Here is a 228262-nt window from a genome sequence, read left to right on the forward strand (position 1 = left end):
CAGGAAGGCCGGCTCGGGTTGCATTTAATCCAGGTCGTAGCCCAGGCTCTTGAGCGCCCGCTCATCGTCGGACCAGCCGCGCTTGACCTTGACCCACAGGTTGAGCATCACCTTGGCTCCCAGCACCCGCTCCATATCAAGGCGCGCCTCGCGGCCGATATTCTTGATGCGCTCGCCGTTCTCGCCGATCAGGATCTTCTTCTGGCCGGCCCGCTCGACGAGAATCAGCGCGCTGATGTGCACGATACGCCCCTCATCGCGGAACTCCTCGATCTCCACGGTCATCTGGTAGGGCAGTTCGTCGCCGAGCTGGCGCGTCACCTTCTCGCGCACCAGCTCGGCGGCCAGGAACCGCTGGCTCTTGTCGGTGATCTGGTCCTCGGGAAAGAAGTGCACGCTTTCGGGCAGGTGCTTGGCGACCTCAGCCTCGAGCTCGGGCACGTTGGTGCCGTGCTTGGCAGAGATCGGCACGATGGCGGCAAAATCGCGACGCGCGCCGACCTGTTCCAGCCAGGGGAGCAGACTGGCCTTTTCCTGTAGACGGTCGACCTTGTTGACGGCCAGAATCACCGGCGCCTCCACGTGCTCCAGGCGCTGCAGTACGGCCTGGTCCTCGTCGCTCCACCGGGTCCGGTCGATGATGAAGACCACGCAGTCCACGTCGCGCAGCGCCTGAACGGCAGCCTGGTTCATGAAGCGGTTGATCGCCTTGTTGCGATCCTTGGCCATGATATGCATGCCGGGCGTGTCGACATAGATGAACTGGGCCTCGCCCTCGGTCTTGATGCCCATTACCTGATGGCGAGTGGTCTGAGGGCGCCGCGAGGTGATCGAGACTTTCTGGCCTAGAATCCGGTTCATCAACGTCGACTTGCCGACATTGGGACGACCGACGATGGCCACGAAACCGCAGGTGGTGGTCATGAGCGACCCCCCGTGCTTTTGGACTTGGGTGGCTCGAGGCGTGACAGAGCCTGAGCGGCGGCCTGCTGCTCGGCATGGCGACGGCTCGAGCCAATGCCCAGAGTGTGAGCCTCGAGCACCTCGACATGACACTCGACGGTGAAGGTCTGGGCATGGGCCTCGCCCTCCACCGTGGTCACCTCGTAACGCGGCAGAGCTACCTGACGCGACTGCAGGAACTCCTGGAGGCGGGTCTTGGGGTCCTTCTGGGTATCGTCGAGGCTGATGGCTTCCAGGCGCTCGGCGTACCAGGAGAGCACCCGGACCCGGGCGACTTCCATGCCGGCATCCAGATAGATCGCACCGAGCACCGCCTCGACGGCATCGGCGAGGATCGAGTCACGACGATGTCCCCCGCTCTTCATCTCACCGGAGCCCAGCCGCAGGCAGTCGCCGAAGGCCATTTCCCTGGCCAGCTCGGCGAGTGTCGGACCCTTGACCAGACGCGCACGCAGCCGCGACAGCTGACCTTCCCGGGCCTGGGGAAAGCGCTGGAAGAGCGCCTCGGCAATGATGAAATTGACGATGGAATCACCGAGAAATTCGAGGCGTTCATTGTTCTGGCCACCGTAGCTGCGATGGGTCATGGCCAGCTCGAGCAGACCGGGGTCGGCGAACGTATGGCCAATGCGGCGGCTGAAGACGTTGAGGGAGTTGCTCACGGAGCTCCTGAATCATCGATGGCAAACATGAGTATTGTGTCGGCAGGCGGTGCGCGCTACTGGATACGGCGCATGCTGGTGAAGCTCGGCAATCCGCCGTCCCAGTGCATCCACACAGCAAAGGCGCGCCCGACGATATTCTTTTCCGGCACGAAGCCCCAGTAGCGGCTGTCGTTGGAGTGGTCGCGGTTGTCACCCAGGGTGAAGTAGTGCCCCTGTGGCACCATCAGCTCGCGCACCTGCGGACCGGGGTCACGAGGGTTATTGTAGATCCGGTGCTCGAGCTCACCCAGCTGTTCGGCCAGCAAGAGTTCGGTGGGCGCCTTGAGGGGACCGGCCTCGAGCAACCGCTTGGGCACCGCCTCGCCGTTGACGTAGAGCTGCTTGTCCTCGTAGCGGATCCGGTCGCCCGGCAGGCCCACTACCCGTTTGATGAAGTTCACGGAAGGCTCGTCGGGAAAGCGGAACACCATGACATCGCCACGTTCGGGCTCGTCGAGATCGACGATCTCGGTATTCACCACCGGCAGGCGCAGGCCATAGGCGAACTTGTTGACCAGGATAAAGTCGCCGACCTCCAGAGTCGGCCGCATCGATCCGGACGGGATCTGGAAGGGTTCGACCACGAAACTGCGTAGCACCAGCACCACCAGCAGCACCGGGAAGAAGGAGCGCGCGTAGTCCACCGGCCAGGGCTCCTTGAGCGCCTTCTCGCGGGCTCGCTCATTGAGCCCCTCGGTGGTACCGACCTCGGCCGTAGCCAGGCGTTGCCGGCGGGCAGGACGCCACCAGAGCAGATCGAGCAGCCAGATCACTCCGGAGACGGCCACTGCCACCACCAGCATAAGAGAGAAGTCCATGCGGTTATCCGTTCCTAGTCATTGACCCTGAGCACAGCAAGGAAGGCGTCCTGGGGGATCTCCACCCGACCGACCTGCTTCATGCGTTTCTTGCCCGCCTTCTGCTTCTCGAGCAGCTTCTTCTTGCGGCTGGCATCGCCGCCATAGCACTTGGCGGTGACGTTCTTGCGTAGCGCCTTGACGGTAGAGCGCGCCACCACCTGGCCGCCGATAGCGGCCTGAATGGCCACGTCGAACATCTGCCGCGGGATCAATTCCTTCATCTTTTCGACCAGCAAGCGGCCACGACTGTGGGCATGATCACGATGAATGATTACCGCCAGGGCATCGACCCGGTCACTGTTGATGAGCACGTCCAGGCGCACCAGCTTGGCCGCCTGGAAGCGCTCGAAATTGTACTCGAGTGACGCGTAGCCCTTGGAGATAGACTTCAGGCGATCGAAGAAATCCATCACCACCTCGCTCATCGGCAGCTCGTAGGTAAGCTGGATCTGGCTGCCGAGAAACTGCATGTCGAGCTGAGTGCCGCGGCGCTGCTCGCACTCGGTGATGACGTTGCCGACGAAATCCTGGGGCACCAGGATGCTGGCACGCACGATAGGCTCGCGCATCTCCTCCACATCGGCCATGTCAGGCAGTTTGGAGGGGTTGGCAACGTAGCTGATCTCATTGTTCTTGAGCAACAACTCATAGACCACGGTGGGCGCCGTGGTGAGCAGGTCCAGATCATACTCGCGCTCGAGACGCTCCTGGACGATCTCCATATGCAGGGTGCCAAGGAAGCCAACCCGGAAACCGAAGCCCAGGGCATCGGAGTTCTCCGGCTCGTAATCCAGCGAGGCATCGTTGAGCGCCAGCTTTTCCAGGGCGTCGCGAAAATCCTCGTAATCGTCGGCACTGACCGGAAACATCCCAGCGTAGACCTGTGGCTTGACCTTCTGGAAACCGGGCAGGCGTGGGACGTCAGGCGTCTTGGTATGGGTAATGGTATCCCCTACCGGGGCGCCATGGATTTCCTTGATGCCGGCCACGATGAAGCCTACCTCCCCGGCACGCAGAATACCGGTCTCGTGGCGTAGCGGGGTGAAGATTCCCACTTCGTTGGCCTGCCAGTCACCCCCGGTGGACTTGATGCGGATCTTCTCGCCTTTTTTCAGGGTACCGTCGAAGAGCCGCACCAGCGAGACGACACCAAGATAGTTGTCGAACCAGGAGTCGATAATCAGCGCCTGGAGAGGCGCCTGGGGATCCCCCTTGGGAGGCGGAATATCGCGCACCAGGCGTTCGAGCAGTGCGTCAATGCCCAGTCCGCTCTTGGCCGAGACCTGGCAGGCATCGGTGGCGTCCAGGCCGATGATCTCCTCGATCTCGTGGGAGACCTTGTCTGGATCGGCCTGAGGCAAGTCCATCTTGTTGAGAACCGGCAGCACCTCGAGGCCCTGCTCGATGGCCGTATAGCAGTTGGCCACCGACTGGGCCTCGACGCCCTGGCCGGCATCGACCACCAGCAGCGCACCTTCACAGGCATACAGCGAACGCGATACTTCATAGGAGAAGTCCACGTGGCCGGGCGTGTCGATGAAGTTCAACTGATAGATATTGCCGTCCTGGGCGTGATAATCCAGGGTCACCGACTGCGCCTTGATGGTGATGCCACGCTCGCGCTCGAGGTCCATGGAGTCGAGCACCTGCTCCTTGAGCTCGCGCTCGGTCAGCCCACCGCAGGTCTGGATCAGGCGATCGGCCAGGGTCGACTTGCCGTGGTCGATATGGGCGATGATCGAGAAGTTGCGTATGTGCTTGAGGGGGTCGGAGGTTGCGTCTTGGGACATCGAGTCGATTCTGCCTTGTGAGTGTCGGGCCACGACCGACAGAATGGATCGCGGTGCGGTCGGCTGGCGGGCTCTGGTCGAATTTGGCGCCATTGTAGCGGTATGCGCCTGCCAGATACAGCGACCCGACGGCGGGGTGCCGTCGGGTCGTGAAATCACTGCAGCTTTCCGAGGCGGAGAGATCAGTCGCCAGAAAGCCGCAGGGCGACGAAGAGCGAACGACCATCGCGGTAGAGGCGCACCGGGATCGCACGATCTTCAGGCAGCTCGGCCACCAGCTCGGCAAGCTGGTCGGGGCCCTCCACCATCTTCTGGTCGATGCTGACCAGAATGTCGCCGGCACGGATGCCTGCCTTGACGGCGGCGCCACGCGGGTCCGCCTCACGAACCCGAACACCACCCTCGATGCCGAGCTCGCGCCGTTCGGCATCCTGCAGCGGCTCCACGGCGACGCCCAGCCGCGCCGAGGCCGGCTCTTCGCCCTGGCGACTCGCCACACTTCCCTGACTTTCGGGCCAGTCACCCAGGGTGACGGTCTCCTCGCGACGCTCGCCGTCGCGCAGCAGTGTCAGTTCCACCTCACTGCCCGGGCTGACCCGTCCGATCAGGCGCGGCAGGGTGCTGGAACTCTCCACCATCTCGCCGTTCACCGAGAGGATGACATCGCCAGCCTTTAGCCCGCCTCGAGCTGCCGGCCCTTCTGGATCGAGGTCGGCAATCAGCGCCCCCTCGGTATTGTCCATACCGAAGGACTCGGCCAGATCACGGGACACCGGCTGGATCATCACCCCCAGCCAACCGCGGCTGACACGGCCGCCGTCGCGCAGCTGGTCGGCCACGTTCAGAGCCACGTTGATGGGGATCGCGAAGGAGAGCCCCATGAAGCCGCCGCTGCGGGTAAAGATCTGCGAATTGATGCCGACTACCTCGCCATCCAGGTTGAACAGCGGGCCACCGGAGTTGCCCGGATTGATTGCCACGTCGGTCTGGATGAAGGGGACGTAGGCATCGCGGGGCAGAGTACGATCGATGGCGCTGACGATGCCGGCCGTTACCGAGTGGTCGAAACCGAACGGAGAACCGATCGCCGCGACCCACTCGCCAACCTGGAGGCCATCTGAATCACCCAGGGTCAGGGTTGGCAGGCTGTCGGCGTCAACCTTGAGCAGGGCGACATCCGTCTTGGCATCGGCCCCAACCAGCTCGGCCTCGAGCTCGCGCCGGTCATTGAGCCGCACCAGGATCTCGTCGGCCCCCTCCACAACATGGGCATTGGTCATGATGTAGCCAGCTTCATCGATGATGAAGCCCGATCCCAGCGACTGGCGCTCCTCCTTGCGCCCCGGCCCATCGCCGGGCGGTGTCGGGAAACGGTCGCCGAAGAAGTGCCGAAAGATCTCGGGAACCTCCTGGCCGCCGAAGTTATGGAACGGGGATGCCTGGCGCTCCACCATTCGTGAGGTGGAGATGTTCACTACCCCCGGCGCGGCCTGCTCGACCAGCTCGGTAAAATCGGGCAGGTTGCGGGCCATGGCCGTTTGCCACGCCAGCAGGGCCGTGGCCAGCAGCAACCAGAGGGAAAGGTGTCGAGTCGTGCGCTTCATGAAAGGCTCCTGCGTCGACAAGGAATGAGAAGGACGAGTTAATAAATACCGCTTGTGTGTCAAAAGGTTCAGGGCGTGTCGCTCTGGCTGCTATCCAGCCACTCCACCGAATCGGCCACGCGCAGCAGGACACCGGGCGGCAGCTCCCCCATCACGACCACCTGGCGAATCCGACCGCCGAGCTCGCGATGGCGGACGGCCGCATGGGAGACGCCGAGACGGTGCATGCCCGGAATCAGCTGGCCAGCTCCTTCGACAGGTTCCACGAACAGGCTGAGGGTGGCGAGGCCGTCGCTATAGACTCGATGGCCGATATCATCGGCGTGGCGAGAACTGCGGGTCTCCACCGGTTGTGGGATGAAGCCCTCCGGCAGCCAGGCGGTGTGCCAGGGATCCTCCGGAGGGGCACGGCGCCGATCGAGGCCGATCTCTCCCTGGTGCAACTGAGGCTGACGCAGCTCGGTGATCTGGAAGGTCTCTACAACACGCCCCCGCTCGTCGAGCAGGATGTGCTTGAGCGGAAGCGCGGTGGCAGTATCCAGCCAGAAGCGATGACCGTAGCGAAGATCATCCAGGGGCTCGATATCGAGGCGAATGGCGGTGCGGTTGGCAAGACGCTCCTCACCGTTCAATCGGAGGCGATAGAGGCCGTCGAGGTGTTCGGAGATACCCGCTGGCGAGGCCGGGACCGGCGCATCACCTTCGGCCCAGCTCAGGCGGCCAATACGCCCGCGCCGTTCGAAGACTACCGGAGGACCATCCAGGAAGCGGGCCACCTCACGCTCGGCACCCTCCACGACATCATGGGAAAGGGCCAGGGAACGAACGCCATCGGCACCGATGCGTACCGCCCGTGCCTGGAACTCGTAACAATGGTTGGCCCAAAGGCTGTGCTCGAGCCATTCCAGGGCCGTCTCGGGAGCGTCACGTTCCGCCAGAGTCCGGCAGTCGAACCGCTCGGCCTGGCCTGGTTCAGCGTCGGATTGAGCCGCGGCACCGAACGAGAAGGTCAGCAGGGCCATGACCAGCAGCCCGGTGAGCCCGCGGGTCGGAGGACCCTGATGCATCAGCGCTGCCCCAGTGACTCGCTACCGGAGGCGCGCAACAGCGGCATCCAGGTGTCACCGCTGCGATACGCCGAGCCCTCGGCATGGCGGTCCAGATACGACTGGAGCAGCTGCGCCTGCTGCTGATCATCCCGTACCGACTGCCGCGGAGAAAGGAACAGCGGTGAATCGAACCCCGCCCCTACCGTCATCGCGCCCCGGGAGTCAGGGGAAGGTGTCTGGAAAAGCGGCAGACTCGGCAGTGAAGAACCGCTACCGGAGCCCGAGGCAGCCATCTCGGCGCCGCCCAGGGCGACGGGGCTTGCCTGAATCTGGCCCGCGGGCTGAGCCTGAGAGGCGACCTCGGCGGGTACCTGATTCGAATCGAAGCTACCGTTATAGAACTGCACGCCACTGATGACCATCAGAGATACCGCGGCCGCGATGCCGGCGCCACGCGCCAGCGAAACGGGACGCCCGGTCGATTCCGCGGCAACCCTCTGGGGCAACGGCTCGTCCTGCAGGCGGGCCATGATCCCGGCCGAGAGGTCGGTGGCAACATCGACACCGGGTTCGCGTCGCATCAGGCTGCGCATCAGGTGGTAGCGACGCCAGGTCTCGGCTGAATCCGGAGATTCCTCAAGTGACTTAAGCACTCGACGCAACTCCAGCTCATCCCCTTCGTTGTCCATCAGGGCAGAAAGCGATTCCCGTGCGTTCTGACTCATTCTTCACACCCTCACACTCGACAAGGCGACCCGCTCCGGGTCCTTTGACTGCCTGTTTGTTCCGACATCGGCGCGTGTCGCCCTGGCCATGTCGGCATGTTGGTGCCCGCTTGTTCGCGGGCCGGTCACCGCTTATGACGTCACAGATGCCGGACAGTTCAGCAAATCGTCAAAAAGGTTGCAGATCCTGGTTGCGAGACGTGGTGACGAGCGGGCGGATGTGCTGGTCCACCGCTTCCCGGGCCCGAAAGATCCGCGAGCGGACGGTCCCTACCGGACACTGCATGATGGCAGCGATATCCTCATAGGAGAGGCCGTCGAGCTCACGCAGGGTGATCGCGGTTCTCAGGTCGTCGGGCAGGCCCTCGATCGCCTCGAAGATGGCCGCCTGGAGCTGGTCGCGGGCCATGGCGGCCTCCGGTGTCTCGGTATCGGCCAGTCGTCCGCTGTGGTCGAGGATCTCGGCATCGACGATATCCAGATCACTACCCGGGGGACGACGCCCCTTCGAGACCAGATAGTTCTTCGCGGTATTGATGGCGATGCGGTACATCCAGGTATAAAAAGCGCTCTCGGCGCGAAACTTGCCCAGTGCCCGATAGGCCTTGATGAAGGCCTCCTGCGCCACGTCCTGCACCTCGGCGTGGTCGTGCACATAGCGGCCGATCAGGCCGATGATCTTGTGCTGGTACTTCTTCACCAGCAAGTCGAAGGCACGCGTATCCCCGTTCTGGGCGCGCTCGACGAGCTGCTGGTCGGTTTCCCGGGTGTCCATTCAGGCCCTCCTCGGACAGAGAGGCGCGGGCGGCGACCAGACGGCGGGTCGCGAAAGGTCTGGCGTTGCTAGCATAGTGTCAACCTGGGGCCTTTGAGCCGCTGAATGGTCAGGGTCGTGGATCACGAAGGGTACAAGTGTTCCTGTTTATCGGGCGTCCATCAAGCCGGTTGGCTTGCCCTCGTGCCGGCGATGAGACCGGCCGCAGCCCGGCAGGTTCCCGCGGCGATTGAATTTGCCGCTGCCGCGCGCGATAGTAGACGTCACTGGACATCGCCATCAGCGCAGACACCACACAGGAAGCACAATGTCAGAACAGCAGGTCAATAACCTCAACGTTCTCGCCCAGGACGTCCTGATCACGCCCGAGGCCCTGAAGCAGGAAATTCCCCTCACCGACGACGCAGAGCGCACGGTGATCGAAGGGCGCGAGACGATCCAGGCCATTCTCGACGGCCACGACCCTCGCTTGTTGATGGTAGTAGGGCCCTGCTCCATCCATGACGTGGATGCCGCCCTGGACTACGCCCGCCGCCTGCGCCGACTGGCCGACGAGGTCAAGGACAGCCTCTATATCGTGATGCGTGTCTACTTCGAGAAGCCCCGCACCACGGTGGGCTGGAAAGGGCTGATCAACGACCCTCACCTCAATGGCTCCTTCGAGATCGAGGAAGGCCTGCACATCGCTCGTCAGCTGCTGGTCGACCTCTCCGAGCTGGGCCTGCCACTGGCCACCGAAGCGTTGGACCCCATCTCGCCCCAGTACCTGCAGGACTGCATCAGCTGGTCAGCCATCGGTGCGCGCACCACCGAGTCCCAGACCCACCGCGAGATGTCCTCGGGACTCTCCTGCCCGGTGGGCTTCAAGAACGGCACCGATGGCAGCCTGGATGTCGCGGTCAATGCCCTGCAGTCGGTCTCGCACCCCCACAACTTCCTGGGCATCGACCAGGCCGGCCAGGTGGCGATCATCCGCACGCGCGGCAACGACTACGGCCATGTGGTGCTGCGCGGCGGCAACGGCAAGCCCAACTATGACAGCGTCAGCGTGGCCTTGGCCGAGCAGGAGCTGAAGAAGGCCGGTATCAAGCCCAACATCATGATCGATTGCTCCCACGCCAATTCCAACAAGGATGCGGCCCTGCAGCCGCTGGTGCTGGAGAACGTCACCAACCAGATCCTCGAAGGCAACCGTTCGATCATCGGCCTGATGGTCGAATCCAACATCGGCTGGGGCAACCAGAAGATGACCGATGATCCCGGTGAGCTCACCTATGGCGTGTCGATCACCGACGCCTGCATCGACTGGGATACCACCGTCGAATCCTTCAAGCGCATGAACGAGAAGCTCGCGCCGGTGCTGGCCGGACGACTTCAAGCCGCCTGATCTTTGGCTGCAACCGCAACGAACGGGCCCGCCGGATGGCGGGTCCGTTCATTGCGGGAAACACCGCCTGCCGGCTCGGAACCTTGTCCTTTCGCCTTCATGCCTTGCCTGCACGCCTCAGACGTCGCGAACCCCGTCGATCTCGCGCACGAAAGGCGGCAGGGCATCGAGCAGGGCCCGGCCATAGCGGCGAGTCAGTACCCGGCGATCCAGCAGAGTGATGCGACCGTGGTCGGCTTCCTTGCGGATCAGCCGGCCACAGGCCTGCACCAGCTTTATCGAGGCGTCCGGCACACTGATGCGCATGAAGGGGTTACCACCCTGGCTCTCGATCCATTCGGCCAATGTCGCCCCTACCGGATCGTCCGGAACCGAAAAGGGCAACCGGGTGATCACCACATGGGTGAGGTAGTCACCGGGCAGGTCGATGCCCTCGGCGAAGCTGGCCAGACCGAAGATGATGCTGCCTTCCCCCGCGTCGACTCGTTCCCGATGGCGGCTGATCAATTCGCGCTTGGGCAGGCGATCCTGGGCCAGCACTCGCTCGCGCCGAGCCCTGGAGAGCGACTTCTCGACGCCGCGCAGCTGGGCCCGCGACGAGAAGAGCATCAGCACCGCCTCCTGGTCACCCAGCGCTTCCACGAAGTCGACGATGGCCCGCTCGTGCCCCTCGCGGTCGGCGGGGTCGACCGCCTCACGGGGTACGCTGAGCACCGCCTGGGAGTAATCGAAGGGGCTCGGGAGACGCTGATAGCGATAGCGGTTGGCCAGCCCCGCACGCTCCTGCAGCCGCTCGAAGCGCCCCAGAGCCGTCAGCGTCGCTGAGGTCACCACCGCCCCGAAGGTGGTCCCCCAGAGACTCTTCGCCAGAGTATGAGCCGCCGAGACAGGGCTCGCCGAGAAGGTCAGCTCGGGCTCGCCATTGAAACGCTCCAGGGTCAGCCAGCGTGCGCGGGGCGGCTCGCCTTCGGGATCCGTCTCGGCAAAGGCCAGCCACAGCGCATGGGCTTCCAGAGCACGCCCGTGAAGCAGCGCCACCAGCGGCAGCCAGGCCTCGGCCTGCTCCCGCGGCAGGCCGGTGTGCTTGTCCGGGTCGAGGCTCTCGCGCAGGATGTCGGCCATGCTCTCCAGGGTGCGAGAAAGTTCCGCGAAGACCACCACCAGGCCTCCGGCATGCTCACGCAGCGCCTCGGGTGCCCGCCCCATCTCGAGGCGGTGGTGCCGGCTCTCCTCACCCTCGGACAAGCCCTGAGGACGACCCGCCAGCTGGTGGCCCAGGGCGAAGGCCTCACCGAGTCGGGGCTCCAGGGCGTTGATCGCCTCCGGAAGCCCCGCCAGCAGCCGCGCCAGGGTCGGCTGGACGGCAAGCGCCTGGTTGAGCTCGCTGAGCGAGCTCTTCAGGGTCTTCAGCCAGCGCAGTGCTCCGCCCACGGCGAAGCGGTATGTAAAGTGCTGAAGGGCCTTGTCGGGCAGGTGATGACCCTCGTCGAAGACGTGGATACAGTCGCCTGGCGCCGGCAGCACCACACCACCCCCGAGGGCCAGGTCGGCCAGCACCAGGTCATGATTGGCAACGATGACATCGGCGCTGTCGAGATGGCGGCGAGCACGAAAGAAGGCACAGGCCCCGAAGTGGCCGCAGCGGCGGTTAGTGCACTGGCGGTGGTCCACGGTGAGGCGGCGCCAGTGACTATCCTCGATGGCCTGGGGCCAGCTGTCGCGGTCGCCTTCCCACCGGCCATTGCCATAGGCCTCGCCCAGTTCCTTGACCAGAGCCTGGAAGTCATCGCCGCCGCTGGCCAGTGACTGCTCGAAGAGCGACAGGGTGGCGTTCTCCTCCCCGCCGTCCAGCGCCTGGTCGAGACGCGCCACGCAGACATAGCGCCCACGCCCCTTGGCCAGGGCATAGTCGAAATCGAGCCCGCTGTGGGCCTTGAGCGAGGGTAGATCCTGATGAAGCACCTGCTCCTGCAGGGCTACAGTGGCAGTGGCGATGACCAGCCGCTTGCCGCGGGCCTTGGCCACCGGTAGCGCGGCAAGCAGATAGGCCAGGGTCTTGCCGGTGCCCGTGCCAGCCTCGAGTACACAGACGTGCTCGTCACTGGTGCGTCGACCGTCGTCATCCGTCTCGATGCCCGCCAGGGTGCGGGCGATCTCGGCGATCATCAGCCGCTGGCCATAGCGCGGCGTGAGTTCGAGGCTCTCGAGTACCCGACGATAGGCGTCCTGGATCTCGGCCTTCAGCGCCTCGTCAAGCATGGGCCGTCAGAGCAGGCCTTCCGGCGGATGTTCGCAGGGCAGCTTGTCGTTGATGTAGTTCTCGATCTCGGGCAGCGAGAAGGCATCCTCCTCTCCCACGAAGCTGATCGACACGCCCTTGGCGCCGGCGCGACCGGTGCGACCGATGCGGTGCACGTAGTCCTCCGGGTCTTCCGGCAGGGTGTAGTTGATCACGTGGCTGACATCCTCGATGTGAATGCCGCGCCCCGCCACATCGGTGGCCACCAGCACCTGGATCTGGCCCTCGCGGAACTTCTCGAGGGTCTCGATGCGCTGATTTTGAGGCACATCGCCTGAAAGCATGGCGGCATTGATACCGGCCTTACCAAGCAGATCATAAAGCTTGCGCACCAGGTCGCGGCGGTTGCCGAACACCATCACCCGGTCGAAGCTCTCCTGCTTGAGAAGATTGATCAACAGGCGCTGCTTGTCCTCATCGCCGACCAGGTAGACGCGCTGGTCGATGTCGGCGGCGTTATCGACGGTGACCTCGATGTCGACGTGGGCCGGCTCGTGGGTCCACTGACTGGCCAGGTTGAGAATGTCCTGGCTGAAGGTGGCCGAGAACAGGAAAGTCTGCCGCTGCTCCTTGTTCGGCGTATGGCGGATGATGCGCTTGACGTCGGGGATGAAGCCCATGGAGAGCATGCGGTCCGCCTCGTCCAGCACCAGGACTTCCACCTGGGTGAGGTCGGCATCGCGCTTCTCGTGAAAGTCCAGCAGTCGCCCCGGGGTGGCAACCAGGATGTCGAGCCTGTCGCCCAGTGCGTCGCGCTGCTTCTGGTAGTCCATGCCACCCACGACGCTGGCGACCTTGAGATCCGTGAAGCGGGCCAGGGCCTTGGCGTCCTTCTCGATCTGCAGTGCCAGCTCGCGGGTCGGAGCCACGATCAGCGCCCGCGGTGCTCCGGGCTTCTGGGCGTTGGGTGCCTCTTCCTCGAGAAAGTAGGCCATGATCGAGATCAGGAAGGCAGCGGTCTTGCCGGTGCCGGTCTGGGCCTTACCCACCACGTCACCGCCCAGCAGGGTCTGGGTCAGAGCCTCGGCCTGGATGGGTGTGCAGTATTCGAAACCCAGGGCATGGATGGCCCGCATCAGCGGCAGCGGCAAGTCGAAGTCATGGAAGCGCCACTTGCCCGCCACGACGGGAACCTGAAACTGGCGCAGATCCCAGTTCGACTGACGACGCCGCGGCTTGCGCCGACGGCGCTTGGGCTTGCGGTTCTGGGCCGGTGCTGTGGTCTGTTCCGACTCGCTCATAGGCTGTGCTGTCTTGTCCGTATCGGTGGATGAGATGCATGACGCAAACCAGCATTGTACCAGTCTCCGGCGACGAGGGCGCGCCCCTGACGCCTGCCAAACGGCTAGTCGCTGTCGGCGGACCCGCCGCGACTGGTAGAATGGCATTCATTCATGCAAGGAGTTGCATCATGACACGCCAAAAGAAGACCCGTTCGCTGGCCGACAAGGTGCAGATCCGCACCGGCAAGCGCAAGGATTTCAAGAAGTGGCGTCACGAGAATCCCGACCAGGTGACCTCGACGTCCCGCTTCTCCCAGAAGAAGCGCCAGCAGCGCAAACTGCAGGCGGCCCGCAAACAGGCCCGCCAGGAGTCGGGGCAGCCGATCGCCATTCATCCCGAGACGGCGGATAACGATTCCCCGCAACGGCAGGACGACTGACGATGCGCCTGGTCTCCTTCAACATCAACGGTATCCGTGCTCGCCTTCACCAGCTCGCCGCCCTGGTCGAGATGCATCACCCGGCGGTGATCGGCCTACAGGAAACCAAGGTCCAGGACAGTGAATTCCCCGTCGCGGCGGTAGAGGCCTTGGGGTATCGCGTCTTCTACCATGGCCAGAAGGGCCACTACGGCGTGGCGCTTATGATCGACACAGCACAGTGCGGCGACCCGGAGGCGACCTATCACGGTTTTCCCGATGATGGCGAGGAGACCCAGCGGCGCATGATCGGCGTACGCCTTCGCCCGAACGGTGGCAACCCCTTCACGGTATGGAACGGCTACTTCCCCCAGGGCGAGAACGTCGAGCATCCGGTGAAGTTTCCTCACAAGCGCGCCTTCTATGCACAGCTACAGCACCTGCTGGAGACGCAGCACCGTCCTGACGAGCGCCTGGCAGTGATGGGCGACTTCAACATCTCTCCCGAAGACAGCGACATCGGCATCGGCGAGGCCAACCGCAAGCGATGGCTGCGCGAAGGCAAGACCAGCTTCCAGCCGGTGGAGCGCGAGTGGCTCGCCGGCATCAAGGGCTGGGGCCTCACCGACAGCTACCGGGTGCGCTACCCGAGTACGGACGACCGTTTCAGCTGGTTCGATTATCGCTCCCGTGGCTTCGAGCGCGACCCGCGACGCGGCCTGCGCATCGACCACATCCTGGTCACCGCACCACTGGCCGAGAAGGTAGCGGACGCCGGCATCGACTACGACCTGCGTGGCATGGAAAAGCCTTCCGACCACGCGCCAGTTTGGACCGAACTCGACCTCTGAACCGAAACCGCTCAAGGCGTCGATAGGGTGACGATTGGCCCGGCCCGGAAGAGCCCCTTATAGTAGGTCTCCTGCTCGCCAACCGAGGGATCACCATAATGAAGGAAACGCCCTACCTCGAACGGCTCGGCGCCTTCCGCCTGTCGCCCCTTCCCGAGATCCAATTCGGACGCCAAGGCATCGAACGCCTGCCGGCGCTGATCGCCCGATACGGCCGTCGTATCTTGCTGGTCACCGGCCGGCGCTCCTTCGTCGACTCACCTCACTGGCCGGCCCTGCAGTCGGCGCTGGCCGAGCAGGAAGTGAGCTGGGCGCATGTCAGCGTGGCCGGCGAACCCTCGCCTCGCCTCGTCGATGAGATCGTGGCAGCGCAGCGCGAGGCAGGGATCGAGGCCGTGGTGGCCATCGGCGGCGGCAGCGCCCTGGATACCGGCAAGGCCGTGGCCGGCCTGCTGCGCAGCGGCACTTCGGTCATGGACCATCTCGAGGGGGTTGGCCAGGGGCTGCCCTACCCTGGCCCCAGCGTGCCACTGATTGCCGTACCCACCACCGCAGGCACCGGAAGTGAAGCCACCCGAAACGCGGTCCTCAGCGAACAGGGACCAGACGGCTTCAAGAAGTCGTTCCGTGATGACCAACTGGTGGCTCGGGTCGCCCTGGTCGACCCGGACCTGCTGGCTGGCTGCTCGTCGGACCAGTTGGCTGCCAACGGCATGGATGCCTTCACCCAGTTGCTTGAATCCTATGTCTCCATCAACGCCAGCCCGCCCACCGATGCATTGGCCTGGTCCGGCATGGAGGCCTTCTATCGGAGCTTCTGGACTGCACTGGAAGGCGGACACCGCGCCCCCGTAGATGGCTATCCGGGGCTCGCCTATGCCTCGCTGATGTCCGGCATTACTCTGGCGCAGGCAGGCCTGGGGTCGGTACACGGACTGGCATCGCCGCTGGGGGCCCTATTCCCGATCCCCCACGGCGTTGTGTGCGGCACCCTGCTGGCCGAGGCCACCGCCGTGAACATCGCGGCGCTGCGCGAATGCGAGGAAGCCTCGGAAGCCCTGCCCAAATATGCCCGCGTCGGCCGCCTGCTCGGCGAGGCACCGGACCTGAACGAGCGCGATGCCTGCGACGCCCTGGTGGTGACGCTACGGGAATGGACCCGCCGACTGGCGATGCCGCGACTGGGCGAATTCGGCATGACCGGCGACGACCTGGCTCGAGTGGTGGCCGACTCGCGGGGTGGCAGCATGAAGACCAACCCGCTGGTGCTCGGCGACCAGGCGCTGACCGCCCTGCTCGCCAGCCGCCTCTAAGAGCGAGAAGCCGCAACGGGGCTTCGAGCGCAGCACAGACCCTCCGCCTGTTCAGGTGGGCGCAATCGCCCGGCAAGCGGAGCGGCATCATGCCTATCTGCCTGTTTTCTGGGGCCCCAAGCCTGCCTGGAGGTCAGCGCCCCAGTCACTGTCCACGTCCCCTAGCTTGCCCCCTGCGGCGCCGAGGGCAAGCGTGGCGAGCTCGATGTCACCCCATGCATGGGCCAACTGGCCCAAGCGTAACCAATCGTCGCTGCTGCCGCTGCGCCTGGCCAGCGTTGTCCAGGCCTTGAGGGCGCGGTCGCGGTCGCGCGCCGCCTCCCAGGCCCGGGCCAGCAGGCGCCGGTGCGCCTCGCTGTCCTCCAGTTGCCCGGCGTCAAGGGCTTCCTCGAGGTACTCGGCGGCCCGTGCCGGGGTGCCGCCGGCCAGGTGCAGGCCGATCAGGCGGCGCAGGTCCTCGCTGCCCACGAGCACCCCGCGCCGCCAACCGGCCTCCCAGATCGCCGCGGCCTGGCCGGCATCGCCCAGCCGCTGCGCCAGGGCCGCGGCCTGCCGCCAGCGTTCGGGATCACCACTCGCCGCAAGCCCCTCGGTCAGCAACGACAACGCCTCGGCGTCGCGACCGGCACGACGCAGCACCGTCGTGGCCAGGGCCCGCTGGGCCACGCTTGGCTCCGGGGTAACGGCCAGGGCACGCTCCGTCCAGTCGGCGGCAGCTTCCCAGCGCTCCATTTCCGCCAGGGCGCGGGCCAGGCGCCAACGATCCCGCGGCTCACCCTCGTGGCGCCCCAGCCAGTCGGCCAGCAGTTCGATGCCGCGCTTGGTCTCGCCCGCAGCCAGGCGCAGTCGCGCCTCCTCGGCCTGCCAGCGATCGCGCTGGGCGGCCTCCACCCCAGGCGTCTCGCGGGCCGCGCGAAGATGCGCCGCGGCCGCCGCCGGGTCGTTGGAGCGCACCGCGGCGCCTGCGGCCAATTGCAGGTAGAGGGCCCGCGCCCAGCGGTCGGCGGCATTGCCCCCCGCAAGGCGTTCGGCCTGGTAAACCGTCCGCTGGCTTACCGCCTCGGTCTCGCCGGCCGCGAGCCGCTTCTGCAGGCGCTCCAGGTCGGCGATGAAGGCGCCCGGCAACGCCGGCGCCGCCGAGGCCGTGGGAGCCACGAGAAGCCAACCGGCGGCGGCCAGGGCGAAATGACGAAAATGCGACATGGACACTCTCCTTGGCCCGCTATCTCAGCTGAAATTCCAGGCGCTGCTGGGCCCGACGCAACCCGCTCGAGGGCTCGAAGCGCCAGCGCGCCACCGCCTGACGGGCGGCATCGTCGAAGACGTTGCGCGGCCGGGCGGAGGTCACGCGGATGCTCGAGGGGTCGACTCGACCGTCGGCTCCGATCACGAATTCCAGCTCCACATGGCCCTCCAGGCCACGACGCTGGGCCCGCGCCGGGTACTCAGGCGGCACCCGCTCGGTCGGCGCGACCCGGCCCACGTCCACCGGCTGGTTGCTGACGGGCTTGGCGCTGGCGTCCTGGAGGGAGGCCTCGGCAGGCTCCGTCGACGACTCGGCCGCCGGAGGGGCAGGCGACTCCGGCCGAGGTTCGGGGGATGGCACGGGTTCGGATTGTGGTGCTGGCTCCGGTTCCGGTTCAGGCGTCGGTTTCGGCTCCGGCTCGGGCTCGGGCTGAACCTCGCTGAGCTCCGGCAGAGTGATGTCAAGCTCCAGCGGCTCGGACTCTTCCGGCGGCAGCTCCGGCTCGGGCAACGCGATGGGACTCTGCGACGCCAGTACGAGCTCCGGCATCGGAGGCGGCGTCACCGGTTCCGGCGGGGCGACCTCGGCTACCGGCTCGGCCGCCTCGGGTTCAGGCTCGGGCTCTTGTTCAGATCGGGGCGCCTCGACGCTGGTCAGCGGTATGCTCATCTCCAGCACTTCGATCTCCGGCTCGGGCGGCGACACCAACAGCGCCAGCAGCCAGAACAGCAGCAGTGCCAGGGTCACGCCAGCCAGGACGGAAACGGGCACCCGGCTCATGGCGCGCCCCGGGTCGCGGCCACCGCGACCTGCTCCACGCCGGCCTCGCGAATGCGGTCCATGACCTCGATCAGCAGGCCGGTGGTTGCCTCACGATCGGCCTGGATCACCACCCCGCCATCGCCGCTGACCAGTGCGGCGACCGCGTCGCCGACGCGGTGGGCATCCACCGGCTGGCCGTCCACCCAGACGGCGCCCTCCGGGGTAATCGCCACCATTAGCTGGGCATCGGGCTGGGGACTGGCGGCACTGGACTCGGGCCGCTCGATCTCCACGCCGCTCTCCTTGATGAAGCTGGTGGTGACGATGAAGAAGATCAGCATGATGAAGACCACGTCCAGCATCGGGGTCAGGTTGATCTCCCCGGTATCGTCTCCCTCGGCGGCCAGGCTGCGGCGTCTACGCATGGGAATCCTCCACGGCGCGGGCCAGGCGATCATGCAACCGCTGGTCCTCGCGCCGGATGATCTGTTCCAGTCGGCTGGTGAACAGCAGGCCCACCACCGCCACGGCCATGCCGGCCAGGGTGGGCAGGGTGGCGCGCGCCACGCCGTCGGCCATGGCGCGGGCCTGACCGGTGTCGCTCAGCGCCAGGCTGTCGAAGACGGCGATCATGCCGGTGACGGTGCCCAGCAGGCCGAGCAGCGGGCAGAGCCCCACCAGCAGCTTCAGCCAGGGCAGCGGGCGCCGCAGGCGGGCGATCAGCTCCCGGGCCCACACCTCGCGCAGGGTCAGGGCGCTCCAGCTGAGGTGGTCATGGCGGGCCGTCCAGCGCGCGATGAGGGCGCGTCGGGCGCGGCGATAGGTGAGTCGGAAGAACAGTAAGCGCTCCAGCGCCAGGCTGAACAGCAGCGCCGCCACCAGGGCGATGCCCACCAGGATGGCCCCGCCGGCATCGACCAGCCGCGCCAGGGGCTCAAGCCAGAGCGGTAGCACGGCGCTCGCTCCCGGCTAGTGTCGGGGTGGCCTGGCGCTGCTCGAGGCTCTCGGCGAGGGCCGCGCTGGCCTGGCCCTCCATCACCCCGGCCAGGTGGCGGCTGCGCCCCGCCAGGGCGGTGTGGGCGAACAGCAGCGGCACCGCGGTGATCAGGCCCAGCACGGTGGTGACCAGCGCCTGGCTGATGCCGCCGGCCATCAGTTGGGGGTCGCCGGTGCCGAACACCGTGATGGCCTGGAAGGTGACGATCATGCCGGTGACCGTGCCCAGCAGGCCCAGCAAGGGCGCCACGGCGGCGAGCAGCTTGACCAGTGGCTGGCCGCGCTCGAGCCTGGGCAGCTCGGCCAGTACCGCCTCGTCGAGGCGCGCCTCCAGCGCCTCGGGCACCGGGTCCTCGGCGAGCGCCCGGAAGCGCATCAGCACGCGGCCCAGGGGGTTGTCCTCGCGCAGCCGGCTGAGGTCTCGCAACTGGCGACGCATCGCCACACTCACCTTCAGCAAGTAGGCGTACTGCAGCAGCGCCACCAGCAGGCCGATGGCGCCCAGTCCCACCACCACATAGCCCACGGCGCCCCCCTGGTAAAAGCGCTCCACCAGGCTGGGGCGCTGGGCCAGGGCATCGATGACCTCGCCCCAGGTGGGATCCAGAGCCAGGCGTTCGCCCTCCCCGGCCTGGAAGGCCGCGAGCAGCTCCGCCACCTCCGCCGGGGTGCGCGCCGCCGTGGAGAGCACGCCCTCCTCGGCACCGTGCTCTAGCAGCTGGCCTTCGCTGAAGGTGACCAGGTCGCCCAGGCGCACCACCTCACGGGCGCTGACCTCACCGTCGCCGCCGGCCACGGGCGCGTCGAAGGCGACCACCCGGCCGGTCTCCGCGGTCAGCGCCATCAGGGCATCGCCGAGCCCTTCCAGATACTCGGGCCGCAGCACCTCGGCATCGTCGAGGCGCGGCGGCAACTCGGCGCCGCCCAGCGTGATCCAGGTCTCCGCCAGGGCGTCACGCAGCTCGCCGCTGTGGCGTGCGATGGTCTCCAGCACCGCCGAAAGCTCATCTCCCTGCTCGGCTTGCCGGGCATCGAGGGTCTCGCGCAGGGCCTGCTGTTGCGCTTGTTGTTCCTCCAGCTCCGCGAGGCGCGCCTCGGCCTCGGCATTGGCCTCGCGGGCCTCCTCCAGGGTCGCCCGCAGGGCCTCTCGATCCTCGACGAGCTCGGCCAGGCGCGCCGCATCGCGGGCCTCGGCCGCCTCGCGTTCGGCGCGCAGGGTGGTCAAGGGGTCAGACTGGGCATGGGCGGGCAAGACGGTGACCGTCAGCACACCCATCACAAGCCCTGCCATGGCGCGACGCGCAACACGCGTCCAGGGATGAGTCATGAACTCGCCTCCGCGTCGGTGGTGGTATCTGTCCGCTCGAGCGGCCGGGAGACCGGCAGAGTCAACAGTTCCGGGGCCCGCTGGTCACGGGCGATGCGCAGGCCTAGGCGCAGCTCGGCACGCCCGGCCTCGTCGAGCACCTGCCAGCGCTGCTCGTCGGCAAGCCAGACGCCACCCTCGCGCCCGTCGGGGGTCAGATAATAGAGGCCCACCCGGCCCAGGCGCAGGAAGTCCACCTCGCGGCGGGCGCCCTCGTCATTCCCTTCATTCAGGATGCCGCGCCAGGCGTCGAGTTCCCGGCCATAGTCGAGCTCGGTGCGCCAGGCGGAAAGGATACGGTCCAGACGATCGGCGGCCGAGGCGTCGGGGTCGTCGAAGCCGGCCTCGAGACCCTCGGCGCGGGCCAGACGCTCCTCCTTCAGGAACGGCAGGTCACGTTCGACCCAGGCCTGCAGTCGCGAAACCAGCGCCTGCTCCAACGCGGGGAGCACCCTACGGGTCTCGACCAGGGTATCCAGGGCCGACTCGCGGCTGGCCAACTGCTCAGCCTGGCGATCGAGACGCGGTGCCAATGCGTCGCTGCGCGTCGCCAGGCGATGAGTCTCGTTCTCCAGGCGACGCAGTTCGGCCAACATCTCGCGGCTCTCAGCGTCGGCCGCATCGATGCGCGCCTGGAGTTCGGCCTGGCTGCGCTGGGCCTGGCTGGCCTCCTCGACCAGTGGCTCCTGCGCCTGGAGCAGGCCGAGGGACAGCAGTCCGAGGGCAATGCCGGCGGGCAGTTGTAAGCGAAAGGTCCTCACCATGGCTCTCCGTCGTGGTCCCGGGCAGGGCGCCCACCATGCCACTAATACGAACGATTATCAATGCATCATATTGCCCCGCAAACAGGTAGCCTACAAGCAGGTACTCTACACAGAAAAACCGCACCCTCTAGGGTGCGGTTTTTCTGGCGGGAAAAGGTCTAGCGTCAGGCTGTCGCGTTACGATAGCGGCTCTCGACGTCTTCCCAGTTGATCACATTAAAGAAGGCCTTCAAGTAGTCCGGACGCTTGTTCTGATACTTGAGATAATAGGCATGTTCCCACACGTCGACACCCAAAATCGGGGTGTGACCGTGACTGATCGGGCTGTCTTGGTTGAGGGTGTTCTCAACGACTAGTTTGCCATCGGGCTTGACGCTGAGCCATGCCCAACCACTGCCGAAACGGCCCAGGCCAGCCTTGGTCAGGGCTTCCTGGAAAGCTTCGTAACCGCCGAGTTCGCTGTCGATAGCGGAAGCCACCTTACCTTGGGGCTTGCCGCCGCCATTGGGAGACATCATCTGCCAGAACATGCTGTGATTGGAATGCCCACCAGCGTTGTTGATCACGGCCTGACGCTTGTCATCGGGCACACGATCCAGATTCGCGAGCAACTCATCTACCGGAACATCCTCCAGACCAGTACCTTCCAAGGCACCGTTGAGGTTATTGACGTAGGTCTGATGGTGCTTGGAATGGTGGATTTCCATGGTCAACGCATCGATATGCGGTTCCAGAGCATCGTAGGCATAGGGGAGGTCGGGAAGCGTATGTGCCATTGTGCGTTCTCCTTTTTTCGTGAACGATCATCCTCACCATAGCATGTCGGGACGCCATCGAGGGTTTTCAACCCCGGCGCGACGCGATGCCATGGCAGACGATGCCTGACGCGCTTAACCCATGTGGGTAACTCACCTGGCAGGTCTTCTACCAGGCCGCCGGTCATGGGCAGCGCGACCTGGAAGATCCCGAGCTTCTCTACAGCTTCTGCTCGAGTTCCGGCAGCACGTCGAACAGGTCTCCGACCAGGCCACTGACTGTCGAGAGCGCGACCTGGAAGATCCCGATCTTCATCACAGCTTCTGCTCGAGCTCCGGCAGCACGTCGAACAGGTCGCCGACCAACCCATAATCAGCGACTTGGAAGATCGGCGCCTCCTCGTCCTTGTTGATGGCGACGATCACCTTGGAGTCCTTCATGCCGGCCAGGTGCTGGATGGCCCCGGAGATGCCCACGGCAATGTAAAGATCTGGCGCAACGATCTTGCCGGTCTGGCCGACCTGCATGTCGTTGGGTACGAAGCCGGCGTCCACCGCGGCACGCGAGGCGCCGATGGCCGCTCCGAGCTTGTCGGCGATGCCGTCGAGCAACTTGAAGTTGTCGCCGTTGCCCATGCCGCGCCCGCCGGAGACCACCACCTTGGCCGCGGCCAGCTCGGGACGGTCGGACTGGGCCAGCTCCTCCTTGAGGAAGGTGGACTGGCTGTTGTCGGCGACGAAGTCGACCGCCTCGATGGTGGCGCTGCCGCCCTCACCGACCGCGTCGAAGCCGGTGGTGCGCACGGTGATCACCTTGAGCGCGTCCTCGCTCTGTACGGTGGCGATGGCGTTGCCGGCGTAGATGGGGCGCGCAAAGGTGTCGGCGGACTCCACGGCGATGATCTCGGAGAGCTGCGCCACGTCCTTGAGGGCGGCGACCCGGGGCATGACGTTCTTGCCGTTGGTGGAGGCCGCGGCCAGCACGTGGCTGTAGTCGCCGGCCAGTTCACTGATCAACGCGGCGGTGGGCTCGGCGAGCAGGTGGGCGTAGGCGGCATTGTCGGCCACCCGCACCTTGTTGACACCGTCGAGCTTGGCGGCGGCCTCGGCGATGTCGCCAACGCCTTCGCCGGCGACCAGCACGTCGATATCGCCGCCGATGTCTGCTTGGCCGCGGCCGACGACCACGTGAGCGGTGGCGCCGGCGAGGTCGCCGTCGTCGATGTTCGGCAAGTACAATGCCATGAGATCAGCTCCATTCAAAGCACCTTTGGCTTCGTTCTTGAGTTTGTCGATCAGCTCGTCCACCGAGCCCACCTTGACGCCGCCCTTGCGCTCGGCCGGCGGTTCGACCTTGAGCAGCTTGACCTTGGAGGCCACCTCGATGCCGAGATCCGCCGGGCTCTTGACGTCCATCGGCTTCTTCTTGGCCTTCATGATGTCGGGCAGCTTGGCGTAGCGCGGCTCGTTGAGGCGCAGGTCGGTGGTGACGATGGCGGGGAGCGAGAGCTCGAGGGTCTGCAGGCCGCCGTCGATCTCGCGGGTCACCTGGAGCTTGTCGTTCTCGATGACGACCTCCGAGGCGAAGGTGCCCTGCGGCAGGCCGGTCAGGGCGGCGAGCATCTGGCCGGTCTGGTTGTTGTCGGTATCGATGGCCTGCTTGCCCAGTATCACCAGGCCGGGCTGCTCTTCCTCGACCAGCTTGGCCAGCGCCTTGGCAGCACCCAGTGACTCGACGCGCTCGTCGGTCTGCACGTGAATGCCGCGGTCGGCACCCAGCGCCAGCGCGGTGCGCAGCTGCTCCTGGGCGGCCTTGGGGCCCACGGTGACGGCGACGATCTCGGTGGCCACGCCTTTCTCCTTCAAGCGCACCGCCTCTTCCACGGCGATCTCGCAGAAGGGGTTCATGGCCATCTTGACGTTGGTGAGGTCGACATCAGAGTTATCCGGCTTGACCCGGATCTTGACGTTATAGTCGACGACGCGTTTGACCGCGACGAGTACCTTCATAGTGTCCTCGCTTGGTTCACTGGATCGATCTTGGGAACGGTCACCGAGTGTCAAACGCCTGCTGGAACCGACTGCGTCCGCGTCTCATGCAAGCTTGATCGCGCAGCAGCGCTGCTCAATGTGCGCAAGCCGCGCATGATCGACAATCCCGGCAGCTGGGCGCATGCCAGCACATGCGCACTGCACATGCAGGGGGTGACCCATTGACGTATTATGCCTATCATGAAGCCATGGCTAGAAGCAAGCGACCGTTTGTGAGCAATCTTTCCGGTACGTCGGTACGACATCGCACGCGACCGACGTCGGGCATCAGCGAGGAGAGACCGAGGTGGAAGAGCAGGTGGAACGCGAATCCATGGAGTTTCGATGTGGTCATCGTCGGCGCCGGGCCTGCGGGGCTCTCGGCGGCCTGCCGCCTGATGCAGCAGGCGAACGAGGCCGACCAGGAGCTTACCGTGTGCGTGGTGGAGAAGGGCTCCGAGGTGGGTGCGCATATCCTCTCCGGGGCGATCTTCGAACCCCGGGCCCTGGACGAGCTGTTTCCCGACTGGGAGGCGCGCGGCGCCCCGCTGACCACGCCGGCAACCCGCGATGAGGTCTACCTCCTCAAGGATGCCGAGAAGGGCCAAAAGCTGCCCAATGCCCTGGTGCCGCCGTCCATGCATAACACCGGTGGTGACATGCCTCGCTATGTGATCAGCGCCGGCAACCTCTGCCGCTGGCTGGCCGAGCAGGCCGAGGCGCTGGGCGTGGAGATCTTCCCCGGCTTCGCCGCTCAGGAGACGATCATTGAAGACGGGGTGGTCAAGGGCATCCTGATCGGCGATATGGGGGTGGGCGCCGACGGCCAGCCCAAGGACAGCTACATGCCGGGCATGGAGCTGCGGGCCAAGTACACCCTGTTCGCCGAGGGCGCCCGCGGCCATCTGGGCAAGCGCCTGATCCAGGAGTACCGCCTCGACGCGGACACGGACCCGCAGCACTATGGCATCGGCCTCAAGGAGCTGTGGGACATTCCCGCCGAGCAGCATGAGCCCGGCCTGGTGCTGCACGGCTCCGGCTGGCCGCTGGACAAGCAGACCCACGGCGGCTGGTTCCTCTATCACGCCGAGGACCAGCAGGTGGTGGTCGGCCTGATCATGGACCTCTCCTACCAGAACCCCTGGCTGTCGCCCTTCGACGAGTTCCAGCGCATGAAGCACCACCCGGTGCTCAAGCAGCATCTGGACAATGGCAAGCGCGTTGCCTACGGCGCCCGTGCCATCACCAAGGGAGGCTTGAACTGCCTGCCGAAGATGACCTTCCCCGGTGGCCTGCTGATCGGCTGCGATGCCGGCACGCTCAACTTCGCCAAGATCAAGGGCCTGCACACCGCCATGAAGTCCGGCCTGGTGGCTGCGGAGAGCGTCTTCGAGGCGCTGAACGGTGGTGAAGAAGCGGCGGAGGGCGGCAAGGAGCTGACCGCCTTCACTGAGAAGTGGGAGGCCAGCTGGGCCTACGCCGAGCTCAAGGCGAGCGCCAGCTTCGGCCCGGCGCTCCACAAGTACGGCACCGTGGGCGGCGGCGCCTACAACTTCGCCAACCAGCTGCTCGGCGGCAAGCTGCCCAACCTCCACGACACCACCCCGGACCATGCCACGCTCAAGCCGGCCAAGGAGTGCGAGAAGATCGACTACCCGAAGCCGGACGGCAAGCTCTCCTTCGACAAGCTCTCCTCGGTGTTCCTGTCGAACACCAACCATGAGGAGGATCAGCCGTGCCACCTGAAACTGACTGACCCGGGGGTGCCGATCCGCGACAACCTGCCCGAGTTCGACGAGCCGGCACAGCGTTACTGTCCGGCCGCGGTCTACGAGGTCATCGAGGGTGACGATGGCAAGCCGCAGTTCCAGATCAACTTCCAGAACTGTGTGCACTGCAAGACCTGCGACATCAAGGATCCGGCCCAGAACATCACCTGGGTGGCGCCGGAAGGCGGCGGCGGGCCGAACTATCCCAATATGTGAGGAGCAAGGAGCAAGACAGGATGCCCCCTCGCTGCGAGCTACAAGGAGTTTCCTTGTAGCTCGTTTTTCATGGCTTGCAGCTCCGGGCGTAACCCGGGGTCAGTCACCGGTCGCCACCGGCCGAGAGGGATCGCGGATCCACTCGCTCCAGGAGCCGGGGTAGAGCCTCGGCAGGGGTCGTCCGGCTACCGCATAGGCAAGGATGGTGTGGCAAGCGGTGACCCCGGAGCCGCAGTAGGCGATCAGCGATTCGGCCTCGGGCAACTCGGACGCCAGTTCCTCGGCAGACTTGAAGTGACCGTCACCGGCGAGGTTGTCGGCACTGGGGCGGCACACGGCATCGGGGATATGGCCCGCAACCGGATCGATGGGCTCTGACTCGCCTCGGAAGCGCTCTCTGGATCGGGCATCGACCTTGAGCGCGGAGTCCGCCAGCACCTCGTCAATCGAAATATGGCTCTGGTCACGGTAGACCGGTTGCCAGTCGGAGCCTGCTGGCAAGGCCTCGGGGTCACCGTCCTCCTGCAGCTCGCCACCCGCCGCCAGCCAGGCCTTGAGGCCACCATCCAAGACACGCACGTCGGGATGACCCGCCCAGCAGGCGAGCATCCACCAGGCCCGCGCTGCTGCGAGTTGGCCACCCATGTCGTCATAGACCACCACCGGCTGTTCCGGCGTGATACCCAGGCCCTGGACCACCGCCGTGAAGGCCGCTGGCGTCGGCAGCGGATGCCGTCCGCCCTGCCCTGGGGACCCGGCCAGATCCCAATCCAGGTCGAGGTGGTAACTGCCCGGCAGGTGGGCCTCCCACCACAGCCGGCGGCCCGCATCGGGCTCACCCAACCGGGCGCGACAATCCAGGACCCGGGGCGGATAGGCACCTTCCAGGGCATCGGCCAACGCGGTGGCCGTGATCAGCGGGTGTGTCATGCGTCGACTCCCTCAAGCAGTTCGATGGGGGCTAGACAGGCGATCAGGCGTCGCCGCCCGGCGTGATGGAAGCTGACCTCGATCACCGGGTTGGCGGGGTCGCCCTCCACCACGCTGATCTGGCCTTCGCCAAATACTGCATGTCGCACGGCCTGGCCGACCCGGAAATCCTCTGCCCGAGACTCGGAGGGTGCGTCCTGGGCGGTCGGAACCCCCACCACCGGTAACGCGTGGCCCAGCGCGGCCAGATATCGCCGCACAAGCTCGGGATCAGCGACTGCCAGAGGGCTTTCAGCCTCGCACACCTCGCCCGCTTGCGTCCCGTCAAGCCGGTGGGCCACCCGTTGGCCATCCTCCCAGGCGGTTTCGGCGATGAAGCGGCTGGGCCGATGGTCACCGCCGTCATGAAGCAGCACCAGTCGCTCTCGCGCTCGGGTGATGGCCACGTAGAAGAGCCTCCGCTCCTCTTCCAGACGTGCCGGAGTCAGGGGGTTGTCGCGGGTGTAATGAGGAAAGTCCTCCTCGTTGGTCCCCGCGAGCAGGACCAGCGGCCACTCCAGACCCTTGGCACCATGCACCGTGCTGATCAACACCCCGTCTTCACGGTTCTCCACCGGCCGCGACAGCAGTTCGATGAAGGCCACGGTATCGTTGCCCAATTCGCCGGCCTGCTCGATCAGCACGTCGAGCAGGCGCACATCTTCCTCGCCTTTGTCACGACGGGCGGCGGCACGCTTGAGCACCTTTTCGGCCTCCACGGCCTCTACCACGTGTTCGAGCAGTCGCGCGGGCGGCCAGGACGACCGCCGAGGCAGTTCACAAAGCAGTGCCCAACGCTTCTTGAGAGTCCGCTGTTGATGGGGCTTCAAGCCATCGAGCAGCGGGTCGTGACGCTCCGGCCAGCGTTGAGTCTCGGCCAGCCGGTTGGCCAGTGCACGAATCCGCTCCCGGGCCACGAAGGGAGTGGGCTGGGACAGCAGCATCGCCAGGTGCCCTGGATCTTTGAGCCGGTGAGGCTCGACGGCGACGCGCAGATATCCGGCAAGGGCTTCGACAAGCGGCAGGCGGAAGACGAAGCGATCCTCCCGGGCCAGGCGGAAGGGGATACCCTCACGGAGCAGTGCCAACTGCAACGGCACCGACAGCGCCCAGCTGCGTACCAGCAGACAGGCCTCATCCAGCCCGCGAGACCGGCGACGCCAGCCGTCGAGTTCGACCAGCAGCCCCTGGCTGCCCTGCCCCACGGCCAGGCGGGTTGCGGGATTGCCCGGCGCCGCCAGGCAGAGCTGGTCGGGACGCCGACGATTGGCGGCAATGGCATGGTTGGCGGAGAGTGCCAGTGCGTGGCCATGCCGGAAGGTGGTCGAGAGCGGATAGTCGCGGGCCGCTCCGAAGGTGGCGGTGAAATTCTCCAGCATGGTGTCGGGGTGCGCCCCCCGCCACTCGTAGATGCACTGGTTGGCATCGCCCACCGCCATGACCTCGGCATCGCGTCCGGCGAGCAGCGCCAGCAGCCGCTGCTGCGCGGTGTTGATGTCCTGGTACTCGTCGATGACCACGTGATCGAGGAAACCCTGAACCCGGCCACGCAGCCCGGCATCCGCCTCCAGGGCCAGCAGCGGACGATAGAGCAGATCGGCGAAGGTCATCAGACCCTGGTCGGCAAGCAGCCGTTCGGCATGCTCGAAGGCTGGCACGAAGTGGCCGGTCTCCTCGCCGAAGTCGAGCTGGCGGTGGAGCTCGGCAGGCGAGGCCATCTCGGCCTTTACCAGCCCGCAGAAGTGGGCCAGCGCCTCGAGGCGCTCTGCCTCGAGTGCCGACTCGCGCGCCTCGGGTACCTCGCCCAGGGCAGCCAGCGTAGCCTGACGCAGCAGTCGCTCGAGCTGCCAATCGGCCGTCAGCAGCTGGCGCGGCGCGAGCACTCCCCAGCGGGTCAGGCTACCGGTCAGCCGGTGGCCTAGGGAGTGGAAGGTACGCACGTCGGGCAGCGCCTGACCGGCTGGCGCCATCTCGGCGAGGCGGGCCTGGAAGTCTTCCCGAGCCGAACGGTTGAACATCAGTACCAGAATCCGTGCCGGAGGGACGCCCCGTGCAAGCAGATGCAGCACCCGGGCGACCATGGTCGTGGTCTTGCCGGCGCCGGCTACCGCCGCGACTCGCGCGTGCCCCCGTTCGTGAGCGACCACGGCGCGCTGCTCGGAAGTCAACTGACGGATCAGCGACATGGCGTCTCGCCATCTCGCCGCGAGTCCGCATCAAGCCGCCCCAAAGGCTGCCAGATGCCCTCGCTGGTCAGGCCCAGCTCGAGGACGCCTTCTTCAAGCTCGCGCGTCTCGGCCTGCTCCACCAGGCGGTAGTAGACGTTGCGCCCCAGCCGCGCAGAGAGCCCGAAGCGCACGGGGACCTCCGGCACCGTCTCGCCGGCCGGGGTCTCGCTGAGCATCAACCGATGGGCCTCGCCAAGCGCCAGGCGGTCGCCGACATTGGTGGTCAGCCACCACTGGCCGTCTTCCTCACGATCGGCATCCACCACCAGGAAGGGCCGATCCTCGACCCGAATACGCTGGCTCTCGACCGGCGTCACCAGCACGTAGTCGCCATCCGGTTCGCGGCGCAGGATGGTCGAGAGCAGCCGCACCAACCGCGGCCGGGTAATGGGCGCACCCTCATGTATCCAGCGCCCGTCAGCGGCGATGGTGAGATCCATCTCCCCCTGTTGTTCGGGATGCCAGCGATCCACGGGCGGGACTTCGCCGTCGGGATCGATCTGGGCCAGCAGTGGATCGAGTTGCATGATACGGCCCTCCGAGGGATGCATCCTTCGAGTCTAGACCAGCCCGGCGGAGCGCAGAGCCTCGCGCACGTCCGCCGGCGCTTCGGGCGCAGCGGCGCGGAACAGCCGGTAGAAGTTGGCCGTGGTCTGGGCCGCGACTTCCTCGACACTGATGCCACGCTCGACGGCGATGCACTCGGCCACCTCGACTACCCAGGCCGGCTCGTTGGGCTTGCCCCGATGCGGTACCGGCGCCAGGTAGGGGCTGTCGGTCTCGATCAGCAGCCGGTCCAGCGGCAGACGTCGTGCCAGATTGCGAAGCGATTCTGCGTTGCGAAAGGTGACGATGCCGGACAGCGAGATATAAAAGCCATGGCGTACCGCTTCGCGGGCCATGTCCAGATCCTCGGTGAAGCAGTGCAGTACGCCGCCCACCGCCGGATCAATATGCTCGCGAATCAGCGCCAGAGTGTCATCCCGCGCCTCACGGGTATGGACGATCACCGGCAACTCGAGTTCGCTTGCGGCAACCAGCTGGCGCCGGAACCGCTCTCGCTGCACCTCCCGGGAAGGCACGCTGTCAGGTGCCTTGTCGAGATAGTGGTAGTCCAGACCACATTCACCGATGGCCACGGCGCCGAAGCTGCCGGCTGCCTCCTTGATCTCCCCGACGCCCGGCTCCTCGGCCACGTGGTGCAACGGATGAACACCGGCGGAGATCACCACGTCATCATGGGCCCGAGAGATTTCGGCAAGGACCGGCATGTCCTCCAGGGTCACGGCGATGGCCAGGAACTGGCGTACGTCCCTGGCGCGAGCGGCATCGAGGGCGGCACTGAGGTCACCGCCGTGAGATTCGGGGGCGAGACGATCGAGATGGCAGTGGGAGTCGACAAACATTCAGAACACAACCGATGTAAAAGAGTGGGCATTGGAGGCTTGGCGCTTGGCGCTTGGCGCTCTCAGAGCGTATAGGTAGGGGCTCCCTTGTCGAGTTGGCCGGCCAGCAGGGTCTCGATGCGATCCCGCACGGCCTGGTCCTCGGCGCTGAAGTGGATGCCGATGCCTGGAACGCGTCGCCCGGCCACGCCCTCGGGCGAGACCCAGACCACCTGGCCGGTGACCGGAACCCGCTCGGTATCGCCCGGCAACATGAGCAGCAGGAAGACCTCCTGGCCCAGCTCGTAGCGCTCGCGGGTGGGCACGAAGATACCGCCACGCTCCAGCACGGGCATATAGGCCGATAACAGAGTCGAGACATCCTGAATCGTCAGGGAGAGCGCTTTCTGTGCGGCCATGAAGCCTCCTCAGTCAAGGGCACAACGGTTCAAGAGCGCAGCAGCGTGGACCAGCGCACCAGCCAGGCTTCGAGAGCTAACTGGGGATTGGGGTTGCCGCCCTCGGCCAGAAGGCGACGCTGCTCGCGGGCATAGTCCAGCAGGCGGAACCAGTCACGTACCCGGGCATTCTTGACCGCCTGGCGATAGAGTACCAGCAGGTCGGGGTTGCGCAGCTCACGGGGGTCGCCCGAGAGCCCCAGGCGAATCAGGTCCTCGAGCCAGGCAATACCGTACCACAGGATGGCGTCGATGGACTGACGCTCCAGGCGGGCCGCCTCGGCCACCGGTTCGGCACCCCTGACCAGCGCCTCGAAGGTATCGAGGAGCTGATGGCGCAACGCCCGTGATTCCGGTTCGGCGAGCTCCAGCGCCCGTAACGGCAGCCCACCCGCGGCCCGGTACCAGAAGTGAACCTCTTCCTCGCCGCCCAGGCGCTCCGCCAACCAGCCACGGCAATCGATCTCGGCCGGTATCGCCAGACTCCAGTGCTGGCAGCGTGAGCGGATGGTGGGCAGCAGACGCGATGGAATGTCGGCGAGCAGGATGAACAGCGTCCGGGAACCGGGCTCCTCCAGGCCCTTGAGCAGCGCATTGGAGGCCGCCACGTTCATGGCCTCGGCGGGCGAGATCACGATCACGCGATACCCCCCCTGCTGGGCCGTCTGGGAGACAAAGGCATTGACCTCACGGACAGGCCCGATGCGGATCTGTCGCTTGCCCTCCTCAGGGGCCACGCGCAGCAGGTCCGGATGGTAGCCCGAGGCCAGCATATGGCAGGCATGGCAGTGACCACAGGCGACCTCACCCGGCGAGGCGCAGAGGGTCCTTGCCACCAGGGCCTCGGCCAACGACTGCTTGCCGATACCATGAGCCCCCGAGATCAGCAGCGCATGGGGCAGTCGCCCGCTATCGGCCAGGCGCACCAGTTCCTGCCAACGCGATTGCAGCCAAGGCAATGGGCGGGGGACCTCGACCTCACTCATGTGTCCAGGCCATCCATCGTTCGTCCAGCCGTGCCAGCAGTTCGGCCTGGACCTCCGCCAGGCCGGCGCCGGCAGCGATCACCACCATGCGACCGGGATCCGCCTCGGCACGGGCGAGGTAAGCCCGGCGTACGGCTTCGAAGAAGGCGCCGCGTTCTCGCTCGAAGCGGTCACGCTCGCCGCCCTGCCCCTGGAGGCGCCCGTCGAGCCGCCGCTGGGCCTCGGCCATGGGCATGTCCAGCAGCAGCGTCAGGTCGGGCTCGAGGCCCTGCTGGACGAAGGCTTCGAGCTGGGCGATGCGGGCCGCCTCGATGCCACGCCCGCCGCCCTGATAGGCATAGGTGGCATCGGTGAAGCGGTCACAGACTACCCAGGCGCCACGCGCCAGCGCCGGGCGGATAACTCTAGCCAGATGCTGGGCCCGGGCGGCGAATACCAGCAGCAGCTCGGCATCCGGATCGAGAGGCTCCTCGCCGGCAGGGTCGAGCAGCAGGCGGCGCATTGCCTCGGCACGTGGCGTTCCGCCGGGCTCGCGGGTCGCCACTACCTCTTGGCCGCGAGCCCGAAGGTGGTCAACCACCATCGCCAGGTTGGTGGATTTGCCCACTCCCTCCCCACCTTCCAGGGTGATAAAGCGTCCTCTGGATATTGTCCGCTCGTCAGACATGCGCTCTCCGGCTCGATGTTCAGCGATTACGAATGTACCGGTTCACCGCATTGTTGTGCTCGCGCAGGGTACGCGAGAAGTGATGTGTCCCGTCGCCCTTGGCAACGAAATACAGCGTTTCGCCTTCCTCCGGCTGCACTGCCGCCTCCAGGGCGGCCCGACCGGGCAGGGCGATCGGCGTGGGCGGCATGCCCGCAATCACGTAGGTATTGTAGGGCGTGGCCTCGCGCAGATCAGCGCGGGTGATGTTGCCATCGTAGCGCTCGCCCATGCCGTAGATCACGGTGGGGTCGGTCTGCAGCCGCATGCCCCGCTCCAGGCGGCGCTTGAATACGCCGGCGATCTCGGGGCGCTCCTCGGGCGCGCCGGTCTCGCGCTCGATCAGCGAAGCCATGATCAGCGCCTGGTAGGGTGTCTCCAGGGGCAGGTCGTCGTCACGTCCGGCCCAGACCTCGTCGAGGGTAGCCTCCATGCGTTCCAGGGCCTGGCGCAGGATCTCCAGGTCGCTGAGCCCCTTGTGATAGCGGTAGGTATCGGGAAAGAACCAGCCCTCTGGGTGCTGCCCCTCGCGGCCGAGCCGGGCCATGACCTCCTCGTCGGAGAGGCCCTTGGTATAATGCGCCAGCTTCGGCGCGGCATCGATCAGTTCCCGCATCTGGCGGAAGGTCCAGCCCTCGGGAACGGTCAGCGGGTAGCTGACCACGTCGTTGCTGCCCAGCAGAGCGAGAAGCTCGCGCCCGCTCATGCCCGGCACCAGGCGGTACTCCCCGGGACGCAAGCGTGGCAGAGCCTCGGGCTCCAGGCGCGTGAGCAGACGAAAGGCCCACGCATCGACAATGATCCCCTGCTCGGCCAGTTCGCTCACCACCCGATGGTAGCCGGCACCAGCGGGGACTTCGTACAGGGCCGCTTCATCGAGGACGATGGGCGCCTCGAGTCGCGACTGCCAATAGTGATGCCCGGCAAACGCCGCCAGGGCCGCCAGGGCCGCCAGGATAGCCAGGACCAGCAAAAACTTAAGTACACGCCCCATCGGTCGTCCTCGTCATTCAATCGTCAAACCGTGTCGGATAGCCCAGCGGCTCATGAGCCACCGCCTGCAGGCGACGATGATCCGCCCCGATGGACCAGCGTTGCAGCACCTCACCGCCGGCTGCGTCCAGCCGGGCCACCGGCCACAGCCCCTGCACCGAGTTGCCGAGCCAGACCGCCTCGGCGCTGACCAGCACATCGGGGACAACATCGACCTCCTCGATGGGAAGGCGCTCGAGCAGCTCTGCACGCAACGTACCGGCCACGCCGCAGCGCGCCAGGCGCGGCGTCTCGAGCCGCCCGCCGCGCTGCCAGAAGAGGTTCATGCAGGTGGCCTCCACCAGCCGGCCCTCGTGGTCGCAGAGCAGCCCCTCTGCGGTATCAGCATCCGACCACTCGCCCCGCGCCAGCACATTCTCCAGACGGTTGAGATGCTTGAGGCCCGCGAGAACCGGCTGAATTCCAAGACGCATGCGACAGTGACGAACTCCCACGCCAACCGTCCAGCGAGCGTGGTCAGGAAGGAAAGGCGATAACTGCCAGCGCAGCCGGGGAAGGGCTGTCTCGGGAGGAGCATAGCCGCGCCCTCCACTACCCCGAGTCAGCATCAGCTTGAGCACCGAAAAACCCGATGGCGCATCAACCAGGGGGGCAGCAAGACGACGCTCGGCCGGCATGGGGATGCCCAGCACTTCACAGCCACGGGCCAGACGCGCCAGGTGAGCTTCCCACAGCCGCGGCGCTCCATCACGCAACAGCACGGTCTCGAACAGGCCATCGCCATAAGCGACACCGCGGTCGTCGAGTGGCCAGCCGTCTGTCGAGCCCCCTGCTTCCACCTGGTGCTCCTCAGGCCTCACACCCTGGCGAAGACCAGAGTGCCGTTGGTGCCGCCGAAACCGAAGGAATTCGACAGGCTGACGTCGATCTTCATCTCGCGAGCGGTATGGGGTACGTAGTCGAGCCTGCAGCCTTCCTGGGGGTTGTCCAGGTTGATGGTCGGCGGCGCCACCTGGTCGCGGATCGCCAACACGCTGAACACCGCTTCAACGGCACCGGCAGCCCCCAGCAGATGGCCGATCATCGACTTGGTGGAGCTGACGGCCACCGACGTCGCGCTCTCGCCCATCACCTTCTCGACGGCACGACTCTCGGCCAGGTCGCCGTGGGCGGTCGAGGTGCCGTGGGCATTGATGTAGTCGATGGCCGAGGGATCGATGCCAGCATCGCGGATGGCGTTGCGCATGGATCGAGCGGCGCCATGGCCATCTTCCGGGGGCGCCGTCATGTGGTAGGCATCGTCGCTCATGCCGAAGCCGGTGAGCTCGGCGTAGATGGTCGCGCCACGCGCCTTGGCCTGTTCGTACTCCTCGAGCACGATCACGCCGGCGCCATCGGAGAGCACGAAGCCGTCGCGGTCTCGATCCCAGGGCCGACTCGCCGCGGCCGGATCCTCGTTGCGGGTGGAGAGCGCCCGAGCTGCCGAGAAGCCGCCCAGACCCAGCGGCGTCGTCGCCATCTCAGCGCCACCGCAGACCATCACATCGGCATCGCCGTAAGCGATGGTGCGGGCACTGTAGCCGATGTTGTGGGTCCCGGTGGTACAGGCCGTGGTGATGGCAATATTGGGGCCACGGAAGCCGTGCTGGATCGCCAGGTTGCCGGAGATCATGTTGATGATCGACCCCGGAACGAAGAAAGGCGAGATGCGTCGCGCGCCGCCATTGAGCAGGGCAGTGTGGTTATGCTCGATCATCGGCAGGCCACCGATCCCCGAGCCGATGGCAACGCCGATACGATCGGCGTTGCCATCGTGACACTCGATCCCGGCATCCTGTATCGCCTGTGCACCCGCAGCCATCCCGTACTGGATAAAGAGATCCATCTTGCGGGCTTCCTTGGGATTCAGATACGGACTGATGTCGAAATCCTTCACCGACCCGCCGAAGCGCGTGTTGAAGGCGCTGACATCGAAGTGTTCGATGGGCGCGATACCGCTCTTGCCGGCCAGGATGCTGGCCCAGCTCTCTTCAACGGCATTCCCCACCGGCGTGACCAGACCCAGCCCGGTCACCACAACCCTTCTACGAGCCATCAGCTTCCCTCCAGACAACCTTGGTGACACGACCCCACAAGGGAGTCGTCATTGCACGCATTATACCCGAGTCTCCCCGACCTGTTCGGGCTCGGCAAGTTCGCGTCGCGCATAGCACGAGAGCCGTCCTGCCATGGCAGGACGGCTCTCCACGGGGCCAGGACCCCGGACGCCTCAGCAAGCGGTATCGATCGCCACCTTACTGATGGGCGTTGACGTAGTCGATAGCTTCCTGAACGGTGGTGATCTTCTCGGCTTCCTCATCGGGAATCTCGGTGTCGAACTCCTCTTCGAGCGCCATCACCAGCTCGACGGTATCCAGGGAATCGGCGCCAAGATCTTCAGTGAAGGAAGAGGAGTTCTGAATGTCTTCTTCCTTGACGTTGAGACGCTCGGCAACAACCTTCTTAACGCGCTCTTCGATGGTGCTCATTATGACGTACTCCAGTCGTTCACATTGGCCGTTCGGAAATCAGCCGTTAAAGATCCAGATCCGCTAGCCGGAAGCTGCGGAGTAGTTTATAGACGCCCCCTGGTCGGCGCAACCGCCTAACCCCGGAGGCTTCAACGCATGTTCATGCCACCGTTGACGTGCAAGGTCTCACCCGTAATGTAGCCTGCCATGTCGCCGGTGAGAAAGCCCACAACCGCGGCGATTTCTTCAGGGTCACCGAGCCGGGCGAGCGGAATCTGGCCGAGCAGGGCCTTGTGCTGCTCCTCCGGCAGGGACTGGGTCATGTCGGTGGCAATGAAGCCAGGCGCCACCGCATTGACGGTAATGGCCCGCGAGGCAACCTCACGCGCCAAGGCCCGGGTAAAGCCCTCCATGCCCGCCTTGGCGGCAGCATAGTTGGTCTGTCCCATGTTGCCCATGGTAGCCACCACCGAACTGATCGAGACGATGCGGCCGAAACGGGCCCGGGTCATGCCGCGCAAGCAAGCCTTGCCGAGGCGATAAACCGACTTGAGGTTGGTGTCGATCACCGAGTCCCACTCGTCTTCCTTCATTCGCATCAGAAGATTGTCGCGTGTGATGCCGGCATTGTTGACCAGAATGGTCGGTGCACCGAACTCCTCGGTGACCGCCTTGACCAGACCATCGACGCTGGCCTGGTCGGTGACGTCCAGCTGGCGCCCGACCCCTTCGATTCCCGCCTCCGCGAGATCGGCACCGATGCGCTCGGCACCGGCATCGGTGGTGGCCGTACCAATCACAATACGCCCCTGTCGGCCCAGTTCGTGAGCGATGGCGCGGCCGATGCCGCGACTGGCCCCGGTAATCAGGGCGACTCTACGTTCGGTTGTCATGGTCTCTTCCGCCTAGGTCCGGGAGATGGATCAGCCATTGGCCGACGGTGACTGACCGACGGCTTGCCTGGCCAGCTCGAGAGCAGCGGAGAGGCTATCCGGGTCGTTGACCGCCAGCCCCTTGCTGCCTCGGGCAATTCGCTTGTTTAGCCCGGTGAGCACCTTGCCCGGACCACACTCGATGAACACCTCGGTGCCCTGCCCGGTCATCGCCTCGATGCAGGAGGTCCAGCGAACCGGCTGGTAGAGTTGCTCGATCAGCCGGGTACGTAGGGTCGCCACATCCGCATGGGCCTGGGCATCGACATTCTGGAACACCGTGTAGCGCGGCGAGCGCAGCTCCATTTCATCCATCGCCACGGCCAGGCGCTCAGCAGCCGGGCGCATCAGATCGCAATGAGACGGCACCGAGACCGGCAGCGGCATCGCGCGCTTGGCGCCGGCTTCCTGACAGGCGACAATTGCCCGCTCCACAGCAGCCTTGCTGCCCGCAATAACCACCTGTCCCGGGGCATTGTAGTTGACGGCAGCGACCACGTCGCCGTCGGCGGCCCGGGCACAGGCCTGCTCCACCACCTCGTCATCGAGGCCGAGAATTGCCGCCATGGCACCCTCGCCGGCAGGGACGGCCTCTTGCATGGCCTCGCCACGCAGCTTAACCAGCCGCACCCCTTGGGCGAAGGGAAGCGCTCCCGCGCACACCAGGGCGCTGTATTCGCCCAGGCTATGACCGGCCATGGCCCCGGGACGCGGCCCTTCGAGCTCTTGCCAGACACGCCAGACTGCCACGCTGGCGGTAAGCAGCGCCGGCTGCGTGCAGGCAGTGGCATTGAGTGCCTCGGCCGGCCCCTCCTGCACAACCTGCCAGAGGTCGTAGCCAAGGGCATCGGCCGCTTCCTCGAAGGTCGTGCGCACCACGCTGTAGCGCTCTGCCAGCTCACGCAGCATGCCGATCTGCTGGGAGCCCTGCCCGGGAAAGATGAGGGCAAGGGATTGCGTCATGTCGATCACCTTTGCGCTTGTTGGCTGTCGTCGATACCGGTCACGTCCGGCATGATCGGCCCGTCGGGCCTGGATCCACTCTCGGTTCGACCGCCGGCGGTCGAATCGACAGGGGACCGGCGATGGTACAGTTCCGCGGCCAACCGGCTTGGCAGGTCACGCTTCACCTCATTCACCGCCCGTTGAATCGCATAACGAAACCCCGTGGCATCGGCGCTGCCGTGGCTCTTGATCACGATCCCGTCCAGCCCCAGCAAGCTGGCGCCATTGTAGCGCACCGGATCGAGTTCACCCTTGAGCCGACGCAATGCCGGACGGGCGAGCAGGCCCACCACCTGACTGCTCCAGTGAGCCTCGAAGGTCGCCTGAACCCGCTCGACGAGCAGCCGCGCCAGACCCTCGCTTGCCTTGAGCACGGCATTGCCGACGAAACCGTCACAGACCACCACGTCGGCTTCACCGCTGAAGATACCATCGCCCTCTACATAGCCCAGGTAGGCGATGTCGGGATGTCGGCGAAGCCAGGCATCGGCATCGCGCACGCTGCGTGTGCCCTTGGTGCCCTCGACACCGACATTGAGCAATGCCACCCGCGGCGCGACGAGGCCGTCCACATGGCGCGCCATCACTTCTCCCATAAGGGCGAAGTCGACAAGCCGCTCAGCACTGGCCTCCACGTTGGCGCCCAGGTCAAGCAAGTAGCAGCGACCCAGATCTCGGGTGGGAATGGCAGTGCTGATAGCCGGCCGAGGAATCCCCGCTACCGTGCCCAAGGTACGCCGCGCCAGAGCCATCAGAGCGCCGGTGTTGCCAGCACAAACCCCGGCCACGGCTTCCCCGCCGGCGACGCAGTCGAGCATTCGGGCCATGCTGGTATCGCTACCGTGACGCAACACCTCACTGGGGCGCTGGGACTGCAGGACGACCGAGGGCGCATCACCGACCTGCAGACGTGACGCCGCCGCGGCAAGCTGCCGCGGCAGGCGGGCAATCTCGTCCTCCAGTCGTCCAGCGGGGCCAAACAGGAGCAGCTCGAGATCAGGATCGGCGCAGGCGGCCTCGGCTGACCCCATGACGGCCGGACGGGGACCAAGGTCCCCGCCCATCGCATCGATGGCAATCCGCACGTCAGCGGCCAGCCACTAGCAACCGAGATGGCGTCGCGTCAGACTTCGACGACCTTGCGACCACGATAGAAACCGTCCGGAGACACATGGTGGCGCAGGTGGGTAGTGCCGGTTTCCTTGTCCTGAGACAAAGTCGGTGCGGTGAGGGCGTCGTGACTGCGACGCATGCCACGTGTGGAACGGGTCTTGCGGTTCTTTTGAACTGCCATGGGTTGTCACTCCAGAGTGAAACGAGGATATATCAGAGTTTGCCCTTGATCTGCCGCAGCACATCGAAAGGGCTCGCCGGGGTGCTGGCCGACTCGTCGGTCGCTTCCCCGCTGTTCAGCTGGTCGCGCGACACCTTGCACTCGGCCTCGCTATGATAAACCACCTGGGGCAGGCTAAGGATGAGCTCATCCTCGACCACCGCCAGCAGGTTCAGCTGTTCGTTCTCCACCAGCACCGGTTCGTGGGTGCTCGGCAGCTCGGCGGCCAGGGCATCACTGGTGACCATGCCCAGCCGGAAGTAGCTCTCGACCTCTTGCGCCATGGGCTCGAGACAGCGCCGACACGGCAACTGCAACTCGGCCTTGAGATGCCCACGTATCTCCCTCCGTCCCTGAGGGTCGATGGCGAAATCCATCCATACCTGAGCATCACCTGACTGGGCACCGACTTCCTCGGCAAGCCTCGCCATCTCAGTGAGCGCCACCAGGCCTTCCAGGTGTTCGGCACGGGCCACAAGCTTGTAAGGCTCGACCCTGCCAGGGAGTCTTGAGGTCAACATAGGCGCGCAATGATAGGCACTCGCCCTGCCCCTGTCAAAGCTGTCGTCGTCTCGGGTTACTATGGCGGCGAGGCGCCATTATTGCGCTACCGACTCACTGTTTCCCCTCATACGGCACGGAGAATACCCATGCCCCGCCTGATACTTGCTTCGGGCTCACGCTGGCGCCGCCAGTTGCTCGACCGCCTGGAAATCCCCTATGCCTGGGAGAGCCCCGATATCGACGAAACGCCACGCCCGGGCGAGGCACCCGAGGCCCTGGTTCACCGCCTGGCGCTGGCCAAGGCAGAGCGACTGGCCGAACGTTTTCCCGCACACCTGATCATCGGCTCCGACCAGGTGGCGCTGTTCGACGGCGAGATCCTCGGCAAGCCGGGAGACGAGGCCACCGCCCGCGCCAACCTGAGCCGCTTCTCCGGCCACCGGGTGCGCTTCCTCACCGGCCTGGCGCTGCTCGACACCGAACAAGGCCACCATCGGGTCTGTCACGAGACCTATGACGTGGTGTTCCGCCACCTGAGCGAGGGCGAGATCGCCCGCTACGTGGAGAGGGAAAGGCCTCTGGACAGCGCCGGCAGCTTCCGCATGGAGGGACTGGGCATCACGCTGTTCGAAAAGCTCGAGGGCGACGACCCCAACACCCTGGTCGGCCTGCCGCTGATCCGGCTCTGCGAGATGCTGCGCGAAGCCGGGCTGGACCCTCTCGGCGAGCCGTAAGCCGTAAGCCGTAAGCCGGGGTGTCGCCACCAAGGCTCACGGCAAGGGGTTTTCTTACAGCTTATAGCTTACAGCTTCCCTTAAGGGGCGAGCTGGTAGCGCATAGGCGACTCACCCCGCGGCAGGCCAAGCCACTCCATGGCCACCCGCCCGAACTGGCGAGAGATCCGCTCGAAGGGGTCGAGACGTGGCGTGTAATCGCGCGTTCTCGCCTCGCCAAGCCGCGCGCGGGCCACGCCATCGAGACTGTCGAGCTCGTCCACCAGACCCAGCTCGAGAGCCTGCTCGCCACTCCAGATCAACCCGCTGAACAGACGCTCGTCGTCGGCCAGCCGGTCGCCGCGTCCCTCGCGCACTGCTGCGATAAACTGCTCGTGGGTGCTCTCGAGCACCGACTGCCAGAACTTGCGCTGTGCCGGGGCAATGTCGGAAAAAGGATCAAGGAACGCCTTGTTATCGCCGGCCGTGAAGACACGGCGCTCTACACCCAGGCGCCCGATGGCCTCCTCGAAGCCGAAACCGGCATGGATGACCCCGATCGAGCCCACCAGACTGGCGGGTGCGGCGATGATCTCGTCAGCCGCCGCGGCCACATAATAGGCACCACTGGCGCCGATATCCTCGATCACCGCCAGGACCGGCTTGTCACCGGTCTCGCGCAGCCGCATCACCGCCTCGAAGATACGTTGTGACTGAACGGGGCTGCCGCCGGGGCTATTGATATGCAGCACGACCGCCTCGGCCTTTTCCGCGCCCCACGCACGCTCCAGACCCTCGATGATGCGCTCGGCACTGGCCGGAGAGTCACTATCGATCACCCCCTTGAGTTCGATGACGCCAAGATGCGGCCGGTCAGCCGCACCGCTGCCCGGGGCGCCGAAGAGCCCGTAAAGCGTCGTTGAGAGCGAGGCCAGGATCAGCAGCGCAAAGAAGAAGCGGAAGAACAGCTTCCAGCGCCGTGAACGCCGCTGCTCGGCCAGCACCCCGCCGACCCAGCGGTCCATCATGTCCAGCTGGGCAAGACGTTGGCGCTCACGCAGGGTCTCGGCATCCTCGCCAGGCGGTGGCGCTTGGTCGGTCGGCTGCCCCTCTCGCTGCCGGCGGGCCTGTTCCGGGGTCAGCTCCGGTCCGCTCGTCCAGCGATCGTCACGCTTGTCGTCGTCACTCATGGTCTTACGGTTCCTTGGTCTGCTAGCCGTACAGCCAGTCGAAGAGTTCGCTCGCCGCCTCGGCCGTGAACACCGGCCTGCTGGCGGAGAGACGCGCCGGGTCATGCACGCCCCAGGTCACCGCAACCCGGTCCATGCCCAGCGCTCGCGCCATCTCGAGGTCATATTCGGTATCGCCGATCATCACCGCCTCGCCGACCTCGACATCGAGTTCGGCGAGGAGCTCCTCGAGCATTCGGGGGTGTGGCTTGGAGAGCGTCTCGTCGGCGGTGCGGCTGGCATGGAACCAGCCACCGCTGCCACTCTCATGGAATATGCGATCAAGGCCGCGGCGACTCTTGCCGGTGGCCACGGCCAGGCGCTGGTTTGCCCTGCCCCGCAGGCGGGCCAGACCGGCCTCGACACCGGGATAGAAACGCATGGGGCCAGTGTCGCCCTCGACGAAATGGAAGGCATAGCGCGCCTTCAGCAGCTCGGCACGCTCCGCGTCGATGCCGGGGCAGAGGGTGGCGATGGCTTCAGGTAGCCCGAGGCCGATGATGTCGCGAACGGCCTCCGCCTCCAGCTCGCCCCAGCCGGCTTCGCGAGACGCTGCCTGCATGCTGGAGACGATCCTTGCGATGGAGTCCATCAGGGTGCCATCCCAGTCGAAGATGGCCAGTCGATAGCGCATGAAGCCTCCGTGTCAGCGGGAATGGCGGGCGCGAGCCAGCACCGCCTCGAGTTCATCGGGCAATGGTGCCTTGATCTTCACCGGCCGGCCGCTGCTGGGCTCGGGAAAGGTCAGGGCTGCGGCATGCAGGAAGAGTCGCGACAGACCCAGGGTGGCGGAAAGCCTCTGGCTCTCGCGGCTGCCATACTTGTCGTCGCCGAGCAACGGATGGCCGGCATGGGCCGCATGCACGCGTATCTGGTGGGTCCGCCCGGTAACCGGCTCGGCCTCGATCAGCGTGACCTTCTCGAAGGCCTCACGCACCGCGAAACGCGTCCGGGCCACCTTGCCGGCGGCCTCGACCCGCACCCGTCGCTCGCCGTTGGCGAGCTCGAAGCGGTCGAGGCGGGCGCTGACGAAATCGCGTCGTGCCGGCCAGCGCCCCGCTACCAGCGCCAGATACTGCTTGTCCATCTGGCGTTCCTTGAGCGAGGCGTTGAGGGCCAGCAACGCGGGACGCGACTTGGCCAATAGAAGGCAGCCCGAGGTGTCGCGATCCAGGCGATGAACAAGCTCCAGAAAGTCGAGATCCTCGCGCACCTGTCTCAGCGCCTCGATCAGGCCGATCTTCACTCCGCTGCCGCCATGCACGGCGAGACCCGATGGCTTGTTGATCACCAACCAGTCGCGCCCCTCCACAAGCACGCTGCCGGCGAGCAGGTTGCGCAGATTGTCGCTGACCTCGCGGACCGCCTCGCGGGGTGTGAGGCGCAGTGGCGGGATCCGCACCAGGTCGCCCAGTGCCAGGCGAGTGTCGGCCTTGACTCGCTTCTTGTTCACCCGCACCTCGCCCTTGCGCACGATACGGTAGACGAGCGCCCTGGGTGCTCCCTTCATGCGCGTCAACAAGAAATTATCCACCCGCTGTCCGACCTGGCCTTCGGTCACTTCCACCCACTGTACATCGCGCCCTTCGGCCATGCCGCCACTCCACTGGAAACCTGCTTGAAAAGCGCATTCTACCGCAGTGCAGGCCATCCTGCGCCGATTGCTGACCACCCCCTTTGCTGTTATATTATCGGTTCGCTTCAAAGGGTTGTTACATCCCGCCAGAGCGCCTGCACGACAGACACGCAGGCCGGAGCGAAAAGATCAGGCCGCGACGCTCCTCGCCAATCCGAGGTCCCGCCGCCGAGAAGTAAGCGACACAACGCCACGCCCGGCTTCGGTTTCGCTCTCTGTAGCGCGATCGGAGACCAGGGGATACGTACAACAACGTGCCGGAGGCCGGCGTAGGCGAATCGATGAATGCCAGGTGTTGGCGGTGACTGCAGGGCCGGATGGGCAGCGTCCCTCCGAGACATGTCCTGCCTCCGCCCCGTACTCAACATGATCATGCCGTGTCGGTTCCATCGTGCAAGGATGAACCGGAACGGCCGGGCGCACTACCGCTTCCGCGACATGCGCTGAGCACAAGCACGCAGCAACCAGCGGTTCGCCTCCGTCGTTGACCGCCGTCCGGCGCGTCCCTACTTGCGAGACGACATGAAACGGATGCTCATCAATGCGACCCAGCCCGAAGAGCTGCGGGTCGCGCTGGTCGATGGACAACGCCTCTATGACCTGGACATCGAGTCCGGTGCCCGGGAACAGAAGAAAGCCAACATCTACCGCGGCAAGATCACCCGGGTGGAACCCTCCCTCGAAGCCGCCTTCGTCGACTTCGGCGCCGATCGTCACGGCTTCTTGCCTCTCAAGGAGATATCCCGCGACTACTTCCTGAAAGAATCCTCGGGCCGCCCCAGTATCAAGGAAGTGCTCAAGGAGGGCCAGGAAGTCATCGTCCAGGTGGACAAGGAGGAGCGCGGCAACAAGGGCGCGGCCCTGACCACTTTCATCAGCCTCGCCGGCCGCTTCCTGGTGCTGATGCCCAACAACCCCCGTGCCGGCGGCATCTCGCGGCGCATCGAGGGTGAGGAGCGCAGTCAGCTGAAGGAGGCCATGAGCCAGCTGACCGTTCCCGACAAGATGGGCCTGATCGTGCGCACGGCCGGCATCGGCCGCTCCCCGGAAGAGCTGCAGTGGGACCTGGATTATCTCGTCCAGGTCTGGGAGTCGATCACCGAAGAGGCCGGCAAGCGCCCGGCGCCCTTCCTGATCTACCGTGAATCCAACGTCATCATCCGCGCCATGCGCGACTACCTGCGCCAGGACATCGGTGAGGTGCTGATCGACAGCGAGCAGGTCCATCAGGAAGCCCTGGCCTTCATCCGCCAGGTGATGCCCTCCTACCAGCAGAAGATCAAGCTCTACGTCGACGAGGTGCCACTCTTCTCGCGCTTCCAGATCGAGTCGCAGATCGAGACGGCATACGAGCGTGAGGTCAAGCTGCCCTCCGGCGGCTCCATCGTCATCGACCATACCGAAGCACTGGTCTCCATCGACATCAACTCGGCGCGTGCCACCCGCGGCAGTGATATCGAGGAGACCGCGCTACAGACCAACCAGGAGGCAGCCGACGAGATCGCCCGTCAGCTGCGTCTGCGCGATATCGGCGGCCTGGTGGTGATCGATTTCATCGACATGAGCCCGGCCCGCAACCAGCGCGAGGTCGAGAACCGCATGCGCGACGCTCTCAAGCTCGATCGCGCCCGGGTACAGATCGGCCGCATCTCCCGCTTCGGCCTGATGGAGATGTCTCGCCAACGTCTGCGCCCCTCGCTGGGTGAGACCAGCGGTGTGGTATGCCCCCGCTGCGACGGCCAGGGCACCATCCGCGACGTGCGCTCGATCTCGCTCTCCATCATGCGCCTTATCGAAGAAGAGGCCATGAAGGAGCGCAGTGCCCAGATCCGCGCCATTCTGCCGGTCCCGGTCGCTACCTACCTGCTCAACGAAAAGCGGTCCGTTCTTGCCGAGATCGAGCGGCGCCAGGGCGTGCGCGTCTTGATGCTGCCCAACCCGGACATGGACACGCCCCACTATGACGTCCAGCGCCTGCGCGACGATCACGTGGATGAGGAAGGTACCACGACCCTTTCCAGCTACGAGCTCTCCACCGACACCGAGGTAGGCCAGGAGCCGGAAGCTGCCTTCGGCAAGCCGGTCCAGCGCGCCGAGGCCGCAGTGAAGACGGTGATCCACCACGAGCCGGCACCCGCATCCCTGCAGCAGCAGGAGCCTGAAGCCCCGCCGACGCCCAAGGCGGCAACTAAGGCACCGGCCGCCCCACCGGTCCCCGAACCCCAGGCCGGCGTGCTGGGGCGCCTGGTCAAGGGCCTGTCCAAGCTGCTCGGCAGCGACGAGGCACCTGCCAATACCGAGAAGAAACCGTCCGCCCGCACAGGCGAGTCGCGCGCTGACCAGGGCGCACGCAAGCCTGCCCAGCGTAATGATGAGCGCGGCGATCGCGGGGATAGCCGCCAGCGTCGCCCTCGCAGCGATGAGCAACGCAGTTCGTCACGCCAGGAAAGCGAACGTAGTGAGAGCAAAGCGGAAAGCACCGAAAACCGTGGCAATCGCGGCAACCGTGGCGGCCGTGGACGCGGCGGTCGTTCTGACGACGGGCGCCAGCCGGAAGCGCCAAAATCTCGTGATGAGAAGGTTCGTGACGACAAGCCTCGCGATGACAGGGCCCGTGAACAAAAGCCCGACGATGAGAAGTCCCGTGGTGAGAAGTCCCGTAACGAGAAGCCCCGTGACGAGAAGCCCCGTGACGACGCACGCCGCCAGAAAGTCAGCGACAAGTCAGCCGAGAAACCGAGCGAAAAGCGTGATGAAAAACCGGCAGCCGCCGAAGCCCCGGTGGATGACGGCAAGCCCAAGCGCACTCGCAACAATCCGCGCCAACGCACGCGCAAGCATGCCATCAACCCGAAGGCACTAGAGGAGCAGCAGCGCCTTCAAGCAGAAGCCGCAGAGGGCGAGCCCGAAACAGCCGAACAGCCGGGTGACCAGGCGGCCAAGTCTAAGGAAGCAAAAGCCGAGCCAGAAGCCGCCAAGCAACCAAGTGGTCAAGCCGATAAGGCAGAAGCGACCGCTGCCGATACAGAGGCGAAGGAAGAACCCAAGGTCGAGGCGCCCAAGGCTGAGACTAATCCGGCAGAGAAGGCAGCCGAGCCCAAGGCCGCAGCGGAGACAGTCGAGCAGCCAAGCAGCCAAGTGGCCGAGGCTAAACCTGCCGACGTGAAAGCCGAAACCGAGTCACCCAAGTCCGAGCAGAAGCCAGTCGAAGCCAAGACCGAGCAGAAGCCCAAAGAAAAGCCAGCCGACGCGAAGGCCGAGCCCAAGTCGGATGCACCCAAGGCAGAACAGAAAGGGACCGATGAGCCTGCCGAAACCAAGGCGGAGTCAAAAGTCGCCACGCCCGAAGCGACGTTAGCCAAGGCAGAGCCTAAGACCGAAGCTGAGGTCGAACAGAAGCCGTCTGCGAAGCTTGCCGAACCCAAGGCCGAGTCATCGAAGGCCAAACAGAAGCCGGCAGAAAAACCTGCCAAGGCCGAGTCGCCAAAGGCCGAGCAGAAGCCAGAAGAGAAGCCTGTAGAGGCCGAGTCGCCAAAGGCCGAGCAGAAGCCAGAAGAGAAGCCTGTCGAGACTGAGTCGCCAAAGGCTGAGCAGAAGCCTGACGACAAGCCTGCCGAGCCAAAGGCTGACGCCATGCCGGAGGAGAAGGCAGCCGAGGCCTCGCCGACGACAGCCAAGGCCGAAGAGACCCCGGCGGAGGCTCGCGCCAGTCGCCGTCGTCGCCGCGCTCACAACGATCCGCGTGAGATTCGCCGTCGTGAGCAGGAGGCCAAGGCCCAGGAGGGCAAGCAGGGCTGAGCGCCCGCTTTCGCCCTGCACCAATGACAGCGCCCGCAGCCATGGCTGCGGGCGCTATCGTGTCGGGGCCGGAAAGGCCCCGGCAGGATCAATCCGGCTCGGCGAGTCGCGGCTCACGCTCCAGCATCACACCGAAACGTTCACCCACGGTGTCGGCCACCCGACCGGCGAAGTCGAGCAGCTCGTCTGCCGTTCCTCCACCGAAATGCACCAGCACCAGCGCCTGGCGCTCATGCACGCCAAAATGCCCCCGTCGCCAACCCTTGAGGCCACACTGATCGATCAGCCAGCCGGCCGCCAACTTGACCCGACCCTCGGGCTGGGGGAAGTGCGGCATCGTCGGATGATCGTCCACTATCCGACGGGCCAAGTCGGCCTCCACTACGGGATTCTTGAAGAAGCTGCCGGCATTGCCCAGCACGGCCGGGTCTGGCAATTTCTCGCGGCGGATCGCACAGACGGCCTCGGCCACGTCCAGGGCCGAGGGCTGGGGCCCGACTCGGCCTGACAAGTCGCCGTAGCCAAGACGAGGATTCGGCGTGCGCGACAGGCGCAACACCAGACGGGTGATCACTACTCGTCCGTTCAGCACACCCTTGAAGACACTGTCGCGATAGCCGAAGGCACACTCCTCAGGCGAGAGTACCGCCTCGCGACCATCGTCGAGATGGACCAGATGCAACGCCTCGATGACATCACTGAGTTCCACGCCATAGGCGCCGATATTCTGGATCGGTGCGGCGCCACAGTGCCCGGGAATCAGTGCCAGATTCTCGGTGCCCCATAGGCCCTTGGCGGCCAGCGCCATGACCAGTTCGTGCCATACCACCGCGGCCTCGGCATGCACGAGGACCGAGTCACCCTGCCCCTCCTCCAGCCACCAGTGGCGCATGGCCGGGCGAACAACCAGGCCCGGGAGCCATGCCGGCAGGATCAGATTGCTGCCACCCCCCAGCAGGGTCAGCGGCCAACCCTCGTGGTGGGCCAGGTCCAGCGCCTCGCGCAGATCGCCGACGCTTTTCGGCGCGATGAAGCGCTGCGCCTGACAGGGCAGCCCCAGGGTGTTGGCCAGGGAGAGGTCGTGAGGGGCTCGAAGCGCCAGGCTCAAGGCCCGGGCTCCAGGCGCGTTTCGATCTCCTCCAGCAGGCCCAGGGAGGCCGCCTCGATCAGGTCCAGCACCTCATCGAAGCCCCGATCACCGCCGTAGTAGGGGTCGGGCACGGCGCGGTCAGGATAGCCGGCATACTCCAGAAACAGCCGTGCCGGGACCTGACTCTGGGGCGGACGCCGTGCCTCGATGGCCGCAAGGTTGTCATGGTCCATGGCCAGCAGCACGTCGAAGCGTTGGAAGTCGTCGTCGTCGAGTTGCCGGGCGCGAAGTGCCGAGAGGTCGATGCCACGGCGAGCGGCTGCCTCGCGTGCTCGTGGGTCCGGCGCCTTGCCCACGTGCCATGGGCCGATGCCGCAGGAATCCACCCCTACCCGATGGGCCATCCCGCGTTCGTCGAGCAGGCGGCGGAACACGCCCTCGGCGGTGGGGGAGCGGCAGATATTGCCCAGACAGACGAATAGCACACGCATCACAGATCTCCCGGTTGCAGCATCAGCTCGCGGACTCGTGCCAGGTCCTCTTCGGTGTCCACCCCAGCCGGATGCGGCACCCGCGACAGGGCCACCTGAATGGCATGACCATGGTGCAGGGCACGCAACTGCTCGAGCTGCTCCAGGCGCTCCAGCGGTGAAGGGGGCCAGTCGCGATACTCGGCAAGGAAGCTCGCCCGATAGGCATAGAGGCCAATGTGCCGCAACCAGGCATCGGTCTCGAGCAAGTCAGGGCGATGGGCAAAGGCGTCCCTGTCCCAGGCCTCTCTATCCCAAGGAACAGGCGCCCGCGAAAAATACAGGGCCCGACCGGAGAGCGCACGTACCACCTTGACCGCGTTGGGATTGAAGAGCGTCTCGACATCGCTGATCGGTTCGGCAAGGGTGGCAATGGAGGCACCGGGGTCATCGAAGAGCCGCGCCGCCACCTGATCGATCAGCAGCGGCGGGATCAGCGGCTCGTCACCCTGGACATTGACCAGCACCGCATCATCGGCCAGACCCAGTCGCTCGGCCACCTCGGCCAGGCGATCGGTTCCCGAGGGATGATCATCGGCGGTCAACAGCACCTCCGCGCCAAAGGGAGTCAGTGCCTCGGCGATGCGACGATCATCGGTTGCCACCACCACCCTAGCGGCAGCGCTTTCTCGGGCCCGCCGCCAGACGTGAACCACCATGGGCTCGCCGGCGATCTCGGCCAGCGGCTTGCCGGGCAGCCGTGAGGAGGCGAAGCGTGCCGGGATGACGGCAATGAACTCCTGCATGGGACCCCCTCAAGTCTCGCCGCTGCGTCCGGGAGAGTCGTGCAGCTTCTCGTCGACGTCCATCGCTCGAGCTTCCTCGGGCAGCATCACCGGGATGCCGTCGCGAATCGGGTAGGCGAGACCATCATAGCGGCACGCCAGTTCACCGGCCTCGCGGTTGTACTTCAATTTGCCCTTGCATAGCGGGCAGACCAGCATCGCCAGCAGTTCCTTGTCCATGACTCCCCCTCGGATGGGTTTCATTGGGTTGAGAGTGATACCAGCCGCGTCTGCAGCCAGTCGATGAAGGTAGCGTCGGGCCAGGCTTCCACTTCGAGGACCCAGGTGTCGACGGGCGCCAGCCCGCGACACTTGACCGCGTCCTTGGCCGTCATCACCACCGGCCGCTGATCAGCGAAGTCCAGGTCGGCCGCCGTGAAGCGGTGGTGGTCGGCGAAGGCGTGGGTGATCGATTCCACGCCCAGCTCTTCCAGGGTTGCGAAGAAGCGCGCCGGGTGACCGATCCCGGCCACGGCATGTACCGGGCCGGAAAAAGGAAGTGGCGTGGGCGGCACTCGCCGCCCGTCGCCCAGGCGACGCCAGGCTGACGGCGCCAGGGTCATGCCATGTGCGCCGGCCGGCGGGACGAAGGCCGGCTCGCCGTTGATCACCACGGCATCCACACTCTCGAGACGCGTCAGTGGCTCACGCAGCGGCCCCGCCGGCAGGCAACGGCCATTGCCGAAACCACGCCGGCCATCCACGACAGCGAGTTCCAGGTCACGCCCCAGCGCCAGGTGCTGCAAGCCATCATCGCCTATCAGGATATCGCACCCCGCCGCCAACAGTCGCCTCGCGCCTCGGACGCGGTTCGGGTCGACCACTACCGGCGTTCCCGTCTGGTCTGCCAGCATGCGAGGTTCATCGCCACAGGCGGCCACTGGCGTATCGGCATCCAGCAAGAGTGGATAGCGGTCGCTGCGACCCCCGTAGCCCCGCGAAAGGATGCCAGGCGACCAGCCCCGCTCGGCGAGAAAGCGTACCAGCCAGGCCACCAGCGGTGACTTGCCGGTGCCACCCAGGGTGATGTTGCCGACCACGATCACCGGCACCGGCGCCTGCCAGACGGACCGTCTGCCCGCTGCATAGGCCTCGGCACGGCGCCTCACGATCAGGCGATAGAGGGCCTCGAGCGGTCGCAGGGCGACAAGCCAGACATCGCCGCGATAGGCTGCTGCCAGACAGCGCTCGCCGAGACGGCCCGCCATGGATCAGACAGGCTCCTGGAATTGCAGACGATGCAGCGCCGCATAGGTCCCGTCCCGGGCGAGGAGTTCGGCATGACTGCCCTGCTCGACGACCTCGCCCTGTTCGAGCACCAGAATACGGTCGGCCCGCTCGATGGTCGAGAGACGGTGAGCGATAACGAAGGTAGTACGCCCCCGGCAGACCTCTTCCAGGGCCGCCTGGATATGGCGCTCCGACTCGGTGTCCAGTGCCGACGTCGCTTCGTCGAGCACCAGCAGCGGCGCATCCTTGAAGATCGCCCGCGCGATGGCAAGGCGCTGGCGCTGGCCGCCGGAGAGCATCACGCCATTCTCGCCGACCAGGGCGTCGTAACCCCCGGGCATGCGCTCGATGAACTCGTGGGCATGGGCAGCCCGCGCCGCAGCCTCGATCTCCGCTGGATCGGGATCGTCGATACCATAGGCGATGTTGTCGGCGATACTGGCATTGAACAGGGTGACCTGCTGGGAGACGAGCGCAATCTGGCGGCGCAGCGGTTGCAGGCGGAACGCCTCCAGCGGCACCTCATCGATCAGGATTCGCCCCGCGGTCGGCTGATAGAAGCGAGGTAGAAGACCCACCAGGGTCGACTTGCCGCTGCCGGAACGGCCGACGATGGCGATCATCTCGCCGCTCGCCACCTCGAGGTCGATGCCCTTGAGTACCTCGGGCTGGTTTTCGCCATAGGCAAAGCGCACCCCTTCGAAGCGCACCCGGCCGGCGAGACGACCAGGGTCACGCGTGCCCTCGTCGTCCTCCGGGGGCTCCTCGAGCAGGCCGAAGAGCTCCCCGGCGGCAGCGATACCCTTCTGGATCTCGCTGTTGATCTCGGTGAGCTGCCTGACCGGCTTGGCCATCAATGCGGCGGCGGTAACGAAGGCCACGAACTCGCCGGGCGTCATCGCATCCAGCAGGGTCGGCGACATGGCCAGCCACACCAGCAAGGCCAGCGATAGCGCCACCAGCAGCTGGATCACCGGTGTGCTGGTGGCCTTGGTCAACGCCTCCTTCATGCTCTGGCGGCGGTTCACCTCGCTGGCCTCGGCAAAGCGCGCCTTCTCGTATGCTTCCGCCCCGTGGGTCCGCACTACCCGATAGCCGGAAAGCGCCTCGGAGGCCACATGGGTGACATCACCCATTGAGCGCTGGATACGCCGTGAAATGCGGCGGAAGCGCTTGCTGGCATAGCTGACCACACCGCCGATCAGCGGTGTCACGGCCAGGAACAGCAGGGTCAGCATCCAGTTGGTCCACAGCAGGTAGGCCACCAGACCGATCACGAAGAACCCCTCGCGCAGCAGGATAGTGACTGCCTTGGTGGCTGCCCCGGTGACCTGCTCGACATGGTAGGTGACACGCGAAATCAGATGCCCCGTGGAGTGGTCGTCGAAGAAACGACCCGGCAGATGCAGCATGTGATTGAAGACATCACAGCGCAGAACGTGAACCAGGTTGCGCGCCACGCTGCTCATGAAGTAAGTACCGAGGAAGGTACCAAGCCCGCGAGCAGCGAACATGCCCACCACGAACAGCGGCAGGAAGAGCCGGAAGGCGGCATCGGGATTCTGGATACCATCGATGAGCCGCTTCATCATTTCTGCCAGGGCGGTACTCGAGGCGGCATAGATGGCATAGCCGAATATCGCCAGGGCAAAGGCCCGCCAATAGGGCTTCACGTAGCCCAGCAGACGCTTGTAGAGGATCCAGCCGGAATGTTCGATCACGGTATCTCCGCTTGAGGGGTTGATACCGCCGTGGTGGCGATGCGCACGTGACGGATCTCCAGGCCAGCGGCACGGTCCAGGACCCGCACCACGTCGGCGTGAGCGGCACGACCATCGGCTTCCACCACCAGGCCATGCTCGCGAGCCTGCTCGGCCTCGGCGGCCAGCGCCTCGCCCAGCATGCCGGCGTCATGGATCTGCTCCCCCAGTCGGTATTCACCCTCGGCTGTGACCACCAGGGTCACCGGCGATGCCTCCATGTCCTGGCCACTCTGACTCTCGGGGAGCTCGAGTTCCAGCGCCTGACGAGTCTCGAAGGTGGTTGAGACCATGAAGAAGATCAGCAGCAGGAAGACCACGTCGATCAGCGGAGTCAGGTTGACCTCCACCGGTTCGCGTCGCCGCCGGGGAAACCTCACGGCTGCTTAACCCTCGGCGCGATGCGCCCATCGGCCTCAAGCTGCTCCTCGCTACGCTGACCGGGCTGCGACTCGCCGCCGTGTCGCTCGGCCAATACCAGCTCGCCAGGATAGTGGGCGAGGTACTCGACCACCTGGCCGGCCTGCTCCTCCATACGCACCGTGATGTCCTCGACCCGGCGCTGGAAATAGCGATGGAACATCAGCGACGGGATAGCCACGGTGAGGCCTGCCGCGGTGGTGACCAGGGCGCGGGAAATACCACCGGCCAGATCGGCGGTGCGGCTGGCCCCGTCGCCTGTGACGATCACCGCGAAGACCTCGATCATGCCCACCACGGTGCCCAGCAGGCCGATCAGGGGCGTGATGGCGGCAATGGTTCCCAGGGGGCTCAGGAATCGCTCCATGTCGTGGATAACGGCGGTGGCCGCCTCATGAAGACGCGCGCGCACCTGCTCGTGGCCGAGGCGAGCATTGCGCAGCCCGGCCGCCAGCACACCACCTAGGGGGGAGTGTCCCTCCAGCCAGTAGAGATTCACCTGCCCCCGTGCCACCAGCTGACAGACCTCCTGTCCCAGTCCATAGGGAGCAATGCGGCGAGCTCTCAGTGTCCACAGGCGTTCGATGATGATCACCGTGGCCACTAGCGAACAGCCCAGCAGCGGTACCATCAACCAGCCGCCGGCGATCAGGGCATCCATCATGTCCATGCCGTTCCCCCTCGAGATGGACGGCCCGGAGGCCGGAAGTCAGTGAGGAGATTCTAACGCAAGGCAGCCAGCTTCGACACCGCCATGCCGCCAAGCGACCGGCCGCTCGGCAACAACACCTCGATCGCCAACCTCGCCGAGCCACAGGGTCACGGCTCCATCTCGGGCGGTACTCCACAAACAACTCCCGACGTCGCGGAATCGGCGCACGACACGGCCTGCCGGGTGGCCGAAGGGATTTTCACGCGCCGCACTGAAGACTACATGCCGCGGTGCCAGGCGCCGCACCAGCGGCAGGCCGGAACTGGTGGCACTACCATGGTGCCCGGCCACCAGCAGCGTCATCCTCGGAGGAAGCATGCCCAGCAAGCGTCGCTCGACATCACGCCCCACATCCCCGGTGATCAACAGGTGATGCTCTCCAACACTCGCCAGCAGCACACAGGAGCGATCATTGGACGAGAGCTCACTGGTCTCGTCCGGTGGCCAGAGAATGCGGAAGCTAACGCCGTCGCGTCGCCACGACCGTCCTGCCGTGCAGGCCTCGGCCAGCACGTCGAGAGCCTCGCCGGGTGGTGCCAGGAAGCGCGTCACCCGGTGCTGCTCGAGCAGGGCCGGCAGTCCGCCAGCATGATCCTGGTCACCATGGCTGACGATAACGTCGTCGAAGCGCTGTCCCGGTGGCCACAGTGACCCGAGTGGCATGAAGCCGGAAGCGAAGCGTGGTCCGGTGTCATAGAGCGCGCGATAGCGGGCTGTGCGCAGCTCGACCAACTGCCCCTGCCCCACATCGTGGACCCGGACCCGCAGCAGCCCCTCGGCAGGCACCGGAGACGACGAGAAGGAGACACTCAGCGGCACCATCAACAACAGCACCGTGCCGGCTAATCGCAGGCTCGTGACCAGGCCGGGCAACGCCCATAGCAGGGCAGCCAGGCCCAGCGCCAGCCCCAGCGGCACCACCTGCGACGGGTCCGGCAGCCAGAGGGGCAGCCATATAGCAGCCAGGCCCAGCAGCCATGCCAACCCGTCGACAAGCAGACCGAACAGGGCCCAGCACAATGCCGAAAGCGGCGGCAGCCAGGCGGTTAACCAGCCGAGCAGCCCCAGCGGCACCAGCAGACTGCTGACCAGGGGGACGGCGACCAGATTGACCAGCGGGGCCGCCGGGGCCAGGCGGTCGAAGGCCAACAGCACCGCCGCGGCCATCAGTGGTGCCAACAGCAGTTGGGAGCGGACCAGGGCCCAGAGCCAGCCGCTTACCCCTTGGGGACGCGCCCTGCCCTGCCAGATCAGGATCAGCAGCGCCACGGCGGCGAACGACAGCCAGAGGCCGGGCCGCCAGGCCGACAAGGGGTCGGCCAACAGCACCAGCGCCAGAGCCAGCCACCACGCCTGCCATGGCCCGGGGGCATGACGCCCGCTGGCCACCCACAGACCCACCAGGGTCATGATCATGGCGCGCAGTGCAGGGGGCTCCAGACCGGCCAGGCCGGCATATCCCACCGCCGACACCCCCGCCAACCACCAGGGCCAGACCGCCAGGCGCCAGACCCTCGGGGTGATCAGACGCGCCAGCCCTCGAGCCAGCCATAGCGAGAAGGCGGCCACCAGCCCCACATGCAGCCCGGAGATCACCATCAGGTGGGTAGTGCCAGTGGCATTGAGCAGGTCCCAGTCGCGTCGCTCCAGTCGCTCGCTGGCCCCCAGGGTCAGAGCCGCCAGCCAGCGCCGATGGTGTTCTGCCAGTTCCTGCTCATCGAGATGCGTCAGTGCCAGACGGCGCAGGGAAAGAGGGGCAGGGGCAAGACGGTGAGGGGGCGGGTCGCGGCGAACATAGCCGTTGGCCTGAATACCCTCCCGCCACAACCAGCCACGATAGTCGAAGGTACCAGGGTTGGCGAAGCCCGATGGCGGACGCAGACGAACCGTCAGCCGCCAGCGCTCACCGGGCATCAAGGCCGGGGCCGCGAAGAAGGAAAGCCGAACCCGCTTGAGGTCGTGGCAGTCGGGCAGTGTGTCTGACAAGGGGCGACACCCGGTGACCTCCAGTATCAACCGCGACAGCCTCTCGTCGCTTGCCACAGAGACAAGACGCCCCTCCAGCCGCAGGTCCTGTCGGGTCAGCCCGGGCGCAAGCTCCCCGGCCCGCACCATCAGCAGCTGGAAGGCCACCAGGGCCGCCACCGCAAGACCCATCGCGAGACGCGGACGACGCCCGGCCAGCACGGCCAGCAGAGCGAGCGCAAGAGCCTCGATGGCCCCCGGCACGGCAAGATGGCCCCCAAACACGCCGGCCAGCACGGCGAGTGCCAGGGGGATGGCAAGGCCCAGTTGCATAGCGTCGTCCCTGAACGGCAAGCATGGCAGCCCGCCAGCCCCACAGCACGATCACGTTGAGGGGCATCATGGCGAGACACGCGACTTCTATGGATAATAGCTCGGGTTTCGAAGCCGCGAGCCCATCGTCAATGCCGCGCCGACTGCTCCAGCGCTATCTGCCCCGCCCCGAGGTCCTAAGGCGACGGCGCTCCCTGCGTTTCGTCAGCCACCTGATCGGCAATCCCATGCTATGGGTTCTGACACGTCGTAGCGTGGCCAATGCCTTTTCAGTGGGGCTGTTCAGCGCCCTGCTGCCGATTCCCTTCCAGATGCTGGTGGCCGCCTTCGGGGCCTGGCTTGTTCGCTGCAACCTGCCGCTCTCCATCGGCCTGGTGTGGATCACCAATCCCCTGACGATGCCCCTGATCTTCTACGGCAATTACCGTCTTGGCGCCTGGCTACTGGACGTGCCGATCAGACAGACCCCGGACCGGATCTCCACTCGCTGGATAGCCGAACAGCTGTTGGACATCCTGCCGACTCTCGCTCTGGGATCCCTGGTCGCGGCCATAGGAATCGCGGCGCTGGCCAACCTGGTGATCCGTCTGGTGTGGCGCTGGCAAGTCTCTCGCAGCTGGAGGGCACGGGCACGCCGACGCCGGCGAAAACGGCCGGCTGCAAGGAAGGATTGAGGTCACCCACTCGGCGACCGACGTCTTAGTGCCGGCAGCGGCGCCCGTAGAAGGAAAGGGCATTCAGTCGGCATCTGCCCGTTCGACCAGTCGACCGCCATCGAGACGCAGAATGCGATCCTGATGGGCGGCAAGAGCGGGGTCATGGGTGACGATCACGAAGGCACAGGCTGCGCTGCTCGCCAGTTCGTCCATCAGCGCCAGGATACTCGCCGCCGTGGTCTGGTCCAGGTTCCCGGTGGGCTCGTCCATCAGTACCAGGCTGGGGTCGGTGACCAGCGCCCGGGCGATGGCCACGCGCTGACGCTCGCCCCCCGAGAGCTCGCCCGGCTTGTGGTCGGCCCGCTCGGCCATACCGACCCGCGCCAGCAGCTGACGGGCGCGCGCTTCGGCTACCCGCTTGCGCTGGCCGCGCACGATCAGCGGCAGAGCGGCATTCTCCAGAGCAGTGAACTCCGCCAGCAGATGGTGAAACTGGTAGACGAAGCCGATCCGACGATTGCGGAAGCGTCCCAGATCGGTGTCATTGAGCTCCAGCAGTGACTCGCCGGCGATGCGCACCTCGCCGTGGCTCGGACGGTCCAGCCCGCCCAGCAGGTTGAGCAGCGTCGTCTTGCCGGAGCCGGAGCTGCCGACCACGGCCACCCGCTCCCCGGCCAGTACCTGCATCGTCAGGCCATCCAGCACGGTGAGGTCCCGCGGCCCTTCGCGATAGACGCGAGTCAGGTCACGGCATTCGAGCATCACCTGTCCCGCTCGGGAAGGCGTGTCAGCTCCAGGTGTCTTGGCCGACTCACTCATAGCGCAGCACCTCGGCAGGTTGTACCCGGGCAGCGCGCCAGGCCGGATACAGGGTGGAGAGGAATGTCAGCACGAAGGCTGCGGAGACGATGTTGCCCACATCGCTCCAGATCAGCCGGGATGGCAGGTTGCTGATGAAGTAGACCCCGGCATCGAGGAACTGGATACCGAAGGCACCCTCCACCCAGCCGATGAGGTCCGACACGGTCCAGGCCAGCAGCACACCCAGGGTCACGCCCACCAGGATGCCGATCACGCCGATCGCCAGCCCCTGTACGATGAAGATCCCCATGATCGAGCGTGGCGTGGCGCCGATGGTGCGCAGGATGGCGATATCGGCCCGCTTGTCGGTCACCACCATCACCAGGGTGGAGACGATGTTGAAGGCCGCCACGGCAATGATCACCGTCAGCAGCAGGGCAATCATGCGCTTCTCCATCTGGATGGCCTGGAAGAGATTGCCATGCGAGTAGGTCCAGTCGAGCCCCCGGTAGCCGGCCCCCAGCTCATTGATGATCGCCCGGGTCTCGCTGCCGGCGGCGAAGAGATCGTCCAGCTCCAGGCGCAGGCCGCCGACCGCATCACCCAGCCTTGCCAGAGTCTGCATGTCATCGATGTGGGCATAGGCCAGGGAAGCATCCAAATCCGCACCGACGCTGAAGATACCGCTCACGGTGAAACGCTTGAGCCGCGGGAAGACGCCAGCCGGTGTAATAGAGGCCTCGGGCACCAGCAGCGTCGCCCGATCGCCCACGCCGACACCCAGACGTTGCGCCAGGATCGAACCAAGCACGATGTTCCACTCACCGGGCACCAGGTCGTCCAGGCTCCCGTGGCGCATGTTCTCGTCGATGATCGACACCCGACCTTCCCACTCGGGCTCGATGCCGATGACCATGGCACCCTCATTGCGCCCGCCCACCGAGAACATGCCCTGCTGCTCGACATAGGGGGCGGCGCCTATCACCCGCTCACGCTCCATGAGCCGCTCGGCCAGCGGCTGCCAGTCGGTGAGCCCGCCCGGCGCTTCGATCTTGGTGTGGGGCACCATGCCCAGTATTCGGGTTCGCAGCTCGTGGTCGAAGCCGTTCATCACCGACAGCACCAGGATCAGCACCGCGACACCCAGCATGAGGCCCAGCATGGACGTCAGCGAGATAAAGGAGATGAAGTGATTGCGACGCTTGGCGCGCACGTAGCGCAGCCCGATCAGGAAGGGAAGACGGTCGAACATGGGCACATTCCTTGTCGGCGGGCGCCCATGGTACGGTTTTTTGGCATCTGCTGCATCGCCGGCGCCGCGCGTTTGCGCGATCATTGCATCATTGCCAGCGACGACCTACATTGCGCCGGCACGCCCCCGACGACCTGCACGAGACCCGCCCATGGCCCATCGCCTACTCCCCGAATGGCATCCCCAGGATGCCGTGCAACTCACCTGGCCCAGCCCCGAAAGCGACTGGGCCCCGCTACTCGAACGCATCGAGGCGACGATGGAGGCCATGGTGGTTGCCATCGCCCGCTACCAGGCCGTGCTGATTGCCGTGCCGAATGCCGCGACCCGTAGCCATCTGGCGCAACGCTTCGCCTGCCTAGGCGTAGAGGTCGACCGCCTGAGGCTGGTAGTCGCCCCCGCTGACGACACCTGGGCCCGCGATCATGGCCCCATCGGCGTGGAGCGTGACGGCGAGACGGTCCTGCTCGACTACGTCTTCAACGGCTGGGGCGGCAAGTTCGAGGCCGAACGCGACAATACCCTGACGCACCGCCTGACCGATGGCGGCACCTTCACCTGCCCGATGGACGCCCATGACCTGGTGCTCGAGGGTGGGGCCATCGACACCGATGGCGAGGGAACCCTGCTGACCACCGAGGCCTGCCTGCTCAACTCCAACCGCAACCCCGATATGGACAGGGCGGCCCTCGAGGCACGCCTGAAGGTGGATCTCGGGATCACACGAGTGCTGTGGCTGGCCAACGGCCATCTGGAGGGCGACGATACCGACAGCCATGTGGATACCCTGGTGCGTTTCTGCGACCCGGCCACGCTGGCCTATGTCAGGTGCGACGACCCGGCCGATCCTCACTATCCGGCACTGAGCGCCATGGAGGCCGAACTGCGGGCCCTGCGCCGCAACGATGGCGAGCCCTACCGGCTGATCCCCCTGCCCTGGCCGCGTGCCTGCCATGATCCGGAGGACGGCCACCGACTCCCGGCGACCTACGCCAACTTCCTGATCATCAATGGCGCCGTACTGGTCCCGGCCTATGGCGATGCCGCGGACAGCCGAGCCCTCGCTGCGCTGGGCGAGGCCTTTCCAGGCCGCGACATCATCCCCATCGACTGCCTGAGCGTGATCCGCCAGCATGGCAGCCTGCACTGCCTAACCATGCAACTGCCCCAGGGCAGCCTGGCCAATCAGGCATGAAGGCTGTCTCAAAACCACAACACAGGGGCGCTGGGGACAAGTCGAAGAGGAGGTCCTGCGCCAGGGATGGCGTCGGTAGCGTACAGGGAGGTATTCACAGCGCCTCCTCGACGATCCGGCGCACCGGGACTTGTCGCCAGAAAGCCCCGATCGGTTGCGACAGCCCTGAGTAAAGCTGAGGGTAATTTGATACGAGGAGACTTCATCATGTCCCGCAACCTGAAGGTCGGCCTGGTCCAGCAGCCCGCCTGGCCCGACAAGGCCAGAAGCCTCGCCGAGAGTGAAGCCGGCATTCGCGAGCTGGCCACCGCCGGCGCCCAACTGGTCATGCTCCAGGAACTGCATGCGACCCACTACTTCTGCCAGACCGAGGACACCGAGGTCTTCGACATGGCCGAGCCGCTCGACGGGCCTACCGGAACATGGCTGGCGACCCTGGCAAAGGAACTCGACATCGTACTGGTGGGCTCGCTGTTCGAACGCCGCGCGCCCGGCCTCTACCACAATACTGCCGTGGTCTACGACCGTGACCGCGGCCGCGTGGGCCACTACCGCAAGATGCATATCCCCGACGACCCGGGCTTTTACGAGAAGTTCTACTTTACACCCGGGGACCAGGACGACGGCCGCGCCCAGGGCTTCCAGCCGATCGATACCTCCCTGGGACGTCTCGGCGTGCTGGTGTGCTGGGACCAGTGGTACCCGGAAGCGGCGCGACTGATGGCCCTGGCCGGGGCGGAACTGCTGCTCTACCCCACTGCTATCGGCTGGCATCCCCATGACGACAGGGAGGAGATGAACCGCCAGAAGGATGCCTGGACCCTGATCCAGCGCAGCCACGGCGTGGCCAATGGCCTGCCGGTGATCGTGGCGAACCGGGTTGGCCACGAACCTGACCCTTCCGGCGCCACGCCGGGTATCGACTTCTGGGGGGGGAGCTTCATCTGCGGCCCTCAGGGCGAGTTGCTCGCCCATGCCGGCCAGGAGGCGGAACGGATGCTGGTGACGCTGGACATGGCACGCAGCGAGGACGTCCGGCGCATCTGGCCCTACCTGAGGGACCGCCGGATCGACGCCTATGGGGATCTCACACGACGATATCGGGACTGACCGCGCTGCGCGCGAAGCCGTAAGCCGTAAGCCGTAAGCCGTAAGCCGTAAGCCGTAAGCCGGGCTGACCTGAGCCTGGAAAACACGACACCCCCACAAGCCTAGGCCGATGGGGGTGTCTTACAGCTTAAAGCTTACAGCTCTAAGCTGGGGTTATTTCCAGAAATCGCGGATCGAGGCGATGCCCTGGGCGCCCACGGCGCGGGCATGATGCGCATCGAATCGTGTCATGCCGCCCAGGGCGAAGACCGGCATGCCGGCGCGCTCCACCAGTTGCTGGAAGTCATGCCAGCCGATCGGCGCCACCTCCGGGTGGGAGGGGGTGGTGCGCAGCGGCGAGAGGGTCACGAAGTCGCATCCGATACGACGCGCGTGATCCAGCTGCTGAAGATCGTGGGTCGAGGCGGAGAGCCACTTGCCTTCGGGCAAGGCACGACGCTCCAGGCTCATCAGCCGGTCGCTGGTCAGGTGGATGCCGTCAGCCGCCACGACCTCCAGCAGCGACGGCTCGCCATTGAGCATCAGGCGGGCACCCCGCTCATGGCACAGCACCTGGGCCTGCTCGGCGCGCTTCAGGTAATCCGCCTCATCCAGCGACTTGGCACGCAGCTGGACCAGACGCACCCCGTCCTCGTCGAGGGCACGGACCAGCCGCTCAATGAACTGATCCTCGCTGGCCTCCTCACCGGTGATCAGGTATTCGGTGGGGAGCATGACCGCACGCAGGATCGGCAGGTTCGCCGCCGGGAAAGGATAGTTCACCAAGTCGGCCATGGGCACCCAGCGCACCGCCTGCCCTTCGCGACCAAACGGCTCGCCGGCGAAATCGTGCACCTGCCACACATCCAGCAGGATATGCTTGTCGGAATATTCGTGGTGGATGCGAATCAGCGGCTGCGCACGCCGGATTTCGACGCCGAGCTCTTCGTGAAGCTCGCGTTTCAGTGCTTCCAGGCCAGTCTCGTAAGGCGCCAGCTTGCCGCCGGGAAACTCCCAGAGCCCTCCGTGATCGACGCTGGAGGGACGACGGGCAAGAAGCACCTCGCGGCCATCGGCACTGATGATGGCGGCCGCTGCCACATGCACCCTTCTCTTCACCATTGCGTTCATTGACTCCTACCCGCTGGTCCACGCGGCCTTGGCACCGCGCAGGGTTGCTGTCTGGCTGCCGACCGTCACCGCCGGTCAGCTACGATAGTCGGCATTGATGGTCACATAGTCGTGGGAAAGGTCCGAGGTCCACACCGTGGCGGACTGCTCACCGCGCCCCAGGGCGATGCGGATGAGGATTTCCTCGCGGGCCATCACCGCACTGCCTGCTGCCTCGCTATACCCCGAGGCGCATCCGCCATGCTCGACCAGGCGCACCTCGCCAAGGTCGATGGTGATCCGGTCCACATCGAATTCCTCCACAGGTGCGCGCCCTACCGCCGCCAGAATCCGGCCCCAGTTGGCATCACTGGCATAGAGGGCCGTCTTGACCAGCGGTGAATGGGCCACGGTGAAGGCTACGTCCAGGGCCTCGCGACGACTGCGTGCCTCATCGACCTGCAGAGTGACGAACTTGGTCGCACCTTCACCGTCGCGAATCACCGCCTGGGCCAGTTCCGTCATCACCCGCTGCAGGCCGTTGCGGAAGATGGTCAGAGCCGTCTCATCGGCCACCACGGCCCCACGACCGGTGCTGATCAGCATGCAGGCATCGTTGGTCGAGGTATCGCTATCGACGGTAATGCAGTTGAAGGAGCGATCCACCGCCTCACGCAGCAGCTGATCGAGCAGTCCCGGCTCCAGGGTTGCGTCGGTGGCCACGAAGGCCAGCATGGTAGCCATGTCGGGACGAATCATCCCCGAGCCCTTGACGATGCCATTGAGGGTCACCGTCTCGTTACCCAACGCCAGGGTCACGCTGGCACCCTTGGCCCGGGTATCGGTGGTCAGGATGCCCTCGCCGGCCTCTCGCCAGGCGGTGGCACCGTCGTCGAGGGCCTGCAGGGCCGGAGGCAGACCTGCCAGCAGGCGCTCCATGGGCAGCCGCTCACCAATCACTCCGGTGGAGAACGGCAGCACGCTCTGCTCGCCCACCCCTGCCAGCCGTGCCAGCTCGGCACAGGTGGCACGGGCGTCCCGCAGGCCTGTCGCGCCGGTACCGGCATTAGCGTTGCCAGTGTTGATCACCAGGTAACGCGCCCCTTCACCGCGAGCCGTGCAGGCGGCCAGGTGCTCGCGGGCCACCGTCACCGGCGCCGCGCAGAAGGCGTTGCGAGTGAAGGTACCCGACACCCTGGCCCCATCGGGAATCTCGATCACCACCAGGTCCCGGTGATCGGGCTTCTTGATCCCGGCCATGGCGGTGCCCAGCCGCAGCCCCTCGATAACCGGCATCTCCGGAAAATGTGTCTTGCCCACTGCCATCGTTTCGTCTCCCGTCCCGACTGGGGGTGACCCCCGGTCCGTCGCCTCAGCTCAGCTTGCCGCAACATTGCTTGTACTTCTTTCCCGACCCGCAGGGGCAGGGATCGTTGCGACCGACCTTGGGGCCTTCGCGACGCAACGGGCGACCATCGGCACCCGGGGCCGGGGAAGGCTGGGCATCATCCTGTTCGCCGGCTGCCACCGACAGCTCGTTATGAAGGCTCGCCGCGCCGGCCTTCTCTCGCTCCAGCGCCTCGCGGCGCTGGCGCTCCAGGGCCTCGACCTCCTCGGGACGACGCACCTGGACATGGCTGAGGATGCGAGTCACGTCGGCCTTGATGTTGGTCAACAGGTTCTGGAACAGCTCGAAGGCCTCGCGCTTGTACTCCTGCTTGGGATTCTTCTGCGCATAGCCACGCAGGTGGATACCGCGCCGCAGATGATCCATGGACTGCAGGTGCTCCTTCCAGCGGGTGTCGAGCACCTGCAGCATCACCTGCTTCTCGAAGCGGCGCATCAGCTCCTCGCCGGCCTCTGCCACCTTGGCCTGGTAGGCCTCGCGATGCATCGCCTGCAGCCGCTCGCGCAGTTGCTCCTCGTGGAAGCGCTCGTCCTGCTCGGCCCATTCGACCACCGGAGCATCGAGGTTGAACTCGCTCTTCAGGTGATCCTGGAGACCGGCCAGGTCCCACTGCTCGGGTAGGCTCTGCGGGGGCACGAACTCGCTGATGGCGAGATCCAGCACCTCCTCACGAATGCCCATAACGCTGTCCGAGACATCCTCGGCACCCAGTATCTGATTGCGCTGCTCGTAGATGACACGACGCTGATCGTTGGCCACATCGTCGTACTCGAGCAATTGCTTACGAATGTCGAAGTTGCGGCCCTCGACCTTCTTCTGCGCGCGCTCAACGGCATTCGAGACCATCTTATGCTCGATCGCCTCGCCGTGCTCCAGCCCCAGTGCCTTCATCATGCGTTGCACCCGATCAGAGCCGAACAGGCGCATCAGATTGTCTTCCAGGGAAAGGAAGAAACGCGTCGACCCGGGATCGCCCTGGCGACCGGCGCGACCACGCAACTGGTTGTCGATGCGCCGAGACTCGTGGCGCTCGGAGCCGATCACATGCAGGCCACCGGCCTCGAGCACCGCCTCGTGGCGGGCCTGCCACTCGGCCTTGACCTTCTCGACCTGGGTTTCGGAAGGGCTCTCCAGCTTGGCAACCTCTGCCTCCCAGTTGCCGCCAAGCACGATATCGGTGCCACGGCCGGCCATATTGGTGGCGATGGTGACGGCCCCGGGACGACCGGCCTGGGCGATGATCTCCGCCTCGCTCTGATGCTGCTTGGCGTTGAGCACATTGAATTGCATGCTGCCCTGCTTCATCAGGTCGGCCAGGTACTCGCTGGTCTCGATGGAGGCGGTACCCACCAGCACCGGACGCCCGGCCTCGGTCTGGGCCTTGACGTCCTCGATGATCGCCTCGAACTTTTCCTCGGCGGTGAGGTAGACCAGATCGTTGAGGTCCTCGCGGATCAGCGGACGATTGGTGGGGATCACCACCACATCGAGACCGTAGATCTGGCGGAACTCGAAGGCCTCGGTATCGGCCGTGCCGGTCATGCCGGAGAGCTTGTCGTAGAGGCGGAAGTAGTTCTGGAAGGTGGTCGAGGCCAGCGTCTGGCTCTCGCGCTGCACCGGCACGCCCTCCTTCGCCTCCACCGCCTGATGCAGACCTTCCGACCAGCGACGCCCCGGCATGCTGCGACCTGTGTGCTCATCGACGATCACCACCTGGCCATCGTTGACAATGTAGTCCACGTCGCGATGATAGAGATGACGAGCGCGCAGCGCCGAGTGCATGTGCTGCAGCAGGTTGAGGTTCTGGGCGGCATAGAGGGAATCCTCCTCGCCCAGCAGCCCCTCGCTACGCATCAGTTCCTCGATCTTGCGGTGGCCGACCTCGGTGACCTCCACCTGTTTCTGCTTCTCGTCGAGGATGAAGTCGCCGCTCTCCGGATCCTCCTCGTCACTGCACACCACGAGGTTCAACGCCAGACGATCGACCACCCGGTAGAGCTCGGTGTTCTCGTCCACCGCCCCGGAAATGATCAGCGGTGTCCTTGCCTCGTCGATCAGGATGGAGTCGACCTCGTCGACGATGGCGAAACACAGGTCACGCTGAACTTTCTCCTCCAATGAGAAGGCCATGTTGTCGCGCAGGTAGTCGAAACCGAACTCGTTGTTGGTGCCGTAGGTGATGTCGCAGGCATAGGCGTGGCGCTTCTCTTCCGGCGCCTGACCGGCAAAGATCACGCCCACCGAGAGTCCCAGAAATTCGTAGAGCGGACGCATCCACTCCGCATCGCGGCGTGCCAGATAGTCGTTGACCGTGACCACGTGCACTCCCTTGCCTGGGAGCGCATTGAGGTAGACCGCCAGTGTCGCCACCAGCGTCTTGCCCTCGCCGGTCTTCATTTCGGCGATACGGCCGCGGTGCAGGGTGATGCCGCCGACCATCTGCACATCGAAATGCCGCATGCCCATGACGCGCTTGCTGGCCTCACGCACCGTGGCAAAGGCCTCCGGCAGCAGGGCATCGAGGGATTCACCGCCCTCCAGGCGCTCGCGCAGCGTCCCGGTACGAGCCTTGAGAGCGTCCTCGTCGAGGCTCTCCAGCTCGGTTTCCAGGCCGGTGACATCTTTCACCTGGTGGCTCATGCGCTTCACTTCGCGGTCGTTCTTGGAGCCGACCACCTTGCGTAACAGATTGTTGATCATGAAAGGTCCAGTAACTGCGTGTGGCATCGCGTCGTGGACAGCTGCCCACGACCTCTCCGAGGGGTATCGCCATCAAAGGCATGGAGGACCACGACGCGTCAGGACATCATGCGCGGCAACCGGGTGACAGGATGCGAGGGCGGGACGCCCGACTGCCCTTGCCCTAATCCTCGCCCAGCGAGCAGCTCGCCGAACCCAACGCACCAGGGCCCGACGACGAGCACGCAGGCGGGAGCGCACACGCAGCAGCACCGGCACCAGGATACTGACCTGGGCGGCACGCTCGACAAGGCGCAGGGATTCAACCTGGGCCAGGCCTGCCGGCAGCAGGCACCCCACTAGCAGTCCTGCCAGCCACCAGCGAGTCGAGCGGCGCTTGCGCCGGCTCACATGGGACCCGGCACCGTTGTCGGTAATGGCGGCTGGCATGCTGTCGAGGGCCTCCCCTGCGTGCTAGGCTCTAAAGGTTGAACGGCCGTGAACTGACGGCCGACGCGAATCGTCAGGGGCGCGGCCCCCGAGAACCAAGCTGATGAGTATAAAGGTTAAGCGGTTCAGAGCACAGCCCATGTCCCGGCTGCTGGAGGGTCGCGGCGAACTGGGGTCGCTGATGCGCATGGCCACCCTGATCGAACGCGCCCAGCGTCACCTGCGAGACCACCTCCCCGAGGAGATGCGCGAGCATCTGTTCGTTGGCGGCTATCATCAGGGGCGGCTAGCCCTGATCACCGACCGTGCCGTCTGGCTGACCCGGCTGCGCTATGAGCAGCCCCACCTGCTCAAGCAGTTGAACCAGCTGCCTGGCTTCGAGTCGGTGACCGGCTTCACTCTCAAGGTTCGCCCTGTGCGACCGACCCAGCCTCCTCTGCGCCAGGTACGCCATCTGCCGGAAAAGGCCGCCGACGAGATCTCGATCTGTGCCAAGGATGTCGATGACCCCGGACTCAAGAGCGCCCTGGAACGGCTGGCTGCCCACGCCGAGCGTAAGCCATAAGCTCGAAGCTCGAAGCTCGAAGCTCGAAGCTCGAAGCTCGAAGCTCGAAGCTCGAAATCAATCTGATAGGCTCCCACTGAAAAAAACACCCCCGCCGATTAGATCGTCGGGGGTGTTTTTCTTCCAGACGCGGAGCGCCGCTCTTCAATCTTCGGGTCAGGCCATGGCCGGGGCAGAATAGGAGATTGGCGCCTTCTCGGATTCGCCCTCAAAGGTGACGAGCTCCCAGGCATTCGGCTGAGCCAGCAGGGCCCGGCACAGCTGGTTATTCAGCGCATGGCCCGACTTCACGCCACGGAATTCGCCTATCAGGCCATGGCCGAGCTGGTAGAGGTCGCCGATGGCATCGAGGACCTTGTGCTTGACGAACTCATCGTCATAGCGCAGTCCGCCCTCGTTGACGATACGATAGTCATCGACAACGATAGCGTTATCAAGGCTGCCACCCAGCGCCAGATTGTTCGCGCGCAAGTATTCCAGATCACGCATGAAGCCGAAGGTACGAGCCCGCGATACCTCCTTTACGAAGGAAGTAGTGGAGAAGTCCACCATGGCCGTCTGTGACTGGTCCTCAAAGACCGGATGATCGAAGTCGATGGCAAAGGAGACCTTGAAGCCCTGGTGGGGCAGAAAGATCGCTTCCTTATCGCCCTCGCGCACCACGATCTCGCGCTTGATGCGGATAAACTTCTTGGCGGCCGCCTGCTCGGCGATACCTGCCGACTGTATCAAAAATACGAAGGGACCCGCGCTGCCATCCATGATCGGCACCTCGGGCGCGCTCACGTCGACATAGGCATTGTCGATACCCAGTCCGGCGAAGGCTGACATCAGATGCTCGACGGTAGCGACCTTGGCGCCGCTCGCGGAGAGCGCAGTGCACAGGGTAGTGTCGGTGACATGCTCGGCTCGAGCCGGAATCTGAACCTCGGGCACTAGGTCGGTGCGCACGAAGACGATTCCGGTATCCACCGGTGCCGGCCTGAGGGTCAAGTAAACCTTCTTGCCGGAATGCAGGCCAACGCCGGTAGCGCGGATGACATTTTTCAAGGTACGTTGTCTGATCATGGTCGGTCGCCAAGCAGTCATTAGTTATCGAACACCGTTCACTATAACACCGAACGGGCGTTTCAACAAAAAAAGCTCACCCGGCATCCTCTATTCCCGTGAAAGCGTGAATCAATCCGCCTGTCGCCTCAGGAAGGCCGGGATGTCCAGATAGTCATCGAGATCCTGTGACTTGCGTTTCTCCGGCTGCGGCCGTGGCTTCTCCTCGGGCTCGGCCTTGGAGGCCGCCGCCTGGCCACGACTGGCCGCCGCCTGCGGACGCTGGCGATAGCCACCGGCCTCGGCACGGCGCGCGGTCTCGCGAGATGCAGGCTTCTGGGCCTTGTTGCCCTCCAGCCCGGCTGCCACGACAGTAACGCGCAGCTCGTCGGTCATGTCCATGTCGATGGAAGTGCCGACCACGATGGTGGCATCCTGGGAGGCGAACTCCTGGACGGTAGCACCGACATCATTGAACTCGCCGATGGAGAGGTCCGGTCCGGCAGTGATGTTGACCAGGATGCCGCGGGCACCATGCAGGTCGATATCCTCGAGCAGCGGGCTGCGAATGGCCTTCTCGGCTGCCTCGCGGGCACGGTTCTCGCCGGTAGCACCACCGGTTCCCATCATCGCCATGCCCATCTCGGACATTACGGTGCGCACGTCGGCGAAGTCGACGTTGATGATGCCGGGACTGGTGATCAGCTCGGCAATCCCCTGCACAGCCCCCAGCAGGACGTCGTTGGCGGCACTGAAGGCGGTGAGCAGAGTGGCACTCTTGCCCAGCACCGAAAGGAGTTTCTCGTTGGGGATGGTGATCAGCGAGTCGACGTGCTCGGAGAGCTCCTTCATGCCCTCCTCGGCGGCGCGCATTCGCTTGGGCCCCTCGAAAGGGAAGGGACGCGTCACCACGGCCACGGTGAGGATGCCCAGTTCCTTGGCTACCTGGGCCACAATGGGAGCACCACCCGTCCCGGTACCACCCCCCATGCCGGCGGTGATGAAGACCATGTCGGCGCCCCCGAGCAGTTCCGCGATACGCTCGCGGTCCTCCATGGCGGCCTGGCGGCCGACATCAGGGTTGGCACCTGCTCCGAGACCCTTGGTGATCTCGCTGCCAAGTTGGAGCACGGTCTTGGCGGCAACCCGCTTGAGGGCCTGGGCATCGGTGTTGGCGCAGATGAACTCGACGCCCTCGATGTTGCTCTCGACCATGTGGTTGACGGCGTTGCCGCCCCCACCCCCGACACCAATGACCTTGATGACCGCACTGCTTGAGGGTGCGCTATCTACCAGTTCGAACATAAGCCCCGTCTCCTGGACCGCCACGGCGGCCCTGTCAGAAATTTCCTTTGAACCAGCCCTTGATCTTTGCCAGCGCCGGAATCCCTTCGCCTGCGTCACGCCGGGTGATGTCGTCGCGCCTCGGTTGCGCCGGAACGATACCTCCAGGTCCCTGGCGGCCGTTCCCTTGACGGGTTTCTCGTAGAGCGTAATGCAGCAGACCGACACCCGTCGAATAAATCGGATTGCGTACCACATCGGCTAGCCCGCGCACGTTCTGTGGGCAAGCGATGCGAACCGGCATGTGAAATATCTCTTCGGCCAGCTCGACCACCCCCTCCATGCGCGAGGTACCGCCGGTGAGCACCACACCGGCGGCCACCAGATCCTCGTAGCCGCTGCGACGCAGCTCGTCACGCACCAGGGTGAAGAGCTCCTCGTAGCGTGGCTCCACCACCTCGGCCAGCGACTGACGAGAGAGATCCCGAGCCGGCCGGTCACCAACGCTGGGCACCTTGATCATCTCGTCGCCGGAGGCTAACTGGGTCAGGGCGCAAGCGTACTTGACCTTGATCTCCTCGGCATGCTGGGTGGGCGTGCGCAGCGCCATGGCAATGTCGTTGGTGACCTGGTCTCCAGCGATGGGAATAACCGAGGTATGGCGGATAGCACCCTCAGTGAAGACTGCGATATCAGTGGTGCCGCCGCCGATATCCACCATGCAGACCCCGAGTTCGCGCTCATCTTCGGTGAGGACCGCATGGCTCGACGCCAGTTGTTCGAGGATGATCGAGTCCACCTCGAGCCCACAGCGGCGCACGCACTTCTCGATATTCTGGACGGCATTCAGGGCGGCGGTGACAAGATGGACCCGTGCCTCGAGGCGCACACCCGACATGCCTAGCGGCTCCCGGATTCCGCCCTGGGTATCGATGGCAAATTCCTGGGGGATAACATGCAGCACGCGCTGGCCTTCAGAAATCGCCCGGGCCCGGGCGGAGTCGATGACGCGATCGATGTCGGAGGAGGCAACCTCACGCTCCTTGATGGCCACGACGCCGTCGGAATTCATCGAGCTGATATGGCTGCCGGCGATGCCGACATAGACCGAATGGATGTCACAGCCGGCCATCAGTTCGGCCTCTTCCACGGCACGCTGGATGGACTGCACCGTGGACTCGATGTTGATCACTACACCTTTCTTCATGCCGCGTGACGGATGAGAGCCAATACCGGCGATTTCGATTCCGCCATCGTCGGTGGGCTGCCCCACGATCGCCACGACCTTGGATGTTCCGATATCCAGCCCGACTACCATATTGGACGCATTGGATGGACCTGCCATGAGTCGGGAAGTCTCCTCGAACCTGACCCCGAAGGGGAAGATTAATCCTGAAAAGTAAGCCTGGACCAATTATAGGAACAAGATGCCTTGTTCCACCAGTCCGATTGCCGAATCACCGGACACGATACGGCGAATTTGCCACGAAAGAAACACCCGAAATACCGCACGGGCAATCGAAATAAGAGATTAAGGCTTCAAGTGTCCAGCGGTGGCTCATTCACCACCGGCTCAGTCTGTCCGTGCCAGGCAACTGCGACCCCATTGGGATATCGCAGGTCGATGTAACGGATATGCGATGCCAGAGGACCCAGCTCACGCTGCCAGGCCGCAACCAGACGTCCCAGACGAGCGGGGCGATCGTTGCGCCCGAGCATCACCCAGACACCACTGTCGAGCTGGAAACGCCACGCCCCACGGGGTTCCAGCCGCAACTGGCGAACCTCGATCCCTTGTGTGGCAAACTGCGCGGCGAGCCGGGCATGATAGCCTAGAACTTCGGCGCCGCTGCCGAGTGGGCCGGCCAGATCCGGCAGGTCGGCAGGAGGCGACATCGGGTCGAAGGCGAAAGGTTCTCCCTCGGGGTTGAGCAGGCGATCATCATTCCAGCGCGCCAACGGCACCTGCTCGACCAGGTCAAATTTCAGGGCATCGGGCCACTCGCGGCTGATGCGCACTTCGGCCAGCCAGCCGATCTCCCGAGCCTTCCGACGCAGCATGGACAGATCTACGGATAGCCAGGTGTGCCCCTGGATCAGTGGTGCTAGCTCACTGCGCAGATAATCGGCACTAACGTGGTGAAACTCGCCTCCCACCGAGACACGCTCGATGGGACGGTCGAGCCAGACCCACAGCGCACGCCCGCCCGCACCCAGCACCAGGACCAGCAGCAGCACACCGACGAAACTTCCACGTGCCGCCATGGGCTAGTGCCGTTCCCCGGCCGTGGCGAGGATGCGCAGCACCAAGGCATCGAAGTCTATACCGACATGGGCCGCCGACTGGGGCACCAGGCTGTGGTCGGTCATCCCCGGGACGGTATTGACCTCGATCAACCAGAAGCGGCCCTCACTGTCACGCATCACATCGACCCGCCCCCATCCCTGGGCACCGATGGCCTCGAAGGCCGTCCGGCAGAGCGCGGCGAGTTCAGCCTCCTCGTCATCAGACAGACCACACGGCAGGTGGTAGCGTGTGTCGTTGGAGAGATACTTGGCTTCGTAGTCATAGAAGCCGCTGGGGACTTCGACGCGGATCGCCGGCAGGACATCTCCTGCGAGCAGCGACACCGTATATTCCTCCCCCTTGACGAAACGCTCGGCCATCACTCGCGCATCGAAGCGGGCGGCATCGCGGTAGGCCGCCTCCAGGGCATCGCGACTGTCGACGATGCTGATGCCCAGGGTCGAACCCTCATGGACCGGCTTGACGATCAGTGGCAGACCGAGGCGTTCGATCACCGCTGCCCAGTCGGCCTCGGGGCCGAGCATCACGCTCTCGGGGGTAGGCAAGCCCAGCGCCTGCCAGATCAGCTTGGTACGCTGCTTGTCCATGCCCAGCGCCGAGGCAAGTACGCCGCTGCCAGTGTAGGGAATACCCAGCAGTTCCAGTGCCCCCTGCAGGGTGCCATCCTCGCCACCCCGACCGTGCAGAGCAATGAAGACCCGATCGGGAGCCAGGGCTTCCAGGCCCACCAGCCCGCCATCCGCGGGATCATAGCCGATGGCCTCTACCCCCGACCGCATCAGGGCCGCGAGCACGGCGGAGCCGCTCTTCAGCGACACATCCCGCTCGGCGGAATGCCCGCCGAAGAGCACCACAACCCGGCCGACATCATCCGTCATAGTGTCACCTCGTCGAGCACCAGGGCGGCATCGGCCAGGTGCTGAGCAATGCCGCCCACGTCGCCGGCCCCCTGGGTGATCAGGATATCACCGGGGCGCAGCACCCGGCCGAGCAGTCCCGGCAGCTCGTTCTTGTCCTGAACGAAGATGGGGTCGACCCCCCCGCGCTGGCGGATCGAGCCCGCCAGGCTGCGCCCGTCGGCCCCAGGCACCGGAGCCTCACCGGCGGCATAGACGTCGAGCAACAGCAGGGTGTCGACCCCGGCCAGCACCCGCACGAAGTCTTCGTAAAGGTCCCGGGTGCGCGAATAGCGATGCGGCTGATAGACCATCACCAGGCGCCGCTCGGGCCAGCCTGCCCGCACCGCGTCGATCACCATCGCCACCTCGCGGGGATGATGGCCGTAGTCGTCCACCAGCATTACATCACCCTCGCCCTGCGGGGCCGGGAAGTGACCATGCACCTGAAAGCGTCGACCTACCCCCTCGAAGCTCGCCAGGCCCCGCAGGATGGCGTCATCATCGACCCCCGCATCGCTGGCCACGGCAATCGCCGCCAGCGCATTGAGCGCATTGTGGCGCCCCGGCATGGCCAGGCGCACCTCGAGCGGCGCCAGCCCCTCGGGGCGCACCGCGATGAAGCGCACCTCGCCGGCCTGCTGGACGAAGCCCTCGATGCGGTAGTCGGCATCCTCGCTGAAGCCGTAGGTGACGAACTGGCGGCTGACGCGATCGAGCAGGCCACGCACTTGATCATCGTCGATGCACAAGATCGCGAGACCATAGAACGGCAGGTTGTGCAGGAACTCGATGAAGGTGGCCTTGAGCCGTTCGAAGTCGCCGCCGTAGGTGGCCATGTGATCGGCATCGATGTTGGTGACGATGGCCACCATGGGCTGCAGGTGCAGGAAGGAAGCATCCGACTCGTCGGCCTCCGCCACCAAGAAATCGCCCTCCCCCAACCGGGCATTGGTGCCAGCGCTGGTCAGTCGTCCACCGATCACGAAGGTGGGGTCCAGCCCGCCCTCGCCCAGCAGGGTCGCGGTGAGACTGGTGGTGGTGGTCTTGCCGTGGGTGCCGGCCACGGCGATGCCGTGACGAAAACGCATCAGTTCGGCGAGCATTTCGGCTCGGCGTACCACCGGCACGCGATGCTCGTGGGCCCAGCGGATCTCGGGGTTGGTCTCGTCCACCGCCGTGGAGACCACCACCACATCGGCATCCGCGGCATGCTCGGCGGCATGGCCGATGGCCACGCCAATACCGCACTGGCGCAGGCGGGCCACCACCGGAGAGGTCTTCAGATCGCTGCCACTGACCACATAGCCCTGGTTGGCCAGCACTTCGGCGATGCCGCACATGCCGGCGCCACCGATACCGACGAAATGGATACGCCGGATTCGGCGCATGCCCAGCCCCCGTCCGGGGTGCGTGGGTGTGACCTGACCGGGAACCGGTCCGAGGGTCTCATCACTCAAAGCCTGTCTCCATGCAACCGGCCACCAGGCGCTCGACGGCGTCGAGGTGGGCACAGCCACGCGCCCGTGCCGCCATGGTGGCGAGAGTGTCGGGGTCCAGCAGCGACGCCAGGCACTCGGCCAGCGTCACCGCGCTCATCTCCTGCTGAGGCATCAGACGTGCTGCCTGCTCGTCGACCAGGGCCTGGGCGTTGGCCGTCTGGTGGTCGTCTACCGCGTGGGGGAAAGGCACGAAGAGCGCCGGCTTGGCTGCAGCAGCGAGTTCCGCCACGGTCAGGGCACCGGCGCGGCATACCACCAGGTCAGCCCAGCCGTAGGCGCCGGCCATGTCGTCGATAAAGGCCGTGACCTCGGCCTCGACGCTATGCTCACGGTAGATCTCGCGAGTCGCCGCGTCCTTGTCGCGGCCGGCCTGGTGGCGAACCTCGGGGCGCTGCCCCTCGGGCAGCCTGACGAGTGCCTCGGGCAGCCGCTGGTTGAGGGCCTGCGCCCCCAGGGAACCACCCACCACCAGCAGTCGCAGGCGACGGCCTGCCATCTCGTCTGATCGCCTCGGATTGTCACCGAGTCGGGCAATCTCGGCACGCACCGGGTTGCCGACCACTTCGGCACGACCGGGGAAGGCCTGGGGAAAGGCGGCATAGACCCGTCGCGCCAGACGCGCCAGAGCGCGGTTGGTCAGGCCGGCGACGGCGTTCTGTTCGTGGATGACCAGGGGCCGACGGACCAGCCAGGCCGCCAAGCCACCGGGACCACTGGCGAAGCCACCCAGCCCGACCACCAGTTGGGGGTCGACGTTGCGGATGACCCGCCCCGCCTGCCACACCGCCCGAGCCAGGTTGAAGGGGGCCAACAGCCAGCCGGCCAGACCGTTGCCTCGCAGCCCGCTCACGGCGATACGATGCAGCGTGATACCGGCTTCGGGGACCAGACGGTTCTCGATCCCTCGAGGGCTGCCCAGCCAGGCCACTTCCACCCCCTGAGCCTCCAGCCCGCGGGCCAGCGACAGGGCCGGAATGACATGGCCGCCGGTACCGCCGGCCATGATCAGTGCACGACGTCCATCACGTCGACTCATGTTGCGCATCCTTGTGTCCTGCGTGAGAAGGCTCCCGTGAAGCCGTGGGCCCGGCTCGACGCTGAACCAGGCGGGTCTCGATATCGGCGCGCAGCAGCAGTGCCATCATCAGGCAGCTCACCACCAGGCTCGAGCCACCGTAGCTGAGCAGCGGAAGGGTCAGTCCCTTGGTGGGCAGCATCCCGGTGCTCACGGCGATGTTGATGAAGGCCTGTGCCCCGAGGACCAGGGCGAAGCCATAGCCGAGATAGGCGGCGAAGGCCAGGCCCGCCAGCTCGGCCCGCCGCCCCACCGCCATGGCCCGCCAGATCAGCAGGGCAAATAGCCCGACCACAGCGATGGCGCCCAGCAGGCCGAGTTCCTCGGCCAGCACCGCGAAGACAAAGTCCGTGTGGGCCTCCGGCAGGTAGAAAAGCTTCTGCACACTGTTACCCAGCCCCATGCCCAGCCAGTGGCCGCGCCCGAAGGCGATCAGCGCCTGAGTCAGCTGGTAGCCGCTGGCGAACTGATCGGCCCAGGGATCGGCGAAGCTGGTCAGGCGCGCCATCCGGTAGGGCTCCGCCACGGCGGCCAGGACCCCGAGAGCGCCAACCACCACCAGCAGCACCAGGAAGCGCCCCCAGGGGGCACCAGCCATCAGCAGCATGCCCATGACCGCACCGGTCATCACCACCACGGCGCCATAGTCGGGCTCGAGGATCAGCAGCCCGGCGATCACCGCCATTACCACGAGAGGGCGCAGGAAAGCTCCCCAATGACGTCGTACCTGGGGCAGGAAGCGCTCCAGATAGCCCGCCAGGTAAACGATCAGGCAGAACTTGGCGACCTCTGATGCCTGCAGATTGAAGGGCAGGCCCGGCAACGAGAGCCAACGCCGGCTGCCGTTGACCTCGCGCCCCACCAGCAGCACCAGCACCAGCAGGACCAGCCCCACCAACAGTAACAGCGGGCCGTTGGCCTTCCACCAGGCCAGCGGCACCCACAGGGCCAGCGCCGCGAGAGTAAGCGCCACCAGCAGGAAAATGCCGTGCCGCAGGCTGAAATACCAGGCATTGCCGGTGAGGCTCGAAGCCACTTCGCTGGATGCCGAGGTCACCATCACCCAGCCGATTAACAGCAATGCGAAAGACGCCAGCACCAGCCAGCCGTCGAAGGCGTGATCGGCGGTACTCAGCCGCTGACGAAGGCGAGACACACGGCTCATGCCGCCTCCCCCGCCAGGCGGCGGACTGCCTGGCAAAAGGCCTCGCCACGCGCCTGATAGTCGCTGAACTGGTCGAGGCTGGCACAGGCCGGCGACAGCAGCACGCAATCGCCGGGTTCGGCAACCTCGACCGCACGCACGATGGCCGCGGCCAGGTCCGCTACACGTGTAAGCGGGAGGTGGCCCGCCAGCGCGTCCTCGAGGTGCCCGGCGTCGCGGCCGAAGAGGATCGCCTCACGGCCGTAATGCGCCAGAGGCGTCGCCAGAGGATGAAAATCGGCTCCCTTGCCGATCCCACCAGCCAGCAGGATCAGGCGACCCTCGAGGGTCGGCCCGAGCCCCTCTAGAGCCGCCAGGGTCGCGCCGACGTTGGTGCCCTTGGAATCGTTGATCCAACGCACCCCCGCGATGTCCGCCACCAATTCCCCCCGATGGGGCAGACCGGGAAAGCGCCGCAGCACCTCGATCATGGACGAGAGCGGAAGGCCCAGGCGATGGCCCATGGCCAGCGCCGCCAGGGCGTTGGCCTGGTTGTGGCGTCCCGGCAGGCGCACCTCGGCGGCTGCCAACAGCGGCTCGCCACCGTGCATCAGCCAGTCACCGCCGGTACGCCACCCGATGCCCCAATCGTTGCCCTCGGGAGCCCGGGTAGTGAAACGGTCCAGGGCCGCCACGGGAGCATCGGGCCAGGTCATGGGGTCTTCGGCATTGACCACTGCGTGACGGGCACCGCGGAAGATGCCCTGCTTGGCAGCCCGATATCCCCCCATGTCGCCATGCCTATCCAGATGATCCTCAGAGAGATTGAGGAAAGCGGCCGTTTCGGCCGCCAGACGGGGAGTAGTCTCGAGCTGGAAGCTCGAGAGCTCCAGGACGAAAAGTTCGGCGTCGGGCACGTCCGCCAGAAGGTCCAGGGCAGGAGTCCCCAGGTTGCCGCCTACGCCAACCCGGCGTCCAGCCTCGCGGGCCATCTCTCCGACCAGGGTGGTCACGGTGGACTTGGCGTTGGAGCCGGTAATGGCGGCAATGGGCGCATGGGCCGCGCGTACGAAGAGTGCGATCTCTCCCAACAGCACCGGCTCACCGGTGGCCCCACGGGTTTGTCCGGCAAGCTCGGCAAGGCCTGGCGTTGCCGGGTCGACACCGGGGCTGATCACCACCTCCTCCACCTCTGAGAGATCCAGGCCGGTGAGCGGGCCACAGTGGATCTCGATGCCGGGGTGGGCGGCGCGGAAAGCGTCCATTCCGGGCGGCATAGCGCGGGTATCGGCGACCATGAAGGGCGCACCCAGCCGGCTGAGGTGGCGACAGATGGCCCGCCCGGAGACCCCGAGTCCGACCACCAGCGTCGTTCCCTTAGGCACCTTGACCATGTTGAGCTCCTTGCGGATGACGAATGGCCCCCTGGGGTCAGCGGACCTTGAGGGTGGCCAGCCCGATCAGCACCAGCACCACGGTGATGATCCAGAAGCGCACGATGACCCGTGGCTCCGGCCAGCCCTTGAGCTCGTAATGGTGATGCAACGGCGCCATGCGGAAGATACGCCGACCGGTCAGCTTGTATGAGCCCACCTGCAGGATCACCGAGACGGTCTCCATCACGAAGATACCGCCCATGATGAACAGCACGATCTCCTGGCGCACGATTACCGCCACCACGCCGAGGGCCGCGCCCAGTGCCAGGGCACCGACATCACCCATGAACACCTGGGCCGGATAGGTGTTGAACCATAGAAAGCCCAGGCCAGCGCCAGCGATAGTGGCACAGAACACGGCGAGCTCTCCCGCCCCCGGAATGAAAGGAATCTGCAGGTAATCGGCGAAGACCGTGTTACCGGTGGTATAGGCAAAAACCGCCAGACCCATGGCCACCAGCACCGTGGGCATGATCGCCAGGCCATCGAGACCGTCGGTGAGGTTGACCGCATTGGAACTGCCGACGATCACCAGGTAGGTGAGCACGATGTAGAACACCCCCAAGGGCAGCACGAACTCCTTGAACAGCGGCACGATCAGGCTGGTCTCCACCGGCGAGGCAGCCGTGACGTAGAGCAGCGCCGCGGCCGCCACGCCGATCAATGACTGCCAGAAGTACTTCCAGCGTGCCGGCAACCCCCGGGGATTCTTCTCCACCACCTTGCGGTAGTCGTCCACCCAGCCGATAGCGCCGAAGCCCAGGGTCACCGCCAGCACTAGCCAGATATAATGGTTGGTGAGATCCCCCCACAGCAGGGTGCTCACGGCGATGGCCATCAGGATCATCGCGCCACCCATGGTGGGAGTACCAGCCTTGGAGAGGTGGGACTGGGGACCGTCGTCGCGCACCGCCTGACCGATCTGTCGTTCCACTAGGCGGCGGATCATCACCGGCCCCAGCCACAGGCAGAGCACCAGGGCGGTCAGGGTCCCCAGAATCATGCGCAGGGTCAGATAATTGAAGACATTGAAAGCGCTCTGGAATTGCGCCAGGAAATCAGCCAGAAAAAGCAGCATGTATCGCGTTCACCTTGATGCATCCGCGCGCAGGGCAGCCACGACTCGTTCCATGCCGGCGCTGCGCGAGCCCTTGACCAGTACGCTGGCCCCGGACGGTAGATGGTGGAGGACGTGGCGCATCAGCGCCTCCCGATCGTCGAAATGGACCCCGCCTTCGCCGAAGGCCTGGCTGGCCGGACTCGCCGGCCCGCCGAGGGTACCCAGGAAATCGATTCCCCGTTCCCGCGCGTAGTGCCCGAGCTCGGCATGCAGCCGGTCGGACTCGTCCCCCAGTTCTCCCATGGCACCCAGCAGGCACCAGTGCGGTCCGGGCAGCGTCACCAGGACATCGAGCGCTGCCTTCACCGCGCCGGGGTTGGCATTATATGTATCGTCCAGAAGCCGTGAGGCGTTGAGACCCTCCAAAATGCTCAGCCGGCCCGGCATCATTGTCACCGCCTCGAGCCCGGCCAACACATCGCTCTCCGCGAGCCCCATGGCCAGGGCCGCGGCTGCGGCCGCCAGGGCATTGGCCACGTTGTGGCGTCCCAGCAGGGCCAGGCTGACGCGTCCGATCTCGCGACCATCCAGGACAAGCGTGAAAGCATAGCGTCCGACAGCGTCGCAGGCCAGCGCCTCGCCGTGCAGACGCGCTCGCCGGTCCAGGCCGAAGTCGAGCACCTCGCGGGGCGCCGCCAGGCTCGACCAGGTGGCAAAGTAAGCATCGTCGCGATTGAGCACCGCTACCCCGTCGGCCGGCAGTCCGGCCAGGATCTCCGCCTTGGCCTGGGCGATACGGCCCATGCCGCCGAATTCGCCCACATGGGCCCCGGTAACGTTGGTGATCACCGCTACCCGGGGTTCGGCCAAGGCCGTCGTCCAGGCGATCTCGCCAAGATGGTTGGCGCCAAGTTCCACGACTGCCTGACGGTGTCCGGGCTCCAGCGCCAGCAGGGTCAGCGGCGCTCCGATGTCGTTGTTCAAGTTTCCTTGCGTGGCCAGCGTCGGCCCGCTGCGCTCGAGCAGGATTGCCAGCATCTGCTTGACCGTGGTCTTGCCACTGTTGCCGGTCACGGCGACCAAGGGGCCACCCCAGGCTCGCCGCCGGGCGCGCGCCAGCAGCCCCAGGGCCAGCCGGGCGTCAGCCACTACCAGTTGAGGAAGCAGATCGTCCATCGCTCGTTCCACCAGCGCCGCCACGGCGCCGGCCTCGCGCGCCTGGCCGAGAAAGTCATGAGCATCGAAGCGCTCGCCGCGCAGGGCCACGAACAGCGCACCGGGACCAAGCTGCCGGGTATCGGTAACGACCGCGCCGATGGGCAGGTCCTCGGCCGGTGCCGGCAGGCCCAGGGCCGCGGCAACCTCGGCGAGGGTTTGCAGGCCGGCGCTCATCGCTGCCCTTCCCAGTGCCCGTTCCGGGAACGGGCGGCCAGGCCACGCTCGGCCTCGGCCAGGTCCGAGAAGGAATGGCGCACGCCGGCAATTTCCTGGTAGTCCTCGTGGCCCTTGCCGGCGATCAGCACCACGTCTTCGGGAGCGGCCTCGGCCAGCACCCGGGCGATCGCCGCGCCCCGCCCGGCCCGTTCGAGGACCCCGTCAGGATCGGGGTCGCCCAGGCCCGCGAGGATCTGGGCTCGGATCGCCGCCGGGTCCTCGCTACGAGGGTTGTCGTCGGTGACCACCACAACGTCGGCCCGTTGCCGCGCGGCGATGGCCATCATTGGACGCTTGCCGGCATCGCGGTCACCACCGCAGCCGAACAGACACCACAACCGTCCATCGCCCGGGAGGTGGGCCCGCAGCGCCGAGAGGGCATTGTCGAGGGCGTCAGGGGTATGAGCATAGTCGATGACCACCGTGGGGCAGCCCGGCTGGGTCAGGCATTGCATGCGACCGGGCACCGGGGCGAGGTCGGCCGCCGCCGTGAAGAGCGTATCCAGGGAATGGCCCAGGCCATGCAGGGCTGCCATGGCCAGTAGCACGTTGTCCAGGTTGAAACGTCCCATCAGGCCGAGTTTAAGGACCCGCTCCCCCTCGGGAGTGGCGACGAGTGCCCTCTGGCCCTCGGCATGGGGTATCCAGTCGATAACACGCAGGGTCACCGACTCATCCTGTCCCACGCCCAGTACCCGAACATGGCGGTGCATGCCGGCGAGCATCAGACGCGCCAGCGGATCGTCACCATTGACCACGGCGAGCTCGAGCTCGTGGCGACGGAACAGCCTTGCCTTGGCGGCGGCATAGGCTGCCATGCTGCCGTGGTAGTCGAGGTGGTCACGGCTGAGGTTGATGAACACCGCGGCGGTCACCCGACAGCCATCCAGGCGACCCTGTTCCAGTGCGTGGGAGGAGACCTCCATGGCCACCCGGCTCACACCATCGGCCGCCAGCTCACCCAGCGCGGCCTGAAGGGCCAGGGGACCTGGCGTGGTCAGTTGGCCAGCCGTCAGGCGCCCCGGTCTGCCGTGACCCAGGGTGCCGATCATCCCGGCCTCAACCCCGAGGGCAAGGCTCAGATCCGCCAGATAATGGGTCACAGAACTCTTGCCGTTAGTGCCGGTGACCCCGATCAGTTCCAGGTCACGGGGTACGGCGAACAGGATCTGGCCTAGTTCCCCCTGGGCCTCGCGCAGACCCGCCAGCCACAGCACCCGGGGATGGTCTGTACCGGGTGCACCATCATCGTGAGCCAGCACCAGCGAGGTCCCGGCCGCGAGGGCTGCCGGAATGAAGTCCCGACCATCAGCCGCCACCCCTGGCACCGCCACGAAGACGTCGCCCGCGGTCAGTCGACGGCTGTCGAGCACCAGTCGTAGTCGGTCCGGCAGAGCGACCTGCGCCAAGGCGCGACGAGAGTCGGGCCAGAGCTCGCACAGGCCTCTCTCGAGTCGCTCGGCTGTCAGCTGCATCGCGTTTCTCCTCCAGGGCTTGCGCTCATGATTCCGGCTCCCGAGCATCCGGTGGCACGTCCAGCAGGCGCAGGGCATTGCCTGCCACCCGCGAGAATACCGGGGCCGCCACCGCCCCACCATAGTAGTCGTCGCCCCGCGGGTGATCGATCATCACCACGGTGACGATTCGCGGTTCCGAGACCGGCGCGATGCCGACGAACAAGCTTCGGTAGGCCTTCTCCTGATACCCGCTGGCATCGGTCTTGCGCACGGTTCCCGTCTTGCCGGCGATTCGATAGCCCGGCACCATTGCTCGACGGGCGCCAGTACCGGGCTCAACAACCTGATCCATCATGCCCAGGATTCGCCTGGCCACGTCAGCGCGGATGACCGGATCGCCCGCAGGCACCTCGCCAAGCTTGAGCAGCGAAGGTGGCAATCGCTCACCATCGTTGGCAATGGCTGTGAAGGCACTGGCCAACTGCACCGCCGAGACCGAGAGGCCATAGCCATAGGAAAGGGCTGCCCACTGGCTGCTCGACCAGCGCACCGGCGACGGGATCCTGCCGGCGGCCTCGCCAGGGAAGCCAGTGCCAGGACTCTGTCCTAACCCGAGAGCTCGATAGGTCGCTGGCACCACGGGATCCTCCAGGCGCAGCGCAAGCTTGGACATGCCGATATTCGAGGATTTCTCGAGAATGCCGGACAGGGTCAGTTTCCCGTAATTGCTGATGTCCTTAATGGTGAAACGGTCGATGACCATCCAACCCGGCGAGGTATCGACCACCGTATCCAGCGGCAGGTCATCGGTCTGGAGCATGGCGGCCATGGCCAGCGGCTTGACCACCGAGCCGGGCTCGAAGACGTCGACGATGGCCCGGTTGCGCAGTCCCTGAGGGTCGAGACCAGCCCGGTTATTGGGGTTATAGGAGGGCTGATTGGCCATGGCCAGCACTTCGCCGCTGTGGGCATCCAGCATCACCACGATGCCGCCATCGGCATCGTGCTCGGCTACCGCCGTCTTGAGCTCGCGATAGGCCATGTACTGGAGGCGCTGATCCAGCGCCAGGGTGAGATCGCCTCCCGGCTGAGCCTTCTTCAGCAGTGCCAGGTCACGCACCAGGCGACCACGACGATCCTTGAGCACCCGGCGCTTGCCGGGCACACCGGCGAGGTGAGACTGGTAGGCCAGTTCCAGGCCCTCCTGACCGATATCGTCGATATTGGTAACGCCCAGCAGTTGCGAGGTCACCTCACCAGCCGGGTAGTAGCGCTTGTACTCCTCTCGGGCGTGTACCCCGGGAATGCGCAACTCCAGCACCCGCTGGGCCGCCTCCGGCGTCATGCGACGCCGGAGGTACATGAACTCGCGCTCGGCGTAGCGCGCTATGCGCTCGTTGAGCGCATCGAGCTCCTGGCCCAGGGCCCTGGCCAGCATCAGACGCTGGATATCGTCGGCCGGTAGGTCCTGGGGGTTGGCCCAGAGGGTGACCACCGGCGTGGAGATGGCCAGTGGCTCGCCGTGGCGGTCGGTGATCATGCCGCGATGGGCGGGGATGGTATCCGTGCGCAGGGTCCGGGCATCGCCCTGGCCTTGCAGGAAGGAGCGGTCGAAGACATGCAGGTCGACGATGCGACCGACGAGCAGCGCGAGCCCTACCAGCACCAGCGTCATCATCACGCCGTAGCGCAACCGGCCCATTGGGGCCATGGGCGGCGGACGACGCGGCGTCACGCCGCTGCGAGTGTCGTCACTCACGGACGGATGACCTCGACCTCGTCGATGTCGGGCAGGCGCATCTCGAGGCGCTCATGAGCCAGGCGCTCGATGCGGGCGGGAGAGGACCAGGCACTCTCCTCGAGAAGCAGTTGCCCCCATTCGGTCTGCAACTGCTGCTGTTCGCGCTCGAGCTGCTGCAGGCGAGCATACTGATCACGGGTCAGATGACTGCTGGTAATCACCGCCAGAGCCGAACCCAGGCAAGCCGCCAACAGGAGGACAACCAGCAACAGCCGCGGCGATGCCCTCAGGCGAAGGGGCCAGCCGAACGAGGAAATTGCCGTGGAGCGTTCCGGTGCCATGACCGACCTCAGTATCGTTTGCGCGCCACACGCATCACTGCACTGCGCGCACGAGGATTCTCCTGGACCTCCTCGGCGGAGGGTCGACGCGCCTTACCCAGCGACTCCAGCCGCCGCTTCAGTTGGTCATCGCGGATCGGCATGCCGCGTGGCAGGTCGGTGTCACCGCGCACGTGATCGCGAATGAAGCGCTTGACCCGGCGATCCTCCAGCGAGTGGAAGCTGATTACCACCAGGTGGCCGCCCGGGGCGAGGGCTTCCAGTGCCGCCTCGAGGGCGGCATCGAGCTGTTCCAGCTCGCCATTGACCTGGATGCGCAGCGCCTGGAAGACCCGGGTCGCCGGGTGCTTGCCCTTCTCCCAGGCGGGGTGGGCGACCTTGACCACCTCGGCGAGATCGGCGGTCCGCTCGAAGGGACGCTCGACGCGACGCGTCACAATGGCCCGCGCCAGCCTTTTGGCGAAGCGCTCTTCGCCATAGGCCTTGAAGACACCGGCAATCTCCCCCTCGCCGGCCCGCGACAAGAAGCCCGCGGCACTCTCGCCCCGGGAGGGGTCCATACGCATGTCCAGGGGGCCATCACGCAGGAAGCTGAACCCCCTCTCGGGATCATCGAGCTGGGGCGACGACACCCCCACGTCGAGCAGGACGCCAGCCAGTCGGCCATGCAGGCCATAACGATCCGCGATCTCGTCGAGTCGGGCAAACTCGCCCTGCTCGACTGCGAAACGTGGGTCGTCAATGGCAGAGGCCTCGGACACAGCCTGTGGGTCGCGATCGATGGCCAGCAGATGACCCTGCGGCGCCAACCGCTCGAGGATGGCACGCGAATGACCACCACGCCCATAGGTGCCGTCCAGATATGCGCCCGCGGGGTCATGGACCAGCACCTCCACGGCACCATCGAGCAGCACGCTGGCATGGCGAAAGCCGCGGGCGGGCTGTTCAGGGGCGGATGACGGCATGTGGCTCTCGTTCGAGGGGCTGAGGTGCCGTATACAACGGCGATGTTCGGAAAGGGAGTCGGCCGATAAGCCGGGTTCTGTCGTGGACAGTCATTCCTCTAGGGGCCGTGTCACCAGGGCCCTCAAGCAACCTACCCGAACCCGACGCGGGCCACGTCTAGGGGTTCCTATTTGGTCTTGCTCCGAGTGGGGTTTACCTTGCCACGCACTGTTGCCAGGCGCGCGGTGCGCTCTTACCGCACCCTTTCACCCTTACCGGCCTCCCACAGGAGGCGTAGGCGGTCTACTCTCTGCTGCACTTTCCGTCGGCTCACGCCGCCCAGGCATTACCTGGCACTCTGCCCTGTGGAGCCCGGACTTTCCTCCCCCGCTCCGGCCCGAGGACCGGAGCGGCGGCGACTGTCTGGCCGACTCCCGTGACAAGGATACCAGCGCCCTCCCCGGGCCTCAATGCCCATCCTTGAGCGACTGGAGCCTGCCATACCAGACCTTCTTGGCTCCGCCCAGCACCCGCGCAGCCACGGCGGCCGCCTGCTTGACCCCCAGCCCCTCGGCAAGCAAAGCCGAGAGCAATGCATCGGCCTCCACCGCCGAGGGCTCGGCGTCGCTGCGCGGGGCGGCCCCGGCCACCATTACCACGAACTCACCGCGGGCCTGATCCGTATCTTCGTCCATGCGCGCAAGCAGTTCGGCGGCACTGCCATCCAGGAAGGTCTCGAAGGCCTTGGTCAGTTCACGGGCCAGCACCACACGGCGCTCCCCGAGGGTGACAGCCAGGTCCGCCAAGGTGTCGCGAATGCGATGCGGGGACTCGTAGAACACCAGGGTCTCCTCGCGGGTCACCAACGCTTCCAGCCGGCCGCGCCGACCGCCACCCTTCGCCGGAAGAAAACCCTGAAACAGGAAACGATCGGTGGGAATCCCCGCCGCCGACAAGGCAGCCACCAGGGCACAGGGCCCCGGAACCGGCACGATGCTACGCCCGCGAGCACGCAACTCTCGCACCAGCACGAAGCCGGGATCGCTGATCAGCGGCGTGCCGGCATCGGAGACCAGGGCGATGCTCTCCCCAGCCACCAGACGTGCATCGAGCTGCTCGACACGTGATGCCTCATTATGCTCATGCAGCGAGAGCATCGGCCGCGATAGACCGAGGTGGCGCAACAGGCGCCCACTGTGGCGGGTATCCTCGGCGGCGATCACTGCTACCTCCCCCAGCACACGGGCGGCCCGGGGGCTCAGATCGTCCAGATTCCCAATGGGTGTAGCAACCACGTACAATGAACCGGCAAGCGTATCGGACATCTCGGCTCCCTGGGGGCTCTCGGACATGGGGACAAGGAAGGATTCATGAAGATCTCGTTTCGCGGCCCTCTGGCCGCCGCGCTCACCGCGCTGCTACTTGCGGGCTGCAGCTTCCAACCGGGCATCGTCGAGCGACAGGCCGACGACGATCCACAGCGTCTGTTGCAACAGGCCACACAACAAGAACCCGGCCAGGCCGCTCTGTCGCGTCTGGATGCGGCCGTCATCCTAGCACGCCAGGGAAACCGACCCCAGGCACTGGAGGTCGCCAAGGAAATCGACGACAGCCGGCTGGAGCGCCAGGCAAGAATCCGCTGGGCCCTGCTGCTCTCGGAACTGGGCGAGAGCGAAGGAGATCGGTGGGCGGTGATCCAGGCCGGCCAGCTGCTCGATGAGATCGACCTGCCCCGCGAGGCCTCGCTGACTCTGCGCGAGCGCCTGGGCATGGCCCTGGCCGAGGTCGACGAACCCCGCGCCGCTGCCCGGGCCCTGATCCGCGTCCAGGCCGAGACCGAGCGTGAGGACCTTAACGACCCCATATGGGAGCAACTCTCGCGGCTGGACAGCGGCTCGCTGGGCAGCCTGCGCGAGGAAGGGGGCGACCTGATCCCGGGATGGATCGCCCTGGCCGAGCTGGTGCGCTCCAGCGGCAGCGACATCCAGCGGCTCTTTGCTCGCCTGGGTGACTGGCGCGAGCGCCATCGCGGTCATCCGGCTGCCCGGCGCCTGCCTAGCGAAATCAGCGCCCTGAGCGAATTGCGCGGCCAGGAGGTGGACCACATCGCGGTCTTTTTGCCCGAGTCGGGACCCCTTGCGGGCATTGCCGAGGCGATCCGTGACGGCATTCGTACCCACCACCTCGAGGGCGTCGACCGTGGTGCTCGCCTGAGCTTCTTCGACAGCACCCAGGGCGAGCTGGAAACGCTCTACCGGGAGGCAGACGCGCGTGGGGCACAAGTGGTGATCGGCCCGCTCGACAAGGACGCCGTCAGCAGGCTCGAGCAGCGCGAGCGGGTACCGCTGCCGACCCTGGCGCTCAACTATGGCCGCGGCGAACGCAACCGGGCCCTGGGGCTCTTCCAGTATGGCCTGTCCGCCGAGGACGAGGCCCGCCAGGCCGCCCAACGCGCTTGGATAGACGGCCACCGCCTGGCCTCACTGCTGGTCCCGGATAACGACTGGGGGCGCCGCGTCGGTGAGGCCTTCTGGAACACCTGGCGCGACCTGGGAGGCGAAATCGCCAGTGCGGTCCGCTACAACCCCGACGCCTCGGCTACCGAGAGTGCACGTCGGGCCGTGACCAACCCCCAGCCGGACATGCTGTTCCTGCTGGCCCTTCCGGAGTATGCCCGCCAGGTACCGCCGACCCTGGACTACTACAACAGCGGCGACCTGCCGATCTATGCCACCTCCCACCTCTTCGAGGGCCGCTTGCAGCCCCGCCTGGATCACGACCTGAACGACGTGCTGTTTATCGATATCCCATGGCAGATACCCGATGCGGCCGTGGGAGGCGTCGAGGCCCTGCCCTTCCTCGACAGCTATCGCAGGCTGCGCGAGGAATCCGACCCCGCCATGTTCCGTCTAAAAGCCATGGGCGTAGATGCCTACGAGCTGGCCCGGCGCTTGCCGCAGCTGCAGGCAATCAGCGGCGTCGAGATGTTCGGCGCTACGGGCACCCTGAGCCCCGGCGAGGATGGTCGCATCCAGCGCCGGCTGCCTTGGGCCCGCTTCGTCAACGGCGTGCCGCAGCCAGTGCTGATCCCCGGCGTGTTCGGCGATGATCGGGCCCGGTGACGCCCGCGCCCGCGGCGGCGCCATCGAGCAATTCGCGGCACGCTGGCTGATGGCACGCGGACTGTCCCTCGAGGCCAGCAACCAGCATGCCAAGGGCGGCGAGATCGATCTGGTGATGCGTGATGGCGAGATACTGGTATTCGTCGAGGTCCGCCACCGGGCCGATAGCCGTCACGGGCACCCGCTGGAGACCATCACCGCCACCAAGCAGCGCCGCCTGATCCGGGCGGCGCGTTTTTATCTCCAGCGCAACGGGCTATTATGTCCCTGCCGCTTCGATGTAATGGCCGTGACCGGCACGCCCCCGGACCTAGAGATCGAATGGGTGACGGATGCCTTCGAAGCGTCCTGAACGATCAAGCCCCTCTGCGAAAAGGACCAGTAACCCGCATGGATTTCCAGCAGCGCATTCTCGGCCACTTCAATGCCAGTATCGATACCAAGACCTACGCCAGTGAGGTGCTGCCGCCCTTCATCGAGGTGGCCAGCCAGATGATGGTCCAGTGTCTGGTCAACGAGGGCAAGATCCTGGCTTGCGGCAATGGCGGCAGCGCGGGCGACAGCCAGCATTTTTCCTCGGAGTTGCTCAACCGCTTCGAGCGAGAGCGGCCCAGCCTGCCGGCCCTGGCCCTAACCACCGACACCTCGACTCTGACCTCGATCGCCAACGACTACAGTTACAACGATGTCTTTTCCAAGCAGATCCGCGCTCTGGGCCAACCTGGCGACATCCTGCTGGCAATCTCCACCAGCGGCAATTCCGCCAACGTCATCCAGGCGATACAGGCCGCCCATGACCGTGACATGGCGGTAGTGGCCCTGACCGGACGAGACGGCGGCGACATGGCGTCATTGCTAGGACAAGATGACTGCGAGATTCGAGTGCCGGCGACATCCACGGCACGCATTCAAGAGGTCCACCTGCTGGCGATCCACTGCCTATGCGACCTGATCGACGAACAACTCTTCGGAACTAGCGAGTGAACGCCATGAAAAGGAAGGCCCTTCTCACGACCCTGCTGCTCACCCTCGGCATCGGTCTCGCCGGCTGTACCACCGTGACCGGCATTACCAACCCCGGCACCTTCGATGAGAACTACGGCGAACGCACCTTCGGAGCCCAGGTCGAGGACGAGAGCATCGAAACCAAAGTCGGTCACAACCTCGGCCGCACCGATGCACGGCTGAGCGATGCCCGCATCAATGTCGACAGCTTCAACGGCGTTGTGCTGCTCACCGGCCAGGTTCCCAGCGAGGAACTCAAGGTAAAGGCCAAGGAGATCGCCAGCAAGGTGCGTAACGTCCGCGATGTGCACAACGAACTCGCCATCGCCGCCAACCTGCCGGCCAGCCAGCGCCTCTCCGATACCTGGCTGCGGACCCGTGTCCGTACCAGCCTGGCGGCCAACGAGGATATCGACTCTGGACGTATCCGGGTGGTCGTCGAGAACAACAGCGTCTACCTGATGGGCATCGTCACTCGCAACGAGGCAGAGCGCATCGTCCAGGCTGTCTCCAGCGTCGGCGGCATGCAACGCATCGTCAAGGTCTTCGACTACCTGGACTGAGCGCCTCCCCCCTGAACGCCAAATGGCAGGCCAGTGGCCTGCCATTTGGTGTCATTGCCCAACCTGTGCAGAACATGGCAACCCGATCATTTGCGGGTCATTTTATGACCCGCAAAGAGGGACGCCCTTTCCGCGGTGGGGCCTCATCGCCCTGCCCCTCTTCCTGAGGCGGCTCTTCCTGCGAGGTGTCATCAGCGCTATCGCCGGCATTTTCCACCTCGTTGAGCCAAGGCCCCTTCTCCTCTGCCTCGGTGGCTTCGGCCGGGATCACCGGCTCATGACCAAACACCATGCCTACACCGTTTTCACGGGCATAGATCGCGATCAGTGCCTCGATAGGCACCATCACCTGCATAGGTCGACCACCGAAACGCGCAGAGAAGCTCACCGCTTCGTTCTCCATGCTGAAGTCACGCACCGCAGTGGGTGCCAGATTCAGCACGATCTGGCCATTCTGTACGAACTGCCGGGGAACCTCGACCCCGGGCTGCTCGGCGTCGACGACGATATAAGGGGTCAGGTCATTATCCAGCAGCCACTGGTAAAGGGCCCTGGCAATATAGGGACGGCTCGATTGCATCATTTGGCCCTCCTGGGTCGGGGACTCGGTCATCACCGGGTCGAAATTCAGGGGCGCATCTCGCGTTCATTCTCGCTGAGTGCCGCCTTGAAGCCATCACGGTCGAACAGGCGTTCCATATAGCTCATCAAGGGCTTGACCTGCTTTTCGGGCAGTTCGATGCCCAACGCCGGCAAGCGCCAGAGTATCGGGGCCAGGCAGCAGTCTACCAAGGTAAACTCCTCACTCATGAAATAGGGCATGTCTTCGAAGATCGGCGAAATGCCGACCAGACTCTCGCGAAGTTCCTTGCGCGCTTTCTCGATATCCTTCTTCGCGCCACTCTGGACCTGTTCGACCAGCGGACACCATTCGCGCTCGATGCGATGCATCCAAAGGCGGCTCTTGGCGCGTGCCACGGGATAGACCGGCAGCAGAGGCGGATGCGGGAAGCGCTCGTCGAGGTACTCCATCATCACCTTGGATTCATAGAGCACCAGATCGCGGTCGAGCAATGTGGGCACGCTGTTGTAGGGGTTGAGGTCGGCGAGTTCCTCAGGGTGCTGTTCGTCGGTAACCTCGACGATATCGACCGCCACGCCCTTCTCGGCAAGCACGATTCGCACACGATGACTGAAATGGTCATCCCCTCCGGAATAGAAGATCATCGACGACCGCTTGGCCACTACACCCATGTAACAATCCTCGCATCAGTTCGTGCCGAGATGATAACACGACAGCCCCCAGCTTGAGGGCCATCATGCTGCCCGATATCGGGCAGAAACCACAAAGGGGCGCACGGCCCTCGACCATGCGCCCCGTGGCTATCCGTCGATAGCGGATCAGTGAACGTCGCGCCAGTACTCACGCTTGAGCAGGTAGGCGATGACACCGAAGATGAAGATGAAGATCAGCACCTTCGGCCCCAGCGACTGGGCGTGCAGCTTGGACGGCTCACCCACGTAAGCGAGGAAATTGGTAAGGTCGTAGACCGCTTCCTCGAATTCGGCCGGCTCCATCTCGCCAGGCTGGGTGACCTGCAGCGTCTCGCAGGACTGATACTTGCCTGTCAGCGGATCGAGTTCGGCCCCCTCGACCGGCTTGTCCGTCTCAGCGCACACCTTTTCCTGCACTCCCTGCAACGGCTCCAGCACGTTGGGCATGGCGGCTAGCGGGAAGACAACATTATTGACGCCGGTACCTGTGCTGGGATCCTTGTAGAATGTCAGCAGGTAGGAGTAGATCCAGTCGGTGCCCCGCAGACGCGACTCGAGGGTCAAATCGGGTGGCGCCACCCCGAACCAGGCCTCGCTATCAGCCTCACTCATGGCGATGTGCATCTGGTCATTGAAGGCCAATTCGGGGGAAAAGATCAGGTTTTCCTCGACAAGGTCCTGGGGAATGTCCAGGTCCTCGGCGGCCCGCGCAAACCGCTGGTACTGCAGGGAGTGACAGCCCATACAGTAGTTGACATAGAGCTTCATGCCGTTCTGCAGGGACGCCTTGTCGTGGAGGTCGGGCTCCATGGAGTACGGAACGCTCGCGCCTCCCGCGGCCATCGCCGAGACGGGCACCAGCGCAAAGAGCAGTGCTAACAGTTGCTTTTTCATCAGCCAGTCACCCTTTCCGGAACGGGTTTGGTCTTCTCCAGCCGGGTATAGAACGGCATCAGCAGGAAGAAGGCGAAGTAGATGACGGTACATACCTGGGACAGCAGGGTCCGCCCCTCGGAGACCGGCAACACCCCGAGCACCCCCAGGACCACGAAGCTGAGTGCGAACAGCGCCAGCATTACCTTGGACATCCAGCCCTTGTAGCGCATGGAGCGCACCGGGCTGCGATCGAGCCAGGGCAGCACGAAGAGCACCGCGATGGCCGCGCCCATGAAGATCACGCCGAGGAACTTGGCGTCGAGCCCGAACAGCGAGAAGGTGATCGCGCGCAGGATCGCGTAGAAGGGCGTGAAGTACCAGACCGGGGCGATGTGATCGGGTGTCGTCAGCGGATCAGCCGGCTGGAAGTTGGGCTTCTCGAGGAAGTAGCCGCCGCCTTCCGGGAAGTAGAAGATCACCACGCAGAAGACGAACAGGAAAACCGCTACGCCGACGAGGTCTTTCACCGTGTAGTACGGGTGGAAGGGAATGCCGTCCAATGGCTTGCCGGACTCATCCTTCTTTTTCTTGATATCGTTGCCATCAGGGTTGTTGGATCCGACCTCGTGCAGGGCAATGATGTGCAGCACCACCAGCGCCAGGATAACGATGGGCAACGCCACCACGTGCAGGGCGAAGAAGCGGTTGAGGGTGATACCGGAGATCAGGAAGTCACCACGAATCCACTGGGTCAGGTCGGGCCCGATCACCGGGATCGCCGAGAACAGCGAGATGATGACCTGAGCGCCCCAGTAGGACATCTGGCCCCAGGGCAGCAGATAGCCCATGAAGGCCTCGGCCATCAGCGCCAGGTAGATGGTCATGCCGAAAATCCACACCAGTTCGCGTGGCGCCTTGTAGGAGCCGTAGAGCAATCCGCGAAACATGTGCAGATAGACGACTGCAAAGAATGCCGTAGCGCCGGTGGAGTGCATGTAGCGAAGCAGCCAGCCGTACTCCACATCACGCATGATGTATTCGACCGACGCGAAAGCGCCTTCGGCAGAGGGATTGTAGCTCATGGTCAGCCAGACCCCTGTGAGGATCTGGTTGACCAGCACCAGCAACGCCAGGGACCCGAAGAAGTACCAGAAGTTGAAATTCCTCGGCGCGTAGTACTTCGCCATGTGGTCCTGCCACATCTGGGTGGCCGGGAAGCGGTCATCGACCCAGCGCATCAAGCCGCGCTCCGCCTTGACTTTGTTCGGGTTAGCCATCAGGCAGTCTCCTCATGTTCGCCGACCGTGATCAGCACATCGCTGTCGAAGCGATACGGCGGCACTTCGAGATTGGTCGGCGCCGGCACATTGGTGAACACCCGACCGGCCAGATCGAAGCGCGAGCCGTGGCAAGGGCAGAAGAAGCCGCCAGGCCAGTCGTCAGTCCCCACGCCCTCGGCATCGGGCTCGGGGCGAAAGAGCGGCGAGCAGCCCAGGTGGGTGCAGATACCGATGAGCACCCCGATCTCCGGCTTGATCGAGCGCATCTCGCCGGAAACGTAACTCGGCTGCTGCGGCACCATGGAAGCGGGATCGGCAAGGCGGTCCTGATCGAAGCTGCGAGTACGCTCGATCATCTCTGGTGTGCGGTTGATGATCCATACCGGTTTGCCACGCCACTCGACAGTCATCCGCTGCCCGGGCTCGAGCTTCGAGATGTCGGCCTGGACGGGAGCACCCGCCGCTCTAGCCCTGGCACTAGGCTGCCAGGAAGCCACAAAGGGGACCGCAACCCCGACGGCACCCACCGCACCCACGACGGTGGTGGCACCTACGAGGAAACGGCGCCGACCCTTGTTTACGCCGTTATCTGCCATTTTCAGGTTTCTCCCATCAGCTTACCCGTTGTTCCATCACGGACAATAACCCCCGCGACCACAGATACCAAATGCAGTGTATGGTAAAAAATCGTGTCGCCCCGCACAAGGAAAGGTTCCCTGAGCAAACGGGAAACCTGACGACAAATTCTTGATCCAGCATGAAAACGCCCGGGTCGCTGGACCCGGGCGTTTTCATGCGGCAATACGAGGCGTATCAGCGCTTGGAGAACTGCGGGCGACGACGCGCCTTGCGCAGGCCGATTTTCTTGCGCTCGACCTGACGGGCGTCGCGAGTAACGTAGCCCGCTTCGCGCAGTTGGCCGCGGAAGTCCTCGTTGTAGTCCATCAGGGCACGAGTGATGCCGTGACGGATGGCGCCTGCCTGAGCCGAACCGCCACCGCCCTTGACGGTGACGTAGACATCGAACTGACCGAGGGTATCGGTCAGTTCGAGCGGCTGACGAACCACCATGCGACCGGTAACGCGACCGAAGTACTGGTCCAACTCACGGCTGTTGACGGTGATCTTGCCGGTGCCCGGCTTCATGAAAACGCGGGCGGTGGATGTCTTGCGGCGCCCGGTACCGTAATACTGCTGTGTCATGGCGAAGACTCCCTCAGATGTTCAGTGCTTGCGGCTGCTGGGCAGCATGCGGATGCTCGGTGCCTGCGTAGACCTTGAGCTTAGAGTACATGGCACGACCCAAGGGACCCTTCGGAAGCATGCCCTTGACGGCAGACTCGATGACACGCTCCGGAGCATGGGCGATCATCTTCTCGAAATTCATGGAGCGCAGACCACCCGGATAACCGGTATGGCGATAGTAGGTCTTGGCACTGGCCTTGTTGCCGGTGACCTGGACCTTCTCGGCATTGATCACGACGATATAGTCGCCGGTATCCACATGCGGGGTGTATTCCGGCTTGTGCTTGCCGCGCAGGCGACGAGCGATCTCGGTGGCCAGACGACCGAGCGTCTTGTCCGCAGCATCGACGACAAACCAGTCGCGCTGAACGGACTGCGGTTTGGCAGTGAACGTCTTCATGGATGAATCACCAATTGATGTATTGGGTTCTGCCGCCGGGCATCCGGCATGGAACCATCCCTATTTTTCTTGGTTGCCTCCACCCGCAGGACGAGGCAACAGTCAAACGAGCGCACATACTACACGAGCGCGACCCCTAAGGGAAAGGGCAGTATTGCGTTCAGGGCTTGTGGGGCAGCGCCAGATAGTCGTGGGACTGCATCTCCTGGAGCCGCGACAGCGTGCGCTGGAACTCGAACTCCAGGCGACCGTCGCGGTAGAGCTGCTCGGCCGGCACCTCGGCGGACATCAGCAGCTTGACGCCCCGATCGTAGAACTCGTCGACCATGTTGATGAAGCGCCTGGCCTGATCATCCGTCGATCCACTCATGCGCGTGACGTTGGAGACCAGCACGCTATGGAATTCACGGGCCAGCTCGATATAGTCGTTCTGGCTACGGGGGCCATCGCAGAGCTCGGTGAACTCGAACCACACCACGTCGTCATGCAGTCGGCGGGCGTGCAGCACCCGGTGGTTGATCTCTATCGGCGCCCCGACCTCGCCCTCATTACCGGCGATTTCGTGGAAGCTCCGGGCCAGTTCCGACTCGGCCGCGTCGTCCAGCGGGGCATGGAAGATCTCGGCACGCTCCAGGGCGCGCAGGCGGTAGTCGACCCCCGAATCCACGTTGACCACCTGACAGTGACGCTCGAGCAGGTCGATGGCCGGCAAGAAGCGAGTCCGCTGAAGCCCCTCCTTGTAGAGCTCCCCGGGGACGATGTTCGAGGTCGCCACCAACACCACGCCGTGGGCGAAGAGTGACTCAAGCAGGTTGGCCAGAATCATGGCGTCGGTGATGTCCTTGACGAAGAACTCGTCGAAGCAGATGACCCGGGCCTCGGCGGCGAACTTGGCAGCGATAAGCGTCAATGGGTTGCGCTCGCCCTTGTAATGCTCGAGCTCGTTATGCACACGCTGCATGAAGCGGTGAAAATGGGTGCGCATCTTTTCGGGGAACGGCAACGTCTCGAAGAAGGCATCCATGAGGTAGGTCTTGCCGCGACCCACGCCGCCCCACAAGTAGAGCCCCTGGATCGTGGGCAGCACCGGCTCGGGCTCCTCGCGATCGCGCCGGCCGAACAGCCCGGCCATCCGAGACTTGAGCCCCCCGCCAGGCTTCTGCGGCACCACCCGCGAGGGCGGCGTGGCCACCAGCTCATCATAGAGACGCTGCAAGTGCTTCACAGCCTGCTCCTGGGCGGCGTCACGCTGAAAGCCGTTGCGCTCGAGATCCACTCGATAACGGGTCATCGGCGTCTCGGGATGCCGGGCACTAGGGGAAGCCGTCGGGTGTTGCGTCTCGCTCATGGGGATTCCTGAGGCCTGTACTCGGAACAATTGCGGAAACGTAGTATACGCATACCACCTTCACTACGCATCGCCGACCACCCCGTTGACCCGGCACACTGCGTCGTCCCTATAATGAGTGACCGGACCCCGTCCGGCCCGATGACGCCCCCGCTGCTCGCGCGGCATATCGCCCAACGTTCCAGGGAGAAAGCACAACGTGGACGAGACCAACATCAATTGGGTGCTGGCCACCGCCTGCCTGCTGGCCGGCGTCGGCATCGGGGCACTGGGCTACCACCTGCTCGTTATCGGCGCCGGTAACGCCCAGCACCTCCGCCAGCGTCTCGCCGAGCGCGAGCGAGAACTGTCGGAACTAAAGGATGGCATGGGCGATAGCCTCGAGCGTATCGCTCGCCTGGCCGAGAGCCTGCGCCGGGAAAGCCAGAGCCTCGAACAGGAGGCCGAGGAGGCCAGGGACCGGCTCGGCGCCCGTTCGCTCAGACGCCAGGCCATGGAGGCCGTCTCCCCCGAATCCACCGCGACAACTGCGGAGCCCAACATGCCCCGGGACTACGCCGACGGCGACCGTGGCACCCTTGCCGAAGACTTCGGCCTCAGGCACGGCGACGATGCCGCCAAGCCCCAGCCCACTCGCCACTGACATCCCATTCGATGCGCAGGCCCCGGCCAGACACTCGGGGCACATACCTGGCGCTCAGGCAGGGTTATCTATGTCGACGAAGCGGTGCTCGATACCGAACTCGGCCGCGAGCCGATCACCCAGGGCCTGAACGCCATATCGCTCGGTCGCATGATGACCCGCCGCCAGATAGTGAATATCCATCTCGCGGGCCAGGTGGGTTGTGCGCTCGGAGATCTCGCCGGAGATGAAGGCATCGGCGCCGGCTTCCCGGGCGCCGACAATCATGTCCTGGGCCCCGCCGGTGCACCAGGCGACACGTCGGATCTCGCTTCCGCTCGGTGCCTCGATCAACAACGGCTCGCGCCCCAGGCACGCCTCAACGTCGCGGGCCAGGCCCGCAGCATCGAGGCCCCGCCGAGGTTCGCCCAGCCACAGCAAGCCATCACCGAGTTCGCCATCGGCACAGCCCGAGACGCTGAAACGCAGCCGCCGGCCCAGTTCTGCGTTGTTGCCAAGCTCGGGGTGGGCATCCAGCGGCAGATGATAGGCCACTAAATTGATGTCATGGGCCAGCAGCGTTGCCAGGCGCCGGCGCTTGATGCCGGTAATGGTGACCGGCTCGTTCTTCCAGAAGTAGCCGTGATGCACCAGTACGAGGTCGGCCTGCCAGGCCACGGCCTGGTCAAGCAGCGCCTGACAGGCGGTCACCCCGGTCATGACCCGCGTGACTCGCTCGGTGCCAGCCACCTGCAGGCCGTTCACGGTGTAGTCCTTGAAGCGCTGAGGTTCCAGCAGTCGGGCGCAGGCGGCGACCAGGTCGTCGCGATTCGTCATGCAGTCTCCGGACGTGGTCGGATGGGTAATGTTACAATCCACACAGTGTAACCAGCGGGAGGACAGCCCGCGACCCAGCACCGCCGACAAGGATCCCCGCTGCATGCGACGCACCCTGCTCCCCTATCTCTGGCCTGTCCTCATCGGCGTGCTGGCGGCCATCGTGCTGCTCAATGCCTTCCCGCAACTGATCGGCCGGCCGGCCGCGCCACCGGCCCCACCTTCCACTCCCGTGCTGGTGCAGTCCGACGACAAGTCCCAGGCACGCGACGCCCCGGAAGTACGTCAGGCAGAGCCCATCAAGCGTCAACAGGGACCGGCGAGCTATGCACAGGCGGTAGAGCGCGCCGCTCCGGCAGTCGTCAACATCTACTCCAGCCGGGTTGTCGAGCGGGAAGAACACCCGTTGATGTCGGACCCCTTCTTCCGCCAGTTCTTCGGCGACGAGCTGCCCAGCCGCCAGCGCATGCTTTCCAGCCTCGGCTCCGGCGTCATTGTCAGTGACGTTGGCTACGTGCTGACCAACCACCACGTGATCCGCGGGGCCGACCAGATCCAGGTGGCCCTGCGCGATGGCCGCGAGACCCTGGCCGAGGTGATCGGCACCGATCCCGAGAGCGACCTTGCCGTGCTGCGCATCGACCTGGACTCGCTGCCGGTGATGAAACTGACCGATACCACCCGGATCGCCGTAGGCGACGTCGCGCTTGCCATCGGCAACCCCTTCGGGGTCGGCCAGACGGTGACCATGGGCATCATCAGCGCCACCGGGCGCAGCCACCTGGGGCTCAATGCCTACGAGGACTTCATCCAGACCGATGCCGCCATCAACCCCGGCAATTCCGGGGGGGCGCTGGTCAACGCCGAGGGCGCCCTGGTCGGGATCAACACCGCCATCTTCTCGCGCTCCGGCGGCTCCCAGGGCATCGGCTTCGCGATCCCCACCAACCTGGCCCGCAACATCCTCGACGAGCTGGTCACCCACGGGCGCGTCATCCGCGGCTGGATGGGCGTCGAGGCCCAGGAGCTCAACCAGGAGCTCGCCGCCTCCTTTGGCCTGCAGACGCCGGCCGGGGTGATCATCGCCGGCGTTGTGCCGAACGGCCCCGCAGACCGCGCGGGCCTGCAGCCCGGCGACGTGCTGCTGGAGGTCGACGGCAAGCCGGTGCTCGACCCCCGGCGCACCATGAGCGACATCGCCGCGATGGCGCCCGGCACCCAGCTGCCGCTGACCATCGTCCGTGGCGGCGAGCGCCGAGAGCTAACCATCGAGCTCGGCGAACGCCCGACTCCGAAACCGCGTCGTCCCGACAAGGGGTGACACCACCACCGACGAGAGGGCAACGCCATTCGACGGGGCCCTCCGCTGTCATGGGCCGCCTCATTCGCCGAACCGCTACACCTTGAGACGATACTCGGCCGAGCGAGCATGAGCAGTGAGTGACTCACCCCTGGCCAGGGTGGAGGCGATCTTGCCGAGCTCGCCGGCGCCTTGTGCCGAGCAATGGATGATCGAGGAGCGCTTCTGGAAGTCGTAGACCCCCAGTGGCGAGGAGAAACGCGCCGTCCCCGAGGTGGGCAGCACGTGGTTAGGGCCGGCGCAGTAGTCACCCAGCGCCTCGGCGGTATAGCGTCCCATGAAGATGGCCCCGGCATGGCGCACCTCCGGCAGCCAGCCTTCGGGATTGGCCACCGAGAGCTCCAGGTGCTCGGGGGCGATGCGATTGATCAGCGCCATCGCCTCGTCCCGATCCTGGCAATGAATCAGCGCACCGCGACGGGCCAGCGACTCGCGCACGATGGGAGCACGCTCCAGGGTCGGCAGCAGCCGGGCTATCGACGCCTCTACCGCCTGCAGATGCTCGAGGTCCCAGCTTACCAGCAACGCCTGGGCATCCTCGTCGTGTTCGGCCTGGGAGAAGAGATCCATGGCCAGCCAGTCCGGGTCGGTACCGCCATCCGAGACCACCAGGATCTCCGAGGGACCGGCGATCATGTCGATGCCCACCTGGCCGAACACCGCCCGCTTGGCGGTGGCCACATAGATGTTCCCCGGACCGACGACCTTGTCCACCCGCGGCACCGTCTCGGTGCCGAAGGCCAGGGCCGCCACCGCCTGGGCACCGCCGAGGGTAAAGACGTGATCGACGCCGGCGAGATAGGCGGCCGCCAACACCAACTCATTGAGAATACCATCGGGGGTCGGCACCACCATGACGATCTCGCGAACGCCCGCCACATGGGCAGGAATGGCGTTCATCAGCACCGAGGAGGGATAGGCCGCCTTGCCGCCCGGCACGTAGATCCCCGCGCGATCCAGCGGCGTGACCTGCTGACCCAGCACGGTGCCATCCGCCTCGGTGTAGTGCCAGGACGTCGGCTTCTGATGCTCATGGTAGGCGCGAATGCGCTCGGCCGCGTTCGACAGGGCATCACGCTGATCCGCCGGAAGCCCCTCGAAAGCCTGGCGCAGCCGTGCCTCGCTCAAGGTCAGCTCGGCCATGGACGTGACGGCGAGCCGATCTAAGCGGTTCGAGTACTCGACCAACGCGGCATCGCCCCGGGTCTTGACGGCGGACAGGATCTCGTCAACGCGCTGTTGGACCGCAGCATCGGAAACCCCTTCCCAGGCCAGCAGGTCGGCCATGCGGCTATCGAAGTCGGTCTGCGAAGTCGACAGCCGCGCGATGTCGACGCCGCCGGTGGGGAATTGGCTCATGGCAATAACTTCCTCTCGAAACAGGATTTGTCTTTAAGACTGTCGCGGCGCCGGGCAGCGAGCAAGGACGGCATGGCTATGAGGCCGACACGGCGAAGCTATCGCGACGTGCCGCCACCGCCTCGCGCAAGTGGGCGATGAGCGGTTTCAGGCGTTCGTGTTTCATGGTCATGGCTGCCTTGTTGACCACCAGCCGGGTACTGATCGAGGCGATCAGCTCGCGCGGCTCCATGCCGTTGGCCCGCAAGGTGTTGCCGGTGTCGACGATATCGACGATCTCGTCGGCCAGGTTCATCAGCGGCGCCAGTTCCATGGCACCATAGAGCTTGATCACCTCGGCCTGGATCCCCTGCTCGGCGTAGTAGCGGCGCGCCACGTTGACGAACTTGGTGGCCACTCGACGACGGGCGCGGGCCGGCTCGGCCCCGCTGACGCCGGCGGTCATCAGCCTGCAGCGGGCGATCTCAAGGTCGAGGGGCTCGTAGAGGCCCTCGACACCGTGCTCGAGCAGTACATCCTTGCCGGCCACGCCAAGGTCCGCCGCCCCGAGTTGCACATAGGTCGGCACGTCCGTAGCCCGGATCACCACCAGTTTGACATCCGGCAAGTTGGTATCGAACAGCAGCTTGCGGCTCTTGCCCAGGTCTTCGACCGGCTCGATACCGGCATCGGCCAGCAGCGGCAGGGTCTCTTCGAGAATGCGGCCCTTGGAGAGGGCCAGAATCAGTTGCTTGCTCATGGTCTCGCCTGTTGGTCGGCTCAGCCGGGAATGCGACGGATGCGCGCGCCCAGCAGCTGCAGTTTTTCCTCGATGCATTCGTAGCCACGGTCGATATGGTAGATACGATCGACCATAGTCTCGCCCTCGGCCATCATCGCCGCGATCACCAGGGAAGCGGAGGCCCTCAGGTCGGTGGCCATCACCGGCGCACCGGATAGGGTCTCGACGCCGGTAATCACCGCAGTGTTGCCTTCCAGGGCGATGTCGGCTCCCATGCGGTTGAGCTCCTGCACATGCATGAAGCGGTTCTCGAAGATGGTCTCCACCACCCGGGCGGTGCCCTCGGCTACCGCGTTCATCGCCACGAACTGCGCCTGCATGTCCGTGGGGAAGGCCGGATAAGGCGCGGTGCGCACGTTGACCGCCTTCGGACGCCTGCCCTGCATGTCGAGCCCTATCCAGCCCTCGCCGGTGGTGATGGTGGCCCCCGCTTCCTCGAGCTTGGCGAGCACCGCATCGAGGATGTCTGCACGAGTATTACGCACCCGCACACGCCCGCGGGAGAGCGCAGCCGCCACCAGGAAGGTACCGGTCTCGATGCGGTCGGGCATGACGTCATGGTAGGCGCCGTGCAGCCGCTCGACGCCCTCGATGACGATGGTGTCGCTGCCCTGGCCACGAATTTTCGCGCCCATCTTGATCAGGCAATCGGCCAGGTCGACCACCTCGGGCTCGCGGGCGGCATTCTCCAGCACCGTAGTACCGTCCGCCAGGGTCGCCGCCATCAGCAGGTTCTCGGTGCCGGTCACGGTGACAGTATCGAAGAAGATGGTGGCGCCGCGCAGGCGGCCATCGACCCTTGCCCGGATGTAGCCAGCCTCGACGCTGATCTCGGCCCCCATGGCCTCGAGACCACGGAGGTGCAGATCCACCGGGCGCGAACCGATGGCACATCCGCCGGGCAGCGAGACGTCCGCATGGCCGAAGTGGGCAAGAAGCGGGCCGAGCACAAGGATGGAGGCGCGCATCTTCTTGACCAGCTCATAGGGAGCGTGACAGTGGGAGACCTCGGCGCCATCGAGCTGGATGCACATCCTGTCGCCCATCACAGCCTCTACGCCCATGTGGCCGAGTAGCTCGAGGGTGGTGGTGATGTCCTGGAGATGCGGCAGGTTGCCGATGGTCACCGACTCGTCGGCCAGCAGGGTCGCACAGAGGATCGGCAAGGCGGCGTTCTTGGCACCACTGGCCCAGACCTCGCCGTCGACGGGGCCATTGCCGGTAATGATCAGCTTATCCATGAAGGTCGACCGTCAGGCCCCCTGATTGTCGGTGGCGGCCTGCCACTGCTGCGGCGTATAGGTCTTGATGCTCACCGCATGCAGTGCGCCGGAAGCAATCTCCTCGGACAGCGCGCCATAGATCATCTGCTGGCGCTTGACCGGCAAGAGTCCTTCGAAGACCTCGCCCACGGCCACCACCTGGAAGTTGCATCCTTCACCCTGGATATGGAACTCGCAGCCGTCGAGGCGGCTCTCGAGCAGCGCCTTCACTTCGCTGGGTTGCATGGCACCGGCACTCCTGTGATTCGTCGATTCGTCGCGGAAACACTGCCGACGGCCAGGCAGTGACCGTCGGCAGCGAAGGATGTCATGGCACGCCATGGTAAAGAAAAGCACCGCGCTTGGCGATGGGAAGAGAGGAGCGACTCAGGCAGTAGCCGCCTCACCGAGCGGCAGCAGGGTGTCGAGCCCCGCCAACCGGGTCAGGCGCTCTAGGGGGGCCGAGAGCCGCACAGAAACCACCTCGACGCCAACATCCCGGGCCTGGCGGCTCCACTCCAGCAGCACGCTGAGCGCGGCACTGCTGACGCGCTCGACGCCGCTCAGATCGAAGACCACTTCGCTGCCGTCCGCTAGCTCGGCCAGCCAGGCACGACCGGCCTCGGCCATCGCCGAGGCGACCTCGAAACCGACTTCGCCGGTCACGACCAGTCGACAGCCCTCGTCTTCAAGCCAGGAACTGCCCTGCTCCAGCAGCACGCTCATGCGTCGCCGCCCTCCTCCAGCTCCTCGACGGCGAGTTCGGGTGCCCAGCCGTCGATGACCGCATCATAGTCGCGATTGTGGTCGCGCATCGCCTGGTCGAACTGGTTGCGGAAGGTCAGCCCGAGGTTGATGCCGTTGACGATCACGTTGACCACCCTCCACTGCCCATCATCCAGGCGGAGTGAGTAACTGACGGGATAGACGGAACCATCGTTGGCCACCACTTCCATGGCCACGCTGGCCTGATCCTCGTAGCGGGAGGCCTGCTGGTTATCGAGTACCCGAATCTCGCGGTAGTCGAAGGTGACAAGACCCTTGGAATAGGTATCGATCAAGGTCTTGCGAAAGATCGCGGCGAAGCGCGAACGCTGCTGCGGTGTGGCATTGCCGAAGTAGCGTCCCATCACGCTGGCGGCGATGTAACGGAAGTCGGCCACCTCCTCGAGACTGTCGTCGACGATGGCCTCGAGCTCATCGAGGTTGTCGGCAAAGTAATCCTCTCGCCCCTCGATCCGCGCCATCAGCTCGTCGATGCTGGCACGTATCATCTGCTCGGGGTTCTGGTCGGGCTGAGCGGCCATCACCGGCAACGTCATCAGCATCAAGCAGAGCCCTGCAAACAGCGCGCGAAAACTCAACATCTTCTTCATTTCGTTCACTCCTTGATCATGTTGGTCACGAACTGCTGGATCAATTCCTCCAGAACCATAGCAGACTGGGTATCACGCAAAATATCGCCATCGGCAAGGGTCTCGGACGCCCCACCCATCGAGAGTCCCACGTACTGTTCACCGAGCAGGCCCGCGGTGAGGATGGCGGCGGTGCTGTCCTCGGGCAGCTGGCCCTCCAGCTGGCCGTCCAACTCCATCACTACGCGCGCATCATACCATTCGGTATCCAACTCGATGACTTCGACTCGGCCCACGGTGACGCCGGCCAGCGTCACCCGAGCTCGCGGCTTGAGGCCGCCGATGCTGGAGAAGTTGGCTTCCAGTTGGAAGGTCTCATTGGGCAGGGCGAGGCTCAGGCCGCTGACCCTCAGCCCCAGGAACACCAGGCCCAGGATGCCGGCCAACATGAACAGGCCGACCCCGAGCTCCATCGTCTTGCTGCGTTTCATGTGTTTGCTCCGAACATCAGGAAAGCCCACCGAACATCAAGGCGGTGAGCACGAAATCCAGGCCCAGCACCGCCAGAGAGGAATAGACCACCGTACGGGTGGTGGCACGCGAGATGCCCTCCGAGGTGGGAATCAGGTCATAGCCCTGGTATACCGCGATCCAGGTCACCACCAGGGCGAACACCAGGCTCTTGATCAGGCCGTTGCCGACGTCATCGATGAACCCGACGCTGGCCTGCATATTGCCCCAGTAAGAGCCTTCGAAGACACCGAGCCACTCGACGCCGACCAGCTGACCGCCCCATACACCCACCACGCTGAAACCGATGGTCAGTAACGGCAGGGCCACGAAACCGGCCCAGAGTCGCGGCGCAACCACACGACGCAGCGGATCGACCCCGATCATTTCCATGCTGGTCAGCTGCTCGGTGGCCTTCATCAGGCCGATCTCGGCCGTCAGGGCGGAGCCGGCACGGCCGGCGAACAGCAGCGCCGCCACCACCGGCCCAAGCTCGCGCAACAGGGAAAGCGCCACCATCTGCCCCAACGCCTGCTCGGCCCCGAAATCGACCAGGATAGTGTAGCCCTGAAGGGCTATCACCATGCCGATGAACAGCCCCGAGACCAGCACGATGGCCAGCGACATCACGCCAACGAAGTGCATCTGCCGCACCCAGAGATAGAGGCCTTCGCGGGAAGGCACCCCCAGCGCCGACTGGCCTAGGAAGATCCCCGCCCGGCCCAGTGATTCCAGCAGCTCGCAGCCACGCCGCCCAAGATGTCGAATTCGGTCGATCATCGCGGTCCCCCGCTACCCAAGATATCGGCATGGAAGTCCATCGCCGGATAGTGGAAGGGGACCGGGCCGTCGGGCTCGCCATGCATGAACTGGCTGACCCGCGGATCGAGGTCCGCATCGAGGCTAGCCGGTGTGCCATGGGCCATCACCTGGCCATCGGCGATCACGTAGACATAGTCGGCGATGGATAGCGTCTCCTTGATGTCGTGGGAGACCACTACCGCCGTCAGACCCAGCGCCTCGTTGAGACGCTTGACCAGTTGCACCAACACACCCATGGAGATGGGATCCTGGCCGGCGAAGGGCTCATCGTAGAGGATCAACTCCGGGTCCAGGGCGATGGCCCGCGCCAGCGCTACCCGGCGCGCCATGCCACCTGAGAGCTCCGAGGGCGCAAGTTCCCTGGCACCGCGCAGACCGACGGCCTGCAGCTTCATCAGCACTACATCACGGATCATCGCCTCAGGCAGATCAGTATGCACCCGCAGCGGGAAGGCCACGTTCTCGAAGACATCAAGGTCCGAGAACAACGCCCCGCTCTGAAACAGCATTCCCATGCGCCGACGCAACACGAACAGCGCCTTGCGCGACAGCGCATGGACGTCCTGACCATCGATGCATACCCGCCCGGCATCGGGGATCAACTGTCCACCAATCATCTTGAGAAGAGTGGTCTTGCCGGTACCGCTGGGGCCCATGATGGCCGTGATCCTACCGCGCGGGATCACCAGATCGACGCCGCGGAAGATTTCCATCTCACCACGCGAGAAGTACAGGCTCTCCACTTCCACGAAGGGGGAGTCCATCATCGCTTCACCATCTTCGAGAATATTATCGAACATCGTATCCTAACCATGACCTGGTGCGCCAGCGCTCTGGTGTCTTGCACCACTCGGGTCGGGCATGTTCAATGTGCGCCCTCCAATCACCGTCTCGGACATTGCCATGCTCCTTCCCCTGCTGATCGTCATGCTCGGCTTCGTCGGGCTGCTGTGGAGCGCCGACCGTTTCGTCGGGGCGGCTGCGTCCACTGCCTGGCGCGCCGGCATGAGCACCCTGCTGGTGGGGATGACCGTCGTCTCGCTGGGCACCTCGGCACCGGAGATCGTGGTCTCGGTGATGGCTTCCCTGGACGAGGTGCCCGACCTGGCCATCGGCAATGCGCTGGGCTCCAACATCGCCAATATTGCCCTGGTGCTGGGTGTGACCGCCCTGGTGGTGCCAATCCCCGTGCGCTTCTCCATCGTACGCCGCGAACTGCCACTACTGCTTGGCGCCACCGGCCTGGCCGGCTATACCCTGGCCAATGGCCACCTCGACCGCCTCGATGGCCTGCTGCTGCTGATGTTGCTGGTATTCAGTCTGTGGTGGCTGTTCCGCGCCGACACCCCGAATGACGAGGTGGTGGGCGAGATCCCCGAGATGGCACTCGGCAAGGCCCTGGCCTGGCTGACCGTTACCCTGGTGATCATGGTGGCCAGCTCCCGCGCCCTTGTATGGGGCGCCAGCGAACTGGCCCGGGGGCTCGGCATCAGCGAACTGGTCATCGGCCTGACCGTGGTGGCCATCGGCACCAGCCTGCCGGAGCTGGCAGCCTGCTTGGCCAGTGCCCTCAAGCGCCACCACGACCTGGCCATCGGCAACGTCATCGGCTCCAATCTCTTCAACATGCTGACCGTACTCCCGGTGCCGGCCCTGCTCGCCCCGGGGGCCACGAATCCGGACGCCGCCGGTCGCGACTACCCGGTGATGCTGGTCCTGACGCTCGCCTTGGGGGCACTGCTGCTGTGGAACCGCCGCGGTCACCTGGGGCGGCTGCCCGGGGGTCTGCTGGTTCTGAGCTATGTCGGCTACCTGACTTGGCTCGGCAGTTCGGGCCTCTCCACCGTCACCTGAGCCCTTGAGTGAAACCCCACAACGGGCAACAATCACCGCCATGACTAACGACGCCACCACCGCTGCCGGCACGTCCCTTCTACGTGATAGTGCCCGTCGCACCCTGGAACTGGAACAGCAGGCCATCGCCGCCCTGGCTGGACGCCTGGACGATGCCTTCGACCGCGCCTGCGAGCTTATTCTGGCCTGTCGCGGACGCGTGGTGGTTACCGGCATGGGCAAGTCGGGCCATGTCGCCGGCAAGATCGCCGCCACCCTGGCCAGCACCGGCACCCCGTCCTTCTTCGTGCATCCCGGTGAAGCCAGCCATGGTGATCTGGGCATGATCACCCCCGGCGATGTGGTCCTGGCCCTATCCAATTCCGGCGAGACCGCCGAGGTCACCGCCCTGCTGCCGCTGCTCAAGCGCATGGGCGCGCCCCTGATCAGCATGACCGGTCGACCGGGCTCGACCCTGGCCCGGCATGCCGAAGCCCACCTGGATGCCGGCGTCGAGCGTGAGGCCTGCCCGCTGGATCTGGCGCCTACCTCGTCCACCACCGCCGCCCTGGCGCTCGGCGATGCCCTGGCGGTTGCGCTGCTTGAGTCCCGTGGCTTCACCGCCGAGGACTTCGCCCTCTCCCATCCCGGCGGTAGCCTCGGCAAGCGCCTGCTCCTGCGAGTCTCCGACCTGATGCACCAGGGCCGTCGGCTGCCCAGGGTCGCCCTGGGCAGCCCGCTGCGCGATGCCCTGCTGGAGATCACTCGCCAGGGGCTGGGCTTCACCTGCGTGGTCGATACCGAGAATTATATGGTCGGAGTCTATACCGACGGCGACTTGCGTCGCACCCTGGACCAGCACAGCGACCTCTCCGGTCTTCTCGTCGACGATGTCATGACTCGCCCGGGCAAGCGCGTCGCCCCCGATACCCTGGCCGCTGAGGCCGTGCGCATCATGGAGGACAATCGCATCTCGGCACTGGCCGTGGTCGATGCCGACGGCCACCCAATTGGCGCCCTGCACATGCATGACCTGCTCGCCAGCGGCGTCATCTGACGCCCTTCGCCACCCCAAGCCCCAGACTGCTGGAGATACCATGAGCCTCGATTCCTCCCTGTTCGACAGCCAACTCGTCGACCGCCTGCGCCACGTACGCCTGCTCGCCATGGACGTGGACGGCGTACTCACCGATGGCCGTCTTTATTTCCAGGCCGATGGCGTCGAGATCAAGGCCTTTCATACTCTTGATGGCCATGGCATCAAAATGGCGCAGCGAGCCGGCATCGTGGTGGCCCTTATCACCGGCCGCGATTCACCGATGGTCAGCCAGCGCGCCGCTGCACTGGGTGTCAAGCATGTCTTTCAGGGGGCCGAGAAGAAGCTCACCGTGCTGCGTGAACTCTGCAGCCGCCTGGGCCTTGACCTTGAGCAAGTCGCCTACTGCGGTGACGACATGCCCGATGTAGCCGCCATCCGACGCGCCGGAGTCGGCATCAGCGTGCCCGGTGCACCGGCCTATATCCGCCAGCAAGCGGACTGGGTTACCGAGGCCGTTGGCGGCCATGGCGCCGTCCGCGAGATCTGCGACACGCTGCTCCAGGCCCAGGGGCACTGGGATGCCGTGCTCGATACCTACCTGCACGGCACGAGCTGATTTATGCGCCTGCCGCGTCCAGGCTTTCGCACCGGCCTGTTGCTGCTACTGCTCGCTTTAGGCGGCGGACTAACGATGCTCGACCTGCGCGAGGACCCGCCCCTCGGCCCGGTGCCGGGGGGCGAAGCCGGGGAGCCGGATTACTATCTCGAAGACGCCCGATTGACCCGTTTCGATGCCCAAGGGCGCGCTCATCAGCGGCTCGACACCCCGCGCCTGACCCATACCCCGCATGACGACATCACCCGTCTTGAGCGCCCCAAGGGACGGCTGCTGGACGACTCAGGGAGGTTCTGGCTTGCCAGCGGTGAGCGGGGCACCCTCGGGACGGGCGGCAACCCGCTGACTCTCTCCGGCGATGCACGGCTCCTGGCTCCCGCCGAGCGCTGGCAGCTCGACACCGAGGTACTCCACTTCGATGCTGAGACTGGTCATGCCTGGAGCGACACCCCGGCTCTGCTGCGCCAGCCGCCCCAGCGGATGAGTGGCGAGCGTTTCGACGCCTGGATCCATGACAACCGCGCCCGGCTGACCGACAATGTGCGCGGCCACCATCCGCCCGACACCCGCGAGGACCCCGAGTCATGAAGCGATTTTCTTTCGTCCCCCTGCTGACCCTCGGGATCATCGGCCTGCTGCTGGGCAGCGCCTCAACCCTGGCCCTCGAGGGTGATGCCAGCGCCCCGATCGAGGTGGAGGCCGATCGCCTCGACCTCGATAATCGCGCCGGAACCGCCGTCTACGCCGGCGACGTGGATATCCGCCAGGGAAGCATGCAATTGACCGGCGACCGAGTGGAAATCCAGCGCAACGACCAGGGTCTGCTGAGCCGCGCTACCGCCTCCGGCGAGCGTGCCTACATCGAGCAAAAGCCCGCCCCGGACGAACCCGTAGTACGCGGCTGGGGACGCACCATCGTCTATCATGTCGCCGAGCGCCGCATCGAGCTGATCGACCGAGCCGAGCTTCACCAGGGTGGTGATACCTTCGACGGTGGCTACCTGGAATACTTCCTCGATCGTCGCGTGGTCCAGGCCCGTGCCGATGCCGAGGGCGTCGAAGGTCGCCAACGTGTGCGCATGACCCTCGAGCCCGAACAGCAGAAAGGCCAGTGATGAAGACCCTGAGCGCCCTCCATCTCGCCAAGAGCTACAAGCGACGCCGGGTGGTACAGGACATCAGTCTCTCCATCCGGCAGGGGCGGATCGTCGGCCTGCTCGGTCCCAACGGGGCTGGCAAGACCACCTCGTTCTACATGATCGTCGGACTGGTGCGCGCCGATGCCGGCTCGGTGACCATCGACGACCTCGACCTCTCCTCGGCGGCCATGCACGAGCGAGCACGGGCCGGTATCGGCTACCTGCCTCAGGAAGCATCGATCTTTCGCAAGCTGTCGGTCGCCGACAACATCATGGCGATTCTCGAGACCCGCAAGGATCTCGATCGCATCGGGCGCCGAGCTCGACTCGAGAAACTGCTCGAAGACTTCCATGTGGCGCATATCCGCGACAACCTCGGCATGAGCCTCTCCGGAGGGGAACGCCGCCGGGTGGAGATCGCCCGGGCGCTGGCCACCGAGCCCGCCTTTATCCTGCTCGACGAGCCCTTCGCCGGGGTCGACCCCATCTCGGTAGGCGAGATCAAGGGCATCATTCGCCAATTGAAGGCCCGTGACATCGGGGTGCTGATCACCGACCACAATGTCCGCGACACACTCGACATCTGCGACACCGCCTACATCGTCGGTGACGGTCGCATCATCGCCGAAGGCGATGCCGAAGCGATCCTTGCCGACCAGCGCGTCCGCGAGGTCTATCTGGGTGAAGACTTCCGCCTCTGAACACAATTATTTGAAAAATATGTCGCTATTCCATAACGGCATGAAGATTGCGCATGGCATGGTTATTGCTAAGTTTTCGCTTGCAAGCTCCCTCGACCAACGGCTAGGGTCTAGGTTTTCGGCAAGTCGAGGGCCCACCTCCCATGGCCATGAAGGCGTCCCTGCAACTGCGCGTCGGTACCCAGCTGACCATGACGCCCCAGCTTCAGCAGGCCATTGCGCTGCTGCAGCTTTCGACCCTGGACCTTCACCAGGAGATCCAGCAGGCGCTTGAATCCAACCCCATGCTCGAGATCGAAGATGACTTCGGGGAACAGGCGGTCAGCGAGGCCGCCGAAGAAGAGTGGCCCAGCGAGATCCCCGAAGAACTCAGCACCGACAGCGACTGGTCCGACACCTATCAGGACCTGGGTGCGACGGCCACCGGCGGCAGTGGCGAAGGCCCCGACTTCGAGCGCCAGGCAGCGGGCCAGAGTCTCCAGAGCCACCTGGCCTGGCAGCTGGCCATGACCGACCTGGACGAACGCCAGCTACATATCGCCGAGAACCTGATAGATAGCATCAATGGCGACGGCTACCTGATCCAGCCCCTGGAGGAGATCCGTGTCGGTCTCAGGGTCCAGGGCCTCGAGGGCCTCAAGACCCGCGACGTCGAGCAGGTTCTGTTGCGCCTGCAGCAGTTCGAGCCTACGGGGGTCTTCGCCCGCGACCTGCGCGAATGCCTGATGCTGCAGCTGGCTACCCTGCCCGATGACACCCCGCTGCTCCCCCAGGCCCGGCGCCTGGTCCGCCAGTTCCTCGAGGCGCTCGCCGGCGACGACCGCCGCCTGCTCAAGCGCCGGCTCGGCCTCGACGACGATGCCCTGGACACGGTAATCGAGGTAGTGCGCTCGCTGGATCCACGCCCCGGCAGTGCCTTCACCGACGGCGATAGTGCCTATGTCATTCCCGACCTCGTCGCCCGTCACACCCGCGACGGCTGGCAGGTGGAACTCAACCCGGATGCCATGCCGCGGCTGCGCATCCAGCCCGACTATGCCGCCCTGATCCGGCGGGCGGACAAGAGCGAGGACAACCAGTTTCTCAAGGATCACCTACAGGAAGCGCGCTGGCTGATGAAGAGCCTGTCGAGCCGCAACGACACCCTGCTGAGGGTGGGCCGCGAGATCATGTTGCGTCAGCTCGATTTCCTGAAACACGGCGAGGAAGCAATGAAACCCCTGATCCTGGCCGATATCGCCCAGGTCGTGAAGTTGCACGAGTCGACCATCTCGCGGGTCACCACCCAGAAATTCATCCACACCCCGCGCGGCATGTTCGAGCTCAAGTACTTCTTCTCCAGCCAGGTCGGAGGCGGCAGTGGCGAGAGGGATGCCCACTCCAGCACCGCCATCCGGGCGCGCATCCGCAAGCTGATCCAGGACGAGTCGCCTCGCAAGCCCCTCTCCGACAGCAAGCTGGTTACCCTGCTCGGCGAGACAGGCATCAGCGTCGCGCGACGCACGGTCGCAAAGTACCGCGAAGCCATGGGCATCCCGTCCTCCAGCGAGCGCAAGAAGCTACGTTGAATGCGCCCCACAGGCGCCTCTTCAGCCTCTGAACCGCCCCTTTCGTGTCGACGCAAGCGATTGAAAAGACGCTGATCGTGCTCATCTCGAATCCCCTGGGCCGAAGGGGTATGCAGGACAGCAAAAAGGGTTACAATCGAGGCATAACCCGAAAGAGCAAGGAGCGTGCCATGCAAGTCAACATCACCGGCCATCATGTGGAACTGACCGACGCCCTGCGTGACTATGTGCAAGAAAAGCTCGCCCGCGTGGAACGCCACTACGACAACATAACCACTGTACAGGTCACCCTCTCGGTTGAGAAAGAGCGCCAGCAGGCGGCCTGCACCCTGCATGCTGCCGGTGCCGACCTCCATGCCGAAGCCATGGAAAACGACATGTACGCTGCCATCGATGCCCTGGCCGACAAGATCGACCGTCAACTGGTCAAGCACAAGGAAAAGGCCCAGGCCCGCGCCCAGGGCGCCGGCGCCCGCTGATCTATCATGACACTGGACGCCATCCTGCCCCCCGAGCGCACCCTCTTCGATGTGCCCGGGGGAAGCAAGAAGCGGGTGCTGGAGTTCTTCAGCACCTTCATCGCCCAGAATACGCCCAGCCTCGACAGTCAAGAGGTCTTCAGCCGACTGATCGGACGCGAGAGGCTGGGCAGTACCGGCATCGGCAACGGGGTCGCCATTCCCCATGCCCGCAACCCCCACTGCAAGGCTCCCATCGCCGGCTTTCTGAAGCTGACTGAGCCGGTGGACTTCGACGCCATCGATGGGGAGCCGGTCGATCTGGTCTTCATGCTGCTGGTGCCGGAGGAAGCCGACGAGGCCCACTTGGCCCTGCTCGGCCAGGTAGCCGGCGTGATGAACGATGCCGACACGCGGACCAAGCTGCGCCACAGCACTAGCCAGCGCGAACTTCATGAGTATCTCATGGAAGCGATCCGACGACAGTCCTCGGCCGGCAGCCAGGGAGGCTGACGCCTTCATTCTCGGGCCTGCCCGGCCGCCCCATGACCAGGAGACCCGCATGCAGCTTGTGATCATTAGTGGTCGGTCCGGCTCCGGCAAGTCGATCGCGCTGCAGGCGCTGGAAGACCTGGGCTTTTACGCCATCGACAACCTTCCGGCAATGCTGCTCGGTCCACTCGTCGATGAGCTCCAGGAAGACCACTCTCTACGCTCTTCGATCGCCGTCAGCATCGATGCTCGCAATTTGCCCGAGGCCCTGGAACGCTTTCCCGAACTGCTCGAAGAATTGCGTGACCGCCAGGTCGACTATCAGGTGGTCTATCTGACCACCGACGCACGCGTTCTTCTGGAACGCTACTCCCAGACCCGTCGCCGACATCCCCTGACGCGCGGTAGCGACATGACGCTCGCCGAGGCGATCGATACCGAGGAACAGTCGCTCTCTGAAATCCGCGACCTCGCAGACCTGGTGATCGACACCACGCGTCTCTCGGTACACGAGCTCCGGGGACGCATCACCGACCAGGTCGCAGGCCACCGAGCCGAGCGGATGACCCTTACTGTGGAGTCCTTCGGCTTCAAACGCGGGGTGCCACTCGACGCTGACATCGTCTTCGATGCCCGCTGCCTGCCCAATCCCTACTGGGATCCGGCGCTGCGCGATGCCACGGGGCGCGACCCCAGCATCATCGCCTTCCTCGCCGGCTATCCGATCGTCGGCGAGATGCTCGACGACATTCTCGCCTGGGTGGAACGTTGGCTACCACACTACCAGGCCAGTCAGCGTAGCTACCTGACCGTGGCCATCGGCTGCACCGGCGGCCAGCACCGCTCGGTCTACCTGGCCACGCGTCTGGCCGACCAGCTGGCGAGCCGTCATGACGCCGTGCGACTGCGCCATCGTGAACTGGGGGTGCAGCTCACTCTACCCGACGGCCAGGAACTGGCCGGGAACAAACCCGCGCAGGAAGGAACCTGAAGCGTGCCGAGTCGCAAGCTGACCCTGAACAATCGGCGCGGCCTGCATGCCCGCGCCGCCACCAAGCTGGTGCAGTGCTGCCAGCCTTACGATGCCAAGGTCACTGTATGCCGCGGTGAGCAGCAGGCCGACGCCGACAATATCATGTCGCTGCTGATCCTTGCCGCTCCCTGCGGCACCGAGCTCGAGGTCTGCACCGAAGGCAAGGACTCCGAAGCGGCGATGGAAGCCATCGAGGCGCTCTTCGAGGCACGCTTCGAGGAAGACGGCTAACGCCGTCAGTCGCCTGCTACCATCATCTCGTCGACCAGCCAGCTGCCGGTATGGATGCTGCCGCGGGTATCGGTATCGTCTCCGACGCCGACCAGGCCCTGGAACATCGTCTCCAGATTGCCGGCGATGGTGAACTCCTCCACCGGGTGCTGGATCTTGCCGTCCTCGACCCAGAAGCCGGCAGCACCACGAGAGTAGTCGCCTGTCACGCCGTTGACCCCCTGCCCCATCAGCTCGGTGACCAGAACGCCACGCCCCATGCGAGCGAGCAGCGCCTCGCGGCTCTCCAAGGGGGCCGTAAGGCGCAGGTTGCGCGCCCCCCCGGCATTGCCGGTGGTCTCGAGACCCAGCCGCCGGGCGCTATAGGCCGAGAGCATGTAGCTGGCGAGACGGCCATCGCGAATGAAGACATTGTCACGGGTCTGCACGCCGTCGCCGTCGAACGGTGAGCTTGCCATGGCGCCGAGCTCCATGGGGCGCTCGCCGAGGCTGAACCAGGCGGGGAAGAGCGGGTCGTTCAGTCGTTCGCAGAGGAAGGAGGCCTGGCGATAGAGGGCCCCCCCGGCGATCGCCCCCATCAGGTGGCCGACCAGGCCGCTGGCGAGGGTCGGATCGAAGAGCACCGGCATCCGCCCGGTGGCCGGGCGCCGGGCACCGAGGCGTTGCAGGGTACGGCGGGCGGCACTCTCGCCTATCGCCTCGGCAGCCGCCAGGTCGTGGGGTGCGCGGGCGCTGGTGTAGTCGTAGTCGCGCTGCATGCCGTTCTGATCCTCGGCAATCAGCATGCAGGAGAGCGAGTGACGGCTGCCGCACTGGCTGCCCAGGAAGCCATGGCTGTTGGCATAGACGCGCACGCCCTCACCGCTGGAGAGGCTGGCGCCGTCCGAGCTCTTGATGCCCGCCATGCCACGACCGGCCGACTCGCAGCGCAGCGCCAGATCGGTGGCCTCGTCGATGGAAAGCGGCCAGGGATGGTGGACGTCGAGATCCGGCAGCTCGGTGGCCATGAGTCGCGCATCGGCCAGGCCCGAGGCCGGATCCTCGCCGGTATGGCGGGCGATCGCCAAGGCCTTCTCCACCACGGCACGCACCGAGGCCTCGCCGGCGTCGCTGGAGGAGGCGCTGCCCTTGCGCTGCCCCACATAGACGGTCACGGCGATCCCCTGGTCCCGGGACAGCTCGACCGTTTCCACCTCGCCCTCGCGAACACTGACGCCGACGCCCTGGTCGACGCTGGCCCCCACCTCGCAGGCATCGGCACCAAGCCGACGGGCCAGCTCCAGGGCCATCCGGGCGCGACTCTCCAGCAGTGTCTGCTGCGCGGCGGCATCGAAAGCCTGTGTCATGAACGTCTCTCCTCACTCGGCCGGCCATTGGACCGGCCCTATCGATGGTGCATTGTCCAGCCCCGTGCTGCGGGCTGATATACTGGTGCGCAATTCGATCCCGACTGAAGTGGAACCGGCATGACCCAGGATGAACTCTCCTCACCGGCCGACGAGCGGCCCAGCAAGTCCCAGCTCAAGCGCGAGATGCAGGCCCTGCAGCAGCTCGGCGAGCAGATCATCGCCATGAGCGATGCCCAGCGCATCCGTTTCCCGCTCTCCGACGACCTGCTGCGTGCCATCAAGGAGACGAGCCGCATCAAGGCCCGCGAGGCCCGCCGGCGCCACATGCAGTACGTCGGCAAGCTGATGCGCGGCGAGGACCTCGATGGCATCCAGGCGGTGTTCGACGAGATCGACAACGAGACGCTGCGTCGTGACCATGCCTTTCACCGCCTGGAAGGTTGGCGAGACCGGCTGATCGCCGAGGGCGACGAGGCCGTGGAGGCCTTCGTCAGCGAGTTTCCCGAAGTCGACCGCCAGGCCCTGCGCCAGCTGATCCGCAATGCCCGCCACGAGCGGGAGCAGGGCAAGCCCCCGACCAACGCCCGCCGGCTGTTCCGGCTCATACGCGACACCGCCGGCCTCTGAGCTCGAAGCCGTAAGCCGTAAGCCGTAAGCGAAGAAAATCCCATCAACCAATTGATGGACAATGGGTTTTTTATAGCTTCAAGCTTGCAGCTTATAGCTCCCCGAAGGGGTCAGGACTGCGTCCCGCCCACGGTCAGCTCGTCGAGCTTGAGCGTCGGCTGGCCCACGCCCACCGGTACGCCCTGCCCTTCCTTGCCGCAGACGCCGATGCCGGTGTCGAGCTCCATATCGTGGCCGATCATCGAAACCCGGCCCATGGCCTCGGGGCCGTTGCCGATCAGGGTCGCGCCCTTCACCGGCGCGGTGATCCGGCCATCCTCGATCAGATAGGCTTCGCTGGCCGAGAAGACGAACTTGCCGGAGGTGATGTCCACCTGGCCGCCGCCGAAGCTCACCGCATAGATGCCACGCGTCACGCTCTTCAGGATGTCTGCCGGATCATCTTGGCCGGCACGCATGTAGGTATTGGTCATGCGCGGCATCGGTAGGTGGGCGAAAGACTCGCGCCGCGCGTTGCCGGTCGGGGCCATGCCCATCAGCCGCGCATTGACCTTGTCCTGCATGTAGCCGGTCAGGATGCCGTCCTCGATCAGGGTGGTGCTCTGACCCGGGGTACCTTCGTCGTCGACGCTCAACGAGCCGCGCCGGTCGGCGAGGGTGGCATCGTCGACCACGGTGACGCCGCGCGAGGCGACCCGCTCGCCGATCCGCCCGGCGAAGGCCGAGCTGCCCTTGCGGTTGAAATCCCCTTCCAGGCCGTGGCCCACCGCTTCATGGAGCAGGATGCCCGGCCAACCCGGCCCCAGCACCACCGGCATCTGGCCGGCCGGCGCGTCGACGGCCTCCAGGTTGACCAGCGCCTGCCGCACCGCCTCCTTGGCATAGCGCTCGGCGACGTTCTCGTCGCGCAGCCGCTGCATGGCATAGCGGCCGCCTCCGCCTGCGCTGCCACGCTCCCGGCGTCCATTGCGTACCGCGATCACGCTGACGTTGAAGCGCACCAGCGGACGGATGTCCGCCGCCAGGGTGCCATCACTGGCACGCACCAACACCACCTCGTGGACGCCGGTGAGCGAGGCGCTGACCTGCGCCACCGAGGGGTCCGCCGCCCGAGCCACCCTATCGGCGAGCTTGAGCATGGCGATCTTGTCCTCGGCGGAGAGGCCGGTGAGTGGATCGATGCCGGCATAGCGGGCCTGGCTGGTCATGGCCACGCCTGGCGCCACCCCCAGTCGATCACCGTGGCGCACGATACCGGCGGCGGTGCGCCCTGTCTCGGCCAGGGCATCTCCGGTGATCTGATTGGAGTAGGCGAAACCGGTCTTCTCGCCGGCCAGGGCGCGTACCCCGACCCCACCGTCGATGTTGTAACTGGCCTCCTTGACCTCGCCGTCTTCAAGAACCCAGCCCTCATGCCAGCTGCGCTGGAAGTAGAGGTCGGCATAGTCGATGCCCGGGCCCATGGCATGGCCAAGCCCGTCATCCAGGGCCGCGAGGTCTAGGCCGCCGGGCGTCAGGAGTACAGCGGTAGCCTCGTCGAGCATGGCGTGAGTCTGTGATGTCATTCGGCACTTTCCAGAGAGATCCGCGGCGAGGTCCAGGGACCCTGCACGCGATAGTGGATTCGAGTCACACGGTCGATGGCGTCACCGAACAGCTTGTCGGCAAGAAAAAGCGCACCGCCCACCACGGGGGCGCCGGCCAGCACCGCCGCCAACGGCAGGTTGCTGCTCACCGGCACTGTGACGGCCAGGCGCTGGTCGAGTTCCCGTCGCGCAAGGTCGACGCTGCCGTCCAGGGTGAAGCGGGTCGCCGGCCCCTCGATCTCCACCGGACCGCGGGTTTCCAGCACTCCACCATACAGGGTAGCGGCACCCGTGACACGATCGAAGGCGGTCCCCTGGCCGGTGACATCGGAGAAATCGAGCCGCAGCCGGCGCAGCAGGTTGTCGACGTTGAGCAGGCCGACGACCCGCGCCGAGGGCGACTCGATATTGACGAAGCGCCCGTCGCGCAGCGCCACCTCGAGACTACCCCGGGAGCGGGCAAGGGCGAACTGCCAGGGTGCCCCCGGCCAGGCCAGCTGGCTCTTGACCCGGGTATCGGCGCTGCGCACGGACACCGGCTGGCCCAGTGCAATCAGGGCAGTGCCCAGGTCCCTGCCATCCAGGTCGAGCCGCGCTCGGGTCAGACTGTCACCGGCCCCGCTCGCCTCCCAGACCATGTTGCCATGGACACTGATCTCGCCCAGCGTCAAGCCCAGGGGATCGACCACCAGCCGGTCGGCCGACGACCGCCAGCGCCCGCTGAAGGGGCCGAAGCGCTGCCCCTGCCAAGAGATATCGGCGATTCTGAGCCGGCCATCGGGCACGGCTTCCAGACCCTCCGGCAGGGGCGCCGCTTCGGGAGGCACATCGAGCTCATCCAGAAGCCGGCCGCTACTGCTGACAGGCGGTACCAGCGCGTCAAGTGACAACCGCTCCAGCATGATATCCAGGGGATTTGCCTCGCTGGGCCGATACGACAAGCGCCCACTGGTCAGACTGCCGTCCAGCGTCAGCACCCAGCCACCGCCGCGATTTCCTCCTTCCACGGCCAGCGAGCCCAGGCAGCGTGAATCTACCTGCAGGCAGTCGGTTCGGATGGCCAGCGACGAGAGTGCCGCCGAGGAAGTGCTGTCTCCCCGCCCGCGTCCCTGCGGGATCAACGGCGACAGCGCGCTTGCCCATTCGGCGACCGGCAGACGCGGCTGGTAGGCCGTGAGACTCCAGCCGGGCTCACGCGGCCAGGCATCTGGCCGGGCACCCAGCCATGCCTGCCCCTGCCCCGAGGCGCCACCGGCGAGCTCCCGCCAACGCAGGCCCAGCTGGTCGCCCAGGCGACCATCGAGACTGCCTTCGGCGAGGTCGAAGGTCAGCTGCAGGGGCAGGCGTGTCTCTCGGGACTTGCCTAGTGGCCCCGGCAAGGCGATGGCCAGCCCCTCCAGGCTACTGTCGAGGCGTAGCGAGGTGCTCCCATCGCCGGTCGCCAAGCGGCCGCGCCAGGGCAGCTGGCCCTGTATTAGGGCGTCCAGGCCCGGCATGCCGCTCCACTCAGCGATGGCCTGAGCCCCGGCCGTGCCGGCCAGGTCGAGCCCCCCGCCGAGGGTGTCGATCTCGATGCTCACGGGCCCGCCCAGCAGTCGCCCGGCCAGGCGCCCTTCCAGGCCGCCTTGCTCACCGCGCTGACGCCAGGCGAGGGGGCCCTGGAAGCCACGGAATACCAGCTGCAAGGGAACATGAACGAGTCTTGGAAAATCCGCCTCGGTCTCGATGTCCAGTGACAGGGAACCGGGCTCGCCCAGCGTCAGGGCCAGGTCCAGACTACCGGCTGCCAGGCCCTCGGCCTGCCAATCCTCCACTGCCGCCATGCCCTCGACGGGCAGCGCCAAAAGATAGCGGCGCAACGCCTCGGCGGAGGCCTCGAGCCCACTGCTGACCTCGAGCTGCTCGTCTGCCAGACGCACCTCTGCATCACGGGCCTCGATCCCCAGGCTCTCGGCACGGTCCACCTCCGCTGTCAGCGTCCCGTCGGCCATCCGCAGCCGCCCGCTTACGCCCTCCAGGGCCGGCCAATCGGGCGCGAAAGGCAGGCGTCCCTCCTTTACCTCCAGGGCCAGTTCCAGGGTCGGCTCGACACGCTCGCCCTCTCGGTTCAGGGGCACATGAAGACGCAGCGAGCCCTTCGGCACCCGGCCGGCCACCCCGCCGGCCAGCCAGTCGGTTATCTCTGGCCCCAGCACCCCCTCCGGCAGCCAGTCGACCAGCGGTGTTTCGATGGCATCCACGTCGCGGAAATCGAGCTGGAGTCCGAAACCCCCGCGTTGGCTTCCGCCCACCGAGAGACCGAAGCCTCCCTCGATCCGGGCCCCGTTCCAGTCGACCTCGAGCTCGCGACCGCTGACGAAGCTGCGCGGGCCATCATAGGCCCAGTTGATCACGCCGCTGGCGCGGGAGAGTGCCATGGGGGAGCCGAAGACGCGTGGAAAGTGCAGACGGCTGTCACGACCGACGAACTCGACGTGACCCTTGAGGTCCCGCGAGGTCACCCAGACGTCCAGGGGTCCGCCCCCGGGAGCATTCTGCCAGGGGGACACCGCCACCCCGGTAGCCGATGCCCGGGCGATCCAGTCACCGCCCTCCCGACCCAGTCCCAGGCCGGTAACCTGGCCACGCGGATCCAGACTATCGATCACCCGCGCCAGAGCCTCGGGTAGCGGTAGCCGGTCGCGCCAGGCGGCCAGGGCGCCGAGATCAAACTCGCTGGTATTTAGCCACCAGCCGTCATCGCGGCTGCGGGCATGCCAATACTGTGGCACGGCCGGCCCTGTGACCGTTTCTTCGCCATTCCCTTCGGGGCGTGCCCAATCGGCACTGTGTGCATCTCCCTCGAGCCAAGCCTGCCAGCCCGACGCCTCACGCAGCCATTGGCCGCGGGCCGTCACCCGATTGAGCACGATGGCCGGAGGTGACACCTGATCGGTAAGCGATTCAGGCTGGCTAAGGGCCACCAAGGGTGCATCGACATCGAGGCGCAGGTCGGCCAGGCGGCCAGCATTCCAGCGGCCCCACAGGCGCGCCTCGCCGCTGGCGGCCTCCAGGCGCAGGGCGTCGCCATAGCCCAGCACCTCGGAAAGCCCCAGCAGGCTGTCGAGGCGCATCTCGGCCTGCAGGGCCGCGCTGAAGTCATCCAGCCCGGAGGGCCCGGGGAACAGCTCCATCACCGCCCGGATGGCCTGCTCCGGCCGCCCTTCCACCAGTACCTCGCCCTCCAGGCGGGTACGGCGCGCATCCCCCGTCATCACCAAGCGTGGCGCCTTGAGCACGGCGCGCTCCTTGCGGCCATGCAACACCAGACTAAGCTGCTCGACCCAGGCACTCTGGCGCAGCAGCATGCCAACCCAGAAATCAAGACGGTTGAGATCGAAGGCTGTCTCGGGAACCAGCTCGGGAGGAATCTCCGCAGGGGCCGGCCAGTGCCAGCGTCCAGCCTCATCCTGGTAGAGGTGCACGGTCACGCCCTGCACCCGGGCATCGGCCACCAGGGGAACGCCGGCGGCCAGGCTGGCGAGGCTGTCCAGGCGCAGCTGCGCCTGCTCCACCTCAAGCAGTGGGAAATGTCCCAACCCCTCACGGGAGCGGATCAGCAGACCATCGATGGCAAGATGCGGATCCAGCCGCTGCAGGCCGGCCGTAATCTCGTCCAGCTCTACCACCGCATTGAAACGCGCCGAGAGCAGCCGCTCCAGTCGCGGCGCCTGCTCCTCGAGCAACATCGGCAGCAGGCGCAGCACCAGGGTCAGCACCGCCAACAGCGCCAGCAGCAGCGCCACCAGGGTCAACAGCCAGCGAGAAACAAACCGGGTCAGGGACATGGGCTCACATCAGCACGATGTCGTACTGCTCCTGGGAGTAGTGGGCCTCCACCTGGAAGCGAATCGGCTTGCCGATGAAGGTCTCGAGGTCCGCCACCGCGGTGGACTCCTCGTCGAGCAGCCGATCCACCACCGCCTGGGAGGCCAGCACGGTATAGGTTTCAGCGCTGTAGGCCCGATCCTCGCGCAGGATCTCGCGGAAGATCTCGTAGCAGACCGATTCCGGCGTCTTCAGGGTGCCTCGGCCCGCACAGGTCGGACAGGCCTCGCACAGCGTCTGTTCGAGGCTCTCCCGGGTTCGCTTGCGGGTCAGCTGTACCAGGCCCAGCTCGGTGACCCCGGTGCACTTGGTCTTGGCATGATCGCGCTCCAGCGATTTCTCGAGCATGCGCAGCACCTGGCGTTGGTGCTCTGGGTCGTCCATGTCGATGAAGTCGATGATGATGATGCCCCCGAGGTTGCGCAGCCTCAGTTGCCGGGCGATGGCAGTGGCTGCCTCGAGGTTGGTCTTGAAGATCGTCTCCTCGAGGTTGCGGTGCCCAACGAAGCCGCCGGTGTTGACGTCGATAGTTGTCATGGCCTCGGTGGGATCGATGACCAGGTACCCCCCCGACTTGAGCTGCACCTTGCGTCCCAGCGCCTTCTGGATTTCGTCCTCGACGCTGAACAGGTCAAAGATCGGCCGCTCGCCGGCATAGTGCTCGATGCGCTCCACAGCCGTGGGCATGAACTCCTGGGCGAACTCGATCAACCTGACGTAGTTCTCGCGGGAGTCGATGCGCACCTTCTCGATGTCGTCGCGCATCACGTCACGCAGAGTGCGCATGAACAAGGGGAGATCATCGTAGATCACGCTGGGAGCTGGTGCCGTCATCCTGCGCTCGCTGACCCGACGCCACAGACGCAGCAGGAAGTGCATGTCGGCGGCCAGCTCCTCGATGCCAACGGCCTCGGCGGCGGTGCGCACGATGAAGCCGCCGCTCACCTCCAGTTGCTGCTCGGTACCGGCCGCCTCTATCAGACCGCGCAGCCGCTCGCGCTCCATCTCGTCCTCGATCCGCTGGGAGACCCCATGGTGGGACGAGTCGGGCATGTAGACCAGGTAGCGAGAGGGCACCGAGAGATGAGTGGTCAGGCGCGCGCCCTTGGAGCCAATCGGGTCCTTGGTCACCTGCACCACCAGGGCCTGTCCCTCGTGGAGCAGCTGAGCGATGGAAACCTGCTCCTCGGCAGGAGTGCCGGAGGGCATCACCTCATGGGCGTGAATGAAGGCGGCGCGGTCCAGGCCGATGTCGACGAAGGCAGCCTGCATACCCGGCAGTACGCGTACCACCTTGCCCTTGTAGATATTACCGACGATGCCACGACGTTGAGCCCGTTCGATGAAGGCCTCCTGCAGCACGCCATTTTCCACCACCGCGACACGGGTCTCCATCGGCGTCAGGTTGATGAGTACTTCACCGCTCATGCGGAAATCCTTGTCCAGAAAGGTCTGCCGCCATTATGACATAGGCTCGATCGGGAGCGCCCCGTTCCAGACCGGCACGCCCTGCCGGGCAAGCAGGTCGGCGGTCTCGTAAAGCGGCAGCCCCACCACCGCCGAGTGACTGCCCTCGATATGTTCGACGAACACCGCCGCCAGGCCCTGGATGGCATAGCCACCGGCCTTGTCCGCCGGCTCGCCGGTAGCCCAGTAGGCGGCAAGCTCGGTATCGGTAATTGCCCGCATGAAGACGCGGGTGGTAACGCAGACCGTCTGCAGCCCGGCGGGGCCAGTTACCGCCACCCCGGTAAGTACCTGATGCTCGCGCCCCGACAGCGAACGCAGCATGGCCGCGGCCTGGTCGCGCCCCACCGGCTTGCCGAGGATCGCGCCGTCGCACACCACGGCGGTATCCGATCCAAGGGCAGGAAGTGCTGACAGGCCGGCACCGGCGAGTGCCTTCTCCCGGGCCAGACGCTCAACATAGTCATGAGCGGTTTCGCTGGACCGTGGCGTCTCGTCGATATCCACGGGGCGCACCTTCACCCCCACGCCGATCGAGGCGAGCAGTTCACGGCGGCGCGGTGAGGCCGATGCCAGGCACAGCACGGGGTCGAGGGTCATGACGGCTCCAGAGTGGGTGGCACGAGGGTCAGTCTCGGGAAAGGCGGCGTCCCAGTGCCTGGAACAGTGTGGTGAGCCAGGGCCAGAGAACCGCCCCGATCAGCGCTGAGAGCAGGAAGGAAAGGTGCATCGAAAAGGGGCCGAACAGCGCCCTGAGCCACTGCTCGGCCAACTGCACCAGGCCCAGCAGCACGAAGATCAGCACCGCCTGCTGGACCAGCGAATACGCCCGGAAGCGCGCGTAAACCATCGCGCAAAGGAAGGCCAGCAGCGACAGCAGCAGGGCATTCTGCCCCAGCGGTGCGCCCTCGATGAGATCCAGCAGCAGGCCCAGCACGAAGCCATGGAAGACACCGACGCGCAGCGGCTCGCGCATGCACCAGTAGATCAGCATCAGACCCAACCAATCGGGTCGCCACACCTGCCAGCCATCAGCCAGCGGCATCACCTGCAGGCACAAGGCCAGCAACAGCGTGAACCAGATCCACAACAGGTTGGCGGGCGGGGAAGTCGCCATCAGCGCGTCTCCTCGGTGGCCGCCGCCGTGCCGATACGACGCGCTGCCTCGAGGGCCGGAGCAGCCAGTTCGCCCTCGGGAGGCGCGGCGGGCGGAGCCGGTGGAAACAGCAGCAGGAAGTGTCGGGAGCGCTGAAGCTGCGCCACCGGCGCGGCGGTGACCCGGGCGAAGGGCTGGCCCGGATCGTGAACCACCGCCGAGACTCGGGCCACCGGATAGCCAGGCGGAAAGCGTTCCCCCAGGCCCGAGGTGGTCAACAGGTCACCCTTGCGGATGTCGGCCGTGTCGGGCACATGCCTGACGTTGAGGGCGTCGTAGCTGCCCGTACCCTGAACGACGAAACGCAGGCCGTTGCGATTGACCTGCACTGGCAGGGCATGACTGGCGTCGGCCAGCAGCAACACCCGGCTGGAATAGGCCGAGGTGGCCGTGATCTGACCCACCAGCCCTGCGGCGTCAAGCACCGGCTGGCCGACGTAGACACCATCCCTACGACCACGGTCAATCACCATCTGATGGGTGAAGGGGTCGGGATCGAGCGAGAGCAGTTCGGCGGTGATATAGGGCATCTCGCGCTGCGGCGTCGCCGCGAGCAGCTCCCGCAGCCGCACGTTCTCGGCAGTCAGGCTAGCCATGCGCTGAACACGGTGCGACAGCGTCAGGATCTGCTCGCGTAACCGGCGGTTCTCGTCCAGCAGAGCTCGCTGTTCGGAAAGTGCCAGCGAAGCCCAGTTGAGGACATCGCTGGGCACGCTGACCAGCCACTGGATAGGCGCCACCAGGGTGGATAGCTGAGCCCGAACGGGCTCCATGCGGGTGAAGCGCGTATCGGCGAACATCAGGGCCGAGGCCAGGATAACGCACAGCAGCAGTCGATAGCCCGGCAACGGTCCATGCGAGAACAGCGGCTTGATAGGGCGTCCCCCCGAGTCAGTCGCTGGACAGCAGCTCGAAGGTGTGCTGGTCGATCATTTCCAGGGCCTTGCCGCCACCCCGGGCCACGCAGGTCAGCGGGTCCTCGGCGACGATCACCGGCAGGCCGGTCTCCTCGGCGATCAACTTGTCGAGATCGCGCAGCAGCGCCCCGCCGCCGGTCAGCACCAGACCACGCTCGGCGATGTCCGAGGCCAGCTCCGGCGGCGACTGCTCGAGGGCACTCTTCACCGCAGCGACGATGGAGCCCAGGGTTTCCTGGAGAGCGTCGAGAATCTCGTGGGAATTGAGCGTGAAGCTACGCGGGATGCCTTCGGCCAGATTGCGGCCGCGCACATCGATCTCGCGCAGCTCGCCACCCGGATAGGCGCAGCCGATCTCCTCCTTGATACGCTCGGCGGTGGCCTCGCCAATCAGGCTGCCATAGTGGCGGCGCACATAGGCGGTGATCGCCTCGTCGAAGCGGTCACCGCCTACACGGATGGACTCCGAATAGACCACGCCGTTGAGCGAAATGATGGCAATCTCGCTGGTGCCGCCACCGATGTCGACGACCATCGAGCCCTGAGCCTCCTCCACCGGCAGGCCGGCACCGATGGCGGCCGCCATCGGCTCCTCGATCAGGAACACTTCACGGGCCCCTGCGCCCTCGGCAGACTCCTTGATGGCACGTCGCTCGACCTGGGTCGACATGCAGGGCACGCAGACCAGCACGCGAGGGCTTGGCGTCAAGAAAGTGCTCTGGTGCACCTTGCGAATGAAGTACTGCAGCATCTGCTCGGTGACAGTGAAGTCGGCGATCACGCCATCCTTCATCGGACGAATGGCGGTGATGTTACCGGGAGTCCGGCCCAGCATGCGCTTGGCATCGGCGCCCACCGCGGCCACGCTGCGCATGTTGCCGGACTGGCGAATCGCCACCACCGACGGCTCATCGAGCACGATGCCGCGACCGCGAACATAGATCAGCGTATTGGCCGTCCCCAGATCGATCGATAGATCGCTGGAAAACAGCCCCCTCAAGCGTTTGAACATGGAGTCGTTACCTAGTGCAGTCCGGGAACCCAGTGCGGATGCAAACGGTATCACCGCGGCCCCCCTGCGGCAAGCAAAGTCCCCCGGCTCGCGGCACTTCTAGACCTGCCAGCGAGGCGGAGGATGTGGTACCTTCTGCGGTCTTTTCCATGCTCCCACTCGCTGTCGAGGACATCCGATCATGGCGCTTGAACACGCAGACGTTCTCAGGGCCGCCCACCTGGCCCGACTCGGCCTGGACGACGACGAGGCCGCTCACTATCTGGACGACCTGGGCCGCATCCTGGCAATGGTCGATCAGCTCCAGACCCTGGACACCGAAGGGGTCGCGCCGCTGGCCCACCCCCTGGAAACCACCCAGCAGCTGCGCGTCGACGAGATCACCGAAACCGACCAGCGCGACCGCTTCCAGCGCTGCGCCCCGGCGGTGGAACAGGGTCTCTACCTGGTCCCGCGGGTCGTCGAATGATCCGTGCCACTTACAACCGTTTCCGGCAAGCCATCACGGAGCCCAGGGCCCATGCATGACAAGACTCTGACGGAACTCGCCGCCGGCCTGGCCAGCGGCGAGTTCTCCAGCCGCGAGCTCACCCAGGCATTTCTCGAGCGCATCGACCGTCTCGACGGCGACCTCAACAGCTTCATTACAGTGACCGCCGAGCAAGCCCTGGCTGCTGCCGACCAGGCCGATACCGCCCGCGCCGCCGGCAACGCCGGCCCGCTGACCGGCGTGCCCCTGGCGATCAAGGACCTGTTCTGCACCGCTGGTGTCAAGACAAGCGCCGGCTCGAAGATGCTCGACAATTTCGTCGCTCCCTATGATGCCACCGTGGTCGATAAGCTTGCCGCCGCCGGCGGCGTTAGCCTGGGCAAGACCAACATGGACGAGTTCGCCATGGGCTCCTCCAACGAGAACAGCTTCTATGGCCCGGTGAAGAATCCCTGGGACCCTGCCGCCGTGCCGGGCGGCAGCTCCGGTGGCAGCGCCGCCGCGGTGGCCGCAGGCCTGGTGCCTGCCGCCATGGGCACCGACACCGGCGGCTCGATCCGTCAGCCGGCCGCCTTCTGCGGCATCACGGGTCTCAAGCCCACCTACGGCCGGGTCTCGCGCTACGGCATCATCGCCTACGCCTCCAGCCTCGACCAGGCCGGCCCCCTGGCCCGCACCGCCGAGGACTGCGCCCACCTGCTCGGCGCCATCGCCGGCCACGACCTGCGCGACTCTACCAGCGTGGCCCGTGGCGTGCCCGACTATACCCAGGAGCTCGACACGCCCCTGGCCGGGCTGAAGATCGGCCTGCCCCGGGAGTACTTCGGCGACGGCCTCGACCCCGCGGTGGAAGGCGCCGTGCGAGAAGCGGTCAAGGTCTATGAATCGCTCGGCGCCACGGTGCGCGAGATCAGCCTGCCGCATACCCACTACGCCATCCCGGCCTATTACGTCATCGCCCCGGCAGAGGCCTCGTCCAACCTGGCGCGCTACGACGGGGTGCGCTTCGGCCACCGCTGCAACGCCCCGGAGGACCTGACGGACCTCTACAAGCGCTCGCGCGCCGAGGGGTTCGGTGAGGAGGTCAAGCGGCGCATCCTGATGGGCACCCACACCCTCTCCGAGGGCTTCTTCGATGCCTACTACAAGAAGGCCCAGCAGGTTCGCCGGCTGATACGCCAGGACTTCCTGGATGCCTTCGACGAGGTCGACGTGCTGATGGGTCCGGCCTCGCCAACCCCGGCCTTCGATCTGGGCGCCAAGAAGGATCCGGTTTCCATGTACCTGCAGGACATCTACACCATCGCCATCAACCTGGCGGGCATCCCTGGCATCAGCGTGCCGGCCGGCTTCTCCGGTGGCCGCCCGGTGGGCCTGCAGATACTTGGCACCCATTTCGCCGAGGCGCGGCTGCTCAACGTCGCCCACCAGTTCCAGCAGGCCACCGACTGGCACCAGCGTCGTCCTGCGCTTGCCGAGGAGACTCTCTGATGCAATGGGAAACCGTGATCGGGCTGGAGGTCCACGTCCAGCTCGCCACCCGATCGAAGATCTTCTCCGGCGCTTCCACCGCCTTCGGCGCCGACCCCAACAGCCAGGCCTGCGCCGTCGACCTGGGGCTGCCCGGCGTACTGCCGGTGCTCAACGAGGCCGCGGTGGCCATGGCCGTGCAGTTCGGGTTGGGGATTCACGCCGAGATCCCCGAAATCTCGGTGTTCGACCGCAAGAACTACTTCTATCCGGATCTGCCCAAGGGCTACCAGACCAGCCAGATGTATCACCCCATCGTCGGCCCCGGCGAAGTTGAAATCGCCCTGGAGGACGGCGAGACCAAGCGCATCCGCGTGCACCATGCCCACCTCGAGGAGGATGCCGGCAAGTCGCTCCATGAGGATTTTCATGGCATGACCGGCATCGATCTCAACCGCGCCGGCACCCCGCTGCTGGAGATCGTTTCCGAGCCGGACATGCGCTCGGCGAAGGAGGCCGCGGCCTACCTCAAGGCGATTCACTCGATCGTGACGTATCTCGGGATTTCAGACGGCAACATGGCAGAGGGCTCGATGCGCTGCGACGTCAACGTCTCGGTCCGCCCCCGGGGTCAGGCAAGCTTCGGCACCCGCGCCGAGATCAAGAACGTCAACTCCTTCCGTTTCGTCGAGCGCGCCATCGCCTTCGAGGTGGAGCGCCAGATCGAGCTGCTGGAGGACGGCGGCGAGGTGGTCCAGGAAACCCGCCTCTTCGACCCGGAGCGCGACGAGACACGCAGCATGCGTACCAAGGAGCAGGCCAACGACTACCGCTACTTCCCCTGCCCCGACCTGCTGCCGGTGGTGCTCGACAGGGCCTATGTCGATCACCTGCGCGACAACCTGCCGGAGCTGCCCGACGAGAAGCGCGCACGCTTCCAGAACGCGCTAGGCCTCTCCGCCTACGACGCCGGTGTGCTCTCGGCCAGCCGCGAGATGGCCGAATACTTCGAGGCGGTCAACGAGGTCTGCGGCGATGCCAAACTGGCCGCCAACTGGGTACAGGGCGAGCTCTCCGGCGCCCTGAACCGCGAGGGCCTGCCAATCCAGAACAGCCCGGTCTCGGCGACCCAGCTCGGCGAGCTGGTCGCCCGGGTGAAGGATGACACCATCAACGGCAAGGCCGCCAAGGAGGTCTTCCAGGCGCTGTGGCACGGCGAGGGTGCGAGTGCCGACGAGGTGATCGAGGCCAAGGGGCTCAAGCAGGTCACCGACACCGGCGCCATCGAGGCGATGATCGACCAGGTCATCGCCGACAGTCCCGCCCAGGTGGCCCAGTACCGCGATGCCGAGCCCGACAAGCGCGGCAAGATGATCGGCTACTTCGTCGGCCAGGTAATGAAGGCATCGCGGGGCACCGCCAACCCGCAGCAGGTCAATGCCCTGCTGAAAGAGAAGCTCGACGCGCTGTGCTGAGCCCGCGTTGAGGGTAGGAGGACCGGATGTCGGATGATGTTGGTGCGCGACTGCGCGCCCTTCGCACCCTGAAAGGCATCTCCCAGCGTGAGCTGGCCAAGCGCTGCGGGGTCACCCACTCTAGCCTATCGCTGATCGAGCAGGGCAAGGTCAGCCCCTCGGTCAGCTCGCTGAAGAAGATCCTCGACGCCATTCCCATGAGCGTCGGGGACTTCTTCACCATGGACCTGGAGAATGGCCGGCGGGTGTTCTATTCGACCGAGGAACTGGCCGACGTGGGCTCGGGCGACGTCATCTACAAGCTGGTGGGCGCCGATCGCCGCGATCGCGCCCTGGGCTTCATGATCGAGACCTACCCGCCGGGAGCCGACACCGGCCGCGAGATGATCGCCCATCAGGGCGAGGAGGCCGGCGTGGTGCTGGAGGGCGAGATCGAGATCACCATCGGCGCCGATACGCGGCGACTCGGCCCGGGCGAAGCCTACTACTTCGACACCAAGGTTCCCCACCGCTTCCGCAACCCCGGCAGCGAAGCCTGCCGTCTGGTCAGTTGCGCCACTCCGGCGCGGGCGTTCTGACCCGTCCCTCAGGACACCTTCAGCTTCTCGATCTCCTCGCGCAGCGCCTCCGCCTCCTCGGTGAGCGACGCGTTGGCGCGCATGTCGCCGTTGCGGGCGGCCAGCATGGCCTGCTCGAGCTTCTGCTCGTAGGCCTTCTGCAGCTTCTTGGTGGGATCACTCTTGAGAAATCCAAACATGGTCAAGGCTCCTGGGGGAAAACATCCCTGAAGGTTACTCGCCTCGACGGAAAAAAGCTATGCAATAGCTGTACAGTTATAAATACCAGTACATGAAAGCGGCGAGGCCGGCACCCCGGGGTGCCGGCCTCGCCGTTTGCATGCAGAGGAGCGCGAGTCAGGTGGTGAGCGACATCCACACACTCTTGAGGTCAGAGTATTCTTCCAGGGAGTGATGGGACTTGTCGCGGCCGTTGCCGGACTGCTTGACCCCGCCGAAGGGCATGGTCTGGTCGCCGCCGGCCCAGTTGTTGACGAACACCTGCCCGGAGGCCAGCCGGCGCGTCACGCGCATGATGCGGTCGATGTCCTGGCTCCACAGGCCGGCGGCCAGGCCGTAGACGCTGTCGTTGGCCATGGCGATGGCCTCTTCCTCGCTGTCGAAGCCGAACACCGCGAGCACCGGGCCGAAGATCTCCTCGCGGCCGATGGCCATCTGCGGGGTGACGCCATCGAACACCGTCGGGGTGATAAACAGTCCGGGGGAGTCGAGTGCCTCCCCTCCCACTCTCAGCCGGGCGCCCTCCTCCACCCCGCAGCGAATGTAGTCGAGGATGCGGCGATGCTGTGTCTCGTCGACGATCGCTCCCATGAAGCTATCGGGGTCGAGCGGGTCACCGGGCTGCATCCTCTCGGCGGCGGCCAGCACCTTCTCGACGAAGGCCTCGCGGATGCTGTTCTCCACCAGCAGACGAGAACCGGCGATGCACACCTCACCCTGGTTGTGGAAGATCGCCGCGGCCGCGTGCTTGGCGACGCGATCGAGGTCCTTGCAGTCGGCAAAGACGAGGTTGGGGCTCTTGCCCCCGCACTCCAGATAGACCCGCTTGAGGTTGGACAGGCCGGCATACTGCATCAGCTGTTTGCCGGTGGCGGTGGAACCGGTGAAGGAGAGGCAGTCCACCTGCATGGAGAGCGCCAGGGCCTTGCCCACGGTGTGACCGAAGCCCGGTAACACCTGGAAGACACCGCGGGGAATGCCCGCTTCCTTGGCCAGCTGAGCGAGGCGCAGGGCCGAGAGCGGCGACTTCTCCGAAGGCTTGAGGATGACGCTGTTGCCGGCGGCCAGCGCCGGGGCGATCTTCCAGGCGGTCATCATCAGGGGGAAATTCCAGGGCACGATGGAGGCCACCACCCCCAACGGCTCTCTCAGCACCAGCGCCAGGGCTTCTTCGCCGGTGGGCGCCACCTCGCCATAGAGCTTGTCGATGCACTCCGCCTGGTAGCGTATGCAACCGATGGCCCCCGCCATGTCACCCAGCGAGCTTCCCACCGGCTTGCCCATGTCCAGGGTGTCGAGCAGCGCCAGCTCGTGCTTGTTGGCCTCCATCAGGTCGGCCAGGCGCAGCAGCACCTTCTTGCGCTTGCCAGGCGCCAGACGCGACCAGGCGCCGCCATCGAAGGCCGCCCGGGCATGGCCTACGGCAAGCTCGGCATCGGGGCCGTCGCAGCTGGCGACCCGAGCCAGACGCTCGCCGGTGGCGGGGTTGAGGGTCTCGAAGGTCTCGCCGCTGGCGGCCTCGACGAAGGCGTCGTCAATGAAGGCGCGCGACTCGAGGGTCAGGCCGGCGGCCAGGGCCTGCCAGTCGGCCAGCGTCTTGGGGGGTTCGGGACGGCTCATGCGGGTCTCTCCTCGGTATTCGGTTCATCGGCGGCCCTCGGCGCCAGACACCGGGCGGTCTCGTCCAGCGCCTTGTGGGCCAGGTTCACCAGATCATCGATCTGTTCGCGGGTGATCACCAGGGGCGGGGCGATGATCATCGTATCACCCACCGAGCGCATCACCAGGCCATGGCGGAAGCTGATGTCGCGGCACAGGTTGCCGGCGGTCAAGTTTTTGTCGAAGCGCTCCCCGCTGGCGGGATCGATCAGCTCCAGTGCCCCCATCAGCCCCAGTGAGCGAGCCTCGCCGACAAGAGGATGGTCAGCAAGCGTGGCCCAGCAGCGCGCCAGGTAGGGCCCCAGTTCGTCACGGACCCGCTCGACCACGCCTTCGGCCTCCATGATCTCCAGGTTACGCAGGGCCACCGCGGCACACACCGGGTGACCGGAGTAGGTGAAACCATGGAAGAACTCGCCGCCCTCCTCGATCAGGGTGTCGGCGACCCGGTCGCCGACCAGCACGCCGCCGATCGGCAGGTAGCCGGACGACAGTCCCTTGGCAACGGGCATCAGGTCGGGGGCGAGGTCATAGTGGACGCTGCCGAACCACTCGCCAAGGCGCCCGAATCCGCAGATCACCTCGTCCACCACCAGCAGGATATCGTACTTCGCCAGCACCGCCTTGACCGCCGGCCAGTAGCTCTCCGGCGGAATGATGGCACCACCGGCACCCTGCACCGGTTCGGCGATAAAGGCCGCGACCTTCTCCTCACCCAGTTCCTGGATTCTCTCCTCGATGGCCGCCGCACATTCCCGCCCGAAGGCCTCGGGATCTTGACCCTCGGGACGCCCCTCTCCAAATCGCCCTTCGCCAAACCACCAGGGCTGGCGAACGTGGGTGATGCCCGGCACGCAGGGGCCACCCTGGTCATGCATCGGCGCCATGCCGCCCAGGCTCAGGCCGGCTACGGTGGAGCCGTGGTAGCCGTTCTCGCGGCCGATCACCCACTGCTTCTCGGGCTTGCCCTTGAGTGCCCAGTAGCGGCGGACCATGCGCAGCACGGTGTCGTTGGCCTCGGAACCGGAGCCGGTGAAGAAGACGTGGTTGAGATGCGCCGGTGCCAGCGCGCAGAGTTTCTCGGCCAGCTTCACAACCGGCGGGTGCGTGGTCTTGAAGAAGGTGTTGTAGAAGGGCAGCTGGCGCATCTGCTCGGTGGCGGCCATTACCAGCTCCTCGCGCCCATAGCCGAGGTTGACGCACCACAGCCCGGCCATGCCGTCGAGAATCCGGTTGCCCTCGGCGTCATGAATGTAGACCCCCTCGGCGCGCTCGATGACGCGGCTACCCTCCTCAGCCAATGCCTTGAAGTCGGTGAAGGGGTGCAGGTGATGGGCACGATCCAGTGCTTGAAGCGAAGGCGGCATGCTGGCTCTCCGAGTCGGGACGACGGCCTCAGGCGTCGACGGGTTGTGGCGAGACCCGGGCGACACGATAGGCCTCGCTGGCCGAGGCGAAGGCCTGGAACAGGGCGTCATGGAGCGGATGCTCGCGGGGCCTCCACTCGGGGTGCCACTGCACCGCCAGGGCGAAGCCAGGCGCACCGGCGACCGAGATCGCCTCGATCTGGCCGTCCGGGGCCACGGCCTCGGCGATGAGCCCCGGGCCCAGCTCGGCGATGCCCTGCTGATGCAGGGAGTTCACACGCGACCCCGATTCGGGAAAGAGCGCGGCGAGTGGTCCGCCCGGCACGATGGCAATGTCGTGGGCCGGTGCATATTTTGTCTCGCGATCGCCCTCGGGCTCGCGATGGTCGAGACGGCCGGGTACCTGCTGCAGGACCTGGTGGAGGGTGCCGCCGAAGGCCACGTTGATCTCCTGGAAGCCACGACAGATGCCCAGCAACGGCATGCCCAGATCCAGGGCAGCGGGAATCCAGCGCAGCACTGCGGCATCGCGATGGGGGTCATCCCGAGTGTTTTCCGGCGCACGCTCGACACCGTAACGCCGCGGCTCGACGTTGCTGTAGCTGCCGGTTAGCAGCAGGCCGTCGAGAGAGTCCAGCAAAGCGCTCTCCACTGCGCCTTCCCACACCGGCAGGATCACCGGCGCCAGGCCATAGTCGCGCAAGGCGGAGAGGTACTTGTCGGTGACCATGTGCGCGGGGTGACCTTCCACCTCACGGCGGCAGGCAATCACGCCTACCAGGGGTCGAGTGCGCATGGCGGTCTCCTCGAAACACGCGTGACGATCGTTGTGCCCTGCTCAACATATCGTCGTTGATTAACCTTGCCAACCCCTGGTCATGCCCCACCAACACCGATTATCTTTAATACACTGTAATTTATGTAATTAATGGGTATTAATACCATGCAGCGGTTGTCGACTTACGCCGGCATGCGTAAAAGATTTGACAACATGGGTGTGTGCTTCAAAGATGGCAGCCATCAAACAATGATCCACAGCCAACAGGTGGCCCATGCCTTCCTTGCCAGCCGATGAAGCCCGCGACTTCCTCGACCGCCATCCGGACGTCGACAGCGTCGACCTGCTGATCAGCGATCTGAACGGCGTGCTGCGCGGCAAGCGCATTCCCCGCGAGAATCTCGAGAAGGCCTTCAGCAACGGGGTCAACCTGCCCGCCTCGGTGTTCGCCCTGGATATCCTTGGCAACACCATCGAGGCCACGGGGCTGGGCCTCTCGAGCGGCGACAGCGACCGGGTCTGTCACCCGGTGGCGGGGACCCTGATGCCGAGCCCCTGGCTGCGCGACGCCCGCCAGGCGCAGCTACTGATGACCATGACCGAAGCCGATGGGACGCCCTTCTTCGCCGACCCACGCCAGGTGCTCGACCGGGTGCTGGAGCGCTTCCGCCGCGCCGGACTGACGCCGGTGGTAGCCGTGGAGATGGAATTCAGCCTGGTCGATCGCCGCCGCGACGCCCTGGGCATGATCCAGCCGCCCTGCTCGCCGGCGACCGGCGAGCGCGCCGCCCAGAGCCAGCTCTACTCGATCAACGAGCTCGACGAGTACGCCGAGTTACTCGAGGAGATTCATGCCGCCGCAAGGGCCCAGCAGTTGCCGCTGGACACCGCCCTCAAGGAGTGCGCCCCGGGACAGTTCGAGATCAACCTGATCCACTGCGATGACGCCCTGGCGGCCTGCGACAGCGCGGTGCTGCTCAAGCGCCTGATCAAGGGCGTTGCCCTGCACCAGGGTTTCGAGGCCACCTTCATGGCCAAGCCCTATGGCCAGGAGGCCGGAAACGGCACCCACGTGCATATCAGCCTGCTCGACGAGGCCGGCAACAATGTCTTCGCGGCCGAAGATGGCGCCCCGCTCGGCACACCACTGTTACATCGCGCCGTGGCCGGGCTGCTCGAACTGATGCCGGCCTCCATGGCGCTCTTCGCGCCCAACCTCAACTCCTTCCGCCGCTTCCAGGCCGGGTTCTATGTGCCCATGGCCCCGACATGGGGCTACGACAACCGCTCGGTGGCGCTGCGCATCCCCTCCGGGCCCAACGCGGCGCGACGCATCGAGCATCGCGTGGCCGGCGCCGACACCAATCCCTACCTGCTGCTGGCCACTCTGCTCGGTGCCATGGAACATGGGTTGCAACATGGGCTGAGCCCGCCACCGGCCATCACCGGCAACGCCTATGACCATGTCGCGCCCAGCCTTACCAACAGCTGGCGACAGGCCCTGGACCTGCTGGAGCAGAGCGAGCCCCTGGCCGCGGTGCTGGGTGAAGATTTCCTCGCAGTCTACCTGGCCAACCGCCGCGCCGAGCGCGACCAGGCCATACAGGCGGTGAGCAAGCTCGAATACGACTGGTACCTGCGCCACGTCTAAGCACTGGGCAACAACAGCGCCCCGGCCATCACTGGCCGGGGCGCTCTCATTCGCGATGCATCAAGGTTCGTTCAGCCCTCCTGCGAGGCGACGGCATCCCACTGCGGGCGCCCCTCCTCGAGCAGTACCCGGTCGCCCTGGGGCGGGCTGTCCAAGCGACTGGTCTCGAGCGACTCGCCGTGACGCCAGGTAACCTCGTAGCCCTCGGTCTCCTGGCGGGTATCCACCACGGTACGGCACTCCTGGCGAGTGGTGGTACGCGGCTGCGATTGTGCCGCCTGGGCATGCTGGCGTGCCTCCACGCGCTCCTGGACCTCGCGGCCGGCCAGGCCGCCGCCGATGGCACCGGCCAAGGTGGCGATCTTCTTGCCGCTGCCGCCGCCGACCTGATTGCCGAGCAGGCCACCGACAATGGCCCCGGCTGCGGTACCCACCACACGATGGGGATCACGACTAGCCCCCTGCCCTGACGGCGCCTCGGACTGCAACTGCACGACCACCTCCTCGCAGACCTCGCGGGGAGTCTCCACGGTGCGCGTCAGGGTCTCGACGTTGGTGATCTGAGCGTACTCAGGGCCCCGCTGCCGGTCCTGGATCTGCCAGGCTCCCAATGCCAGCCCACCCAGTCCCATAACGGCCAGGACGGAACCCACCACGATCGACTTGCTCATCTGTCACCTCCTGAAGGGCGCGCGGCGCCATTCGCTGAAACGCTATCGAGCTCCAGGCGTAAGTGACCATGACGGCTCGGGCGATGAGAAGGGCAGCGCAATCCGGTGCCACCCGACGAGCCCCAGTATAGGCCGACGCATCCTGCCGGGGTGGTGAAGAAGACGGCTTCCACATTCTCTCCCCGGCTGTCGCATGAAGGAGACAGCAGAGGCGATCAGACCAGGGGCTCTCCGGTAGAAGTGATGCGCGGGGCATCCCGCTCATCGAGCGCAGATCCGTTCGGCATCAGCGCCCCTCGTCACGCACCACGTCGGTTGCCTGAGGAATCACCCCTTGGGTATCTCCTTGCCGGGATCGTGGAAGGGCTTCTCCACCACCCTGGCATCCTGCAGGCCGGTATTGGCCTCGATGCGCAGCGACGTACCCAGCTCGGCGCATTCGACCGGCACCATGGCATAGCCGATATTGCGCCCCTGGCGCGGCGAATGGGTGGCCGAGGTCACCTTGCCGATACGCGCGCCTTGGGCATCAAATACCAGGAAGACGTCGATCATCGCGCCGTCGGTAAAGTGGCCAACGCTGGGGCCATCGATCTCCACGCCCACCAGCTTGCGCGCCACGCCCTCGGCCTTGATGCGCTCCAGTGCGGCACGGCCGATGAAGTCGTCGTCGCCGCGCAGGTCGACCATCCAGTCGTAGCCCATGCCCACCTCGAAGGGGTTGGTGTCGTACCAGATGTCGCAGCCGAAGGCGAGGATGCCGCCCTCGATGCGGCGGATATGGCAGGGGCCGATCACCTGCATGTCGTGGGGCCGACCGGCCTCGAAGACCCGCTGCCAGAGCGCCTCACCGAAACGGCTGGCCTCGCGCAGGTAGATCTCATAGCCGATCTCCCCGGAGTAGCCGGTGCGCGAGATCACCACCGACATGCCATCGAGCTCAGCCTCCATCAGGTGGTAATAGGACATGCCCAGTACCGCCTCGCCGAACAGGTCGACCATCACCGCCTTGGCCTTGGGTCCCTGAACCTGAACCGGAGCGACATCCACTTCCTGAATGGTGACGTCGAGGCCGGAGTTGAACGCCAGGCCTTGGCACCACAGCAGGATGTCGCTGTCGGCCAGCGACAGCCAGAAGCGGTTCTCCTCGATGCGCAGCAGCACCGGGTCGTTGAGGATGCCGCCGTCGGGGGCGGTGACGAAGACATACTTGCACTGCCCCACCTGGCAATGGCGCATGTCGCGCGGCACTAGCCGCTGAGTGAAGGTGAAGGCGTCGGGGCCGCTGATCTCGATCTGGCGCTCGACGCCAACATCCCACAGTGTCACACCCTCTACCAAGGCCCAGTACTCGTCCACCGGATCGGTATAGAGACGCGGATGGTAGTGGTGGTTGTAGACGCTGTACTTGCGCACTCCGTGCCGCCGCGAGGCATAGAAGAACGGCGACTTGCGGATGCGCGGATAGAGCAGGATCTCTGGCGCCTCCTGGGTAAGCTGGATGCTCTCGATGGCATGGGACATGACCGCCTCCTCCACTGTCACGATGGCGGGAGCCGACACCCGCCGGCCCCTTGCCTCCGACACTAGCCGCTGAGACGAGCGCCAATCTCGCTGTGGGCGTCGAGCTCTTTGGCACAGGCGACAGACCAAACCTGGCCCTGTCGCCACCAGGCAAGGGGGCGTCGCCGCGGGACAGTGAGTCGACTCAGGCCTGACTTATGCTGCGCAAAAACCCTCTAATGGAGGATGACCATGGCGACCCTTCCCTCGCAGGCAGACGCAGTGATCATTGGCCTTGGCGGCATCGTTGGCGCCTCGGTGGCTCATCACCTGATCGAACAGGGCTGGACAAACCTGGTGGGACTGGAGAAGTCCGCCATCCCCTCGGACATCGGGTCCACCGCCCACGCCTCCGACTTCTGCTTCATGACCGCCCACGACCGTCTGTCCTGCTACACCACCACCTACAGCCAGCGCTTCTATGAGGCTCTGGGCCACTACCACAAGGTCGGCGGCCTGGAGATCGCCCGGGTCGGTGACGAGGCTCGGCTGGCCGAGCTCCAACGCAAGGTCGCCTCGGGCAAGGCATTCGGCACCCGGGTGAGCATGGTCGATGCCGACGAGGTAGTGGAGCGCTTCCCGCTGCTCGATCGCGAGCAGGTGCTGGGCGGCATGTGGGACCCGGACGCCGGCCTGGTGATCCCGCGCTCCCAGCGAGTGGCCGGCGAGTTGATCGAGCGCGCGGTGAATAGCGGCCACCTGCGCGCCTTCGCCGAGACACCGGCGCTGGACATCGATGTCCAGGCGGGTCGTGTGTGTGGGGTCCAGACGGCAAAGGGCTATGTCGCCACCCCGCTGGTGATCGTGACCTCGGGCATCTGGGGGCCGATTCCCGCGGCCATGGGCGGCGCGGCCCTGCCGTTGATGCCAGTGGAACATCCGCTGATGTTCTTCGGCCCCTTCGAGACCTTCGCCGGCACCGGCAAGGAGATCGGCTATCCGCTGCTGCGCGATCAGGGCAACTCCGCCTACATGCGCGACACCGGCGATCCAACCAGCACCGAAGGTGGCCAGCTGGAATGGGGCTACTACGAGGCCCGTGAGCCGCGGCTGGTAGACCCTCGCGCCATCCTCGAGCGCGACCGAGCGCGACTCTCGCCCTCCATGCGCGACCTGGAGCTTGACCAGGTGGACGAGGCCTTCGAGCGGGCGGTGGAGCTCGCCCCCATCCTTGGCGACTTGGGCTGGGACGAGAAGCACTCCTTCAACGGCTTGCTCTCCGTCACTCCTGACGGCGGTTCCCTGGTCGGCGAGTCGCCGGAGACCCGCGGCCTGTGGTTCTGCGAGGCGGTCTGGGTCAAGGATGGCCCGGGGATGGGCAAGCTGATCGCCGACTGGCTGACCCGGGGGCACCCCCAGATCGACCCCTGCGGCATCGATATCGCACGTTTCTATCCGGTGCAGAAGACGCCCCACCACGTCCACGGCCGCTGCCTGGAGATCGCCCGCAAGATCTACGATCCGCCGGTACACCCCCGCGAGCCCTTCGAGACCGGCCGTGATCTCAGGCGCGGCCCCTTCTGGCCCCGCGAAAAGGAACTCGGCGGCTACTTCATGGAGGCCGCCGGGTGGGAGCGCGCCCATGGCTACGCCGCCAACGAGACGCGTCTCGATCGCTACCTGGAGCGAGTACCCGAACGTCCGGCGGAGTGGGACGCCCGCCATTTCTGGCGGGTCGCCAATGCCGAGCACCTGGCGCTCAGCGACGATGTGGGGATGATCAACCTCTCCCACTTCGCCATCTACGACCTGCATGGTCGCGATGCCGAGGCGCTGCTGGAGTGGCTCTCGGTGGCCAGGGTGGGCGGTGACACTCCCATCGGCAAGGGCGTCTATACGCACTTCCTGGACGCCTTCGGCGGCGTGCACTCGGATCTCACCATCGTGCGCCTGGCCACGGACGCCTGGCGAGTGATCTGCGGCGGTGACACTGGCCATCGCGACCTGATGTGGATCACCCGCCGCGGCGAGGAGGCTGGACTGACCCGCTGGCACCTGGAGGATCGAAGCGACGGCCTGGCAACCCTTGGCCTGTGGGGCCCCAACGCTCGGCGAACTCTGCAGGCCCTGGCCGACGACCCCGAAGGATTGACCGATGAGCGCTTCCCCTTCGCCACCGCCCGCGAGATCCGCGTGCGCGGCCTGCCGGTGTGGGCCTTCCGCATCTCCTACGTGGGCGAGCAAGGCTGGGAACTCTACGTGCCCTTCAGCTATGGCCTGGCACTCTGGGATCTGCTGTTCGAGGCCGGGGTCACGCCGGTGGGCATCGAAACCTACGCCAACAGCCGCCGCCTGGAGAAGAGCCTGAGGTTGCAGAATGTCGACCTGCTCACCGACTACAATCTCGTCGAGGCGGGCCTGGCACGGCCCAAGGTGAAGGCCGCGGACTTCCACGGTAAGGCCGCCTACCTGGAGCAGCGCGAACGACAGCATCAGCCCGCTTATTTATGCACCCTGGTCATGGAGGAGGATCACGACGGAGCTGGCAATCCCCGCTTCCCCGTCGGACAGTCACCGCTGCTTGATCCGCAAAGCGGCGAGGTGCCGGTGGACGCCCTGGGTCGGCGCTCCTATGTTACCAGCATCGCCTACGGCCCATCGCTTGAGCGCAACATCGCCCTGGCCTACTTGCCCCTCGACCACGCCGAGGAGGGACGCTCCTTGATGCTGGAGTACTTCACCGAGCACTATCCAATGCGGGTGGCGGCGGTAGGCTACCGGGCGCTCTACGATCCGGACGGCACCCGACCGCGCGGCTAAGGCCTCAGCTTCCCAAGGCTCGATCGTCCGGCGGTATTTCCTTCCCAGGCGGCGCCTATTCCAGGCCTATTCCCCGGATAGAGACGCCAGATCGTCCTGGCGCTGCTGCCGGCGCTTTCTTTCACCGCTGGGGGAGTGGCCAAAATGATCGTGGTAGCACTTGGTGAAATGCGTCGGCGAAACGAAGCCGCATGCCAGAGCCACCTCGGTGATCGGCATGTGGGTCTGCAGCAGCAGCAGCCGCGCCCGGGCCAGGCGCAGCTCCAGGTAGTATCTGAGCGGCGGACAGCCCACGTAGCGCTGAAAGAGCCGCTCCAGCTGGCGCCGCGACAGCCCGGCGTAGCTGGCCAGTTCGTCCAGGGCCAGCGGCTCCTGCAGGTTGGCCTCCATCAAGGTGGCCACTTCCTCCAGCTTGGGATGACTGTGACCCAGGCGCACACGCAGCGGGGCGCGCTGGCGATCGCCCACACCGCGAATCCGCTCGTGAATGAACTCCTCGGCGATCGCCTCGGCCAGCGCCAACCCCTGCTGTCGACCGATCAGGTTGAGCATCATGTCCAAGGGGGCGATGCCACCCGAGCAGGTGTAGCGGTCGCGATCCATGACGAACAACTGGGAGGTGAAGGACACCGCAGGGAAACGCCGCGCCTCATGCAGGCTTCCGATATGCTCCCAATGCAACGTGCAGCGATAGCCATCGAGCAGCCCCGCACGGGCCAGCACATAACCGCCGGTGCACACAGCACCCAAAGGGATGTGTCGCTCGGCCAGCCGCTTCAGCCAGGACAGGGTCGCGCGATCGTCGTGACGCTGCACCTCGACCCCGCCGCACACCAGCAGTAGGTCCAGGGAAGGCATGGGCTCCAGCGCCTGATCCACCGCCACGCCCAAGCCGCTGCTGGCGTTCACCGCGTTACCATCTCGGCTCACCAGGTGCCAGGTATAGAGCCGGCGGTCGGCCAGGTGGTTAGCCATGCGCAAGGGCTCCAGCGCCGATGAGAAGGCGAGCTGCGAGAAGCCTGGCAGCAGCAGGAAACCTATATCGTAATGGCCCTTGGCCGGTATGGGAGGTTCCATCGCTCTCCTCCTCGGTGGTGCCTGGCACCGCTTACCCTCAGCAATAGCCTACCCGTTGGCCCCTCGGCAAGGTCGTCACACTCCCGTGATGTGTCGCTGCGCCCAAGACTGCCGACGTCGGCAGGCAAGAGCGCCGGACGAGTCGCGCGATACTGAACATGACGATCGGCGGACCCACCGCCAAGAGGAGGCAAGACGATGGCACCCCAAGCGACCGAACAGACTGCATCCCGACCAGCGGACAATCTGAGCATCGCCCGCGCGGTGCGACTCTGGCCCATCGAAGAGATCGCCCATCGCCTGGGCCTGTCCGGCGAGGCGGTGGAGCCTTATGGCCGCGGTATCGCCAAGCTCGATCTGGCGGCCATGGACGCCCTGGCCGAACGCCCTCGAGGGCGCTACGTGGTAGTGACCTCGATGACGCCCACTCCACCCGGCGAAGGCAAGACCACCACTGCCATCGGCCTGGTGCAGGGCCTGCAGCGCCTCGGCCACACCGCCACCGTTGCCCTCCGTCAGCCCTCAATGGGTCCTACCCTGGGCCTCAAGGGTGGGGCCACCGGTGGTGGCTACAGCCAGGTGTTGCCCATGGAGCGCATCAACCTGCACCTCACAGGCGACATCCATGCGGTAGGGGCGGCTCACAACCTGTTGGCCGCCATGGTGGACAATCACCTGCACCATCGTCTCGAGCCGGAGCTGGACCCTCGGGAGGTGCGCTGGCAGCGAGTCATCGACCTCAACGACCGCGCCTTGCGGCATCTGGTGCTGGGCCTCGGCGGTCGCGGCGATGGGATGCCACGCCAGGGGAGCTTCGAGATCACCGCGGCCTCGGAGGTGATGGCGGTTCTGGCGCTGGCCGATTCCCTCGCCGACCTGCGCCGACGCCTGGGGCGCCTGATCGTGGGCCTGGACCGCGACGGCAATGCGGTCACCGCCGAGCAGATCGGCGCCGCCGGCGCCCTGACGGTGCTTCTCAAGGAGGCCCTCAAGCCCAACCTGCTGCAGACCCTGGAACACGCTCCGGCGCTGATCCACGCCGGCCCCTTCGGCAACATCGCCCATGGCAACTCCTCGATCGTCGCCGACCGCATCGGCCTGCACGCCGGCGACTTCCTGGTCACCGAGGCAGGATTCGGCGCCGACATGGGCGCCGAGCGTTTCTTCAACATCAAGTGCCGCACCTCCGGCCTCGTACCCGATGCCGCGGTATTGGTGGTTACGGTGCGCGCGCTGAAGTATCACGGCGGCCGCCACCGGGTGCTGCCTGGCCAGCCGCTACCCGCCTCGCTCCTGGCAGAGTCGCCTGATGAGGTACGGGAAGGTGGCGCCAACCTGCTCAAGCAGATCGACAATGTGCGTGCCCATGGCCTTACCCCGGTGGTGGCGATCAACGCCTTTCCCGGCGACCATGCCAGCGAACATGAGGCCATTCGCGAGCTGGCAGCCTCGGTGGGGGTTCGCGCCGAGGTCTCCAGCCATGTGCGTGACGGCGGCGAAGGCGCCCTGGCCTTGGCGGAAGCCGTTGCAGAGGCTGCAGAGGACGGCGGCGACTTCCACTTCCTCTATCCCGCCGAGCTGCCACTGGCGGAAAAGATCGAGCGCATCGCCACGCGCCTCTATGGCGCCGAGGGAGTCGACTTCGCCCCCGGCACCCGCGAACAACTGGAAGATTGGCAACGCCTGGGATACGGCGAGTACCCGGTGTGCATCGCCAAGACGCACATGTCGCTATCACACGATGCGAGCCAGCTCGGTGCCCCGAGCGGCTGGCGACTGCCGGTGCGCGAGGTGCGCCTCTCCGCCGGCGCCGGTTTCGTCTACGCCCTGGCCGGGGATATCCGCACGATGCCGGGGCTTGGCCCCTCGCCGGCCGCCACGCGGCTGGATATCGACGAGAATGGCGAGACCGTCGGCCTCTACTGATCTGGCCGACAGAGCACGCTCGGGGGTGTTCCGTCGACAAGCCTGCGAGGAGGCGCTGTAAATACTTCCTTGTACGCTACCGACGCCATCCCTGGCGTAGGACCTCCTCTTCGGCTTGTCCCCGGCGCCCCTCGCGATACATAGAGGACCTCATATCCCGAGGCGGTCGCGGGTCTGGTAGTACCAGGCGCCCAGCGCCGAGAGCGGCACGCGCAGCAGGCGCCCGCCAGGAAACGGCAGGTGCGGCAGGCCAGCGAAGGCATCGAAGCGTTCCGCACGGCCCGTCATCACCTCGGCGATCAACTTGCCAGCCAGATGGGTACAAGTGACACCGTGCCCCGAATAGCCCTGGGCATAGTAGACATTGCCGTTGACCACCCCGAACTGCGGCAAGCGATTGAGCGTCATCAGGAAGGTGCCGCTCCAGGCGTAGTCCACCTTGATGTCGGCGAGCGACGGGAAGGTCGTCAGCATCTTGGGGCGAATGACGCCCTCGATGTCGGCTGGGTCGCTGCCGCCGTAGTTGACGCCACCACCGTAGAGCAGACGGTTGTCGGCGGTGAGGCGATAATAGTCGAGCAGATAGTTGCAGTCCTCTACCGCCAGGCCATTGGGAATCAGGGCTCGGGCCCGCTCCTCGCCCAGCGGTTCGGTGGTGATGATCTGGGTACCGCAGGGCATCGACCGGCCCTCGATCTCGGGCAACACCCCCTTGAGGTAGGCATTGCCAGCCATCACCACCCGCTCGGCCCTCACGCTACCACCGGCGGTATGCACTACCACCGGCTCGCCTTGCGACACGCCAGTAACGGGCGACGTTTCGAAGATCCGCCCGCCCAATGACTCGACGGCGGCCGCCTGGCCCAGCACCAGATTGAGGGGATGCAGGTGGCCGCCTCCGTGATCCACCAGCGCACCGGTGTAACGGTCGGTGTTGACCTCGCGCTTCACCGCCTCCCCGCCCAGCAGTTCGAGCTCCCGATAGCCGTAACGCTCCCAGAGTGCCTTGTGCTCGACAAGCCCCTGCATCTGCCTGTCATTGCAGGCGGCGAAGAGATTGCCATCACGCAGATCGCATTGGATGTCGTAGGTCGCCACCCGCTCGCGGATGATGCGATTGCCCTCGAAGGCCATGTCGCCCAGGGCGCGGGCGGTATCGGCGCCGTGCTTCTCCTCGATGACGTCCATGTCGCGGCTATAGCTGTTGACGATCTGGCCGCCGTTGCGGCCCGAGGCACCATAGCCCACCCTCACCGCCTCCAGCACTACCACCGAGAAACCGCGCTCTGCCAGGTGCAGGGCGGCGGAGATACCGGTAAAGCCCGCTCCCACCACGCAGACATCGCAACTCACTTCTCCCTCGAGGGCGGCACGCTCGGGCGCGGCATTGGCGGTGGCGGCGTACCAGGACGCGGCGTGATCCTGCTCGAAAGATACCGGCATTCAAGCCTCCTGAAATGGTGGTATGCCCCCACGAGTGCCAGGGCTCGCTACACCCTGAGCAGCAGATGTTCACGTTCCCAGGAACTGATGACCTGGAAGTAGGCACGATGCTCAGCGCGCTTCACCGCCAGATAGCTATGGGTAAAGCGCTCGCCGAGGATGTCGGCCAGGGGCTGACAATCGTGCAGCAGATCCAGCGCCGGCCCGATGTCGTCGGGTAGCTTGTTGCCGCCGGACCAGGCGGAGCCCGTCACCGGCGGTCGGGGTTCGAGGCCTTCCAGCAGACCCAGGTAGCCGCAGGCCAGTGACGCCGCCATCACCAGGTAGGGGTTGGCATCCGCCCCTGCCAGGCGGTTCTCGACCCGCGTCGCCTCGGGGCCAGAGACCGGCACGCGCAGTCCCACGGTGCGGTTGTCCATGCCCCACTCGACGTTGATCGGTGCCGAGCCGCTGGTCTCGGTGCGCATCAGCCGACGGTAGGAGTTGACGTTGGGTGCCAGCAGCGGCATCACCGAGGGCAGGTAGCGCTGCAGGCCGCCGATGAAGTTGTGGAACAGCTTGCTTGCCTGACCGTCATCATCGGCGAAGACGTTGTGCCCGTCCTTGGCATCGAGGAGGCTCTGATGGATATGCATGGAGCTTCCCGGCTCATTGGCCATGGGCTTGGCCATGAAGGTGGCATACATGCCGTGGCGCAGCGCCGTCTCGCGCAGGGTACGCTTGAACATCACCACCTGGTCGGCCAGGGACAGGGGGTCGCCATGCTGGAAATTGACTTCCATCTGGCCGGCCCCCTCCTCGTGGATCAGGGTGTCGAGGTCGAGGTTCATGGCCTCGCAGTAGTCGTACATCTCCTCGAAAAGCGGATCGAACTCGTTGACCGCATCGATGGAGAACGATTGGCGGCTGCTCTCCTGACGACCGGTGCGTCCGATTGGCGGCTCCAGGGGGTAGTCGGAGTCGGTATTGGTCTTTACCAGATAGAACTCCACCTCCGGGGCGATCACCGGCGTCCAGCCGCGGGCGGCATAGAGCTCCAGCACCCGCTTGAGTACATAGCGTGGTGCAAGCTCCACCGGCTCACCGGTCAGATAGAAACAGTCATGAATGATCTGTGCCGTGGGATCCTCGGCCCAGGGCACCAGGTAGATGGCCTTCGCGTCGGGCACCAGCTCCATGTCCCGTTCGGCGGGATTCCAGAAGCGAATATCCTCGTCGTCCGGATAGCCACCGGTGACGGTCTGGATGAAGATCGAGTCGGGCAGCCGCGGACGCCCGCCATTGAGGTACTTGCCGGCAGGCATGATCTTGCCCTTGAGAATGCCGGTAAGATCGCTGACCAGGCACTCCACCTCGGTGATGCCGTAATTCTGGAACCAGTCGTTGAGGAGCGGCTGTTCCTGTCGGTTACTCATGGGGATTTCCTTGCTGGGAATGGCGAGCACCCCGGCACGATGCCGGGGGCCCTGCGCTCAGCGAGACTGGACCTCGGACCAGAGCTGCTGGAAGGTCTGCAGGGCATCGCCTTCCAGACTGGGGGTGAAACGCAGTCGCTCCATGTCCGCCTCGCTGGGCTGGACGGGCGGCTCGGTCAGCACCTCATCCAGATAGGGCGCGGCGGCGGCATTGGGGCTGGCATAGTAGTTGTAGTTGGAAAGCTGGGCACCCACCTCGGCATCGAGGATGAAGTCGATGAACTTGTGGGCCATGTCCGGGTTGGGGGCCTCGGAGGGAATGAGCATCGAGTCGACCCACATCTCGGCGCCTTCGTCGGGAATCATGAAATCCAGGTTCTCGAAGGTCTGCGGATCCTCGTCCTTGAAGAAGAGGTAGTCGCCGTTGTAGGAAAGCCCTACGTGGGTAACGCCCCGGGCCAGCTGTTGCAGTGCCGGCGTGCCGTCGGTGAAGCCGCTAAAGGTGTCGCGCCCCTTGGTGTCGATCAGCAGTCGGGCGGCCTCCTTCCAGGCATTCATGTCGGTACAGTCGTAGCCGTGCCCCAGATAGGCGCAGGCGCCACCCATGCTGACCTGTCCGTCGCCCATCAGGGCGAAGGGGTGATCGGGATTGACCTCGGGATCGAACAGCAGCGACCAACTCTTGGGCGCCTCCGGGAAGGTCTCGCTGTTGTAGACGATGCCTGTGGTGCCCCACTGGTAGGGCGCGGTGTACTCGGCACCGGGATCGAAGGCCGGATCGCGGAACTGCGCCATGACGTTATCGAGGTTCTCGAGCTTCGACTTGTCGAGTTTCTGCACCAGTCCGGTCTGGATCAGCCGCGGCACATAGTAGTTCGAAGGCACGATGATGTCGTACTGCGAGACTCCACCAGCATTGAGCTTGGCGAACATCTCGGGCAGCGAGTTGAAGTAGTTCTGTACAACATCGACGTCGTACTTCTCCTCGAAGGCCTCGATGATCGCGGGATCCATGTACTCGGTCCAGTTGAACAGGTAGAGCTTGTTCTCCTGGGCCTGAAGGCTGCCGGCGAACATCATGGCGCCGACGGACAGGGCAGTTGCGGTCTTGTTGATTGTCATTTCGGACTCTCCTCGTTTCCCATAGGGAAGGGTTGGCCGGCTCATGCCTGCCGGCGACGGCTGAACACCAGGCTGATGACGGCGGCGATCGCCACCGCACCGATCATCAGGGTGGCAATGGCGTTGATCTCGGGTGACACACCCTTCTTGATCGCTCCCCAGATATAGATCGGCAGGGTCGCGCTCTCGGGCCCCGCGGTGAAGAAACTGATCACGAAGTCATCCACCGAGAGCGTAAAGGAGAGGAAGAACGCCGAGATCAACGCAGGCTTGATGGTCGGCAGCATGAAGTGCACCACCCGCTTGACCGGCGAGGCATATAGGTCCTTGGCGGCCTCGAAGAGCGTCGGATCCAGCCCCACGAAGCGCGAGTAGACGATCAGCGCCACGAAGGGGATCTGGAAGGTCACATGAGCGATGATCATGGTCCCCAGCCCCGGCTGCAGCAGTCCCGTCAGGCGATGAATCTGCACGAAGAAGGCCATCTCCGAGATGCCGAAGACGATATCCGGCAGCACGATGGGCAGGTAGATCAGCACGATCAGCCAGCCCAGCTTGCGGTGACGATGGCGATACATGCCGTAGCCGATCAGGCAGCCGATGCCCAGCGCGACCACCGAGGAGGTGATGGCCAGGATCATGCTGTTGGCGAAGGCCGAGAGGATCTCCTCGTTGCCCATCAGACGGCCATACCAGCGCAGCGAGATACCCGTGAAGGTGGCCGCGCTGTTGGAGGCATTGAAAGAAAACAGTACCACCACCGCCAGCGGCAGGTAGAGAAAGGCCAGGGTGAACCACCAGAAACCGGCCAGGCAGCGCTTGAGCGCACGCTTTCTCATATCACCACCTCCTCGCCACCACCCAGCCGCTTGCCGATGCGGCGCATGGCGAACAGCCCGATGAAGGTGGCGATCAGCATCAGGATCGCGCCGGCTGCTCCCAGCGGCCAGTTGGCCCCACCCGCGAACTGATTGGCTACCAGGTTACCGAGCATCATCCCCTTGCCGCCGCCAAGCAGCTCGGGGATCACGTACATGCCGAAGGCGGGGATCGCCACCAGCACGATGCCGGCCAGCAGCCCCGGCAGAGTCTGGGGGAAGACGGCGTGCCAGAACGCGCGCACCGGCGAGGCGAAGAGGTCCTGGGCGGCCTCCACCTGAGCGGTATCGAGTTTCTCGAAGGCCGCATAGAGCGGCAGCACCATGAACGGCAGGAAGTTGTAGACCAGGCCCAGGGTGACCGCGAAGTTCGAGGGATAGAGCCCCATGTTGGGCGCGATGAAACCCAGGCCCTCGGCCAGGTTGGACAGCGGCGTGCCCGGTGCCAGCAGGTTCATCCAGCCGAAGGTGCGAATCACCTGGTTGGTCCAGCTCGGCACCACCACCAGCAGCAGCATGATCGGCCGCCATCGGGCGCGGCAAGTGCTGATGTAGTAGGCGATGGGATAGGCGACGATCACCACCAGGCCGGTGGAAACGAGCGTCTGCCACAGCGAGCGCAACAGAGTGTAGAGGTTACCAGGGCTCCAGCCGAGGAAACCGAAACCCGCCAGGCGCCGGAACGACTCCAGCGATAGCGGCATCTCCGGCAGCCCGTAAGGGCCGTTGGTCATGAAGGCCACGCCCATCAGGTAGGCGCTGGGCAGCACCAGGAAGATCACGATCCAGGTGGCACCGGGGGCCACGGTGAGCAGCAGATGCCGCGCTTCGCGCACCATGCCACGACTGCGGGCGGTTGGCGTTACGCCACTGTAAGCCATTTTCGTCTCCTCACTCGCCCAGGGTGACCAGGTCTTCCGGGGCCACCGAGACCGTGACCCGATCCCCTACTTCGGGCAGGTGCCTGCCCCGGTTATTGAGGGTCGCCTGCAGGGTGCTCGACCCGATCTCGAGACGATATTCGGCATGGCTGCCGCGGTAGAGCCGCTCACTGACCGTAGCCGGTAAATGATTGTCGCCCGCCACCTCGCCGGGCAGCAGATCCAGGGTCTCGGGGCGGATCAGCAGCAGGCCACCCTCCCCCCCGGCGTTCTCGGTGGTGAGCTCGCCCAGCGGCGTGGTCAGGCGCGCGTCCTGGCGGGCGGTGACCGGATAGAGGTTGTCGTGACCCATGAAACGAGCGACGAAGGCATTCACCGGGCGTTCGTACACCTCGCGAGGTGGGCCCACCTGCTGGATGACGCCACCGTTGAGGACGGCGATGCGATCGGACATCACCATGGCCTCCTGCTGGTCATGGGTGACGAATACGAAGGTCATACCCAGGCGCTTCTGGACCCGCAGCAGTTCCACCTGCAGTTGGCTGCGCAAACCGGCGTCCAGTGCCGAGAGCGGCTCGTCGAGCAGCAGCACGTCGGGCTCGTTGACCAGGGCGCGGGCCAGGGCGATGCGCTGGCGCTGGCCACCGGAGAGCTGGTCGACGGGTCGCTCCACCAGATCGCCGAGCTTGATGAAATCGGCGATCTTCGCCACGCGGGCATCGCGCTGCTGGGGTGACATGCCCCGCATCTTCAGACCGAAGGCCAGGTTCTCGCGCACCGAGAGGTGCGGGAAGAGCGCATAGGACTGGAAGACGGTATTGACGCTGCGCTTATGAGGCGGCACCTCGGTGATGTCCTTCCCGCCGATGGCCAGACGACCGTCGTCGGCCTCCTCGAGGCCGGCGAGGATGCGCAGCAGGGTGGTCTTGCCGCAGCCCGAGGGGCCAAGCAGGGTAAAGAACTCACCAGGCTCGATGGTGAGATCGACTCCATCCAGCGCCACGGTATCGCGACCGAAACGCTTGTGCAGACCCCGCATCTCGATGGAGGAGGCTTGACGGGCCCTCTCGACCTGTTCAGCCGTTCCTGTCGAGCCTTCAGTCGGTGACTCGGTGGCTTCCGCCGTGATGGTGTTGCTCATGGGAAGTGCCCCCTCGATTATCGGTGGCCTGGTTCACAGCCGGTCTCGCAGCTTGTAGAAGTTGGTGGCCAGCACCAGCAGCGGCTTGCGCAGCCGTCGCCCACCCGGGAAGTGACGATGGGGCATGGCGGCAAAGACGTCGAAGCGTTCGCTCTGGCCGGCGATGGCCTCGGCCAGCAGCTTTCCGGCCAGACCCGACAGGGCCATGCCATGCCCGGAATAGCCCTGGGCGTAGTAGACGTTGCTGCCCAACCGGCCGAAGTCCGGCGCCCGATCGAGGGTGATGGCCACGTCCCCGCCCCAGCGGTAGTCGATGCGCACGCCCTCGAGCACTGGAAAGATCCGCGCAATCTTGGCATCCATGCGGGCCTCCAGGCCTCGCGGTTCACGGCCATCGTAGCTGACCTCGCCGCCGTAGATCAGGCGACGGTCAGCGGAGAGCCGATAGTAGTCGAGCACGAAATTGGCATCCGACAGGGCATCGTTGCGCGGCAGCACGCGCGCGGCCCGCTCGGCCGAGAGCGGCTCGGTGGCGATCATGTAGTTGGCGGCACGCATGATGCGACCAGAGAGTTCGGGCACCAGACCCGCCTGATAGGCGTTGGTGCCCAATACCACGAAGTCGGCCGTCACCCGGCCGGCGGCAGTGATCACGCTGGCCGGCTCGCCATGACGGATCTCCACGGCGGCACTTCGCGCATGGATCGTCACGCCGGCCTGGCGGGCCGCCCGAGCCAGCCCCAGGGTATAGTTGAGGGGGTGCAAGTGGCCGCCCTCCGCATCATGCAGGGCCGCCGGGTAGGCATCGCTCATCACGTGCTCGTGCAGGGCATCCCCCTGGAGCATGGTGAGCGCGGGGTAGTCATAATCCTGCGCCATCCGTTCGCGGAACGCCTCGAGCTCACGCACATGGCGCCGCTTCACGGCGGCATGCAGGTAGCCCCAGGTCAGATCACAGGGAATCGCATGACGCTCGACCAGCTCGGCGGTCAGGCGCACCGCCTCGCGGCTCATCTCCCAGATGTCTCGGGCCCGCTCACGACCCAGGGCCTTCTCCACGGTGCTGATGTCGGTGCCCAGGCCGGGCAGTATCTGGCCTCCGCTGCGACCCGAGGCGCCCTGTCCGATCTCCCCGGCCTCCAGCAGCACCACCGAGTAACCCCGCTCAGCCAGGTGGAGCGCCGCCGAGCAGCCGGTGATACCCCCACCGACCACGCAGACGTCGGCGCGCGCTTCACCTTCGAGCGAGGGACAGTCACCGAGTTCGACGGCGATGGAGTCGCGATACCAGGAGGCAGGCTGCTCCAGGGGTTGCGGGGTCGTCATGCGAGACACCTGTCTGTGTTGCGCGGTGCGCTGGTTGTTTTTGTAACAGTCGTTGTGACACTCGCCCGGTGACAGTGCCCCGGGCAGGCAAGCTCAGTTTGACACCAGCACTGCAACGACTGTCAAGTATTTAATACCTTGAAGGGCGCCGAGCCATCCTCGAGATCGGCCAACCAATCCCAGCATTCACCCCAAAAACTTGTTTTAAGGACGCAAGATAAGGAATATCGAGGCAGCAGCGGTAAGACTTGCGTGACGAAAGCCGATCGAGGATCGTCAATTAATCACCATCACATACCCCGGTAATCTTCCGGGCGACACGCTGACGATGGCCCTGACTTCATATCAGGGTGCAGTGATAAAGGGGTCAACAGGACGCCTTATCCTCAACTCGCAGGTACGCTAGTCGGAACCACGCGCCGACGGAGGAGACCATCATGACAGCATCGACCCCCCCTGCTCCCCATGCCGTCGAGAACGGCACGGGAGCCAGCCCGCTCAACCACCACTATTGGATGCCGTTCAGCGCCAACCGCGACTTCCATGCTCACCCGCGGGTGATCACGGCCGCCGAGGGACGCTACTTCATCGACGACCGCGGCCGGCGACTGTTCGACTCCCTCTCCGGGCTCTGGACTTGCGGTGCCGGCCACAACCGCACCGAGATCCAGCGCGCGGTGGCCGCCCAGTTGGGCCGGCTGGACTACGCCCCGGGCTTCCAGGTCGCCCATCCGCTGGCCTTCGAACTGGCCGAACGGATTGCGGCGCTGACTCCTCCGGGGCTGGACCATGTCTTCTTCACCGATTCCGGCTCCGAGTCCGCCGATACGGCGGTGAAGATGGCACGCGCCTACTGGCGCCTCCAGGGACGACCGGAAAAGACCCGGCTGGTCGGTCGCGCCAAGGGCTACCACGGCGTCAACGTGGGCGGCACCAGCCTCGGCGGGATCGGCGGCAACCGCAAGCACTACGGTCAACTGCTGGACGTCAGCCACCTGCCCCACACCCTCCAGCCGGCGCTCGCCTTCACCCGCGGACAGGCCGAAAGCGGCGCCGAGCTTGCCGATGCCCTGCTCGACCAGATCGCCCTGCACGACGCCTCAAGTATCGCCGCGGTGATCGTCGAGCCCATGTCCGGTTCCGGCGGGGTCATCGTGCCGCCGAAGGGCTATTTGGAGCGACTGCGCGAGATCTGCTCCGCCCACGACATCCTGTTGATCTTCGACGAGGTGATCACCGCCTTCGGCCGCGCCGGGGCTCGCACCGGCGCCGAGGCCTTCGGCGTCACCCCGGACATCATGAACGTGGCCAAGCAGCTCACCAACGGCGCGGTGCCCATGGGGGCCGTGATAGCCTCCCGGCAGATCTTCGACACCTTCATGGCGGGTGGCGGGCCGGTGCATGCCATCGAGTTCCCCCACGGCTACACCTACAGCGCGCATCCCGTGGCGTGTGCCGCCGGACTGGCGACGCTGGACCTCCTCGAGCGTGAGGATTTCCCCGGTCAGGTGCGGACCATAGCGCCGGCGTTCGAGAAAAGGCTCCACGCCCTCAGAGGCCGCTCTCACGTGGTGGACATTCGTAACCATGGCCTGGCCGGAGCCGTACAGCTTGCCCCCCGGGACGGCGACCCGACCATCCGCCCCCGAGATGCCCACCTGGCGCTCTGGGAGGCGGGATTCTACGTGCGCTACGGCGGCGACACCCTGCAGTTCGGCCCGCCTTTCGCCAGCAAAGAGGCGGAGCTGGAGCGGCTCTTCGATGCCGTGGCCACGACCCTGGACCGGCTGGAGTGACCAGGCGCGCAGATTCTCTCGCGCACTCGCGGCGCTACTCATGCAGAACTTGTCACCCAGAACTTGTCACCCAGAACTTGGGGCAGCACGTCAGGCAGAACCGCAGACCGGACAAGCGGGGTCGCGTGGCACCCGGAAGTGGCGCCAGTGGCCACCGAGAGCGTCGAAGGTAGAGAGCCCACGATGGGGCGTGCCGGCACCGCTGACGAGCTTGATCGCCTCCAATGCCTGAAAACTGCCGATCAGCCCCACCAGCGGCGCTACCACGCCGCTCTCGGCGCAGCTGAGCGCCTCGTCACCTTCGCCCTCTCCACCCCCGGGTGGATAGAGGCAGGCGTAGCAGGGGGATTCGGGATCCCGGGGATCGAAGACGGCAAGCTGACCGGAGAAACGGATCGCCGCCCCGGAGACCAGCGGTACCCGGGCCGTGCGGCAGGCAGCGTTGATGGAGTAGCGGCTGGAAAAGCGATCGGTGCAGTCGAGCACCACATTCGCCTCGGCGACCACCCGCGCCAGCGCCTCGCCGTCGAGATGGTCGCTCAGTGCTCGGATCGCACAATCGGGATTGAGGGCAAGCGCCGCTTCCCGGGCCGACTCGGCCTTGTTGCGACCGAGGTCGGCATGGGCATGGGCGATCTGGCGCTGCAGGTTGGAGAGCTCGACCACATCGGCATCGGCCAGGGTCAGCCGACCCAGGCCCGCGGCCGCCAGGTAGAGGGCCACCGGCGAACCCAACCCACCGGCGCCAACCACCAAGGCATGGCCGGCCAGCAGCCGCTCCTGGCCGTCGATATCGACCTGGTCGAGCATGATCTGGCGGCTGTAACGCAGCAGGGCCTGGTCATCCATTGCGGGGCTCACTTCTCGTCGAACTCCTCGATGTCGGGCACGTGGAGACTGAAGTCTTCCTTGACCTCCTCCATTACCACATAGCTCTTGGACTCCTTCACGCCGGGCAGGGTCAGCACCACATCACCGAGAAGCTGGCGGTAGGCGGACATCTCGGGAATCCGGCATTTGAGGATGTAGTCGAACTGCCCCGAGACCAGGTGGCACTCCTGGATCTGCGGCAGCTTGGCCACGGCGCGACGGAACTCGTCAAAAACCGCCGGCGACTGGGTCTCCAGGCTGATCTCCACGAATACCAACAGGTTGGCCTTGAGGGCTCGCGGGTCGAGCAGCGCCTTGTAGCCACGGATGATGCCGGAGCGCTCCAGACGCTTGACGCGCTCCAGGCAGGGGGTGGTGGAGAGGCCAACCTGAGAGGCCAGATCGACATAGGAAATGCGGGCATTCTCTTGCAGGCAGCGCAGGATATTGAGGTCGATGCGGTCGAGCGAGCGTGTCTTGGCTTTCATGGTCGTGGGCATGCCGGTAGCAATGGGCAGTTCACGTCGTCGCAACAGCAAGATCATCTGAAAATCCCCCACCAATGGCGCTGCGGTGGGTTTCACGCATGCAAAAGTGACGAGACGCGGCGTTTTTTACTAGCCAAGCTATACCACATCACGAGCGCTCGCCTCCAGCCCGGCCCTCAACATGACGTCCCAGGCTGACTCGCTCATGGCCGCCAAGGTCGCGCAGGGTGGCGACATCCTCATAGCCTGCCGCAGCGAGGGCCTCGCGCACTGCCGCCCCCTGTCCATGGCCATGCTCGAGCAACAGCCAGCCCCCGGAGACCAGGTGGGACCAAGCCTCGCTCACCAGGTGGCGCAGGTCGGCCAGCCCCTCCTCGGCCGCCACCAGGGCGCTCTGCGGCTCGTATCGCAGGTCACCCTGCTGCAGATGGGGGTCGTGCGCGGCGATATACGGCGGGTTCGAGACGATGAGATCGAAGCGCTCGGCGCCGTTCTCGTCGCTCTTTTCGCTCTCTACATTCAAGGCCGTGAACCAGTCCCCCGTGCGAAAATTGGCGTTGTCGATGGCGAGCCGCCGGGCATTGTGTCGAGCCAGGGCTACCGCCTCCGGGCTGAGGTCGATGCCGACTACCCGCCAGCCGGGCCGTTCGCTGGCGAAGGCGAGGGCGATGGCCCCGGTGCCGGTGCCGAGATCCAGCAGCCGACCCTGGTCCGAGGCGCCATGTGCCAGGGCCGCTTCAACCAGCCGCTCGGTATCGGGGCGGGGAATCAGGGTATGCGGCGAGGTGGAAAGCCGCAGCCCCCAGAACTCCCGCACGCCGGTCAGGTAGGCCACCGGATGCCCCAGGGCGCGCGCCGCAAGCAACGCCTCGAAGCGGGCCCGCTCGAGGATCGGCGCCTCGCGGTCCCCCCAGGTGTAGAGCCAGGTGCGATCGACGCCCAGCACATGGCAGAGCAGCACCTCGGCATCGAGCCGCGCGCTCGGGGAATCACACGCAGCGAGGCGCCGGGCGGCCATCGCCAGCAGGGCGTCGATGGTCATCCGGCGTTCTGCTGGAGGGCCGCCAACTGCTCGGCCTGGTATTCGTTGATCAGCGGCTCGATCACGTCGTCGAGCTGCTCGCCGCTCACCACCTCGGTCAACTTGTAGAGCGTCAGATTGATGCGGTGGTCGGTGACCCGGCCCTGGGGAAAATTGTAGGTTCGAATGCGCTCGCTGCGATCACCGGAGCCCACCAGGGAGCGCCGGGCATCGGCCTGCTGCTGCTGCTGGCTGGCCACGGCCGACTGCTTGAGCCGCGCGGCGAGCAGCGACATCGCCTTGGCGCGGTTCTTGTGCTGGCTACGCTCCTCCTGACACTCCACCACTACACCACTGGGCAGGTGGGTGATACGGATGGCGGAGTCGGTGGTGTTGACGTGCTGGCCGCCGGCGCCACTGGAGCGGAAGGTATCCACGCGCAGATCGTTGGAATCGATATCGACCTCGCCTACTTCATCGGCCTCTGGCATTACCGCCACGGTGCAGGCGGAGGTATGGATGCGACCCTGGGACTCGGTGGCCGGCACGCGCTGCACACGGTGGGCACCGGACTCGAACTTGAGTCGCGCGTAGACGCCCTCGCCCTTGACCCGCGAGATGATCTCCTTGTAGCCGCCCTGCTCGCCATGACTGGCGCTGACCACTTCCACCTTCCAGCCGTGCTGCTCGGCATAGCGGGCATACATGCGGAAGAGATCACCGGCAAACAGCGCCGCCTCGTCACCGCCGGTGCCGGCGCGGATCTCGAGGAAGACATTGCGTCGGTCGTCGGGATCCTTGGGCACCAGCAGTTGCTTGAGCCGAACTTCGAGAGCCTCGAGCCTGTCACGTCCTTCGTCGCGTTCGAGCTCGGCCAGCTCGCGCATCTCGGCATCGGCATCGCCGAGCAGCTGTTCGGCGGAATCGATATCGGCTTCCACGGCGCAGTACTCGCGCCAGGCTTCCACCAGGGATTCGAGCTCAGCATATTCCCGCGAATAATCACGAAAGCGAGGCTGGTCGCTGATCACCTCGGGCTCCGCCAGCAAGGCGGAAAGCTCCTCGAAGCGCTCGACGAAGGCATCGAGGCGCTGGCGCAGGGTGGCTTTCATCGGCGCATCCTATCGGGAGTGGTCAGTAGATTCATCCAGCAGCAAGGTAGTAGCGGCGTCCAGCAGGTCGCGACGCTCCCGAGAGGCCGCCTCCCGCATGGCTACCGTAGGACGGTGCATGAGCCGATTCGTCAATTGATGAGCCAGGCGACGAACCACCAGCTCGGGGTCCTCGCCGCGGGCCAGGCGCGCCAGGGCCTGCTGCTCGGAAAGGTCACGCATGGCCTCGCCGCGGGCACGCACGTCGCGAATCAATTCGCCGCCGCTGCGAATCCGCCGCTCATGCTGCCAGTTGCCCACGCCGTGCTCGATCAGCGACTCGGCCTGGTCGGCGGCCACCTGGCGATGCCGGCGGTTTTCCTCGATGACCTCCTGGAGGTCATCGACGGTATAGAGGAAGACATCGCTGAGTTCGCCCACTTCGGGTTCGATATCCCGGGGTACGGCGATGTCGACCATGAACACCGGGCGGTGGCGGCGCTTCTTCAACGCCCGCTCGACCATGCCCTTGCCGAGAATCGGCAGCGGCGCGGCGGTGGAGGAGATCACGATATCGGCATGGACGAGCGCCTCGGGAATCCCATCGAGGGTAATCGCCTTGCCGCCCAGCGGCCCGGAGAGGGCCTCGGCCCGCTCATGGGTGCGGTTAGCCACGGTGAGCTGGCGGACACCCGCCTCGTGGAGGTGGCGCGCCACCAGCTCGATGGTCTCGCCGGCGCCGATCAACAGCGCCTGCGAACGGGTGAAGTCGCCGAAGATGCGGCTGGCCAGGCTTACCGCCGCATAGGCCACCGACACCGGGTTGCGACCGATGCCCGTCTCGGTACGCACCTGCTTGGCCACAGCGAAGGTATTCTGGAACAGGCACTCCAGCTCGCCGCCCAGGCCACGGGACCGGCGGGCCGCCTGATAGGCTTCCTTGAGCTGTCCGAGGATCTGGGGCTCGCCCAGCACCATGGAATCCAGCCCCACGGCCACCCGCATCAGGTGACGGGCCGCCTCATTCTCGAGGAAGTGATAGGCACAGCGCGAGAGGTCCTCCACCTTCAGACCATGGAAACGGCCGAGCCAGTCGAGGATCTCCCGCTCGCCGATGGCCTCGGTGACGCAGTAGAGCTCGGTGCGGTTGCAGGTCGAGAGGACTGCCGCCTCGCGTACCTCCGGCAGGGCACGCAGCTCGGCCAGCGCCGCCTCAAGCTGAGTCGGCGAGAAGGCGACCTGCTCGCGCACCTCGATGCTGGCGGTCCGGTGGTTGATTCCCAGGGCAAGAAGCGTCATGCGTTCGGCGTCTTCACGAGTCGTGGTTCCGGCAGGGCGCAGTGGTCATATCCGCCGACGCGGACCGCCCATCCTCGAAGCGCCGCATTCTACCACAGGCCTCTCGCCCGGGGCGTCATGACATACCGTGATCGGGATCATGCTTTGCCCGGGGGAGGCGAGCCGTTATGCTGGCCACTCTTCCCCAGGCACGAGACGCGCATGCCCCGCGGAACGCTCCACCGACTCACTCGCCCCCTTTCCCTGGTGCCACTGGCGCTGGCGAGCCTGCTCGCCGGCTGTCAGGGCCTGCCGGGGGGCTCTTCGGCCGCCGAATCCACCGCAGATCCGATGGCGAGCGCGCCGCCGGTCACCCGAGGTCTGGATGCCGACAGCCTTTCCGGACTGCTGGTGGCTGAACTGGCCGGACAGCGCGGCGACTATCCGCGCGCCACCCGCGGCTTTCTGGACGTCGCCGAACGCTACGACTCCGCGGCCCTCGCCGAACGTGCCACCCTGGCCGCCCGCTTCAGCGAAGACGCCGGGTTGCTCGAGGAGGCCGCACGGCGCTGGCAGGCCCTGGCACCCCAGAGCGACTCCCCGGCGCGCCTGCTCTCCAGCCTCGCCATCCAGCGCGGCGACTGGAACGCCGCCCTGGAACAGCGCCTGGCCGCCATCGCGCGTGGCGCCCAGGAGGAGCTGACCGGCTTCGTGGAGGGCGCCCTCGAAGCCGGTGCCGATCCAACGCCGCTGTTGACCAGGATGCGCAAGCACCTGGCGAGCCTCGACGAGCCGCGCCATGACAGCGAGTTGGCCACCGCCTTGCTGGAAGCCGCCGCCGGTGAGCGCACGGCCGCCGAGCAACGCCTGACGCGACTGGCCCGGACGGCCCCCGAGCAACCCGAGCTGTGGCAGATTCGCGCCCGCCTGGCCCTGGAGGCCGATGCCCCCTCCCAGGCACGATCGGCGGCGCTACGTGGTCTGGAAGTCGCGCCTGGCGACCCGCGCCTGATGCTGCTGCTGGCCCGTGCCGAGATCCGACTGGGCCGCATCGAAGCCGCCGAGGCCACCACCAATGCGCTGCTCGACGACCATGGTGACGATCCCGAACTGCGCCTGGGCTTGGCAAGGCTGTTCCTGGAGGAGGAGCACCTGCCCCCGGCGCGCCGCCTGCTACTGCCCCTAATCGGAGACGACGCGGCACCACCGCTGGCCTTCCTGCTGCTCGGTGCCATCGCCGAGGACGAGGGGGAGGTGGATAACGCTCTTCTTTATTACCGCCAGGTGCCGGAGAGCGAGCAGTTTCTGAGCGCCCGCCTGAGTGCAGCGCGTATGCTGATCGCCGAGGATCGGCTGCTCGATGCGCGCGCCTTCCTGCGCCTCGAGCGGCTGCGTCACGAGGCCTATCGGAGTGAGCTGGTCTCCCTGGAGGTCGAACTGCTCGACGAAGCCGGTCTCGGCGAGCAGGCCGATGCCCTGCTCGACAGCGAACTCTCGCAGCACCCTGACGACAAACGGTTACGCTACCAGCGGGCCATGCGCGCCTTCGCCGACGACGATCTTGCCGCCATGGAGGCCGACCTTCGCCATATCATCGAGCAAGACCCGGACAACGCCAACGCCCTCAACGCCCTGGGCTACACCCTCGCCGACCTTGATCTCGAAGGCCGCCTGGAAGAGGCGCGCGAGCTGATCGAGCGGGCCCATACACTCGAGCCCGGCAACCCGGCCATCCTCGACAGCCTGGGCTGGGTCCTATATCGCCAGGGCAACCCAGAAGAGGCCCTGCCCCGGCTCGAGCAAGCCTGGTCGGCCATGCCCGACCAGGAAGTCGCCGCTCACCTGATCGAGGTGCTCTGGGTGCTGGGGGAAGAGGAACGCGCAAACGCCTTGCTCGAGGAGGCTCGGCAACGCTTCGACGAACGCCCGCAGATAGACGAGCTGCTGCAACGCTACCCGGAACTGGATGCAACCGGGTCCGTTGATTGACCCCTGACGAACGGAACTCGCCATGACCCCACTGCTGCGACTGCTGATCCCCCTGCTTGCTCTGGCCCTGCTGGCCGGCTGTGCCGGCCGTGCGCCCGCTCCCGAGGGAGAGCGCGCCGCGGGCCAGTGGCAGGCCCAGACCGAGCGCCTGGCCGAACTCGACACCTGGGTGCTGGTCGGCAAGGTCGGCCTGCGCACCCCCGAGGAGTCCACCAGCGCCAACCTGGACTGGAGCCAGCACCCTCACTACTACCGGCTGCTGATAAGCGGCCCATTCGGCAGCGGGCGCAGCACCCTGGAGGGGCGAGAGGGGCGTTTCTCGCTGACCACCGGCGAGGGACGCTTCGAGGCCGAGACCCCGGAGGCGCTGATGGAGCAGCAACTGGGCTGGTCGCTGCCGGTCAGCGCGCTCTCCGACTGGATCCGCGGTCTCCCGGCGGAGGATAGCGCCCATCGGCTGGAAAAGGACGAAATGGGTTTTCCCCTTCGCCTCGAACAGGACGGCTGGGAGATCGAATACCGCGCCTGGGAGCGCGTCGCCGAGCTCTGGCTGCCCAGACGGCTGGTGATGACCTATGACGACTTGCGGGTCACCCTGGTAGTCACCGACTGGCGCCCGGCCCTCGACGACTGACATGCCGCCGACTCCCCTCCTTACCGAAGCGCTGGTACTGCCGGCACCGGCAAAGCTCAATCGCCTGCTGCACATCACCGGTCGCCGATCGGATGGCTACCATGACTTGCAGACGCTGTTCCAATTCCTCGACATTGGCGACACCCTCACCCTGTGCAGCCGCGAGGACGGCGCGATCCGCCTCGCTCCCCGCCTGCCCGGGGTGGAGAACGAAGACAACCTGGTGGTGCGTGCCGCCCGTCTGCTGCAGGCCGAGACCGGCTGTCGCCTGGGTGCGGACATCCACCTCGACAAGCGCCTTCCGCTTGGCGGAGGCCTCGGTGGCGGCAGTTCGGATGCCGCGACCACTCTGTTGGGTCTCGACGCCCTCTGGGGCCTGGAGCTGTCGCCGGTACGTCTGGCCGAACTGGGCCTGACTCTGGGAGCCGACGTTCCGGTGTTCGTGCATGGCAATGCGGCCTGGGCTGAGGGGGTCGGCGAACGCCTCACGCCGGTCGAACTCGACACCCCATGGTTCGTTGTCATCCACCCTGGGATGACGGTCTCCACCCCGGCGGTGTTCGGGGCACCGCAATTGACACGCCACACCCCCCCGATTACCATGGCGCGCGCACTGCAGGGGGGAGCGGCGAGCTGGAACAACGACTGCGAGCCCACCGTCCGGGCGCTGTATCCCAAGGTGGCGCACGTGCTCGACTGGCTGGCGATCCGAGCGCCGGCCATGCTGACCGGCACCGGCGCCTGTGTCTTTGGCCGGCTCGGCAGCGAGACTCAGGCCGACCGACTTCTGGCCGAGGTTCCCGAGGGCTGGCAAGCCTTCAAGGCGCGCGGCCTGAACCGCTCACCTCTCCATGTTGCGCTGGGTCGATGACCCTCCTCGCCTGCGGGCGCCGAGGCATCCCTTGAACATCCCGGAAACATCGACCCGAATCCCTGAAGACCCAACACAGCAAAGGTGGCTGCGCGTGTCAAAATTGATGGTTTTCGCCGGGAATGCCAATCCCGAACTCGCCCGAAAAGTCGCCGAGAGTCTGGACACCTACCTGGGCAATGCCACAGTCGGCCAGTTCAGCGACGGTGAGGTCGCGGTCGAGATCAACGAGAACGTGCGCGGCAAGGATGTATTCATCCTGCAGTCCACCTGTGCACCGACCAATGACAACCTGATGGAACTGATCCTGATGGTGGATGCCCTGCGCCGGGCTTCCGCAACCCGGATCACCGCGGTGTTGCCCTACTTCGGCTACGCTCGGCAGGATCGCCGCGTGCGTTCCGCCCGCGTGCCGATTTCAGCCAAGATAGTCGCCGACATGATGGTCAAGGCCGGGGTCGACCGGGTCATGACCATGGATCTGCACGCCGACCAAATCCAGGGCTTCTTCGACGTGCCGGTGGACAACGTCTACGGCTCGCCGATCCTGCTCGACGACATCGAGCGCCAGAACTACGACGACCTGGTGGTGGTATCGCCGGACGTCGGCGGCGTGGTGCGCGCTCGCGCCATCGCCAAGCAGCTCAACGCCGACCTGGCGATCATCGACAAGCGTCGCCCCTCGGCCAACCAGGCCCAGGTGATGCACATCATCGGCGAGATCGAGAACCGCACCTGCGTGGTGGTAGACGACATGATCGACACCGCCGGTACGCTGTGCAAGGCCGGCGAGGCCCTCAAGGCCCGAGGTGCCCGACGCGTGGTCGCCTATGCCACCCACCCGATCCTGTCGGGGCCGGCGGTAGACAACATAACCGATTCGGTGCTCGACGAGGTAGTGGTGACCGACACCATCCCCCTCTCCGAGATCGCGCGACGCAGCGGCAAGATCCGCCAGCTCAGCGTCGCCGGACTGATCGCCGAGGCGATCCGCCGGGTCAGCAACGAGGAATCCGTCAGCGCCATGTTTCACTGAACGCGGGCCAACAGGACTCGCTCGGAAGAACGTGGCGCGGGACACATGCCCTGTGGGGCTCCCGGAAACGCCGTGGTCTGGTCGCGGACCACGGCGCTTTCCTTACTTCTTGAAAGAGGCAACTCAATGTCCGATTACACACTCAATGCCAGCGTTCGCAACGACCTGGGGAAAGGTGCGAGCCGCCGCCTGCGTCGTGCGAACGAACAGGTGCCGGCCATCATCTATGGTGGTGAAAAGGCGCCGCAGCCCATTGCCGTCGACAAGACCAGCTTCTACAAGGCGCTGGAAGACGAAGCCTTCTTCTCCTCCGTGATCAACCTGCACGTAGACGGCAAGGCCCAGCAGGTAGTGGTGCGTGACCTTCAGCGTCACCCCTACAAGCCGCTGGTCACCCATGCTGACTTCCTGCGGGTCGATGCCACCCACGAGATCACCCTGCGCGTGCCGCTGCACGTGGTGGGCGAAGAAACGTGCACGGGCATCAAGGATGAAGGTGGCGAGCTCCACGTGCTCGCCAACGATATCGAGGTCAGCTGCCTGCCGAAGGATCTGCCCGACTATCTGGAGATCGACATCAGCGAGGTCGCGCTGGGGACCACCCTGCACCTTTCCGACCTGAGCGTGCCGGCCGGCGTGACCATCGTCGCGCTCACCCACGGCGAGGACCATGACAACGCCGTGCTGAGCATTTCCAAGCCCAAGATCCGTGAAACGGAAGAGGATGAGGAAGGCGAGGAAAGCGGTGAAGCCGCCGAGGGCGAAGAAGGCGAAGACAGCGCCGAGTAATCGCGCCTGTCCGGGGCCATGTCGAGCATGGCCCCTCCCTTCATCGATCAAGCGCCCCGGCGCTTGATTTTTTTTGTGGCCGTCCTTCCTGGCGGCCATCCTACGGACCGCCACTAACGCGACGTCAAAAATCATTCCAGATGATTTTTTTGGAGACACGACATGAGCCAGGTCAAGGCGATCATTGGACTGGGCAACCCCGGCGCAGACTACGCAGCCACCCGACACAATGCCGGCGCCTGGCTGGTACAGGCCGTGGCACGGGCGGCCGGTGGCGAGCTGCGCCTGGAAAAGAAGTTCCTGGGCCTGCACGCCAAGGTCCATCTGGATGGTCAGGAAATGCACTTGCTGGAGCCCACCACCTTCATGAACCGTAGCGGTGGTGCCGTGGCCGCGCTCTGCCAGTTCTTCAAGCTTTCCCCTGACGAGCTGCTGGTGGCTCATGACGAGCTCGACATGCCGCCGGGCACAGCACGCTACAAGACAGGTGGAGGTCACGGCGGGCACAACGGCCTGCGCGACATCATCAACGCGCTGGGCAACGACAGAGCCTTCCATCGGCTGCGCATCGGCATCGGCCATCCCGGCGACAGCCGTCAGGTGACCAACTACGTGCTCGGCCGTCCCGGCAAGGCGGAGCTTGCCGCCATCGATGACGCCATCGACGAGTGCGTTGCCACGCTTCCCCAGGCCGCTGCCGGCGACTGGGCGAAGGCCATGAATCGGCTGCACAGTTTCAAACCATAAGACGGAAGAGCCTTGGTCACCGATGCCTTCCTCTTCCAGGCACGAAGCGCCGATCTTCTCTCTTCAAGCGGCGCAGCCGCGTCTTACGGCTTACAGCTCTGTCGAGTAGAATACTCGCCACTTTCCACTCGCGAACACGCTTTCCAGGACACTCCCATGGGTTTCAACTGCGGTATCGTCGGCCTGCCCAACGTCGGCAAGTCCACGCTGTTCAATGCGCTGACCAAATCCGGCATCGACGCCGAGAACTTCCCCTTCTGCACCATCGAGCCCAATGTGGGTATCGTGCCGATGCCCGACCCGCGCCTCGACAAGCTGGCAGAAATCATCAAGCCTCAGAAGGTGATACCTACCACCATGGAGTTCGTCGACATCGCCGGTCTGGTGGCCGGTGCCTCCAAGGGTGAGGGATTGGGCAACAAGTTCCTGGCCAACATCCGCGAGACTCAGGCCATCGCCCACGTGGTGCGTTGCTTCGACAACGACAACGTGATCCACGTCGCCAACCAGATCGACCCGCGTGCTGATATCGAGATCATCAACATGGAGCTCGCGCTGGCAGATCTCGACACCGTCGAGCGTGCCATCCAGCGCCTGGTACGTGTGGCCAAGGGCGGCGACAAGGAGGCCATTGCCACCAAGGCGATCCTCGAGCGCATCCAGCCTCATCTGGCCGAGGGCCTGCCATTGAGAAGCGTCGGCCTGAACGACGACGAGCAGCGCCAACTCAAGAGCTTCGGCTTCTTGACGCTCAAGCCCACCATGTACATCGCCAACGTCAACGAGGACGGTTTCGAGAACAACCCCTACCTCGAGGTGGTCAACGAGATGGCCGCCGATGAAGGCGCGGTGGTGGTGCCGGTATGCAACCAGATCGAGGCCGAGATCGCCGAGTTGGAGGATGAGGAGCGCGCCATGTTCCTCGACGAGATGGGCATGGAAGAGCCAGGGCTCGACCGGGTGATCCGCGCCGGCTATGCCCTGCTCGGTCTGCAGACCTACTTCACCGCCGGCCCCAAAGAGGTGCGAGCCTGGACGGTGAAGGTGGGCGCCACTGCCCCCGAAGCCGCCGGCGTGATCCACACCGACTTCCAGAAGGGTTTCATCCGCGCCGAGGTCATCGCCTACGACGACTTCGTCTCGCTAGGTGGCGAACAGGGCGCCAAGGACGCCGGCAAGTGGCGCCTGGAGGGCAAGGAGTATATCGTCCAGGACGGTGACGTGATCCACTTCCGCTTCAATGTATGATGCCAGAAGGGCTTGACCCGACTGGGCAGACTCCCTAGAATGCGCCCCCGTTGTTCGGCTACGTAGCTCAGCTGGTTAGAGCACATCACTCATAATGATGGGGTCCCCTGTTCGAATCAGGGCGTAGCCACCAGATACCGAAGCCAAAAAGCCCGCCTGGTTCGCCAGGTGGGCTTTTTTGGCTTCGGGCTTTGGTCGGCCAACCTGGCTTGCAGCTCGGGGCCTAGCGTCAGGCCAGCTCGGCACGATTGCAGAATGCAGTGAGTACCCGTGTCAGATACTCCACATCCCGGGCGCCGGCGGTCTCGCGAATCGAGTGCATGGCCCACTGGGGCACACCCACGTCCAGGGTCGGCACCCCGAGCTCAGTGGCGGTGATCGGCCCGATGGTGCTGCCGCAGCCCATGTCAGCTCGGGTCACGAAGCTCTGCACCGGCACCTCGGCCGCGCGGCAGAGGTCGCGAAACAGCGCCGCCGTGGCGCTGTTGGTGGCATAGCGCTGGCTGGCATTGACCTTGATCACCGGCCCGCCGTTGAGCAGCGGGCCGTGGGCGGCATCGTGCTTGTCCGGGAAGTTGGGGTGCAGGGCATGGGCGTTGTCGCAGGAGATAAGCCGCGAGGCCTGGATCAAGCGAATGAAGGCCTCGTCGCCGGGCTCGCCGAGCTGAGCATTGACCCGCCGAAGCACGTCACCGAGGAAGGGCCCCTGAGCGCCGCAGGCGCTGGCGCTGCCCACCTCTTCATGATCGTTGGCCACCAGCACCGCTCCCTGACGACCGTCGCTCTCCAGCAGCGCCTCCAGGCCGATGAAACAGGAAAGCAGGTTATCGAGCCGGGCACTGGCGATCAGCTCGCCGTCGACGCCGACCCGAGCCGGCGGCTGCATGTCGCGAAAGGCGAGCTCGAAATCGAGAAGCTCGACCTCTTCGAGGCCGTGCTGCTCGACGATCCAGCGTTTGAGAAAACGTTCGAGATCGGGCTGTCCCCCGCCCTGCAGGAAGACCGGCGCCATCTCGGTCTGGGCATTGATGGCGCGGCCATTGTTGGCCTCGCGATCCAGGTGGATGGCCAGGCTCGGGATGATCGCCAGTGGCTGCTCGACGTCGAGCAGCACGCCCTCGATGCGGCCGTCAGCATGGCGCAGGTGCACCCGCCCAGCCAGCCCCAGGTCGCGATCGAACCAGGGAGCCAGCAGGGCCCCGCCATAGACCTCGACACCGAGCTGAAGCCAGCCCGCCGCACTCTGGGCGGGATTGGGCTTGAGGCGCAGGCCGGGGCTGTCGGTATGGGCTCCGATCAAGCGCAGCGCCGCAAGCCGCTCGCGAGGCAGCTGCAAAGCGATGAGTGAGGAATCATTACGCGTGACGTAGACACGCTCGCCGGGAGACAGACGCCAGGCATCGGTCTCTTCGAGATGCCGGTAGCCGGCCTCCTCCAGTCGCCGAGCCATGTTGGCCGTGGCATGCCAGGGCGTGGGGGATCGGCGCAGGAAATCGAGCAGTCGCTCGAGTCGGGCATCCTGGGACATGTAATTCCTCTATCGCGGGGCGTTTCAGGGGTCTTGGCAGCACGATCAAGCTGATATACTGCGCTTTCTGTCCATGCAACTCGTCAGCCGGGGCGGAGTCTGGGTAGGTATCAAGTGTACACGAATCGGGGAGTGCTTCATCGATGAGCCAGTTAGTCACCCTTGGACGTTCGACGGTCCTGGCCCTGCTGCTGGCCACCACGCCGATACTGGCCGCAGTTGAGCCGAGCGATGCCCAGCGCCAGGTGGCCTCGGAAGTGGCCGAATCGCTGCGCTATGGCCATTACGCGGATATCAGTCTCGACGACGACTGGTCGGAGCAGGCCTTCTCGCGCTTCCTGGATATCCTCGATAGCCAGCGGGCCTTCCTGCTGGACCGCGACGTGGGCGCCTTCAGCGACCTGGCAGCGGGCATGGACGAGGCGCTGCTCGACGGCGACCTGACACGCCCCTTCGCCCTCTATCAGCGCTATCACGACCGCGCCGAATCACGCTTTCAATGGCTGCTGGAGCGGCTCGACGAAGGCGTCAACTTCGCCTTCGACAGCGAGCAGCGCCTGGAACTGGAGCGTGAAAATGCCCCTTGGGCCGGCCAGCAGGAGACCCTGGATGAGCTGTGGATGAAACGGCTCAAGAACGCGGCCTTGACCCTGACCATCAGCGACCAGGATGCCGAGCAGGTAGAGGCCAACCTGCGCCAGCGCTACGAGGGACAGTTGTCTCGCCTGAGCCAGACCAACGAGAGTGATGTCTTTGGACTCTTCATGGCCGCTGTAACCGGCAGCATCGACCCTCACAGCGAATATCTCTCGCCACGCCAGGGTGAGTCCTTCGACATCCAGATGCGTCTCTCGCTGGAGGGCATCGGTGCCCTGCTCCAGGCCGACGGTGAATACGTCAAGGTATCGAGCCTGGTCCCGGGCGGCCCCGCCGAACGGGCCGGGGCCCTGCAGCCGGCCGACCGCATCGTCGGCGTGGGCCAGGAAGGCGAAGAGATCGTCAACGTTGTGGGCATGCGCCTCGACGAAGTGGTCGACATGATTCGTGGCCCCAAGGGTTCGGTGGTGCGCCTCGAAGTGGTGCCCGCCCAGGCCGTCGATATGACGCGCTCCACGGTCATCGAGATCACCCGCGACACCGTGGACCTGGAGGACCAGGCCGCCCAGGGCGAGGTCATCGAGATCGAACGGGACGACGGCATCCATCGCCTCGGCGTGATCGAGATTCCTACCTTCTATGTCGACTTCGATGCCTGGCAGGCCGGGGAGGAGGACTACCGCAGCACCACCCGCGACGTGGCCAAGGAGGTTGAACGACTCCAGGCCGAGGGCGTCGAGGGCATCGTGCTCGACCTGCGCAACAACGGCGGCGGCGCCCTGCAGGAAGCCAACTCACTGATCGGCCTGTTCATCGACCGCGGCCCCACCGTGCAGGTCCGCGATGCCCGTGGCCGCATCAGCCTCTATGGCGACACCGAGAGCGGCACTCTCTACGACGGTCCCCTGGCCGTGCTGGTCAACCGGCTATCGGCCTCGGCTTCCGAGATCTTCGCCGGCGCCATCCAGGACTACGGTCGTGGCCTGGTGGTGGGCACCGATACCTTCGGCAAGGGAACGGTCCAGACCCTCAACGAGCTCAGCCATGGCGAGATCAAGCTGACCCGGGCCAAGTTCTACCGCATCTCGGGGGCAAGCACCCAGCATCGTGGCGTGGAGCCGGACATCCGTTTCCCGAGCCTGATCGATCCGGAGCTGATCGGCGAGAGCAGCCTCGACAACGCCCTGGAATGGGATACGGTGCGCGAGGTGCAGTATCGCACCTACGGCGAGCCCCGCCAGTACCTCGATACCTTACGCAGCCGCCATCAAGAGCGTGCCGCACAGCACCCGAACTTCCACTACCTCGAGCAGCAGTCCGAACTGGTCAGCCGCCTTCGCGAGCAGCACACCAGCGTCAGCCTCAATCGTGAGCAGCGCCAGCGCGAGGTGGAAGCCCAGGAGGCCGAACAGCTCGCCCTCGAGAACGAGCGGCGACGCGCCCTTGGCCTGGACCCGCTGGATGAGTGGATCGATGCCCGCGACGGAGAGAGCGCCGACGAGGAGCCAATCGACCGCGCCCAGATCATGGAAGCGGCTCAGATCCTGCTCGACTACACCCAGCTCAAGGGCACCTGGCAATTCGCTGAACGCAACTGACTAATGCAACTGACTAACGCAACTGGCTAACGACGCCGGGCCCCAGGGTCCGGCGCTCTCTTGGCTCCATCACAATACCGTATGAACGGTCAGGCCAGACGCACGGGCAACCGCAGGTAACGAGGCAATGAAACTCGGGAACGACGACATCAGTCGCTCGGCAATGAGCCAAGAAACAGTAGAAGCAGAAAAGGATAATCGCTGGATAAATCTGGCTCCCCGAACAGGACTCGAACCTGTGACCCAGTGATTAACAGTCACTTGCTCTACCAACTGAGCTATCGGGGAATGATGGAGGGTAACGCGGAGAATACGGCAGCAATCAGGAGCGGTTGGCTCCCCGAGCAGGACTCGAACCTGCGACCCAATGATTAACAGTCATTTGCTCTACCAACTGAGCTATCGGGGAATGACCGCATGCCGCAATGTGCTTGTCGATTGACGAGATCCTTCGCCGAATGAGCGAATCTGGCTCCCCGAGCAGGACTCGAACCTGCGACCCAATGATTAACAGTCATTTGCTCTACCAACTGAGCTATCGGGGAATGACCTCAAGCACGGGACGTAGTATACGGATCGGTTCCGCAAGGTCAAGCAGGGATTGGCATTTCACCCACTCGCCGGCGCTACCTGACGCCAATGCAAGACGCCCGCCGGGCATCGACCTGGCGGGCGTCTTCGAATGTCCTGGTGGCTACGCCCTGATTCGAACAGGGGACCCCATCATTATGAGTGATGTGCTCTAACCAGCTGAGCTACGTAGCCTTATCAACAGCTTGCCCGACCGCAGCCGGGCAACGGGGTGGGATTATGCACGCGGGCCTGCTGCATGGCAAGCCCGCGCGAACACTCACGCCTCGATATCGAGGGCACGCTTGACCGCCGGCAGTGCCGGCTCGCCCTCGCGGGTCTCGACACCCTCGAGCCAGATCTCCAGGATCTCGGGGTTGGCCTGCAGATAGGCACGGGCGGCATCACGGGGATCGGCGCCCTCGTCCATGATCTCAGCCATCAGCTGGTTCTCCATCTCGAGGGTAAACTCGAGGTTTTCCAGCAGCTCACCAACGTTGGCGCACTCCTCGACGAAGCCGGCACGGGTATTGGTGTAGACGGTGGCACCCCCGAGGTCAGGGCCGAAGTAGTCATCGGCGCCACCCAGATAGGCCATGTCGAAGTTGGTGTTCATGGGATGCGGTTCCCAGCCAAGGAACACCATCCACTGTTCCTCAGGTGCCCGGGCACTCAGCTCGGCGAGCATGCCGGCTTCACTGGAATCGATCAGCTGCCAGCCGCCCAAGCCGAAGGCGTCGTCATCGATCATCTGCTGGATCAGCTGGTTGCCGTCGTTGCCGGCCTCGATGCCGTGAATACTGCTGTCGAACCGCTCGGCATGCTCGGCGAGGTCGGCCACCGAAGTGACGCCGGCATCATGAACGTATTGAGGCACCGCGAGGGTGTACTTGGCACCTTCCAGGTTGGCGCCCAGGCGATCGACATCACCATCCTCGACGAAGGGGTCGCTGATGGAGGCCATGGAGGGCATCCAGTTACCCAGGAAGACGTCGAAATCGTTGTTCTTCATGCCCTGGTAGGCGATAGGCACGGAGACGGTGTCGATACGCGTCTCATAGCCCATGGCCTCCAGCACCTCGGTGGTGAGGGCGGTGGTCGCGGTGATGTCGGTCCAGCCGACTTCAGCGAAACGCACGTTCTCGCAGCTCTCGGGAGCAGCGGCCTGCAGTGGCGACGTGGCGATCCCGATAGCGGCAGCGCTGAGACCCAGGGGACCCAGGGTAAGTCGACGATTCAGATTGCGAATGTCCATGTAGGCATTCCTCCGGTTGGACGTGAAGTATAGACGCGATAGCGATGCTAGCGGTCGAAGGCTGAATTTACCCGCCCTTTATTGATTGAACGTTCAATAAAAAAATGGCAACCTGTGAACATGGTAACCATGCTTCATGTGGTAGTTGCAAGATCATTTGCCCGGGAAAGGAGTCAGCAACGGTGCCCAAGGTTGGAATGGAACCCATCCGCCGCCAGCAGCTGATCAAGGCCACCATGGCGGCGATCGACGAGGTCGGCCTGGCCGATGCCACGGTGATGCGCATCGCCCGCCACGCGGGCGTTTCTGCCGGCATTATTAGCCACTACTTTGGCGGCAAAGACGGCCTGCTGGAAGCCACCATGCGCCAGATCCTCTGGGACCTGGGCGAAGCGGTGGCGGCACGGCGGCGCGAGCTCATCACCCAGAATCCTAGAGACCATATCGGCGCCATCATCGACGGTAATTTCGACCGCAGCCAGGTCACAGGTCCAGTGGCCAAGACCTGGTTGGCCTTCTGGGCCAGCAGCATGCACGAGCCAGAGCTGGCACGCCTGCAGCAGGTCAATGACCGTCGTCTCTACGCCAATCTCAGTTACCAGTTTCGACGCGCAATGCCTCGCGACGAAGCCCGCGCCTGTGCCCGCGCACTGGCCGCCCTGATCGACGGCCTGTGGCTACGCGGTGCCCTGACCCTCGAAGGCCTGGACAGCGACGAGGCACGACGCCTGGCCCGGGACTACCTCGATCGCCTGCTCGACACTCAAGACACCCTTTCTTCTTTCTGAATGGAGGTCACCATGACATCCCTCGACATCCAGACCCTCTACATCGACGGCCGTCGCACGGCCGCCACGTCCGGCAAGACCTTTGCCGTTGTCAACCCCTTCGACGGTTCGCGGCTTGCCGAAGTACAGCAGGCCGCCGAGGCCGATCTGGATGCCGCCGTGGCCGCGGCCCGCAAGGGCCAGCGTACCTGGGCGGCGATGACCGGCATGGAGCGAGGCCGCATTCTCAACCGCGCGGTGGCCCTGCTCCGTGAACACAACGACGAGATCGCCGAACTCGAGACCCGCAACACCGGCAAGCCGATCAGCGAGACGGCCGCGGTGGACATCGTCACCGGCGCCGACGTCCTCGAGTACTACGCCGGCCTGGCCACCGCCATCGAGGGCAGCCAGATCCCGCTGCGCGAGGATTCCTTCGTCTATACGCGCCGCGAGCCGCTTGGCGTGATCGGTGCCATCGGTGCCTGGAACTACCCCATCCAGATCGCCTGCTGGAAGAGTGCCCCGGCGCTGGCCGCCGGCAACGCCGTGGTCTTCAAGCCCAGCGAAGTCACCCCGCTCACCACCATGCGGCTCGCCGAAATCTTCACCGAGGCCGGGCTGCCCGACGGCGTCTTCAACGTGATCCACGGCGACGGCAGCGTCGGCGCCCTGATGACCGGCCATCCCGGCATCGACAAGGTCTCCTTCACCGGCGAGGTCGGCACCGGCAAGAAGGTGATGGCTGCCGCCGGAGGCTCCACCCTCAAGGACGTGACCATGGAACTGGGCGGCAAGTCACCGCTGATCGTCTTCGCCGACGCCGACCTGGACCGCGCCGCCGATGCCGCCATGATGGCCAACTTCTATTCCAGCGGGCAGATCTGTACCAACGGTACCCGGGTGTTCGTCGAGGGCACGGTAAAGGAAGCCTTCGAGGCAAGAATTGCCGAGCGCGTGGCGCGCATCAAGGCCGGCGACCCGCTGGACCCGAGCGTCAACTTCGGCCCCCTGGTGAACTTCGAGCACCAGGAAAAAGTGCTCTCCTACATCGCGCTGGGCGATCAGGAAGGCGCCAGGCTGCTGGCCGGCGGTGATGCCTGGAATCAGGGCGAGAGCAGCGGGATCGATTGGTCGAAAGGCGCCTGGGCGGCCCCCACGGTGTTCACCGACTGCACGGACGAGATGCGCGTCGTGCGCGAGGAGATCTTCGGCCCGGTGATGGCGATCCTGGCCTTCGACGACGAGAAAGAGGTAATCCGTCGCGCCAACGATACCCACTACGGCCTGGCCGCCGGTGTCTTCACCGAGAGCCTCAACCGCGCCCACCGGGTGATCCACCGCCTCGAGGCCGGCATATGCTGGATCAATACCTGGGGCGAGTCCCCCGCCGAGATGCCGGTGGGCGGCTACAAGCAGTCCGGCGTGGGCCGCGAGAACGGCCTCGAGACCCTGGCCCACTACACCCAGACCAAGTCGATCCAGATCGAAATGGGCCCCTTCGAGTCGGTGTTTTAAGGAGATCCCATGTCAGAGATCCGTGAATTCGACTACATCATCATCGGTGCCGGGTCGGCCGGCAACGTGCTGGCCACTCGCCTGACCGAGGACGAGGGCGTCTCGGTGCTGCTGCTCGAGGCAGGCGGTCCCGACTACCGCTTCGATTTTCGCACCCAGATGCCGGCCGCGCTGGCCTATCCACTGCAGGGCAAGCGCTACAACTGGGCCTTCGAGACCGACCCCGAGCCATACATGGAGGGTCGACGCATGGAGTGTGGCCGTGGCAAGGGGCTGGGCGGCTCCTCGCTGATCAACGGCATGTGCTACATACGCGGCAACGCCCTGGACTACGATCACTGGGCTGAGGCGCCAGGCCTCGAAGACTGGACCTACGCCGATTGCCTGCCCTACTTCAGGAAGTCCGAGAGCCGCGACATCGGCCCCAACACCTACCATGGCGGCGACGGGCCGGTGAGCGTTACCACGCCGAAAGAGGGTAACAACCCGCTTTACCGGACCTTTATCGAGGCGGGCAAGCAGGCCGGTTACCCGGAGACCGAGGACGTCAACGGCTACCAGCAGGAGGGCTTCGGCCCCATGGACCGCTTCGTCACGCCGAACGGCCGTCGTGCCTCCACGGCTCGCGGTTACCTGGACCAGGCCAGGGGAAGGCCGAACCTGACCATCGAGACCCACGCCCTCACCGACGTCATCGAGTTCGAGGGCAAGCGGGCCGTGGGCGTGCGCTATTTTCTCAAGGGCGATCGCAAGGGGGGGATGCGCCAGGCCCGCGTCCGCCACGAGGTGCTGCTGTGTGGCGGGGCCATCGCCTCGCCACAGATCCTGCAGCGCTCAGGCGTGGGCAATCCCGAGCACCTCGCTGCGTTCGATATCCCCGTGGTCCAAGATCTCCCTGGGGTGGGTGAGAACCTCCAGGACCATCTGGAGATGTATATACAGTACCACTGCACCCAGCCGATCTCGCTCTATCCGGCGCTGAAGTGGTACAACCAGCCGAAGATCGGTGCCGAGTGGCTCTTCCTGGGCACGGGCGTGGGGGCGAGCAACCAGTTCGAGGCGGCGGGCTTCATCCGCTCCAATGACCAGGAAGCGTGGCCCAACCTGCAGTACCACTTCCTGCCCATCGCCATCAGCTACAACGGCAAGAGCGCGGTCCAGGCCCACGGCTTCCAGGCGCATGTAGGCTCCATGCGCTCGGAGAGCCGCGGGCGCATCCGCTTGACCTCCCGGGCCCCCGAGGCGGCACCGTCGATCCTGTTCAACTACATGTCCACCGACAAGGACTGGCAGGAGTTCCGCGATGCCATCCGCCTGACCCGCGAGATCATCGCCCAACCCGCCTTCGACCCCTATCGCGGCCGTGAGATCTCCCCGGGCCCTGAGGTGCAGTCAGACGCCGAGCTGGATGCCTTCGTCAAGGCCCACGCCGAGACTGCCTATCATCCCTGCGGCACTTGCCGCATGGGCGAGGACGACATGGCCGTGGTAGACGGCCAGGGTCGGGTACACGGCCTCGAAGGGCTGCGGGTAGTGGACGCCTCGCTGTTCCCGGTGATTCCCACCGGCAACCTCAACGCGCCGACCATCATGCTCGCCGAGAAAATCGCCGACCGCATCCGCGGCCGCGAGCCGCTGCCGCGCTCGGATGCCCCCTACTACGTGGCCGGTGATGCGCCGGCACGCGAGGAACCCCAACGCCGGCTCGACTGAAGTTGCCACTCACTGCCTCGGCACCACTGCGCCCTGCCCTGCCCTGCAGCGCGGGGCGTTTTTTGGATGCCAGACAGTCGCAGATGACTACCACGCTCGAGGCTTTTCCGGCGACAGGCCTACGAGGGGGCGCTGTGAACCCCTCCCTGGGCGCTACCGACGCCCTGCTTCGCTCTCGCGTCCCGCTCCGCTTGCAGGTCCGGTGCTGGCCATCCATGGCCAGCCCGTTCGGAGCAGTGCTCCTCACCCCTGGCGTAGACATGATGGATTGACCTGCCCCTCCTCAACGTCGTGGGTTACGTTGAGGTTGGGCAACAACACAGAGCCACTATTGAGGGAGGCAGGTCATGACACAGTCTAACGCAACTCAGCAGGCCGTTGTGGAACGCACGGTCGCCGAGCGACTCAGCGCCGCCAGCGACGTCCACGCCGCCTATATCGGGCTGGACGTCCACAAGGCCACCATCGCCGTTTCCATCGCCGAGGCGGGGCGACATGACCCCGAGTTTCGCGGGGAGATCCCCCATGACCCCAAGGCCATCGACAAGCTGATTCACCAACTGAGTGATCGCTTCGACGGGCAGCCTCTGCTGTTCAGCTATGAAGCAGGGCCCTGCGGCTACGGGGTCTATCACCAGGTCCTGGCTAGCGGGCATGACTGCGAGGTCGTCGCCCCCGCACTGATCCCGCGCCGCAGCGGGGATCGGGTCAAGACCGACCGCCGCGATGCGCAGATGCTGGCCCGCCTGTCGCGCTCCGGCGAGCTGACGCCGGTGTGGGTGCCCACTCCCGAGCAGGAGGCGATCCGCGACCTGACACGGGCCCGTGAGGATATGAAAGCGATCGAGCTCAAGGCGCGCCAGCGGCTGGGCGCCTTCCTGCTGCGCCATGGCAAGGTCTATGGCGGCAAGAGCAAGTGGACCCAGGCGCACTTCCGCTGGCTGGAGACGGTCCGCTTCGATTCTCCCGTTCAGCAGATCGTGCTGGAGGAGTACGTCGCGGCCGTCAAGGAGGCCCAGCGCCGCGTGGCCGGCCTGGAACAGCAGATGACAGCGGCCCTGCCGAGTTGGTCGTTGGCCCCGGTGGTCGAGGCGTTGATGGCGATGCGCGGCGTGGGCCTGATCACGCCGATGACGGTGCTCGCCGAGCTCGGCGACATCAGCCGCTTCGACTCGCCGCGCCAGCTGATGGCCTATCTGGGCCTGGTGCCCAGCGAGCACTCCAGCGGCGGCAGCCGGCGGCAGGGCGGCATCACCAAGACCGGCAACGGCCATGTGCGACGCGTGCTGGTAGAGACCGCCTGGAGCTATCGTTTCCCGGCACGCAAGACACGCATTATCCAACAGCGCGCCGAGCAAACCTCGCCGACGGTCCAGGCCATCGCCTGGGAGGCACAGAAACGCCTGTGTGGCCGCTACCGGCAGGCTGGCGGCCACAGGCAAGGTCAAGCAGCAGGTCACCACCGCGGTGGCGCGAGAGCTGGCTGGCTTCCTGTGGGCGATCGCCTGTGAGGCGATGGGCAAACCGCACGGCAGCCGAGCCACGGCATGATGACCACGTGTCCCCAGTGTCTACGGGTCAGGGAGCGTCGGGCCGGTAGGAGAACCCCTGGCGGTCCTATGAGGCCCCCACCCTCCGGGGTGGGGTGACCCTCGAGCGTAGAGCAGGGTAGCTCCGCGACGAAGTGATGACAGGTCGGTACCCAACCCACGAATACCAGAGAGATCCACCGTCGCTGATAGCCCCTCGCTTCCTGATCCGTAGGCATTGAGGACGACCCCATGAAATAGAGACAACTCAGCCCTTGACGGGTCAATCCATACCAGGACCCCCTCTACAGCCTGTCCCCGGCGCCTCTCGCTCTTGCTGAAACCTTGACTACGAATCATGCCGCTGGCCGGTTGCAACAAAGTGGGCTAGTCTGCAAGAATTCAAACATCTGTTCGAACTCTTGCGTTCCACAATAACCGGAGTCACGCCATGCTCACTCTGATCCTGCTGATCGCGGCCCTAGCCGGCCTGCTCGTCGTGATGCGCCGCGAGGCGGGCGCCCTGCCCGCCCTCGGTGTGCTCGCCATCACCGGCCTGGCCAGCCTGCTATTCGCCTCATCCCTGCTGGGCGTGCTGCTGCTGGCAAGTGCCGCCGTGGTGGCAGCGGCCGGCCTGCCGGCGTTGCGCATCCGCTGGCTTTCGCCTCGCCTCTTCGCCCTGTTCAAGAAAGTCGCGCCCCGGGTCTCGGAGACAGAGCGCATCGCGCTGGAGGCCGGCACGGTGGCCTGGGACGCAGAGCTCTTCACCGGGCGCCCCGACTGGCAGGCGCTGCTCGACTACCGCGACGAGGGGCTCACGGAGCAAGAGCAGGCCTTTCTCGACCACCAGTGCAGCGTGGCCGCGGGCATGTGCAACGCATGGGAAATCGCCCGGGAGAGCGCCGACCTGCCCCAGGAACTATGGGAATACCTCAAGCGGGAAGGTTTCTTCGGCATGATCATCCCCAAGGCGTACGGCGGCCTGGGCTTCTCCGCCAAGGCGCAGTCGCTGGTCCTGCAGAAGCTCTCGGTCAGCGAGACGCTGATGGTCACCGTGGGGGTACCCAACTCCCTGGGTCCGGGCGAGTTGCTGCTCAAGTACGGCACCGAGACACAGAAGGACCACTACCTGCCGCGGCTGGCCGACGGACGCGAAATCCCCTGCTTCGGTCTGACTGGCCCGCGTGCCGGTTCTGACGCCACCGCCCTGCCCGACACCGGCGTGGTGTGCCGGCAGGAGGTCGATGGCGAGGAGGTACTCGGCCTGCGACTGAACTTCGAGAAGCGCTGGATTACCCTGGCACCCATTGCCAGCGTCGTGGGGCTGGCCTTCAGGCTCTTCGACCCCGATCACCTGCTGGGTGACGAGAGCGATCGCGGCATCACCCTGGCGCTGATCCCGCGCGACACCGACGGCATGGAGATCGGGCGCCGCCACCACCCCATCGGCAGCCCCTTCCTCAACGGGCCGATCAAGGGCCATGATGTCTTCGTGCCGCTCGATACCATCATCGGCGGGCCCGAGATGATCGGCCAGGGCTGGCGCATGCTGGTGGAGTGCCTCTCCATCGGGCGTTGCATCACCCTGCCCTCCGGCGCCACCGGCACCGCCCGCTATGCGGTGGGCTGGAGCGGCGGCTTTGCCCGTATCCGTCGCCAGTTCAACGTGCCGGTAGCCGAGATGGAGGGTGTCCAGGAGCCTCTGGCGCGCATGGCCGCTCTGGCCTACGTCTCCCGTGCCGCGGTCTACCAGACGGCCAACACCATCGACCACGGCGAGAAGCCAGCGGTGCCCTCGGCGATCCTCAAGAGCCAGCTCACCGAGTTCCAGCGCCAGACTCTCGGCGACGCGATGGACATCCACGGCGGCAAGGCGGTGACCCTGGGGCCACGCAACTACCTCGGCATCGGCTACAGCGCCAACCCGGTGGCCATCACCGTGGAAGGCGCCAATATCATGACCCGCAACCTGATGATCTTCGGCCAGGGTGCCATACGCTGTCATCCCTATGTGCTGGAGGAGCTGGCCGCCAAGGATGCCGACGACCTGCAGGCCTTCGACCGCGCCTTCTTCGGGCACGCCGGGCTGGTTTTCGGTAACGCCGCCCGTGCCCTCACCCAGGGACTGGGGCTCGGTCGACCGGGCTCCCCTTTCGACGAGGTCGCCGCTCCCTATGCTCGCGACATCGCCCGCCTCTCCGCCGGCTTCGGACTCTGCGCAGATGCCGCCATGGCGAGCCTCGGCTCGAGCCTCAAGCAGCGTGAGATGCTCTCGGCCCGCCTGGGCGACGTGCTCTCCAACCTGTATCTCGCCTCGATGACGCTCAAGCAGTGGCACGAAGGCGACAAGGTCGAGGGCGAGGCCGCCCTGCTGCACTATGGCTGCCGTTTCCTGCTGGGTCGCGCCGAGCAGGCCTTCGACGAACTCTTCGACAACCTTCCGAACCGTGCTCTGGGCAGGGTGTTGCGCATTGTCGTGATGCCCGCCGGACGTCGCTGGAAACGCCCTCAGGATGACCTGACCCGGGAGATTGCCCAGTCTGTCTCCCGAGACACGGCGCTTCGACACTACCTGCTGGAAACCACCTGGCAGGAGAACGACGGCAGCCGGGATAATCCGCTCGCCCACTACAATGCCCTGCTGGTCACTCAGGAACGGGCCGAGAGCCTCTACCGCAAGGTCAACAAGGCCCACGCCAAGGGCGAGTTGCCGGAGGAAGCACTCCACCCCGAGCAGAAGGTGGAGGAAGCCGCCAAGGCCGGTCTGATCAGCGAGGAGGACGCCACCTTTATGCGCGAACGGGAAGCCGAGGTGCTGGAACTGCTCAGTGTGGACGACTTCGAGTACGACGCCTTCGTCACCGACAAGTCGAAGGTGCTGCGCCACAACGCCGTCTGACGCCCCCTCCACGAGCATACGCCCCGGCCATGTGCCGGGGCGTTTTACTTCTCTTATTCGAGTGTTACACGCGGCTATTCCGGAGATAAATCTCATTTACCCAGTTGGCTAATGTCCTAGCCAGATAGCGGCCACACCAGCAATATCATCGGTATGGCCACCGCCAGCACCACCAGTGAAAGCGGCAGCCCCATTTTCCAGTAGTCCCTGAAAAGGTAGCCGCCCGGCCCCATCACCAGGGTGTTGGACTGGTGGCCAATGGGCGTGAGGAAGGCACAGGAGGCGCTGACTGCCACGGCCATCAGGAAGGGATCCATCGAGACATCGAAGCCCTGCGCCAGGCTGACAGCGATGGGCGCCATCAGCACGGCGGCCGCATTGTTGTTGACGATATTGGAGAGCGTCATGGAGATGATGAAGAGGCCCGCGAGCGTGATCACGATGGGCCAGTCGGCCCCGAGAGTCAGCAAGGTATCGGCGATCGATTGCGCGCCACCGCTGGTCTCAAGTGCTTCCCCCACGGGGATCATGGCGGCCAGCAGCACGATCACCGGGCCGTCGATGGCCTGGTAGCCCTCGCGCAACGGCAGGACACCCGCCAGAAGGGAGAGCAGGGCCGCACTGGAGAGCGCGATCGCGGTCGGCAGAAGATCGAGGATCATTGCGACGATGGCCACCGCGAAAATCCCCAGGGAGAGCCACAGCCTGGGCGGTTCTCCCGTGGGGAGATCGCGCTTGACCAGGGGCAGACAGCCGAGCGTCGCCAGGCTCTCGGTAAGCCTGCTCTCCCCTCCCTGCAGCAGGACGACATCGCCGGGTTCGAAGCGTATCTCGTGCAGGCGTTTCTTCAGACGGGCACCCTCACGGGCCACTGCTACCAGGTGCAGGCCATACTGGTTGTGGAGACCCAACTGCCGAACACTTCGATTGACCATCATCGAATCTCGACGCACGACCGCTTCGATGAGCTGGAGCCCTTCGGTATCGATGACGCGTTGATCGTCCTCCTTGTCCTTGTCCTTGTCCTTATCCTTGTCTTCGTCTTCCGCCACATCCGTGCGGGATGCCGCCTCGTCGGGCTCGCTCTCTTCCTTGTCTTTCTGCCTTTCTCTCTCTTCCTTTTCCCGTTCTTCCTGTTCCTTCTCCTGCCTTTCTTTCTCCTCCTCGAGTTCCGCCTCGGCACCCAGCGACAGACCTGCCTTGTCCTCGAGCTGCTTCATCTCGTCGGGGCCCGCTTCCACCATCAGGGCGTCGCCCTCCTTGAGGGGGCCATAGAACTCGTGCCCCGCCCAGCGCTGGTCATCCCGAATCACGGCCAGTACCGGAATGGTCTCGTCCAATTCGTGCTGTAGCTTGTTGAGTGTCCAGCCGTTGGCCTTGGAACCCTCTCTCACCTTGACCTCGAGCAGATAGTTCGCAGTATCGAACATCTCCTCGGTCGAAGCCTTGCTGGCTCGCATGGGCACCAGCCGCCAGCCCAGGAGCACGATGAAGGCCAGTCCCGAAAGCGCGACCACGGCACCCACCGGGAAGAAGGAAAACATGCCGAAACTCTCGCCGAGCATGTCATTGCGGAAACTGGAGATGATGATATTGGGAGGGGTACCGATCAGGGTAGTCAGACCGCCCAGCAGCGAACCGAAGGCCAGCGGCATCAGCAGCAAGGAGGGCGAGGTGTCGTGTTCGCGGGCCACCCGCATGGTGACCGGCAGCATCAATGCCAGAGCGCCCACATTGTTCATGAAGCCGGAGAGCACCACCACGGTGGCGGTCAGGGCGATCAGTTGCAGGAAGAGTCGATCGCCGACCTTCAACACCTTGTCGGCGATCACGTCCACCACGCCGGAATATTCCAGGCCACGACTGAGTACCAGCACTGCCGCCACCGTGATCACCGCCGGATGACCGAAGCCGCTGAAGGCTTCCTTGGCGGGCACCAGGCCCAGTATCACCGAGCTCAACAAGGCGGTGAGCGCCACCAGATCATAGCGAAAGCGTCCCCAGGCGAAGGCGGCCAGGGTCAACCCGAGAACAATGAAGACCAGCGTGCTGTCGGCCATGACACCTCCCTGTGTATTCGTGGTAACTCAAGCACACCAGCAGCCTGACAGAAAATCCAGCCCTTTCTCGCTGTCCAGAGATGAAGAACCCGGCCGAGGCCGGGTTCCACGAAAACGAACCGGTCGCGTTGTCTACTTCCTGGCCATCTTCTCCAGCATGGCGTTGACGGCGTCGAGGTGCTCGGGCTCGTTATGGCACATGCCCTGGAAGGTCGCACAGAGATCGAGGAAGTCGGGCAGTTCCATACGGCTGCCCATCTTCATCAGTCGCTTGGTCAGGCGTGTCGCCTTGGGCGGCTGGGCCGCCATCTGCCCGGCCATCTCGCCGACCCGCTCGAGCAGCGCCTCGGGCTCGGTGACCTCCAGCACGATGCCATACGACTTCGCCTCCTCGGCATCGATCACCCGCCCGGAGAGCGTCAGCTCGAAGGCACGCTGGTAGCCGATCAGGCGCTGCATGAACCAGGCGCCGCCGTCGCCAGGGATGATGCCCAGGTTGAGGAAGGTCTCACCAAATTTTGCGCGGCTGGAAGCAATGCGAACGTCGGCCATATTGGCCAGATCGAAGCCAGCGCCGATCGCCGGGCCGTTGACCGCAGCGATGATGGGTACCTCTACACCCTGCAGGGCCAGCGGGATGCGCTGGATGCCGCGCCGGTAGCGGCTGGCGACCTCGGCCACGTCCCCGGCAAAGTCACCGCCGCGCTCGGCCATGTCCTTGACGTTGCCCCCCGCAGAGAAGGCCGAGCCCGCCCCAGTGATGACCAGCACGGAGACCTCGTCGGTGGCATTGACCCACTCGGCCACCGTCACGATGTCATCGACCAGGGCGGTGCCCGTCAAGGCATTGCGCACGTCATGTCGATCCAGGGTCAGAGTGGCAACCCGCCCCTCCAGGCTCAGGCGTGCATCGATGAGTTGCGGCCGGGTCAAGTCCATCGGCGGGCTCCTTCGTTCGAGATATCGGCATCGCACTCGACGATGACGTCAGCATATCCACCGCACCGGGCGGCTTAGCGGCCGTCGGCCGATCGCTATGGCTCGGCGAATGGCAGGAGGCCGGTGCCCCGACGCACCTCGAAGACATTCAGCGTCATGGCCACCAGCGCGTAATAGCCGAAGACCCCCACCAGTTCGACCACCGCCGGCTCCCCGAAGGCCGCCACCGCCTCGGCATAGAGCGCGTCGTCGACACGACGCGTGGTGTACAGCGTCTTGCCCAGGCGATAGACCAGCGCTTCGTCGTCGCGCTCGAAGGCGGGTTCCCGCCCCTCCCTCAGCGCCTCGATCACCGCCTCGGTGACGCCCGCCTCGCGAGCGATGGGGGCATGAATCTGCCACTCGGCCTGGGACTGCCACCAGGCCGCGGTGAACAGGATCGCCAGCTCCGTCAACCGCGTCTCGAGCCGAGTCCCGTATCGGCAGAAGGCACCGAGTTGCTGGGCATGATCGGCCAGTTCGGGACTATGGATCCAGGCCAGGAAAGGGCCGTCCAGGTTGCCGCGGGGGCCACTCTGGATGGCGTCCAGTACACGGCGCTGCTCGGGCGCCATGCTGGTCTCGTCCAGAGGGGAGAGGCGGGAGTCGATCGCCATCGGACTGGGCTCCATTAAGCGTGGTCGAAGACGGTTTTCAGGGACGCATCGAGCTTGTCGACGATCTCGTCCAGGTGCGATTCGTCGAGGATGAAGGGCGGGGCCAGCAGGATATGGTCGCCCCGGCGCCCGTCCAGGGTACCGCCCATGGGATAGCACATCAGGCCATTGGCCATGGCCGTGCGCTTGATCGCCGCATGCAGCTTGCGGGATGGGTCGAACGGCGTCTTGTGGCTCCGGTCGGCCACCAGCTCGAGCCCCCGGAACAGGCCCCGTCCGCGGATGTCGCCGACGTAGGGGTGCTCGCCGAAACGGGCCTCCAATCGCTGCTGGAGCCCCTCGCCCAGCAGAACGACGCGCGACAGCAGGTCACGCTTCTCGATGGCCCGCTGGACCGCCAGAGCGGCGGCGCAGGCAGTGGCGTGACCGATGTAGGTGTGCCCGTGCTGGAAGAAGCCAGAGCCCTCGGCGATGGCCTGGCGAATGGAACCGCTCACCAGGGTCGCGCCAATAGGCTGGTAACCGGCCCCCAGGCCCTTGGCGATGGTCATCAGGTCCGCGGTCACGCCCTCCTGCTCGGCGGCGAACAGGCTGCCGGTTCGGCCCATGCCGCACATCACCTCGTCGAGAATCAGCAGGATGCCGTGCCGATCGCAGATCTCGCGCACCCGCCTGAAGTAGCCCGGCACCGAAGGAACCGCACCCAGGGTCGCGCCGACCACCGGCTCGGCGACGAAGGCCATCACGTTCTCCGGCCCCAACGACTGGATCTCGGCCTCGAGCTCTGCGGCCAGCCGCTCACCGTAGGCCTCCGGGGTTTCGCCGGGGGCCTGATCCCGATAGGCGTAGCAGGGGCTGACATGATTCACCTCGACCAACAGCGGCTCGAACTGCTGCCGACGCCAGGCGTTACCGCCGGTCGCCAGCGCCCCCAGGGTGTTGCCGTGATAGCTCTGGCGCCGCGCAATAAGATGCTTGCGCTGGGGCTCACCTCGCTCGATGAAGTATTGGCGCGCCAGCTTGAGAGCCGCTTCCACCGCCTCGGATCCCCCCGAGACGAAATAGACGGAGGAGAGGCCCGCCGGCGCGCGCTCGACCAGGAAGTCCGCCAGGGCCTCCATCGGCTCGTTGGTGAAGAAGGAGGTGTGGGCGTAGGCAAGCCGTCCGACCTGCTCACGTATAGCCTCGATCACTTCGGCATCGCTGTGGCCCAGGCAGGACACCGCGGCGCCCCCGCTGGCATCCAGGTAGCGGCGCCCCTCGGCATCGATCAGGTAGGGACCGTCGCCGGCCACGGCGGTAGGATACTGTTGCTGCAGATGACGGTGGAATACGTGGCTCATGCTGACCTCACACGGGGTTTTACAAATCAGAATGTCTTTTCTTAAGAAAGGTAAATAATTTTTTGCAGCGAGTCACGGATGCACCCGATGGGGCTTAGGTGAACTAGCTTAACGGCTCCTGGCGATGGCGATAGGGGCCGAAGAGACAGGCCAGCAACAGCAAGCCCCCGGACAGAGTGGCGATCATGCCGGCCGCACTCAACGAAACGCCGAACCCCATCCAGCCTGGGCCGTAGCCTGCCAGCACATAACCCAGCACCGCAGACACCACGGCGATCAGCTGGCTCAAGGCGACCTGGAGGGCGAGACGATTGGTCATCAAGCGGGCGGCGGCGGCGGGACAGATGAACATGGCAATGACGATGATCGCCCCGACCGCTTCGAAGGCGGCAATGGCGGCCACGGCCACCATCAGTACCAGCAACAGGCCGACCAGCGTCGGGCGTGCACCGACGCTGGCGGCGAAGTCCGCATCGAAACTGGCCAGCACCAGGCCGCGGCGGAAGACCACGACGAAGACAGCCACCAGCGCCCCCATCCAGGCCACTCGACCCAGTTGCGGCGGCAGGTCGGAGAGGGCCCGCGGATCGACCAGCGAGGCGAGGCTGGTGCCCTCGAACCAGATCAGGCTCTCCAGGTTGCCGTAGAGAGCGTGTTCCACATCCAGGTGGACCGTACCCACCTCATTCCACTCCAGCATCAGTACGCCCAGAGCAAACAGGCTCGTGAAGACCACGCCCATGGCCGCGCTGTTCTCCACACGCCCCAGGCGACGGATCAGCTCGATCATCGCCACGGTGAACAAGGCCGACACTCCGGCCCCCAGCATCATTGCCGAGGAGGCCAGGGTCCCGGTGAGCAGGAAGCTCGCCACGATACCCGGCAGCGCGACGTGGCTGATGGCGTCACCGATCAGACTCTGCCGGCGCAGCACCAGGAAGTTGCCTAACAGGGCGCAGGACATGCAGATGATGATGGCGACCGTCAACGGCACCAGGCTGAACATCAGGAAATCGCTCATGGGTGCGTCTCCCTACGCGACATCAGCCGGTTCTCGAGCACCATGATGGTATCCGGCGAGAGTACTCGCTCGATCGGCAACAGGCCGCGGTGATCGAGCTGTGCGGCATCCTCCGGATAATAGCGCCGGTGAAGAGCCCAGAGCCGCTCCTCGTGTTCGGCATCCCGAGCCGCGGCCCAGCCGGACGGTGTCGCGACCCCATCGCGGCGAATGAGGCCCTGACGCCGAAGCACCTTCATGGTCAGATCGTCGAAGATCGCCTCGTCACGGGCCAGTGCAAGCAGCCCCTGACGCAGGTGAACTCGCCGCTTGAAGCGATGGTGGGCAATCAGGGTAGCCAGGATGCCGCGCCGCGGCGAGAGCAGGAAAGAGATCAGGAAGAGCACGAAGGAGGCCAGCACCACCAGGGGGCCGGTGGGCAGCCCTTCGCGAACGCTGGACAGGGTGACGCCGAGATAGCCGGCCAGGGCGCCGATCAGTGCCGCCAGGGCCACTACGCGAAGCGGCCGATCGGTCCAGAAACGACCGGTCACCGGCGGGATGATGGTCAGCGCGACGATCAGGATCAGGCCGGTGATCCGCAGCCCGATCACCACCACCGCCAGCAGCAACAGCATCAGCAGCATATCGACTCGCTGGACCCGGACCCCGTTGGTGGCGGCGAAGACGGGGTCGAAGCAGACCATCAGGAAGTCCCGACGCATGACGATGATGCCGACCGCCAGCAGCAGGGAACAGAGCGCTATCAGTTGGGCTTCGGCCGCCAGCATGCCGGCGGTGGAGCCGACCAGGTAGCCGGTCAGCCCGGCCTGGCCGGACACCGCCAACGACTGGATGACGGTGAGCAAGACCACGCCCAGGCCGAAGAAGGTGGAGAGCACGGCGCCGATGGCGGCATCCTCGCCCAGCCGCGTGCGGTGGCTGATGGCCTGCACCGCCCAGAGCCCGGCAGCGGCGCTCAGTCCAGCGCCGACCAGCAGGCCCGGCATCCAGCGTCCATCGCCGAACACCAGCGCCATCAGGATGAAGGCCAGGGCCAGACCGGGAAGGGTCGCATGACTGATCGCATCGCTGACCAGGGAGCGCTTGCGCAGCAACACGAAGCTGCCGATCATGCCGGCACCGCCCCCGAGCAGCATCGCCCCAAGGGTTACCAGGCTGGTATTGTAGCCGGCATCGAAGATCAGGGCGCGCCACCAGGCTTCCATGCTCAACACTCCCGGGATTCCTGGGTTGCTTCATCCAGCAGGCGCAAAAGCTGCACATCGCCGAGCCGCCCACCGTAGGTCTCCTGCAGGTTCTGGGCAGTGAAGGTCGTCGCCACCGGCCCGGCGGCGATGCGGTGGACATTGAGCAGCAACAGGTGATCGAAATAGTCGCGCACCGTGGCGAGGTCGTGATGGACACAGAGCAGGGTCTTGCCCTGGCGACGCAAGGTCTTGAGCACCTCCACGATGGCCTTCTCGGTAGCCGCATCGACCCCGGCGAAGGGTTCGTCGAGGATGGTCAGATCCGCCTCCTGGGTCAGCGCGCGAGCTAGGAAGACACGCTGCTGCTGGCCGCCCGAAAGCTCACCGATCTGGCGCCGGGCCAAGGCCTCCATGCCGACGCGACCCAGACTCTCCATGGCCATGTCGCGATGGTGCCGACGAGTAAACTGCCACCAGCGCAGATCGCGGAAAAGCCCCATGGTCACCACGTCGATCACCGTCGCGGGAAAGTCCCAATCGACGCTGCTGCGCTGCGGAACATAGGCCACACGGCGCGAACGGCCGTCATAGGGTTCGCCGAACACCCGGATGTCACCGGTCAGACGCCGAGTGATACCCAGAGCGGCCTTGAGCAGGCTCGACTTGCCGGCCCCGTTGGGTCCCACGATGGCGGTCATGCTGCCCGGTGGCGTGATGAAATCCACCGAGTGCACCACCGGCCGATGGTCATAGCTGACGGTCAGGCCATGGATCGCCAGGGGGCTCGCCACCACCTCGTCGGAGAGGTGCAGTGCATCATTCATTCGCTCACCTCCTCCCGGCTAAGTCGCCCCAGCCTACCCCCGGCAGGGGCCTCGCCCCCTAGCGCACGGGCGATCAGAGTGACGTTGTGATCGAACATCCCCAGCCAGGTGCCTTCGTAGGTAGCGGCCGACCCCATGGCATCGGAGAACAGTTCTCCACCGATTTCCACCGTCCAACCCTCGGCGGCCGCCCCCTCCACCAACGCCTGAACGTTACGATCCGATACCGACGACTCGATGAAGATGGCGCCGATGCGGCGGTCCACCAGCACGTCGACCAGCGACTCGATGCGGGCCAGGCCGGCCTCGCTCTCGGTGGAGAAACCCTGGATACCCATCACCTCGAACTCATAGGCATTGCCGAAGTAGCCGAAGGCATCATGCGCCGTCACCAGAACCCGCGACGACGCCGGCACGCTGTCGAGCACCTCGGCAGCATAGCCGTCCAGCGCCTCGAGCTCGGCGAGATAGGCCTCGGTACGCGCCTCGAACTCCTGGGCATGGTCAGGGGCCAGGTCGGCCAGGGCATCGCGGATGCCTTCCACTACCCATTGCCAGCGGCCGGGATCCATCCACACGTGAGGATCAGGCTGGTCAGGATACGCCTCATCGGCGAGACGCTGCTCGACCGGCACTGCCTCGCCGAGAGCGAAAACTGGCGTGCGTTCCGCCAACCGTGACAGGAAGTTGCGGAGTTGGGCTTCCAGGTTGAGACCGTTCCAGAACACCCCATCTGCCCGAGTCATGGCGGTAACGTCGTGGCGGGTCTGGCGATATAGATGCGGATCGACCCCAGGCCCCATCAAGCCCTGTACCTCGACTCGTTCTCCTCCCACCTCACGCAGGACATCGGCGATCATCGCGGTCGTGGCGACCAGTTGCAGTGGCCCTTCGTCCTCGTCGGCCATCACGGGGCCGGACAACACTCCCGCCAGTGCGAGCAGCGAGAGTCTCAGGGCAAGAGCACCTCGGAAGGAAGCAGTCATCGATGACCCTCGTGGTTAAATGGTGTTGTCGACCAGAATACGCGCTGGCCGTCAGTTCATGAATCGGCAGGATGCAAGATTCTGTGTCACCGGTGCCAGATGCCCGTTCGTGGTTTCCCGGCCGGCGGCACGAGAGTCTGTCACGGCAGGAGAATGGTGGAGCCGGTGGTCTTGCGACCCTGGAGGGCCTCCTGGGCCTTGCCGGCCTCCGCCAGCGGGTAGCGCTGGGCGATGTCGACCTTCACCTTGCCACTCTCTAGCATCTCGAAGAGCTCGCCGGCCATCCACTCCAGCCGCTCACGGGTGTCGGCATAGCCATTGAGGCTCGGCCGAGTGACGAACAGCGAGCCCTTCTTGTTGAGGATGCCGATATTGACCCCCTCCACGGCACCGGACGCATTGCCGAAGCTGACCATCAGCGAACGCGGCTTCAGGCAGTCCAGCGAGGTTTCCCAGGTATCCTTGCCCACCGAGTCATAAACCACGTCGCACATCTCGCCGCCAGTCAGCTCGCGCACCCGCTCGACGACGTCCTCGCGCGTGTAGTCGATGGTCGCCCAGGCACCGTTGCGCTCGGCCAGTGCCGCCTTCTCCGGCGAACTCACGGTGCCGATCAGCTTCACGCCCAGTGCCTTGGCCCACTGGCAGGCGATGGAGCCCACGCCCCCGGCAGCGGCATGCCAGAGGATCGTCTCGCCGCCCTCGAGCGGACAGGTCTGACGCAACAGATACTGCACGGTGAGCCCCTTGAGCATGCTCGCGGCGGCGGTCTCGACGTCGATGGACGGGGGCAGCGCTACCACCTTCTCTGCCGGCAGCACATGCTGTTCGGCATAGGCGCCCAGCGGGCCCTGAGCATAGGCGACACGGTCACCCACCTCGAGGTGGGTGACGCCCTCGCCCACCGCCTCGATCACGCCAGCCCCCTCGGTGCCCAGGCCGGAGGGCAGCGACGGGGCCGGATAAAGGCCGGTTCGGAAGTAGATGTCGATGAAGTTGAGGCCGACGGCCTGGTTCCTGACACGGACCTCACCGGAGCCCGGCTCGGCCGGGGTGACGTCGATGACTTCGAGGACTTCGGGCCCACCGGTGCGAGTGAACTGGATGCGCTTGGCCATGGGGATGCTTTCCTTGTGCTGCCTGGGGATGAGCCCACCAGTCAAGCGCCGTGTCCCCCCAGGGTCAAGCCACGTCGCCGTCAGAGCATGGCGGGAAAGGACTCCAGGCCGCGGATAAAGCGCGCCTTGTAGTCATCGAACTGCTCACGGTCGCGCTTGAAGGACTGGATCACTGCCGCCTCGTCGAAGGTCAGCGCCCGGGGCAGATCCTCGAGGGAAGTGGCGGGATGCTTGGGTCCCAGTCCGATCCGCACTCCGGCCTTGCCATCCAGCCAGCGCGTGATGCCCACCTCGCGGAAGCGAGCCTCCTGCTCGGCATCCCGGGCATCGATACGCAGGGGAGCCTTGAGCGCCAGCTCGGCAACCAGGCGCTCGGCCGGCCGTGCCACACCCTTCTGTTCTTGGCCCGGGTCCTGGCCCTGGTCCAGCTCGGCCAACAGCATCACCGTCATGCTGCTGCCGAGTTCGTCCAGCACGAGCAGAGCCAGCGCCACCGGGCGCGAATGATCATCCACCAGTGCCAGCACCCTCGCCGCCTCCTGCTTGACCAGCACCCCCAGGGTGCCGGCAAAGGTCGCCAGTGGCCTGAGGCCGGCCTCCTGGCCATAGGCCTCGGCACATAGCCTGGCCAGGCACGCCTCGCGTTGCTGGGAATTCTTGATATGCACCACTCTCATCTCAGCATCCTCGTCTCCGGCACCATCACCAGGGTCCCATCATCAGGCTCAGAGTCGCGCAGCCTACCATATCCAGGCCATGGCGGATGGCGATAGGCTATATGCCGCTACCTTGCCGCCAGTGGACGCCACCTTGCGCAAAAGGACGACTCCCCATGCACCCCGCTGACATTTCTTTGCCCCGACTGATCGCCCATCGCGGCCTTTCCGCCCATGCGCCGGAGAACACCCTCTCTGCCGTGCATGCCGCCCATCTCGCGGGCATCGACTGGGTAGAGCTCGACGTGCAGTTGCTCGGCGACGGGACCGCGGTGATCTGGCACGACGCCAACGTCCGGCGCTGCTCCGACGGTCGTGGGCGACTGGCCGACCTGGACCTGGCCACGGCGCGCGAGTTCGATGCGGGCAGTTGGTTCGGCGACGACTTCCGGGGCGAGCGTATTGCCACCCTCGAGGAAATGCTCATCCTGCTCGACGAGCTCGAGATGGGAGTGAACCTGGAGCTCAAGGTGAATCGCGGCCGAGACCCCCGGGCTCTGGTGGATACCGCCCTACCCGCGGTGATGGAGGCACTGCCGCCAACGAGGTGCGTGGTCTCCTCCTTCAACGATATCGCCCTGGCCCGGGCACGCGCCCTGGCCGGGCCCGAGTCGCTGGCGCTGGGCGTGCTCTTCGAGGCGCTCGGCCGTGAGTGGCGCTCACGCTGCGAGCCGGTGCAAGCCTGCAGCGTGCATGCCGACTGGAAGCGCCTCAAGGAGGTACACGTTCGCCAGGTCGTCGAGGCAGGCTACCGGCTACTCTGCTACACGGCCAACGATCCCACCGCCTTCGCTCCACGATGGCAATGGGGGGTCGAAGCGGTGATCAGCGACGACCCGGCGCGCTTCTTCGGTCACCTGCCCGCCGCCTGAACAAACCACCGGAGTAGGCGGCAGCCCCGGGGGTGAATCAGCAGCAACGCCAGTAAGAGCGGGCACGGCCTCACTTGTCAGGCTCAGGGCACGGCAACGAACACCCTCGAGCCCTCCACCTCGGCACTGGCAAGTCGCTGGCCATAGAGCCGTTCCAGGACCTCGGGCACCAGCATGCTTGCCGCCGGGCCCCAGCACGCCTCTCCGTTCGGATAGAGCAAAAGCAGGTGATCACACCAGCGAGCGGCCAGATTGAGGTCATGCAGGCAGATCATCACGGCACTGCCGCCGGCCGCCTGCTCGGCCAGCAGCCGCATCACCGCCACCTGGTGGTGCAGGTCCAGATGATTGGTGGGCTCGTCGGCGAGCCAGACGCCCGGACTCTGGGCCAGCAGGGTGGCAATCGCCAGACGCTGGCGTTCACCGCCGGAGAGCGTGGCCACCTGGCGCCCGCCAAGCGCCACCAGATCGAGTCGCGCCAGGGCGTGATGGGCCAGCGCCAGGTCCTCGGCGGTTTCCATCTGCCAGGGGGAAAGCCAGGGATGGCGGCCGATCAGGGCGGTCTCCTCCACCGTAGCGGGAAAGCCGTCGTGATGTTCCTGAAAGACCAGCCCCAGGCACTGGGCCAGCCGGCGACGGCCCAGGCGCGACAGCGGCACGCCATCTACCTCCACGCGACCGCGTCGCGGGGTGCGGAGCCCTGCCAGGGTATGCAAGAGGGTGGTCTTGCCCGCACCGTTGGGGCCGAGCACGCCCCACACCTGGCCCGGCAGCACCGCGAGGTCCAGGGGATCCCCCCCATCGCGGCCCGGCACATCGATGACCAGCCCTTGCGTCTCCAGGCGACTCATCAGCGGCTCCGATGCAGCAGATAGAGGAAGGTCGGCACGCCGAGCAAGGCGGTGATCACCCCCACCGGAAGCTGCTCGGGGGCGATGACCGTTCGTGCCAGGGTATCGGCCAGCACCAGCAGGGTGCCGCCGGCCAGGGCACAGGCAGGGCAGGATCAGCCGCTGGTCGTTGCCCAGCACCAGGCGCAGCATGTGCGGCACCACCAGCCCCACGAAGCCGATGCTCCCCGCCGTGGTGACCGCCACGGCGGTGACCAGGCTGGCCAGCAGGTAGATCAGCCACTCCAGCCGTCGGACCGCCACGCCCAGCGCCGCGGCTTGCAGCCCGCCCCGCGCCAGTACGTTGAGGCTACGTCCGAGCGGCACCACCAGCAGGCAGACCAGGGCCAGCAAGCCCAGCGCGACGCCGGGTCCCCGCGCATGGGCAAGGTCACCCATCAGCCAGTAGAGCATGCCCGGCAGCTGCCGGGCCGGGCTCAACGGCCAGCATCAGGGTGATGACCGCCCCCCAGCCGGAGGCGACGACCACGCCGGTGAGCAGCAGGCGTGACGGGGTCCAGCTGCCGGTCCCGTGGGCCAGGCCGAACACCAGCAGGGTTGCCGTCAGGGCACCGGCAAAGGCCGACCCGGAGACCAGGGCGCTGCCCAGCCCCGCCAGCATGGCCAACAGGGCCCCCACCGCCGCGCCGCCGGAAAGCCCCAGCACGTAGGGGTCCGCCAGCGGATTGCGCAGCAGTACCTGCATCAGGGCACCGGCCACTGCCAGCAGGCCGCCGGTGGCAAAGGCGGCCAAGGCCCGCGGCAGGCGCAGTTCCAGAATCAGGGTGCGTGAAACGGCCTCGCCGCCGCCCGCCAGCGCGACAAGGCTCTCCTTCAGAGAGATATCGGTACTCCCTGTCGTGACGGCAAACACCATGGCGACCAGGGCGAGCGCGGCCAGCACGCTCAGAGTCACCCCCAGGTGGCCAGGCGTCAGGTGCCCATGGGCCTTGACGCCTGGGCTTGGGCTTGAGCTAGTACCGGCCACGCGCCACCTCCAGCTTTTCGCAGAGCCGCCGGCTGCCCTCCAGCAGGCGTGGCGTGGGCCGCTGAAGCAGCGAAGGAGGCACGAAAAAGAGGTTGTCGCGGGCCACCGCCGTCAGGTCGGGATAGCGCCGCCAGTAGTCCAGCCAACTGCGATTCTCCTCTCCCCGACCACCGGCGAGGATCACCTCGGGGTCAGCCGCCAGCAGGGCTTCCTCGCCGATGCGCGGCACCAGCCGCGACAGGTCACCGAAAACATTCACGCCCCCACACAGGGTAACCACCTTGCCTATCAGGTGCTCGTCGTTGACGGTCATCAGCGGCGAGTCCCACACCTGATAGAACACGGAGACCGCGGGGGCAGCTTCATGGCGTGCTTCCAGCTCGGCGATCCCCTGGCGGAAGCGCTCGGCGGCCAGTGACCCCTGCGCCTCGCCGGCCAGCCGCGCCAGCCGTTCGAGGGCCGTGGCGATGCCCTCGAAATCCCGTGGCTCGATCCGGAATACCGGCACTCCCAGCCGTTCGAGGCGTGCCACCTGCTCGACAGGGTTGCCAGTGATCCAGCCGATCACCAGGTCCGGCTGCAGGCTGACCAGACGCTCCAGGTCAAGGCGGTCATGGCTGCCCACCGAGGGCAGCTTGCCCGCCTCGGGCGGAAAATCGCTGTGGTCCACCACTGCCACCAGCCGCTCCCCTGCCCCGGCGGCGAAGAGCAGCTCGGTGGCCCCAGGGGAGAGCGAGGCGATCCGCTCGGCCGGCGCCGCCAGGCAGATCTCGCGGCCACTGTCATCGATGGCGCAGACCTCGTCGGCATATACCTGCCCGACAAGGCCAAACAGCAACGCGAGCGAGACCCCAAGCATGACCGGCAGACGACGAGCGCCTGAGGCCTTGCTACTGGCCAAAGTGGACGCTGACAAAGGCCGCTCGGCCTGCGTTGATGTAGTCGAAAGGGATGGCTTCGAAGGTCACAGGGTCAAAATCCGACCCGCGTGCGGTGGCATATTCCTTGTCCAGCACATTGTCGACCGTCAGCCTCGCCGACCACATCGGCGCAAAGTCCCAACCGGCCCGTAAATCGACGATGCCATAGCCGGGCAGTCGCTGCTGGTTAGCGCTGTCGTTGTAGCGATGGTTCTGCGCCATCCAGGAAGCGCCCAGTGACCAGTCGCCCAACTCTCGATCGAGATCAAGACGCAGGCTCTGGGTGGCACGGCGCGCAAGCTGGTTCCCGGTCTCGCGGTCCTCTGGGTCGGTATAGGTAAGCGCCGCCGCCAGCGTCCAGCCATCGAGTTCGGCGCCAGCGGAGAGCTCGGCGCCATGAATCCTGGCCTCATTGACGTTGACCGGCCGGAAGCTGGCATCCAGCGCGATCAGGTCGTTCACCTCGGTCTGGTAGGCGGCAAGATCCCAGAACCAGGCGTCATACTGACCACGGATGCCGAGCTCGAACGTCTCGGATGATTCGGCATCCAGATCGGGGTTGCTCGAGCCGACAAAGGGAAAATAGAGCTCGTTGAAGGTGGGCGCGCGAAAAGCGGTTCCATAGCTGGCGCGGGCAACATGATGCTCGTCCAACTCATAGCCCAGTGCGAGGCTGCCGGTCAGTTCCTCTCCGAACGCCTGATTGTCGTCATGGCGCAGACTGAGCTGGGTCGTCAACGGCTGGAAGTCCAGCAGCCCCTGGGCGAACACCGCCCGGTTGTCGCGGCTATCCTCGTCAAAGGCGAGCCCGGACGTCTGGCTGTCGCCCAGATCATCTTCACTGTACTCGGCGCCGAACACCACTTCATGCCGCCCCATCGCGAGGGTGTTCTTCCACTCGGCGGTACGGGTCCGGGTCTCGAACAGGGAGCTATAGGTCGGTGCCAGGGTATCGCGCTCGTCACGCGCCTCGCTGAGGGTGACACGACTCGTCCAGGTATCCGTCACGGGAGCTTCTGCATACACCGCCGCCACCTGCTGAACGAAGTCGTCTTCTGCAGGCCCCGACGCATCGAATTCCGTGTTTCCGCGGCCGCGAAGCGCCAACATGCCGACCTCACCGCCCCCCAAAAAGGTATGCGAGAGCCTGATCATGCCGGTGGTGTTGTCGTACCCCTTGTCATCGCCGCCGCGGCGAACCGGCACGCCCTCGGTATCGAAACGGCTGGCGGCAAAGTGGTAACGGGTGCCGCCCTCGGCGCCGGAGAGACTGGCGGAGTAACGCTGAGTATCGAAGGAACCGCCAGCGAAGAAGAACCGAGGTGTGGGCTCCCCCTGCCCTTCCGGTGTGAACAGTTGGATCACGCCGCCCACTGCATCGGCGCCATAGAGACTGCCGCGGGGCCCTCGCACGATCTCGGCACGCTCGAACATGCGCGGATCCAGGAATTCCCAGGACGCCGCCCCCGTGGTCGCGGAACGCAGTCGGATGCCATCAATCATCAGCACATTGGCATTGCTGCCCGTCCCACGGATGAAGACGCTGCTCTGCTTGCCGAAACTGCCCTGGGTGGTGACATCTACCCCTGCCTGGCCACGCAGCACCTCGGTAACACTTGAGGGATCCTGGCGGCGCAGGGCGGCCTCGTCGAGCACGGTGACGGACGAGAGGCTCTGATCGGCGGTGCGGGGTGCCAGTGTGGCAGTCACGACCATCGGATTGAGCTCGACGGTAGCAGACTCCTGCTTAGCGCTGTTCGACTGGGCCTGAACGGCCAGTGGAAGTGTCGCCAGTCCGAAGGCAGCGAGGCCGGAGGTGGCAATGATGCGGTTTTTCATGGAATGTCCCTTGCTCGCCGTACTCACCCGTACGACTGTTCAGTATTGCAGTCACCGGGACGGCAAGGGATCAAGGAAGAGGGAAACGAAAGAGAGACGACGCCTGCCCAGCCTCCTGGTCGCCCACCGCAACCCGGCATTTACTCTCGGGCCGGTCTCCGGGCTTACGAGTGAGTACCGGGCATGAGGCAGGCCCGGCTCAGGAACGACCGCCTTCCCGTGCAGCAGCACAGTGGCATGATGGCCGTTCTTTCCTCGATCACCGTTGCGGGGGCAGCGTCGGAATGGGATCACCGACTTCCCGTTTCACTGGCAGACATTTCCACCAGCACCTGAGAGGTGCGAGTACGCTAGCAACCCCTCGATAAAGCGTCAACGCGCACCTTGCGGCTGGTTGACCTGGCGCAGTTAATCTTCCGACGGACTGACAGCGCAACGGCACCCATTTATACTGATCATTCATACAGCAAACAGGCCCCTTCGATGATCCATCAGTCGAGCCCCGACCGGGAGGCCCGCAGGGGTCGTGGCGCCACCTTTGACCCCCACAACCGCTTCGCCCCGACCACCAGCGAGCCGATCGACGACGGTTGGTGGCAGGAAGAGGCGCCGACGAGCCTGGCTACCGAGGTAAGCGAGGAGCATACCCGCAGCGCCCTGGCCTGGAACAGTTCTCCCGACCTGCCCTTCGACCGCTCGATCAACCCCTATCGAGGCTGCGAGCATGGCTGCATCTACTGCTACGCACGGCCGAGCCACGCCTACTGGGACCTCTCCCCGGGGCTCGACTTCGAGACGAAGCTGATCGCCCGCACCGGCCTGCTGGAGCGCCTGCGAGACGAGCTGTGCAGGCCCGGTTACCAGTGCCGGCCCATCAATCTCGCCGGCAATACCGATGCCTACCAGCCCCTGGAGGCCCGCTACGCCACCACCCGCGCCATCCTGGAACTGCTGCTCGAGTGCCGTCATCCAGTGACGTTGGTGACCAAGGGCGGGCTGATACTGCGTGACCTCGACCTGCTGCAGGCCCTGGCCAGACAGCGCCTGGTGCGAGTGATGATCAGCCTCACCAGCCTCGATACCGAGCTCAAGCGCAGCCTGGAGCCGAGGGCTGCCTCCCCGTCGGCAAGGCTGAGAGTGATCCGTACCCTGGCCGAGGCCGGTGTACCGGTGGGTGCCCTGGTCTCGCCGGTGATTCCGGGGCTGACCGACCATGAGCTCGAGCGCCTGCTCGAGGCCGCCGCCGACGCCGGGGCCACTACCGCCGGCTGGATGCTGCTGCGCCTGCCCCGTGAGGTCGCCCCGCTGTTCGAGGCGTGGTTAGTCGAGCACTATCCCGAACGGGCCGGCAAGGTCATGAGCCTGATCCGCCAGTGTCGGGGCGGCGCGGACTACGACCCGCGATTCGGCACGCGCATGCGGGGCGAGGGGGTGTTTGCGGAGCTGCTCGAGCAGCGCTTCCACAAGGCCTGTCGCCGCGTTGGTTTGAATGATCCAGCGGCCATGGCGAGCCAGCCACTGGATACCACGGCCTTCCGTCCACCCCGCGCCCAGGGGGATCTCTTCGAGTGAGCTTGAGCGAGACTAGGGAATCAGCACCGCCGCACCGGAGAGTCGCCCCTCGCGCAGGTCCTCAAGCGCCTGGTTGGCCTGTTCCAGCGGGTAGGCATGAGTCTCGGTGTGGATGGGCACCTCGGGCGCGAGCGCCAGGAACTCCTCGCCATCCCGACGGGTGAGGTTGGCCACCGAGCTCAGGCTTCGCTCCTCCCAGAGCAGGCGATAGGGAAAGGAGGGGATATCGGACATGTGGATGCCCCCGGAAACCACCGCGCCGCCGGGCCGCACCGCGGCAAGTGCCGTGGGGATGAGCTCGCCCACCGGGGCGAAGAGCAGCGCGGCGTCCAGGCGTTCGGGTGGGGCCTCGTCGCTGCCCCCGGCCCAGACGGCACCGAGCCGCTGCGCGAAATCCTGCGCCTGGGTGTCGCCGGGTCGGGTGAAGGCATAAATCTGCTGACCGCGGGCGATGGCCAACTGGGCCAGGATGTGGGCCGCGGCACCGAAGCCGTAGATGCCGAGCCGACGGTTCGCCTCACCGCCGGCCAGCCGCCAGGTACGATAGCCGATCAGCCCCGCACACAGCAGCGGGGCGGCTGACTGAGCGTCCTCGGCATTCAGGGGAAAGCAGTAGCGAGCATCGGCCACGCAGTACTCCGCATAGCCGCCGTCTCGGGTATAGCCGGTGAACTCGGCGCGTTCGCAGAGGTTCTCGCGGCCGGCCCGGCAGGGGTCGCATTCGCCGCAGGTCCAGCCCAACCAGGGCACCCCGACCCGTGTGCCTGGAGCCGGTGCCTGAACACCCTCCCCCAGCGCGGTCACCTCGCCGACGATCTCGTGGCCGGGGATCAGCGGCAACCGAGGCTCGGTGAGCTCGCCATCGAGGACATGAAGGTCCGTCCGGCAGACCCCGCAGGCCAGCACGCGAACCTCGACCTCACCGGGTCCGGGCGTGTGGCGTTCAACCCGCTCCAGTTCGAGTGGCCTGCCCGGGGCATGCAGGCGCATGGCACGCATGGACTCGCTCATCGGCTTTCCTCCTGCTGCTGCACGTATTCACTCCCGGCAGGATAGCCGGGAGTTCAAGCGGAGACCTTGACCTCGTACCCGGTAAACTTGCGCAGATTGATCACCCCACTGTCGAGGATCAGGTACTGGCCCTTGATGCCCAGCAGCGTGCCGGCAACGTGGGGGTGCTTGTCCAGATTGTGGGAGACCACCTTGGTGGGGAATTCGAGCACCGGGTAGTCGAAGCTCAGCGGCGACTCATCCAGGGGGCGGATAGTGTCGGCCCCGAAACGTTCGCGCAGGTTGGCCAGGCCGGCATCCAGGCGCGCCAACAGGCGGTCCCTCTCGGCCACCAGATCGAGAGCCCGGGTGTCGCCCTTGAGCATGGCCCGCCAGTTGGTGCGATCCGAGACCTCCTCCTTGAACAGCACCTCGACGAAGCCCGACTGCTGGCGGGTATCCACTTCCAAAATCGGCAGAGCCTGCACGGCGCCCTGGTCGAGCCAGCGGGTCGGCATCTGGCTGGAGCGGGTGATCCCCACCTTGAGGCCAGAGGCGTTGGCCAGATAGACCACATGGGGCTGGAAGCAATGGCGCTCGGCCCAGTCGGGCTCGCGGCAGGTGCCTTCGAAGAAGTGACAGAGCTCCGGCTTCATGATGCAGGTGTCGCACTGGGCGAGCCGCTTGAAGCACGGGTAGCAATGACCCTGGGCGAAGCTCTTCCTGGTGGCCCTGCCGCAGTGGGTGCAGGCGATGGCGCCGGTCCACTCCAGGTGCAAGGGCTTACCGAGGCAGGCATTGAGGTCGAGACGGGCCTCGCCGGCCCGCAGCACGTAGCGGGCCGGAGTCCCCGGCTCGACGGCCATCTTGCTCAGGCAACCCTGCAGCGCCGTGGCGGCATCGATCGACTCAGTCACGGCTGGCATCCCGGGCCAGGCCGGCCCGTTCAGGGGACACATCGGCCCCACTGCTGGCGCTACCGCAGGTGCGCCGTTGCAGATAGCCGACGCGCTCTTCCTCGGGAACCCGGTTCTCCACCTCGTAGCGCATCACCGCCTCGAGGCACAGCTCGGTCTGCTCGGCCGTCAGCATCCGGCCATCCGGCCACTTGCGCAGCGACACGGCCCGCTTGAGGCTCTCGTAGATGGACGGGGTCATCTGCTGGATCATGCGATCGAAGGACATCTCGCTCATGAGTGGGGCTCTCTCAGGATTGACGGCGGGCACGGCCGGAATGATACCAGCCCAGCACGAGGCCCACGACCAGCCCGCCCAGGTGTGCTTCGTTTGCCACGTTGCCGAATCCCACCATGGCGGCCATGTCGGTCATCGCGAAGACCAGCCAGCCGAGCATGAAGACCACCAGCATCTGGGGCACGAAGAAGCCGCTGCGCGGCGCGCGCCTCGACATCAGCCAGACATAGGCCAGCAGGGCGAAATCGACGCCGGACATACCGCCGAACAGCACGGTTCCGGTGGCATATTGGGCCAGGTTGGCGACGATGCCGGCGATGACCAGCAGCATCAGCATCCGCGTGCTGCCCTGTAGCGCTTCCACCTGGCGACCGAAGTACCAGAGCCACAGCATGTTGAAGATCAAGTGCATCCAGCCGAAGTGCAGGAAAGCCGGTGAAAGAAGCCGCCACACCTGGCCCGAGGCGAGGGCCTCGCCGAGGTTGCCGTAGGCCAGACCGCCATTGGTCACGACCACCGGTACGATGGTCAGCGCCGCGACTACGCGGTCGCCGAGTACCCCCATGGCGGCGAAGACCACCAGGCTCAGCGCCAACGCGAGAGACGTCACCGGCACCTGGCGGAAGGGACCAAGCAACTCGCCAGTCGAAGGCCTCGCGACCGGCGATTTATCGGGCATCAGCGGCTCGCCCTGCCGCCAGCGCTCGAGCAGCCCGAGCATCGCATCGTGCTGCTCGGGGTCGACCAGCCACAGCACCTGGCCCTCGCTCTCCTCGGTGACGCGATGCCCGATGCGATGAGCCCAGAGGGCGCGCCGCAGCTCACGGGTATCGACATCGTGGGGCAACAGGATTACCCGATACATGGCGTCTCCAGCGGTTGACGAGCCCGGCGTGGCGGCGCGTACAGGCCACGCAAAGAAAAAGTCCGGCGGAGGGGGCCGCCGGACAAGAGCAAGGGATCATTCAAGGGAACACCTACTCTGATGGCGTGGGTTGGCGAGAGTTCAATCCGATGACACGCCTTTTTCGTAACAAAATGTATCAATCGAAATCGATCTCCCAAGGCTGCGGCCGAGCCTGCTCCTCGCGGGGCACGCGAACCCATACGAAGTGATCGGCATCGAGCCTCGATTCACCACTCCAGCGGTAGGCCACCAGGCGACCGAACTTGACCGCACTGTAGTCCAGGCACGCAATGTTGGCGGCGGGCAGGGCCGGAACACCCTCGCACCAGTAGTGGCCGATGAACAGCGGCGGCTGCTCGGGCCCATAGTAGCTCAGGTACGAGCGCTCCTCAGCGGAGAGCTCACGATGCTCCAGATTGCCGGGCAGATTGTCCGGCTGGAAGATCACGTCACCCCAGGTCTGCGGCTGCCGGGCCCAGAAGTGGGCACGGAAGCTGCGCCGGGTGAAGCCATCTCCTGAGTGGATTTCCACACCGTCCGGCAGGGGCACATGGGTGCCGCGTGTCAGGCGGTCGAGAATACGGAACTCCAGGGTACCGGGCACCGCCGAGGCGGCCAGGAAGGCCTCATCGATGCACCCGTCGGGATGTTCACGTCGCAATTCCTCCACCAGCGGCTGGTCCCAGCAGGCATGCACCACCCGCAGGCCGTCGAGTTCCAGGCACAGCGGAATATCCAGAAACCAGGCAAGCACTTCCTCCCACTCCTGGGGATGGTCGTGGTACTGCTCCAGGGTCTCCTTGATGATGCGATTATGGCGCGGCGAGTGCTCGCGCAGCCACTCGTGCCCAAAGCTTCCGGGAGCACGATGGCTGTAAGCCAGGGCATTGACCTCGTGATTACCCATGACGATATGGGCCTCGCCCTCCTCGACCATGCGTCGGGCGATGGTGACCGCCAGGCGAATGCGGGGGCCCCGGTCGATCAGGTCGCCGAGAAAGATCACCTTGCGTCGCGGGTGACGGTAGACACCACCACGCTGGTGATAGCCGAGACGCTCGAGCAGTGAGCCCAGCGTTGCACCGCAGCCGTGGATATCGCCGATCAGGTCGTAGCCTTCGAGGCCGCCTTGCATGCTCACCTTGCTCCCCTTCCCTTAATCCCCCAGGCGGTTGCTCCAGCCCAGCTTGCTGCGCAGGACCTCGTAGAAGTTGTGGCCCAGAGGATGCACCAGTTGCACCCGCCGCGGCTTGCGCCGTATCACCAGCACATCGTCGGGCTTTGCCACCGCACGAGTCTGGCCATCGCAGCTGATATGCGGATAAGTCTGGTTGGTCTCGCCGATATGAATGCGGATCTCGCTGGCGGCATCGATGGCGATGGGGCGGCTAGACAGGGTGTGCGGGAACATCGGCACCAGGGTGACGACATCGAGCCTGGGGTGCATGATCGGTCCACCGCCGGAAAGTGCATAGGCCGTGGAGCCGGTAGGCGTGGCGATGATCAAGCCGTCGCTGCGCTGGCTGTAGACGAACTGATTGTCGATGAACAGCTCGAATTCGATCATGCGCACCGCCTTCCCCGGGTGCAGCACAACCTCGTTCAAGGCATCGCCGTTGCCTACCTGGACGTCGTCCCGGTAGAGCTCGGCATCCAGCAGAAAGCGCTGCTCGAGCTCATAGCGACCCTCGAGCACCTCGCCGACGCGCGCCTCGATCTCGTCGGGCGAGATGTCGGTGAGAAAGCCCAGCCGCCCACGATTGACACCCAGCACCAGAGTACCGCTCTGGCAAAGGGTACGCGCAGCACCGAGCAGGCTACCGTCGCCACCGACCACGATCACCAGGTCGCAGAGCTCACCGAGCAGTCGTCGACTGGCCTCGGGATGGCCATGATCAAGCAGTACCGTGGCGGTCCTGTCCTCGATGATGACGTGGTAGCCACCGGCATCGAGGAAGCGGATCAGGCGCTTGAGGGTATCGACCACCTTGGCACTGCCCAGACGACCGATCAGACCGATGTTCTTGAAGGTTGACATGCGCAGGCCTCTCGCTTCGCGGCCGCTCATTATGGCGACTGGCCGCGAGGCGGGCAAACGTGCTCAGGCAGTCTCGAGACGGCGGCGCTTCAGCCACCATTCGTTGAGTGCCAACGAACCAACGATGATGGCACCGCCCAGCCCCAGACGCAGCAGATCGGCATCGCGGTTCCAGATCACCAGATTGACCAGCAATCCTGCGGGGATCAGGGCATTGTTCATGATCGCCAGAGCACCGGCGTCGACCCGGGTAGCTCCCAGGTTCCACAGGAAGTAGCCGAGACCCGAGGCCACCAGCCCCAGCCACAGCAGCACACCCCACTGAACCCCGGAGCTGGGCAACCCTCCAGCATTGCCCAACAGTGCGAAAGCGGGCACGGCCACCGCCAGGGCACCCAGGTAGAACCATCCGAACACGCTGTGGCGCGGCAGGGTCTCGGGCAGGCCTGCCGACAGGCGTCGATAGCCCACCTGCCCCAGGGCAAAGCAGAGGTTTGCTCCCTGAACCACCAGGAAGCCTGCCCAGAAACCGCTGTCGAGACCCTGATAGCGGATCACGGCCGCACCCAGCACCGCCAGCGAGGCGGTCACCAGATAGAAGGGCGTGAAGCGACCGAAAAGGGCATCATCAAGCAACGCAATGTAGATCGGCGTGAAGATGGTGAACAGCAGGACCTCCGGCACCGAGAGCAGCAGGAAGGACTGGTAGAAGAAGATATACATCACGCCCAACTGCACCGCCCCCAGCCCCATCAACGCGAGCCGCTGGCGACCGCGCAAAAGCGAAGGACGCAGGAACGGCAAGAAGACCAGCGCTGCCAGGCCGATTCGCATCAGGACCGCGAAGTAGCTGTCTACCTGGCCGGCCAGGTAGACGCCGATCAGCGAGAATGAGAACGCCCATAGGACGGTGACACCGACGAGAAGGCCCAAGGTCAACTCCTAATAGATAGTGGGGTTGACGACGATTATACCCATCGAGTACGCGGAGCAAAGCCCTCGAGCGTGAACTGCCCCATCAGCGCCGCGAGTAACGCAACCACCAGAGCGCATGCACGACCCCGGGCAACCAGCCAAGCAGGGTCAGCACCAGGCTGACCATGACTCGGGTCCCGCCACCACGAGAGAGACCGACACCCAGGGGCGGAAGGAGCACCGCCAGGGCATGCAGGGCAAGCCGCGGCTCGGCAGCTGCTGCCTCGCTCGCGTCTCGGTCGGGCGATGCCTGTGCCTGGTCGACCCGGACCTGGTCACCAGCCGCCGGCGTGAAATGCCCGACAGCCTCCCGGGACTCATGCTCAAGCGCCTGGCGATGAGCCTCATGATTGATCTTCTGGTCGAGCGCTTCGGCGCCTTCAGCCAAGGTATCGTGATAGTGCTCCCACTCCTCCCAGTCGAAGGGCGTCCCCGCGCGAGGGCGATGGTCGCCGGCTTCCCTCGCTCGCAACCAGGCCTTCTCCTCCAGGGTGTTGGGGCGCTCCTGATCACGCTCGCCATCCAGCCCTTTTCGGGCCATGTACTCCCGTGCATCCATAAGGCAACTCCATTGAGCGTTGCACGCCGGCGCCATGGCCGGCCTGTTATACAGAGTGTGCCACATTGGAGCCGAGAACCGGGGCCGGGTTCCTGCTGTGAGCCGAAGGCCCTGTCCAGCGTGGACAAACGTTGGCGGCTCGCATATCGGGGAATATCCTGAGTCGGCTATGCTAGTCAGGACACGGCTGCGGCCCGAGCATGGCAACGCTAGCGCTGGCTGCAGCCCAGGCCATTACCGCCCAGTACAAGGAGGCACGCCATGCCCAACAAGGCCCCTACCACCGTGCGCGAGATCATGTCCCGCGACTGCTACCGGGTCACCGGCAAGACCTCGGTCTCCACCCTGGCCGAGGGCCTGGCACTGCATCGCCTGCCCGGGGTTCCCGTGGTGGACGAGCGAGACCACTTGATCGGCTTCATCTCCGAGCAAGATGTGATGGGCAAAGTGCTGGAAAGCTCCTACCTCAACGATGAGCCGCCTCTGGTGAAGGAACTGATGCGCAACGAGGTACTCTCGGTAGCACCCAACAAGAGCATCACCGACTTGGCCCAGGAGATGCTTGGCGCCAAGCCCAAGGTCTACCCGGTGGTCGAACAGAACCGACTGGTGGGCATCGTCACCCGCCGCGACGTGCTCAGTGCGCTGCTACGCATGCGCCACTCCTGACCACCTGCTGGCCCCATTCCTTTCCTCGACACCCGGCCCGACGCCGGGTCTCGTCGTTTCCAGAGTGGATGCAGTGCACCAAGAAAAGCCGCCCCATGAGGCATGGGGCGGCAAGATCGAAAGTGCAAGCTAAGGCAACAGTGTTAGCGACTGCTATCGCGTTGCTGCCTACTAACATTCAGACAGCGCCGCAGAGAAAAGTTCGCCAGGCAGTTAAAAAATCTCGGTAGCGTGCCGCTCTCCAGGCCCCGAACCTCTCGTACCTTACGGCAAGACAGAGAAAAACAGCGACTTAGCACCAAGAGAGCAAAAAAGCTCCGGGACTGCTTGCAAAGGCTAAGCGACTGGTTTTATTGTAGAACTCGCCTTGCGGGTGTAGCTCAATGGTAGAGCAGAAGCTTCCCAAGCTTAAGACGAGGGTTCGATTCCCTTCACCCGCTCCAAGCATCACCTAACCGACTGATCACCAAGAAATTTCCCGCCTTTCATGGGGTTAGGTACTTCAGAAATGGCTACACAAGTGGCTACACCTGCTCCCCGCTCCAGTGTTACCCTCGACCTCCTCATTCATTGGTCGAAAAGGGTCGCGCATCATGGCCAGAGGCAAGCCCACCGAGAACCGTAGCCTTCGTCAGCGTGGCAACGTTTGGTTCATCCAGAAGCGGCTCTCCCCTACCCTCGCCAAGCACCTTGACAAGAAGATCCTTCAGCAGAGCACCCAGACTGGCGACCTTGATGAAGCCTGTCGGATTCGGGACCGTGTGCTGGCAGACCTTGGCGACCTTGAAGCCCAGCTCAAGGGCGAAGCCAGTCAGGCCCAGCAACGTCGGATGTTCCTCCAGGCACGGGAACAGCTCAGGGAGACAGCGGAAGCCATCGAGAGCCACGACCCTCGTGACCCTGTCAGCCTCACCGACATCATGGACCCGGAAAAACTGCCGGAGATCGATCAGGACGCCTTCAGGAGCGTCAACCAGGGGGATACCCCGGACCGCTACCGTTTGACCCTGAGAGCGGCGCTGGAGGACTGGAAGGCGTCACCACTGGTGGAACGGAAATCGTCCACTATCTCGAAGAATACCCTTGCCGTTGAGCGTTTGCTGACGTATCTAGGCGAGGATGACGTAACCCTCGTCTCTCTCAACCGCCAACAGCTCAAGGGCTTCATCACCTCGATGCTCGGCGAGGGCAAGACGAAGCAGACCGTTGCCAACTACCTGTCCGGCCTGTCGGCCATCTGGCATCACGCCGAATACTCCATGGAAGAGGAACTGCCGAACGGCAACCCCTTCAAGGGTCACCAGCTCAAGCCCAAGGCTACCGTCAGGAGCTACGACCAGTTCACGCGTCAGGACGTGGAGGCCATCTTCAAAGCGACAGCAGAGAACGAGGGCATCTATCATCTGCTCCCGCGTCTGGGCTTCTACACAGGGGCTCGGCTAGATGAATTGTGCTCGCTCAAGGTGACCGACATCATCCAGCGTCAGGGCATCTGGTGTCTGGCAGTCCGTGAGGGGAAGAACCAGAACGCTACACGGGAAGTCCCGCTCCACTCTGAGATCAAGCCGCTAGTGATGGATCAGCTCGAACATGCGAAGGCTGTCGGATCGGGGTATCTGTTCCCCGAGGCTGAGGCATCCACCCGGAGCGACGGTAAGAAGGGGCCGAAGTTCTCCCAGTGGTTCGCCCGGCTGTCGAAGAAGGTCATTAAACGGGGTGACCGTAAGCTCGGCTTCCACTCCTTCAGGACCACCGCCATCACGATCATGGGGGACACTGGAGTGGGTGAATCGGTCATCGTGTGGATCACTGGCCATGAGCGAGGACTCACTACCGCCAACAAGGTGTACAACCGAGGACCGACCTTCAAGACCCGCCTTGAGGCAGTGGAGACGATACGGCTGGATGTGCTGCATTGACGCTTCTTGGGCTTGCGTAGGTAGCAAGCTGGTGGCTACCGTGACAATCAAAATCAATACGTGCACTTAAACGCAGGGCAGTGGGGTTCAGCGATGAGAAAACAGAAAGGGCAAACGGATTTCAGCTCTCTGATTGTTATGGCTATTGGGATTGTCAGTGTATTGGCTTGGCTTACTCACGTTGTTACGTCGCTAGGTGAAGGCTGGTGGGGCTTCTTGATCGCAGGGGCTCTATTTTTTCCGATTGGGATAATTCATGGCGTAGGTCTGTGGCTAGGCTTCTTCTGAACAGTGACTTCATAATTTCAGCAATAATCAAATACTGGAATATAGCATGATCCATAAAACCACATCCTTAACTATCATACTCGTTTTAACATTAGGAACCTTTGAAACAGCACGCTCTGAGCTTATGTCGATAAAGAAAGTCCAAGAACTCTTCAACAAAGGAAGGGAAGGGGAAATAATGGGAACTAGTTATTCTCAGGGCGTTTTTGATGGATTAATAGGAATGGAAGGCACGCGGCGCCATGAAGGAAAAGGGGGAGAAGAATTTTGCGGTATCTTTGATGCATATGAACAAGACGAGCCGGTACGTCACCCTGCTTACAAAACAGAGATGCTGATAGAAGAATGGAATTCACGCGGCTGGGACATGGAAGCTCCATTTATCGACTTAGCACTAAGTTATTTATCAGGAAAACATGGATGTTAACGTCAGTCTACTAACGACCTACAATTAGTCAGATGTAGTAGTAAACCCCATCTTCTACACCACTGGCCACATCACTGGCCACATCACTGGCATCGACCTCAACATCCGCATCGTGGATCAGGATGGCGAGCCCTGGTTTGTGGCGAAGGATGTAGCAGTCGCCCTTGGCTTGAAGCTCCACAACAAGTTGGGTATCACCTGAAGAAGCTCTACGACGATGAGGTTTCCCCCTATTCAGATGTGGGGGTAAAGCTCCGAGGCTCTGGCATGGCCCACGCCAAGCTCATCTCCGAGTCCGGCCTGTACAAGCTGATCATACGTTCGGACAAGCCCCAAACCCGAGCCTTCCAAGACTGTGTCACCAAGATCGTGCACCCTGCCATTCGCAAGGACGCCAACTGTCCACTGAGATGGGCCTGAATGGCGGCCTACTGGATTCCCTACCAATCAATCGCCCCTTCCTACTGCCTACCCTTCAGAAGCTCTCATAGAGCCTCACAAGCCAAAATCAATACCACCCACCTCAGGAAGAACCACTCACCGATAGGAGGAGCGGTTCATCCCAGCGACTAATTACCAGACACCTCTGAAATAGACAATACCATGCACCTCAGGGAGAGTAGCTCTCCTTCTTTCACCACCACAGCGTAGCAACGCAGCTCTAGCGAGTGCCGAGGACAAACCTCGCACCACAGCACAGGCAGTTCGCTGCCGCTCACCACATCCACAGCCAACCCTTCATCAGTAGACCTACCGCCAGCCAACCGAAGGACTGGGCTCGTCGTGTGCCCGGTTGGTAGTCCCTCGGCCTTGGGCTTGTGGTGGGTCCGGCTGATGGTGGGTCTACTCATGAGGAACACACGATATGACCACAACCGTTCACTTCGCAGACGCGCTGCCCGGCACCGGGAAGACTGAAGCACTGATCCAGAGCTTGGCCCGCCGAGATGCACCCAAGACGCTCATTGCTGTCCCGACGATCAAGCTAGCCGAATCCATCGAACGGAGGATCATCACGGCTATTCCAGGGTTCACCAAGATTCGCCGAGTAGACGGCAGACGGCATCACCGGGGACGGGGGAACGTCGCTCAGAACGTCGCCAAGCATCTCAAGGCGCAGGACGAGAAGGTGCTGATCATTCAGCAGAACACGTTGAAGAACCTGATCGAAAAGCCAGAGCTTCTCAATGGCTGGCGCTTGGTCATCGACGAGGTGCCGCATGTGATGGACAACAAGCGGTTCTACAAGGGATACCGAGAATTCGCCATGCTGTTCGATCCGATCCTTCAAGGCCACCCGTTCGACCGGGAGCATGGTCAGAATGGAGACTACAGTGTCTCCGTCCGCGACGGCTCTTGGTGGGAAGCGAGGGATCTACTGAGCGAGCTGAAGCGAGACCCGCAGGGGAACGCCAGTAACTACGCACTGCTTGACGCAGCGATGGACGAGAAGAACGCCGAGTTGTACATCAAGGAGGGAACTTCGCTAGACAGTGACGCACCGGGAAGGCTGGATGTCCGAATTGCCAAGCACATTGATTGGGCATCCCTATTCACTGAGGCGGATGAGGTCCACATCCTCGGCCATGCCTCAAAGAAGAGCTTGCTGTCACTCTATCTGGTGTCCAACGGGTTCACCGTCGTGGATAGCCCGCTGTGCCGACTTGAAGACCTCCACGATTCCTATGTCGGGATCTGCACGATATACGTCCTGACTGACTTGGAGAGATCCTCGAAGTCCCGGCTACTGAGGGACATGGAGGGGAACGCCATGAACGAGGCTGTAGAAGGTTCTGTTGCCTTTGAGATCGCCAAACGCGCCAGCGACAAGATCAGAGAACTGAACCTGTCCGAAGGTGGCATTCTTCAGGCGTACCAGAGCAACGGATGGTTCTCCGAGGAAGTCCTTGAGGCGCTGGAGCGTCTGAAGCTGATTGGCTATGCCGTCGAGGGACTGAATTGCTATCGGGGCACAAGCGCCAGCGTGTCGATCCTCCACGGTAATGACTCACCTCAAGATGCCTGGACGATTGAACGTTCGCTGGGATTGATGAACGTGGACGTTGACACGGGCAAGGATAGGATCAGGCACGACCGTCACTTTGAGGCTCAGTTCCAGCACGCCACACGGACGGCCATCAGGAACTTCGATCCGTCGACCGAAACGTATCACTTCGTGACCACCATGGAAGAAGCCGAGAGTCTGGCCGAGAAGTTCAACATGGGGGATCGGTGTACGATCAGCGAGGAAATCATGCTTGAGGTTCCTGAACCGGAGCCCCAAGGAGTAAGCCCGAAGAGGAGGGCTGAACGAATGGCCCGAAAGACTGCCAATCGCTCAGCCAAGCAGCGCCAGCAGGAAGAGGCTCTGGAGCTTCTGTCTCAAGGATGGACTCAGAAGGATGTAGCTGAAGAGCTGTCTGTTAGTCGCGCTACGCTAAATCTCAGGCTGCTTGAACCTGTCGTGTCTGTCTCAAAAAGTGTCAGGTTGGCTGTCCCCTATAGTGACAAAAAATGAGACACATCCTCTCGATCCATCTTAAAGATAATCTTGAAGTCAAGCCTAGAGTTGGTCTTTCAGCTCTATCAGTGAGGTTCGACCGAACTCTGGAAGGAATGAATGTAGTGAGTGATGTACCACCATCACCACTTACTCGACCATCGGTAGGATGGGCTTCAAGGAAGTCCACTGGTTGATGTTGTGGAGGACCGGAGGCTAGTCCAGTGGGTATCTTGAAGTCGTCTCACCGAGGGAAACAGTAAGCTCGCTATCGCTCGTGGGTACGGACAATATGGACTTCGTTGCTCCGTAGCTGATGCTTTCAGTCAGTCACGCCAGTCAATCCAGAAGACCCTCTACTTGACTGCTCCGGCTGTTCATCTGGAAGAACCTCCTACAGGTCGCTCCCGTAGAGAACCGGAAGTACCCGGAGGCCATGTGTCCGTCCAGCGTAGCACTCATTCGAGCGTACAATGTAAGCCCCAGCCTGTAGGTTCGTCTGTAAGGAGGTGTAATCAACCACGATCCGAAACCACATTATATTAGCAGAAGCAATTACCAGACACCTAAGGAGGAGGAGAGTCTATTTTCAGACTTTCCTCTACCTACAGTCGTTCATATCAAGAACGGCGTTCACCACCACCATCACCACTATGGAGCAATCAACAAATGATGAATCTATCGCTGATCACTGAAGATGCCCCTAAGAACCTAGTTCCTGTTCATCGAATGATCACCACGGATACCTCAAGCTCAGATATAGCATTATTTGATGAGGGGCTTCGTCGCCTCCTTGATGTTCAAGCTGAGCTATTCCGTCATAAAATCCCCGCGGGTATTATCCAAGCGGTGGTACTGACGGCTGTTCATGGCCTCTCTTTTGATGAGGAGAACATTGAAGCATTCCGCAAAGGAAACTTCCCGCTGACTACAGACAACGCTGGCGACTACCTACGGTACGTTGACGCTCTGGAGACGGCAGTGAAAACTGTTGTGAGTGATATCAACAGCTCTACCATGCCAGCAGTGATTACAGCTCATGACATTTTCGATGGCATCATAGTTCACTTCTCCCCGTGGGATGAATATGAGCTTGAAGAGCTGGGTATCATGCCTGTCATGTTCCTGCCAGAGGAAAATCAGGAGGAAGACTAAACTCCCTTTATTGGGAGTGTTTAAGATACATCTAGGCAGCCTCACATGACTGCTAACCATAACCACCATCAATCCAAACGAACCCGTATCTGTGAGCGCATCGCTCTGGCTTGCCCTGCTGGCTCCCCTTGGGATTGGGGAGTTCGTGGGCCAGACAGGGGGTGTGCTTTCCAGAACGGTGCGTTCACACATAAGGAAGCAATCCCATGAGTAACAAGCTCAACCGAACTGGTCGATCAATTCCGACCGACATCAACCACCTCCCGAAGTGCATTCTGACATCATCTCTTGGCTTCACCGATGAACAGACCCGCAGGATGATGAAGACCCGCCGTGTGCTCCCCATCGTGGAGGACCGGCAGAAGCCATGCATTGATGCTCGGAAGCTTTGGGATAAGATCGGTAATCCTCACGGCAGGTTCAGGAATTTTGCCGAGGACTACATCAAGCCGATGATGGGCCAGGTAAAAGGCGCTGGAAAAAGTGCGACTTTCGAGGTCGAAATTGAAACGTTCTACGAAGTCGCCGGAAAGACTCGGCAGACAAGGAAAGGCTACCTACTCTCCCGTGACGTTGCTGCTCACCTTGCCATGCAAGCTCGTACTTCCGAGGGACACGGCATCCGACAATACTTCCTCGACATGGAGGAATGTGTACTGAGGATGGAGCGTTACGGTCCCATCCGTACTGACCACCTCACCGGAATCGATAACAGCGTGTACCACTCCGCTATCTCTGAGACTGGCTCCAAGGTCTACGCACAGGATACCGAGCGTTTCCTCAAGGGCATGGTCGCTGAGGTCATTAGTGGGTTTAGTGCTAGCGAGTGGTGGGAGGAACTGAGCGAGATATCTGGAGCCAAGGGCAAGGGAATCCGCGACGTTCTCGATCAGGGTGACCTGAAGCTGTATCGGGATGTCCTCCAGTTTGCCTCCCAGTTGTTTGAATCGGGGATGGCCGATAGGGATCAGATAGAGTCCATGGTCCGCAATGTATACGCGGACAAGATTGATCCTGAAAAATACCTCAATGGGGTCTTGAAGGAGGCCGCCTAATGTCCTCCACAGCGATCATCTGGACGGTAACCATCATGGGGGCCTTATGGGCTCCCGTCTGTCACTTCTCTTGGACGGTGGATTATCAGTTCAAGAACAAAAAAGAAGGAGAACAAACATGACAGCGATTACCACCCAACCAATCAAGATTGAGCGGCCATCATCTACGCCTGGACGTAAGCCTACGGTCGATCCTAACGAGGTCGTCCAGTGGCGCATCGACATCAAGGCTTCGCGGCAACAGACTGCAGAGCATTTCGGTCTAAGTGAGTCTTACGTCATGGAGTTGTGGCGTAAGGCTGGAATGGCAGGGAAGTCACCTGTCCCCACCGGAGGAACTTCCTTCAAGAAGGACTGGGAAGCTATTGCTGACTACCGGAGGGAATACCGGACGAGCATCACTGAGACCTGCCGTGTCTTCGGTGTAGGGCGGACTACTGTCACCCGTGCCTGTCAGGCGCATGGTGTGAGACTGGACCGATGATGATGAGATAAGAGAAAGGCACTATGACATTACAAGTACGATCCGTGGACAAGCTCAAGGGAGGAACCCCACAGACCAAGCTCTGGCATCTTTACAAGACAGTCTGTGGGAGAAGTCTTCCTATCCATCTCGTTGAGTATGACCTACTGATCACTCCGGCTGTTCTCGATGAGCTGATGAGATGGGATGCCCTGACGTTCGACCAGTGGAAGGATGCCCCTGCTCGTCGAGCCATGCTCAAACTCAGACAATCATGGCAGGACGGGCCTTGTCGGTCATCTGTCGGTGACTCCTTCAGACAGGAGACGGAGGCCCTGGAGAAAGCCATCAAGTTGTTCTTCCTGCTAGTCTGGGAAAAAGCTGTAGATACCAGAGACCCAAAGTTCCTTGATGGTGGGAATCTACCGAAGTGCCCTGAGTTGAGCTTTGGCTTTGCTTGATGCAAGGCAGTGATCACCCAGAGAATGAACCGGCGGATCAGCTCGCAGTGGCTGGCGCTGAGGGGGCGTCAGTGAGGGAGTATGTCTAATCGATCCCGACCGTCCTTGGTCAGGGGCATCTTCCTAGACGGAGCCTCGCTCCGCTCGGTCCTTGATGGTGGAAACTCCAGAGTGACCTCCTTGAAGACTCCGGGCTCCCGGTCCTTGGCCATGACGCATGTTCCGTACTTCCCAAGCTGGGCGTAGATTTCAACTGGCATCATACCCTGAGTCTAGCCGAGCTTCGGAGGGTTTCCGTGCGAGATCGTCTCGGCGATTTGTAAGACATCGCTGACAAAGCCATGGAGTCATCTCCTTCTCTTCCTGGGTCTCGGCAGCCAGACGGAGCGCCTCGGAGAATGACCGGGGAACCTGAGGTTCTGTGCCTGGGCCACCATCTCGTTATAGGCACGGATCACCTTCAGGTTGAATCTCGGGCTGATCCACATGGCGTACTCATAAACCAGTTCCTTGATGACGAAGGTGCCGCCATAGCGACCGCGTTTTGCATTAGCTGGGTTAATTGTGCGATTTCCCACAATTAGCTCGTCAGTCAGATCTTAGGCCTTGTCGTACCGGAGCCACTCGCTGGGCTTGTTCTTCGGATCACCACCGGATGCTTGATGAAGATCGTTCAGGTTGTAGCGACCGACATCGTCCTTGAAGTAGCCTCGCTACGGTCGGTACTGGCGAACAGTTATATCTGCGACGGTTAGGGTTGGGCGGTTGTTGGTCATCATTGCGTAGTTCTCTCGCGAAATCTGACAGACCATCAAGGCGTTGGTCCCACCGATTTGCTCATGGAGCGGCTCACACTGGGGTATGTCACTGTGGTGGACACGGCAGACGCACCGGAACATAATCTACCTGTGAGTCTGAGAATCCGTGTATCTATCACTAAGGCTCTTCGACGTTTTATGTGGATATGTCCAGATCGAGTAGGTGCCCCACAGGGCTGCCAATCAGGCAGGAGATATGGTTAGCCTCGTTACGGTCGCCGCGTTGGCGTGCACGTGGTCTGGTTGCATGGATCGTGTTACGATCGACAGAAGAATTGCTCATGACTGGAGTGTGGCCAATTTGCTTCAGGTATTGTCGATTTCTAACGACCAGTTACCAAGTTTTACTGAAAGTAATGGTTGCCTAGTCTTCTGCTGAGCTAGGCTGGGGCAAGGTCCCTAGACTGCTTTTTCTCCTTCTTGAGAGGCTGTGATGTCAGCGGATATCCATCGAATTGCCACCACGAGTGACTTTGATCATTCACTCATCAACGCCATTCATGAGGCCTCCCCCGATGGCATCCTCGTGGTGGATGATCAAGGAACTATCGTTTCCCACAATCGGCGTCTGTTCGAGGTGTTCGATATTCCCCTTGAGGATTTGCCGGGTGACCACGGCGGTAATCTGGAGGGATATCCTGAGCAGAACCCGCTAGTGCTTGCAATGGACCGGCTCGAAGCGCCCGAAACGTTCCTCCAGCGTGTCCAGGAACTCTATAATGACCCCTCGCTGGAAGACCACTGTGAACTCGTGATGAAAGATGGGCGAACCCTTGAGCGATTCTCCCGTGCTCTCTGGGGGCAAGACAGTCATTACTTGGGGCGAGTCTGGTTCTTTCGTGACATAACTCCTCGTAAGGAGTTCGAGCGGAATCTGGAGGTGCTGGCACAGCGAGACCCCCTGACTGGCGTCGCCAACCGTCGGCATTTCTTTGAGTTTTCCGAGTCGGAGGTCGCCCGCGCCCGGCGATATGGGACGAAGTTGTCGCTGATAATGCTCGATCTCGATCACTTCAAGAGAATCAATGATCAGTTTGGTCACGCCGCCGGTGATAGTGTGCTGACATCCTTCTGTCGTGGCATTACCTCCTTGTTGCGTGAGACGGATCTCTTGGCTCGTCTTGGAGGCGAGGAATTCATCTCGTTGCTTCCTGGAACAGACCTCGACGGTGCCGTTCGTCTTGCCGAACGCTTGCGTTGCCATACCGAGGCAGAGATTGTGGACGTGGGAGCGAATCGTATCCGTTATACGGTGAGTATCGGCGTGGCGACCTTTGCAATCGACGATCCCTCGATCGAAGCCGTCATTCGGCGAGCCGACGAAGAGCTCTATGCAGCAAAGGAGGCTGGACGAAACTGCATCAGGCATGAAGTAATTCGATGACGCAAAGACCATTAAAGGTCTCGGTGCTGTATCGCTGGAGGCGCTGGGAAAGAAAGGCCAATTCCAGTTCACCGGCGCTGGTGACTCTCTAGGACATTGCTCTGCGGGCCGCCCGCTGGATCAGGCCAAATCCACATGAAACGACGAAGAGCCATCACTAATCTGGAGGAACGGGACTCCTATCGGCCCACTCCCGGACATTTTGTGGCGCACATCTGAGCCGGTATTGACGTATATAGAACAGCGCAATTCCCCCTGGTACCCCCTTGAGGTGGTGCTTGGCTGACCAAGTGATCGGCTTTTCGATGCCCCACCTGGGCTGATGTCTACATGAACTCGATTTGCTCAGATCCAAGCTCGGTCGGACCATTGGTAGATCCTCTTGTTCGTTTTGGCTGTGTGGTAGACAACAATCCCGTCTCAACAATCGTCCGTCTGGTGATCCCAGTGGATGGCTTACTGTGCTGGTATCAACAATCCAGGGTTGACGTGTGATACCACCTCTTTTAGGCTGATACCACGTTAAGCGATACCAGAGTTAAGAGGGAAACCACCATGAGCCGCACCTTCGCCTATTGCCGAGTGAGCACCGTCGAGCAGTCCACCGACAACCAAGTGACTGCCATAGAGGCAGCCATCGGCCATCCTGTAGAGCCGCACAGGATCGTCTCAGAGACCATCAGTGGATCAGTAAAGGCAATGGAGAGGCCAGCCTTCAAGGCCATGGTGGAGCACAAGCTAGAGCCTGGAGACACCTTGGTCGTCTTGAAGCTGGACCGGCTGGGCAGGGACAACATAGACGTTCAACAGACCATTACGAAGCTCTCCGAAGCTGGCGTCAAGGTGGTGTCCTTGGACCTACCAGCACAGGACTTGACGAGCAGCGAGGGCAAGCTGTTGCTTCAGATGTTCGCTGCCTTCGCCGAGTTCGAGCGGAACCGTATCAGGGAAAGGACACAGGAGGGCCTTGAGCGTGCCAAGAGGGAAGGTAAGAAGCTCGGTAGGCCAATCGCAAGGGGTACCACCGAGAGGGTCCAGAAGCTTAAAGCTCAAGGGCTCAGTCAGTCACAGGCGGCGGCTCAGGCTGGCCTGGGGATCGCTACCATCAAGAGGCACTGGAACGCTCACATAGCCAGCTAGAAAGAGGCTCGTCGTGTTTGATAGATTCATGAATGGTTATAGCAAAAGCTCTATCAATATAAATTATTTATACCCATTTATTGGTAGTGGGGTGATTTTTTCTCCCCACAACAACATATAGTATGATATAATAAAACATGACTATGCAATGACGTACTCCATCGCTCCGCTTGAAGGAAGTGTGATACTTTTCTTCCCTACGTTGAGAGACATTGTAATCACTTCAGGATGATCGACACATGCTTTTTGAATAAATTTTCAATAGGTATTGATCGTTATAAGTATGAAAAAATATATAAATATGTACAAGCATATTCTCCGACCTAACCTCCAAGGTGTACTTATAAGGCCACTCGGAAATTCTCGAAATATATGCCTGTATCTTAAGTAAAATATTCATCACTATGTAAGTTTTTATTTATATTTTATCAATAATTATAGAGTAAAAATGACATGACAAAGCTTTGGCAAAAGAGTGTTTGGGGTGTAAATGAAAAGCATGGTCTATTGGCTCATCGTTTCTTTTGGATTTGCGTTCTAGGACCAATATTTCTGGCAACCTTATTGGCATGGGTTTACGGATTATTTTCGCTTCCTCTCGATCGCTCTCTTTCAGGGGTGGAGTACTTTTACCAGAAAGCCAAGGTTTTTCTTGCAATAGCCGCATTATCCATTCCTATTGGCGCAACATTCTCTAGGATTCACAACTCATCTCAAACTGCCAGAAACATCATTTCCAGTTCAGAACAAAACAACTTCAGAAATGGCATGGATCATGCCCAATTTTTCAAAGAACAACTGTCATCTCATTGCATAGGAGGAGATTATGGTATGGCTGCTTTCGACATGAATAAAGACCCATACTTCCACTATAAAATACTTTTTCCAGACTCTATGAGTGGAAGCTTTAAAAACAACGAATTAGAAAAAATTGTAGATCAGCTATTAATTTGCATCTCTCAGCATTGTTCTGAACCAGGAAGCATTTCTGGCGCAAAGGAAATCAACGACAAAATCGAAGAAATATTTCAATATCTTGAAATACCGATAATTTTTGGCGACCATAGAGAGAGAGCTAGATTCATGACAAAAAGAGACCGAATGGCGGAAGAAGCCAGTATTGAAGTTACAGAAAATATAGCAGAAACCTTGCATTTATATAGGGTAATTAGTGATGTTAAAAGCCCTTTAGAAGTTTGGAAAATTGGATTAGACCTAGTCGATCACGACATGGCCTATTTCATAAACACGGCAATCACTATAATAGGGAGTTACGACGATAACTTCTTGTCAAAAGTCGTACAAAAACTTGACTTTGACTCCTTAGAAGGATTAGATAAGGAAGAAGCAGACAGGCACTTATATAAAGAATATAGAGAATGTCTGAGCAGCTACGCATCAAAAGGAATAAAAATAAAAAAATGGGTCGACTCAATGACAACAATCTAATGATATTAGCTTTTTTTCCAGCACGCGTTCACAAGCTAGGAACGATTCTCTTCGCAAGGCCTAGCTATATAGCTTGCAATTTACTAGCTTGTCTCTGTGGGTTTGTTTATTTGCGAACGCAGGAAAAATTGAGTAAATCTCGCCGGTGCTGCATTGCGATCACCGTCAGGATAGAATCTGACCTGTCTGCCACCCTCTGACAGAGCGATCCGATGATGCAGATCTCGATCTGCCCAGGCTAAGCACCATATCAATTGGATAGCGACTGCAGCTAGAGAAGGTTTGCCATCGTAAGTTTTTCGGCCTGGCTCCCAGCCTCCACAGCGGCCACATGAATTATGATGGCCGGAACTACCTTCCGGAGCCATTCACGATCTTCAGGAGCCATCGGTTGTGGACCGCCTTGCTTAAACTTACGGACCTCTCGCGGATCACCTTGCCCTGTTGATACAAGCTCCCCAAGCCGAGCGAGTACTTTCTGATCTATATTGTAATGCTTAGCCGCATTTTTCCGACCACCAGCTTTAGCCTCAATAAGAGTCAGTGCTGCATAGGCCATGCCATCAAATTGCTCTCTGTCCTCCAGCCACTGGCGATAGCGCGCCATGAGGTTCCGGACAATCTCGGTGTCTATTCGGGCGAAAGGCGGTGGCCCAGGATACTTATTGCGAATGGTCTTGGTACCCCGAGTTCGACAGTTAGAAGCGTAAACTATTGATAAGCCTGTAAACGCCTTTTCAAAATTGGCACTACAAGCGTGATGCGGCAGGTGCCGGCAGGCCAATCGCCTCGAAAAGATCGCGTTGTTCAGGCTTCAATTTGGTCAGGCCGCTCGCCGTCTCGCGACGGTGAAGCAGGACCTGGTGGAACTGGATCTTGCGGGCGATTTCCAGTGCCCGCGTCGGCGAAAGCTTGTGATCACTGGCCTTCAGCCGCATACGCAGTACGCGGTAAAGCACCAAGGCCAGGAAGCAGATCAGCGCATGGGCGCGGATACGCTCCGGCAACCGGTGGTAGACCGGCGCGATCTCAATATCACTCTTCAGCACCCGGAAGCCACGCTCGATGTCCGCCAGTGCCCGATAGCGTTCGACGATCTGCTCTGGCTCATGATCGGCCATGTTGGTGACCAACAGCAGCTTGCCATCCATCATTCTGGCGCGATTCAGCGCCCGTTGATCGAGTACGTAGTTGAACGTTTCGGCGGTCAGATCGACCTTGAGAATATGGCCGAGGTGAGCATCGGTGACCGCCTTGTAGAACCTGGCCGTCACGCCAGGATCGGAGAGCTTTCTGCCACGGTAACGACGCCCGGCATCCTGGTTGTCCAGCTTCTCGAACCACTGCCGCGCATCAGCCTGTAGCGCTTCGATCTTCTGATCGCGTGCGGCCGTCTGCGCCTTGGCGGCTTCCGGGCGGTGCGCCACGATCAGTCGATGCCCCTGCCAGGCCATCTCGCCGTAGGCTTCGTGATCGGCGCCCTGACAATGCGTCTGATGAAACGTCTTCAGCAACTCATCGAACTCGCCGTAACGACGACCCGGCACGGCCAGGATGAATTCCAGGGGACGACCCTCGATACGCACGGCGGACAGGGCTTCCAGGTTGTCCAGGGAGAGCAGGCCACGGTCGGCGACCAGCACCACACGCCGTACCTTGAAGCGCTTTGTCACGGTCTCGATGGTCGGCAACAGTGTCCTGGTTTCCGCCATGTTGCCATCGAATACCTCGTGATGAATGGGCAGCCCTTCTGCCGTCTGCACGACACCCAACATGAACTGGCGGGCGATCCCGCCCTCCTTCGACGGGCCGTAATGGCGGACATCACCCTCGAGTGACGTACCGCCTTCTGATCGGATCGTGGTGAGGTCGTAGAAGACGATCGACAGCTCCTGATCGATCAGCGGTTTGAGCTGCTGTGCCAGCACGTCATTGAGCGTTTCGCTGCACTCCGACAGGGTGTCCATGGTGCGTAGCAAATGCTGATGAGTGATCGAGGCCGTGTCGACATCGGGCACCAGCACATCCTCCAACCAGCGCAGCACACCGAGCTTGGATTCCGGATCACAGAGACGGTTGAACACCATGACCCGCAGCAGCCGCTCGGCATCGAACTGCCGCTTGGTGCGCAGCACGCGGCGGAAGGCGTCATCCAATCCGAGCTCTTTCCAGAGCGAGGTCAGCAGCCAGGTGTCACCCACCGAGCGCGCCGGCGCGAAGTCGGTCTCGCCGGTGCCTTCGTCGAGCGTCGGCTGGCCGGAGACGCGCAGCAAGCCGTTGATCAGCGCGCTGGATTCCCCGGCCGTGACGGCCTCGAGGCGACCCAGCGTCGCGATCACGCGTTGGCGCGACTTGCCGGCCTCGTCGCGGAAGGATTCGACGAGCTTCACGTAGCGACGCGGGCCGGATTTGGTGATTTTGACGAACATGTCACCACCATAGACCGTCTACATCACTGCTGGCAAGGTACTAAGAGAAAAACGTGTCACTACAAGAAATTCGGCAGGAAATCACTAAGTGACTGAATTCTCAGACCGAAGGTACCGATTTCCGGTCAAAATCGGCCTGGAAGTGTCGAACTCGGGTGGTACGTGCTTCTACTCTGGCAGAGGCACTTTCTAGGACAGAACTGCACATTACAATCTTAGCTCCAGGTGGCGGTGGATCGAGATCTATAAGTTTCGCGTCTTTATAGCGGAATCGAAGAGCACCAAGCTCTTTGGTTAAGTCCACATGCGCTTCCCATGCATCCAGTTCAGGTTGCAAGGCTGCTCTCGCTTCACGAGCGCTGGAATAGTGGCCTTTTGGCCGTGCCGTAAGATTACCTGCTTCAATCCGATATTGTGCTCGTTCAGCGTCCCATTCGACCGGAGAGGGTTCCCCATACTCGACATCCTCAAGATCTGAGTTAACACTGTAGTAAAGAGCTTCAACATGTGGATCGCGCATCCTGGATCACCCTTTTGCCCTGTCTAATGCCTTAACCTAACTTATTGCTCTCTTAGCCGCAACTCCATACGTGATAGTGCGCCGTTTATCCGGCCATCTTCAGCACCAGCGACAGCAAGAGGGAAAGTTACTGACGACATTAACAATCCTCCCCGCATATTTTTATATTTCTTATCATTTTAAAAAGCGTAAATCTTAATTACATGGATAAGCTGATCTTAACGCATAAGCTACAAGAAAGGATGCCGGAATGTGAAGGTTTTGAGGGTTATTATCAAGGTATTTTTTCACCACCCTAATTGCTTGACCATTATTAATTCCCGACGAGGGAAGGCAAACTCCTAGCTCACTCGGAATGTGGCCACCTGCCGTGAACCCTGAAATAATGTCGCGCACGCCAGATACAACACCCAAACACCAGCCAGCAGCCATAGGATTGGTTACTTTTTTCCCCTGCGCACCATCCAAAACAAGCTCGCACGAAACTATCAAATCATTACCGTCGTTAAGGCTTGACGGAAAGAGTTGCGAATGAGCGCTTGGTATAGCAAAAAAACCTGAAAGAAATGCAATTAACATGATTCTAATTTTTTTCATTTTCAACACCTCGTCATTTAAAAACCGCACAGAATAGTTCTTGACAACAATCCGCAATAATCGCGTCATCAGTAAAATCAAACGCTTAATAATGTTTATGAAAATATTATCACCGATCTCCGCGCCTTCCAGTGCATTTTCTTATTTTTTGATCCTTAAGTAAGGGTGCTTGAATAAACACTCTGCCCACCTCCGTAATAGCTGGTCATCAGGTGGTGGAACGCCGCCTCACACTTCTCGTTGTAGATCGGCTCATCGAAGCTCTCCGGCAGCCCCTGGTCGAAGACAATCTCCAGGGTGCGACGGACATCGCCCTTGGCCTGGGCCTTCTTCCGCCAGTCCAGCACCAGCTTCTCCTTCTTGAGCGTCTCCAGCAGCTCCCGACACATGGTTTTCACCTGGGCCACCTCCTTGTCGCTCATCTCAGGGGCGGGCTTGGTGATGATGTCGAATAGCGCCAGCTCTTCCTCGGTGAGCCCCTCGCGGATCGCCCGCTGGTCTTCCTCCTGAAGATCCTCGGTGAAGTTCATCAGCTCCTGAAAGAACGCCTCAATGTTCATGCTGCCGGAGTTGTACTTATCGATCAGCTTCTGCAGCTTCTCCATGAAGTCGGCACGGCTGGGGTTCTTGGCTACCATGCTTTCCAGCTTCTGGTTCAACAGAGCCCGCAGCTTCTCGGACTCGGTGCGCTTCTTGCCCTTGTCGAACTTCTCCTTGAGCTTCTCGAAGTCGATCTGGCTCAGGTCGAACAGCGGCTCCCCATCTGGATCCTCGATGACGTAGGGCACCGGGGCCACGGACTGATCCAGCAGGTCGTCCACGTCCTTCATCACCTGGGAGATGTCCACCTCGGGATCCAGCGCCTTGATCTTCTGGGCCAGCACCGAGATCAGCACCGCATCGGGGGCCAGCGCATTGGCATCGGGATCAGGCAGGATAGCGCGATAGACCCTGGAGGTAGCCCTGGCCAGGCTCATGAAGGCTTTCCGGGTCTCCTCGCTCTCCAGCAGCGTCTCCACGGCATCGTCCAGCAGGGCCACCTTCTGGAAGCCTCCTGCTGTCTTGATCGCCTCGGGATCGATGTTCTTTTCTGTCAGGAAGGCGATAGCCTTGGCCAGCAGGTGCTTGAGGTACTCCACCAGCTCCGCCTTCTGCTGGATCGGACCGCTGTCGTCCTGGGGCGGTTGGTCGCTATATTCTGCTGGTGATTCCCCGATCTTGGACGGCGCGCCACCGTAGATGGCCAGCGCCTCCTGCAGCTTCCTGAACACCCCGGCATAATCGACGATCATCCCCGCTTCCTTGCCGGGATACTTGCGGTTGGCCCTGGCGATGGTCTGCATCAGGGTGTGGTTCTTCATCGGCTTGTCGAGGTAGATGGTCGAGCACGAGGGCACATCGAAGCCGGTGATCCACATGGCGCAGACGAACACCAGCCGTAGCGGATCGTCGGAATCCTTGAATTTCTCGTCCAGATCTTCCTCCACCATGCGCTTGCGGTGGGGCAGTATATCGAGCCCCTTGTCCGCCAGCTCCTTCACCTCGTTCTGGCCCTGGGAGACCACCACCGCCATGTCGGTTTCTGTCATCACCCGGATGCGGTGTTTTAGCACCTCCTGGCGCTCTCTGGATGCCGAGGGTAGCTCGGCCTGGAGTTGGGCCAGGTAGGCTTTCCAAAGGGCCTGTACCTTGTCGTACATCTTCACGGCGGTGGCCTTGTCGATGCAGACCATCATCGCTTTGCCTTGATGGCCCCTGCCGACGAAGTGCTGGACCAGATCCTGGGCGATGGCCTCCAGGCGGTCGTCACGGGTGATCAGATGGTACTCACGGGCGAAGACCCGCTCGACCTTGCGCTCCTGATCCTCGTCCAGCTCGGCAGCCTCCAGCAGCCGGGTTAGATCCTCATTGAGGCTGTCATTGATCAACTGCAGCTCGGGGATACGGTTCTCGTAGTAGAGCGGCACCGTGGCTCCGTCGGCTATGGACTGGCCGAAGTCGTAGACCGAGATATAGTCGCCGAACACCTCCTTGGTCTTCTCCTCACCGGCCATCAGCGGCGTCCCGGTGAAACCCAGGAAGGCGGCATGGGGCAGGGCCGTGCGCATGTTCATCGCCAGGGTGTCGTACTGGGAGCGGTGGGCCTCGTCGGTGATGACGATGATGTCCTGCCGGTCGGAGAGCTTGGGGTAGGTCTCGCCCTGCTTCGTGCCGAACTTCTGAATTAGCGTGAAGACATAGCGGTGATCCTCGCTGAGCAGCTGCTTGAGGTGGGCACCACTCTCGGCATGAGCCTCCACCTCGTTGACCGCTCCGGTGGCGGCGAAGGTCTTGTAAATCTGTTCGTCCAGCTCGTTGCGGTCGGTGACGATCACGAATGTCCAGTTGCCGGGAACCGTGCGGTGAATCTTCTGGGTGAAAAACACCATGGAGAGTGACTTGCCCGACCCTTGGGTATGCCAGAACACCCCCAGCCGACCGGCCTCACCGGCAGGACGGTGCTTGACCCGTTGCAGCTCGGCGATGGCCTTGTTCACCCCGAGGTACTGGTGGTTCTTGGCGATCTTCTTAAGGGTGCCGCCCGCTGCCTCCTCGAACACTGTGAAATTCTCCACCATGTCCAGCAGTCGTTCAGGCTCGGCGATACCACGGATGGCGGTCTCCAGCGACACCACCCCTTTCTCACCCTCGTCGTTGATCCGCTTCCACTCGAAGAGGTGCTCCCAGGGGGAAAAGGTACTGCCCACCAGGGTCTCGGAGCCGTTGGAGAGCATCACCACGGCGTTGTAGGTGAACAGTTGGGGAATCACTGAGCGGTAGTCGCTTAGGTTGCCGTCGTAGGCGGACTTTAGGGTCTTGTGGCTGGTCTTCAGCTCCACGAACAGCAGCGCCAAGCCGTTGACGAAGCCGACCAGATCGGTACGACGGGTATGCAGCTCACCCCGCACCCAGAACTGCGAGACCAGCAGGAAGTCGTTATGCTCCGGCTGGTTCCAGTCGATCACCTTCACCGTCTCGATAGTGGTGTCACCGTGTTCATCAGACACTTCGACCTTCACGCCATCCTTGAGCAGTCGGTAGATCTCCAGGTTGGCGTTCACCGGGAGCAGCTTGGAACGGTCCCGTGTCAGCTCCTCGATGGCTTTCTCCAGGGCGTCGCCGTGCAGCTCGGGGTTGAGCGTCTCCAGCGCCATCCGCAGCCGAGGCACCAGCACCACATCCTGCTGGGTCTGCCGTCCCTCGCTCGATACCGTACCCGACCATTCTCCGTAGAGATTGGCGGTGTCCCAGCCCAGTTCAGCGAATAGCTCGATGGCGGGCTGCTCGACCAGGGCATCCTCGGAGTAGGCGTAAGCGGGGGATGGCGGGGGTGTCATGCGGCTTCGACCTCCTTGTCGTCGGGCATGGAGATGTCGGATACGTCGATCTCACCGGAGACTAGCTTAGGCAGCAGCAGGTCGCGTTGCGCGCGGAGGTTGGATGATTTATCAATCAAAATAGAAAGTTGACGCCTAAGCGGTCTGACGAAGGTGTCAAGTTTAGTAAGGAGGTCAGCTGGTGGTATCGCTATAGGCACTCCGGTAATAACTTTTGCGCTGGCGCTTTTACGAGTCGTCCCTGTGCTAGCACCAGTAATATAATCCTGATATTGGTCGCTCGTAAGGTAATAAAAAAGATAGTAAGGGGAAAGGCGCTCATCCACGATTGAAATGCGAACGAGATAAGAGGCAAAGACAGCATCGACTTCCTTTTCGACAATACCCACCTTGCCTGGGTCGGCCATCCTGATGATGAGGATATCCCCCGGTGACAAGGAGAACTTCTTCCTAGCCTTTTCATCTACAGGGCAGTATGGGACAGAAGACCAATCGATATAGCTCTTTTTGTTTATGTCCATGCCGCGCAGAAATTTTGGCCCCACCGGCTCCTGCGTTGCAGATTCTGTGTAGCCATACTGCGTTGAGGCCAAGTTCGAGAGATTTTCGACCTCCCATCCCTCGGGAATCCTCCCAAGTTCACTCTCCTTGAAGCTCACCTCCTCATGCCCAGGGAAACGGAAGTGGACGAACCACTCCTCGTACAGCCGCCGGGCCATCTCCTCAAGGATATCGATGCGGCGCGTGTTGTTCTCGATGAGATCGTCATAGGCGGAGAGAATGTCAGTGATACAGCTCTGAGTAGAAACAGGTGGGAGCCTGACTGGAAACGAGAGAAGCCGGTCAGATTGAATGCGCTTTGTTCCGTGAGCAGCCTCATCCGCTAGCGCCCTCAGTTCATTGTGATGTCCACGCAGCAAGTAGGGGAGGTAGCTGCCCAAGAGTCCATCCTTGGGAATCACAGCCTTGATGTCTTGATTGAAAATCATGCTACGCATGGCAACCGAAACAGGGAATGCTTTTGCCAATACCATGCCTCGGACTGCGATAAGGACTGTTCCAGGTTCAACAAGCTGCTTTTTGTTCTTGATGGCTTTATCGGTTACACGGCTTTCCGTGTTGTAAAGCCTACCGCTCTTTAGCTCCTTAGTAGAAACCCAAGGAATATCACCTCCCCATAGCTCGGGGTTGCTCTTGCTAGGGGTGCCCCCAGATTTGAATGTTACAATATCGCCTAGTTCGCATTGAGTCCACTTCATGAAGCAGCTCCCAAGAAGCGAGCAGTGTTGCTGCTAATTATGCCTTCAAGTTCTCTGGCCTCAGCGTTTAACACCTCCAGCTCCTCAGCCAGCTCCTCCAGCCGCACGGAAAAGTCCACATCCTCGGCCTCTCTCGCCGCTGCCCCGACATAGCGCCCAGGGTTCAGCGACCAACCCTGCGCCTCGATTTCCTCTCGAGTCGCCACCTTGCAGAGCCCAGGTACATCGGCATAACCCTCGCCCAGCCCTTTCTCGCCCAGCAGCGTCTTGCTACCTTGATCCAGCTCGACGGCTTCGCCACGGTAGAGGCGCACGATGTTGGCCAAGAACTCGATCTGCTCCGGCAGCCAGTCGCGGTGCGCCCGGTCGACCTGGCGGTAGATATGCCGAGCGTCGATGAACAGCACCTTGTCGCCGCGCTCAGTCTCGCTCTTGGCCCGGTCGAAGAACCACAGGGTGCAGGGTAGCGCGACGGTGTAGAAGAAGTTTGGCCCCACCGAGACGATCACATCCACAGCACCGGACTCGATCAGCTTCTGGCGGATCGTCTGCTCGCTGCCTCGGGCATCACCCGCTGAGTTCGCCATGACGAAGCCAGCGCGCCCAGTCGGCTTCAGGGCCGCATAGAAGAGCTGGATCCAGAGATAGTTGGCGTTGTCGGTCCTGGGCATCCCCAGCGGGAAGCGGACATCACCTTCCAGGCGTTCCTTGTCGACCCCCGAGACGTTGAACGGGGGATTAGCCATGACGAAATCGAAGCGTCCTCCCAAGCGGTCGGCTGCGTAGAAGGGATCATCGTAGTAGGTGTTGGCCACCCTCACATCGCCGGAGAGCCCATGCACCGCGAGGTTCATCCTGTTGAGGTTGACGGTGGCCTGATCCTTCTCGGTACCGAAGATCGAGATCTCGTCCATGGCCGTCTTGTGATGACGGTTCACGAAGTCCGCCGAGTGAACGAACATGCCGCCAGAGCCACAGGCCGGGTCATAGATCCGCCCGTGGTAGGGCTCAAGGATCTCGACGATCAGCTTGACGATGGACTCGGGGGTGTAGAAGACCCCGCCCTTCTGGCCTTCCTTGAGGGCGAAGTTGCCCAGGAAGTACTCGTAGACCTTGCCGAAGGCGTCCCCCGACAGATCCACCGGGCCGATAAGCTTGAGCAGCTCCTGCAGCACCCAGTTTTCCAGGCGCGTGTAGTTGCGCGGCAGGGCGCCATTGAGGTCGGAGTTCTCCTCTTCGATGGCCTTCATGGCATCGTTGACGGCTCGCCCGATGTTGTCGCCCTCGGTGAGCGACAGGAGGTAGGAGAAGCGGGCGGTCTCGGGGAGGAAGATCACCCCCTCGGCCAGGTAGTCGTCCTTGCTGACCCTCTTGCGCTGACTTCCTTTTTTGATGGAACCGATCTCACCAATTTCGTCTTCTACAGCGGCGTATTTCTTCTCGGCGTACCTCAGGAAGATCAGGCCCAGCACAGGGGCCGAGAACTCAGCGGGCTTGAGGCCGGTGTTGGCCCATAACTGGTCAGCTGCTGCCCACAGCCGCTTCCCTACGTCTCCATTGACCAAGGTCTTGCTCCGGTTCGTCTTGCAGTGTTCTTCAGGATAGTTGGCTCTCGCCAGCTTACTACACGGCCCCCAGCGGGTGCATAGGAGCGAGGCTGGCAACTTAGTGGAAGAAGGCGGAACCTGAGTATGGAGAGAGGCCAGTCGACGTCATTGAACCTCAGGATGTAGACTTGCATGAGGTGTTTCGAGGGTGACTACGTCAGTGGCTACAGAAATGGCTTCGGATGGCTACCTAAAAATCGTAAATAATTGATTTTTCTGGTATATCATAGCATGAAGGCGATTCCCTTCACCCGCTCCAATCGGCTGTCATCAAGCGTCATCCGGCGATATCTCCTGCCAGCAATTATCTGATCCTTGATCTTGCCCACCAACAGTGGACACCCCGTTAAGGTATTACACT

At 64.3% G+C, this 228262-nt stretch carries 207 protein-coding genes, 6 tRNA genes, 1 other RNA gene, 5 pseudogenes and 1 riboswitch (1 of these 220 cut by a window edge); of the genes and pseudogenes, 67 read left to right on the forward strand and 152 right to left on the reverse strand.

The annotated features are described in order from the left end of the window. From recO to rpoE, 9 genes are all read right to left on the reverse strand, one after another. Window positions 1-24, reverse strand: partial view of a DNA repair protein RecO gene (gene recO / locus U5L98_RS11835; protein ID WP_322558492.1) — the 5' end (the start) only. It extends 687 nt beyond the left edge of the window; the window shows 24 of its 711 coding nt (coding positions 1-24); its start codon is at window positions 22-24; its stop codon lies beyond the left edge, outside the window. After that, window positions 25-924 (reverse strand): GTPase Era, encoded by a 900-nt coding sequence (gene era / locus U5L98_RS11840; RefSeq protein ID WP_322558493.1) that lies wholly within the window; start codon window positions 922-924, stop codon window positions 25-27. It abuts the gene before it with no gap. Next, on the reverse strand, window positions 921-1625 hold the full coding sequence (gene rnc, locus U5L98_RS11845) for a ribonuclease III (protein WP_322558494.1): 705 nt from the start codon (window positions 1623-1625) through the stop codon (window positions 921-923). The genes era and rnc overlap by 4 nt, the downstream gene beginning before the upstream one ends. A 56-nt stretch (window positions 1626-1681) precedes the next feature. Further along, window positions 1682-2485 (reverse strand): signal peptidase I, encoded by an 804-nt coding sequence (lepB, locus tag U5L98_RS11850; protein WP_322558495.1) that lies wholly within the window; start codon window positions 2483-2485, stop codon window positions 1682-1684. A 14-nt stretch (window positions 2486-2499) separates the two neighbouring features. After that, a complete protein-coding gene (gene lepA / locus U5L98_RS11855) occupies window positions 2500-4317 on the reverse strand; it encodes a translation elongation factor 4 (RefSeq protein WP_322558496.1) in 1818 nt (605 codons plus the stop codon). A 182-nt stretch (window positions 4318-4499) separates the two neighbouring features. Continuing rightward, entirely contained in the window at window positions 4500-5921 is a 1422-nt protein-coding gene (locus U5L98_RS11860; RefSeq protein ID WP_322558497.1) for a DegQ family serine endoprotease, read from the reverse strand. Between the two features lie 68 nt (window positions 5922-5989). Continuing rightward, the gene (locus U5L98_RS11865; RefSeq protein WP_322558498.1) at window positions 5990-6988 is read right to left on the reverse strand and encodes a MucB/RseB C-terminal domain-containing protein; all 999 of its coding nucleotides are present in this window, start codon (window positions 6986-6988) and stop codon (window positions 5990-5992) included. Next, entirely contained in the window at window positions 6988-7695 is a 708-nt protein-coding gene (locus tag U5L98_RS11870) for a sigma-E factor negative regulatory protein (protein WP_322558499.1), read from the reverse strand. Before U5L98_RS11870 ends, U5L98_RS11865 begins: the two co-directional genes overlap by 1 nt. 169 nt (window positions 7696-7864) lie before the next feature. Continuing rightward, window positions 7865-8470, reverse strand: coding sequence for an RNA polymerase sigma factor RpoE (rpoE, locus tag U5L98_RS11875; RefSeq protein ID WP_322558500.1), 606 nt, complete (start codon window positions 8468-8470; stop codon window positions 7865-7867). A gap of 307 nt (window positions 8471-8777) precedes the next feature. On the opposite strand from rpoE, the gene U5L98_RS11880 reads away from it, so the two are divergent. Beyond that, window positions 8778-9857 carry a 3-deoxy-7-phosphoheptulonate synthase gene (locus U5L98_RS11880; protein ID WP_322558501.1) on the forward strand — a complete coding sequence of 360 codons (1080 nt, stop codon included), beginning with the start codon at window positions 8778-8780 and terminating at the stop codon, window positions 9855-9857. 117 nt (window positions 9858-9974) lie between these two features. On the opposite strand, the gene dinG is transcribed toward U5L98_RS11880, so the two are convergent. Then, window positions 9975-12116, reverse strand: a complete 2142-nt coding sequence (gene dinG / locus U5L98_RS11885) for an ATP-dependent DNA helicase DinG (protein ID WP_322558502.1) — start codon at window positions 12114-12116, stop codon at window positions 9975-9977. A gap of 6 nt (window positions 12117-12122) precedes the next feature. Next, entirely contained in the window at window positions 12123-13397 is a 1275-nt protein-coding gene (gene rhlB / locus U5L98_RS11890; RefSeq protein WP_322558503.1) for an ATP-dependent RNA helicase RhlB, read from the reverse strand. 170 nt (window positions 13398-13567) lie between these two features. Between rhlB and U5L98_RS11895 the strand changes: the two genes are divergently transcribed. The 3 genes from U5L98_RS11895 to U5L98_RS11905 all read left to right on the forward strand — a co-directional run bounded on the left by U5L98_RS11895 (window position 13568) and on the right by U5L98_RS11905 (window position 15962). Beyond that, window positions 13568-13819, forward strand: a complete 252-nt coding sequence (locus tag U5L98_RS11895) for a hypothetical protein (protein WP_322558504.1) — start codon at window positions 13568-13570, stop codon at window positions 13817-13819. Window positions 13820-13821: 2 nt separating this feature from the next. Continuing rightward, window positions 13822-14649, forward strand: a complete 828-nt coding sequence (gene xthA / locus U5L98_RS11900) for an exodeoxyribonuclease III (RefSeq protein ID WP_322558505.1) — start codon at window positions 13822-13824, stop codon at window positions 14647-14649. 98 nt (window positions 14650-14747) lie between these two features. Further along, window positions 14748-15962, forward strand: a complete 1215-nt coding sequence (locus U5L98_RS11905) for an iron-containing alcohol dehydrogenase (RefSeq protein WP_322558506.1) — start codon at window positions 14748-14750, stop codon at window positions 15960-15962. Window positions 15963-16055: 93 nt separating this feature from the next. On the opposite strand, the gene U5L98_RS11910 is transcribed toward U5L98_RS11905, so the two are convergent. The 9 genes and pseudogenes from U5L98_RS11910 to U5L98_RS11950 all read right to left on the reverse strand — a co-directional run. Beyond that, complete coding sequence (locus U5L98_RS11910) at window positions 16056-17165, reverse strand: hypothetical protein (protein ID WP_322558507.1); 1110 nt, start codon at window positions 17163-17165, stop codon at window positions 16056-16058. 19 nt (window positions 17166-17184) lie between these two features. Next, entirely contained in the window at window positions 17185-17988 is an 804-nt protein-coding gene (locus U5L98_RS11915) for a TonB family protein (RefSeq protein WP_322558508.1), read from the reverse strand. Continuing rightward, on the reverse strand, window positions 17985-18395 hold the full coding sequence (locus U5L98_RS11920; RefSeq protein WP_322558509.1) for a biopolymer transporter ExbD: 411 nt from the start codon (window positions 18393-18395) through the stop codon (window positions 17985-17987). The genes U5L98_RS11915 and U5L98_RS11920 overlap by 4 nt, the downstream gene beginning before the upstream one ends. After that, window positions 18388-18924: a MotA/TolQ/ExbB proton channel family protein gene (locus U5L98_RS11925; protein ID WP_322558510.1), complete on the reverse strand. Its 537-nt coding sequence runs from the start codon at window positions 18922-18924 to the stop codon at window positions 18388-18390. The genes U5L98_RS11920 and U5L98_RS11925 overlap by 8 nt, the downstream gene beginning before the upstream one ends. After that, window positions 18905-20293, reverse strand: coding sequence for a MotA/TolQ/ExbB proton channel family protein (locus U5L98_RS11930; RefSeq protein WP_322558511.1), 1389 nt, complete (start codon window positions 20291-20293; stop codon window positions 18905-18907). The genes U5L98_RS11925 and U5L98_RS11930 overlap by 20 nt, the downstream gene beginning before the upstream one ends. Continuing rightward, window positions 20290-21096: a DUF3450 domain-containing protein gene (locus U5L98_RS11935; protein ID WP_322558512.1), complete on the reverse strand. Its 807-nt coding sequence runs from the start codon at window positions 21094-21096 to the stop codon at window positions 20290-20292. The genes U5L98_RS11930 and U5L98_RS11935 overlap by 4 nt, the downstream gene beginning before the upstream one ends. 164 nt (window positions 21097-21260) lie before the next feature. Continuing rightward, window positions 21261-21872, reverse strand: coding sequence for a superoxide dismutase (locus tag U5L98_RS11940; RefSeq protein WP_322558513.1), 612 nt, complete (start codon window positions 21870-21872; stop codon window positions 21261-21263). Between the two features lie 294 nt (window positions 21873-22166). After that, a pseudogene (locus tag U5L98_RS11945) lies at window positions 22167-23091 on the reverse strand (electron transfer flavoprotein subunit alpha/FixB family protein). A gap of 29 nt (window positions 23092-23120) precedes the next feature. Then, window positions 23121-23861: pseudogene (locus tag U5L98_RS11950) on the reverse strand (electron transfer flavoprotein subunit beta/FixA family protein); the annotation flags it as partial. 355 nt (window positions 23862-24216) lie between these two features. Between U5L98_RS11950 and U5L98_RS11955 the strand changes: the two are divergent. Continuing rightward, window positions 24217-25867, forward strand: a pseudogene (locus U5L98_RS11955) (electron transfer flavoprotein-ubiquinone oxidoreductase). 99 nt (window positions 25868-25966) lie between these two features. Here the strand turns inward: U5L98_RS11955 and U5L98_RS11960 are convergent. The 16 genes from U5L98_RS11960 to U5L98_RS12035 form a co-directional block, all read right to left on the reverse strand. Further along, on the reverse strand, window positions 25967-26797 hold the full coding sequence (locus U5L98_RS11960; protein WP_322558514.1) for a sulfurtransferase: 831 nt from the start codon (window positions 26795-26797) through the stop codon (window positions 25967-25969). Beyond that, entirely contained in the window at window positions 26794-29022 is a 2229-nt protein-coding gene (locus U5L98_RS11965; protein ID WP_322558515.1) for an ATP-dependent helicase, read from the reverse strand. The genes U5L98_RS11960 and U5L98_RS11965 overlap by 4 nt, the downstream gene beginning before the upstream one ends. Beyond that, the gene (locus U5L98_RS11970; RefSeq protein WP_322558516.1) at window positions 29013-29591 is read right to left on the reverse strand and encodes a DUF1285 domain-containing protein; all 579 of its coding nucleotides are present in this window, start codon (window positions 29589-29591) and stop codon (window positions 29013-29015) included. The genes U5L98_RS11965 and U5L98_RS11970 overlap by 10 nt, the downstream gene beginning before the upstream one ends. 33 nt (window positions 29592-29624) lie before the next feature. Further along, window positions 29625-30470, reverse strand: coding sequence for a TatD family hydrolase (locus U5L98_RS11975; RefSeq protein WP_322558517.1), 846 nt, complete (start codon window positions 30468-30470; stop codon window positions 29625-29627). A 62-nt stretch (window positions 30471-30532) separates the two neighbouring features. Further along, the gene (locus U5L98_RS11980; protein WP_322558518.1) at window positions 30533-30868 is read right to left on the reverse strand and encodes a PilZ domain-containing protein; all 336 of its coding nucleotides are present in this window, start codon (window positions 30866-30868) and stop codon (window positions 30533-30535) included. Between the two features lie 29 nt (window positions 30869-30897). After that, window positions 30898-31893 carry a DNA polymerase III subunit delta' gene (locus U5L98_RS11985; RefSeq protein ID WP_322558519.1) on the reverse strand — a complete coding sequence of 332 codons (996 nt, stop codon included), beginning with the start codon at window positions 31891-31893 and terminating at the stop codon, window positions 30898-30900. Next, complete coding sequence (gene tmk, locus U5L98_RS11990) at window positions 31886-32560, reverse strand: dTMP kinase (protein ID WP_322558520.1); 675 nt, start codon at window positions 32558-32560, stop codon at window positions 31886-31888. The genes U5L98_RS11985 and tmk overlap by 8 nt, the downstream gene beginning before the upstream one ends. Window positions 32561-32579: 19 nt before the next feature. Then, complete coding sequence (gene mltG, locus U5L98_RS11995) at window positions 32580-33593, reverse strand: endolytic transglycosylase MltG (RefSeq protein WP_322558521.1); 1014 nt, start codon at window positions 33591-33593, stop codon at window positions 32580-32582. A gap of 16 nt (window positions 33594-33609) precedes the next feature. Beyond that, a complete protein-coding gene (gene pabC / locus U5L98_RS12000) occupies window positions 33610-34431 on the reverse strand; it encodes an aminodeoxychorismate lyase (RefSeq protein WP_322558522.1) in 822 nt (273 codons plus the stop codon). 17 nt (window positions 34432-34448) lie between these two features. After that, a complete protein-coding gene (fabF, locus tag U5L98_RS12005; protein ID WP_322558523.1) occupies window positions 34449-35687 on the reverse strand; it encodes a beta-ketoacyl-ACP synthase II in 1239 nt (412 codons plus the stop codon). A 199-nt stretch (window positions 35688-35886) separates the two neighbouring features. Next, window positions 35887-36120, reverse strand: coding sequence for an acyl carrier protein (gene acpP, locus U5L98_RS12010; RefSeq protein ID WP_008956801.1), 234 nt, complete (start codon window positions 36118-36120; stop codon window positions 35887-35889). A gap of 131 nt (window positions 36121-36251) precedes the next feature. Beyond that, window positions 36252-36995 (reverse strand): 3-oxoacyl-ACP reductase FabG, encoded by a 744-nt coding sequence (fabG, locus tag U5L98_RS12015; RefSeq protein WP_322558524.1) that lies wholly within the window; start codon window positions 36993-36995, stop codon window positions 36252-36254. Between the two features lie 30 nt (window positions 36996-37025). After that, window positions 37026-37997: an ACP S-malonyltransferase gene (gene fabD, locus U5L98_RS12020; protein ID WP_322558525.1), complete on the reverse strand. Its 972-nt coding sequence runs from the start codon at window positions 37995-37997 to the stop codon at window positions 37026-37028. Between the two features lie 5 nt (window positions 37998-38002). After that, complete coding sequence (plsX, locus tag U5L98_RS12025) at window positions 38003-39124, reverse strand: phosphate acyltransferase PlsX (protein WP_322558526.1); 1122 nt, start codon at window positions 39122-39124, stop codon at window positions 38003-38005. Between the two features lie 38 nt (window positions 39125-39162). After that, window positions 39163-39333 carry a 50S ribosomal protein L32 gene (gene rpmF, locus U5L98_RS12030; RefSeq protein WP_151444052.1) on the reverse strand — a complete coding sequence of 57 codons (171 nt, stop codon included), beginning with the start codon at window positions 39331-39333 and terminating at the stop codon, window positions 39163-39165. Between the two features lie 32 nt (window positions 39334-39365). Continuing rightward, on the reverse strand, window positions 39366-39893 hold the full coding sequence (locus U5L98_RS12035; RefSeq protein WP_322558527.1) for a YceD family protein: 528 nt from the start codon (window positions 39891-39893) through the stop codon (window positions 39366-39368). Window positions 39894-40022: 129 nt separating this feature from the next. On the opposite strand from U5L98_RS12035, the gene U5L98_RS12040 reads away from it, so the two are divergent. Then, on the forward strand, window positions 40023-40610 hold the full coding sequence (locus tag U5L98_RS12040) for a nucleoside triphosphate pyrophosphatase (protein WP_322558528.1): 588 nt from the start codon (window positions 40023-40025) through the stop codon (window positions 40608-40610). Window positions 40611-40690: 80 nt separating this feature from the next. On the opposite strand, the gene sppA is transcribed toward U5L98_RS12040, so the two are convergent. From sppA to U5L98_RS12055, 3 genes are read right to left on the reverse strand one after another with little or no spacing between them, the layout of a single operon-like run. After that, complete coding sequence (gene sppA, locus U5L98_RS12045; protein WP_322558529.1) at window positions 40691-41779, reverse strand: signal peptide peptidase SppA; 1089 nt, start codon at window positions 41777-41779, stop codon at window positions 40691-40693. 22 nt (window positions 41780-41801) lie between these two features. After that, on the reverse strand, window positions 41802-42452 hold the full coding sequence (locus U5L98_RS12050; RefSeq protein ID WP_322558530.1) for an HAD-IA family hydrolase: 651 nt from the start codon (window positions 42450-42452) through the stop codon (window positions 41802-41804). A gap of 12 nt (window positions 42453-42464) precedes the next feature. After that, window positions 42465-43412 (reverse strand): RluA family pseudouridine synthase, encoded by a 948-nt coding sequence (locus U5L98_RS12055; RefSeq protein ID WP_322558531.1) that lies wholly within the window; start codon window positions 43410-43412, stop codon window positions 42465-42467. A 564-nt stretch (window positions 43413-43976) separates the two neighbouring features. On the opposite strand from U5L98_RS12055, the gene rne reads away from it, so the two are divergent. Further along, window positions 43977-47252: a ribonuclease E gene (rne, locus tag U5L98_RS12060; RefSeq protein ID WP_322558532.1), complete on the forward strand. Its 3276-nt coding sequence runs from the start codon at window positions 43977-43979 to the stop codon at window positions 47250-47252. 88 nt (window positions 47253-47340) lie between these two features. Here the strand turns inward: rne and murB are convergent, their stop codons facing one another. Genes murB through U5L98_RS12105 form a run of 9 tightly spaced genes read right to left on the reverse strand, consistent with a single transcriptional unit; the run spans window position 47341 to window position 56077 of the window. Further along, entirely contained in the window at window positions 47341-48360 is a 1020-nt protein-coding gene (murB, locus tag U5L98_RS12065) for a UDP-N-acetylmuramate dehydrogenase (RefSeq protein WP_322558533.1), read from the reverse strand. Then, the gene (locus U5L98_RS12070; RefSeq protein WP_322558534.1) at window positions 48357-48833 is read right to left on the reverse strand and encodes a low molecular weight protein-tyrosine-phosphatase; all 477 of its coding nucleotides are present in this window, start codon (window positions 48831-48833) and stop codon (window positions 48357-48359) included. The genes murB and U5L98_RS12070 overlap by 4 nt, the downstream gene beginning before the upstream one ends. Then, the gene (gene kdsB / locus U5L98_RS12075) at window positions 48833-49618 is read right to left on the reverse strand and encodes a 3-deoxy-manno-octulosonate cytidylyltransferase (RefSeq protein ID WP_322558535.1); all 786 of its coding nucleotides are present in this window, start codon (window positions 49616-49618) and stop codon (window positions 48833-48835) included. Before kdsB ends, U5L98_RS12070 begins: the two co-directional genes overlap by 1 nt. Before the next feature lie 9 nt (window positions 49619-49627). Then, window positions 49628-49837 (reverse strand): Trm112 family protein, encoded by a 210-nt coding sequence (locus tag U5L98_RS12080; RefSeq protein WP_322558536.1) that lies wholly within the window; start codon window positions 49835-49837, stop codon window positions 49628-49630. Window positions 49838-49857: 20 nt separating this feature from the next. After that, entirely contained in the window at window positions 49858-50865 is a 1008-nt protein-coding gene (gene lpxK / locus U5L98_RS12085) for a tetraacyldisaccharide 4'-kinase (RefSeq protein WP_322558537.1), read from the reverse strand. A gap of 3 nt (window positions 50866-50868) precedes the next feature. After that, window positions 50869-52608 (reverse strand): lipid A export permease/ATP-binding protein MsbA, encoded by a 1740-nt coding sequence (msbA, locus tag U5L98_RS12090; protein ID WP_322558538.1) that lies wholly within the window; start codon window positions 52606-52608, stop codon window positions 50869-50871. Further along, window positions 52605-53027 carry a biopolymer transporter ExbD gene (locus U5L98_RS12095; RefSeq protein ID WP_322558539.1) on the reverse strand — a complete coding sequence of 141 codons (423 nt, stop codon included), beginning with the start codon at window positions 53025-53027 and terminating at the stop codon, window positions 52605-52607. The genes msbA and U5L98_RS12095 overlap by 4 nt, the downstream gene beginning before the upstream one ends. Next, entirely contained in the window at window positions 53024-53737 is a 714-nt protein-coding gene (locus tag U5L98_RS12100; RefSeq protein WP_322558540.1) for a MotA/TolQ/ExbB proton channel family protein, read from the reverse strand. The genes U5L98_RS12095 and U5L98_RS12100 overlap by 4 nt, the downstream gene beginning before the upstream one ends. Window positions 53738-53776: 39 nt before the next feature. After that, entirely contained in the window at window positions 53777-56077 is a 2301-nt protein-coding gene (locus U5L98_RS12105) for a DNA internalization-related competence protein ComEC/Rec2 (protein ID WP_322558541.1), read from the reverse strand. Between the two features lie 131 nt (window positions 56078-56208). Here U5L98_RS12105 and U5L98_RS12110 point away from each other — a divergent pair, with 131 nt between their 5' ends. Then, window positions 56209-56751 (forward strand): DUF2062 domain-containing protein, encoded by a 543-nt coding sequence (locus U5L98_RS12110; RefSeq protein WP_322558542.1) that lies wholly within the window; start codon window positions 56209-56211, stop codon window positions 56749-56751. Window positions 56752-56814: 63 nt separating this feature from the next. On the opposite strand, the gene U5L98_RS12115 is transcribed toward U5L98_RS12110, so the two are convergent. Then, on the reverse strand, window positions 56815-57552 hold the full coding sequence (locus U5L98_RS12115) for an ABC transporter ATP-binding protein (protein WP_322558543.1): 738 nt from the start codon (window positions 57550-57552) through the stop codon (window positions 56815-56817). Next, window positions 57545-58786: a lipoprotein-releasing ABC transporter permease subunit gene (locus tag U5L98_RS12120; protein WP_322558544.1), complete on the reverse strand. Its 1242-nt coding sequence runs from the start codon at window positions 58784-58786 to the stop codon at window positions 57545-57547. Before U5L98_RS12120 ends, U5L98_RS12115 begins: the two co-directional genes overlap by 8 nt. Before the next feature lie 151 nt (window positions 58787-58937). Between U5L98_RS12120 and U5L98_RS12125 the strand changes: the two genes are divergently transcribed. Further along, window positions 58938-59981 (forward strand): agmatine deiminase family protein, encoded by a 1044-nt coding sequence (locus tag U5L98_RS12125; RefSeq protein WP_322558545.1) that lies wholly within the window; start codon window positions 58938-58940, stop codon window positions 59979-59981. A 207-nt stretch (window positions 59982-60188) separates the two neighbouring features. Next, window positions 60189-61091, forward strand: a complete 903-nt coding sequence (locus U5L98_RS12130) for a carbon-nitrogen hydrolase (protein WP_322558546.1) — start codon at window positions 60189-60191, stop codon at window positions 61089-61091. 153 nt (window positions 61092-61244) lie between these two features. Here U5L98_RS12130 and U5L98_RS12135 read toward each other — a convergent pair whose 3' ends face one another. The 4 genes from U5L98_RS12135 to U5L98_RS12150 all read right to left on the reverse strand — a co-directional run bounded on the left by U5L98_RS12135 (window position 61245) and on the right by U5L98_RS12150 (window position 66717). Continuing rightward, entirely contained in the window at window positions 61245-62192 is a 948-nt protein-coding gene (locus tag U5L98_RS12135; RefSeq protein WP_322558547.1) for a Nudix family hydrolase, read from the reverse strand. A gap of 84 nt (window positions 62193-62276) precedes the next feature. Next, window positions 62277-63506, reverse strand: coding sequence for a bifunctional glutamate N-acetyltransferase/amino-acid acetyltransferase ArgJ (argJ, locus tag U5L98_RS12140; protein ID WP_322558548.1), 1230 nt, complete (start codon window positions 63504-63506; stop codon window positions 62277-62279). A 46-nt stretch (window positions 63507-63552) separates the two neighbouring features. Continuing rightward, window positions 63553-66288 carry a preprotein translocase subunit SecA gene (gene secA / locus U5L98_RS12145; RefSeq protein ID WP_322558549.1) on the reverse strand — a complete coding sequence of 912 codons (2736 nt, stop codon included), beginning with the start codon at window positions 66286-66288 and terminating at the stop codon, window positions 63553-63555. 72 nt (window positions 66289-66360) lie between these two features. Continuing rightward, window positions 66361-66717, reverse strand: a complete 357-nt coding sequence (locus U5L98_RS12150) for a hypothetical protein (protein ID WP_322558550.1) — start codon at window positions 66715-66717, stop codon at window positions 66361-66363. Between the two features lie 139 nt (window positions 66718-66856). Here U5L98_RS12150 and U5L98_RS12155 point away from each other — a divergent pair, with 139 nt between their 5' ends. Further along, the gene (locus tag U5L98_RS12155) at window positions 66857-67282 is read left to right on the forward strand and encodes a DUF721 domain-containing protein (RefSeq protein WP_322558551.1); all 426 of its coding nucleotides are present in this window, start codon (window positions 66857-66859) and stop codon (window positions 67280-67282) included. 156 nt (window positions 67283-67438) lie between these two features. On the opposite strand, the gene lpxC is transcribed toward U5L98_RS12155, so the two are convergent. The 17 genes from lpxC to rsmI form a co-directional block, all read right to left on the reverse strand. Then, entirely contained in the window at window positions 67439-68350 is a 912-nt protein-coding gene (gene lpxC / locus U5L98_RS12160) for a UDP-3-O-acyl-N-acetylglucosamine deacetylase (protein WP_322558552.1), read from the reverse strand. Window positions 68351-68461: 111 nt separating this feature from the next. Further along, complete coding sequence (gene ftsZ / locus U5L98_RS12165; protein WP_322558553.1) at window positions 68462-69634, reverse strand: cell division protein FtsZ; 1173 nt, start codon at window positions 69632-69634, stop codon at window positions 68462-68464. 34 nt (window positions 69635-69668) lie between these two features. Then, window positions 69669-70958: a cell division protein FtsA gene (gene ftsA / locus U5L98_RS12170; protein WP_322558554.1), complete on the reverse strand. Its 1290-nt coding sequence runs from the start codon at window positions 70956-70958 to the stop codon at window positions 69669-69671. A gap of 194 nt (window positions 70959-71152) precedes the next feature. Further along, window positions 71153-71878, reverse strand: a complete 726-nt coding sequence (locus U5L98_RS12175) for a cell division protein FtsQ/DivIB (RefSeq protein ID WP_322558555.1) — start codon at window positions 71876-71878, stop codon at window positions 71153-71155. 3 nt (window positions 71879-71881) lie between these two features. Then, window positions 71882-72799, reverse strand: a complete 918-nt coding sequence (locus tag U5L98_RS12180) for a D-alanine--D-alanine ligase (RefSeq protein WP_322558556.1) — start codon at window positions 72797-72799, stop codon at window positions 71882-71884. Continuing rightward, a complete protein-coding gene (gene murC / locus U5L98_RS12185; RefSeq protein ID WP_322558957.1) occupies window positions 72796-74208 on the reverse strand; it encodes a UDP-N-acetylmuramate--L-alanine ligase in 1413 nt (470 codons plus the stop codon). Before murC ends, U5L98_RS12180 begins: the two co-directional genes overlap by 4 nt. A gap of 61 nt (window positions 74209-74269) precedes the next feature. Then, window positions 74270-75355: an undecaprenyldiphospho-muramoylpentapeptide beta-N-acetylglucosaminyltransferase gene (gene murG, locus U5L98_RS12190; RefSeq protein WP_322558557.1), complete on the reverse strand. Its 1086-nt coding sequence runs from the start codon at window positions 75353-75355 to the stop codon at window positions 74270-74272. Then, the gene (gene ftsW, locus U5L98_RS12195) at window positions 75342-76559 is read right to left on the reverse strand and encodes a putative lipid II flippase FtsW (RefSeq protein WP_322558558.1); all 1218 of its coding nucleotides are present in this window, start codon (window positions 76557-76559) and stop codon (window positions 75342-75344) included. The genes murG and ftsW overlap by 14 nt, the downstream gene beginning before the upstream one ends. After that, the gene (gene murD / locus U5L98_RS12200; RefSeq protein WP_322558559.1) at window positions 76556-77932 is read right to left on the reverse strand and encodes a UDP-N-acetylmuramoyl-L-alanine--D-glutamate ligase; all 1377 of its coding nucleotides are present in this window, start codon (window positions 77930-77932) and stop codon (window positions 76556-76558) included. The genes ftsW and murD overlap by 4 nt, the downstream gene beginning before the upstream one ends. 37 nt (window positions 77933-77969) lie before the next feature. Continuing rightward, window positions 77970-79052 carry a phospho-N-acetylmuramoyl-pentapeptide-transferase gene (gene mraY / locus U5L98_RS12205; RefSeq protein ID WP_322558560.1) on the reverse strand — a complete coding sequence of 361 codons (1083 nt, stop codon included), beginning with the start codon at window positions 79050-79052 and terminating at the stop codon, window positions 77970-77972. Between the two features lie 9 nt (window positions 79053-79061). Next, window positions 79062-80426 (reverse strand): UDP-N-acetylmuramoyl-tripeptide--D-alanyl-D-alanine ligase, encoded by a 1365-nt coding sequence (locus U5L98_RS12210; RefSeq protein WP_322558561.1) that lies wholly within the window; start codon window positions 80424-80426, stop codon window positions 79062-79064. After that, a complete protein-coding gene (locus tag U5L98_RS12215; RefSeq protein WP_322558562.1) occupies window positions 80423-81943 on the reverse strand; it encodes a UDP-N-acetylmuramoyl-L-alanyl-D-glutamate--2,6-diaminopimelate ligase in 1521 nt (506 codons plus the stop codon). Before U5L98_RS12215 ends, U5L98_RS12210 begins: the two co-directional genes overlap by 4 nt. Before the next feature lie 25 nt (window positions 81944-81968). Beyond that, entirely contained in the window at window positions 81969-83627 is a 1659-nt protein-coding gene (locus U5L98_RS12220; protein ID WP_322558958.1) for a peptidoglycan D,D-transpeptidase FtsI family protein, read from the reverse strand. Between the two features lie 53 nt (window positions 83628-83680). After that, window positions 83681-84007, reverse strand: a complete 327-nt coding sequence (gene ftsL, locus U5L98_RS12225; protein ID WP_322558563.1) for a cell division protein FtsL — start codon at window positions 84005-84007, stop codon at window positions 83681-83683. An 8-nt stretch (window positions 84008-84015) separates the two neighbouring features. Next, window positions 84016-84972: a 16S rRNA (cytosine(1402)-N(4))-methyltransferase RsmH gene (gene rsmH, locus U5L98_RS12230; protein ID WP_322558564.1), complete on the reverse strand. Its 957-nt coding sequence runs from the start codon at window positions 84970-84972 to the stop codon at window positions 84016-84018. Window positions 84973-85022: 50 nt separating this feature from the next. Then, window positions 85023-85387, reverse strand: an RNA gene (gene rnpB / locus U5L98_RS12235) — RNase P RNA component class A. A 32-nt stretch (window positions 85388-85419) separates the two neighbouring features. Continuing rightward, window positions 85420-86277, reverse strand: a complete 858-nt coding sequence (rsmI, locus tag U5L98_RS12240) for a 16S rRNA (cytidine(1402)-2'-O)-methyltransferase (RefSeq protein WP_322558565.1) — start codon at window positions 86275-86277, stop codon at window positions 85420-85422. Window positions 86278-86322: 45 nt separating this feature from the next. Between rsmI and U5L98_RS12245 the strand changes: the two genes are divergently transcribed. The 4 genes from U5L98_RS12245 to U5L98_RS12260 are packed head-to-tail and all read left to right on the forward strand — an operon-like array spanning window position 86323 to window position 89642. Further along, complete coding sequence (locus U5L98_RS12245; RefSeq protein ID WP_322558566.1) at window positions 86323-88074, forward strand: penicillin-binding protein activator; 1752 nt, start codon at window positions 86323-86325, stop codon at window positions 88072-88074. Further along, window positions 88058-88426, forward strand: coding sequence for a YraN family protein (locus U5L98_RS12250; RefSeq protein ID WP_322558567.1), 369 nt, complete (start codon window positions 88058-88060; stop codon window positions 88424-88426). Before U5L98_RS12245 ends, U5L98_RS12250 begins: the two co-directional genes overlap by 17 nt. A gap of 38 nt (window positions 88427-88464) precedes the next feature. Further along, on the forward strand, window positions 88465-89058 hold the full coding sequence (locus U5L98_RS12255) for a phosphoheptose isomerase (RefSeq protein WP_322558568.1): 594 nt from the start codon (window positions 88465-88467) through the stop codon (window positions 89056-89058). A gap of 5 nt (window positions 89059-89063) precedes the next feature. Continuing rightward, window positions 89064-89642: a BON domain-containing protein gene (locus tag U5L98_RS12260; RefSeq protein ID WP_322558569.1), complete on the forward strand. Its 579-nt coding sequence runs from the start codon at window positions 89064-89066 to the stop codon at window positions 89640-89642. Window positions 89643-89739: 97 nt separating this feature from the next. Here the strand turns inward: U5L98_RS12260 and U5L98_RS12265 are convergent, their stop codons facing one another. The 8 genes from U5L98_RS12265 to zapE form a co-directional block, all read right to left on the reverse strand. Continuing rightward, window positions 89740-90222, reverse strand: a complete 483-nt coding sequence (locus tag U5L98_RS12265) for a ClpXP protease specificity-enhancing factor (RefSeq protein WP_322558959.1) — start codon at window positions 90220-90222, stop codon at window positions 89740-89742. Window positions 90223-90269: 47 nt separating this feature from the next. After that, on the reverse strand, window positions 90270-90896 hold the full coding sequence (gene sspA / locus U5L98_RS12270) for a stringent starvation protein SspA (protein WP_322558570.1): 627 nt from the start codon (window positions 90894-90896) through the stop codon (window positions 90270-90272). A 147-nt stretch (window positions 90897-91043) separates the two neighbouring features. Then, entirely contained in the window at window positions 91044-91811 is a 768-nt protein-coding gene (locus U5L98_RS12275; protein ID WP_322558571.1) for a cytochrome c1, read from the reverse strand. Next, window positions 91811-93070, reverse strand: coding sequence for a cytochrome bc complex cytochrome b subunit (locus U5L98_RS12280; RefSeq protein ID WP_322558572.1), 1260 nt, complete (start codon window positions 93068-93070; stop codon window positions 91811-91813). Before U5L98_RS12280 ends, U5L98_RS12275 begins: the two co-directional genes overlap by 1 nt. Further along, window positions 93070-93669 carry a ubiquinol-cytochrome c reductase iron-sulfur subunit gene (gene petA, locus U5L98_RS12285; RefSeq protein ID WP_322558573.1) on the reverse strand — a complete coding sequence of 200 codons (600 nt, stop codon included), beginning with the start codon at window positions 93667-93669 and terminating at the stop codon, window positions 93070-93072. Before petA ends, U5L98_RS12280 begins: the two co-directional genes overlap by 1 nt. Window positions 93670-93886: 217 nt before the next feature. Then, a complete protein-coding gene (gene rpsI / locus U5L98_RS12290) occupies window positions 93887-94276 on the reverse strand; it encodes a 30S ribosomal protein S9 (RefSeq protein ID WP_322558574.1) in 390 nt (129 codons plus the stop codon). 13 nt (window positions 94277-94289) lie between these two features. Beyond that, a complete protein-coding gene (rplM, locus tag U5L98_RS12295; RefSeq protein WP_133482518.1) occupies window positions 94290-94718 on the reverse strand; it encodes a 50S ribosomal protein L13 in 429 nt (142 codons plus the stop codon). A 160-nt stretch (window positions 94719-94878) separates the two neighbouring features. Beyond that, the gene (zapE, locus tag U5L98_RS12300) at window positions 94879-96066 is read right to left on the reverse strand and encodes a cell division protein ZapE (RefSeq protein WP_322558575.1); all 1188 of its coding nucleotides are present in this window, start codon (window positions 96064-96066) and stop codon (window positions 94879-94881) included. 199 nt (window positions 96067-96265) lie between these two features. On the opposite strand from zapE, the gene U5L98_RS12305 reads away from it, so the two are divergent. Beyond that, entirely contained in the window at window positions 96266-96709 is a 444-nt protein-coding gene (locus U5L98_RS12305; protein ID WP_322558576.1) for a DUF1043 domain-containing protein, read from the forward strand. Between the two features lie 54 nt (window positions 96710-96763). Here the strand turns inward: U5L98_RS12305 and U5L98_RS12310 are convergent, their stop codons facing one another. Further along, window positions 96764-97525, reverse strand: coding sequence for a Nif3-like dinuclear metal center hexameric protein (locus U5L98_RS12310; RefSeq protein ID WP_322558577.1), 762 nt, complete (start codon window positions 97523-97525; stop codon window positions 96764-96766). A gap of 103 nt (window positions 97526-97628) precedes the next feature. Here U5L98_RS12310 and U5L98_RS12315 point away from each other — a divergent pair, with 103 nt between their 5' ends. Further along, window positions 97629-98846: a Do family serine endopeptidase gene (locus U5L98_RS12315; protein WP_322558960.1), complete on the forward strand. Its 1218-nt coding sequence runs from the start codon at window positions 97629-97631 to the stop codon at window positions 98844-98846. 75 nt (window positions 98847-98921) lie between these two features. Here U5L98_RS12315 and hisD read toward each other — a convergent pair whose 3' ends face one another. The 9 genes from hisD to U5L98_RS12360 form a co-directional block, all read right to left on the reverse strand. Continuing rightward, complete coding sequence (gene hisD / locus U5L98_RS12320) at window positions 98922-100244, reverse strand: histidinol dehydrogenase (protein WP_322558578.1); 1323 nt, start codon at window positions 100242-100244, stop codon at window positions 98922-98924. A 76-nt stretch (window positions 100245-100320) separates the two neighbouring features. Further along, window positions 100321-100983: an ATP phosphoribosyltransferase gene (gene hisG / locus U5L98_RS12325; RefSeq protein ID WP_322558579.1), complete on the reverse strand. Its 663-nt coding sequence runs from the start codon at window positions 100981-100983 to the stop codon at window positions 100321-100323. Window positions 100984-101003: 20 nt separating this feature from the next. Then, window positions 101004-102266 (reverse strand): UDP-N-acetylglucosamine 1-carboxyvinyltransferase, encoded by a 1263-nt coding sequence (murA, locus tag U5L98_RS12330; RefSeq protein WP_322558580.1) that lies wholly within the window; start codon window positions 102264-102266, stop codon window positions 101004-101006. Between the two features lie 12 nt (window positions 102267-102278). Then, window positions 102279-102533: a BolA family protein gene (locus U5L98_RS12335; RefSeq protein ID WP_416208241.1), complete on the reverse strand. Its 255-nt coding sequence runs from the start codon at window positions 102531-102533 to the stop codon at window positions 102279-102281. A 141-nt stretch (window positions 102534-102674) separates the two neighbouring features. Beyond that, window positions 102675-103013: an STAS domain-containing protein gene (locus U5L98_RS12340; protein ID WP_322558582.1), complete on the reverse strand. Its 339-nt coding sequence runs from the start codon at window positions 103011-103013 to the stop codon at window positions 102675-102677. Continuing rightward, on the reverse strand, window positions 103010-103594 hold the full coding sequence (locus tag U5L98_RS12345) for an MlaC/ttg2D family ABC transporter substrate-binding protein (protein ID WP_416208258.1): 585 nt from the start codon (window positions 103592-103594) through the stop codon (window positions 103010-103012). The genes U5L98_RS12340 and U5L98_RS12345 overlap by 4 nt, the downstream gene beginning before the upstream one ends. Window positions 103595-103668: 74 nt before the next feature. Continuing rightward, window positions 103669-104133: an outer membrane lipid asymmetry maintenance protein MlaD gene (gene mlaD / locus U5L98_RS12350; RefSeq protein WP_322558584.1), complete on the reverse strand. Its 465-nt coding sequence runs from the start codon at window positions 104131-104133 to the stop codon at window positions 103669-103671. A 16-nt stretch (window positions 104134-104149) separates the two neighbouring features. Then, a complete protein-coding gene (gene mlaE, locus U5L98_RS12355) occupies window positions 104150-104932 on the reverse strand; it encodes a lipid asymmetry maintenance ABC transporter permease subunit MlaE (protein WP_322558585.1) in 783 nt (260 codons plus the stop codon). Beyond that, window positions 104929-105741: an ABC transporter ATP-binding protein gene (locus tag U5L98_RS12360; RefSeq protein ID WP_322558961.1), complete on the reverse strand. Its 813-nt coding sequence runs from the start codon at window positions 105739-105741 to the stop codon at window positions 104929-104931. The genes mlaE and U5L98_RS12360 overlap by 4 nt, the downstream gene beginning before the upstream one ends. Before the next feature lie 136 nt (window positions 105742-105877). Between U5L98_RS12360 and U5L98_RS12365 the strand changes: the two genes are divergently transcribed. From U5L98_RS12365 to U5L98_RS12415, 11 genes are all read left to right on the forward strand, one after another. After that, entirely contained in the window at window positions 105878-106828 is a 951-nt protein-coding gene (locus tag U5L98_RS12365) for a calcium/sodium antiporter (protein ID WP_322558586.1), read from the forward strand. Window positions 106829-106868: 40 nt separating this feature from the next. Continuing rightward, window positions 106869-107864, forward strand: a complete 996-nt coding sequence (locus tag U5L98_RS12370; protein WP_322558587.1) for a KpsF/GutQ family sugar-phosphate isomerase — start codon at window positions 106869-106871, stop codon at window positions 107862-107864. A 40-nt stretch (window positions 107865-107904) separates the two neighbouring features. Continuing rightward, the gene (locus U5L98_RS12375; RefSeq protein WP_322558588.1) at window positions 107905-108462 is read left to right on the forward strand and encodes a KdsC family phosphatase; all 558 of its coding nucleotides are present in this window, start codon (window positions 107905-107907) and stop codon (window positions 108460-108462) included. A gap of 3 nt (window positions 108463-108465) precedes the next feature. Next, window positions 108466-109050 (forward strand): LPS export ABC transporter periplasmic protein LptC, encoded by a 585-nt coding sequence (gene lptC, locus U5L98_RS12380; RefSeq protein WP_322558589.1) that lies wholly within the window; start codon window positions 108466-108468, stop codon window positions 109048-109050. After that, window positions 109047-109577, forward strand: a complete 531-nt coding sequence (gene lptA, locus U5L98_RS12385; protein WP_322558590.1) for a lipopolysaccharide transport periplasmic protein LptA — start codon at window positions 109047-109049, stop codon at window positions 109575-109577. The genes lptC and lptA overlap by 4 nt, the downstream gene beginning before the upstream one ends. Then, on the forward strand, window positions 109577-110302 hold the full coding sequence (gene lptB, locus U5L98_RS12390) for an LPS export ABC transporter ATP-binding protein (protein WP_322558591.1): 726 nt from the start codon (window positions 109577-109579) through the stop codon (window positions 110300-110302). Before lptA ends, lptB begins: the two co-directional genes overlap by 1 nt. A 143-nt stretch (window positions 110303-110445) precedes the next feature. Continuing rightward, the gene (locus U5L98_RS12395; RefSeq protein ID WP_322558592.1) at window positions 110446-111870 is read left to right on the forward strand and encodes an RNA polymerase factor sigma-54; all 1425 of its coding nucleotides are present in this window, start codon (window positions 110446-110448) and stop codon (window positions 111868-111870) included. Between the two features lie 170 nt (window positions 111871-112040). Then, the gene (gene hpf / locus U5L98_RS12400; protein WP_322558593.1) at window positions 112041-112349 is read left to right on the forward strand and encodes a ribosome hibernation-promoting factor, HPF/YfiA family; all 309 of its coding nucleotides are present in this window, start codon (window positions 112041-112043) and stop codon (window positions 112347-112349) included. 6 nt (window positions 112350-112355) lie between these two features. Beyond that, window positions 112356-112841, forward strand: a complete 486-nt coding sequence (gene ptsN, locus U5L98_RS12405; RefSeq protein WP_322558594.1) for a PTS IIA-like nitrogen regulatory protein PtsN — start codon at window positions 112356-112358, stop codon at window positions 112839-112841. A 49-nt stretch (window positions 112842-112890) separates the two neighbouring features. Beyond that, window positions 112891-113811: an RNase adapter RapZ gene (gene rapZ, locus U5L98_RS12410; RefSeq protein WP_322558595.1), complete on the forward strand. Its 921-nt coding sequence runs from the start codon at window positions 112891-112893 to the stop codon at window positions 113809-113811. A gap of 3 nt (window positions 113812-113814) precedes the next feature. Continuing rightward, complete coding sequence (locus tag U5L98_RS12415; protein ID WP_322558596.1) at window positions 113815-114084, forward strand: HPr family phosphocarrier protein; 270 nt, start codon at window positions 113815-113817, stop codon at window positions 114082-114084. Window positions 114085-114089: 5 nt separating this feature from the next. On the opposite strand, the gene pmbA is transcribed toward U5L98_RS12415, so the two are convergent. After that, window positions 114090-115430 carry a metalloprotease PmbA gene (pmbA, locus tag U5L98_RS12420; protein WP_322558597.1) on the reverse strand — a complete coding sequence of 447 codons (1341 nt, stop codon included), beginning with the start codon at window positions 115428-115430 and terminating at the stop codon, window positions 114090-114092. Between the two features lie 120 nt (window positions 115431-115550). On the opposite strand from pmbA, the gene yjgA reads away from it, so the two are divergent. Beyond that, window positions 115551-116060, forward strand: a complete 510-nt coding sequence (gene yjgA, locus U5L98_RS12425; protein ID WP_322558598.1) for a ribosome biogenesis factor YjgA — start codon at window positions 115551-115553, stop codon at window positions 116058-116060. A gap of 110 nt (window positions 116061-116170) precedes the next feature. Here the strand turns inward: yjgA and tldD are convergent, their stop codons facing one another. The 7 genes from tldD to U5L98_RS12460 are packed head-to-tail and all read right to left on the reverse strand — an operon-like array spanning window position 116171 to window position 126065. Continuing rightward, window positions 116171-117625: a metalloprotease TldD gene (tldD, locus tag U5L98_RS12430; protein ID WP_322558599.1), complete on the reverse strand. Its 1455-nt coding sequence runs from the start codon at window positions 117623-117625 to the stop codon at window positions 116171-116173. Beyond that, window positions 117622-121473, reverse strand: a complete 3852-nt coding sequence (locus tag U5L98_RS12435) for a YhdP family protein (RefSeq protein WP_322558600.1) — start codon at window positions 121471-121473, stop codon at window positions 117622-117624. Before U5L98_RS12435 ends, tldD begins: the two co-directional genes overlap by 4 nt. 4 nt (window positions 121474-121477) lie before the next feature. Next, window positions 121478-122941 carry a ribonuclease G gene (gene rng / locus U5L98_RS12440; protein WP_322558601.1) on the reverse strand — a complete coding sequence of 488 codons (1464 nt, stop codon included), beginning with the start codon at window positions 122939-122941 and terminating at the stop codon, window positions 121478-121480. 33 nt (window positions 122942-122974) lie between these two features. Next, a complete protein-coding gene (locus U5L98_RS12445) occupies window positions 122975-123580 on the reverse strand; it encodes a Maf family protein (RefSeq protein ID WP_322558602.1) in 606 nt (201 codons plus the stop codon). Window positions 123581-123608: 28 nt separating this feature from the next. Beyond that, on the reverse strand, window positions 123609-124097 hold the full coding sequence (gene mreD / locus U5L98_RS12450; RefSeq protein ID WP_322558603.1) for a rod shape-determining protein MreD: 489 nt from the start codon (window positions 124095-124097) through the stop codon (window positions 123609-123611). Next, window positions 124097-124984 (reverse strand): rod shape-determining protein MreC, encoded by an 888-nt coding sequence (mreC, locus tag U5L98_RS12455; protein ID WP_416208242.1) that lies wholly within the window; start codon window positions 124982-124984, stop codon window positions 124097-124099. Before mreC ends, mreD begins: the two co-directional genes overlap by 1 nt. 43 nt (window positions 124985-125027) lie before the next feature. Continuing rightward, entirely contained in the window at window positions 125028-126065 is a 1038-nt protein-coding gene (locus tag U5L98_RS12460) for a rod shape-determining protein (protein ID WP_040187615.1), read from the reverse strand. Between the two features lie 181 nt (window positions 126066-126246). Here U5L98_RS12460 and gatC point away from each other — a divergent pair, with 181 nt between their 5' ends. From gatC to U5L98_RS12480, 4 genes are read left to right on the forward strand one after another with little or no spacing between them, the layout of a single operon-like run. After that, complete coding sequence (gene gatC / locus U5L98_RS12465) at window positions 126247-126534, forward strand: Asp-tRNA(Asn)/Glu-tRNA(Gln) amidotransferase subunit GatC (RefSeq protein ID WP_322558604.1); 288 nt, start codon at window positions 126247-126249, stop codon at window positions 126532-126534. A 51-nt stretch (window positions 126535-126585) separates the two neighbouring features. Continuing rightward, window positions 126586-128046: an Asp-tRNA(Asn)/Glu-tRNA(Gln) amidotransferase subunit GatA gene (gatA, locus tag U5L98_RS12470; RefSeq protein ID WP_322558605.1), complete on the forward strand. Its 1461-nt coding sequence runs from the start codon at window positions 126586-126588 to the stop codon at window positions 128044-128046. After that, the gene (gene gatB / locus U5L98_RS12475; RefSeq protein WP_322558606.1) at window positions 128046-129500 is read left to right on the forward strand and encodes an Asp-tRNA(Asn)/Glu-tRNA(Gln) amidotransferase subunit GatB; all 1455 of its coding nucleotides are present in this window, start codon (window positions 128046-128048) and stop codon (window positions 129498-129500) included. Before gatA ends, gatB begins: the two co-directional genes overlap by 1 nt. Window positions 129501-129526: 26 nt before the next feature. Then, on the forward strand, window positions 129527-130078 hold the full coding sequence (locus U5L98_RS12480; RefSeq protein ID WP_322558607.1) for a cupin domain-containing protein: 552 nt from the start codon (window positions 129527-129529) through the stop codon (window positions 130076-130078). 8 nt (window positions 130079-130086) lie between these two features. Here U5L98_RS12480 and U5L98_RS12485 read toward each other — a convergent pair whose 3' ends face one another. The 4 genes from U5L98_RS12485 to U5L98_RS12500 form a co-directional block, all read right to left on the reverse strand. Continuing rightward, window positions 130087-130257, reverse strand: coding sequence for a DUF6435 family protein (locus tag U5L98_RS12485; protein ID WP_322558608.1), 171 nt, complete (start codon window positions 130255-130257; stop codon window positions 130087-130089). A 157-nt stretch (window positions 130258-130414) separates the two neighbouring features. After that, window positions 130415-131917, reverse strand: a complete 1503-nt coding sequence (locus tag U5L98_RS12490) for an aldehyde dehydrogenase (protein WP_322558609.1) — start codon at window positions 131915-131917, stop codon at window positions 130415-130417. Then, the gene (locus tag U5L98_RS12495; protein WP_322558610.1) at window positions 131914-133323 is read right to left on the reverse strand and encodes an aspartate aminotransferase family protein; all 1410 of its coding nucleotides are present in this window, start codon (window positions 133321-133323) and stop codon (window positions 131914-131916) included. Before U5L98_RS12495 ends, U5L98_RS12490 begins: the two co-directional genes overlap by 4 nt. Window positions 133324-133351: 28 nt before the next feature. Beyond that, a complete protein-coding gene (locus tag U5L98_RS12500) occupies window positions 133352-134119 on the reverse strand; it encodes a gamma-glutamyl-gamma-aminobutyrate hydrolase family protein (protein ID WP_322558611.1) in 768 nt (255 codons plus the stop codon). 256 nt (window positions 134120-134375) lie between these two features. Here U5L98_RS12500 and U5L98_RS12505 point away from each other — a divergent pair, with 256 nt between their 5' ends. Next, a complete protein-coding gene (locus tag U5L98_RS12505) occupies window positions 134376-135752 on the forward strand; it encodes a glutamine synthetase family protein (RefSeq protein ID WP_322558612.1) in 1377 nt (458 codons plus the stop codon). 71 nt (window positions 135753-135823) lie between these two features. Here U5L98_RS12505 and U5L98_RS12510 read toward each other — a convergent pair whose 3' ends face one another. Together U5L98_RS12510 and U5L98_RS12515 are read right to left on the reverse strand one after the other, a co-directional pair. Next, window positions 135824-136423, reverse strand: coding sequence for a glycine zipper 2TM domain-containing protein (locus U5L98_RS12510; RefSeq protein WP_322558613.1), 600 nt, complete (start codon window positions 136421-136423; stop codon window positions 135824-135826). Window positions 136424-136750: 327 nt separating this feature from the next. Next, window positions 136751-137947 (reverse strand): glycine cleavage T C-terminal barrel domain-containing protein, encoded by a 1197-nt coding sequence (locus U5L98_RS12515; protein ID WP_322558614.1) that lies wholly within the window; start codon window positions 137945-137947, stop codon window positions 136751-136753. 231 nt (window positions 137948-138178) lie between these two features. On the opposite strand from U5L98_RS12515, the gene U5L98_RS12520 reads away from it, so the two are divergent. Further along, window positions 138179-140746 (forward strand): FAD-dependent oxidoreductase, encoded by a 2568-nt coding sequence (locus tag U5L98_RS12520; protein WP_322558615.1) that lies wholly within the window; start codon window positions 138179-138181, stop codon window positions 140744-140746. Window positions 140747-140812: 66 nt separating this feature from the next. On the opposite strand, the gene U5L98_RS12525 is transcribed toward U5L98_RS12520, so the two are convergent. Next, window positions 140813-141823 carry a GlxA family transcriptional regulator gene (locus tag U5L98_RS12525; RefSeq protein WP_322558616.1) on the reverse strand — a complete coding sequence of 337 codons (1011 nt, stop codon included), beginning with the start codon at window positions 141821-141823 and terminating at the stop codon, window positions 140813-140815. 198 nt (window positions 141824-142021) lie between these two features. On the opposite strand from U5L98_RS12525, the gene U5L98_RS12530 reads away from it, so the two are divergent. After that, window positions 142022-143749 carry a formate--tetrahydrofolate ligase gene (locus U5L98_RS12530; protein WP_322558617.1) on the forward strand — a complete coding sequence of 576 codons (1728 nt, stop codon included), beginning with the start codon at window positions 142022-142024 and terminating at the stop codon, window positions 143747-143749. 150 nt (window positions 143750-143899) lie between these two features. Here U5L98_RS12530 and U5L98_RS12535 read toward each other — a convergent pair whose 3' ends face one another. The 7 genes from U5L98_RS12535 to U5L98_RS12565 are packed head-to-tail and all read right to left on the reverse strand — an operon-like array spanning window position 143900 to window position 151955. Continuing rightward, window positions 143900-145192 carry an FAD-binding oxidoreductase gene (locus tag U5L98_RS12535; RefSeq protein ID WP_322558618.1) on the reverse strand — a complete coding sequence of 431 codons (1293 nt, stop codon included), beginning with the start codon at window positions 145190-145192 and terminating at the stop codon, window positions 143900-143902. Between the two features lie 47 nt (window positions 145193-145239). Next, window positions 145240-146607, reverse strand: coding sequence for a glutamine synthetase family protein (locus tag U5L98_RS12540; RefSeq protein ID WP_322558619.1), 1368 nt, complete (start codon window positions 146605-146607; stop codon window positions 145240-145242). 57 nt (window positions 146608-146664) lie between these two features. Continuing rightward, complete coding sequence (locus U5L98_RS12545) at window positions 146665-147729, reverse strand: spermidine/putrescine ABC transporter substrate-binding protein (RefSeq protein ID WP_322558620.1); 1065 nt, start codon at window positions 147727-147729, stop codon at window positions 146665-146667. Window positions 147730-147770: 41 nt separating this feature from the next. Next, on the reverse strand, window positions 147771-148568 hold the full coding sequence (locus U5L98_RS12550; protein WP_322558621.1) for an ABC transporter permease: 798 nt from the start codon (window positions 148566-148568) through the stop codon (window positions 147771-147773). Then, window positions 148565-149488: an ABC transporter permease gene (locus tag U5L98_RS12555; RefSeq protein ID WP_322558622.1), complete on the reverse strand. Its 924-nt coding sequence runs from the start codon at window positions 149486-149488 to the stop codon at window positions 148565-148567. Before U5L98_RS12555 ends, U5L98_RS12550 begins: the two co-directional genes overlap by 4 nt. Before the next feature lie 10 nt (window positions 149489-149498). Beyond that, window positions 149499-150629 (reverse strand): ABC transporter ATP-binding protein, encoded by a 1131-nt coding sequence (locus tag U5L98_RS12560; RefSeq protein WP_322558623.1) that lies wholly within the window; start codon window positions 150627-150629, stop codon window positions 149499-149501. Between the two features lie 33 nt (window positions 150630-150662). Further along, entirely contained in the window at window positions 150663-151955 is a 1293-nt protein-coding gene (locus U5L98_RS12565) for an FAD-binding oxidoreductase (RefSeq protein ID WP_322558624.1), read from the reverse strand. 437 nt (window positions 151956-152392) lie between these two features. Here U5L98_RS12565 and U5L98_RS12570 point away from each other — a divergent pair, with 437 nt between their 5' ends. Continuing rightward, on the forward strand, window positions 152393-153751 hold the full coding sequence (locus tag U5L98_RS12570; RefSeq protein ID WP_322558625.1) for an aminotransferase class III-fold pyridoxal phosphate-dependent enzyme: 1359 nt from the start codon (window positions 152393-152395) through the stop codon (window positions 153749-153751). A 90-nt stretch (window positions 153752-153841) separates the two neighbouring features. Here U5L98_RS12570 and U5L98_RS12575 read toward each other — a convergent pair whose 3' ends face one another. The 5 genes from U5L98_RS12575 to hemA form a co-directional block, all read right to left on the reverse strand. Beyond that, window positions 153842-154600 (reverse strand): molybdopterin-synthase adenylyltransferase MoeB, encoded by a 759-nt coding sequence (locus tag U5L98_RS12575; RefSeq protein ID WP_322558963.1) that lies wholly within the window; start codon window positions 154598-154600, stop codon window positions 153842-153844. Between the two features lie 8 nt (window positions 154601-154608). Continuing rightward, window positions 154609-155109, reverse strand: a complete 501-nt coding sequence (locus U5L98_RS12580; protein ID WP_322558964.1) for an Lrp/AsnC ligand binding domain-containing protein — start codon at window positions 155107-155109, stop codon at window positions 154609-154611. A gap of 148 nt (window positions 155110-155257) precedes the next feature. Further along, window positions 155258-156151, reverse strand: a complete 894-nt coding sequence (gene prmC, locus U5L98_RS12585) for a peptide chain release factor N(5)-glutamine methyltransferase (protein ID WP_322558626.1) — start codon at window positions 156149-156151, stop codon at window positions 155258-155260. After that, a complete protein-coding gene (prfA, locus tag U5L98_RS12590) occupies window positions 156148-157242 on the reverse strand; it encodes a peptide chain release factor 1 (protein ID WP_322558627.1) in 1095 nt (364 codons plus the stop codon). Before prfA ends, prmC begins: the two co-directional genes overlap by 4 nt. A gap of 9 nt (window positions 157243-157251) precedes the next feature. Then, window positions 157252-158520 (reverse strand): glutamyl-tRNA reductase, encoded by a 1269-nt coding sequence (gene hemA / locus U5L98_RS12595; protein WP_322558628.1) that lies wholly within the window; start codon window positions 158518-158520, stop codon window positions 157252-157254. Between the two features lie 201 nt (window positions 158521-158721). On the opposite strand from hemA, the gene U5L98_RS12600 reads away from it, so the two are divergent. From U5L98_RS12600 to U5L98_RS12635, 8 genes are all read left to right on the forward strand, one after another. Beyond that, window positions 158722-160488, forward strand: a complete 1767-nt coding sequence (locus U5L98_RS12600; RefSeq protein WP_322558629.1) for a tetratricopeptide repeat protein — start codon at window positions 158722-158724, stop codon at window positions 160486-160488. A gap of 22 nt (window positions 160489-160510) precedes the next feature. After that, window positions 160511-161122: a lipoprotein insertase outer membrane protein LolB gene (gene lolB / locus U5L98_RS12605; RefSeq protein WP_322558630.1), complete on the forward strand. Its 612-nt coding sequence runs from the start codon at window positions 160511-160513 to the stop codon at window positions 161120-161122. Window position 161123: 1 nt separating this feature from the next. Then, window positions 161124-161993: a 4-(cytidine 5'-diphospho)-2-C-methyl-D-erythritol kinase gene (ispE, locus tag U5L98_RS12610; protein WP_322558631.1), complete on the forward strand. Its 870-nt coding sequence runs from the start codon at window positions 161124-161126 to the stop codon at window positions 161991-161993. A gap of 106 nt (window positions 161994-162099) precedes the next feature. Then, a complete protein-coding gene (locus U5L98_RS12615) occupies window positions 162100-163029 on the forward strand; it encodes a ribose-phosphate pyrophosphokinase (protein WP_322558965.1) in 930 nt (309 codons plus the stop codon). A gap of 126 nt (window positions 163030-163155) precedes the next feature. Beyond that, window positions 163156-163818, forward strand: coding sequence for a 50S ribosomal protein L25/general stress protein Ctc (locus U5L98_RS12620; protein WP_322558632.1), 663 nt, complete (start codon window positions 163156-163158; stop codon window positions 163816-163818). Between the two features lie 162 nt (window positions 163819-163980). Then, window positions 163981-164565, forward strand: coding sequence for an aminoacyl-tRNA hydrolase (gene pth, locus U5L98_RS12625; protein ID WP_322558633.1), 585 nt, complete (start codon window positions 163981-163983; stop codon window positions 164563-164565). 156 nt (window positions 164566-164721) lie between these two features. After that, on the forward strand, window positions 164722-165813 hold the full coding sequence (gene ychF / locus U5L98_RS12630; RefSeq protein ID WP_322558634.1) for a redox-regulated ATPase YchF: 1092 nt from the start codon (window positions 164722-164724) through the stop codon (window positions 165811-165813). A 56-nt stretch (window positions 165814-165869) separates the two neighbouring features. Beyond that, a tRNA-Met gene (locus U5L98_RS12635) sits at window positions 165870-165946 on the forward strand. A gap of 96 nt (window positions 165947-166042) precedes the next feature. Here the strand turns inward: U5L98_RS12635 and U5L98_RS12640 are convergent. Further along, complete coding sequence (locus U5L98_RS12640) at window positions 166043-167341, reverse strand: M18 family aminopeptidase (protein WP_322558635.1); 1299 nt, start codon at window positions 167339-167341, stop codon at window positions 166043-166045. Between the two features lie 143 nt (window positions 167342-167484). Between U5L98_RS12640 and U5L98_RS12645 the strand changes: the two genes are divergently transcribed. Beyond that, window positions 167485-169536, forward strand: a complete 2052-nt coding sequence (locus tag U5L98_RS12645) for a carboxy terminal-processing peptidase (protein ID WP_322558636.1) — start codon at window positions 167485-167487, stop codon at window positions 169534-169536. A gap of 212 nt (window positions 169537-169748) precedes the next feature. Here the strand turns inward: U5L98_RS12645 and U5L98_RS12650 are convergent. From U5L98_RS12650 to U5L98_RS12670, 5 genes are all read right to left on the reverse strand, one after another. Then, window positions 169749-169824, reverse strand: a tRNA-Asn gene (locus tag U5L98_RS12650). A gap of 45 nt (window positions 169825-169869) precedes the next feature. Further along, window positions 169870-169945, reverse strand: a tRNA-Asn gene (locus U5L98_RS12655). A 60-nt stretch (window positions 169946-170005) separates the two neighbouring features. Beyond that, a tRNA-Asn gene (locus U5L98_RS12660) sits at window positions 170006-170081 on the reverse strand. A 143-nt stretch (window positions 170082-170224) separates the two neighbouring features. Next, a tRNA-Met gene (locus tag U5L98_RS12665) sits at window positions 170225-170301 on the reverse strand. Window positions 170302-170386: 85 nt separating this feature from the next. Further along, a complete protein-coding gene (locus tag U5L98_RS12670; RefSeq protein WP_322558637.1) occupies window positions 170387-171361 on the reverse strand; it encodes a choline ABC transporter substrate-binding protein in 975 nt (324 codons plus the stop codon). A gap of 182 nt (window positions 171362-171543) precedes the next feature. Here U5L98_RS12670 and betI point away from each other — a divergent pair, with 182 nt between their 5' ends. From betI to U5L98_RS12695, 5 genes and pseudogenes are all read left to right on the forward strand, one after another. Continuing rightward, window positions 171544-172149, forward strand: coding sequence for a transcriptional regulator BetI (betI, locus tag U5L98_RS12675; protein ID WP_322558638.1), 606 nt, complete (start codon window positions 171544-171546; stop codon window positions 172147-172149). A gap of 12 nt (window positions 172150-172161) precedes the next feature. Next, a complete protein-coding gene (betB, locus tag U5L98_RS12680; RefSeq protein WP_322558639.1) occupies window positions 172162-173646 on the forward strand; it encodes a betaine-aldehyde dehydrogenase in 1485 nt (494 codons plus the stop codon). A 9-nt stretch (window positions 173647-173655) separates the two neighbouring features. After that, entirely contained in the window at window positions 173656-175359 is a 1704-nt protein-coding gene (gene betA / locus U5L98_RS12685) for a choline dehydrogenase (RefSeq protein WP_322558640.1), read from the forward strand. Between the two features lie 380 nt (window positions 175360-175739). Continuing rightward, window positions 175740-176910 (forward strand): annotated as a pseudogene (locus U5L98_RS12690) (IS110 family transposase). A 429-nt stretch (window positions 176911-177339) separates the two neighbouring features. Next, entirely contained in the window at window positions 177340-179787 is a 2448-nt protein-coding gene (locus U5L98_RS12695) for an acyl-CoA dehydrogenase (RefSeq protein WP_322558641.1), read from the forward strand. 116 nt (window positions 179788-179903) lie between these two features. Here U5L98_RS12695 and U5L98_RS12700 read toward each other — a convergent pair whose 3' ends face one another. The 10 genes from U5L98_RS12700 to U5L98_RS12745 form a co-directional block, all read right to left on the reverse strand. Then, window positions 179904-181847, reverse strand: a complete 1944-nt coding sequence (locus U5L98_RS12700) for an SLC13 family permease (protein ID WP_322558642.1) — start codon at window positions 181845-181847, stop codon at window positions 179904-179906. 132 nt (window positions 181848-181979) lie between these two features. Continuing rightward, the gene (locus U5L98_RS12705; RefSeq protein WP_322558643.1) at window positions 181980-182786 is read right to left on the reverse strand and encodes an enoyl-CoA hydratase-related protein; all 807 of its coding nucleotides are present in this window, start codon (window positions 182784-182786) and stop codon (window positions 181980-181982) included. Between the two features lie 95 nt (window positions 182787-182881). Continuing rightward, window positions 182882-183442 (reverse strand): carboxymuconolactone decarboxylase family protein, encoded by a 561-nt coding sequence (locus U5L98_RS12710; RefSeq protein WP_322558644.1) that lies wholly within the window; start codon window positions 183440-183442, stop codon window positions 182882-182884. Window positions 183443-183456: 14 nt separating this feature from the next. Next, entirely contained in the window at window positions 183457-184785 is a 1329-nt protein-coding gene (locus tag U5L98_RS12715; protein ID WP_322558645.1) for an aspartate aminotransferase family protein, read from the reverse strand. A 103-nt stretch (window positions 184786-184888) separates the two neighbouring features. After that, a complete protein-coding gene (locus U5L98_RS12720; RefSeq protein ID WP_322558646.1) occupies window positions 184889-185806 on the reverse strand; it encodes a metal ABC transporter permease in 918 nt (305 codons plus the stop codon). Further along, window positions 185803-187014 carry a metal ABC transporter permease gene (locus U5L98_RS12725; protein WP_322558647.1) on the reverse strand — a complete coding sequence of 404 codons (1212 nt, stop codon included), beginning with the start codon at window positions 187012-187014 and terminating at the stop codon, window positions 185803-185805. The genes U5L98_RS12720 and U5L98_RS12725 overlap by 4 nt, the downstream gene beginning before the upstream one ends. Before the next feature lie 2 nt (window positions 187015-187016). Further along, window positions 187017-187820 carry a metal ABC transporter ATP-binding protein gene (locus tag U5L98_RS12730; RefSeq protein ID WP_322558648.1) on the reverse strand — a complete coding sequence of 268 codons (804 nt, stop codon included), beginning with the start codon at window positions 187818-187820 and terminating at the stop codon, window positions 187017-187019. Then, on the reverse strand, window positions 187817-188806 hold the full coding sequence (locus tag U5L98_RS12735; protein WP_322558649.1) for a metal ABC transporter solute-binding protein, Zn/Mn family: 990 nt from the start codon (window positions 188804-188806) through the stop codon (window positions 187817-187819). The genes U5L98_RS12730 and U5L98_RS12735 overlap by 4 nt, the downstream gene beginning before the upstream one ends. A 140-nt stretch (window positions 188807-188946) precedes the next feature. Then, a complete protein-coding gene (locus U5L98_RS12740) occupies window positions 188947-189924 on the reverse strand; it encodes a quinone oxidoreductase (protein WP_322558650.1) in 978 nt (325 codons plus the stop codon). 80 nt (window positions 189925-190004) lie between these two features. Next, a complete protein-coding gene (locus tag U5L98_RS12745; protein ID WP_322558651.1) occupies window positions 190005-190601 on the reverse strand; it encodes a hypothetical protein in 597 nt (198 codons plus the stop codon). Window positions 190602-190756: 155 nt separating this feature from the next. Between U5L98_RS12745 and U5L98_RS12750 the strand changes: the two genes are divergently transcribed. Then, window positions 190757-191512, forward strand: coding sequence for a glycerophosphodiester phosphodiesterase family protein (locus tag U5L98_RS12750; protein WP_322558652.1), 756 nt, complete (start codon window positions 190757-190759; stop codon window positions 191510-191512). Window positions 191513-191595: 83 nt separating this feature from the next. On the opposite strand, the gene U5L98_RS12755 is transcribed toward U5L98_RS12750, so the two are convergent. The 4 genes and pseudogenes from U5L98_RS12755 to U5L98_RS12770 form a co-directional block, all read right to left on the reverse strand. Beyond that, window positions 191596-192363 carry an ABC transporter ATP-binding protein gene (locus U5L98_RS12755; protein ID WP_322558653.1) on the reverse strand — a complete coding sequence of 256 codons (768 nt, stop codon included), beginning with the start codon at window positions 192361-192363 and terminating at the stop codon, window positions 191596-191598. Further along, a pseudogene (locus tag U5L98_RS12760) lies at window positions 192363-193279 on the reverse strand (FecCD family ABC transporter permease). Before U5L98_RS12760 ends, U5L98_RS12755 begins: the two are co-directional and overlap by 1 nt. 97 nt (window positions 193280-193376) lie before the next feature. Beyond that, window positions 193377-194249, reverse strand: a complete 873-nt coding sequence (locus U5L98_RS12765; RefSeq protein WP_322558654.1) for a cobalamin-binding protein — start codon at window positions 194247-194249, stop codon at window positions 193377-193379. A gap of 31 nt (window positions 194250-194280) precedes the next feature. Further along, the gene (locus U5L98_RS12770) at window positions 194281-196149 is read right to left on the reverse strand and encodes a TonB-dependent receptor domain-containing protein (RefSeq protein ID WP_322558655.1); all 1869 of its coding nucleotides are present in this window, start codon (window positions 196147-196149) and stop codon (window positions 194281-194283) included. Between the two features lie 131 nt (window positions 196150-196280). Next, window positions 196281-196500, reverse strand: a riboswitch (cobalamin riboswitch). A gap of 132 nt (window positions 196501-196632) precedes the next feature. Here U5L98_RS12770 and U5L98_RS12775 point away from each other — a divergent pair. Then, entirely contained in the window at window positions 196633-197721 is a 1089-nt protein-coding gene (locus U5L98_RS12775) for a PA0069 family radical SAM protein (protein ID WP_322558656.1), read from the forward strand. A 12-nt stretch (window positions 197722-197733) separates the two neighbouring features. On the opposite strand, the gene U5L98_RS12780 is transcribed toward U5L98_RS12775, so the two are convergent. The 8 genes from U5L98_RS12780 to U5L98_RS12815 form a co-directional block, all read right to left on the reverse strand. Further along, entirely contained in the window at window positions 197734-198732 is a 999-nt protein-coding gene (locus U5L98_RS12780; protein ID WP_322558657.1) for a zinc-dependent alcohol dehydrogenase family protein, read from the reverse strand. Between the two features lie 53 nt (window positions 198733-198785). Next, window positions 198786-199637: a DUF2797 domain-containing protein gene (locus tag U5L98_RS12785; protein ID WP_322558658.1), complete on the reverse strand. Its 852-nt coding sequence runs from the start codon at window positions 199635-199637 to the stop codon at window positions 198786-198788. After that, window positions 199621-199905 (reverse strand): YeaC family protein, encoded by a 285-nt coding sequence (locus U5L98_RS12790; protein WP_322558659.1) that lies wholly within the window; start codon window positions 199903-199905, stop codon window positions 199621-199623. The genes U5L98_RS12785 and U5L98_RS12790 overlap by 17 nt, the downstream gene beginning before the upstream one ends. A gap of 13 nt (window positions 199906-199918) precedes the next feature. Continuing rightward, window positions 199919-200770 carry a rhomboid family intramembrane serine protease gene (locus U5L98_RS12795; protein ID WP_322558660.1) on the reverse strand — a complete coding sequence of 284 codons (852 nt, stop codon included), beginning with the start codon at window positions 200768-200770 and terminating at the stop codon, window positions 199919-199921. Window positions 200771-200948: 178 nt separating this feature from the next. Then, window positions 200949-201947, reverse strand: a complete 999-nt coding sequence (locus tag U5L98_RS12800) for a metallophosphoesterase (RefSeq protein ID WP_322558661.1) — start codon at window positions 201945-201947, stop codon at window positions 200949-200951. 21 nt (window positions 201948-201968) lie between these two features. Beyond that, window positions 201969-202850 (reverse strand): NAD(+) kinase, encoded by an 882-nt coding sequence (locus U5L98_RS12805; RefSeq protein ID WP_322558662.1) that lies wholly within the window; start codon window positions 202848-202850, stop codon window positions 201969-201971. Between the two features lie 63 nt (window positions 202851-202913). After that, a complete protein-coding gene (locus tag U5L98_RS12810; RefSeq protein ID WP_322558663.1) occupies window positions 202914-203783 on the reverse strand; it encodes a DMT family transporter in 870 nt (289 codons plus the stop codon). Window positions 203784-203868: 85 nt separating this feature from the next. Next, a complete protein-coding gene (locus U5L98_RS12815; protein ID WP_322558664.1) occupies window positions 203869-204384 on the reverse strand; it encodes a YqaE/Pmp3 family membrane protein in 516 nt (171 codons plus the stop codon). A gap of 261 nt (window positions 204385-204645) precedes the next feature. Here U5L98_RS12815 and U5L98_RS12820 point away from each other — a divergent pair, with 261 nt between their 5' ends. The 11 genes from U5L98_RS12820 to U5L98_RS12865 all read left to right on the forward strand — a co-directional run bounded on the left by U5L98_RS12820 (window position 204646) and on the right by U5L98_RS12865 (window position 213321). Beyond that, window positions 204646-205053: a CBS domain-containing protein gene (locus U5L98_RS12820; protein ID WP_322558665.1), complete on the forward strand. Its 408-nt coding sequence runs from the start codon at window positions 204646-204648 to the stop codon at window positions 205051-205053. A gap of 369 nt (window positions 205054-205422) precedes the next feature. Then, window positions 205423-205496, forward strand: a tRNA-Gly gene (locus U5L98_RS12825). A gap of 150 nt (window positions 205497-205646) precedes the next feature. Then, complete coding sequence (locus U5L98_RS12830) at window positions 205647-206972, forward strand: tyrosine-type recombinase/integrase (RefSeq protein ID WP_322558666.1); 1326 nt, start codon at window positions 205647-205649, stop codon at window positions 206970-206972. Window positions 206973-207306: 334 nt separating this feature from the next. After that, window positions 207307-207687: a hypothetical protein gene (locus U5L98_RS12835; RefSeq protein ID WP_322558667.1), complete on the forward strand. Its 381-nt coding sequence runs from the start codon at window positions 207307-207309 to the stop codon at window positions 207685-207687. A gap of 139 nt (window positions 207688-207826) precedes the next feature. Beyond that, a complete protein-coding gene (locus tag U5L98_RS19010) occupies window positions 207827-207889 on the forward strand; it encodes a hypothetical protein (RefSeq protein ID WP_416208259.1) in 63 nt (20 codons plus the stop codon). A 65-nt stretch (window positions 207890-207954) separates the two neighbouring features. Next, entirely contained in the window at window positions 207955-208107 is a 153-nt protein-coding gene (locus tag U5L98_RS19015; RefSeq protein WP_416208243.1) for a BRO family protein, read from the forward strand. 445 nt (window positions 208108-208552) lie between these two features. Further along, entirely contained in the window at window positions 208553-210205 is a 1653-nt protein-coding gene (locus U5L98_RS12845; RefSeq protein WP_322558669.1) for a DEAD/DEAH box helicase, read from the forward strand. 651 nt (window positions 210206-210856) lie between these two features. Further along, a complete protein-coding gene (locus U5L98_RS12850) occupies window positions 210857-211342 on the forward strand; it encodes a hypothetical protein (protein ID WP_322558670.1) in 486 nt (161 codons plus the stop codon). A gap of 206 nt (window positions 211343-211548) precedes the next feature. Further along, a complete protein-coding gene (locus U5L98_RS12855; RefSeq protein WP_322558671.1) occupies window positions 211549-212397 on the forward strand; it encodes a hypothetical protein in 849 nt (282 codons plus the stop codon). A 118-nt stretch (window positions 212398-212515) separates the two neighbouring features. Beyond that, the gene (locus tag U5L98_RS12860) at window positions 212516-212881 is read left to right on the forward strand and encodes a hypothetical protein (protein ID WP_322558672.1); all 366 of its coding nucleotides are present in this window, start codon (window positions 212516-212518) and stop codon (window positions 212879-212881) included. A 44-nt stretch (window positions 212882-212925) separates the two neighbouring features. Next, window positions 212926-213321: a hypothetical protein gene (locus U5L98_RS12865; protein ID WP_322558673.1), complete on the forward strand. Its 396-nt coding sequence runs from the start codon at window positions 212926-212928 to the stop codon at window positions 213319-213321. A 347-nt stretch (window positions 213322-213668) separates the two neighbouring features. Here the strand turns inward: U5L98_RS12865 and U5L98_RS19020 are convergent, their stop codons facing one another. Next, on the reverse strand, window positions 213669-213899 hold the full coding sequence (locus U5L98_RS19020; RefSeq protein ID WP_416208244.1) for a KilA-N domain-containing protein: 231 nt from the start codon (window positions 213897-213899) through the stop codon (window positions 213669-213671). Between the two features lie 673 nt (window positions 213900-214572). On the opposite strand from U5L98_RS19020, the gene U5L98_RS12870 reads away from it, so the two are divergent. The 3 genes from U5L98_RS12870 to U5L98_RS12880 all read left to right on the forward strand — a co-directional run bounded on the left by U5L98_RS12870 (window position 214573) and on the right by U5L98_RS12880 (window position 218112). Further along, entirely contained in the window at window positions 214573-215523 is a 951-nt protein-coding gene (locus tag U5L98_RS12870) for a sensor domain-containing diguanylate cyclase (protein WP_322558674.1), read from the forward strand. Window positions 215524-216078: 555 nt separating this feature from the next. Beyond that, window positions 216079-216663: a recombinase family protein gene (locus U5L98_RS12875; protein WP_322558675.1), complete on the forward strand. Its 585-nt coding sequence runs from the start codon at window positions 216079-216081 to the stop codon at window positions 216661-216663. A 453-nt stretch (window positions 216664-217116) separates the two neighbouring features. Further along, complete coding sequence (locus U5L98_RS12880; protein ID WP_322558676.1) at window positions 217117-218112, forward strand: hypothetical protein; 996 nt, start codon at window positions 217117-217119, stop codon at window positions 218110-218112. Window positions 218113-218383: 271 nt separating this feature from the next. Here the strand turns inward: U5L98_RS12880 and U5L98_RS12885 are convergent, their stop codons facing one another. From U5L98_RS12885 to U5L98_RS12915, 7 genes are all read right to left on the reverse strand, one after another. Beyond that, window positions 218384-218719 (reverse strand): hypothetical protein, encoded by a 336-nt coding sequence (locus U5L98_RS12885; RefSeq protein ID WP_322558677.1) that lies wholly within the window; start codon window positions 218717-218719, stop codon window positions 218384-218386. A 142-nt stretch (window positions 218720-218861) separates the two neighbouring features. After that, window positions 218862-220541: an IS1634 family transposase gene (locus U5L98_RS12890; protein ID WP_322558678.1), complete on the reverse strand. Its 1680-nt coding sequence runs from the start codon at window positions 220539-220541 to the stop codon at window positions 218862-218864. A gap of 100 nt (window positions 220542-220641) precedes the next feature. Then, window positions 220642-221061 (reverse strand): hypothetical protein, encoded by a 420-nt coding sequence (locus U5L98_RS12895; RefSeq protein ID WP_322558679.1) that lies wholly within the window; start codon window positions 221059-221061, stop codon window positions 220642-220644. 195 nt (window positions 221062-221256) lie between these two features. Continuing rightward, window positions 221257-221727 carry a Rap1a/Tai family immunity protein gene (locus U5L98_RS12900; protein ID WP_322558680.1) on the reverse strand — a complete coding sequence of 157 codons (471 nt, stop codon included), beginning with the start codon at window positions 221725-221727 and terminating at the stop codon, window positions 221257-221259. Window positions 221728-221813: 86 nt separating this feature from the next. Next, complete coding sequence (locus tag U5L98_RS12905) at window positions 221814-225035, reverse strand: type I restriction endonuclease subunit R (protein ID WP_322558681.1); 3222 nt, start codon at window positions 225033-225035, stop codon at window positions 221814-221816. Further along, window positions 225032-226294 carry a restriction endonuclease subunit S gene (locus U5L98_RS12910; RefSeq protein WP_322558682.1) on the reverse strand — a complete coding sequence of 421 codons (1263 nt, stop codon included), beginning with the start codon at window positions 226292-226294 and terminating at the stop codon, window positions 225032-225034. Before U5L98_RS12910 ends, U5L98_RS12905 begins: the two co-directional genes overlap by 4 nt. Beyond that, window positions 226291-227859: a class I SAM-dependent DNA methyltransferase gene (locus tag U5L98_RS12915; protein WP_322558683.1), complete on the reverse strand. Its 1569-nt coding sequence runs from the start codon at window positions 227857-227859 to the stop codon at window positions 226291-226293. The genes U5L98_RS12910 and U5L98_RS12915 overlap by 4 nt, the downstream gene beginning before the upstream one ends. Between the last annotated feature and the right edge of the window lie 403 nt (window positions 227860-228262).

This window comes from Halomonas sp. (assembly GCF_034520545.1).
Taxonomy (GTDB): Bacteria; Pseudomonadota; Gammaproteobacteria; order Pseudomonadales; family Halomonadaceae; genus Halomonas.

Coding starts and splice junctions, on each gene's coding strand:
- era (WP_322558493.1), bottom strand. CDS start 924: ATGACCACCACCTGCGGTTTCGTGGCCATCGTCGGTCGTCCCAATGTC.
- lepB (WP_322558495.1), bottom strand. CDS start 2,485: ATGGACTTCTCTCTTATGCTGGTGGTGGCAGTGGCCGTCTCCGGAGTG.
- lepA (WP_322558496.1), bottom strand. CDS start 4,317: ATGTCCCAAGACGCAACCTCCGACCCCCTCAAGCACATACGCAACTTC.
- U5L98_RS11860 (WP_322558497.1), bottom strand. CDS start 5,921: ATGAAGCGCACGACTCGACACCTTTCCCTCTGGTTGCTGCTGGCCACG.
- U5L98_RS11865 (WP_322558498.1), bottom strand. CDS start 6,988: ATGCATCAGGGTCCTCCGACCCGCGGGCTCACCGGGCTGCTGGTCATG.
- U5L98_RS11870 (WP_322558499.1), bottom strand. CDS start 7,695: ATGAGTCAGAACGCACGGGAATCGCTTTCTGCCCTGATGGACAACGAA.
- rpoE (WP_322558500.1), bottom strand. CDS start 8,470: ATGGACACCCGGGAAACCGACCAGCAGCTCGTCGAGCGCGCCCAGAAC.
- U5L98_RS11880 (WP_322558501.1), top strand. CDS start 8,778: ATGTCAGAACAGCAGGTCAATAACCTCAACGTTCTCGCCCAGGACGTC.
- dinG (WP_322558502.1), bottom strand. CDS start 12,116: ATGCTTGACGAGGCGCTGAAGGCCGAGATCCAGGACGCCTATCGTCGG.
- rhlB (WP_322558503.1), bottom strand. CDS start 13,397: ATGAGCGAGTCGGAACAGACCACAGCACCGGCCCAGAACCGCAAGCCC.
- U5L98_RS11895 (WP_322558504.1), top strand. CDS start 13,568: ATGACACGCCAAAAGAAGACCCGTTCGCTGGCCGACAAGGTGCAGATC.
- xthA (WP_322558505.1), top strand. CDS start 13,822: ATGCGCCTGGTCTCCTTCAACATCAACGGTATCCGTGCTCGCCTTCAC.
- U5L98_RS11905 (WP_322558506.1), top strand. CDS start 14,748: ATGAAGGAAACGCCCTACCTCGAACGGCTCGGCGCCTTCCGCCTGTCG.
- U5L98_RS11910 (WP_322558507.1), bottom strand. CDS start 17,165: ATGTCGCATTTTCGTCATTTCGCCCTGGCCGCCGCCGGTTGGCTTCTC.
- U5L98_RS11915 (WP_322558508.1), bottom strand. CDS start 17,988: ATGAGCCGGGTGCCCGTTTCCGTCCTGGCTGGCGTGACCCTGGCACTG.
- U5L98_RS11920 (WP_322558509.1), bottom strand. CDS start 18,395: ATGCGTAGACGCCGCAGCCTGGCCGCCGAGGGAGACGATACCGGGGAG.
- U5L98_RS11930 (WP_322558511.1), bottom strand. CDS start 20,293: ATGACTCATCCCTGGACGCGTGTTGCGCGTCGCGCCATGGCAGGGCTT.
- U5L98_RS11935 (WP_322558512.1), bottom strand. CDS start 21,096: ATGGTGAGGACCTTTCGCTTACAACTGCCCGCCGGCATTGCCCTCGGA.
- U5L98_RS11940 (WP_322558513.1), bottom strand. CDS start 21,872: ATGGCACATACGCTTCCCGACCTCCCCTATGCCTACGATGCTCTGGAA.
- U5L98_RS11960 (WP_322558514.1), bottom strand. CDS start 26,797: ATGACACACCCGCTGATCACGGCCACCGCGTTGGCCGATGCCCTGGAA.
- U5L98_RS11965 (WP_322558515.1), bottom strand. CDS start 29,022: ATGTCGCTGATCCGTCAGTTGACTTCCGAGCAGCGCGCCGTGGTCGCT.
- U5L98_RS11970 (WP_322558516.1), bottom strand. CDS start 29,591: ATGCAACTCGATCCACTGCTGGCCCAGATCGATCCCGACGGCGAAGTC.
- U5L98_RS11975 (WP_322558517.1), bottom strand. CDS start 30,470: ATGTTTGTCGACTCCCACTGCCATCTCGATCGTCTCGCCCCCGAATCT.
- U5L98_RS11980 (WP_322558518.1), bottom strand. CDS start 30,868: ATGGCCGCACAGAAAGCGCTCTCCCTGACGATTCAGGATGTCTCGACT.
- U5L98_RS11985 (WP_322558519.1), bottom strand. CDS start 31,893: ATGAGTGAGGTCGAGGTCCCCCGCCCATTGCCTTGGCTGCAATCGCGT.
- tmk (WP_322558520.1), bottom strand. CDS start 32,560: ATGTCTGACGAGCGGACAATATCCAGAGGACGCTTTATCACCCTGGAA.
- mltG (WP_322558521.1), bottom strand. CDS start 33,593: ATGGGGCGTGTACTTAAGTTTTTGCTGGTCCTGGCTATCCTGGCGGCC.
- fabF (WP_322558523.1), bottom strand. CDS start 35,687: ATGGCTCGTAGAAGGGTTGTGGTGACCGGGCTGGGTCTGGTCACGCCG.
- acpP (WP_008956801.1), bottom strand. CDS start 36,120: ATGAGCACCATCGAAGAGCGCGTTAAGAAGGTTGTTGCCGAGCGTCTC.
- fabG (WP_322558524.1), bottom strand. CDS start 36,995: ATGACAACCGAACGTAGAGTCGCCCTGATTACCGGGGCCAGTCGCGGC.
- fabD (WP_322558525.1), bottom strand. CDS start 37,997: ATGACGCAATCCCTTGCCCTCATCTTTCCCGGGCAGGGCTCCCAGCAG.
- rpmF (WP_151444052.1), bottom strand. CDS start 39,333: ATGGCAGTTCAAAAGAACCGCAAGACCCGTTCCACACGTGGCATGCGT.
- U5L98_RS12035 (WP_322558527.1), bottom strand. CDS start 39,893: ATGTTGACCTCAAGACTCCCTGGCAGGGTCGAGCCTTACAAGCTTGTG.
- U5L98_RS12040 (WP_322558528.1), top strand. CDS start 40,023: ATGCCCCGCCTGATACTTGCTTCGGGCTCACGCTGGCGCCGCCAGTTG.
- sppA (WP_322558529.1), bottom strand. CDS start 41,779: ATGAGTGACGACGACAAGCGTGACGATCGCTGGACGAGCGGACCGGAG.
- U5L98_RS12050 (WP_322558530.1), bottom strand. CDS start 42,452: ATGCGCTATCGACTGGCCATCTTCGACTGGGATGGCACCCTGATGGAC.
- U5L98_RS12055 (WP_322558531.1), bottom strand. CDS start 43,412: ATGGCCGAAGGGCGCGATGTACAGTGGGTGGAAGTGACCGAAGGCCAG.
- rne (WP_322558532.1), top strand. CDS start 43,977: ATGAAACGGATGCTCATCAATGCGACCCAGCCCGAAGAGCTGCGGGTC.
- U5L98_RS12070 (WP_322558534.1), bottom strand. CDS start 48,833: ATGCGTGTGCTATTCGTCTGTCTGGGCAATATCTGCCGCTCCCCCACC.
- kdsB (WP_322558535.1), bottom strand. CDS start 49,618: ATGCAGGAGTTCATTGCCGTCATCCCGGCACGCTTCGCCTCCTCACGG.
- U5L98_RS12080 (WP_322558536.1), bottom strand. CDS start 49,837: ATGGACAAGGAACTGCTGGCGATGCTGGTCTGCCCGCTATGCAAGGGC.
- lpxK (WP_322558537.1), bottom strand. CDS start 50,865: ATGGCGGGCCGTCTCGGCGAGCGCTGTCTGGCAGCAGCCTATCGCGGC.
- U5L98_RS12100 (WP_322558540.1), bottom strand. CDS start 53,737: ATGGACATGATGGATGCCCTGATCGCCGGCGGCTGGTTGATGGTACCG.
- U5L98_RS12105 (WP_322558541.1), bottom strand. CDS start 56,077: ATGCAACTGGGCCTTGCCATCCCCCTGGCACTCGCCGTGCTGGCCGGC.
- U5L98_RS12110 (WP_322558542.1), top strand. CDS start 56,209: ATGCCGCGCCGACTGCTCCAGCGCTATCTGCCCCGCCCCGAGGTCCTA.
- U5L98_RS12115 (WP_322558543.1), bottom strand. CDS start 57,552: ATGAGTGAGTCGGCCAAGACACCTGGAGCTGACACGCCTTCCCGAGCG.
- U5L98_RS12120 (WP_322558544.1), bottom strand. CDS start 58,786: ATGTTCGACCGTCTTCCCTTCCTGATCGGGCTGCGCTACGTGCGCGCC.
- U5L98_RS12125 (WP_322558545.1), top strand. CDS start 58,938: ATGGCCCATCGCCTACTCCCCGAATGGCATCCCCAGGATGCCGTGCAA.
- U5L98_RS12130 (WP_322558546.1), top strand. CDS start 60,189: ATGTCCCGCAACCTGAAGGTCGGCCTGGTCCAGCAGCCCGCCTGGCCC.
- U5L98_RS12135 (WP_322558547.1), bottom strand. CDS start 62,192: ATGGTGAAGAGAAGGGTGCATGTGGCAGCGGCCGCCATCATCAGTGCC.
- argJ (WP_322558548.1), bottom strand. CDS start 63,506: ATGGCAGTGGGCAAGACACATTTTCCGGAGATGCCGGTTATCGAGGGG.
- secA (WP_322558549.1), bottom strand. CDS start 66,288: ATGATCAACAATCTGTTACGCAAGGTGGTCGGCTCCAAGAACGACCGC.
- U5L98_RS12150 (WP_322558550.1), bottom strand. CDS start 66,717: ATGCCAGCCGCCATTACCGACAACGGTGCCGGGTCCCATGTGAGCCGG.
- U5L98_RS12155 (WP_322558551.1), top strand. CDS start 66,857: ATGTCCCGGCTGCTGGAGGGTCGCGGCGAACTGGGGTCGCTGATGCGC.
- lpxC (WP_322558552.1), bottom strand. CDS start 68,350: ATGATCAGACAACGTACCTTGAAAAATGTCATCCGCGCTACCGGCGTT.
- ftsZ (WP_322558553.1), bottom strand. CDS start 69,634: ATGTTCGAACTGGTAGATAGCGCACCCTCAAGCAGTGCGGTCATCAAG.
- ftsA (WP_322558554.1), bottom strand. CDS start 70,958: ATGGCAGGTCCATCCAATGCGTCCAATATGGTAGTCGGGCTGGATATC.
- U5L98_RS12175 (WP_322558555.1), bottom strand. CDS start 71,878: ATGGCGGCACGTGGAAGTTTCGTCGGTGTGCTGCTGCTGGTCCTGGTG.
- U5L98_RS12180 (WP_322558556.1), bottom strand. CDS start 72,799: ATGACGGATGATGTCGGCCGGGTTGTGGTGCTCTTCGGCGGGCATTCC.
- murC (WP_322558957.1), bottom strand. CDS start 74,208: ATGCGCCGAATCCGGCGTATCCATTTCGTCGGTATCGGTGGCGCCGGC.
- murG (WP_322558557.1), bottom strand. CDS start 75,355: ATGAGTCGACGTGATGGACGTCGTGCACTGATCATGGCCGGCGGTACC.
- ftsW (WP_322558558.1), bottom strand. CDS start 76,559: ATGAGCCGTGTGTCTCGCCTTCGTCAGCGGCTGAGTACCGCCGATCAC.
- murD (WP_322558559.1), bottom strand. CDS start 77,932: ATGGTCAAGGTGCCTAAGGGAACGACGCTGGTGGTCGGACTCGGGGTC.
- mraY (WP_322558560.1), bottom strand. CDS start 79,052: ATGCTGCTTTTTCTGGCTGATTTCCTGGCGCAATTCCAGAGCGCTTTC.
- U5L98_RS12210 (WP_322558561.1), bottom strand. CDS start 80,426: ATGAGCGCCGGCCTGCAAACCCTCGCCGAGGTTGCCGCGGCCCTGGGC.
- U5L98_RS12215 (WP_322558562.1), bottom strand. CDS start 81,943: ATGCAGCTGACAGCCGAGCGACTCGAGAGAGGCCTGTGCGAGCTCTGG.
- U5L98_RS12220 (WP_322558958.1), bottom strand. CDS start 83,627: ATGGGCCGGTTGCGCTACGGCGTGATGATGACGCTGGTGCTGGTAGGG.
- ftsL (WP_322558563.1), bottom strand. CDS start 84,007: ATGGCACCGGAACGCTCCACGGCAATTTCCTCGTTCGGCTGGCCCCTT.
- rsmH (WP_322558564.1), bottom strand. CDS start 84,972: ATGCCGTCATCCGCCCCTGAACAGCCCGCCCGCGGCTTTCGCCATGCC.
- rsmI (WP_322558565.1), bottom strand. CDS start 86,277: ATGTCCGATACGCTTGCCGGTTCATTGTACGTGGTTGCTACACCCATT.
- U5L98_RS12245 (WP_322558566.1), top strand. CDS start 86,323: ATGAAGATCTCGTTTCGCGGCCCTCTGGCCGCCGCGCTCACCGCGCTG.
- U5L98_RS12250 (WP_322558567.1), top strand. CDS start 88,058: ATGATCGGGCCCGGTGACGCCCGCGCCCGCGGCGGCGCCATCGAGCAA.
- U5L98_RS12255 (WP_322558568.1), top strand. CDS start 88,465: ATGGATTTCCAGCAGCGCATTCTCGGCCACTTCAATGCCAGTATCGAT.
- U5L98_RS12260 (WP_322558569.1), top strand. CDS start 89,064: ATGAAAAGGAAGGCCCTTCTCACGACCCTGCTGCTCACCCTCGGCATC.
- U5L98_RS12265 (WP_322558959.1), bottom strand. CDS start 90,222: ATGCAATCGAGCCGTCCCTATATTGCCAGGGCCCTTTACCAGTGGCTG.
- sspA (WP_322558570.1), bottom strand. CDS start 90,896: ATGGGTGTAGTGGCCAAGCGGTCGTCGATGATCTTCTATTCCGGAGGG.
- U5L98_RS12275 (WP_322558571.1), bottom strand. CDS start 91,811: ATGAAAAAGCAACTGTTAGCACTGCTCTTTGCGCTGGTGCCCGTCTCG.
- U5L98_RS12280 (WP_322558572.1), bottom strand. CDS start 93,070: ATGGCTAACCCGAACAAAGTCAAGGCGGAGCGCGGCTTGATGCGCTGG.
- petA (WP_322558573.1), bottom strand. CDS start 93,669: ATGGCAGATAACGGCGTAAACAAGGGTCGGCGCCGTTTCCTCGTAGGT.
- rpsI (WP_322558574.1), bottom strand. CDS start 94,276: ATGACACAGCAGTATTACGGTACCGGGCGCCGCAAGACATCCACCGCC.
- rplM (WP_133482518.1), bottom strand. CDS start 94,718: ATGAAGACGTTCACTGCCAAACCGCAGTCCGTTCAGCGCGACTGGTTT.
- zapE (WP_322558575.1), bottom strand. CDS start 96,066: ATGAGCGAGACGCAACACCCGACGGCTTCCCCTAGTGCCCGGCATCCC.
- U5L98_RS12310 (WP_322558577.1), bottom strand. CDS start 97,525: ATGACGAATCGCGACGACCTGGTCGCCGCCTGCGCCCGACTGCTGGAA.
- U5L98_RS12315 (WP_322558960.1), top strand. CDS start 97,629: ATGCGACGCACCCTGCTCCCCTATCTCTGGCCTGTCCTCATCGGCGTG.
- hisD (WP_322558578.1), bottom strand. CDS start 100,244: ATGAGCCAATTCCCCACCGGCGGCGTCGACATCGCGCGGCTGTCGACT.
- hisG (WP_322558579.1), bottom strand. CDS start 100,983: ATGAGCAAGCAACTGATTCTGGCCCTCTCCAAGGGCCGCATTCTCGAA.
- murA (WP_322558580.1), bottom strand. CDS start 102,266: ATGGATAAGCTGATCATTACCGGCAATGGCCCCGTCGACGGCGAGGTC.
- U5L98_RS12335 (WP_416208241.1), bottom strand. CDS start 102,533: ATGCAACCCAGCGAAGTGAAGGCGCTGCTCGAGAGCCGCCTCGACGGC.
- U5L98_RS12340 (WP_322558582.1), bottom strand. CDS start 103,013: ATGAGCGTGCTGCTGGAGCAGGGCAGTTCCTGGCTTGAAGACGAGGGC.
- U5L98_RS12345 (WP_416208258.1), bottom strand. CDS start 103,594: ATGGCCGCTCAGCCCGACCAGAACCCCGAGCAGATGATACGTGCCAGC.
- mlaD (WP_322558584.1), bottom strand. CDS start 104,133: ATGAAACGCAGCAAGACGATGGAGCTCGGGGTCGGCCTGTTCATGTTG.
- mlaE (WP_322558585.1), bottom strand. CDS start 104,932: ATGATCGACCGAATTCGACATCTTGGGCGGCGTGGCTGCGAGCTGCTG.
- U5L98_RS12360 (WP_322558961.1), bottom strand. CDS start 105,741: ATGATGGACTCCCCCTTCGTGGAAGTGGAGAGCCTGTACTTCTCGCGT.
- U5L98_RS12365 (WP_322558586.1), top strand. CDS start 105,878: ATGCTCCTTCCCCTGCTGATCGTCATGCTCGGCTTCGTCGGGCTGCTG.
- U5L98_RS12370 (WP_322558587.1), top strand. CDS start 106,869: ATGACTAACGACGCCACCACCGCTGCCGGCACGTCCCTTCTACGTGAT.
- U5L98_RS12375 (WP_322558588.1), top strand. CDS start 107,905: ATGAGCCTCGATTCCTCCCTGTTCGACAGCCAACTCGTCGACCGCCTG.
- lptC (WP_322558589.1), top strand. CDS start 108,466: ATGCGCCTGCCGCGTCCAGGCTTTCGCACCGGCCTGTTGCTGCTACTG.
- lptA (WP_322558590.1), top strand. CDS start 109,047: ATGAAGCGATTTTCTTTCGTCCCCCTGCTGACCCTCGGGATCATCGGC.
- lptB (WP_322558591.1), top strand. CDS start 109,577: ATGAAGACCCTGAGCGCCCTCCATCTCGCCAAGAGCTACAAGCGACGC.
- U5L98_RS12395 (WP_322558592.1), top strand. CDS start 110,446: ATGGCCATGAAGGCGTCCCTGCAACTGCGCGTCGGTACCCAGCTGACC.
- hpf (WP_322558593.1), top strand. CDS start 112,041: ATGCAAGTCAACATCACCGGCCATCATGTGGAACTGACCGACGCCCTG.
- ptsN (WP_322558594.1), top strand. CDS start 112,356: ATGACACTGGACGCCATCCTGCCCCCCGAGCGCACCCTCTTCGATGTG.
- rapZ (WP_322558595.1), top strand. CDS start 112,891: ATGCAGCTTGTGATCATTAGTGGTCGGTCCGGCTCCGGCAAGTCGATC.
- pmbA (WP_322558597.1), bottom strand. CDS start 115,430: ATGACACAGGCTTTCGATGCCGCCGCGCAGCAGACACTGCTGGAGAGT.
- yjgA (WP_322558598.1), top strand. CDS start 115,551: ATGACCCAGGATGAACTCTCCTCACCGGCCGACGAGCGGCCCAGCAAG.
- tldD (WP_322558599.1), bottom strand. CDS start 117,625: ATGACATCACAGACTCACGCCATGCTCGACGAGGCTACCGCTGTACTC.
- U5L98_RS12435 (WP_322558600.1), bottom strand. CDS start 121,473: ATGTCCCTGACCCGGTTTGTTTCTCGCTGGCTGTTGACCCTGGTGGCG.
- rng (WP_322558601.1), bottom strand. CDS start 122,941: ATGAGCGGTGAAGTACTCATCAACCTGACGCCGATGGAGACCCGTGTC.
- U5L98_RS12445 (WP_322558602.1), bottom strand. CDS start 123,580: ATGACCCTCGACCCCGTGCTGTGCCTGGCATCGGCCTCACCGCGCCGC.
- mreD (WP_322558603.1), bottom strand. CDS start 124,097: ATGGCGACTTCCCCGCCCGCCAACCTGTTGTGGATCTGGTTCACGCTG.
- U5L98_RS12460 (WP_040187615.1), bottom strand. CDS start 126,065: ATGTTCAAACGCTTGAGGGGGCTGTTTTCCAGCGATCTATCGATCGAT.
- gatC (WP_322558604.1), top strand. CDS start 126,247: ATGGCGCTTGAACACGCAGACGTTCTCAGGGCCGCCCACCTGGCCCGA.
- gatA (WP_322558605.1), top strand. CDS start 126,586: ATGCATGACAAGACTCTGACGGAACTCGCCGCCGGCCTGGCCAGCGGC.
- gatB (WP_322558606.1), top strand. CDS start 128,046: ATGCAATGGGAAACCGTGATCGGGCTGGAGGTCCACGTCCAGCTCGCC.
- U5L98_RS12480 (WP_322558607.1), top strand. CDS start 129,527: ATGTCGGATGATGTTGGTGCGCGACTGCGCGCCCTTCGCACCCTGAAA.
- U5L98_RS12485 (WP_322558608.1), bottom strand. CDS start 130,257: ATGTTTGGATTTCTCAAGAGTGATCCCACCAAGAAGCTGCAGAAGGCC.
- U5L98_RS12490 (WP_322558609.1), bottom strand. CDS start 131,917: ATGAGCCGTCCCGAACCCCCCAAGACGCTGGCCGACTGGCAGGCCCTG.
- U5L98_RS12495 (WP_322558610.1), bottom strand. CDS start 133,323: ATGCCGCCTTCGCTTCAAGCACTGGATCGTGCCCATCACCTGCACCCC.
- U5L98_RS12500 (WP_322558611.1), bottom strand. CDS start 134,119: ATGCGCACTCGACCCCTGGTAGGCGTGATTGCCTGCCGCCGTGAGGTG.
- U5L98_RS12505 (WP_322558612.1), top strand. CDS start 134,376: ATGCCTTCCTTGCCAGCCGATGAAGCCCGCGACTTCCTCGACCGCCAT.
- U5L98_RS12510 (WP_322558613.1), bottom strand. CDS start 136,423: ATGAGCAAGTCGATCGTGGTGGGTTCCGTCCTGGCCGTTATGGGACTG.
- U5L98_RS12515 (WP_322558614.1), bottom strand. CDS start 137,947: ATGTCCCATGCCATCGAGAGCATCCAGCTTACCCAGGAGGCGCCAGAG.
- U5L98_RS12520 (WP_322558615.1), top strand. CDS start 138,179: ATGGCGACCCTTCCCTCGCAGGCAGACGCAGTGATCATTGGCCTTGGC.
- U5L98_RS12525 (WP_322558616.1), bottom strand. CDS start 141,823: ATGGAACCTCCCATACCGGCCAAGGGCCATTACGATATAGGTTTCCTG.
- U5L98_RS12530 (WP_322558617.1), top strand. CDS start 142,022: ATGGCACCCCAAGCGACCGAACAGACTGCATCCCGACCAGCGGACAAT.
- U5L98_RS12535 (WP_322558618.1), bottom strand. CDS start 145,192: ATGCCGGTATCTTTCGAGCAGGATCACGCCGCGTCCTGGTACGCCGCC.
- U5L98_RS12540 (WP_322558619.1), bottom strand. CDS start 146,607: ATGAGTAACCGACAGGAACAGCCGCTCCTCAACGACTGGTTCCAGAAT.
- U5L98_RS12545 (WP_322558620.1), bottom strand. CDS start 147,729: ATGACAATCAACAAGACCGCAACTGCCCTGTCCGTCGGCGCCATGATG.
- U5L98_RS12550 (WP_322558621.1), bottom strand. CDS start 148,568: ATGAGAAAGCGTGCGCTCAAGCGCTGCCTGGCCGGTTTCTGGTGGTTC.
- U5L98_RS12555 (WP_322558622.1), bottom strand. CDS start 149,488: ATGGCTTACAGTGGCGTAACGCCAACCGCCCGCAGTCGTGGCATGGTG.
- U5L98_RS12560 (WP_322558623.1), bottom strand. CDS start 150,629: ATGAGCAACACCATCACGGCGGAAGCCACCGAGTCACCGACTGAAGGC.
- U5L98_RS12565 (WP_322558624.1), bottom strand. CDS start 151,955: ATGACGACCCCGCAACCCCTGGAGCAGCCTGCCTCCTGGTATCGCGAC.
- U5L98_RS12570 (WP_322558625.1), top strand. CDS start 152,393: ATGACAGCATCGACCCCCCCTGCTCCCCATGCCGTCGAGAACGGCACG.
- U5L98_RS12575 (WP_322558963.1), bottom strand. CDS start 154,600: ATGGATGACCAGGCCCTGCTGCGTTACAGCCGCCAGATCATGCTCGAC.
- U5L98_RS12580 (WP_322558964.1), bottom strand. CDS start 155,109: ATGAAAGCCAAGACACGCTCGCTCGACCGCATCGACCTCAATATCCTG.
- prmC (WP_322558626.1), bottom strand. CDS start 156,151: ATGACCATCGACGCCCTGCTGGCGATGGCCGCCCGGCGCCTCGCTGCG.
- prfA (WP_322558627.1), bottom strand. CDS start 157,242: ATGAAAGCCACCCTGCGCCAGCGCCTCGATGCCTTCGTCGAGCGCTTC.
- hemA (WP_322558628.1), bottom strand. CDS start 158,520: ATGACGCTTCTTGCCCTGGGAATCAACCACCGGACCGCCAGCATCGAG.
- U5L98_RS12600 (WP_322558629.1), top strand. CDS start 158,722: ATGCCCCGCGGAACGCTCCACCGACTCACTCGCCCCCTTTCCCTGGTG.
- lolB (WP_322558630.1), top strand. CDS start 160,511: ATGACCCCACTGCTGCGACTGCTGATCCCCCTGCTTGCTCTGGCCCTG.
- ispE (WP_322558631.1), top strand. CDS start 161,124: ATGCCGCCGACTCCCCTCCTTACCGAAGCGCTGGTACTGCCGGCACCG.
- U5L98_RS12615 (WP_322558965.1), top strand. CDS start 162,100: ATGGTTTTCGCCGGGAATGCCAATCCCGAACTCGCCCGAAAAGTCGCC.
- U5L98_RS12620 (WP_322558632.1), top strand. CDS start 163,156: ATGTCCGATTACACACTCAATGCCAGCGTTCGCAACGACCTGGGGAAA.
- pth (WP_322558633.1), top strand. CDS start 163,981: ATGAGCCAGGTCAAGGCGATCATTGGACTGGGCAACCCCGGCGCAGAC.
- ychF (WP_322558634.1), top strand. CDS start 164,722: ATGGGTTTCAACTGCGGTATCGTCGGCCTGCCCAACGTCGGCAAGTCC.
- U5L98_RS12640 (WP_322558635.1), bottom strand. CDS start 167,341: ATGTCCCAGGATGCCCGACTCGAGCGACTGCTCGATTTCCTGCGCCGA.
- U5L98_RS12645 (WP_322558636.1), top strand. CDS start 167,485: ATGAGCCAGTTAGTCACCCTTGGACGTTCGACGGTCCTGGCCCTGCTG.
- U5L98_RS12670 (WP_322558637.1), bottom strand. CDS start 171,361: ATGGACATTCGCAATCTGAATCGTCGACTTACCCTGGGTCCCCTGGGT.
- betB (WP_322558639.1), top strand. CDS start 172,162: ATGACATCCCTCGACATCCAGACCCTCTACATCGACGGCCGTCGCACG.
- betA (WP_322558640.1), top strand. CDS start 173,656: ATGTCAGAGATCCGTGAATTCGACTACATCATCATCGGTGCCGGGTCG.
- U5L98_RS12695 (WP_322558641.1), top strand. CDS start 177,340: ATGCTCACTCTGATCCTGCTGATCGCGGCCCTAGCCGGCCTGCTCGTC.
- U5L98_RS12700 (WP_322558642.1), bottom strand. CDS start 181,847: ATGGCCGACAGCACGCTGGTCTTCATTGTTCTCGGGTTGACCCTGGCC.
- U5L98_RS12705 (WP_322558643.1), bottom strand. CDS start 182,786: ATGGACTTGACCCGGCCGCAACTCATCGATGCACGCCTGAGCCTGGAG.
- U5L98_RS12710 (WP_322558644.1), bottom strand. CDS start 183,442: ATGGCGATCGACTCCCGCCTCTCCCCTCTGGACGAGACCAGCATGGCG.
- U5L98_RS12715 (WP_322558645.1), bottom strand. CDS start 184,785: ATGAGCCACGTATTCCACCGTCATCTGCAGCAACAGTATCCTACCGCC.
- U5L98_RS12720 (WP_322558646.1), bottom strand. CDS start 185,806: ATGAGCGATTTCCTGATGTTCAGCCTGGTGCCGTTGACGGTCGCCATC.
- U5L98_RS12725 (WP_322558647.1), bottom strand. CDS start 187,014: ATGGAAGCCTGGTGGCGCGCCCTGATCTTCGATGCCGGCTACAATACC.
- U5L98_RS12730 (WP_322558648.1), bottom strand. CDS start 187,820: ATGAATGATGCACTGCACCTCTCCGACGAGGTGGTGGCGAGCCCCCTG.
- U5L98_RS12735 (WP_322558649.1), bottom strand. CDS start 188,806: ATGACTGCTTCCTTCCGAGGTGCTCTTGCCCTGAGACTCTCGCTGCTC.
- U5L98_RS12740 (WP_322558650.1), bottom strand. CDS start 189,924: ATGGCCAAGCGCATCCAGTTCACTCGCACCGGTGGGCCCGAAGTCCTC.
- U5L98_RS12745 (WP_322558651.1), bottom strand. CDS start 190,601: ATGAGAGTGGTGCATATCAAGAATTCCCAGCAACGCGAGGCGTGCCTG.
- U5L98_RS12750 (WP_322558652.1), top strand. CDS start 190,757: ATGCACCCCGCTGACATTTCTTTGCCCCGACTGATCGCCCATCGCGGC.
- U5L98_RS12755 (WP_322558653.1), bottom strand. CDS start 192,363: ATGAGTCGCCTGGAGACGCAAGGGCTGGTCATCGATGTGCCGGGCCGC.
- U5L98_RS12765 (WP_322558654.1), bottom strand. CDS start 194,249: ATGCTTGGGGTCTCGCTCGCGTTGCTGTTTGGCCTTGTCGGGCAGGTA.
- U5L98_RS12770 (WP_322558655.1), bottom strand. CDS start 196,149: ATGAAAAACCGCATCATTGCCACCTCCGGCCTCGCTGCCTTCGGACTG.
- U5L98_RS12775 (WP_322558656.1), top strand. CDS start 196,633: ATGATCCATCAGTCGAGCCCCGACCGGGAGGCCCGCAGGGGTCGTGGC.
- U5L98_RS12780 (WP_322558657.1), bottom strand. CDS start 198,732: ATGAGCGAGTCCATGCGTGCCATGCGCCTGCATGCCCCGGGCAGGCCA.
- U5L98_RS12785 (WP_322558658.1), bottom strand. CDS start 199,637: ATGCCAGCCGTGACTGAGTCGATCGATGCCGCCACGGCGCTGCAGGGT.
- U5L98_RS12790 (WP_322558659.1), bottom strand. CDS start 199,905: ATGAGCGAGATGTCCTTCGATCGCATGATCCAGCAGATGACCCCGTCC.
- U5L98_RS12795 (WP_322558660.1), bottom strand. CDS start 200,770: ATGTATCGGGTAATCCTGTTGCCCCACGATGTCGATACCCGTGAGCTG.
- U5L98_RS12800 (WP_322558661.1), bottom strand. CDS start 201,947: ATGCAAGGCGGCCTCGAAGGCTACGACCTGATCGGCGATATCCACGGC.
- U5L98_RS12805 (WP_322558662.1), bottom strand. CDS start 202,850: ATGTCAACCTTCAAGAACATCGGTCTGATCGGTCGTCTGGGCAGTGCC.
- U5L98_RS12815 (WP_322558664.1), bottom strand. CDS start 204,384: ATGGATGCACGGGAGTACATGGCCCGAAAAGGGCTGGATGGCGAGCGT.
- U5L98_RS12820 (WP_322558665.1), top strand. CDS start 204,646: ATGCCCAACAAGGCCCCTACCACCGTGCGCGAGATCATGTCCCGCGAC.
- U5L98_RS12830 (WP_322558666.1), top strand. CDS start 205,647: ATGGCCAGAGGCAAGCCCACCGAGAACCGTAGCCTTCGTCAGCGTGGC.
- U5L98_RS12835 (WP_322558667.1), top strand. CDS start 207,307: ATGATCCATAAAACCACATCCTTAACTATCATACTCGTTTTAACATTA.
- U5L98_RS19015 (WP_416208243.1), top strand. CDS start 207,955: ATGGCCCACGCCAAGCTCATCTCCGAGTCCGGCCTGTACAAGCTGATC.
- U5L98_RS12845 (WP_322558669.1), top strand. CDS start 208,553: ATGACCACAACCGTTCACTTCGCAGACGCGCTGCCCGGCACCGGGAAG.
- U5L98_RS12850 (WP_322558670.1), top strand. CDS start 210,857: ATGATGAATCTATCGCTGATCACTGAAGATGCCCCTAAGAACCTAGTT.
- U5L98_RS12855 (WP_322558671.1), top strand. CDS start 211,549: ATGAGTAACAAGCTCAACCGAACTGGTCGATCAATTCCGACCGACATC.
- U5L98_RS12860 (WP_322558672.1), top strand. CDS start 212,516: ATGACAGCGATTACCACCCAACCAATCAAGATTGAGCGGCCATCATCT.
- U5L98_RS12870 (WP_322558674.1), top strand. CDS start 214,573: ATGTCAGCGGATATCCATCGAATTGCCACCACGAGTGACTTTGATCAT.
- U5L98_RS12875 (WP_322558675.1), top strand. CDS start 216,079: ATGAGCCGCACCTTCGCCTATTGCCGAGTGAGCACCGTCGAGCAGTCC.
- U5L98_RS12880 (WP_322558676.1), top strand. CDS start 217,117: ATGACAAAGCTTTGGCAAAAGAGTGTTTGGGGTGTAAATGAAAAGCAT.
- U5L98_RS12885 (WP_322558677.1), bottom strand. CDS start 218,719: ATGGCGCGCTATCGCCAGTGGCTGGAGGACAGAGAGCAATTTGATGGC.
- U5L98_RS12890 (WP_322558678.1), bottom strand. CDS start 220,541: ATGTTCGTCAAAATCACCAAATCCGGCCCGCGTCGCTACGTGAAGCTC.
- U5L98_RS12895 (WP_322558679.1), bottom strand. CDS start 221,061: ATGCGCGATCCACATGTTGAAGCTCTTTACTACAGTGTTAACTCAGAT.
- U5L98_RS12900 (WP_322558680.1), bottom strand. CDS start 221,727: ATGACGCGATTATTGCGGATTGTTGTCAAGAACTATTCTGTGCGGTTT.
- U5L98_RS12905 (WP_322558681.1), bottom strand. CDS start 225,035: ATGACACCCCCGCCATCCCCCGCTTACGCCTACTCCGAGGATGCCCTG.
- U5L98_RS12910 (WP_322558682.1), bottom strand. CDS start 226,294: ATGAAGTGGACTCAATGCGAACTAGGCGATATTGTAACATTCAAATCT.